Raw genomic sequence first — 222,721 nt, 5'->3', positions numbered from 1 at the left:
AGATCCGGGACACGCTCGGCACCGATATGTCGATGCCCTTCGGCGCCCAGGCGGGTCGCTCCATCTGAAGTCTCCAACGGCGTAGGGAGGCCACTGTCCGGCCCGAGGCTACTGATCGCCTGCCAAAGGAGCGAGCCAAAACGGAAATTGGCCGTCCGTTCTCAGTCACCGCCCGGAGCAGGCCTCATGAAAAAGCCGGACGAATTCGCCCCTATGCATTCTCAACGGAACCATCGAAAAAAACCGGTCAGTCGGCTGGCCGGACCCCAACAGGGGCCCGGCGGCCCGGACTTCCACCGGAGCGGGGGAAGGTGAAGACCGCGTTTTCGCCGAGTCTCGCACACCGCTCGAATCGCGCCACGTACCGGGCCGATTACGGGCGGTGGCCGCGCCCCGGACTCCCAACTGCCCCGAAAACAGCGCCACATGACCCGCGGCACGGCAGAACATGGCGCTTTCCGAACGCGCCCGCGCGGCCCGCAAACCCCGGGCGGCGAACTCCGCCCGTTCGTGCCAATTCGGTGTCCGCTTCGGCTTGGTGAGCCCCCGGCCCGCCCATGCTCTCGACGTGCAGCCAACCTCGCGGTCCGCATCCGCCCTCGTCACCCGCATGATCGCGCTCCTGGCCCTGGCCTGGATCCTCGGCATACCCGCGCTCCCGGCCTCGGCCGCCGCCCCGGCGGACGCCTGCGCCTGGGCCGGGGCGGGCGGAGCCGTGGCGCGCGCCGGGGACACCGTCGCGGTGGCGGGCGCGGGCGCCGGCTTCTGCGGAACCAAGCCCACCCCGCGCCCGCCGACGGCGACCCCGACACCGCCCCCTCCGCCACCACCACCGCCGCCTCCGCCACCCCCGACCCGGGAGGCACCGCCGCCTCCCCCGCCTCCCTCCCCTCCGCCGCCTCCTCCGTCACCGACACCCGAGCCTCCGCCGCCCCCGCCGCCCGCGCCGCCGCGTCCCGAACCGGCCCCGCCCGCGCCGGAGAAGCCGCGGCCCAAGCCTCCGGCCGTACGCCCCGCTCCGCGGGCTGTGCACTACCCGCGCCATCAGCCGGTGCGGCACAGCAGGCCGCCGCGCCACGGTCCGTCACTGGTCACTCTCACTCTGCTCATCACGGCCCCCGCGGTGCTCGCCGTCGCCGCGCTGCGCCCCCGCTGAAACCCGGAGGCCCCATGTCGGAATGGCTTGTTCTCACCCTCGCGATGGTGGCCGCCTGCGGCGTCGTCCTGGCGGTGACGATCCTTCAGCAACGCAGAATCGGCTCGGACGACGACCCGACGGAGACCCCGGACGTCATCGAGTACATGACGATGATGATCGGGGTGGTCTACGCGATCGTGCTCGGCCTCGCCATCGCCGGGGTCTGGGAGGCCCGCGCCGAGGCCCAGGCCCATGTGCACGCCGAGGCCCAGGCACTGCACGAGATCCAGGAACGGGTACGGGCCTATCCGCCCCGGGTCCGCGAGGAGATCCGCGGGGAGGTCGAGGACTACGTCAGCTATGTGGTGACCACCGAGTGGGACAGCTCCTCGACACGCGGGGGCCTGACCGACCGCGGCGACGCGCTGCTCGCCAAGATCCGCCACGGACTGACCGACCACGAGCCCGCGAGCGACTTCGAGGCCCAGGCCTACCAGCCGCTGCTCGACCAGATCACCGCGGCGGACGACGCCCGCAGCGCCCGCGGCGACTCGGCCGAGGCCACCATGCCCGGGGTGGTCTGGTTCGGACTGATCGCGGGAGCGCTGGTGACCGTCGGCATGATGTTCGCGCTCCAGATCAGGCGCACGCCCAGAGAGCTGATCCTCGCCGGGCTCTTCTCGGCGCTCATCGCCTTCCTGCTCTTCCTGGTCTGGGACTTCGACCTGCCCTACAGCCGGGACATGGCCGCCTCCACCGAGCCGCTGCGGGAGCTGGTCCCGCGGCTCCTGGAGTGAGCCCCGGGGCGGGTACGCGCGCGGGCCTCCCCCAGCACGGACCGCCCCGCCCGGCGGGCAGCCACGCCGGGCGGCACCCGCCGTGATCGCCTGATCGGCCGAGCCGATTACCCCGTCTGCCCGGCCCCGATCGCGCCCGGGGCGGCGCCTTCCTAGCGTCGCCCCTATCGAGGGCACTACCGGCGAAAGCGGAAAAGGTCCGCGCTGTCCCTCGGAGATCCGGAGGATCACATGCGCGCGATACGCGTCGCCTCGGCCGCGCTGCTCGGTGCCACCGCCCTCGCCCTCACCGCCCCCGCCGCCGTGGCGGCACCGCCCCGCGGCAAGGAGCGCTTCGAGGTGGAGGTGTCCCCCTCCACCGTCGCCGCCGGCGGCGAGGTGAAGCTGACCGCTTCCGGCTGCAAGGGACGTACCAAGGTGCACTCGGGCGTCTTCGACACCGTGGTCATCGAAGCGGGCGACAACTCGGCGACCACCGAGGTCGACTGGGACGCCCGCAAGGGCGCCACCTACTCGGTCACCTTCTCCTGCGAGCGCGGGATCACCCGTACCGCGGAACTGACCATCGCCGAGGGGCGCCCCGAGGAGCCCCTGGTGCCCCCGGGCGAGCACCCCCGGCACCCGGACCACGGCGTGGACGCCGGGTTCGGCGGCACCATCGGCGGACTGGACCTGGGCGAACTGGGCTTCGGCGCCCTGCTCGTCGTCGGCACCCTGGGCACCGCCTACCACTTCTCCCGCCGCCGCGCGGACGGGAGCTGAGCCCCGCCGGTCCGCCGCAAGCCGTGGGCCCGCCCCCCTCACCGGGTGGCGGGCCCACGGCTTTCACCTGCGGCATCGCGGAAGGAAGAGCCGGGCGGGCCGGGTATCACACCCGGTTCTCCGCCCTGCGGCGCAGCCAGAAGGCACCGCCGCCGAGAGCCGCCGCGGCGACCAGGCCGCCGCCGATGGCCATGTCGGTACCGGTGGCGCCGCCCTTGCTGCTGCCGCCGATGCCGCCCTGGACGGGGCCGCCGATGACGGTGAAGGCGTCGCGGCTGTGGATCGTCTTGCCGTTGCACATCGCCGTGATGTCGTACGAGCCGGGGCGGGCGTCGTGCTTGATCCAGGCCTCGGCGGTGGCCGGGTTGCTGCCCCGCAGGTTCACGGTGCGCTGGAAGGCGCGCGAGGAGACGCTCCGGGTGCCGTAGTTGCACTTGGAGTCGCTCACCGAGACGGTGAGCTTGCCGCCCCTGGCGATCACGCTGGGCACGGCCATGACCCGGCCGGAGCCGCGGTCGTGCAGGGCCTCGCCGGACTCCTCCTGGCTCATGCCGCTGCCGGGCTCGTCCTCGGTCACGACCTTGCCGGACTCGGCCTCCTTGACGACCTTGCCTGCGTCGGGGTCCGCGGCGACGGCCGGAGCGGCGAACGAGACGGCCGCCGCGACCGCGGCCGCTGCCGCCAGAACACGAGTGGTACGCATGGGTTTCCTCCGCGGAGGCGCCCCGGGGATCCGTCCCCGGTGATGGGCGTGTGCGCCTCCCAGACAGACCCTCAGATGCCGTGCACAGAGCCGCATTTCGGGACTGCGCCGTCCCGGTGAGGCGACACGCCGGGGCTCCGCCGCACGCCGTGATATCGCCGCAGGTCACACACCGTCAGGAAATAACCCGAGCTGCTCGCCCCGGATGGCGCACCGCGACGCGGGCGGCCACCCGTTCGCCGCCGCGTGCTCGCCGCGCGGGGGCACCGCGCTTAGCTTTCTCGTACGCGCGGCGGGGTCCTCGCACGCGGGGTGAGCAAGGGAGTGCGCATGTCCTCTACCGGGTCCGCCGACGGCGGCAGGCCGACGAAGAAGCGGGCCCCCTGGGGGGTCATGGCGCTCGTGCTGCTCGCCGGGGTGGCACTGATCCGCAACGGCTCCGGCGAATTCGACTCGGGCCCGCCGCAGCCGGCCTCCGCGGACACCGGGACCGAGCGCGCCAGCGGCGGCGGCGCGGCGGCGCTGCCGTTCGCCGAACCGGACCGGGTCCGTATCGACGCGATCCGGGTGAACGCCCCGCTGATGCCGGTCGGCATCGACAAGAAAGGCTGGATCGAGGCTCCCCCTCCCGAGGAGCCGAACCTCGCGGGCTGGTTCACCAGCGCGGTGACACCCGGCGAGAAGGGCACCGCGGTGGTCGTCGGACATGTCGACAACTCCCGTGGCCCCGCGGTCTTCTTCGGCCTCGGCGCCCTCAAGAAGGGAAACCACATCGACGTACGGCGCAAAGACGGAAAGACCGCCGAATTCGAGGTGTACGGAATCGAGGTCTTCGAAAAGGACGACTTTCCCGGCGCCAAGGTGTACGGCGGCAAAGGCCGCCCCGAATTGCGGGTGATCACCTGCGGCGGCGGTTATTCCAAGGAATCCGGATACGACGGCAATGTCGTGGTCTTCGCCCGTATGGTTTCCTCCCGCTGACCGCTCCGGCGGCCTCGTCGGCCCCGCTTCCGCCCGTCCCTTCGCGCGCCCCTTCGCACATACCGGAGCAGTGGCGGGCGGAGCCGGCGGCTCCGCTAGCCTCGGAGGGTGACGGAACACCAGGCATCCCGCTTCGAGCGCGGCACGGACGGCCCCAAGGTCATCCTGGCGGGCGTCGACGGCTCCGAGTCCTCGATGCGCGCGGCCGCCTACGCCGCCGGACTGGCCCGCCGCCAGCGCGCCCTGCTCGCCCTCGTCTACGTGCAGCCCGTCATGACCGCCGGTGCCGCCCTGGGCGTGCCGGTCGCGGAGACCACGGACGAGATCGCCCAGGACATCGCCGCCGACATCAGCAGCAGCGCGGAGCGGTTGAAGGACATATACGACGTGCGCTGGGAGTTCCACACCTTCCGCGGCGACCCGTACACCGGCCTCGTCTCGGCCGCGGACGAACTCACCGCGGACGCCGTGGTGGTGGGCGCCTCCGAGCAGGCCGGCCACCGCTTCGTCGGCTCGGTCGCGGTGCGCCTGGTGAAGGCGGGCCGCTGGCCGGTGACCGTGGTGCCCTGAGCCGGCGCCGCCGGGTCGCAAACCGGTCAACCACCCTGGCCGGAAGTGGCCATGTGAAGACTCTCACCCTCCCCGGGGAGTGACGCCCGTGGGCGGTGGGCGCTGTCGTGGTGCCTGGGATTCGGGGGATCCGGGGGCCGGTCCGGCGCCGGTTACGGTGAACCGGCGCCATGGGTCGACAAGGCCCCGCGCGCCACCGTACGCACAACTGACAGCCGCCGCTGACCTGCACAGAAACCGGAGACCGGGTCAAGACTTGGCAAATCGCCTTGCTCCCGACCCCTGTGGGGGACTGCGCTGTGCTCAACCGTGCGTGCGGACGCGGTGCCCGAGAGGCGCACGGAGCCAGGGAGGCGGGACGGATGCGGCAACAAGGCCAGGGAAGCGCGGAGGGTGCCGACGGCGGCGAACTCACGGTGCCGATGGCTTGGCTCTACGCCGAGTACATCGCGGACGAGCTGCTGCGCACCGGCGACCTGATGCCGCCGTCCTCCTTCGAGTTCCGCGCCGGGCGCGAGGCGCTGGCCCTGACCATCTACCTCTCCGACACCTCGGGCGAGCTCTCCGGCATCCGGGTCATCTCCCAGCTCGACAACTGGCTCTCCCTGACCGCCTACGAGCAGCCGTGGCAGCACTGGGTACGGGAGCAGATGGACGCCCTCGCCGGGGAGGCCGCCGGCACCCAGGGCCCCGACCTCGCGCTCGCCCTGGAGGCCTGGCGCTGGCTGGAGGAGACCGAGCTGCTCGCCCCGGACCTGGACGCCGTCACCGAGGGGCTGCCCCCGCACCCCGGCGCCCTGGAGGAGGACGAGGACCTGCCGAAGGTGTGGACCCCGGCCTGGCAACTCGGCCTGCCGCTGGGCCACTTGGCGATCCACCTGTTCTGAGCCCGGGCCCGCGCGGAGTTCTGAACCGCGGGCCCGCGCGGACCTCCGCGGCCGCACCCGCGCCGACGCCCGGCCGCCGTCGACCGGCCGCGGCCCGGCTCAGCGCAGCAGCCGGGACATCCTGCGGTCCGCGAGCGGCTTGCCGCCCGTCTGGCAGGTGGGGCAGTACTGCAGCGAGGAGTCGCTGAAGGAGACCTCCCGGATGGTGTCCCCGCACACCGGGCAGGCCTCCCCGGTGCGGCCGTGCACCCGCAGCCCGCTCTTCTTCTCGGCCTTGAGGCGCCCCGCCGCCACCCCGCGGGAGCGCTCCAGGGCCTCCCCGAGGGTCTTCCGCAGCGCCTGGTGGAGGCGTCCCGTCTCCTCCTCGGTCAGGCTCCCGGCCGGCTTGAAGGGGGACATCCGCGCGGCGTGCAGGATCTCGTCGCTGTAGGCGTTGCCCACCCCGGCGAGCAGACTCTGGTCGCGCAGCGCCCCCTTGAGCCGGCGGCGCTCCCCCGCGAGCAGCTCGGCCAGGCGCGCCTCGGTGAAGTCCGCCGCCATCGGGTCGGGACCGAGCCGGGCCACGCCCGGCACCTCACCGGGATCCCCGACCACGTACACCGCCAGGCGCTTCTGGGTACCGGCCTCGGTGAGGTCGAAGCCCTGGCCGGTCTCCAGGGCGACCCGCAGCGCGAGCGGTCCCTTGCCGGGGCGCGGCGGTCCGTCCGGGAGCCGGTCCTTCCACTGGAGCCAGCCGGCCCGCGCCAGATGGGTCACCAGGTGCACGCCGTCGGCGTCGATGTCGAGGAACTTGCCGTACCGCCCGACCGCGGTGACGGTACGGCCCTCCACCGCGCTCAGCGGCGGCTCGTACGTCTTGAGCACGCTGACCGCCACCGGCAGGACACGGACGATCTCGTGTCCCACCAGGTGCTCGTCGAGAAAGTCCCTGAGCGCGGCGACCTCGGGCAGTTCCGGCATAGATCCAGGGTGCCACCTCCCCGCGCGTACGGCCCGGGCGCGAGCCCCCGGTGCTCAGCCGCGCACGACGAACTCGCACCAGACGCACTTGCCGGTGCCGCGGGCCTCCACGCCCCAGACGTCGCAGAGCACGTCGACCAGGAGCAGCCCCCGGCCCGACTGCTCGCTGCGGGTCGCGTCCCGGCGGCGGGGCAGGGCGCTGGAGGTGTCCTCCACCTCGACCCGCAGGCGGCGCTGGGCGCCGGTGAGCACCCGCAGGGTGACCACCGCCGAACCGTCGGTGTGGATCAGGGCGTTGGTGATCAGCTCGTCGGTGACCAGCTCGATCTCGCCCGCGTCCGCGCCCGCGCCCCAGGCGCGCACCGCCGTGCGGATCATACGCCGCGCCTCGGCCAGGGACTCCGGGTCGCCGGGCGCCACATGCTGCCGGAAGCGGCCGCCGGACTGGGCCGCGCCGAGGCCCCGGCGGTTGAGCAGCAGCAGGGCCACGTCGTCCTCGCCGCCGCGCTCGTCGGCGCTCCCGCAGAGCAGGTCGGCGAGGGCCTCGACGTCCCGGGGCCCCTTGGCCACCGCCTCGGCCAGGGCGTGCATACCGTCGTCGAAGTCGGCCCCGGGGTGCTCGACCAGGCCGTCGGTGCACAGCACGAGCATCTGGCCCTGCTCCAGGCTGAGGGTGCGCACCGGGTACTCCAGGGCGCCGAACTCGGCCGAGAGCCCGATCGGCAGCCCGCCGTCCACCGGCACCCGGTGGCAGCTGCCGTCGACCAGGCGGATCAGCGGGTCGAGGTGCCCGGCGCGTACCACCTGGACCACGCCGGTCATCAGGTCCACCTCGGCGTAGAGGCAGGTCGCGAAGCGGTCGGTGTCGAGTTCGTGGAGGAAGACCGAGGCGCGGGCCATGACCGTGGCCGGGGTGTGGCCCTCGGCGGCGTAGGCGCGCAGCACGATGCGCAGCTGGCCCATGACGGCGGCCGCGTGGGTGTCATGGCCCTGGACGTCGCCGATGACGACGCCGACGCGTCCACCGGGCAGCGGGACCACGTCGTACCAGTCGCCGCCGACATCGCGCCCCACGGCCGCCGAGCGGTAGCGCACGGCGATGTCGGCGCCCGGCACCCCCGGGATCGAGCGGGGCAGCATCGCGTGCTGGAGCCCCTCGGCGAGGTCCTTCTCCTGCTCGTAGAACATCGCCCGCTGGAGGTTCTGGGCGATGCTGCTGCCGAGGGCGACGAGCAGGCTGCGGTCGGCCTCGTCGAAGCCGGTGCGCCCGCAGTAGAGCAGCCCGAGGGCGCCGATGGGCCGGCCCTGGGCGATCAGCGGCAGATAGGCGCCGGAGGTCACCCCGACCCGCCGCACATCCGGCCACAGCTGCGGATAGCTCTCGGCGTACTCCTGCGGGGTCTCCACGAAGCGCGGCGAGAGGGTGCGGATGACCTCGGGCATCGGGTACGGCTCGTCGAAGCGCAGGATCAGGGTGTGCCGCTCGAAGGGGTCGACGGGGCCCTCGGAGATGACCCGGATACGGCCGTTCTCCACCAGGCCCATCACCAGGTGCGCGGCGCCCAGGTGGCCGAGGCCGTGCTTCTGCTTGAGCACGTCGAGGATGTCCTGCACGGTCCTGGCGTGCGAGAGGGCGGCGGTGGTGCTCTGCACGATGCCGGTCTGCCAGCGCCGGGAGGCGTGCTGGCGCTCGCGCTCCTCCAGGGCGGTGCTGTCGCTCAGCTCCTCGGTGGCGTCGCGGACGATGCCGTGGATGCTGCGGGGGCGGCCCGCGGCGTCGCGTTTGATGAAGCCGGTCGAGTGGGTCCAGCGCAGCGAGCCGTTGCGCAGCCGCACCCGGAAGTAGGTGCCGTAGTGGCTGCGGCCCTTCTTCATCGCCTGGGAGATGACGCCGTCCAGGTGCAGGCTCTCGGCGCGCGGGATGCGGCCGGTGAGGGTCTCGGGGTGGTTGTCGTACTCCTCGGGCAGGACGTCGAAGATCTCGTACGCCGCCGCGTCCATGTGCATGAGGCCGGTGTCGAGGTCCCAGACGAAGCAGCCCATGCGGTTGAGCAGGAGGAAGGGGTCCGGGGTGGCGGCGGGCCAGTTCTCCGGGAGTGAAAGCTCGCTCGCTCCCCGATCAGCCATGCAGTCACCTTGCCAGCAATTGTCCGATTCTTCGACTCTGCTGGTCCGCCCGGGCGCCCCGGCGCGGGGACGCGGGCGGCGGTCCGCGCCGCGAGGGCGTACGGGGAAGGCCACACTGGGCGGGTGGACTGGTTCACCGTGAGCGACTACTGGCTGGGCCGCCTGCTCTTCCAGCGGGCGCTGGCCGGCGTCTACCTCCTCGCCTTCCTCGGCGCGGCGCTGCAGTTCCGCGCCCTGATCGGGGAGCGGGGCATGCTCCCGGTGCCGCGCTTCACCGGGCGGACCGGCTTCCGCCGCGCCCCGAGCCTGTTCCAGCTGCACTACTCCGACCGCTTCTTCGCCGGGTGCGCCTGGACGGGTGCCGCCCTTGCCGCGGCCCTGCTCGCGGGGATCGGGGACCTCCTGCCGCTGGGTGCCGCGATGCTGCTGTGGGCGGCGGTGTGGGCCCTGTACCTGTCGATCGTGAACGTGGGCCAGACCTGGTACGGCTTCGGCTGGGAGACCCTCCTCCTGGAGGCGGGCTTCCTCGCCGTGTTCCTCGGCAACGACGAGACCGGGCCGCCGCTGCTCGTCCTGGTGCTGCTGCGCTGGCTGCTCTTCCGGGTGGAGTTCGGCGCGGGCCTGATCAAATGGCGGGGCGACGCCTGCTGGCGGAAGCTGACCTGCCTCGACCACCACCACGAGACCCAGCCGATGCCGGGCCCGCTGAGCCGCGCCTTCCACCACCTGCCGAAGCCGGTGCACCGCGTCGAGGTGGCCGCCAACCACCTCGCCCAACTCGTGGTGCCCGTGCTGCTCTTCACCCCGCAGCCGGTGGCCGGGTGCGCGGCGGCGCTGATGATCGCGACCCAGCTGTGGCTGGTGCTCTCCGGCAATTTCGCCTGGCTGAACTGGCTGACCATCGTGCTGGCCCTGCCCGCCCTCGACCTCGGCCGCTTCACCGGGGGGCACCGCGACCCGGGCGCCCCGCTCTGGTTCGAGGTCCTGGTCCTCTCGGTCACCGCGGGGCTGCTGGCGCTGAGCTACCGCCCGGCGCGCAATCTCGTCTCCCGCCGCCAGCTGATGAACACCTCGTACGACCCGCTGCGGCTGGTCAACTCCTACGGGGCCTTCGGCAGTGTCACCCGGCAGCGGCAGGAGGTCGTGGTGGAGGGCACCCGGGACAGCAGGCCGCGGGAGGAGTCCGACTGGCGGGCCTACGAGTTCCGCGGCAAGCCCGGGGATCCGCGCCGCCGCCCGCGCCAGTTCGCGCCCTACCATCTGCGCCTGGACTGGATGATGTGGTTCGCGGGGCTCTCCCCCGCCTACGCCCGCCCCTGGTTCGGCGGCTTCCTCGAGCGGCTGCTCCAGGGCGATCCGGACACCCTGCGCCTGCTGCGCACGGTCCCCTTCCCCCCGGGGTCACCGCCGCGGTACGTCCGGGCGCGGTTGTACCGCTACCGCTTCTCGACGCGGCAGGAGCTCCGGGAGACCGGCGCGTGGTGGCAGCGCACCTTCGTACGGGACTACTGGCCGCCCACCCGGCTCGACGGGGCCGAGGAGCCCCGGAGCTGAGGGCCGGTACCGGCGGGCCGTCGGCGGACGGCCGGCCGGTGGGACGCGGCAGCGGTCAGTCGACGCTGGGCAGGATGTGCGGCTCGGCGAGGTCGTCCTCGTAGCCCGCGAGCCGGATGGGGGCCGATCTGGCCCAGACGTCGAGGCTGCCGAGTTCCTCGCTGCGGGGGGCGAGGCGTTCGGCGGGCTCGCGGACGGCCCGTTCGCTGGTGGTCTTCTCCGGTGTCACCGCGTACTCCTTCTGTGTCGGTCAATCCACGGTTGCTTCGGACCTGGCGTCGCGCCTGTCCTGCGTCGTCCGTACGGGATCTGTCGAGAGCAGCTCGGACGCGGTGGCGCCGGTGACTCCTCGGGAGGCGCGCCGTGACGGACGGCGGCTCCCGGAGCGGACCGTGCCTCCGGGTGAGAAGTCACGTGGACTGTCCGTGCGCTCAAGGGTAACCAGATGAGCGGCCCCGCGCTCGATAGCGCGAGAAACAACTGGTTCTTTTCAGGTCGCCTGTCGTTCACGCGGTCATGCTCTGCTTCTTCCGCCGCCGGTCCGCCCGAGGGAGGGAGCCCGTCTTGGAGCCGCTCAGCGTCGAGGAACTCATGGAGCTGCTGGACTCCTGCCGCGGCCTGCGGATCGCCGCCGGGGACCGCGGCGGCCCGGTCGACCTGCACGAGCATGCGCTCCAGACCGCCGCGCTGCTGCGCCGAAGCCACCCGAGCGACAAGGAGTTGCAGGTCGCCGGGCTGGTCCACGGAATCGGCCACGCCCTCCGTCCGGGTGAGCCGAACGGGCACGCCGACCTCGCGGCGGAGGCGGTACGCGAACTGCTCGGCCTGCGGGTGGCGCGGCTGGTACGGGAGCGCCCCGGGGCCGAGCCCGCCCCCGACGCCCTCACGCTGCACCAGGCCGGGGCCGCGGCCCGGGCGGCGGCACTGGACGCCGGGGTCCTGGAGGACTGGCGGCCGGTGCTCGAACTGGTCGCGGCGCGGCAGGCCCGGCCGGGCGGCCGGCACACACCATGAGCCCCACACGGGCACTCCCCCCTCCTGCATCCCCCCGACAAGGTCACACAGGAGAGGGTGTGATCGACAGCACATCCGGGGAACTGGCCGGAAGGTTTCCTACGACTTCCGACGGCACCCGGCGGACCCCTCGCGGAGCCCCGGCACACCCTCCGGAACGCGGCTCACCGGCCGGGTTCCGCGCCGGCCGCACACGAGTGCGGTGGAGCGGCGGATCCCGAGCGGCACCGGCTCCGCTTCCGGCCCCGCACCGCCGGGGTCCACGGCGCGCGGATCACGCGGCGCCGGACCGTGTCCACCGGGGCCCTGGGCGCGGTGACGTGCACTTGGCCGGATCCGTACCGCGCGCGGCGGCCCTCACCGCGCGGTCAGCCAGGCTCGGCGGGGCTCACCGCACGGGTCGGCCGCGTTCGGCGGCCGGGCTCACCACTTGCCGGGCGCGTAGTCCTTCAGGAAGACGCCGAAAAGCTCCTCGCCCGCCTCGCCGCGCACGATCGGGTCGTAGACCCGGGCGGCGCCGTCCACCAGGTCGAGCGGCGCGTGGAAGCCCGCCTCGGCAAGGCGCATCTTGTCGGGGTGGGGCCGCTCGTCGGTGATCCAGCCGGTGTCCACGGCGGTCATCAGGATGCGGTCCCGCTCGTACATCTCCTGGGCGCTGGTGCGGGTCAGCATGTTCAGCGCGGCCTTGGCCATATTGGTGTGCGGGTGGCCGGGGCCCTTGTAGCCGCGGGCGAAGACGCCCTCCATCGCGGAGACGTTCACGATGTAGGCACGCGAACCGGCGCGCGCGGCCGCGGCCATGGCCGGGCGCAGCCGGCTGATGAGCACGAAGGGCGCGGTGGAGTTGCACAGCTGCACTTCCAGCAGCTCGACCGGGTCGACCTCCTCGACGGTCTGCACCCAGCTGTTGGTGTCGTGCAGATCGGGCACGAGTCCGCCCGCGTCGATGGCGGTGGCCGCCTCGATACGCGCGGGGGTCGCCGAGCCCGCGACCAGGGCGAGCTGGGTGAGGTCCTGGGCGCTGAGTCCGCCGCGGCGGGCCTCGGGCAGCATGCCGACGGCGCCCGAGCCGAAGCCGCCGATCACCTCGGCGGCGGGCAGCGCGCCCGCGGGGGCGGGCGCGGACTCAGCGGCCACCAGCTCACGGTAGGCGCCGGGTGAACGGCGCACCGTCTGCGCCGCGTTGTTGATCAGGATGTCCAGGGGCCCGGCGGCGGCGACCGAGTCGGCGAGGGCCACCACCTGCGCCGGGTCGCGCAGGTCGATGCCGACGATCTTCAGCCGGTGGATCCACTCGTCGCTGTCCGGCATCGCCTTGAACCGGCGTACCGCGTCGGCCGGGAAGCGGGTGGTGACGGTGGTGTGCGCGCCGTCCCGCAGCAGCCGCAGCGCGATGTACATGCCGATCTTCGCGCGCCCGCCGGTGAGCAGGGCCCGCTTGCCGCCGAGGTCGGCGCGGGCGTCCCGGCGCATCCGGTTCTCGGTGGCGCAGGGCAGGCAGAGCTGGTGGTAGAAGGCGTCGACCTCGACATAGCGCTGCTTGCAGATGTAGCAGGAGCGGGGGCGCTGGAGTATCCCGGCGACCTCGCCGAGGCTGCTGGAGGACGGCAGCAGCCCCTGCGTCTCGTCGTCGATGCGCTCCGCGGAGCCGGTGGCGGTGGACTCGGTGACCGCCTTGTCGTGGGCGGTCTTGGCGGCCCTGCGCTCTTGGCGGCGCCGCTGCTTCACGGTGCGGTAGATCCCGGCGGTGGCGCGGCGCACGGCGATCGCGTCCGGGTGGTCGACCTCCAGCCCGTCCAGCTCGTCCAGCACGCTCAGGCACACCGCGAGGCGCTCCGGGTCGATGCCGGGGCCGTACTCGGGGGTTTCCTGTGTCGCCGTCATCGCGGTGCTTCCTCAGAATGTGCGTGCGCCGGTGGGGGTGCGCCCTGATGTTCCAAAAGCCGAACTTTACGTAGGCACCCGCGCTCCCGCCAAACCGCCTCGGGCCACAGCTCAGCTCCCCCGCACCGGCCCCGGCCCCGCGGTCCCCGGCGGCCGTGTGAAGCAGCAGTCGCCGCAGACCCCGCCGCCGGGGACCCGGTAGTACAGGCAGCAGCTGCGGCGCCGGAAGGCGGTGCCCTCGCGGTGGCCGGTGGCCGCGAGGACGGGGTCGGCGAACAAGGCGTCGCCGAGGGCGCGGGCGCGGGCGGCGGCCTCGGGGCGGCCGGTGCGGTGCGCCCAGCGGTCCAGCTCGCGCAGGGCACCGGCGAGCGCGGAGCCCGAGTTGCCGTGCAGCAGCCCCTCGGCGAGCCCGTAGCGCCGGTGCAGTACGGCGGCCAGCGGGTCGAGGTGGCGCCCGCGCACCGCCCGGTCCACGGCCTCCGGGTCCGCGGGCAGCATGCGCGCCTGAGCCAGCCACAGGTCCTCGCCGGTGGCCGCCTCGGGGTCCCAGTGCACCCGCGCGGGGTCGAGGTCGGGCAGCGCCCCGTGCAGCACCGCGGCGCCCAGGTGCAGCGACCAGATCCGGGCCGCCAGTCCGAGCTGCACGAGGGAGACCGCGACCCTGGCCTCGGGGGCGCCGATCCGCCCGGTCACCAGGCCGACGCGGACGGCGAGCGGATCGCTGCCGCCCGGTACGAGCGCGTAGGCCTCGGCGAGCGGGCGGGCCGCACGCGGCGGCCGGCCGGTGCGCAGCGCGAAGAATCCGCCGATGTCCGCGAGTGCCGCCGTGTCGAGATCCTGGACCATGGCAGAAGTACACCAACCCCCCTCACGCGGCCGTGACTCGGGGCTTGTGAGGGTCCGGCGACCCCCGCGAGCATGAAGGCGCCGGGGGTGTACTCCATCGGCAGTAGGAGGCAAGGCACCCTCAGGTACGACGACGTGAGCGCTCTCACGCGTCATGGTGGAACCATGGAAGCCGACCGTACGCCGCGCCGGGGCGTATCCGCCCGCTCACCGAGGAGCACCGGATGAACGCCCTGACGTTGTCCGTGGTCCTGTCCCTCGTCTCCGCCGTCCTCTACGCGGGCGGTGCGATCTGGCAGGAGCAGGTGGCCCGGGACAACCCGGACCGCCCGTACGCGCCGATGCGCAGTCCCGGCTGGTGGGGCGCGATCACCCTCAACGGTCTCGGCGCGCTGCTGCACGTGGTGGCGCTCGCCTTCGGCCCGCTCAGCCTGGTCCAGCCGCTCGGCGCGCTGACCATCGTCTTCGTGCTGCCGATGGCCGCGGTCCTGGTGCACCGCAAGGCCGGGGCCGCCGCCTGGCGCGGCGCGGTGCTCGCGACGATCGGGCTCGCCGGGCTGCTCGCGCTGACCGGCTCCGCCGACTCGCAGTCCCTCGGCAGCGTGGAGCGCCTGGCCCTCGCGCTCAGCACGGTCGGCGCGATCGTGGTCGTGGTGGCCGTGGCGCAGACCGCGCAGCGGCATCCGGCGGTGCGCAGTGTGCTCCTGGCGACGGCGGCCGGTGTCGCCTTCGGCATGGCCTCGGTGTTCACCAAGACCGTCGCGGTGGACGTCTCCGCCCATGCGGCGGTGGACCAGCTGCCCTCGCTGGCGGCGATCGGTGTCTTCGCCACCGCGGGTGTGCTGCTCTCCCAGGCCTCCTACCGGGGCGCGGGCCTGACCGCGCCGCTGGCCACGGTGACCGTGGTCAATCCGGTGGCCGCGGCGGCGGTCGGCCTGACGATGTTCGGCGAGACCTTCCGCTACGGCTGGGCCGGCACCGTGCTCGCGCTCGGCTGCGGCGCGCTCGCCGCGGTCGGCCTGGTGCTGCTCACCACCGAGCGGCTCGGGCGGGACGCGAAGGCGAAGGTGCCCGCTCCCGGCGGCGGGGCGGAGTTCCCGGGACCGCCGGCCGGGGGTCTGCCGAGCCCGAAGGGCCCGGATCCCGAGGAGCGGGGCGCGGTGCTGCGGAGCCTGCCCCCTGCCGCCGCGGCGCGGCAGCCGTCCCTGCCGGTGCGGCACGCGGCCCCGGCGAAGGTCGTGTTCAACGCGCGGCACTCCCGCGCGGAGATCCGCTCCTGAGTCCCGCCGCCCTCGCGGGACCACCGCCCTGAGCGGTCGGCTCCCGCCCGCGGGCGGGCAGTTCACCTGCACACGAACACAAACGCGCCGCCGGGAAAGCCCGGCGGCGCGCAGCTGTCAGAGGCCGACGCCCTTGGCCCGCAGATAGGCGAGCGGGTCGATGTCGGAGCCGAAGCCGGGTCCGGTACGGATCTCGAAGTGCAGGTGCGGCCCGGTGACATTGCCGGTGGCGCCCGAGCGCGCGATACGCTGGCCCGCGACCACGCTCTGCCCCGAGCGCACCGAGATGGCCGAGAGGTGGGCGTACTGGCTGTACCTGCCGTCCGCGTGCCGGATGACGACCTCGTAGCCGTACGAGCCGCCCCAGCCCGCCGAGACGACGCGGCCCTCGGAGACGGACTTGATCGAGGTGCCGGTGGGCACCGGGAAGTCGACGCCGGTGTGGTAGCCCTTCGACCAGGAGCTGCCCGAGACGCGGTACTGGGTTCCGGTGGACGCCGAGACCGGGGCGGAGAAGCGGTGCGAGACCTTCGCGGGCGCCGGCTTGTGCGGCTTGGGCTTGGGCTTCGGCGCCTCGGTACGGGGCTTCTCGGGGGCGGGCTTGTGCGTCTTGTGCGGAGCCGGGCGCTCGGACTTGCTCGGCGCGGGGCGGGTGGTCTTGGAGGGCGCCGGCTTGGTGTGCTCGGGGCTGGGCCGGGTGGTCGGCGAGGAGGGCTTCGGCCGCGGCGAGTCCTTCGCGGGCGCCGGGTGGCTCGAGGGCTTGCGGGCCTCGTCCTTCTCCGGCTGCTCGGGCTGCGCGGGACGGGTCCGGGGTCGCGCCGGGGCGTCCAGGGAGAGCCGCTGGCCGGGGAGGATCAGGTCCGGATCGCCGCCGATGGTACGGCGGTTGCCCTCGTAGAGGCGCTGCCAGCCCCCGTCGACGCGGCGCTCCTCGGCGATCTGGGAGAGCGTGTCCCCGGAGACCACGGTGTACATCTCGGCCCGGCCCGCGCGGGACTGCGGGGTGGTCTGCGGCTTGACGTCCGCGACCTGGGTGCGCGCCGGCGGGCGCACCCGCTCGGTCCCCGGGGCGGCCTCGCCGCGCGAAAGTCCCGCGGGGCCCGAGCAGTTGGGCCAGGCACCGGGGCCCTGGCCGCCGAGGACCTTCTCAGCCACCGCTATCTGCTGGTCCTTGCCCGCGAGGTCGGCGCGGGCCGCGAAGGAGCGGCCGCCGTACGCCTCCCAGGTGGACTGGCTGAACTGGAGCCCGCCGTAGTAGCCGTTGCCGGTGTTGACGCTCCAGTTGCCGGTGGACTCGCAGGCCGCCACCTTGTTCCAGGTGCTGGTGTCCGCCGCGTGGGCGAGGCCCGCGCCGAGCAGGGGGAGCGCCATGCCCGCGCCGCCTACCGTGACGGTGAGTGAAGCCCGATTGACCAGACCGGGCTGCTGCCGGCGGTGACGACCGCGTGCGGCCATGAATGCCCCCTCAATGCTTTCCTCTGGGCGGCGCACCGCTCCGCAAGGCTTCAAGGGCCGCAAAAATACGCGGTGTCGGGGCGCACGGACAAGGGCGCATTGAGTCGCACGCACCGGCGCACGGGCGGCTCCCCGCGCCCGCTCCCCTGCCGGTCAGGTCCTCAACTTGCCCGGCAGCCAGTGCAGTTGAGCGAGCTGCTGGTAAGGGCCCCCGCCTTCATGGTCGTTGAAGGGGTAGACCTCGATTGTCTTGTCTTCGCCCGCGTAGGCGTTGAAGGCGGCGAAGACCGTCGAGGGCGGGCAGGTCATGTCCTCCAGTCCGGTCGAGAAGAGCGCCGGCGCCCGGCCGCGCGCCGCGAAGTGCACCCCGTCGAAGTAGGAGAGCGTACGGAAGACGGTCTCCCGGTCCGCGCGCCGTGCCTTGAGGAACTGGCCGATCTCCCGGTACGGCAGCCGGTCGGTGAGCGTGGCCGCCCGCGGGAAGTCGCACAGGAAGGGCACATCGGGGGCGATCGCCACCAGGTCCGGCACCAGTGCGCCCACGGCGAGGGTGATTCCGCCGCCCTGGCTGGTGCCGAGTGCCGCGACCCGCGCGGAGTCCACGAGGGGGTGCGCCCGGGCGGCCGAGACCGCGCGTACGGCGTCGGTGTGGACCCGGCGGTAGTAGTAGTCGTGCGGGTCGCCGATGCCGCGGGTCAGATAGCCGGGGAAGGCGGGGTCGCTGCCGACCGGGTCCGGGGTGGCGCCCTCGGCGAGGCCGCCGCTGCCCTGGCCCCGGGTGTCCATCACGAAGTGCGCGAAGCCCGCCGCCGCCCACAGCAGGTGCATGTGCGGCAGCCCGCGCCCGCCGTTGTAGCCGATGTACTCCACGACCGCGGGCAGCGGCTCCCGGGCGCCCGCGGGCAGCACCAGCCAGCCCTTGACGGTGTGCCCGCCGTACCCCGCGAAGCTCACGTCGAGGACCTCGACCCCGGGCAGTGGCAGCTCCACCGGCTCGAACCGGGCGGCGAGTTCGTGCTCGGCCGCCGCGGCCAGCGTCTTCTCCCAGAAGGCGTCGAAGTCCTCCGGTTCCGGCAACGAGGGCCGGTACGCGCGCAGTTGGTCGAGCGGCAGATCGGTCTGGGCCACGGACGCTCCTGAGGAAGAGGGGGTGGAGTGACGGGGCGCGCGGGGAGGGAACGCGCGGGGCCACCGCCCGCGGACGGACGGTGGCCCGGGTCGCCGGGTGGACCGGTCTGCCGTGCGTGCGGCCTCAGCCGCCTGAGGCCGGTCCCGGCTGGGGCTCCGGGCTCGGCTCGGGCCCCGGCGGCTGCGGGATCGGCGAGGGCGGGGGACCCGGCACCGGCTCGGGGTGCGCGGGATCCGGCCCGCCGGGTCCCGGCACCGGCGGCACCGGAACGGGCGGCTCAGGACCGTCGGGCCCTGGCGTGGGCCCGGGGGGTACGGGGCCGGGTGGCATCGGATCGGGGTACGGGTGCGTCATTTCGTGGCCTCCAGGCCGGTCGACGTGCGTCGGCTTCTGGACTTCTCCCACAGGTACCCAGCGGGATCGCGCTCACTCACCCCGTCATACCACCGTCGTACCACCTCCGCACGGCCGTCCGGCCCTGCGTCCCGCGGATCGTCCGGCGGGGTTCAGCCGCGGACCGCCCGGGCCGCGGCGGCGAGGCCGGGCCCTGGGCTCGACAGGACGGGCGGCCCGCCGGTCAGCAGCGCCCGGGCCGGTGCCATGGAGGCCTGGGCGAGGACCAGGACGTCGGCCCCGGAGACCTCGCGTGCTGCGGCGGCGACCCGGGCGAGATAGCCCTCCCCGTCCCCGGACCGGAAGAGCTCCCAGGCCCCGGGCACCAGGACGGACCGCAGAGCAACCTCCTGCCCGGCCCGGCGCGCCTCCTCGGCGATCAGCCCGGTGGTCGGCTCCAGGGTTCCGGCCAGCGCCGCGAGGACCACGATCCGCGGTCCGGCGGCCACCGCCTCGGCGGCCATCGGCCGGTCCACGCGCAGCACGGGGACCCCGGCCGCCGCCGCGGCCGACTCGGCGACGCCGCCGAGCGTGGAGCAGGTGCAGAGCACGGCCTCGGCCCCGTCCCGCGCGGCCCGCACCACGGCGCCTCGGACCTCGGCGGCGACCGAGGCCGGTCCCTCGGCCGCGGCCCTGGTCAGCAGCTCCTCCCGTACGAGATGGCGCAGGGCGAGGCCGGGGTGGTGCGCCTCGCGCAGGGCCTCGAAGACCGGGACGTGGACGGGCGAGGTGTGCAGCAGCGCGAGGACGCCCGCGCTCCCGGGCGCCGGGCCGGTCACAACCGGCCGGGGTGGGCGCGCACGTACTCCTTGGCGGCTTCGAGCAGCTCCGGGTCGGCGGCGGGCGCCTGTTCGGGGTGCCGGGCCGCCCACTTCACGACGTACGGGCAGAGCGGGGCGACCGGGAGCTGTTCGCGGGCGGCGCGCACGTACAGCTCGGAGGCGAGTGATCCGGCGATGCCCCGGCCCTCGTGCCCGGGGTCCACGATGGTGTGGACCGGCACCACGGCGCGGCCCGGCTCCTCGAGTACGAAGTACTGGATGTGGCCCACGACGGCGCCGTCCTCGACGGCCTCCAGCATGCCCGCGGCGCGGTCGTCACGGATGTCGATCTCGCTCATCGCCCTCTGCCTCTCCGTAGTCCCGCGCCGCCGACCGGTCAGACGGTGACCGGCGCCTTCGCCTGCGGGCTGCGGAACGTGTCGCTGCCGGGGACGGGCGCGGAGGCGTCGGTGCCGAGCGCGAGGATGCGGTTGTCCTTGTCGACGTGGACGACGCTCGGCCGCAACTCCCTGGCCTCGGCGTCCTCGACCTGAGCGTAACTGATGATGATCACCAGGTCGCCCGGGTGCACCAGGTGCGCTGCGGCACCGTTGATCCCGATCACCCCGGAGCCGCGCTCGCCCTCGATGACGTAGGTCTCCAGGCGCGCGCCGTTGGTGATGTCGACGATGTGCACCAGCTCGCCGGGCAGCAGATCGGCGGCGTCGAGCAGATCGGCGTCGATGGTGACCGAGCCGACGTAGTGCAGATCGGCCTGGGTCACCGTGGCACGGTGGATCTTGGACTTGAACATGGTACGCAGCATCGAGGACTCCTGGATCTGGGCTCCCTGCCTGCGTTCTTGCAGGTCAAGGGCTGTTTCCGCACTCTACAACGAGTCGCACGACCGGGCAGCCGCCCCGGCCTCCGCGGACTCACGCCGGCCACTCGCCGACCTCTCGGACGCATCGTCGGGCGAATCCGGGAAAGCTTCACCCGCACTCCCGCATTCCCGCGGCGACGGCACAAGCCTACGCAGCACCCCCCAAAGGCGTCCGTGATCACCGTCACGTGGGCGGTCCGGACACCGGGCCGTCCATCCGCCCCCCGAGGCCCGTCCCGTTGTGCCGTGCTTCGTCGGTCGCCTCCGCTTCCCAGCCCGCTTCCGGCAGGTGGTACGGCAGGCCGCGGCGGGTGATTGAGCGCGTGCACCCCCGGTTGAACTCCGGCCGCCACCCCGGGAAGGCGGCGCTCCCCTGCCCCGCCGCCCGGGGGACGGGAATTTTGCTGCACGGTACATCCAGATGCATCATGAGCTTATGCATAAGCGGGTTATGGAAAACGCAGCACGGGTCCCGGACCCTGGAACCTCGGCCGAGGCCCTGGCCATCGCCGTGGAGCAGCTGGTCCGCCACGTCCGGCAGAGCACCCTCGCCGGCGGGCTGAGCACCGCGGCCTCCTCCGCACTCGGCCGCCTGACCCGCGAGGGCCCCCTGCGGCTGACCGAGCTGGCCCGGGCGGAGGGGGTCTCCCAGCCGAACATGACCCAGCTCGTCACGCGCATGGAGCGCGCGGAGCTGGTCCGCCGCGTCGCCGACGCCGGTGACGCCCGGGGCGTGCTGGTCGAGGTCACCGAAGCGGGCCTGGAGGTCTTCCACCAGCGGCGTGCCGAGCGCGCCCGGGCCCTGGAGCTGCTCGTCGAGGAGCTGAGCGAGCCGGAGCGGCAGGCGGTGCGGCTCGCCCTGCCCGCCCTCGCCCGGGCCGTCCAGGACCGCCAGGCCCGCCGGACCCCGTCCTGAACTCCCCTGCGCCCGCGCGGCGTTCACGCCTCCGATCCGTACGGACCGTCCCCAGAAACCGGAGGAACACCCCCATGAGTGCACCGAAGGGAAGGGCCGCCAGCCCCTTCCGCCAGCCCAAGGCCGTCTGGGCCGTGGCCTTCGCCTGCGTGATCTCCTTCATGGGCATCGGACTGGTCGACCCGATCCTGCCCGCCCTGGCCGAGAACCTGGACGCCACCCCGAGCCAGGTCTCCCTGCTGTTCAGCAGCTATCTGATCGTCACCGCGGTCGCCATGCTCTTCGTCGGCTGGGTCTCCAGCCACATCGGCGCCAAGCGCACCCTGGTCGCCGGGCTCGCCGTCATCGTGGTCTTCGCCGCCCTGGCCGGGGCCACCGACTCCATCAACGGGATCGTCGGCTTCCGGGCGGGCTGGGGACTGGGCAACGCCCTGTTCATCGCCACCTCCCTGGCGGTGATCGTGGCCTCCGCGAGCGGCGGCTTCGGCGGGGCGATCATCCTCTACGAGACCGCCCTGGGACTCGGCATCGCGGTCGGCCCGCTGCTCGGCGGCGAACTCGGCGCCCTCAGCTGGCGCGGCCCCTTCTTCGGCGTCGCGGTGCTGATGGCCGTCGCCCTGGTCGCCACCCTCGTCTTCGTACCCGACCTGCCGAAGCCCGAACGGGTCACCTCCCCGCTCGCCCCTCTCAAGGCGCTGCGCCACCGCGGCCTGCTGACCATGGGCATCATGGCGCTGCTCTACAACTGGGGCTTCTTCACCATGCTCGGCTACGCCCCGTACCCGATGGAGCTGGGCGCCCATGAACTCGGCCTGGTCTTCACCGCCTGGGGTCTGCTGGTCGCCGGATTCAGCGTCTTCTTCGCCCCGCGCCTGCAGGCCCGCTACGGCACCGCACCGGTCCTGTACGCCAACCTGCTCGGCCTCGGCGCCGTGATGGCGGTCATCGCCGCCGGGGTCGCCTCCCCGACCACGGTCATCGTGGCGGTCGTCGTCAGCGGCGCCTTCATCGGCATCAACAACACGCTCACCACCCAGGCCGTCATGCTGGTCTCCCCGGTGGACCGCCCGGTCGCCTCCTCCTCGTACGGCTTCCTGCGCTTCATCGGCGGCGGACTCGCCCCGTACGTCGCCGGGAAGCTCGCCGACGCCACCGATCTGAGCGTCCCCTTCTACCTCGGGGCCGCCACCTTCCTGCTCGCCATCCCGGTCCTGGCCAGCGGCCACCGGCTGCTGGCGCGGGCCGAGCAGTCCCCCGGCGACGGCCAACCCGTCTCCCCGACGCTCACCCCCGTCGGGGCACCGGCCGCGTCCGGCGGCGCTCCGGTGATCGTCGCGGTCGGCGCCCACGAGAGGGCCGCCGCCACCGTGGACACCGCGGCGCGGCTGGCCCGCGAGACCGGCAGCCCCCTGGAGGTGGTGCATGTGCGGCAGACCGCTGTGGTCGCGGGTCAAGCCGCCGAGACGGAGACCGAGGCGGCGGCCCGGCAGGCGGTCACCGCGCACCTCGACCGGCTCACCGGGCTCGGCGTCGCCGCCGGCGGGCAGATCCTCACCAGCGTCGGCGACCACGCCGCCGCCGGGCGGGCCCTGTCCCGGCACGCCGCCGAGGTCCACGCCCGTACGGTCGCGGTCGGGCGCTCCCCGCGCGGCCCGCTCGCCCAGTTCGCCGACGGCAGCTTCACCACCGCCCTCACCCACACCGCGGACTGCACCGTGGTCCTGGTCGACCCGGAGGCGGAACCGCGCCGGCTGACCGCGGCCGCCCTGGCCGACCTGCGCACCACGGCGGGCTGAGCCGCCGGGCCGGCACGGCCGCGGGCCGGGGCACTCGCACGGTGCCCCGGCCCGCCTCGCACCGCTGACAGGTCCCCGGGCTCCGGCAGGAGGAGGCGTCCGGCTCCTGACGTCTCGTCAGCACAGGCCCGGCTCAGGCCGTTACCCCCGCGGCCTCTTCGGTCAACTCCCCCTGCTCCGCCTGCTCCTGCGGGAATCGGGTGCCGTGGAGTTCGGCGTACCGGCCCCGGGCGGCGAGGAGTTCCTCGTGGGTGCCCTGTTCGAGGATCCGGCCCTCCTCGACCACCAGGATCCGGTCGGCCGAGCGGATGGTGGAGAGCCGGTGGGCGATGACCAGGGCGGTGCGTCCCGCCAGTGCCTCGGTCAGCGCCTCCTGGACCATCGCCTCCGAGGTGTTGTCCAGGTGCGCGGTGGCCTCGTCGAGGATCACCACGCGCTGACCGGCGAGCAGCAGCCGGGCCAGGGTCATGCGCTGCCGCTCGCCGCCGGAGAGCCGGTAGCCGCGCTCGCCGACCACGGTGTCCAGGCCCTCGGGCAGCGCGCGCACCAGCGCCTCCAGGCGGGCCCGGCGAAGGGCGTCCCAGAGTTCGGCCTCCTCGGCGTCCGGCTTGGCGAGCAGCAGGTTGGCGCGGACCGTGTCGTGGAAGAGGTGGCCGTCCTGGGTGACCATGCCGAGGGTGCCGCGCAGCGAGGCCGCGGACAGTTCGCGTACGTCGATGCCGCCGATCCGGACCGTGCCGCCGTCGGCGTCGTACAGGCGGGGCAGCAGCTGGGCGATGGTGGACTTGCCCGCGCCGGAGGAGCCGACCAGGGCGATGGTCTGGCCGGGTTCCGCGCGGAAGGAGACGCCGTGCAGCACCTCGGAGCCGCCGCGGTCGTCGAGGGTGGCCACCTCTTCGAGGGAGGCGAGGGAGACCTTGTCGGCGGCCGGGTAGCCGAAGCGCACCTTCTCGAACTCGACCGAGACCGGACCCTCGGGCACCTGGCGGGGCGCGTCGGGCTCCTTGATGAGCGGGGGCAGGTCGAGCACCTCGAAGACCCGCTCGAAGCTGACCAGCGCGCTCATGGCCTCGACGCGGGCCCCGGCGAGCGAGGTGAGCGGGGCGTAGAGGCGGGTGAGCAGGAGGGCGAGGGCGACCACATCGCCCGCGTCGAGGCCGCCGCGCAGCGAGTAGTAGCCGCCGAGTCCGTAGACCAGGGCGAGCGCGAGGGCGGAGACCAGGGTGAGGGCGGTGATGAAGGCGGACTGCGCCATGGCGGTGCGTACGCCGATGTCCCTGACCCGGCGGGCCCGGGCCGCGAACTCGGCGGACTCCTCGTCCGGGCGGCCGAAGAGCTTGACGAGGGTGGCGCCGGGGGCGGAGAAGCGCTCGGTCATCCGGGTGCCCATCGCCGCGTTGAGCTCGGCGGCCTCCCGCTGGAGCCGCGCCATCCGGGCGCCCATCCGGCGGGCGGGGACCACGAACACCGGCAGCAGGGCCATCGCGAGCAGGGTGATCTGCCAGGACAGGGTGAGCATCACGGCCAGCGTGAAGACCAGGGTGACCAGGTTGGTGACGACGCCGGAGAGGGTGTTGCTGAAGGCGCGCTGGGCGCCGATGACGTCGTTGTTGAGGCGGCTGACCAGGGCGCCGGTGCGGGTGCGGGTGAAGAAGGCGACCGGCATCCGCTGCACATGGTCGAAGACGGCGGTGCGCAGGTCGAGGATGAGCCCCTCCCCCAGGCTCGCGGAGAGCCAGCGGCTGACCAGGCCGAGCCCCGCCTCGCCGAGCGCGATCAGCGCGATGAGCAGGGCGAGGCGGATCACGGTGCCCGGGTCGTCGCCGGAGACGATCGCCTGGACGACATGTCCGGCGAGGACCGGGGTGGCGACGGCGAGCAGGGCCGTGGCCACGCTCACCGCGAGGAAGCGCAGGATGCGGCGGCGGTGCGGGCGGGCGAAGTCGGCGATGCGGCGCAGGGTCGCGCGACGGAAGGGGCGGGTGCGGTCCTGTGCCGAGAGGACGTTCTGCAGCTGTACCCAGGCTGTGGTTTCCATGCTCATGGGAGGAACGTAGAACCTCAAGCAAGGTTCAGGTCAACTGATCGCCGGACGGCCCTCGCCCGTGCCCTCCCTCGACGGACGGGAACTGCGGGGAACCCGACTCCCGGCCCGCCGCGCGTCCTTGGCCCGGGTGTCGGCCGCCGTCCCCGTGGGCGCCACCCTTCGTTGATGTGCGGCGCCGAGTCTCTGGCGGTGTGACGGTTCCCCACGCGACCCCCGCGCCCGCGTCCCGGCTCCCCCGGCCGCTGCCCCTGCGGCGGCTGCTCCGCCCGCTGCCGCTCCGGCAGTTGCTGTGCCTGCTGCCGCTCGCCCTGGTCGGGGTGCTCGCGGTGCGGCACCGGCGGGTGCTGGCCGAGGGCTTTCGCCAACTCGCCGGTGCCGACCGGACCTGGCTGGCCGTCGCCGGGACCACCACCTGCCTCGCCTGGGTGGCCGCCGCCTTCGCACGGCAGGGCGCGGTCGCCGAACGCCTGCCGCGCGCAAGGCTGTTGGCGACGCAGTTCGCCTCCGGCGCCGCCAACCACCTGCTGCCCACCGGGCTCGGCGCGAGCGCGGTCAACCTGCGCTTCATGACGGTCTGCGGCATCCCCGCGGCGCGCTCCACGGCCGCGCTCGCGCTCTACCTCCTGACCGAGACCGTGGCCCGCCTCGTCCTCCTGCTCGTCCTGCTGCTCGCCTTCCCGGACGCCCTGCGGCTGGGCGCCCTGCTGCCCGAAGGGGCCCTCGGGCCACTGCTGTTGAGCCTCGGGGCGGCGGCACTGCTGAGCGCCGGGGTGCTGCTGTGCCTGCGCCGGGTCCGCGGCCTCCTCCTGCGCTTCCTGCGCACGGCGCTCGGTGAGGCCAGGCGCGTGCACGCGCGCCCGGCGCGGGCCCTCGCCCTGTGGGGCGGCTCGCTCGCCTTTCCCGCACTCCAGGCCTCGGGCCTTGTCGCGGTGGGGCTCGCCCTCGGCCTGGACATCCCGGTGACGCACATGGCGCTCGCCTATCTCGCCGCGAGCTGCGCCGTGGCGCTGGTCCCGACTCCGGGCGGCCTCGGTTCGGTGGAGGCGGCACTGGTGGTGGCCCTGGTCGCGGCCGGTGCGCCCGCCGCCCTCGCCACCGCCGTCGTCCTCGGCTTCCGGATCGTCACCGTCTGGGTGCCGCTGCTGCCGGGCGCCCTCACTCTCGGCGCCCTGGTGAAGCTCAAGGTGATCTGAAGGCCGTCTGGGGCAGTGGGATTTGACGGCGCGTCACATCAATGCGCCGGTACGGGACTTCAGGGACGCCCGCTCAACTGCCGCCCGGGGCACCGGAGTCCGGTTCGGGGATGCCGCCGAGGTCGCGGGTGAGCCCCATGTTGCTGACCAGCAGGCCGCCGTCGACGGGAAGGGTGACACCGGTGATCCACGCCGCGTCCGCCGAGGCCAGGAAGGTGACGGCGGCGGCCACGTCACCGGGCTCCCCCACCCGGCCCAAGGGGTAGCTGCGGGCGGCCAGTTCGAGGGCCCCGGGGCGGGAGTCCCACACGGAGGTGCGGATGGTCCCGGGCTCGACGAGGTTGACCCGTACCCCGCGCGGGGCGTTCTCCACGGCGAGGGTGCGGGTGAGGGAGCCGAGCGCCGCCTTGGCCGCGCTGTAGGCGTGCCCGCCGAAGTGGCGCTGGGCGTTGACCGAGCCGATGTTCACCACCGCGCCCCGGCCGCCCGCCGCGGCCAGGTGGCGCATGGCCGCGCGGCAGCAGCGGAAGGCCCCGTTGACGATGACGTCGAAGTCCTCCAGCCAGGGCCCGTCCTCGTACTCCTCGAAGCGGGCGGGGTCGGGATGGGCGGCGTAGGCGTTGTTGACGAGGACGTCGAGCCCGCCGAAGGCCTCCACGGCCCGCCCGACGGCCGCGGCCACCGCCTCCGGGTCCCGGACGTCGCAGGCGGCCGCCTCCGCCCGGCCGCCCTCGTCCCCGATCAGCCCGGCCACCCGGCGGGCCCGTTCCGGGGCCAGATCGGTCACCAGCACCCGCGCGCCGAGCCGTGCGCAGCGCCGCGCGACCGCCTCCCCGATCCCCTGCCCCGCACCGGTGACCAGCACCCCGTAACCGTCGAGTCGTGTCATGCCCGCACCCTACGAGGCCGCGGCGCGGGGCCCCGTGCTCCGCACCTCGCGCGCGTTGCGTACGGGTGCACGGAACGCAGGCGTGCGGGCGTGCGGGCGTGCAGGCGTGCAGGCGTGCAGGCGTGCAGGCGTGCAGGCGTGCAGGCGTGCAGGCGTGCAGGCGTGCAGGAACGATACGGCCGGGGCCGTACCGCGTGGTTGCGGTACGGCCCCGGGTCCCGGTCGCGCTCAGGCGGCGCCGAAGACCAGCGCCGAATTCTGGCCGCCGAAGCCGAAGTTCTGCTTGACGGCCACCGAGAGGGAGGCGGGTCTGCCCTTCAGCGGGGTGTAGTCGAGGTCGCACTCCGGGTCGGGGTTCTCCAGGTTGGCGGTGGGCGGGACGAAGTCGTGGCGCAGCGCCATCAGCAGCCCGACGCTCTCCAGGATCCCGCAGGCGCCGCAGGCGTGGCCGATCACCGACTTGGGTGCGGTGATGGCCAGTTGCTCGGCGTGCGCGCCGAAGGCACGCCGGATGGCCGCCGTCTCCGCCCGGTCGTTCAGCGGCGTGGAGGTGCCGTGCGCGCTGAGCAGGTCCACCGCCTCGGGCTCCACACCCGCGTCCGCGAGGGCCCGTACGACCGCACGGGCCGCCACCTCCCCGTCCGCCCTCGGCGCCACCGCGTGTCCCGCGTCGCAGGTGGCGGCGGCCCCGAGGAGTTCCCCGTGGACCTCGGCGCCGCGCCGCAGGGCCGACTCCTCCGATTCGAGCACCAGGACCCCGGCGCCCTCGGCGGGCACCATGCCGTCCCGGTCCCGGTCGAAGGGCCGCGAGGCCAGCGCCGCCTCGGCCGCCGGGCGCCGGGACAGGGCGTCGAGCAGCGTGAACGAGGCGAGGCAGGGCAGGTCGAGCCAGCTCTCCACCCCGCCGACCAGGGCGACTTCGGCGGTGCCGTCGCGCACCGCGCGCAGCCCGGCCCCGAGGGCGTCGGTGGAGGAGCTGCACGCGGTGGAGAGGGTGAGCACCGGACCGGTCACCGACAGCTCCCCGGCGAGCAGGCCCGCGGCCATGTTGGGCAGCAGCCGCAGCAGGCCGAGCCGGTTCATGCCGGCCCAGCCGCGTTCGCGCAGCACGGTCACCAGGCGGGCCGACTCGTCCAGGCCGCCGCCCCCGGTCCCCACGTAGAGGGCGTCGGGGGGTGTGCGCAGCCCGGCGTTCTCGACGGCCTTGACCCCGGCGGCGAAGAGCAGCTGCTGGAAGCGGGAGGTCCGCCGCACCTGCTGCCGCGACATGTAGTCGCCGGGCTCGAAGCCGGTGACCGCCCCGCCGACCTCGCAGGGCAGCGGCTCCTCCAACTCCAGTGGGGCGAGGGCCGGTTCCCCGGCGGAGAGGGCCTTCCACAGCTCCTCGGGGGTGCCGCCGGCGCAGGACTCGACGCCCATGCCGGTGACCAGTACCCGCCGGTGGCCCCGGGCCGTCACGAGGACCGCTCCGGGCGGGCGGCGGCGCCGGTCACAGGGCCTTCTCCAGGGCGTCCACCACATCGCCGACCGTGTGGAGTTCGGCTATGCGGATTCCGGTGTCGGCCAGTTGAACGTCGCATTCCTCTTCGAGGATCGCGAGGAGTTCCAGGGCCTCCATCGAGTCGAGACCGAGAATCGGAACGCCGGGGTCCGTCGCATAGAACAGAACCGATTCCCGGGTGATGGGCGTGCCCTCCTCACCCAGATCCGGGCGGATTTCCGTCAGGGAACGCGCGACAAGGGAGAGTGCATCAGCCATAAGAAGAACACCTTTCACGTTTCAGGCTCGGACCGCGGAGAAGTACAGGCAGCGGCGCGTCACGGTGACGGGCGCCTTTTGCTGCTGCTTCTGGAGGGATTCCCTGAGGAGTTCGGCGGCGAGGTTCCTGTCAATTCCGGGCAGCGCGGCGGAGGCGAACATGGGGGTTCCGCAGAGGGCCGCGAGAAAGCCCCCGCTGAAGGTGAAGGACTCCTCGGCGTGGGTGATCCCGGTGAAACCGCGCGCGGCGAGCGCCTCCCAGTAGTCCTCCGCACTGCGGCGCATCCCTGGCGTCTTGGCCGGGGCGGAGCGGTCGAGGACGAGCCCCCGGGCCCGGGCCGCGCGCCGGGCGGCGCCGATCAGCTCGGCGTAGACGGGCAGTTCGGCGGGGAGTTCGGCCCCCGCGTAGAAGGCGGAGTTGAACACCAGCCGGCCGCCGGGCTCCAGTACCCGGTGGATGGCGCCCAGCGCGGCGGGCAACTCCTCGACCAAGTGCACGCAGTTGGCCATGACAACGCTGTCGAAGGACGCCGGTGGGAAGAGGCGCTCCACCGAGGCGGCGTCACCGACATGGAACTCCGCCCGGCCCTCCAGCCGGGCGCGGGCCTCGGCGAGCAGTCCGGGCTCGGGGTCCACGCCGGTCAGGGCGAGGCCGGGATCCCGGTCGAGGAGCACCTCGCTTACCGCTCCGTCACCGCAGCCGATGTCCAGGAGCCGCCGCGGACCACCGAGGGCGAGGAACTCCAGGAGCCTTTGGTTCAGCTGGCCGTATTCAGGATCGCGGCGTAATGCGGCGTAGTCCTGTGAGGGTTGCACTTCGTTTACGGGCACGTGGTGATTTCCCTTCGAGAGGCGGGCCCAGCGGGACAACTCCTGGGAATGTAGCGCCCCTCGGCATTCTCGCGAGCCCTTCCCGGGCGAGTGTGATTACGCTCTCAATGGGCTTCCGAGGTGTCACGGTTGCACCCCCAAAACCGCCTTTGTCGTGCATGGCGCAGGGGTTGCCCCACAGCTCTGCGCAGTATGTTCCAGGCTGATTCCCGGGACGAATATGCGGTATTTCCCGTTCCGGTTCCACGTCCATTTCGGGGGTTTGCATGCTGTTATCGGGGAAAGCCGGACGGCGCATCGGGCACGGTGCGGCACGACTGCCCGGCCGGTGAGCGATGGAGTTCACCGAACTGGACGCCTGCCCGCTGCCGCCGGGCGACCTCTCCTTCTGGACCCCCCGGGCGGCCACCGCCGCCTGGCGCGACGACCGGCGCACCCCGCCGCTGGCCCATGCCCGCCATGTGCACGGCGCCGCGGCGGCGGGCCGGAGCCTGGTCGACCCCGCCTGGGTGGGGCTCGCCTTCCGGCTCGGGCCGGTGGCGCCCTCGGCGGTCGGCGCGGCCCTGACCGCGTGGTTGCGCGCCCATGAGCACCTGCGCAGCAGGCTGGTCCCCGGGGAGCGCGAGCGGACCCGCCTGGTGCTCCCCGCGCGGGCGCTGTCCCTGCAGCGCGGATACATCGGCCGCTTCGCGGACCCGTCGGCGATGCGCCGCCAGATCGAGGCCTGCTTCGACCGCGCGACCCGCCCGCTGGACTGGCCGCAGGTCGCCTTCGCCACGGTGGAGTCGGCCGAGGGCGTGCTCGTCCTGCTGGCCGCGGACCACGGGGTGGTCGACGGCACCACCCTGGCCATGACCGGCGGCGAGGTCCGCGGACTGCTCGCGCATCCGGCACCGGCCGCGCGCGGCCCCGGCTACATCGACTTCGGGGTCTACGAGCGACGGCTCGTCGAGACCGCCGTCCGGCCCGCCCTCGACCCGGGGCGCTGGCACGATCTGCTCGCCGCGGGCGGCGGGGCCCCACCCGGCTTCCCACTGCCGCTCGGACCCTCGGCCGCCGCACCCCAGCAGAGCCTGTACCGCTGGCTGCTCGACGCGCCCGCCACCGCGCGCTTCGCCGCCGCCGCGCGGGCCGCGGGCGGCTCCACCGCCGCCGGGCTGCTGGCCTGCCTGGCGCTCGCCGCCCGGGGAACCGCCGGGACCCCGGTCCTGCGTACCGTCACCCTGACCGACGCGCGGCCCACCCCCTGGCGGGACGCGACCGGGTGGTTCGTCGGGCTGCACCCGGTGGCGGTGCCCGTGCCACCGGAGGCGGACTTCCCCGCCGTGGTGGCCGCCGCCGCTGCCGAGCTGCGCGACCGCGCGCCCGGGCCCGGCAGTTCCGCCGCCCATCTCACGGAGCTCCTCGGCCGGGAGGTCCCGCTCCGCTTCGTCGTCTCCTGCCTGGACGTACGCCGGGTCCCCGGCACCCCGCCACGGCCCGAGGACCGGATGCTGCGCAGCCGGGTGCACGCGCCGCAGGAGGTCTACCTCTGGTTCACCCGGAGCGAGCGGGGCGTGCACCTCTCGGCCCGCTTCCCCGGCAATCCGACCGCCCGGGCGAGCCTCGGCCGGTTCATCAAGAGCACGGCCCGCCTCGCCGCCCGGATCGCCGACCACGGCACCACCGGCGCCGCGCTCGCCACCGTCTGAGCGCCACCCCCGACCCCGCCCCACGAGGGAGAACCACCATGCGCATGACCCAGCTCCTCGACCATCTGCCCGCATCCGGCGAGGTCGTCGAGTTCACCCTCGGCGCCACCCTCGCCCCGCGGCCGCACGAGGTCCCCGCCTCCCTCTTCCAGCAGGGCCACCTCGGCCTCGCCCGCGCCAACAGGCAGGCAGGCCGCACCCAGTCCCCCTGGGTCGCCCTCAGCTTCGAACTCCCCGGCCGCGCCGACCCCGGGGCCCTCGCCGAGGCCTGGCTGGGACTCGCCCGGCGGCACGAGGCCTACCGCAGCTGGTACGCCCACGAGGCGGACGGCGCCCTGCGCGGTCACCTGCTGCCCGCCGAGGGGATCGAGGTGCGGGTGGAGAAGGCGGGCGAGTTCACCGACCCGCGCGCGCTGCGGCAGCATCTGCACCGCCGTATCGACGAGGTGACCGGGGCCCCCGGTCCCGGGCTGCTCGCCGGAGCGGTGCTGCGCCCGCACAGCTCCACCGTCTGGTGCGCGATCGACCACGCCTACACCGACGGCCACTCGATGGCGCTGGTCTTCGAGGAGATCCGCGAGCGGTACGCGGCCGCCCTGCGCGGCGAGGAACCGGCGCTGCCCGAGGCCCCGGGCTACCTCGCGCTGAACCGCGCGGAGGCCGCGTACGCCGCCGGGCTCACCCCGGATTCCCCCGAACTCGACACCTGGCGCGAGTTCTTCGCCACCGCGGACGGCGGATTCCCCGCCTTCCCGGGCGACCTCGGCCACGACTCCGACGAACTCCTGCCCGGGACCCGCCTCAGCCTCCCCGTCTTCACCGGCACCGAGGCCCGGGCCTTCCGCGCCCACTGCGCCCGCAACGGCGGAGGCTTCGCCGCCGGGATGTTCGCCGCACTGGCCCTGGTGCAGCGGGAGTTGGCGGACGAGGACGCCTACCGGGTCCTCACCGCGGTCTCCACCCGCTCCAGCCCCCGCGATCTGCGCATCCACGGCTGGCTGGTGAACCTCGTCCCCCTCGCCTTCACCCTCCCCGGCACCCCGGGCCTGGACGCCGCCGTACCGGTGGCCCAACAGGCCTTCCAGCGCGCCAGATCCCGCTACGACGTCCCGCTGCACCGCGCGGTGGAACTCCTCGCCCCCGCCGGGCAGCAGCTGCGGATCCCGCCGATGGCCTCCTACCTGGACGGCAGGAGCGCCCCCGGCGCCGCCGACTACCTGGACCGCGAGGTCCGGATGCTCACCGGCCCGGACAACGCCAGCGGCGTCTCGATCTGGTTCAACTGGTTCCGCGACCGCGCCGAGTTGGTGGTGAGCATGCCCGACACCCCGCAGGCGGCGGTCTCGGTACCGGCCGTACTGGAGCGTGCGGTGGCGGTGCTGCGGTCGGCGATCGGGGCGGGGCCGCTGCCCCCGACGGCGGATCCGGCCTGACCGCGACGCGGGCGCGGTGCTCCCCACCGTCCACCCGCTCCCCGCCCGGGCCGGGCGCCGAAGCACTGCCGTAGTACCGGAACACCGGACTACCGGACTACCGGACGAGGCTTCCTCACGGCCCGGGCGGTGAGCCGTCAGGCGGGACCCGGGCCGTCGGTGACCGGCATGCCGATCGACTCGTAGTCCGGGCCGACCTCGTTGTCGCTGTAGAACGCCACCCCGGTCGAGGCCGAGGTGACCTCCATGACCTTGGTCGAGGAGCCCACGAACTTGTTGCGGGTGATCGCGATGTCGTCCGGCCCGTCCAGCTTGATGGCCTGGTTCCAGCTGTCGCCGATCTCGTTGTCCGCGACGATCCAGCCGTGCATGCCGTCGGTGTCGCCGCCGGAGTTCCCGCCCCGGCCGTAGTCCTCGACCATCAGCCACTGGTGGATGCTGGGGATGCTGTCGTCCTGGTCCGGGTTGTCGGGGCCGACCGCCTTGTTGCCGCGGATCTCCACGTCGTCGCTGGCGGTGGGGTGCGAGTCGGACACCCAGGTCTGGATGAAGTCGGTGTGGCTGTCGCCCGGATCGCCGGTCACGAAGTTGACGGCGGTGTTGTACAGGATCTTGTGGGCGTTGCCGAAGAAGGTGATGGCGTTGAGGTCGCCGGGGCCCTCGACGCCCTTGATGTCGTTGTTCTGGATGGTGACATTGGTGTTGTTGTCCGAGTAGATCCCGTACTGCTGCTGTGCGTCCACCCGGCAGTTCTGCACCACCACGTTGTCGGCCTCGATCCGGATGCCCCCGTGGACGGTCTCGCCCTGGCAGTCGTAGACATCGGGATCGGCCGCGGTACCGCCGGAGTCGATGGTGAGTTCGGAGTCCTGCTCCCCGACCAGGATCGCATCGGCGGGGGTCTCCACCCCGCCGACACCCGGGGTCTGGGCGGGAGGCGCGGTTCCCCCCTCACCGGACACGGCCGCCTCGGTGATGCTCGTCCACTCGGCCGAGTCCGCAGAGGAGTTGCCGTGCCCGACGACCCGTACGTAACGCGCCGAGCCCTCGGCGAAGCCGTACTCCTCCGGGCTGAGCGTGGTGCCGCTGCTGGTCTTCCCGGACAGCGCAGTCGACCAGTGCGAACCGTCCTCGGACAGCTGGACGTCGAAGGTCGTCCGCCGGCTGTCCCCGTCGTACCAGGCCAGCGAGACCGAGTCGACGGTGGTGACCGAGCCGAGGTCGAAGCGGATCCAGACACCGTCACCGGAACCGGACCACCGGGTGGCGAGGTCACCGTCGATCGCGTTGGCCGCCGCATTGCCGTCATCGGAGCTGGCGGTCGCCGCGGTGACGGGCAACGCTGCCGCGGCCGCGGAGGACCCGAGCAGGGCCACCGAACCGAGCGCCGCGCTCGTACACAGCACGGTGGCCAGAAGGCAGTTCTTCGGCGCGCTCGGATGCAGGAGGCGAGCGGCCGATAAGCGGCGTCGGGAAGCTCTCCGGGCAGTCGGATCGTTCACATCGTCTCCTCGGGAAGGATGCCTCCGCCGGGTGGACCGGCGGTGTGCGCGGGAATCGGCGACCGGCGCCACAAGGCGCGGGGGCACGCTACCCAAGCCCCAGATGCTCGTCCATGTGGCCGGCCACCATAGCTTTCGCTCGATGTCTTCCCAGTTCAAGGACGGTTTCGGGCAGCAGCGGACCACCGGTGCAGGCAGACGAGCCCCTCGGCCGACGAGAGGAACCCCGACCGACCCGGGAGGATGCGGAGGTTCGCGGGCGAACCGTGCACCGGTGCCCAACTGGCCCACCGTGACACCGAGATGAGGCGCGCAGAAGCGTTGACGGGACGTACGGCCACGATCTTGACGGTACGTACGACCATGATTACGTTGCGGCGAGTCCCTTCGGGGAAGCTGCTCGCCTCCTCGCGCAGCCGGCCGTCGAGAACCGCGGGCGCCGTCGGCCGCCCGTCCCTCCGGATCCACCGTCGCACCAGACCGGGAGCACCTGACATGGTTCGCGCACTCGCCGCCCCGCTGCTCGCCTGCACTCTTGTGCTCGGTTCCAGCACCTTCGCCTTCTCCGCTCCGGTCGGCCCCGGGGCCGCGGAGGGGCCCTCGCTCGACGGGTGGCGTCTGACGCTGCCGGTGGATTCCGAGGGCGGCACCGACGGCGATCCGGTGGTGCTCGACCCGGCCGAACTCGCCCCGCCGTTCCTCTCCCGCGCCGAGGACAGCAGCCTGGAGTTCTGGGCACCCACCCTCGGCGCCACCACCAGCCACTCCGGCAGCCCGCGCACCGAACTCGTCGCCGACGAGGGCTTCGCCACCGGCACGGACGGCGAGCACACCCTGACCGCCGAGGTCGCCGTCACCCAGGTCCCGGACACCAGCAGGACGATCATCCTGGGTCAGATCCACGGCGACCAGGAGCTGCGTTCGGACCCGTATGTGCTGCTGTACTACGACGACGGCGAGGTCTACGCGAAGGTCAACCAGCAGTTGGAGAGCGGCAGCAACTACAAGAAGTACCCGCTCCTCGACGAGGTACGGCTCGGCGACACCTTCGGCTTCACCGTCACCGACTCCGGCAACGGCGACCTGGAACTCACCGCCACCCACGAGGGCGCCACGGAGGAGAAGAGCGCGCCGGTTCCCGAGGTGTGGTCGGGCCGGCCGGTCCGCTTCCAGGCCGGCGACTACGCGCAACTCAAGGGCGAGCCCGCGGAGGACGACGGCGGCCGCGCCACGTTCACGAAGCTCACCGCGTCCTGAGGGACGGCCGCCGGGGCAGCGCTCTGAGCACAGCTCTGGAGCCCTCGACCAGCCGCCGGGCGGGGGATGCTGCTGCCCGGTGGATCCGTCGGCCCCGTCCGAAGGCGCTGCGCGCGTACTGCCCGGTGGGACCTTCGGCCCCATCCTTTGGACCTGTCGGCCCTCGGGTTCTCGTCGTCCGGAGACCAGGCTGAGAACCGATGGCGGCCGTGCGGCAGGCGACACCAAGGACACGGTCGCGCATGCCACCCAGCCGATGGGCCCGCATCAGCGCTCTTGGAGCGGGCCCGGACGAGGGAGCACCTCATGGCCATCCCTGAACCGCAGCAGATCCTCGTCGGCATCGACCCCGTCAAGGACTTCAGACCGGCGCTGGCCTGGGCGGCCGACGAAGCCCGTAGACGAGGAGGGGCCCTGCGGCTCGTCGTGGCGGTGCCCCCGGCGCACGACACGCACCACGTCGACGACACACCTCGGTACACGGCCCAGCGTCTGGAGGCGACGCAGCTCCTGCGCACCGCGGTCGCGTGGGCGGGCGAGCGGGAACCGGAGATCAGGACCGGTTCCGCCGTCCTCGACGGTTTCCCGGCCGGGGTTCTCGCGGGGCTGTCGGACGGAGCGGACATGACCGTACTCGGATCCCGCCGCCTCGGGCGCGTCGAGGAGTTCCTGAGCGCCGGTTCCGTGGTCGTGCCGGTCACCGCACGCGCGCACTGCCCGGTGGTCGTGGTCCCCGCCCGCGAAGGGGTTCCCGGCGAGCAGGAGGACGCGTCGGTGCCCCCTCTCGTGGCCGGTGTCGACGGCAGCGAGTCCTCGTATGCCGCGTTGGGACTGGCCTTCGAGGAAGCGGCGCTGCGGAGCTGCGCGTTGCGTGTCGTCGCCGCCTGGCAGCAACCCGTCTTCTCGCCGCACGCCGAGGCCTCGGGGTTCCCGTCCGAGCTCCGCATGCTCCGCGAGGTCACGGACGGCTGGGTGGAGGAGTATCCGGAGGTCCGGCTGGTCCGCGAGGTGCTTGTCGGATCGCCCGTGGAGGTGCTCGCCGAGGCCGCGCAGCACGCCTCGGCCCTGGTCGTCGGGCGGCGGGGCCGGGGAGGCTACGCGGGAATGCGGCTGGGTTCGGTGGTGCGCGGTCTGCTGCACCGCGCCCGCTGCCCGGTGATCACCGTGCCCGCGAGGACGGCCACCGGCGGCGGAGCGACGAAAGGCCGTGCTCGGATCGGCTCCGGTTGAGCGAGGATCCCCGGGACCGCCGCCACTCGTGCTCGGCGTCCATCCGGAGGGCGTGGCGGGAGACGGGGAAGAGGGAGGACACGACGATGCGGCGCACCTCCTCCAGGCGCGTCTCCCGTGCCGCGGGGCGCGTACGGATCCGGCAGCCGCACCGGGCGGACCGCGCTCGCCGGTGCCGCACGGCATCCCGCTCGCCGCCGGTCAGCGGCGGCTGCCGGTGTCGCGGGCCACGGCCACGGTGCAGTGCGCGTGATGCAGCATGGCCTGGCTCACCGATCCCAGCAGCAGGCCGGTGAAACCGCCGCGTCCCCGGGCGCCGACCACCAGCAACTGGGCGGAGCGGCTCGCCTCGATCAGCGCCTCACGTGTCCCGCCGCGCACCACCTCCGGCTCCACCCGCACCGCCGGGAACTTCTCCCGCCGTCCGGCCAGCGCCTCCGACAGCAGGCGCTTCTCACCGGCCTCCAGCGCACCGGGCTCGTTGGCGTACGGCATCGACTCGTCCTGGGGCGGCGGCATCGGCGCGTTCCAGGTGGTCCAGCAGTGCACGGCGCGAAGGGCGGCGCCGCGCAGCTCCGCCTCGGCGAAGGCGAAGTCGATCGCCGCGGCCCCTGCCGGGGAACCGTCGATCCCCAGCAGGATCGGTCCCGTACCCCCGACCTGCTCCCGTACGACCACCACCGGGCAGCGGGCGCGGGCCGCCAGACGCACGGCTGTCGACCCCACGATCAGCCCGAGGAACCCGCCCAGGCCGCGGGAGCCGACGACCACGAGGTCCGCGGTGCGCGACTGCTCTTCCAGCACCGTCAAGGGGTCCCCCTCCACGAGGACCTGGGTGGCCTGCACATCCGGCGCCACCCCCGCAGCCCGTTCCTCCGCCTCGGTCAGCAGTCGCCCGACGCTCTCGCGCAGTCCGCTGCCGGGAGCGTCCAGGGTCGAGGGGCCCAGCGGGGCGTAGAGGGTGGGCAGGACGAACGCGTACACCAGCCGCAGCCTCGCCCCGCGCCACTGCGCCTCTTGAGCCGCCGTCTCCACGGCGGCCAGCGCAGTCGCCGAGCCGTCCACTCCCACCACGACCAGACCGCTCATCACACCTCCCGTTCGCCACCCCCCTCTCAGGCTGCGCCCGGCGGACCGAATCGGCCAGGGGAGCGGCGCGAGCCGCACCGGGGAGCGTGCGGCGCCCTGGGCACACGGGAGTTCGTACGGCCGAGGCAGGCTGGGAAGCACGGCGAGGGAGTCGCGCGCGGTCTTCACCACGCGCGGCCCCTGGTGAAGACCGGGGGCGGAGGGCCGCGGCTACGGCGACGGCCCGGTGTCCGTCCCCGTCTCCTCGTCGAGCGGGACGACAGCGACGGGAGCCGGGCTGTGGTGGATCAGGGCCTGGACGACATGCCCTGTCCGCGGGCCGAAGGGAACCCGGCGAGGCCGCCGTCCGACGAGCACGAGCTCCGCCTCCGAGGACGCTTCGGCCATCTGGAAGGCGGCCGACCCGAGGACCACCTGGGCCGCGCACTCCACGCTCGGGTACCGCTCCTGCCACGGCTTCAGCCGTTCGGACAGGTCACGGCGCAGTCGGTGCGCCGGCTCCATGCCGACACCGGGGTCGACGACGGCCGCCTGGCCGTACGACACGGGGAGGGTCCAGGCATGCAGGACCCGAAGGGGCAGGCCGCTGCGGGCCGCCTGTGCGAAGGCGAAGGCGAGCAGGTCCTCCGAAGGGTGCTGGAGGTCGACACCGACGAGGAGTCCGCCGGCACGCGGGCGGGGCCGTTCCTCAGGCGCCCGTACGAGTACGACCGGCCGCCGGGCGGCACCCACCACGGCGAGCGACACCGCTCCGAGGAGATGTCCGCGTGCTCTGCCGAGTCCACGCGAACCGAGCGCCATGACCTCCGCCTCCTGCGCCGCGGCCGTCAGCTTCTCGGCGGCGCCGCCCCGCACATGGCGGGTGAGCACCTCCAGGCCGGGATGACGCTCCCGGGCACGCTCGGCCTCCTCGCGCAGCAGCCTCTCGCCCTCCGCGGCCGTGGCGTCGGCGTACGGCAGCGGTATCTCCGGCGTGTACGGCCACTCCTCCACGTACACCAGCAGGAGCGGCACCCCGCGGGCGAGCGCTTCCCCTGCCGCCCACTGTGCGGCGGCCGTGCTCTCCGCCGAGCCGTCGACTCCCGCAGCCACCTGCCCGGTCATGGCGTTCCTCCTCCGTGGTCGTGCCGCTCGGCGGTCTCCGGGAAGGCCGAGGCGGCCGGGACTCCCAGCTCTTCTGTCATGGGCGGCCGGTGACCCCGTACGCGTCGTAGCGGGCCCATTCCTGCTCCCATCCCCTCCGACGACGCCGGTTCAGCAGCAGGTGGGCCGTCCCGCCCGCGGCGCCGAGCACCAGCGTGGTGCCCGCCGCGGCCGACAGTGCGCACAGCAGGTACTCCGAGCGTGCCTCCACCGCGGTGACCGGATCGGCTATCAGGCCGCCGTCCGCCCCGAGCCGGATACTCAGCCGCTGCCCCTTCGTGCTGCCCGCCGGGACCTCGGTCTCGCCGCTGTGCCGGGTGCCGTCCGGGCCCGTCCAGCGGACCCTCGCGTGCACATCCGGGACGTATCCGGACTCACGGGAGCCCATGGCCGCCGGGGCGTCCTCGACGAGGACCGCGGGTGCGCTCCGCACCCCGCGGCGCTCCTGTACGTCCGCCGAGGCCGCCGAGGCGGCGACGAAGCCCGCCGCCGGGGCCGCGCACACGGTCAAGGCGGCCACCGCGAGCAGCATCCGCGCCTCGATCACCTCCGTGCGGCGCCGGAAGGGGTTGCTCCGCCGGTACGGGCGGAGCCACCGTGGCGCGGTCGTCGTCCCCATGGGGTCCTGTCCCTCCCGGCTCATCGCCTTGTCGGGCCGTGCTTCGACCCTCCCGCATCGGGCCGCTCGCGGGCAGTGCCCAAGTGGTCGCGGGTACCGGGCCGGACGGACCACCGGTGGTGGCCGCGCGCTGGGCCGTCCGGCCCCCTTCGAGGCCGAACGGCACTGGGCGGGGCCACCCGCCGGTCGCGACAGTGGAGATGGGGAACACCGGAGAAGCGCGTGGGAACAGAGGACGTATGCCATGAGGAGTGTGGAGCAACCCTGGGCGGGCCTGCCGCCGGAAGGCCGCGAGCGCCTGCGGGAGCTGGCCCGGCCCGTACGGTTCGAGAAGGGGCGGCGGCTCTTCGAGGAGGGCGGGCACGCGGACCGCTTCTGGTGGCTGGCCGGCGGCCGGGTCGCCCTGGACATCCGGGTGCCGGGGCGCCGGGCGGCGGTGGTGGCCGAGGTGGGTGCGGGCGAACTGCTCGGCTGGTCCTGGCTGTTCCCCCCGTACACCTGGCATCTGGGCGCCGAGGCGGTCACCCGGGTCGAGGCCGAGGAGTTCGACGCCACCGTCGTACGGTCCCTGTGCGAGGCGGATCCGGCGACGGGGCGGGCGGTCTACCGCGAGGTGGCCGGGCTCCTGGCACAGCGGCTCCAGCGCAGCAGGGCCAGACTGCTCGACCTGTACGCCCCCTACGGAAGCGGGCCGGGAGAGTGAGGGCCCGCTCCCGGCCGGGCGGTCGCCCCCGGCGGCTGTGGCGGGTGGCGGCACAAGGGCCGAGCATGGGCGGAGGGGCCGGGAGCCGTCCGTCCGGAGGGCGGCCCCCCAGCGGTGCGGAGGCGAACCATGACGGCCGAGAACGCCGAGCACGCCGAGAACGCGGAGCCGCCCGGCGGCGAACCGGTCCGGGTCTTCCTGGTGGACGATCACGAGGTGGTGCGCCGGGGCCTCGTCGACCTCCTGGACGCCGAGCCGGACATCGAAGTCGTCGGGGAGGCCGGGACCAGCGCGCAGGCGCTCGCCCGGGGCCCCGCCCTGCGCCCGGACGTGGCGGTGCTCGACGTCCGCCTGCCGGACGGCGACGGCATCACCGTCTGCCGCGAGCTGCGGGCACGGATGCCGGAGCTGGTCTGCCTGGTGCTGACCTCCTTCGAGGACGACGACGCCCTCCTCGACGCGATCATGGCCGGGGCGGCGGGCTATGTGCTGAAGGAGATCAAGGGTTCCGACCTGGTCGCGGCCGTACGCACCGTCGCCACCGGCAAATCCATGCTCGACCCGGCGACCACGGCGCGGCTCATGAGCTCCGTACGCGGCGAGAAACCGGCCGCGAGCCCGCCGGACTCCGAGGCGGCGGCCCTCGCCGCGCTGTCCCCGCGGGAACACGAGGTCCTCGACCTGGTCGGCGAGGGACTGACCAATCGGCAGATCGGCAACCGGCTCTACCTGTCGGAGAAGACGGTCAAGAACCACATCTCGCGGCTGCTGGCCAAGCTCGGCGTGGAGCGCCGCATCCAGGCCGCGGTCCTCGCCTCGCGTCCACCCGCCTCCGGTACGGAGCACCACTGACCCGGGGCCGCTCAGGGCGGCGGCAGCGGTACCCGCCACACCAGGCGGGTGCCGCCCCGCTCCGGCCGCTCGTGGGTCAGCGAGCCCCCGAGGCCCTGGGCGCGCTCGGTCATATGGGCCAGTCCGCTGTGGCCGCCGCCGCGGACCGGGTCCTCGAAGCCGCGCCCGTCGTCCTCGACGCTCAGCCGCAGTTCATCGCCGCTGACCGCGAGCACGACCTGGACACGGGAGGCCTCGGCGTGCCGGGCGACATTGCTCAGGGCCTCCCGGAGCACGGCCACCACATGGTCACCCACCGAGGCCGGCACATCGGTGTCCAGCAGCCCCTCCATACGGACGGCCGGGGCGGAACCGAGGGCCCTGGCCGCGTCCTCCACCACCAGGGTGGCCCGCGCGCGCAGCCCCTGGGCGCCGGGCCCCCGCGCGGGCAGGCGCAGGCCGAAGACGGTGGAGCGGATGGTCTTGATGGTCTCGTCCAGATCGTCGACGGCGCGCAGCAGCCGCTCCCGCGCCGCGGGGTGCTCCACGAAACGCAGCGCGCTCTGGAGGGTCATACCGGTGGCGAAGAGCCGCTGGATGGCGAGGTCGTGCAGGTCCTTGGCGATCCGGTCGCGGTCATGGAGCAGGCCGAGCTCCTCGGCCGCGCGGCGGCGTTCCCCCAGCTCCATGCCGAGGGCCGCCTGGTCCGCGTACACCCGCAGCGGTCCGGGCACCGTGCGACCGAAGGGCGCGGAGCCCTTGTTCCTGGCGAGCAGCAGCACGCCGCGCGGTTGCCCGCCGGCCACCATGGGCGCCGCCACCACGGGGCCGAGACCGTTCCAGCGCGCGGGGCCCGCCCGCGCCCGGGGGTCCCGCTCGATGTCCGTGCTGAGCAGGACCTCGCCCGCGTCGAGCGCGGCCCCGGCGAAGGATCCCTGGTACGGCAGCAGCAGTCCGTTGTGCAGGTCGGCGCTCTGCCCGACCGCCAGGGCGACCCGCAGCCGGTGGCCGCCCGGCTCCGGCAGGGTGATGACGCCGAGGTCGGCCCGGAGGATGCGCCGCGCCTGCACGGCGGTCAACCGCAGCACCTCGTCCTCCTCGGCCCCGGCGAGCAGCCGCGAGACCACCTCGGCGTGCGCCTCCTGCCACTGCTGGCGGTAGCGGGTGCTCTCGTAGAGGTCCGCGTTCTCGATCGCCACACCGGCGGCCACGGCGAGGGTGGAGAGCATCTTCTCGTCGTCCGCGTCGAAGGGGCGGCCCGCTCGCTTCTGGGTCAGATAGAGGTTGCCGAAGACCTCCTCGCGCACCCGGATGGGGACCCCGAGGAAGGTGTGCATGGGCGGGTGTCCGGGAGGCAGTCCGGCCGCGGCAGGGTGCGTGGAGAGATCGGTCAGGCGCAGGGGCCGGGGGTGCCGGATCAGCTCGCCGAGCAGACCGTGCCCTTCCGGGAGGTGCCCGATGGCCGCGGCCTCCTCCTCGCTGACACCGACCGGCAGGAACTGGGCGAGTCCGCGGTCCTCGCCGAGGACCCCGAGGGCACCGTACTCGGCGTCGACCAGGACCACCGCCGTCTCCACGATCCGCCGCAGTACGGTCGGCAGGTCGAGACCCCGGCCCACGGCCAGCACCGCGTCCAGGAGGTCGCGCAGCGACTCGGGCGCGCTCGGCTTCGCCGCGTCCAGCCGGGTCCGCAACTCCTCGGGGAGCACCCGGGAAGGGCGTCCTGTCGTCCGGCGCTGCTCTCGCTCGTCGGCCACCTGCTGCTCCTGAGGGAAGCCGCCACTGCCGTTCCCACGCTACGCGCGAAGGGGTACGGGCGGCATGCCGGAGCCCGCCGGGGGCCCGCTCCTCAGGCGGCGGACCCGGTGAGGACGACCTTCAGCGCCCCGCTGGTGGCCGCGTCCCCGAAGACCCGGTACGCCTCCTCCATCGCGTCCAGGGGGAACCGGTGGGTGACCAGCGGCGCGAGCGGCAGCCGTCCTGCCTGCGCCATGGTCAGGAGCATGGGGGTGGAGGTGGTGTCCACGAGGCCCGTGGTCAGGGTGACGTCCTTGCTCCACAGTTCTTCCAGGTGCAGCGTGACCGGGGCCCCGTGCACGCCGATGTTGGCGAGGTGACCGGCCGGGCGGACCATCCGGGTGCACAGCTCGAAGGTCTCCGGCAGCCCGACCGCCTCGACGGCCACCTCCGCCCCCGCTCCCCCGGTCAGCTCGGCGACGCGTTCCTCCGGGTTCTCCTCGGCGCGGACGGTCGTGTCGGCACCGAGGGAGCGCGCCGCCGCGAGCCGGGTCCCGTCGAGGTCGATCACGATCACCCGGGCCGGGCTCAGCAGCGCGGCGGAGGCGACGAAGGCGAGCCCGACGGGCCCCGCGCCCACGACGGCGACCGTGTCGCCGGGTCCGACCCGGCCGGCCACCACACCCACCTCGTACGCGGTGGGGAAGATGTCGGCGAGCAGTACCGCCTCCTCGTCCGGCACCGCTTCGGGCAGGGGGTGGACCGAGAAGTCCGCGTGGGGGACGCGGACGTACTCGGCCTGCGTCCCGTCGATCAGATGGCCGAGGATCCAGCCGCCGTCCTCGCGGCACTGGCCGCAGCGCCCGGCCCGGCAGTAGCGGCAGCGTCCGCAGGGGCTGATGCAGGAGACGAGGACCCGGTCGCCCGGGCGCACGGAGTGCACCTCGGACCCGGCCTCGACGATCTCGCCGACCGCTTCGTGCCCGAGGATCCGTCCGGGCGCCACCTCGGGCACGTCACCGGCCAGGATGTGCAGGTCCGTGCCGCAGAGGGTGACGGCGTCGACCCGCACGAGGACGTCGGCGGGGTCCTTGAGCGTGGGGTCGGGGACCGAATCCCAGGAGGACTGTCCCGATCCGTGGAACACGAGCGCCTTCATGGTGCACAACTCCGTAGCTTGTGAGGCGGTTTGCGGGCCCGCGTGGCGTCCTTCCCCGGGTCACCCTTCGTCGGCGGCGGCCGAGGGCTCCGGCCTGATCAGCGCGCGCTGCTCGCGTTCGGCCCGCCGCGCCGTGCGGGTCAGCAGGTCGGCCTCCGAGATGACGCCGAGCAGTCCGCCCTGCGCGTCGGTCACCGGTACCGCGCTCACCCCGTGGTCGGCGAGGGCGCGGACGACCTCCTTGAACGGGGTGGTGTCCCGCACGCTCACGACCGCGCGGGTCATCAGATCACCGACCCTGTGATGTTCCAGGGTGCCTGTCGGCTCGTCGGTCATCGCCGCCACCTCCTCGTGCACGTCCTGCGTGGGAGCATCCCGTCCGGTCCCGGTCCCGTACCGCGCGGGCAGGCTGCCCCTTCAGGGTGGACCGGGACCCGGCGGACGCGCGTGGGCCGACCGGCCCACGCGCGAGGACCTTCCGGCACCGAGGGGCAGCCGGGGCCGAGTGGTCCCGCGAAAGGGCCGCCCGGCCCCTGCGGAGCGGCACCGCCCGGACGCAGGCTGGACGGCAAGCGGGACACGAGGACCCGCCCTGTCCGCAAGGGAGGCCGCAGTGTTCGTGACCGCACCGACCCTCGACAAGGCCGCCGTCACCCGGCTCGTGGCCGAGGCGGCCCAGGCGCCGTCCATGCACAACGCCCAGCCGTGGAGCTTTGCCTACACGCCGTCCACCCGCACCTTCCGCCTCCACGCGGACCTGAGCCGGGCGATGCTGCACGCGGACCCCAGCACCCGCGGACTGCACCTCGGCTGCGGTGCCGCCCTGCTCAACCTGCGCGTCGCCGCGGCCCACGCGGGCTGGCGGACCGAGACCACCCTGCTCCCCGAGCCCGGTTCCCCGACATGCCTCGCCGCGGTCCGGCTCACCGGGCACGACCGGGCCGTCGACGACCTCACGGTGCTGTACCCGGCCATCGCCGACCGGCACACCAGCCGCAGCCCCTACTCGGACCGGCGGCTCCCGGCGGACGTACGCCGGGCGCTCGTCGAGGGGGCGCGCAAGGAAGGTGCCGCACTCGCCTTTCCCGAGGAGCCGCACCTGCGGTTCGTCGCGGACCTCGTACGCGACGCCGAGTCGTACCACCGGATGGACGCCGGTCTGGAGATCGAGACGCGCTCCTGGACCCACCGGGGCCCCACCGCCCCCGCAGCCGACGGAGTCCCGACCGAGGCCTTCGGCCCCCGGTGGCGCTCCGGCACCACGGCGCTCCGCGACTTCGCCGGGCGGGTCCCCGTACCCGGGCGGGAGACCGCGGCCTTCGAGGAACGGCCTCAACTCGCCCTGCTCACCACCGAGCACGACTCTCCGGCCGACTGGCTGCGCGCGGGCCAGGCGCTGGAGCACGTCCTCCTCCTGGCCACCGCGCACGGCGTCGCCGCCTCCTTCGCGACCCAGCCCCTGGAGTGGCCCGACCTGCGCTGGGCGGTCCGCGATCCGCTCACCACCGCGGGCGCGGTGCAGATGATCCTGCGGCTCGGCTACGGACCCGAGGGGAGCCGGACGCCTCGGCGCCCGGTGGAGCAGATCCTCACCATCGACGACTGCATCGACGACTGACCGCCGCGGCGCACCCGCCCCGGCAGGACTCCGGCACTCCCCCACCCGGCGGTCGGCGGACCGCCCGGGCGGGGACAGGGAGAGGACGGAGAGCGCGAACTCACCACAGCGGTGCGCTGTCGAAGCGGTGCGCTACCGGCCGGGCCCGGAGCCGTGCTGTTCCCATCGGTCCCAGTGCAGGACGTGCTCGCGGGGGATCCGGCGGGCCGGCCTGAAGTCGGTGCCGATGGTGTAGGCGAGCGGGAGGAAGGCGGCCAGCATGATCTCGTCGTGCGGAACGCCGAGGGCCTCGGCCAGCTCCCGCTCCAGCGGCCCTTGCGCTGTCGTCCAGGTGGTGCCCAGACCGCGGGCGCGGGCGGCCAGCATGAAGCTCCACACCGCCGGCAGGATCGAGCCCCACGTTCCCGCCTGCTCGGCCACCGGAGCGCCGTCGGTACGTCCTTCCACTCCGGGGATGACGAAGGCGGGCACGCGGTGGATGTGGGCGGCCAGGTGGCGCAGTCCGTCGAAGACCCGCTCCGTGGAGTCGGCGTGGTAGTTCATGCGCCAGGCGTCGCGTTCGGTCAAGGGGTGCCCGGTGGTCAGCGGCAAGGCACGCAGGAAGATGTCGGCCACAGCACGCCGCTGCGCTTCCTCGGTGACGACGATGAAGTGCCAGCGCTGCCGGTTGCGGCCGGTCGGCGCCTGGGTCGCCAGGTCCACGCATTCCTCGATCAGGGAGCGCGGGACCGGACGGTCGAAGTCGAGGCGTCTGCGTACGGCGCGGGTGGTCGACAGCAGCTGGTCGGGGGTGAGATCCAGGGTCATGGCCGGTCCTCTGTTCCGGTGGTACGGGTCGGCGGTCCTCTACGAAGCCGATCAGGCCGCTCAGACGGGGCCCGCCGAGCCGGGGAGCACCGCGGTGCGCAGCGGCACCCGGGCCGGCCGCTCCTGGTCGGCGGGCATGACCACAGCGGACCTCGGCGACCTCCATCTTCACGCAGATAATCAGCAGCCAGATGATTGGAGAGCATACGAATCTCATAGGTGCCGCGCAAACAATCTGAGCGCAGATGATTTCTTGGTACGGTCGGGACGCACCCGCCGCGCCCGCAGACCCGCAGAGAGGTGGACCGCATGCCGCCCAAGGCCGCGGACCGTGAGGCCGCGTACTTTCCGAGACTCGCCGCGGAGCGCCTGGACATCGCCCTGTGCCGGGCCTCGGCCGCGGTCGCCCGCGCCGCGGAAGCCCGGGCCGGCGAAACCGGCATCGGCGTCGGGCAGCACCTGGTGCTCAAGATGCTCGCCGAGGTCGGCCCCAGCTCGCAGCGCGTCCTGAGCGACCAACTGCGCATCGATCGCAGTGTCATGGTCGGCATCTGCGACAGCCTGGAGAAGGCGGGGCACGTACGGCGCGAACGCGACGCGGACGACCGCCGCGCCTACGCGGTCACCCTGACCGGCTCCGGCCGCCGCCTCCTCGCCCGCGCCGAGGACGCGGTACCCGAATTCCTCGACGACACCTTCGGGAACCTCACCCCGGCCGAACGCGAGCGGCTCTCCACCCTGCTCGCCAAATGCCTGGGACTGCGCCCCTGACGCGCTTCGACCCCCACCTCCAGACCGCGCAGGCGACCTCGCGAGGTTCGGCCGCACCCTGCTCGACGGCCGCATGCTCCCGGCCGAGCAGTGGGCCGAGACGCGCACGACGGTCAGCGCTGACCGCTCAGACCCCGGGCAGCGGAGCGCGGTCGGAGGACGCTAGCCGTTCGGCTGCGCCGCGACGGTGCGGGAGGCGGACCGGAAGCGGCCCGGCGGTACGCCTCGTTGGCGGCGGAAGGCGCGGCTGAAGGCGTAGACCGAGGTGTAGCCGACGTCCTGTGCGATCTGTTCGAGGGGGTCATCGGTGTCACGGAGGCGGCGGGCGGAGAGGTCGAGTCGGCGGCGGGTGAGGTAGGCGGCGGGCGTCTCGCCCAGGGTGGCGGGGAAGCGGCGGGCCAGGGTCGCCCGGGAGACGGCGGTCGCGCGGGCGAGTTCCGTGGTCGTCCAGGCGCGGCCGGGGTCCGCGTCGATCATGGCCATCGCCGTACTGACGACGGGGTCGCGGAGTGCGTGCAGCGGGGATGCCGAGCCGCCGTCGTCGCGTTCGAGCCAGTCGCGCAGTGCCTGCACAAGGAGCACGTCGACGAGGCGGGCGAGGACGACCTGGCTTCCCGGGCCTGGCGAGGTCAGCTCGCGGCCCACGAGGCGGACGGTCTCGGCGAGCCCTCCGCCGTCGCCCCGGCCACGGAGCAGGACGGTCTCGGGCAGCGCCGCCAGAAAGGACGCGGAGGCCGTGGGGTCGTGCGCGAAGTGCGCGCAGAGGATGTGCGTGTGCGCCTGCCCCCGCCCCATCCGCACCGTGCCGTCGCCGGTGAGTGTGTAGCCGTCGGAACGCTCCGGTGAGGTGCGGGCAAGTGCCTCGGGGTCGCTCGCGAGGGCGTGGGCGCGGCCGCTCGGGAGCAGCAGTACATCACCGGCACGGAGTTGCAGCGGTTCGCAGCCCTCGGGGGCGACCCACACCGCGCCGGAGGTCACCGCGTGGAAGGCGGCCCCCGGCCCCTGGGCCGACCACCACCCCCAGTCGTCCGCCGCGGCGATTCGCGCGCCGAGCACACCGCGCACCACCTGCGCGTCGATGAGTCCCGTCAAGGCATCCATAGTCTGCACACGCTAACAGAATGAGCGGTACGGATATCTCATTGAGCATATCTGTCATTGAGACACGCATCTGCGAATCCTACGGTTGTGGTCATGAAGATCGAAGGAAGCATCGCACTCGTCACCGGCGGCAACCGCGGCATCGGTCGGCACTTCGTCCAGCAACTCCTCGACCGGGGTGCCGCGAAGGTCTACGCCGCCGCCCGGAGGCCGGAGACCGTCGACGTACCCGGCGCGATTCCGCTGGCGCTCGACATCACCGACCCGGACGCGGTGGCCGCCGCCGCGGCCGCCGCCCCCGACCTGACCCTGCTGGTGAACAACGCCGGGACCACCACGGGCAGCGACCTCGTCACCGGGGACCTCACCGCGATCAGGCAGGAGATCGACACGAACTTCTACGGTCCGCTGACGATGATCCGCACATTCGCGCCGACCCTGGCCCGCAACGGCGGTGGCGGCATCCTCAACGTGAACTCCCGCTTGTCCTGGCTCTCGTACCCCGGCGCCAACGCCTACGCCGCCTCGAAGGCCGCCGCGTGGAGCATGACCAACGGGGTACGCCTGGAACTGACCGGACAGGGCACCCAGGTCACCGGCGTCTACCTCAGCTCCACCGACACCGACATGATGGCCGGTTGGGACATCCCCAAGAACGACCCGGCCGAGGTCGTGACCGTCGCCCTCGACGGCCTGGAGGCCGGGGCACCGGAGGTGCTCACCGACCAGGAGACCAAGGAGGCCAAGGCCGCGCTCGCCACCTGAACCGGACGAAGGCCGTCCGGGCACGGCACTGAGCACCTCAACAGCGGCTCGCCCGCGGAAGGTTGATCTGAGCGGCTCGCCCGCGGGGGGGTGACCTGTCCGTATCCCGTCCCGCGTCGCGCACCGCGCTCGTCACCGGATCGACCGGCGGCTTCGGTCAAGGCCTCGGGTCCCCACCTGGTCCCCAGGAATGGCCAAGGGCCGGTTTCGGAAACCTCCGAAACCGGCCCTGAACTGCGACTGTCTCCAGTCGGGACGACAGGATTTGAACCTGCGACCCCTTGACCCCCAGTCAAGTGCGCTACCAAGCTGCGCCACGTCCCGGCCGCATGTCCCGGGCGGCTCGCGCTCGTGATCATGCGTGCAGAACTTTACCCCACCCCGGGGCCTGGCTCCGAATTCGGGGCCCGCCGGGGTACCGGCCCCGCGCCCCTCGCGCCGCCACCCGCGACAATCGGAGCATGAGCCACACCCCGGACCGCCCCCGTGACCGTGACCCCGAGGGCCGTGCCCGCAGCGCCCGGCCCCGTGACGGGCTCGGCCGACCGCTGCCGTACGGCGCCGAGGGGGTCGCGCGGCAGCCGGAGGGGCTGGTGCGCACGCCCGAGCAGACGGTCGACGAGGCTCAGGGGCTCCTCGACAGGGGCCGCCCCTTCCACGCGCACGAGGTCTTCGAGGACGCCTGGAAGTCGGGACCGGCCGGGGAGGAGCAGCTCTGGCGCTCGCTCGCCCAGCTCTCCGTGGGGCTGACCCACGCGGCCCGCGGCAACCGTACGGGCGGGGCCAGGCTGCTCCGCCGGGGCGCCGACGGGCTCGCCGAGTGGGCGGACCGCACCGGGACCCCGGAGCCGTACGGGCTCGCCCTCCCCGGACTCCTCGACTGGGCACGGGAGTTGGCGGACCGTACCGAGCACGGGCAGGCCCCGGTGGACGCGGCGGCCGAGGCACCCCGACTTCGCTGAGCCACCCGGCAGCCACGGAAGAACAGCGGAAGAACCGCGAGAGAGAACACCGACCGGAGCGCGAGAGGACCGCGGAAGAAGCGCGGGAGACACCGACCGTAGCCCGGCGACGATGTACCCGGCCGCGAACGGACTCGGCTCACCGTCCGGCCGGACCCGGCGTACCCACCGCTCATGCCCGTCACCGAAGCGGACCGCCCCGCATGCAGGGCCCGCGCGGCGGTGTGAGGCTGGCTGCTGTGACGACGACGGAGGGCGCCCCGGGCGCGGCGGAGCGCGAGGCCGCCGGAGTGCCGGCGCCTCCGGTGCTCGATGTGCGGCGGCGGAACATCGTCTTCGGGACCGTCATGCTCGGGGTGCTGCTCGCCGCGCTGGACCAGACGATCGTGGGCACCGCGCTGCCGACGATCGTCTCCGATCTCGGCGGCGCCTCGCACATGTCCTGGGTGGTCACCTCGTATCTGCTCGCGGAGACGGTGTCGACCGTGCTGGTCGGCAAGTTCGGGGACCTCTTCGGGCGCAAGCTCGTCTTCCAGGTCTCGGCCGTGATCTTCATCTCGGGGTCGTTCCTGTGCGGCCTGGCCACCAATATGCCGCTGCTCATCGCCTGGCGGGCGCTGCAGGGCATCGGGGCGGGCGGTCTGATGGTCACCGCGATGGCGCTGATCGCCGATGTGATCCCCCTGCGGGAGCGCGGCAAGTACCAGGGCGCGATCGGTGCCGTCTTCGGGGTGGCGACCGTGGTCGGGCCGCTGCTCGGCGGGCTGTTCACCGACCATCTGACCTGGCGGTGGGCCTTCTACATCAACGTCCCGCTCGCCATCCTGGTCGTCGCGGCCGCCGCCCGGACCATCCCGCATCTGCGCTCGGCCGTCCGGCCCGCGATCGACTACCTCGGCATCGCCCTGGTCGCAGCCGGGGCGAGCGCGCTGATCCTCGCGACGAGCTGGGGCGGCAACGAGTACGGCTGGGGTTCGCCGGTCATCCTCGCGCTGTTCGCGAGCGGGCTGCTGGCCCTCGCGCTGTTCTGCCGGGTGGAGACCCGGGCGGCGGAACCGATGCTGCCCATGCGGCTGTTCGCCAACCCGGTGGTCGCCGTCTGCTCGGTGCTCAGCTTCATCGTCGGCTTCGCCATGCTGGGCGCGCTGATCTTCCTGCCGACCTATCTGCAGTACGTGGACGGGGACTCGGCGACCCTCTCCGGGGTGCGCACCCTGCCGATGGTGATCGGCCTGCTCATCGCCTCGGTCGCCAGCGGCAATGTGGTCAGCCGTACCGGGCACTACCGCAGCTTCCCGATCGTCGGCGCCCTGGTGATGTGCCTGGGCCTGTTCCTGCTCTCGCTGATGGAGCGCGGCACCGGCGCCTGGGCGGCCTCGCTGTACATGTTCGTCCTCGGCGCCGGGATCGGCCTGTCCATGCAGGTGCTGACCATCGCCGTACAGAACACCGTGGACTACGCCGACCTCGGCACCGCCACCTCCGGGGTCACCTTCTTCCGTACGCTCGGCAGCGCCTTCGGCACGGCGGTCTTCGGGACCATCTACGCCAATACGCTCGGGCCCAACCTCGAACAGGGGGTGGCCGAGGCGGCCCGGGCCTCCGGGACCGAGGCGGGGCGGATCGCCTCGGCCGCGCGGAGCCCGGAGGGGGTGCACGGGCTGCCGGACGCCGCCGCGGTGCCGGTGATCGACGCCTACGCCGACTCCGTCCACACCGTCTTCCTGTGGACGGTGCCGGTCGCCGCCGTGGGGTTCTTCGTGGCCCTCTTCCTCAAGCAGGTCCGGCTGCGGGACACCGCGCGTGTCGGCGGCAACGACATGGGCGAGGCCTTCGCGCAGCCCTCCGGGCCCGGCTCGGGGCCGCTGCTCGAACTCTCCGTGGCGAAGATCCTGCGCACCACCCGCCCCGGCACGCTGCGCAGCGTGCTCCAGGGCGCCGACACCCGGCTCGATGTCGCCGGGGCCTGGGTGATCATGCAGGTCGAGCTGTTCACGCGCCTGGTGGGGCACGCGAGTCTGGGGCTGATCGCCGCGCGCCGCCAGCTGCCGCCCGAGGTCCTGGTGCCGGTCTTCGACCGCATGGTCGAGGAGGGCTATCTGACCCGGGACGGGCTCCTCTTCTCGCATACGCGGGCGGGCGCGCGGGAGGCCAGGGTGCTTTCGGAGGCCTGGGCGCGGTGGCTCGGCGGGCAGTTGGAGCACGACATGCCCCGCCCCGACGACCGGCAGCTGCGCGCCGCCGTCGACACCATCGCGGGGCGCCTGCTCGCCGAGGACCTCGCGGCCGCCCTGCCCCCGCACGAACCCTCCTTCGCGGGGTCCAGCAGCAGCCGCTGAGCGGAGGGACGGGGCTCCTCGCGTACGACTGAGCCGGTACGGGGCCGCTCACGCCCGGCTGAGCGGGGGCGGGGCCGCTCGCGTACGTGTGCGCCCCGCCCCGGAGTTCAGCCGCGTTCGACGAGCACCGCCGAGCCCTGGCCGACGCCGACGCACATGGTGGCGAGGCCCTTGGCGGCGTCGTTGCGGCGCATCCGGTGCAGCAGGGTGGTGAGGATGCGCGCCCCTGAGGAGCCGAGGGGGTGGCCGAGGGCGAGGGCGCCGCCGGTGGGGTTCACCCGCTCCGGGTCGACGCCGAGGGTGTCGACGCTGGCGAGCGCCTGGGAGGCGAAGGCCTCGTTGAACTCCGTCTCGTCCAGGTCGGCCAGGGACCAGCCGGTGCGCGCGAGCGCCTTGCGGGTGGCGGGGACCGGGCCGATGCCCATGACGTCGGGGTCGACCCCGGCCGAGGCCCCGGCCACGTACCGGCCGAGGGACTCCAGGCCCAGTTCCTCCAGGACCTCCTCAGAGACCAGGAGGAGACCGGCCGCGCCGTCGTTCATCGGCGAGCTGTTGCCCGCGGTCACGGTGCCGCCCTGGCGGAACACCGGCTTGAGCGAGCCGAGTTTGTCCAGGGTGGTGCTCTCGCGGATGCACTCGTCGGCGTCCACCACCACCCCGTCGGGCCGGGTGACGGGGAGGATCTCCGCGTCGAAGAGGCCGTTCTTGCGGGCGTCGGCGGCGCGCTGGTGGCTGCGGAGCGCGAAGGCGTCCTGGCGTTCACGGCTGATCGCGTAGCGCTGGGCCACCTCCTCGGCCGTCTCCCCCATGGCGAGGACGCCGTGCAGGTCCTTCATCCGCGGGTTGGTGAGCCGCCAGCCGAGCCGGGTGTCGAAGGTCTCCATCGTGTGCGGCAGCGCCTCGTCCGGGCGGGGCAGTACGAAGGGGGCCCGGCTCATCGACTCGGAGCCGCCCGCGAGGACGACCTCGGCCTCCCCGCAGGCGATCATGCGGGCGGCGCCGGTCACCGCCTCCATGCCGGAGGCGCAGAGCCGGTTGACGGTGGCGCCCGGGACCGACTCCGGCAGGCCCGCGAGCAGGGCCGCCATCCGGGCGATGTTGCGGTTGTCCTCGCCGGCCTGGTTGGCGGCGCCCCAGTACACGTCGTCGATACGCGCGGGGTCGAGCGCGGGCACCGAGGCGAGGAGCCCCTTGATGAGGCCCGCGGCCAGGTCGTCGGGGCGTACGGAGGAGAGCGAACCGCGCAGCTTGCCGATCGGGGTGCGGCGGGCAGCGGCGAAGTGGACGGGACGCACGAGGGGGTCTCCTAGTCGACGGTCCAAAGGTCCGGGCGTCCGGTGGGGCGCCGGGTACGGAGAGTGGCGTACCCCTCCGCGCGGACGAACAGTCATTAATTAGCACTGGTAGTTTAGGACTATAGTCCGCGACCGACACGGGCGGAAGGCCCGGTTCGGCACCGCCAACCCGCCCTGCGGCACCGGGAAGCCGCCGGAAAAGGGGTGCGCGACCACGACCGCGAGTGCGGTATGGTTTCTCTGCGCGTTCGGCCAGGGGAAAGCCCAGGTCAGATGAGCAACGGGACGTGGCGCAGCTTGGTAGCGCACTTGACTGGGGGTCAAGGGGTCGCAGGTTCAAATCCTGTCGTCCCGACATATGTCGGAGGGCTTCGTGCCCGGACCAGGGCTCTGCTCTCACTTCGGTGAGGCAGGGCCCTTGCTCGTTTCCGGGTTCCGGCCGCGCCCCTCCCCGTGCGCGCCGGAGCGGCCGCGCGGCGCCTGCCCGTTCGGACCCGGGCCGTGCCCGGCTGCTGACCGAGAGCCCCGGGCGGAGAGCTGACGGGGTGTGAGTCGGTGGGGCCGGGAATGCTCTCCCGGACCGGAACACCCGCCGAGCACGGGGGGACGCGCCTTGGTGCGAGACGCATGGACCACCATCGAGCTGGACACCGCGCAGGCCGCCGCGGCCCGCGAGTTGACCGCCGCGCTGGCACGTGAGCATCCCGCACCCGACGACGAGGACTTCCTGCGCACGGTACGCGGCCGGGCCGCCGCCCTGCCGCCGCATCTGGTGCGGGGCCTGACCCGGCTGCGGTACGACGACGGGCCCCCGGCGGTGCTCGTCCGCGGCTTCCCGGTGTCCGAGGACATGGGGCCGACGCCCGCGCACTGGCGGGAGCGGGACCCCGGGGCGAGTCTGCTCCAGGACTACTGGCTGGCGCTGCTTGCCTCGCTCACCGGGGAACCGTTCGGCTGGTCGACCCTGCAGGACGGGCGGCTCTTCCACGACGTCCTGCCCATCCGCGGCGACGAGCGGGCCCAGACCGGGCACGGCAGCAGCGCCCTGCTCGAATTCCACACCGAGGACGCCTTCCACGAGCACCGCTGCGACCATCTGCTGCTGCTCGCCCTGCGCAACCCGGACCGGGTCCCGACGACGCTCGCCTCGGTACGGGGCGTGCGGCTGCCCCCGGGCGAGCGGGAGGTGCTGTTCCAGCCCCGGTTCCTGGTGCGGCCGGACGCGGAGCACCTGCGGCACATGGACGGTGCGGAGGCCGCGGCGTACGAGCGGCCGGTCGCGGTGCTCTTCGGGGACCGTGCCGACCCCTCGGTGCGGATCGACCCGCCGTACATGGCGGCGCTGCCCGGTGACCGGGAGGCGGCCGCGGCGCTGGAGCGGCTGCGCGCCGGTCTCGCCGCGCGCCTGGCCGAGGTGGTGCTGGAGCCGGGCGACACGCTGATCGTGGACAACCAGCGCTGTGTGCACGGCCGGGCGGCCTTCCGGGCCCGGCTCGACGGCACCGACCGCTGGCTGCGGAAGCTGACGGTCACCCGGGACCTGCGCCGCTCGGCGGGCCGGCGCACCGGCACCGCCTCCCGGGTGCTGCTCGGCTGAACCGGCGCCTCCGGCCCGCGTCCGCGACCTCTGCGATCGCCCCTCCCCCACCGCGACCAGACCCCCAAGGAGATCCCCGTGCGCATAGCGCTCGTCTCGGGTGACGGACTGCCCATGTCCGGCCTGCTCACCGTGTTCCGCAACATCCTGGAGACCGGCCGCGAACTGGGTCTGGTGGACGGGCGGGTGCCGACCGACCTCGGCTACGCCTGGCGCCCGGACAAGGAGGGGTACTTCCCCGCGGGCGGCCCCCGGCCGCTGCACTCACCGTGGATGGAGCCGACCCGCCAGAGCCTCCGGGACGGACTGGACGACGCCGAGCGCGGCCGCCGCCTGCTGGCGGTACGGGACGCGGTGGCCGCCTGGGACACCCTGGACGCCGGGGCGCGGGCGGAGACCGGGCGGCGGACGGCCGCGCTCACCGCCCCCTTCGAGGAGTACTTCACCGCCTGGCTGGCGGAGCACCGGCCGGACTGGGTGGTCGCGATCAACATGACGCTCTCGGACGGGGTGCCCGCGACGGCGGGGCTGCACGCGGCGGCAGGGGCGTACTTCGCGGACCGGCCGGGCGGTGTCGTCTTCTGGGACCACGACCTCTTCGGGAGCTGCGCGATCCGCGATCCGGACACGGGGGCACGGGTCTATCCGCCGGAGCCGAACGAACTGACCCCGCTGCCGCAGGACACGCCGCACACGCGCTGGGTGGTGATCTCGGAGGGACTGGCGAAGGAGACCGCGGGCTACCCGACCGACGCGGTGCCCGAGGTCCTGACGAACCTGCTGCCGCGGGTGCCCGCGGGGGCGCCGGAGGAGCGGCACCGGGAGTTCGCGCGGCAGCAGGGGCTGGCGGAGGGGCGCCCGCTGCTGCTCGACCCGGTGCGGGTGTTCCAGGTGAAGGGGGTGGACGTGGCGGTGCGGCTGCTCGCGAAGATGAAGGAGGTGGCGCGCGCGGCGGGCGATCCGGTGCCGTATCTGCTGGTCTTCGGCGGGCTGGACGAGGACCCCCGGTACGCGCGGGAGGTGGTGGCGCTGAGCGAACGGCTCGGGGTGGCGGAGGACGTGCGGTTCCTGGACGGGGTGCCGCTGTCCAGCTTCCGGGACGGCGAGGGGCGGTGGCGGCTGGACGAGGTGGATCTGCTGCGGCTCGCGGCCTCGCGGGCGGGCGGTGTGGTCTTCACGCCGGGGGTGACCGACGTGGAGACGATGGGCCTCGGGCCCGCGCTGGCGGCGGTCGCGGGCATGCCGTGCGCGGTGACGGAGTACGACGTGTTCGCCCCCGTCTACGGCGAGGGCTTCGGCCGGGTGCGGCTGGGGACGGGCGAGGCGGAGGTGCGCGCGGGCGCGGCGGCCTTCTGCGAGGTGCTGCGGCGCTACCGGGCCGGGGACGCGGCGCTGCGCGAGGAACTGGCGGCGAACCGGCGGGCGGTGGAGGAGCGGTTCCCGCGCGAGCCCTGGGAGCGGTTCTGGCGCGAACTGGCGGAAGCGGTCGGCGAGTAGCCCGGAGCCGGGCACGGGGCGAGGGCCTTGTCCCCCCCCGTCTGTGGGGGGGGGGGGACAAGGCCCTCAGCGGTGCCCGGGGCTGGGTCCGGTCCGGACTGTCCGGTCCGGACTGTCCGGTGCGTGCCGGGCGGCGCGTGCCGGGGGCAGCCGGGCCGCGCCTGCCGGGTCCGTCAGAGCAGTACGTTCAGAGCAGTACGTTCTTGTGGAAGACGTTGGCGTAGCGGTTGATGTTGCCGACGCTGGTGCGGGAGGCGAAGCCGAAGCAGAGGCGGACCTCGCCGCCGGAGGTGCGCATGATGGCCATGCCCTCCGGCTCGCGGTAGACCAGCGACTTCCCGGCCTTGGTGAGGAAGCGTTCGACGACCTTGCCGGTGTTCAGATCGATGCTGGTGACATAGGAGTTGATGTCCGCGGCGTCGGCGTGGCCGGTGCCGTCCAGGGTGTAGAGGTAGCTGCCGAGGACGGTGTAGCCCTGGAAGGTCACCGAGCCGTTCCCGAGCGTGGGCTGGGTGATCTTCGCCAGTTCCTTGGTGAAGGTGCCGTTCTCGATGTCGATACTGGAGAAGTCGTACAGCCGGAAGGTCATCTTGCCGGATTCCTTGCGGCGGACCAGGATGCGGCTGTTGACGGGGTCGGTGGCGCAGGTGATCGTGTCGCTGCCGGTGAAGAACTTCTTCACCCCCGAAGGGGCCGCGCCGTCCACGAACTTGAAGCGGGCGAGTGCGGTGCCCCGGCCGCTGTCGTCGCTGCTGTCCGCGTCGCACTCCACCCATACGTAGGAGTCCTTGCCCACCGGCTCGACGCCGATCGAGACCCCGTGGCCCGCCTTGTCGAGGTGCATCGACCCGGTGACCTTGCCGGACTCGTCGAGCCGGTTGATGCACAGGTCGTCGCCCGAACTGCCGTCGCGTATCTGGGCGATGAACAGCCGCCGGTTGGCGGCGTCGAAGGCCATGCCCTGCATGGCGTGGTGCGCCTCGTCGAGCATGACGCCGCGGAAGACGTCGTAGGAGGGCTCGGAGAGGTCGAAGCGCTGGGAGGCGGGCACCGCCGCCCGGGCGCTGCCCGCGGTGAGGGTGCCGAGCACCCCCGCGGAGAGCAGTCCCGCGCCTCCCGCTCTGAGCACTCCGCGCCGAGTGAACTTCGCCTGTGCCATTCCGGCTCCCCGTGACTGCAGCTCGTGGTTTCCTGGGCGGTTCAAGATCCTGGCACGTGCGAGACAGCCTGTCAGCGGGTGCCGGAATCCCGGGGAGAGGTCCGACCGGGCGCCGTATGCCCGGTTCTGACGGTGTGACACATGGCATGCCCATGAAAATTTGTGGGTGGCGCGGTGTGCCCGGCCGACCCTCGGGAATGGTGCCAGCGAGGTCGCCCCGAAGCTGCTGCCTCCCGTACCGCGTCCCCCCACACACGCGAGGATCACCACGTGCCGCCCCTCTCCCTTCCGCTGTCCGGCGCCCGTATCGCCTCGGCCGTGAGCGCCCTCGCGCTCCTTGCCGCCACCCAGGCCCTCGGCCCCTCCTCCGCCCGGGCCGCCGCCCCGCGGGCCGAGGTCTGGGTCACCACCCCCGACGGCGGCCGGAAGCTGGCGCACGCCGCGAGCCTCGGCTTCGACACCTCCCCCGGCCCCGGCGACATCAGCATCGACCCCGAGGACAAGGAGCAGCGCTTCACCGGCGCCGGAGCCTCCCTCACCGAGGCCTCCGCCAAGCTGCTCGGACAGCTCCCCGAGGAGCGGCGGGACAAGCTGATGGAGAACCTCTTCGCCACCGGCGAGGGCGGCATCGGCCTCGACTACCTCCGCCAGCCCTTCGGCGGCAACGACTTCGTCGCCCGGCTGCCCTACTTCTCGTACGAGGACACCAAGGGCTCCTTCTCCATCGCCCGCGACGAGAAGGAGGTGCTGCCGCTGCTGCGGCAGGCCCGGAAGATCAACCCCGGGATCCGCATCATGGCCTCGCCCTGGTCGGCCCCGGGGTGGATGAAGGAGAACGACAGCCTCAGCGGCGGCCGGCTCGCGCCCGAGCACCAGGAGGACTTCGCGGACTACCTGGTCCGCGCCCTCAAGGCCTATGCGAAGGCCGGTGTCCCCGTCCAAGACCTCACCGTCGCCAACGAGCCGCTCTTCCAGGCGATCTACCCCTCGATGCTGATGTCCTCGGGGCAGCAGACCGCGCTCTTCAAGATCCTGGACCGGAAGCTGACCGCGGCCGGTCTGGACACCGGGCTCTGGGCCTTCGACCACAACTGGGACCACCCCGAGTACGCCCTCGACGTCCTGCGCAGGACCGCGGACATCGAGCGGGTGCGCGGCGCCTCCTTCCACTGCTACGGCGGCCGGCCCGAGCAGCAGCTGGACGTGCGCAAGGCGGGCGAGCGGGTGCTGTTCACCGAGTGCTCCGGGACCGACGGCAAGGACGGCGTCCAGGACTTCTCCCAGGCGCTCGGCTGGCAGACCGCCAACTGGCTGATCAGGACGCTGCGTTCGGGCGCCGAGACGGTCGTCCTGTGGAATCTCGCCCTGGACCCGGAGGGCAAGCCGCACTTCGGGTACTGCCGGGGGTGCAACGGCGTGGTGCAGGTGGACGGCGAGAACGTGCACAAGAACGCGGAGTTCTATGTGCTCGGGCACCTCTCGAAGTTCGTGGACCGGGGCGCCCGGCGCATCGGCTCCACCAGCGAGGGGTCCGGCGGGGTGCAGACCGTGGCCTTCCAGAACCCGGACGGCAGCCGCGTCTGCCTGGTGCTCAACGGCACCGGGAAGAGCCGGAGCTTCACCCTCACCGACGAGGGCAAGTCGCTCTCGTACAAGCTGCCCCGGGGCGCGGTGGCCACCTTCGCCTGGCCCGGCGAGAAGGGCTGAGGCAGCGGAGGAGCGGAACGGCCGCGGAGCCCGGCGGCTGAGACGCGGGGGCCGCGGACACCCGGGGGTGTCCGCGGCCGTCACCGCGTCGTGCGGGCCGGTGCCTCAGGCGAGGGTGGCCAGCGCCTGGTTGAGGGTCGCGGAGGGGCGCATGACCGCCGCGGCCTTGGCCGTCTCGGGCTGGTAGTAGCCGCCGATGTCGGCCGGGGAGCCCTGCACCGCGAGGAGTTCGTCGACGATGGTCTGCTCCTGCTCGGCGAGGGTCTTGGCGAGCGGGGCGAAGGCCTCGGCGAGCTTGGCGTCCTCGGTCTGCTTGGCCAGCTCCTGGGCCCAGTAGAGCGCCAGGTAGAAGTGGCTGCCGCGGTTGTCGATGCCGCCCAGCTTGCGGCTCGGGGACTTGTCCTCGTTGAGGAAGGTCGCCGTGGCGCGGTCCAGGGTGTCGGCGAGGACCTGGGCGCGGGCGTTGCCGGTGGTCTGCGCGAGGTGCTCGAAGCTCACCGCGAGGGCGAGGAACTCACCGAGGCTGTCCCAGCGCAGGTAGTTCTCCTTCACCAGCTGCTGGACGTGCTTGGGCGCGGAGCCGCCGGCGCCCGTCTCGAAGAGGCCGCCGCCGTTCATGAGCGGGACCACCGAGAGCATCTTGGCGCTGGTGCCCAGCTCCAGGATCGGGAACAGGTCGGTGAGGTAGTCGCGCAGGACGTTGCCGGTGACCGAGATGGTGTTCTCGCCGCGGCGGATGCGGTCCAGGGAGAAGGTGATCGCGTCCACCGGGGACTTGATCTCGATCTGCAGGCCCGCCGTGTCGTGCTCCGGCAGGTACTGCTGCACCTTCGCGATGAGGTTGGCGTCGTGGGCGCGGCCCTCGTCGAGCCAGAACACGGCCGGGTCGCCGGTGGCGCGGGCGCGGGTGACGGCGAGCTTGACCCAGTCCTTGATGGGCGCGTCCTTGGTCTGGCACATCCGGAAGATGTCCCCGGCGCTGACCGTCTGCTCCAGGACCGCCTTGCCCGCGCCGTCGAGGACCCGCACGGTGCCGGTGACCGGCACCTCGAAGGTCTTGTCGTGGCTGCCGTACTCCTCGGCCTTCTGCGCCATCAGGCCGACGTTCGGGACCGAGCCCATGGTGGAGGGGTCGTAGGCGCCGTGCGCGCGGCAGTCCTCGATCACGGCCTGGTAGATGCCCGCGTAGCTGCTGTCGGGCAGCACCGCGAGGGTGTCCGCCTCCTCGCCGTCCGGGCCCCACATGTGGCCGGAGGTGCGGATCATGGCCGGCATGGAGGCGTCGACGATGACATCGCTCGGCACGTGCAGGTTGGTGATGCCGCGGTCGGAGTCGACCATGGCCAGCTCGGGGCCCTCGGCCAGCTCGGCCTCGAAGGAGGCCTTGATCGCCGCGCCCTCGGGCAGCGACTCGACGCCCTTGAGGATGCCGCCCAGACCGTCGTTGGGGGTCAGGCCCGCCTCGGCGAGGACCTTGCCGTACTCGGCGAAGGTCTTCGGGAAGAAGGCGCGCACCACGTGGCCGAAGATGATCGGGTCGGAGACCTTCATCATGGTGGCCTTCAGGTGGACGGAGAAGAGCACGCCCTCCGCCTTGGCCCGGGCGACCTGCTCGGTGAGGAACTCGCGCAGCGCGGCCACCCGCATCACGGAGGCGTCCACGACCTCGCCGGCGAGTACCGGTACCGCCTCGCGCAGCACGGTGGTGGAGCCGTCGTCCCCGGCCAGCTCGATGCGCAGGGCGCCGTCCTCGGCGATGACCACGGACTTCTCGGTGCTGCGGAAGTCGTCGGTGCCCATGGTGGTGACGTTGGTCTTCGACTCGGGGCTCCAGGCGCCCATGCGGTGCGGGTGCGCCTTGGCGTAGTTCTTGACCGAGGCGGGGGCCCGGCGGTCCGAGTTGCCCTCGCGCAGGACCGGGTTGACGGCGCTGCCCTTGACCTTGTCGTAGCGGGCGCGGATGTCCCGCTCCTCGTCGGTCTTCGGGTCGTCCGGGTAGTCCGGCAGCGCGTAGCCCTGCTTCTGCAGCTCGGCGACGGCGGCCTTCAGCTGCGGGATCGAGGCCGAGATGTTCGGCAGCTTGATGATGTTCGCGCCCGGCGTCTTCGCCAGCTCGCCCAGCTCGGCGAGGGCGTCGTCGATCCGCTGGCTCTCCTGGAGCCGCTCCGGGAAACTGGCGATGATCCGCCCCGCCAGAGAGATGTCACGGCTCTCCACGCGCACTCCTGCCGTGGAGGCGTACGCCTCGATCACCGGCAGGAACGAATACGTCGCCAGGGCCGGGGCCTCGTCAGTGTGCGTGTAGATGATGGTCGAGTCAGTCACCGGGTGCTCCGCTCCACGTCTGCAACATTGCTCGACATCAAGATATCCCCTGCCGGGGCGGCCTCTCGTCGGACCCTGCCCCGAGGGGCGCCCCGCGGGTCCCTGAACCTCGCTCAAGCGCCGGTGAGCTGCGGTTTCACGAAATCATTCCGCCGTGGGGACGCCCAGGCCCGGGTGGGCGTCGAGCAGGGCGGGCCCGGCGGCCTGGCGCCAGGAATCCGCCAGGATGTCGTACAGCTCCTGTTCGTCCTCCAGGGCGGCGAGGCGGACCCGGATCCAGGCGAAGGAGGCCTCGTGGTCCGCGATCCAGAACTTCTCCGGTTCGGCGCGCACCAGCTCGTTGCCCTCCTCCTTGGGGCAGCGCACCGCCATCGAGGTCTCCTCCTCGGGCAGGGTGGCGAACATCCGCCCGGAGACCCGGAAGGTGGGCATACTCCAGGCGACCTTCTCGACCGTGTCGGGCAGCGAGAGCGCGATACGGCGCACATCCTCGGCGTCAGGCATGGAAGGAACCGTAGCCGCCGCCACCGACAATGCCCCGCCGTAAGGCCCCCGGATCAGCGGACGCTGTCCCCCGCCACCTGGCCGAGGGCCCGCAGGACCGGCCTGATCAGCGGGTGCTGCTCGGCGCCGCAGCGCACCGCGGCGAAGACCCGGCGGGTCGGGGCGATCCCCTCCACCGGCCGCACCACCACTCCCCGCAGATCCATCCCGTGCAGGGCCGAGCGCGGGACGAGGGCGACGCCCGCGCCCGCCGAGGCGAGGGAGACCACGGCCCGGAAATCGTCCGAGGAGTGCTCCATCTTCGGCTGGAATCCGGCGTTCTCGCAGGCGAGGACCACCACGTCGTGGCAGGGATTGCCCGGGTACGGGCCGATCCAGGACTGGTCGGCGAGTTCGGCCAGCGGGACCCGGCCCGCGGTGCACAGGGCGTGCCCCGCGGGCACCACCGCGTCGAAGGGCTCCGCGTAGAGCGCGACCCGGGTCAGGCGGGGGTCGTCGGCGCCCGGGCCGCCGCGGTACTCCACGGCGACGGCCACGTCGACCTGCCGGTCGAGGACCATCGGCAGGCTCGCGTCCCCCTCGGCGTCGCGCACCCGGACCCGGATGCCCGGCGCGCTCTCGGCGAGCCGTACCACCGCGGGGGCGACGACCAGGCCGATGCCGGTGGCGAAGGCGGCGACGGTCACGGTGCCCGCCTCGCCGGAGCCGTAGCGGGCCAGCTCCGCCTCGGCGCGTTCGAGCTGGGCGAGGACGGTGTTGGTGTGGCTGAGCAGGATCTCGCCCGCCGGGGTCAGCCGCACCCCGCGGGCGCTGCGCTCCACGAGGCGGTGGCCGGTCTCCTGCTCCAGGGCGGTGAGCTGCTGGGAGACGGCGGAGGGGGTGAGATAGAGCGCGGCGGCCGCGGCCGTGAGGGTGCGGTGGTCGGCCACCGCACGGAGGATGTGCAGCCGCCGCGCTTCGATCATGCCGCCGATTCTCCCAGGGGCGCGGCCTCCAGCTCCGCGCGGGCCGCCACGAAGGCGTCGACGGCCCGGTTCACGTCCTCGGTGGAGTGCGCCGCGGAGAGCTGCACCCGGATCCTGGCCTGGCCCTGCGGGACCACCGGGTAGGAGAAGCCGATCACGTACACCCCGCGTTCCAGGAGGAGTTCGGCCATCCGTCCGGCGACCGCCGCGTCGCCGATCATCACCGGGGCGATGGCGTGCTCGCCGGGCAGCACGTCGAAGCCCTCCTCGGTCATCCGGGAGCGGAAGAGCGCGGTGTTCGCGTTCAGCCGCTCGCGCAGCTCGCCCGCGGACTCCAAGAGGTCGAGGACCTTCAGGGAGGCGGCGGCGATCACCGGGGCGAGGGTGTTGGAGAAGAGGTACGGGCGCGAGCGCTGGCGCAGCAGGGCGACGATCTCGGTGCGCGCGGCCACATAGCCGCCGGAGGCGCCGCCGAGGGCCTTGCCGAGGGTGCCGGTGAGGATGTCGACGCGGTCCATGACGCCGTGCAGCTCGGGGGTGCCCCGGCCGCCCTCGCCGACGAAGCCGACGGCGTGCGAGTCGTCCACCATGACCATCGCGTCGTAGCGCTCGGCCAGGTCGCAGATCTCGCGCAGCGGGGCGAGGTAGCCGTCCATCGAGAAGACGCCGTCGGTGACGATCAGGCGGCGGCGCGCGTCCCCGGCCTCCTTCAGGCGCTGCTCCAGCTCGGCCATGTCGCGGTTGGCGTAGCGCAGGCGGCGGGCCTTGGAAAGGCGGATGCCGTCGATGATGGAGGCGTGGTTGAGGGCGTCGGAGATGACCGCGTCCTCCTCGCCGAGCAGGGTCTCGAAGACGCCGCCGTTGGCGTCGAAGCAGGAGGAGTAGAGGATCGTGTCCTCCTGGCCGAGGAAGGAGGACAGCCGGCGCTCCAGCTCCTTGTGCACCTCCTGCGTACCGCAGATGAAGCGCACCGAGGCCATCCCGTAGCCCCAGCGGTCCAGCGCCTCGTGGGCGGCGGCGAGGATCTCGGGGTGGTCGGCGAGGCCGAGGTAGTTGTTGGCGCAGAAGTTGAGCACCTCGCCGGGCTGCCCGCCCGCGGTCACGGCGACGGCGCGGGACTGCGGGGTGGAGATGACGCGCTCGGGCTTGTGCAGACCGGCCGAGCGGATCTCGTCGAGGGTGGCCCGCAGGTCGGCGCGTACGGAGTCGAACATGTGGCTGTCTCCAACGGTGAGGTGGGGTCAGGAGGTCCAGTCGAGGATGACCTTGCCGCCGCGTCCGGCGGCCGCGTCCTCGAAGGCGGCCTCGTGGTCGCGGAAGCCGTAGCGGCCGGTGATGACCGGGGAGAGGTCGAGTCCGCCCTCGATGAGGACGGTCATGGCGTACCAGGTCTCGAACATCTCGCGGCCGTAGATGCCCTTCAGGGTGAGCATCGAGGTGACCACGCGGGCCCAGTCGACCGCGAACTCCTCGGCGGGCAGGCCGAGCATGGCGATCCGGCCGCCGTGCGTCATATTGGCGATCATGTCGCGCAGGGCCGAGGGGTGGCCGGACATCTCCAGGCCGATGTCGAAGCCCTCGCGCAGGCCGAGCTGCCGCTGGCCCTCGGCGATGCCGGACTCCGCGACGTTCAGGGCGAGGCTGGCCCCGATCTTGCGGGCCAGTTCGAGGCGGTCCTCGCTCACATCGGTGATGACGACATTGCGGGCGCCCGCGTGCCGGGCCACCGCGGCGGCCATCAGGCCGATCGGTCCGGCGCCGGTGATCAGGACGTCCTCCCCGACCAGCGGGAAGGACAGCGCGGTGTGCACGGCGTTGCCGAACGGGTCGAAGATCGCGGCGACATCGAGGTCGACCGGGGCCCGGTGCACCCAGACATTGGAGGCGGGCAGCGCCACGTACTCGGCGAAGGCGCCGTCCCGGCCGACCCCGAGGCCGACGGTGGCCCGGCACAGATGGCGCCGGCCGGCCAGGCAGTTGCGGCACTTCCCGCAGACCAGGTGGCCCTCGCCGCTGACCAGGTCGCCGACCGCGGTCTCGGTGACGTCGCGGCCGGTCTCGACGACCTCGCCGACGAACTCGTGGCCGAGGACCAGCGGGGTGGTGATGGTCTGCTGGGCCCAGCCGTCCCAGGACCTGATGTGCAGGTCGGTGCCGCAGATCCCGGTCCGCTGGACCTTGATGAGCACCTCGGACGGCCCGATCACCGGCTCGGGCACGTCCATGAGCCACAGACCGGGCTCGGCCTTCTCCTTCACCAGCGCCTTCACGTCACGGCTCCCGTCGTACGGCTCACGGCGCGCGGGCACGAAGAGGACCTGGCCGTGGATAAGGGGTGTGGTTGCCAGCACGGGGCACGCTAGTCGCGGCGTGCCGGAACGCCCGTTGCGGCTCGCGGCGCGCGCCCGGCCGGCAGGGGAAAATCTGCCGTACGGCGGCGGCCCGGGTCCATCGAGGATTTCTTAACCGCCGTTGCAGCTTTCCTACACCTCGGCACCTCGGCCCCGGTGCCTCAGATCCCGTGGTCCCGGCTGAGGATCCGCTCGGTCAGCTCCGCGGCCATCGCCTTGATGCCCGCGAGGCCCTGGCTGCCCCAGCGGCGCGGGGCCACGTCGAGCACGCAGACGGTGCCGAGCGCGAGCCCGGAGCGGTCCAGGAGCGGGGCGCCGAGGTAGGAGCGCACGCCGAAGCCGTCGACCACCGGGTTCTGCGCGAAGCGCGGGTAGTCCCGTACGTCCTCCAGGGCCAGTGCCCGGCGGCGTACCACCACGTGCGGGCAGTAGCCGTGGTCGCGGCCGAGTGAGCGCTGGGCGAAGACGTCCAGCGAGGCGGCGGCGCCCGCGCGGGCGGAGGGCCAGTGCAGTCCGGCGAGGAACTGCCGCTCCGCGTCGAGGAAGTTGACCATCGCCCAGGGTGCCGAGTGGGCCACGGCCAGGTGCTCGGCGAAGCGGTCGAAGTCCGGTTCGGCGCGCTCCAGGAGGCCGAGGGCGCGCAGCCGTTCGGCGCGTTCGGCGCCCTGGCCGTCCTCAGGGGTCAGCAGCAGGCGCCCGGCCGGGGACCCCGTCATGAGCGGACGCCTTCGGGGGCCGAGGGCGCGTGCGCGAGCAGGTGCCCGACGAGAGCGAGCAGGGTCTGGACGGCGGAGCTGGAGATCCGGGCGTCGCAGCGCACCACCGGCACCGCGGGGTCCAGGTCGATGGCGGCCCGCACCTCCTCGGGGTGGTAGCGGTGCGAGCCGTCGAACTCGTTGACGGCGACGATGAATCCGAGCCCGCGCTCCTCGAAGAAGTCCACCGCGGCGAAGCACTCCTCCAGGCGGCGGGTGTCGGCGAGGACGACCGCGCCGAGCGCCCCGGTGCACAGCTCGTCCCAGAGGAACCAGAACCGCTCCTGGCCGGGCGTGCCGAACAGGTAGAGCACATGGCGCCGGTCGAGGGTGAGCCTGCCGAAGTCCATCGCGACGGTGGTCTCGCGCTTCCGCTCGATGCCCTCCAGGCTGTCGGTGGCGGCTCCCGCGCTGGTCAGCAGCTCCTCCGTGGACAGCGGGTCGATCTCGCTGACGGCGCCGACGAAGGTGGTCTTGCCGACACCGAACCCGCCGGCGACGAGGATCTTCAGCGCCGTCGGGAACGGGTCAGAGCTGGCGTCGTAGTCCATCGAGCACCGCCTCCAGGAGGGACCGGTCGGAGTCAGTCGGGGTGTGGTGGTGGGCCGGCGCCCTGGTGGTCAGGGCGCCGCAGTCGACGAGGTCGGACAGGAGCACCTTGGTGACCGCCGCGGGCAGCTTCAGCTGGGCCGCGATCTCCGCGACCGAGACCGGTGCCTCGCACAGGCGCAGCGCCTGGGCGTGCTCGGGGCCGAGGTAGCCGAGCGGGGTCGAACCGGTGACCATGACCTGCGAGAGCAGGTCGAGCGCGGCGGTGGGACGGGTCCGCCCGTTGCTGATCGTGTAGGGGCGTACGAGGCGCCCGGCCGCGGCGTCCCGCCAGGGCCCGTCCTGCACTCTGGCCACGGCTCAGGGCCTCGGGGTGCCGGGCTGCGCGGCGCTGTGCCGCGGCGCGGTCGTCAGATACGGCCGGACGCTCTTGACCAGCATCGCCATCTCGTAGCCGAGGACGGCGGGGTCGGCCTCCCGCTCGGCGAGTACGGCGAGACAGGTGCCGGCGCCCGCGGAGGAGACGAAGAGCAGGGCGGTGTCGAGTTCGACGACGACCTGGCGCACCTGGCCGCCCTCGGCGAAGCGCGCCCCGGCGCTGCGGCTCAGCGAGTGCAGCCCGGAGGCGAGCGCGGCCAGATGGTCGGCGCTGTCGGTGTCGAGTCCGTGGACGGACTTCACCAGACCGTCCGAGGACAGCAGGACGGCGCTGCGGGTGCCCGGCACGCGCTGCGCGAGGCCGCTGAGCAGCCAGTCGAGATCGGCGCTGCGCTCGCCGGTCGTATCGCTCACCATGGTGGGTCGGCTCCTTGCGGGGTGGGCGGGCTCGGCGGCCCGGCAGAGGCGGTTCATCCGGCGGCCCGGCCGGCGCGGTTCATCCGGTCGGGGCGCTCCCCCGCCGCGCGGCTCCCGGATCGGCGGGGAGCGGCGCCTCCCCCTTGGGGCCGCCCGGGGTGCGGGCCGGTGGCCGCTGCGCCTCGGCGCGGCTGACCCCGCTGCGGAAGGCGGCCATCAGCCCGGGGTCGTGCACGGCCTGCGGTCCGGTCTCCTCCGGGTGGCGCGCGGGCGCCTCCCGCAGCTGCGGGGCGAGGCTCTGCTGCGCCCGGCGGCGGGGCAGCCGGGGCGGTCGCTCCGCGGGCACCGCCGGGCTCTCACCGCCGGGCTCCGGACGGGGGGCGCGGGCCGGGGGCACCGCCCCCGCCCGGACACCCGCGATCCGGGCGCCCGCCTTGGCGATACCCGGCGCCGAACCACCCATCGGCAGCGCGGTCTCCGCCTCCCGCCCGTCCCGCCCGTCCCCGCGGTGCGCCACCGGGACGGGGGTGCCCTGGGCGGGGGTTGGGGTGCCGTGCGCGGGTGTGCCGTGCGCAGGCGTGCCGTGCGCGGGCGTGCCGGTGACCGGCGGCGTACGAGGGCTGAGGGCCGCGGGCCGGGCGGGGCCGGGCAGCGGGGTGCCGTGGGCCGGAGTGCCCTGGACCGGGGTGCCCTGGGCGAGGGCGGGTCCGGGGCTCGCGGCGGCCGGGGTCTGTTCGGGGGCGGCGGACGCCTCGCCGCCGGTGCCGACGAGGGAGCCCGGCAGGACGAGCACGGCCTGCACTCCCCCGTAGATATTGGCCTGCAGCCGTACCGCGATGCCGTGCCTGCGGGCCAGCTGGGAGACCACGTAGAGGCCGATGCGCCCGTCCTGGAGGAGCGAGGCGACGTTGACCTGGGCGGGGTCGGCGAGCAGGGCGTTCATCCGGCTCTGCTCGTCGCCGGGCATGCCGAGGCCGCGGTCCTCCACCTCGACGGCGAGTCCGGCGGCCACCGGATTCACCCGCAGCAGCACCTCGGTCTTCGGGGCGGAGAACACCGTGGCGTTCTCGACCAGTTCGGCGAGCAGGTGGATCACATCGGCGACCGCGTGCCCGCGCACCGTGCCCTGCACCGGCGGCACCAGTTTCACCCTGGCGTACTGCTCCACCTCCGCGACCGCCGAGCGCAGCACCTCGGTCATGCTCACCGGATGGCTCCACTGGCGCCGGGACATCGCCCCGCCGAGCACGGCCAGGTTCTCCGCGTGGCGGCGGATCCGGGTGGCCAGGTGGTCCACCTGGAAGAGGCCCTTGAGCAGGTCGGGGTCCTCCACCTCGTTCTCCAGCTCGTCGAGCAGGGAGATCTCGCGGTGGACCAGGGACTGCAACCGCCGCGCCAGGGAGACGAAGACCTCCAGCTTCTGCTCGCTGCCGGTGCGGCTGGGCAGCCGGGCGGCCTGGGTCACCGCGGCCACCGCGGCCTCGTGCGCGCGGGCCACCTCCCCGGCGAGCAGGTCGAAGCTGTCGCCGCCGGGCTCGCGGGCCTCCGGGCGGCGCCGCTCGGGCGGGGCCTCGCCCCTGCCGAGCGCCTCGACCAGGCGGCGCAGCTCGCTCTGGCCGCGTGCCGTGCTCCGGCGCAGTGCTCCTATCCGCTCCTGGAGGCGGTGTGCGCCGCGCCGGGCGGCGAGGGCCGCGCCCGCGCAGCCCCCGAGTGCGCACAGGACGGCGAGGACGAGCAGGCTCCACCCGCCCGCTCCCGGGGCGGGCGTGGTGAGGACCAGCGCCAGGAGTGCCGCGAGGGTGCCGAGCGCCACGGTCGCGGCCGGGATCAGGGCGAGGCGCAGCAGCTGCGCTCGTATCGGGGTCTCCGGCAGTGCCGTGGCGCTGCGGCCGGCCGGGCGGCCGTGGCGGGCGCCCTCACGGCGCTCCGCACGCTCGCCCGGTGCGCGTAGGTCAGACATCGGCGTCCTCTGCAGAGTGCTCCCAAGTCCCTGGGGACCGGGGGGAATCGGGCTCTTGCCGCGCGGTGGGCAGCGGGCGCGGGGGCCCGGCTCGTCAGGCACGGGACCGCCCTGCCGCTGCGTCGCGCGGCGGACACTCACGGTAGTCGCGCCAGGGCCCGGCTCGATACGAAGTTGACAAACTCCGGCACACAACGCCCCACTCTGGTATGAGAGTTCGCGCACACGGACGAAAGGGCAGAGGTACGACTTCTGTGAGTGCGCGCTGCCGGGCCTCGATCTGATCGGGAGGCCCCGGGGAGACACGGACGGGGGCGGCCCCCGGCACTCCGGGAACCGCCCCCTCCTCTCGTTCGCCGCGCTGCGGCGCGGGGTCGCTCAGTGGGCGACGGGCGCCGCCTGGGGCTCTCCGCTGCCGTCGGCCACGGGGCCGCCCGCCTCGGGCCAGCCGCCCTGGGGCTGGACGGCGACCTCCCGCCACCAGGGCCGCTCCGGCACCGCCCCGGCGCCGGGCTCGAACGGCCGCCCCGGCAGCGGGACGGCCACCCGCACCCCGGCCGGTCCCGCGGCGGCAAGGGTGCCCTCGGCGGGCTCGGCCCACGGGTGCGGGGCGAGGTTGAAGGTGGCCCAGTGGATGGGCAGCAGCACTCCCCCGCCGTGCCCGCCCTGGAGGTCGAGGTGGCTGCGTACGCCCTGCTCGGGGGTCATGTGCACATCGGGCCAGAACTCGCTGTAGGCGCCGATCTGGATCATCGTCGCGTCGAAGGGGCCGTGCGCGCCGCCGATCTCCGCGAAGCCCTCGAAGTAGCCGGTGTCGCCGCTGTGGAAGATCCGGTGCTCGCTGCCGCGCACCGCCCAGGAGGCCCACAGGGCGTGCTGCTGGTTGCGCACTCCGCGCCCGCAGAAGTGCCGGGCGGGGGTCGCGGTCAGGGTCAGGCCCGCAATCCGGGTCGAGTCGTGCCAGTCGAGTTCGTGGATCCGGTCGGCCGGGACTCCCCAGCGCTCCAGGTGCGCGCCGACGCCGAGCGGCACGGCGAAGGCGGTCCGCGTCCCCGCCAGCGCCTTGACGGTCGGCATGTCCAGATGGTCGTAGTGGTCGTGGGAGATCACCACCACGTCCACCGGGCCCAGCTCGGCCAGCGACAGCGGTACGGGGTGCAGCCGCCGGGGGCCGATGAAGCCGAAGGGGGAACATCGCTCGCCCCAGACCGGGTCGAAGAGCACCCGTGCGCCGTCGATCTCGGCGAGGACGGTGGAATGGCCCGTCCAGGTGAGCCGCAGCCCGCTCGCGGGCGGCGCGGAGAGCTCGGCACGGCTCGGCCGGTGGAGCGGGATCTCGCCCGCGGGCAACCGGAGCAGCCGGGCCTGCTTGCGGAAGTACGTCCTGGCGAGCTCCAGGGTGGAGCCGGAGGGGCCGCTGCGGGTGGGCTCGGGATTCTGGAAGGAACCGTCGGCGTAGTGCGGGGATCTGCGTATGCGTGCCAGGCGCTCACCGGCGGGATCCGCGCCGAAGGCGGCGGGCCTCAGTGAGCGGAGCCCGGAGCGCAGGGAACGGGTACCGGCCACGGGACCTCCAGGTGATGTCGGTCGGACAATCCATTATGTGCGCAGTAACAGCGACACCGGGGGTCACATTTCCGGGCGCCCGTTCCGTCGTACCCACCCCGGCTCGGGCGAACGCGCACCCGGAGGGAGCAGCCGTCCCGCCGGATCCCCGGCCCCGGTCACAGCGGCAGCAGGTCCGGCCGCTTGGCCGCCGCGTGGTCCCCGCTGGACTCGCCGCGCAGCCGCCGCCCGATCCAGGGCACCAGGTACTCCCGGGCCCACTGGACGTCGTCCCGCCTGCCCTCCAGGGAGGTGCGGGGCGGCATCGGCGGCCAGGGCTGCTCCGGGTCGGCGGGCACCTCGACGCCGAGCAGTTGCCCGGCCCTGAGGGCGACCCGGGTGTGCCCCTCGGGCGAGAGGTGCAGCCGGTCCGCGTCCCAAGCCCTGCGGTCCTGCACGGACTTGAGGGACCACAGGTCGAGCACCCGGCACTGGTAGCGGTCGGCCACCGCGCGCAGATGCCCGTTGTACGTCGCGATCTTCCCGCGCAGATGCCGCAGGACCGGTACGCCCCTGGTGTCGAAGCCGGTGGCGACGACGATGGTGCCGACCGCGTTCGACAGCGAGGCGATGGCCTCCTCGAAGCGCTCCGCGGCGTCGTCGGGATCGGTGCCGGGCCGGATCATGTCATTGCCGCCCGCGCAGACGGTCACCAGATCGGGGGCGAGTTCCCGGGCGCGCGGCACCTGGTCGGCGACGATCTGGTCGAGGAGTTTTCCCCGTACCGCGAGATTGGCATAGCGGAAACTGTGTTCCGGTGTCCGGTCCGCGAGCAGAACGGCCAGCCGGTCGGCCCAGCCGACACAGCTGCCGTCGGGGCCCGGATCACCCACCCCCTCGGTGAAACTGTCGCCGACCGCCGCGTAGGACCTGAATTCGTCACGTCTGAAGGATGTCGAATCTGCTGCCACGTCGGGCCATTTTTCTCCTTCGCCCGTGACCTACGCCACCGTAATAAGGGGTTGACGGCTCGTGAGATACGCCACCGGGAAAATCTCCGTCAACTCGGAATAAGCGCAGGGGAGTCGGCGGCACGGGAGAGCGGGGCGAGACAGGCGGCGAGGACCGCACCCCGTGCGGGTGCGGTCCTCGCGGTGCGCGGTGTCCGGTCGGTCAGACGTCCACGCCGTGGGCGCGCAGGTAGCCCAGCGGGTCGAGGTCCGAGCCGTAGTCCGGGGTGCTGCGGATCTCGAAGTGCAGGTGCGGGCCGGTCACATTGCCGGTGGCGCCGGAGAGCCCGACCTGCTGGCCGCCGCTCACCTGCTGGCCGGCGGAGACGGAGAGCTGCGAGAGGTGGGCGTACTGGGCGTAGCGCCCGTCCTCCAGCTGGAGCACGACCTGGTTGCCGTAGGCGCCGCCCCAGCCCGCCGAGACCACGGTCGCCGGGCCGACGGCCTTCAGGCTGGTGCCGGTCGGGACCACGAAGTCCACGCCGGTGTGGTAGCCGCTGGACCACATGCTGCCGGACTGGTGGTACGGGGTGCCGACCGAGGAACCGGCGACCGGGAGGGTGTAACCGCCGGTGTTCTCGGCCTTCTTCTCGGCCGGGGCCGCCTTCTTCGCCGGGGCCTCCTTCTTCACCACGGGCTTCTCGGCCTCGGCGGGCTTCTCGGTCTTCTTCGCGGGAGCCTCGGCCTTCTTCGCCGGGGTCTCGGCCTTGGCGCCGAGGGTGAGCTTCAGACCGGGGCGGATCAGGGCGGGGTCGGAGCCGACGGCCTCGCGGTTGTCCGCGTACAGCTTCTTCCAGCCGCCGCGTACGTCCTGCTCCTTGGCGATCTTCGCGAGCGAGTCGCCGGGGGCGACCGTGTAGCGCTCGGCCCTGTCGCCGTTCTTGCCGTCCTTCGCGGCGGCCTCGGTGGCCCCGGTCTTCACGGCCGCGGCGTCGTGGGGGCTCGCGGCGTGGGCACCGGCGGCGCCCATGAGCGGCAGGGCGAGTGCGGCGCCACCGGTTCCGGCGACGGCCAGGGAACGCAGCAGACGGCTCGACTTCGTACGGCGGTGCTTGCCCTTGACAGGCATGGTGGATTCCTCTCCGGCGCCTGCGAGGTGAGCTGTCGGGTTAGGGCTGGAGATGCCCCGCCGCGCTCGCGCGGCTTCACCCCGAGCCGTCCCCTTGAACCGGGGAAACGGCGTACTGCCTGTGGATCCCCCGCTCCTGCCGTTTCACGGGTGAGTGTGTGGAAACCGGACGGCGGCAGGATTCGGCGTCCATCCGGAGTGAGCGAGACGTTAAGCGAACCGGAATGGGCGGGACAAGCGGTGAATTCACCGCCGCATTCCTTTTCTTGATCCTCGGCGAAAAGGACGGTGACACTGCGTGGAACATTGATCTTCCGGCTTCTTTGGCGCCCTTGCCGGGCTTGCCCGTACGGCCGAAAGTCCCGGCCACCGACCGTCACGAATATGAGCCTGCTCACGCACATCACGGCCAGGAGTCTTTATTTCGGGCATCAGCGGAAGAGAGTGAAGAGCACGGGCAATTCCGGCAATACGGGTCTCCGGGCGGCGAGGTGACGGCCGCACCCGGTGCACGTCCATGGCCTCCACGGGCATCCGGCGGCGATGATGGCGGCCACGGCAGGTGCCGTATCGTCGGAAATCGTGACCGTCCGCGATCAGCGCGGGCGGCCCACTGGGAGGAGTCCTAGGTGACGCAGCAGGTCCCGTCGACAGAGCCGCGGCTGACCGGGGTACGCAATTTCCGTGACGTGGGCGGGCTGCCGACCGTGGACGGCAAACGCGTCAGGGCGGGCCGCCTCTACCGCAGCGGGCACCTCGCGCACGCCGACGAGCAGGACGCCGCCTTCCTCGCCTCCCTGAAGCTGCACACGGTCTTCGACTTCCGCAACGCCGGTGACCAGGCCCTGGAAGGCCCCGACATCGAGCTGCCCGGGGTGCGCAACCTCAACCTGCCGCTCACCGACCCGGCCTCCGGGGTGGAGTTCTGGTCCATGGTCCGCGAGGGCGACATCGCCCAGCTGCGGGAGCTGCTCGCCGACGGCAGGGCCGAGGCCCGGATGAAGGGCTCGTACCGGGCGATCATCACCAGCCGCACGGCGGAGCACAGCCGCGTCCTGCACGAGATGGCCGACGGCGGGCTGCCCGCGCTGATGCACTGCGCCGCGGGCAAGGACCGGGCCGGCCTGTCCGTCGCGGTCAGCCTGCTCGCCCTCGGTGTGGAGCGCGCGGCGATCGAGGAGGACTACCTCAAGTCCAATGCCGCGCACCGGCGTTACAAGGTCCGCCGCAGCGCCGACGCCCCCGGCGGCACCTCCCCCGAGGTCATGGAACTGCTCAGCCCGATGTTCGACGCGCGCCTGGAGTACCTCGACGCCGCCTTCGAGGCCATCGAGGAGACCTGGGGCGACGTCGAGACCTACCTCGGCCGGGGCCTCGGCCTCACCCCCGAGGTGCGGGAGCGGCTGCGCGCGGACTTCCTCGACTGAGGAACGCGAAGGCAGGACGGGGGCCTTTCCGGGCCCCGGTGGCGACGGCCTCGGGCCCGCGTCCTCAGCGGCCCGAGACCGCCTGCTTGACCAGGGTCCTGCCGAAGTCCCACATCAGGCCCCCGCCGCTGTGCGCCTCGTCCATGACCGCCCGGAAGGCGGTGACGAAGCGGTCCACGTCCGCCTCGTCGACGACCAGCGGCGGGATCAGCTTGATCACCTCCAGATGGTCCCCGGAGACCTGGGTGAGGATGTGGTGCTTCTGCAGCAGCGGCACCACGACCATCTGCGCGAACAGCCCCTTGCGGGCGGCCTGCAGCATCGTCCAGCGCCCGCGCAGCCGCAGCGAGGACGGCCTGCCGAACTCGATGCCGATCATCAGGCCCCGGCCGCGCACCTCGCTCAGCAGCTCGTACTCGTCGACCAGCGCGGCGAGGCGGCTGCGAAGGAGTTCGCCGGTGACGCGGGCGTGCGCGACGGTCTGCTCGTTCTCCATGACCGAGAGCACCGCGAGCCCCGCGGCCATCGCCTGGGCGTTCGCGCCGAAGCTCGCCGAGTGCACCAGGACGCGGTCCATCGAGGAGTAGACCTTCTTGAAGATCCACTCCTTGCCGAGGGTGGCGCCCACCGGGACGTACCCGCCGGAGAGCGCCTTGGCCACGCAGACCAGGTCCGGCTCCACCCCGTCCTCGTGCTGGTAGGCGTAGAAGTCCCCGGTACGGCCGAGGCCGGTCTGCACCTCGTCGGCGATGAGCAGGGCCTTGTGCCGGTGCAGGAGTTCCTGCGCCTGCCGCAGATAGCCGGGCGGGCTCTCGTGCACCCCCTTGCCCTGGATGGGCTCCACGATCAGCGCGGCCACGTCCCCGCGCAGCAACTCCCGCCGCAGCGCGTCCAGATCGCCGAGCGGCACCGCGGTGTCCGGGAGCAGCGGGGCGAAGCCCTCCCGGAAGCCGTCCTCGCCGTTGACGGAGAGGGAGCCGGTGGTCAGCCCATGGAAGGCGTGGGTGCAGTACAGGACCCTGGGCCGGCCGGTGGCGTACCGGGCGAACTTCAGGGCGGTCTCGACCGCCTCGGTGCCGCTGTTGCCGAAGAAGACGCGGTCCAGGTGCGGGCTGTGCGCGAGGAGTTGCTCGGCGAGCAGGCCGGGCAGCGGGGGGCAGTCGAAGCGGGTCAGGTCGGCGAGCGAGGCGTCCAGGACGTCGTGCAGCGCCTTGCGGACGACCGGGTGGTGGCGGCCGAGCCCCATCACCCCGAATCCGGCGAGCATGTCGAGGTAGTCGTTGCCCTCGGCGTCCCAGAAGTGCGCGCCCTCGGCCCGCTCGTAGACCTTGTCGAAGCCGATGGTGTGCAGCATGCGCGGAAGCTGGTGGTTCAGGTGCTTCTCGTGCAGTGCGTAGCGTTCGGCGCCGCGCGCGGCCAGCAGCTGGCCGAGGTCGAACTCCTTGCTCATTCCTGCCCCTTCTTCACGACGAGCCGCACGGGGAGCGGGACGCGGCCCCGCTCCGCCGCGTCCGTCGTGCGCCCCCTCCGCGCCGGTGCCGCCCGGCCGGATGTCCGGCCGGGCGGCGGGTGGTGGCTGTCCGTCCGCCTCAGCTCGCGACGCTCTCGCGGACCGCGCGCAGGGACTCCTTCAGGGAACCCATGGTGGCGAGCACCGCCGTGGGCTCGTAGCCGCAGTGCGCCATGCAGTTGTCGCAGCGCTCGTCCTTGCCGCGGCCGTAGGCGTCCCAGTCGGTCTTCTCCACGAGGTCCTTGTAGGTGGTGACATAGCCGTCGTTCATCAGATAGCAGGGTTTCTGCCAGCCGAAGAGCGAGTAGTTGGGGATCGCCCAGGCCGTGCACGGGAAGTCGACCTTGCCCTCCAGGAAGTCCAGGAAGAGCGGCGAGTGGTTGAGCCGCCACCGGCGCCGATTCCCGCCGGAGAAGGCCTTCTTGAAGAGTTCCCTGGTCTGCTCGACACCGAGGAAGTGCTCCTGGTCCGGCGCCTTCTCGTAGGCATAGGCGGGCGAGATCATCATCTCGTCCACCTTCAGGTCGTCATTGAGGAAGTTCAGCACCTCGACGATCGTCTGCGGGGTGTCGGTGTTGAAGAAGGTGGAGTTGGTGGTGACCCGGAAGCCGCGCCTCTTGGCCTCCTTGATCGCCTCCACCGCCTCGTCGAAGACGCCCTCCTTCGCCACCGACTCGTCGTGCCGCTCGCGCAGCCCGTCGATGTGCACCGCGAAGGCGAAGTACGGCGAGGGCGTGAACTTCTTCAGCTTCTTGCGCAGCAGCACGGCGTTGGTGCACAGGAAGACGAACTTCTTGCGCTCCACCAACTGCCGTACGATCTCGTCGATCTGAGGGTGCATCAGCGGTTCGCCACCGGCGATGGAGACCATCGGCGCCCCGGATTCGAGCACCGCTCCCACCGCCTGCGCCACCGGCATGCGCTGCTTCAGCACGCCTGCCGGGTGCTGGATCTTTCCGCAGCCCTCGCACGCCAGATTGCAGGCGAAGAGCGGTTCGAGTTCCACGATGAGCGGGAACTTCTCACGCTTGCGGACCTTTTGTTCCAGCAGATACGTAGCGACCTTGATGGACTGGCGCAGCGGCATGGCCATCTGGCTCACCTCCGAGGGAGCAGCAAGTTACGGTGCCATTCGAAAAACGCGGGGAGTAGGGAACGCAGGACCCGGAAGGCGGTTATGCCGCCGCCGAGGGTGGAGAGTCGGACCAGTTCGTGCTCGGGGGCGTCCACGACGACCCGGACCGCCGCCACCGGACGCCCCGCCGCACGCGCCGCGCAGCGCAGTGTCGCCGCGGACTCCATGTCCACCGCGATGGCTCCGGTGGCGCGCAGGGCGGTGCGTTCGGCGCCGCGGACGATGTGGTCGGAACCGGTGAGCGGGCCGGTGTGCACCGTGCGCCCGGGGGCGAGGCGCAGGATCTCCTCGACCAGGAGTTCGGTACCGGTGCAGGCGGTGGTGGTGTCCGCGCGCACCTCGTCGGCGACGACCACGTCCCCGGGGTGCATGCCGGGCTCCAGACCGGCGCAGAAGCCGGTCGCGAGCACCGGCGCCTCGCGCAGCGCGGGCCGCGCGAGGGCACGGGTGAGGGCGCGTTCGGCGGCCTGCGGGCCCATCCCCGTCTTGAGCAGGGTGAGCGGCCCGTGGGCCCCGCCGCGGTCCCCGAGGCGCAGCGCGAACTTCTCGATGCCCAGGGCGCAGGCGACGAGCAGCGGCGGGGGCCCGGGGTCCGGTGCCGGTGGTGCCGGGGCCATCAGCTCCCCTTGCCGACGGAGGGCTCCGGGTGGAGGTACCGGCCGAGCGCGGTCAGCGGGAACACCTGCCGGTACAGGTGGTAGTTGATGGAGAAGTCCCAGGGGAAGCCGGTCCCTGTGAAGTACGGCTCGTCCCAACTGCCGTCCTCGGCCTGGGTCCTGGCCAGGAACTCCACCCCGCGCGCGGTCGCCGCGGAGTCGCGCTCCCCCGCGGCGAGCAGGGCGAGCAGCGCCCAGGCGGTCTGCGAGGCGGTGGACTCCCCGACGCCGTGCCAGGCGGTGCCGGGCTGGTAGGAGCGCAGGTCCTCGCCCCAACCGCCGTCCTTGTTCTGCACCTTCTCCAGCCAGGCGACGGCGCGCCGGATCGCCGGGTGCCCGGGGGCGAGTCCGGCGGCCACCAGGGCGGGGACCACCGAGCCTGTGCCGTATACGTAGTTGACGCCCCAGCGGCCGAACCAGGCGCCGCTGGGCTCCTGTTCGGAGAGCAGCCAGCGGACTCCGCGGCGGGTGCGCGGGTCCTCGGACTTGCCCTCGTGGGCCAGCATCTCCACCACATGCGCGGTGACGTCCGAGGAGGGCGGGTCGATGACCTCGCCGAAGTCGCAGAAGGGCAACCGGGTCGGCATGACGCTGGTGTTGTCGACGTCGAAGGCGCCCCAACCGCCGTTCTGCGACTGCATCCCGAGGCTCCAGCGCACCCCGCGGGAGACCGCCGCGGCCACCCGCTCGGGGTCGGGGTGCTTGACCCGGCGCAGCGCGAGGATCACTTCGGCGGTGTCGTCGGTGTCCGGGTAGTTGTCGTTGTGGAACTCGAACGCCCAGCCGCCCGGCGGCAGTTGGGGACGGCTCAGGGACCAGTCCCCCGGGCGGACGACCTGTTCGCCGAGCATCCAGTCGGCGGCCTTCACCAACTGCGGGTGGTCGGCGGGCAGTCCGGCGTCGGCGAGCGCGATGGTGGCCAGGCAGGTGTCCCAGACCGGGGACTGGCAGGCCTCGATCATCCGGGCGCCGTCCTCGCGCCAGACCGCGAAGTTGTCCAGGGCCTCCAGACCGGCCCGCAGCACCGGGTGGTCCAGGTCGTAGCCGAGCAGGTGCAGGGCGATCACCGAGTACACGGCGGGGGGCTGGATGCCGCCCCAGCAGCCGTCGTTCTCCTGGCGTTCGACGATCCACCGGGCGGCGGAGCGCATCGCCGCCTTGCGGACCCTGCGCGGGGCGACCTTGCGGTAGGCGCGGACCACCTTGTCCAGGCGCTGGAAGGCGCCGTCCCAGCTGGCCGCGGGGGCGAGCGGCTGCGGCGGCACGGGCACCGCCGGGTCGGTGTGCAGCTCGTCGAGGCCGAAGGGGGCGGGCCGTACCGGGCGCTTGGCGGAGACGACGGTCAGCGGCACGATGGTCTGCCGCGCCCAGCAGCCGAAGCGGTAGATGTTGAGCGGGAACCACTGCGGGAAGTAGATGAGTTCCGGCGGGAGTTCGGGCAGGTCGTCGTAGCTCCACCAGCCGAAGAGGGCCAGCCAGATCCGGGTGAAGACGCGGCTCGCGGCGATGCCGCCCTGCTCCCTGACCCAGGCGGCGGCCTTCGCCATGTGCGGGGCCTCGGGCTCGTCACCGGCGAGCCGGAGCGCGACGTAGGCCTCGACGGTGGTGGAGAGTTCGCCGGGTCCCCCGTAGAAGGTGGCCCAGGTGCCGTCCTCGCGCTGCTCGCCGCGGATGAAGAGCGCAGCGGCCTGCGTGGTCTTCTCGTCCCGGATACCGAGGAACTGACGCAGCATCAGGTCCTCGGCGTCCATGGTGACGTTGGTCTCCAGGTCGCCCTTCCACCAGCCCTCGGCGTCCTGTCTGGCGAGCAGGAAGTCGGTGGCGCGCCGCACCGCCTCGGCGGCCCCGCCCCCGGTGCGGTGCGGTTCGTGCTCGGTGGCCGCGGCAGCGAGCGGAGTCGTGGCTCCGGTGCTTCCGTCGGTCGTCGCTGTCATGGCTTCCCCTTCGTGCAGTGTTCCTTCTGCTGGGTCCGCCGTCGGTCTGGTCCAGGACCGGGAGACCGGCGACTTGTCAGGGGTGCGCGCACTCACCCCGGACGAGGCTGCGTGGTGCCGAAGCGCTCACCGCTTCCGTACGACGACGAAGTCGGCGAGGGCGGCGAGCTGCTCGCGTACCCGCTGGGGCATCTCGACCTCGTTGAGCGCGTCCAGCGCGACGGTGTGCTGGCGGCGGGCCTCCTCGGCCGTCCAGTGCCGTCCGCCGGCCTCCTCGATGAGGGCCGCGCGGGCGGCGAACTCCTCCTCCGAGAAGCTGTCGAAGTCGTTGCTCTTGGCGTCCGCGGCGAGGAGTTCGCCGAGCTGCTCGGAGGCCGGGCCCCCGGCGGCGAGCGCCGCGACGACCGGCAGCGACTTCTTGCGCTGGCGCAGATCGCTCCAGGTCTGCTTGCCGGTGGCGACCGGGTCGCCCCAGATGCCGAGCAGGTCGTCGACCGCCTGGAAGGCGAGCCCCAGGTGGTTGCCGTACTTCTCCAGGACGTCCGCGGTGCGGTCGTCCGCCCCGCCGAGCACCGCCCCGATGGAGACCGCGCAGGCGAGCAGCGCGCCGGTCTTGTTGCCCTCCATGTCGAGGCACTCCTCGACGGTGACCCGCTCGCGGTGCTCGTAGGAGATGTCCTGGGCCTGGCCGTCGATGAGCTTGCGAGTGGCGGTGGTCAGCCGCCGGGTGGCGCGGCCGGCCTCGGCGGTGCCGAGTTCGAGGAGGATCTCGTTGGCGAGGGCGAACAGGGCGTCGCCGACGAGGATCGCCTGCGCCGGGCCGTGCACCTTCCAGACGGTGTCCCGGTGGCGCCGCTGTTCGTCGCCGTCCATCAGGTCGTCGTGCAGCAGCGAGAAGTTGTGCACCAGCTCCACGGCCACCGCGCCGGGCACGCCCGTCTCGGGCTCGGCGCCCGCGGCCTGGGCGGAGATCAGCGCGAGGGCGGGCCGCACCGCCTTGCCGCCGTCGGCGTCGGAGGGCCTGCCCTCGGCGTCGATCCAGCCGAAGTGGTAGGCGGCGACGGTGTCCATCGGGGAGGCCAGCCGGTCCACCGCGGCCTTCAGGACCGGGGTGGCCAGGGTCCGGCCGCGCTCCAGGAGCGCGGTCACGTCCACCGCGTCGGCAGTCGGTTCAGCCGAGGGCACAGTGGGCACAGTTTCTCCTCTTGTCGCGGCAGCGGGGCGGGGGCCGGGGCCCCGGAGTCCGGGTGTCATGCGGCCTCCTCGAAGAGGCGCTCGCGGGGCCTTCGCCCCAGGGAGACCAGGGCGGCCTCCGCCGCTCGGACCCCGCTGCGCACCGCGCTCTCCATGGTTGCGGGCCAGCCGGTGGCCGTCCACGCTCCGGCAAGGTACAGCCCGTCGAGGCGGGTGCGCGCACCGGGACGCAGCCGGCCGGACCCGGGCGCGGGCGCGAAGGTGGCGGTGCGCTCCCGGGTGACGAAGAAGTCCCGTACCCCGGCGCCGCGGGCGGCGGGCAGCAGCCGCTGGAGTTCCGGCAGGTAGCGGGCGCGCAGCTCGGCGACCGGCAGGTCGATCTCGTCCTGGGCGGCGGACTGCGAGACGGCGAGGTACTGCCCGTCGGTGAGCCCGGAGGCGTCGGTGCGGTCGAACACCCATTGCACGGGCGAGCCGAGCGCCGCGAAGAAGGGCTGCCGCAGCACCGTGCGGTCGTAGACCACATGGACGTTGAGGATCGGCGCGGTGTCGAGGGCGAGCAGGTCGGCGGGGCGGTCGAGCGCACCGGGCGGCAGCAGCTCGTGGGTCTCGTGCTGCGGTACGGCGAGGACCAGGGCGTCGGCCTCGACGTGGCGGCCGGACAGCGCGGCGCTCCAGCGTCCGTCGTCGCGCCGGGTCAACGACTGGACGCGGGTGCGCAGTTCGGTACGGACCCCCGCGGCGTCCAGGGCCCGGCGCGCCCGGTCGTCGTGCAGTTCGCCCAGCGGTACCCGGGCCCAGCCGATGTCGGCCGCGCCGGGGTCGGTGAGCAGTCCGGTGCGGAAGACCATGGCGGCGAGGGCCAGGGAGCAGTCCCGGGCGCGGGCGTTGAGGGTGGCGACGGCGACCAGGTCCCACAGCGCCTCGACGGCCCGGGACGACTGCCCGTGCGCGGCGAGCCAGCTGCCGAAGTCCTGGCCGTCCAGGGCCGGGTCGGCGGGGTCGAGCGCGCGCAGGGCGAAGGCGGCCCGCCCTGCCTTCAGCCGCTCGGCGAAGGAGAGGTGCGGGTAGGCGGCGAGGCTCCGGCCGAGGTGCAGCGGCACCGGCAGGGGGTCGCGGCGCAGCCTGCCGAGCCGCAGTCCGTGGTGGCGGGCGGCGGGATCCGATCCGGCGGCGTCGAGGACCGGGATGTCGAGGCGGTCCTGGAGCGGCGCGAGCGCGGCGGCGCCGATCCGGTCGAGGAACCAGCGGTAGGCGGTGCAGCAGCGCAGATAGACGTGCTGGCCGTTGTCGACGGTGAGCGCGCCGCGGGTGAAGGAGAAGGCGAGGCCGCCGAGCCGGGGCCTGCCCTCGGCGAGGGTCACCTGGAGACCCGCGTCGGCCAGCGAGAGCGCGGCGGTGATCCCGGCGAGGCCGCCGCCGATCACCAGCGCGCTCGCGGGCCCGCCGCTCGCCCGGGCGTCCCTGTCCTGGCTGCTCATGCGCTCCTCCACGCGGCCGTACGAAATCCGGGCGCCGCCGCCGCGGGGTGTGCGCGACGGGCCGACGCCGTCTCTGACGCCGTGCGCGGGCGCGGGGTTGAGCGAGGTGTCGCGGGGCCTTTGCCCGAGGATTTCCGAGGGCTCAACAGGCGCGTGCCCGAGGGTTTCTGAGGGCTCATCAGGCTCGCCTCCTGAGGTTCGGTCGCAGGCCGCCGCGGGCGTCGAGGCCGGACAGGCCGCGTACGGCGACGAGGGCCTTCTCGCGCCCCGGCAGCGAGACCCGGCCGCGCAGCACCGACTCCGGCTCGCGCTCGATGCGGTCGAGCAGGCGCCGGTAGATCCCGGCCATGGCGGCGACACAGGCGCCGCTGCGGCGGTCGAGCAGGGGCAGCAGCCGGTAGCCCTCGGTGAACAGGGCCCGGGCGCGGCGTACTTCGAAGTGCACGAGACCGGCGAAGTCGGATCCGGGCGGCGGCTCCTCGCCGTGGAAGCCGGTGGCGCAGCCGAACTTGGCGAGGTCGTCGGCGGGCAGATAGGTGCGCCCGTTGCCCGCGTCCTCGCGGACGTCGCGCAGGATGTTGGTCAACTGCAGGGCGAGGCCGAGGGTGTCGGCGTACTCGGCGGCGCGTTCGGAGTGGCGCGCGGCCTCCTCGGTGCCGAAGATGCCGAGCGAGAGGCGGCCGATCGAGCCCGCGACGCAGCGGCAGTAGACCTTGAGGTCCTCCCAGGTCTCGTAGGTCTCGCCGTGCACGTCCATCAGGACGCCGTCGATCAGCTCGTCGAGGCCGCCGAGCGGCAGCGGGAAGGCGGCTGCGGTGTGGGCGAGGGCGACGGCGACCGGGTCGGTGTCGTCCTCGGCGACCTCCCGGCGACGTACACGTGTCAGCAGGTCACGGGTCTCCTCGAGGCGCTTGGTCTTCTCCGCGGCGTCCAGGGTGCCGTCGCCGATGTCGTCGACCCGGCGGGAGAAGGCGTACAGCGCCGACATGGCGCGCCGCTTGGGGGCCGGCAGCAGCCGGATGCCGTAGGCGAAGTTGCGGGCCTGCTGCCCGGTCACCGTCTCGCAGTAGCTGTATGCGGCGAGTACCGGTGCCGACAGGTGTTGCTCCGGCTCCACGCTCCGCCTCACCCCTCTCCTCGCAGAGTCGCGCCCACCTCGCGCAGCAGCCGGACCTTGGTGGGCTTGGGAGGTCCGGGGAGTACGTCGAACGAAGCGGCCGCGACGGCGCCGAGGGCGGAGCGGCCGCCGGCCACGAACCCGGCGAGCAGCAGCCGCAGCCTGCCGTGCACGCTGGCCACCAAGGGGCTTCCCTCGTCGAGGAGCCGGTGCGCCCGGGCGGCTTCGAAGGCGATCAGCGCGCGCACCGAGGCGTTCGCCGAGGGGGCCTTGAGGTCGGCCTCCTCGACCCGGAACCGGCGCAGGTCCTCGGCGGGCAGGTAGATCCGGTCGCGCGCCAGGTCCTCGGCGACGTCCTGGAGGTGTTCCACGATCTGCAGGGCGGTGCAGATGCGGTCCGAGAGCCGGATCCGCTCGGGGGTCGCGGTGCCGGTGACGGCGAGCACCAGGCGGCCCACGGGGTCGGCGGAGAGGGCGCAGTAGGCCCGCAGCTCCTCGTACGTCTCGTAGCGGCCGATGGTCTGGTCCTGGCGGTTGGCCGCGATGAGGGCGAGGAAGGGCTCGGGGGTCAGCGCGCGGCGGCGGACCACCGGGACGAGGCGCTGGAGCAGCGGATGCCGCGGGGTTCCCTCGAAGACGCGCCGCAGGTCGGCCTCGAAGGCGTCGAGCAGGGCGATCCGGTCCTCGCCCCCGGCGGAGCCGGCGCCCTCGGCGCCGAGCAGGCGGGCGTCGGCGCCGCCGGGGGCGAGGTCGCCGTCGCCGATGTCGTCGACCAGGCGCGCGAAGCCGTAGACGGCCATCAGGTCCGTGCGCCAGGCCCGGGGCAGGAAGAACGGGGCCACGGGGAAGTTCTCGTCCGCGGCCTTGTCGAGCGTGGCGCGCTCCGCCGTACGCGGAGTTCCGGCTCCGCTCACCGGGCGCCGCCCATGACGGGGGCGGCGGATGCGTCGCGGAGCCGGAGAGTATCCGTAGCCATGGCCGTCACATCTCCCGTTCTACACTGCCGACACAATACAGCCCATTTCGGACACGCCGCCGAGACGGCGGTCCCTCGCCGCCGTCTCGGCGGCGGGCAGTCACAGGGCGCGCCCGGACCGCGCATCAGCACCGGCACAGCTTATGTTCTACAACGCGTGTCGGAGCTGCGAGTGGCCAGCAGATCACAAGAACACACCGTTTCGCTTCAAGATTCCCCACGGCGGCGGAAGTTGACCCGGAAATTGCCCGAGCCCCGCCGGGCAGGACGCCGACGGGGCTCAGTGGTTACCGCGCGATTACCGGCTACTTGCCGGTGAACTTCTCGTACGCCTTGATGACCTCGTCGGTGGCGCCGTCCATGCGCAGCTCGCCGCGCTCCAGCCACAGGACCCGGTCGCAGGTGTCCCGGATCGACTTGTTGTTGTGGCTGACCAGGAAGACGGTGCCGGCCTCCTTGCGCAGCTCCCTGATGCGCGCCTCGGAGCGCTTCTGGAAGGAGCGGTCGCCGGTCGCCAGGGCCTCGTCGATCATCAGGACGTCGTGGTCCTTGGCCGCCGCGATGGAGAAGCGAAGCCGGGCCGCCATGCCGGAGGAGTAGGTGCGCATCGGCAGGGTGATGAAGTCGCCCTTCTCGTTGATGCCGGAGAAGTCGACGATCTCCTGGTAGCGGGACTTGATCTGCTCCCGCGACATGCCCATGGCCAGTCCGCCGAGGATGACATTGCGCTCGCCGGTGAGGTCGTTCATCAGGGCCGCGTTCACACCGAGCAGCGAGGGCTGGCCGTCGGTGTAGACCTTGCCCTTCTCGGCGGGCAGCAGACCGGCGATGGCCCGCAGCAGGGTCGACTTGCCCGAGCCGTTGGAGCCGATCAGGCCGATCGCCTCGCCCCGGTAGGCGGTGAAGCTGACCCCGCGCACGGCGTGCACCTTGCGGACGCCGCGCTCCTCGCCGCGCTTGACGATGCGGCTCAGGGCCGCCGTCGCCGAGCCCTTGCCGGTCTTGGCGCCGTTGACGCGGTAGACGATGTGCAGCTCGTCCGCGATGACGGTGGGGATCTTCGCCCCGGTGTAGTCCTCAGCCACGGCCGTACTTCTCCTCTGCCTTCCAGAAGTACACGAAGCCGCCGACGGCCACCAGCACGGCCCAGCCCAGGGCGACCGCCCAGACGTGCGGGGGCAGGTTGCTGGAGCCGTAGCCGTCGACCAGCGCGAAGCGCATCAGGTCCATGTAGACGGCCGCCGGGTTCCACTGCAGCAGGTCGGCGACCCAGGGCTCCTGGTCGTCCAGCATGACGGGGATGGAGAACATCACACCCGAGCCGTACATCCAGGTGCGCATCACGAAGGGCATCAGCTGCGCGAGGTCGGGGGTCTTGCTGCCGAGCCGGGCCATGATCAGCGCGAGGCCGGTGTTGAAGAGGAACTGGAGCGCCAGGATCGGGACGATCAGCAGCCAGGACAGGCTCGGGTAGCTGCCGAAGCTCACCGCCACGATGAACATCACGATCATCGAGAACAGCAGCTGCTGGAGCTGCTGGAGCGAGAAGGAGATGGGCAGCGAGGCGCGCGGGAAGTGCAGGGCCCGCACCAGGCCGAGGTTGCCCGCGATCGCCCGTACGCCCGCCATCACCGAACTCTGGGTGAAGGTGAAGACGAAGACGCCGGTGACCAGGAAGGGCACGTAGACCTCGCGCTCCATGCCCCGGTCGGCCTTGAGGATCAGGCCGAAGATCAGGAAGTAGACCAGCGCGTTCAGCAGGGGGGTGGCCACCTGCCAGAGCTGACCGAGCTTGGCCTGGCTGTACTGGGCCGTCAGCTTGGCCTGCGAGAACGCGAGAATGAAGTGGCGCCGCCCCCACATCTGGCGGACGTACTCGCGCAGGCTGGGACGGGCACCGCTCACGGCCAGTCCGTATTTGCCGGCGAGCTCCGCCGGCGTGAGGCCGTCATCGGGTGACGGAGGAGCGGTCACCGCAACACCGCCGTCATGCGTTGTCTCACTCACAAATGGAAACTTTCGTCCTCAAAATATGCATCCCGGCCGGGCGTAGGCCCAGGGCCAGGGACCGGGATACGGCCGAATGCTCTCAGACCCGAGCTTGTCAGATGACGGGAGGTCGGCCCAGTCGAGTCAGGCGCCACACCGTACGCCACTTCATGGGTTTGCGGGAGCCGCAGGGCGTGCTCCAGCCTTCGCGAAAGCCCCCGAACCAGGCCTTCAGCGCGGGCCGCGAGGGGCGTCGTACCAGGGTGAGCAGCAGCCAGACGCCCAGATACACCGGTACGAGAGTGGCGGGAAGGTTTCGGCGGGCCAGCCAGACCCGGTTCCGGGCGACCATCCGGTGGTAGACCGCGTGCCGGGACGGCGCGGTCGTCGGGTGGTGCAGGACCATGTCCGCGCGGTAGTCGATCATCCAGCCCGCGTCCAGCGCCCGCCAGGCGAGGTCCGTCTCCTCGTGGGCGTAGAAGAACTCCTCGGGCAGCGCGCCCACCTGGGCGAAGACCTCGGTGCGTACGGCGTTGGCGCCGCCGAGGAAGGTGGTCACCCGCGAGGAGCGCATCGGGTCGGCGGCGCGCAGCCGCGGCACATGGCGGCGCTGGGTCTCGCCGGTGTCCGGGTCGGCGATGCGGAAGCTGACGATGCCCAGCTCCGGGTCGGCGGCGAAGGCCTCGCGGCAGAGTTCCGCGGTGTCCTTGCGGGCGAGCAGCCCGTCGTCGTCGAGGAAGAGCAGGATGTCGACCTCGCGGCCGCCGGGGCCGAAGGCCTCGATGCCGACGTTGCGGCCGCCGGGGATGCCGAGGTTCTCCGGCAGTTCGACGGTCCTGACCCCGGCCGGGACGTCGGGGACCGGCGAGCCGTTGCCGACGACCACGACCTCGACGGGCTCGCCGTCCTGCCCGGCGACCGAGTCGAGCAGGGCGCGCAGCTCCTCGGGGCGGTTGCCCATCGTGATGATCACCGCGCCCACCCGCAGGGCGCCGGTCCCGGGCCCGGTCACTTGAGCCTGCTGGAGGCGAGGACGGACACGAGGTGCAGCAGGGTCTGCAGGAGCGCGATGCCCGCGAGGACGGCGACGCACAGGCGGGAGAAGAAGAGGTCGTCGCGGACCGCGTCGAGGATCGCGGCGGCCAGGATCAGGAAGGACGCCTCCACGCAGAGCACCAGCCGGTGGAACTTCAGGGCCGCCGCCGCCTTGCGGGCCAGCGCCATGCCGGAGGAGCGCGGCTCGGAGGCCGCCTCCTGCACCGGCGGCAGCCCGCCCTGGTGGCGGGCCACCCCGACGAGGTCCGTCTCGGCCTTGATCAGGATGGCGCCGAGCGCGGCCAGGGTGCCGAGGAAGGCCCAGAGCCAGTCGATCCGCCCCTCGCCGAACAGGTCCGCGGCGCGCAGCCCGAAGCCGACCAGGACCGCGGCGTCGCAGAGGTAGGCGCCGACCCGGTCGAGGTAGACCCCGCCGAGCGAGAACTGCTTCTTCCAGCGGGCGATCTCGCCGTCCACGCAGTCCAGGAGCAGGTAGAGCTGCACCATGAGGACGCCGAGCAGGGCCCCGGGGATGCCGGGGACCAGCAGGGCGGGCGCGGCGAGGACGCCCGCGAGGGTCATCAGGTAGGTCAGCTGGTTGGGGGTGACCCGGGTGTTCACCAGGTGCCGGTCCACGCGCAGCGAGAGCTCGCGCATGTAGAGGCGTCCCGCCCAGTGCTCGCCGCTGCGCCGGTCCTTCACCCCCGGGGGGTGGACGACGGGGCGGAGCTCAGCTACCGATGGCCTTGGCATAGTCGGCGTATGCGTCCTTGATCTGGTGGGTGGACATGTCGAGGTGCTCGAGGATCGTGTAGCGGCCCGGCCTGGTCTGCGGAGCGAACTCCACGACCTGCACGAACTCCTCCACGGTGAACCCGATCTCCTGCGGCAGTACGGGCAGCCCGTGGCGCCGGAGGACCTCGGCCATGTGGGCCGACTCCTCGTGCGCGCCGCGCAGGTGCATCGCGAAGGCCGCGCCGAGGCCGACCTGCTCGCCGTGCGAGGCGGCGCGCTTGGGGAAGAGCAGGTCGAAGGCGTGGTTGATCTCGTGGCAGGCGCCGGAGGCCGGGCGGGAGTCGCCGGCCACCGACATGGAGATGCCGGTGAGGACCAGGCCCTCGGCGAGCACGGTGAGGAAGCTGTCGTCGCCGACGCCGCCGGGGTGGCGCAGCACGGCCTCACCGGCCTGGCGGGCCATGGCCGCGGCCAGTCCGTCGATCGCCTCGCCGGTCTCCCGGTTGGACAGCTCCCAGTCGGCGATGCAGGAGATGTTCGAGACGGCGTCGCCGATGCCCGAGCGTACGAAGCGCACGGGCGCCTCGCGGATCACGTCCAGGTCGATGACGACCGCGATCGGGTTGGGCACCCCGTAGGAGCCGCGGCCCGCGTCGTTGTCCAGGGTGGCCACCGGGGAGCACAGCCCGTCGTGCGAGAGGTTGGTGGCCACGGCCACCAGCGGCAGGCCGACCCGGGCCGCCGCGAACTTCGCACAGTCGATGATCTTGCCGCCGCCGAGCCCGACCACCGCGTCGTAGCGGCCGCCCCGCTTCATCGCGTCGGCGAGGCTGACCGCGTCGTCCAGGGTGCCGCCGCCGACCTCGTACCAGTCGGCGCCCGGCAGGGCCGGGGCGAGCCGGTCCCGCAGGGCGGCGCCGGAGCCGCCGCTGATGGCGAAGGCGAGCTTGCCCGAGGCCGAGATGCGCTGATCCGCGAGGACGACCGCGAGGTCGTTCAGCGCACCCGGCCTGATGTCGACGACGAGCGGCGAGGGGATCAGCCGGGTCAGTACTGGCATGCGATCTCACGGCCCTTGGCGAGGTCCTCGTGGTTGTCGATCTCGACCCACTTGACCTCACCGATCGGTGCCACGTCGATCTTGAAGCCGCGGTTCACCAGCTCCTGGTAGCCGTCCTCGTAGTAGAGGTCGGGGTCCCGCTCGAAGGTGGTCTTCAGGGCGTCGGCCAGCTCCTCGGCCGCCTCGCCCTCGATCAGGGTGACGCCGATGTACTCGCCGGTGGCCTCGGCGGGGTCCATCAGCTTGGTGATGCGCTGGACGCCCTTCTCGGGGTCCACGACGACCTTCATCTCCTCGTCGGCCAGGTTCTTGACCGTGTCGAGCGCGAGGATGATCCGCTTGCCGTCACCGCGCGCGGCGAGCAGCGTCTTCTCGACGGAGACGGGGTGCACGGTGTCGCCGTTGGCGAGGATCACGCTGTGCTTGATCGAGTCGCGGCCGCACCACAGGGAGTAGGCGTTGTTCCACTCCTCGGCCTTGTCGTTGTCGATGAGGGTGAGCTTCAGGCCGTACTTGGCCTCCAGGGCTGCCTTGCGCTCGTAGACGGCTTCCTTGCGGTAGCCGACGATGATCGCGACCTCGGTCAGACCGATCTCGGCGAAGTTGCCGAGCGTGAGGTCGAGGACCGTGAGGCTCTCCTCGTTGCCCTCGGGGCCCACCGGCACCAGAGCCTTCGGCAGGGTGTCGGTGTACGGGCGCAGACGCCGGCCGGCGCCGGCCGCAAGCACGAGGCCGATCATGCGGGTTCTCCTTCATCGTGTACGGCGGGTGCCTGCGAGGACACCCAGAAGCGGATGCTCTCGGCGAGCACCACGGCAGCCACGGCCACGGCGAGCACCGTGAGCGCGACGGCGAAACCTGAGGGGGCGAGCAGCGCGGCCAGCACGGTGACCAGCAGGATCCTGCCCTCGTGCCCGCCGACCGTGCGCACCAGCCACTGCGGGGGCGCACCGGTACCGCCACGGATGCGGTAGACGGTGTCGTAGTGATGGTAGGCGACGGCGGACACCAGTCCGAAAGCCGCCGGCAAGGCACCGTTCACCTCCGCCCGTGCGGCGAGGATCAGGACGGCGCTGTACTCCGCGGCCCGGAAGACCGGCGGGACCAGCCAGTCCAGGCTGCCGCCGAGCGGGCGGGCGACGGCGAGGCCCGAGGTCAGGCAGTAGACGCAGGCGGCGACGATCGGCCAGGTGGTGCCGAAGCCGGTGAACGCGCTCACCGTGACGAGCAGCACGCCGCCCGCGAGCGCGAGCAGGACGGGGGCGAGGGCGGGCAGCCGCCGGACGGCCTCGCGGCCCGCGGCCGCGAAGGAGTCGGCGAGCAGCCCGGTGTCGCACAGCTCGGCGAGGGCGCGCTTGGCGCGTTCGCTGCGCTCGGCGTGGCGGGTGACCGAGCGCAGCACCCGTCCCGCGGTGGTGTAGAGCGCGGCGAGCGCACAGCCCACGAGCAGCACCAGGAAGGTGATCCGGGGGGTGGTCAGGGCGGTGAGGACCGCGATGAGCGCCCAGCGCTCCCCGATCGGCAGCACGATCATGCGGCGCAGCCAGACGGTCCAGCCGAGTCCGTCGAGCCGGTCGGAGAGCGCGGCGGTGGGGCTGGTGTTGGCCGTGGCGTCGTGGTTGGCCTCGTTGAAGGCGAAGTCGACGACGTGGCGGCAGGTCTGGAGCACCATCGCGCCGAGCGCCAGCGCCCAGACGTCGTCGCCGTCGGAGGCCGCGGCGCCGAGCGCGAGACCGGCGTAGAAGGCGTACTCCTTGGCGCGGTCGAAGGTGGCGTCGAGCCAGGCGCCGAGGGTGGAGTACTGGAGCGAGTAGCGGGCGAGCTGGCCGTCCGCGCAGTCCAGGACGAAGGAGAGCAGGAGCAGCACCCCGGCGGCGACGAAGCCCGGGCGGGTGCCGGTGGCCGCGCAGCCCGCGGCGAGCAGGGCGGTGAGCAGCGAGGCGGTGGTCACCTGGTTCGGGGTGAGCCCGCGCCGCGCGCACCAGCGCGCCACATAGCGCGAGTAGGGGCTGATGCAGTACGTGGTGAAGAAGCCGTCGCGCGCCTTGACGGCGCTGCGCAGCCGGATCTCCTCCTCGTCGACCGCCGCGAGGGCCTGCCGGGCCTCGTTGCGGGCCTGCGGGTCGGCGGGCACCTCGGCGACCAGGCGGCCGAGTTCGGGGCGGTGGACCTCGGTGCCGCGGGCGAGCAGCCCCTCGGCGAGCCGGTCGGCGAGCGAGCCGACCGCGAGGAGCGCGCCGGAACCGCGGCCCTCGTCCCCGGCGTCCTCGGCGAGCGCGGCGTCGAGCGCGGGGCGGGCCTCGGGCTTGACGGTCACGGCGCCGCGGACGGCCGAGGCGGCGAAGCGCGGGTCGGTGAGGGCGAGCCGGAGGGCGTGGGCATGGCCGACGAAACCGCTGTCGACCACCGCGATGCGCTGTCCGGCGGGGACTTGGGAGGCCTCATGGGCCGTCCCGGCCGCGTCCGCGGCGTGCCGCACCTCGAATCCCAGTGCCTTCAGATCGCCCTCCAGCGGGGATCCGGGCACCGCGGAACCGGTGACGATGGCGGTCGACAGACGAACTCACTCCTCGAATACGACGCTCTGCCGCGCCGGATCATTGCTGCTGGAACGCCTCCGCCGGGTCGGCCGGGCGGCGATTCGGCAGAGGGTATCGGATGCAGAAGAGCGTACGTTCATCACACGTTCATGATCCGATAAACACGGCCTGGTTTTCCGGCCGTCACGATCATCATCACGGATCGGCACCCTGGCCGACAAACTCGCCTCGCATACCGCGGCAATTGCGACACTACGGCGAGAGGGCCTCGCAAGGCCGCCGCCGACGGGGCCGAGCGCGGCGCCGATTCGGCACTGTTCAAGGGCTCACGGCCCCGGCCGCACACCCTCGGACCGCCCAAACGGGGCCGCGCGCCGCGCCCTTGACTCCGCCATCGCGGCGGCCGAGCGGTCCGGCCGGGAATTGCGCCTGCCGCGAGGGACGGATCACCGCTGCCGCACGCCTGCCGGGGCTTCGCCAATTTGCTTCCGCAGGGCGGGAATTGGAGCACCGGGCGGTCATGGTGCCGTACGCCGGGGCGAGTCCGCCGCGGAGGCGGGGAGCGACGGGGGCGTGCAGGGTGCAACCGCGCGCCCCCGATGGGCGGATGCGGCGCCGGCCACCTCTCCGGCATCGGGAGTGAGAGAGCGGATTCCGCTTCGCGAAGCCGCCGGGCGCTCTTGGGCGGCAGTCACCCAGGGCCCGTACGTACAGGAAGTGCGGCCCTTGCGGAGAGCCCCCGCGCGGCCGATCGGTCGCGCCTGGCACAGCGCGGGGACAGCACAGGAGGCGACCGGCTCCACCCCCACCGGAAAGCGGAACCCACCCCTCCGTCCGCTCTCCCGACCATCCTCATTTCCGCAGGTCAGAGCATATGACAACGGTGTTCAGTGCCGTGTTGCTCTCGGGTGCGGGGACGTAGTTCACTGTCCGCGTGCCGGGGGATCCGGCGGCCCGCGGGAGCGGGCGGGAGGCGGGAGCGGACGGAGGTGGCGGCATGGGTGCGGGGCACGACCACGGGCACGCGCACGGAACCTCCGCGGCGACGCTCAGCGCGGGCTACCGGGGACGGCTGCGGGTGGCCCTCGGCATCACCCTGACCGTGATGGTGGTCGAGATCGTCGGCGGTCTGGTGGCCGACTCCCTCGCCCTGATCGCGGACGCCGCGCACATGGCCACGGACGCGCTCGGGCTCGCCATGGCCCTGCTCGCGATCCACTTCGCCTCGCTGCCGCCGAGCGACCGGCGCACCTTCGGCTACGCGCGCGCCGAGATCCTCGCCGCGCTCGCCAACTGCCTTCTGCTGCTCGGCGTCGGCGGCTATGTGCTCTACGAGGCCGTCGACCGCTTCATCACCCCGGCCGCGACCGAGGGCGGCCCGGTCGTGGTCTTCGCCCTGATCGGCCTGGTGGCGAACCTCATCTCGCTGCTGGTCCTGATCCGCGGCCAGCAGGAGAGCCTCAACGTCCGCGGCGCCTTCCTGGAGGTCGTGGCCGACGCGCTCGGCTCGCTGGCGGTACTCGTCTCCGCGGTGGTGATCATGACCACGGGCTGGCAGGCCGCGGACCCGATCGCCTCGCTCCTGATCGGCCTGATGATCGTGCCGCGCACCGTCAAGCTGCTGCGCGAGACCCTGGACGTGCTCCTGGAAGCGGCACCCAAGGGGGTGGACATCGCGGAGGTGCGGGCGCACATACTGGCCCTCGACGGCGTCGAGGACGTGCACGATCTGCACGCCTGGACCATCACCTCGGGAATGCCCGTGCTCTCCGCGCACGTGGTGGTGGCCCCGGACTTCCTCAGCAGCATCGGCAACGAGAAGATGCTGCACGAGCTCCAGGGCTGCCTCGGCGACCACTTCGACGTCGAGCACTGCACCTTCCAGCTGGAACCCAGCGGTCACGCCGAACACGAGGCACGGCTCTGCCACTGAGGCGGGCCCGGTCACGGTGAATGGACCCTGCCGTTCGGGGCATCCGTTCCGGAGATCCTCCCGGCTACCGGTCGCCAAACGACCGAAAAGCCCATCGGAGGGCAAAGAACCGGGACGGGAGGGAACTCGGACCCCTTCGGCTACGTCTGTACGGATGCGGGGGTGGTGACGGCGTGGTGCCGCCATGCACAACCGTTCGTTCTTGTCGACACCCGCGGCGCTTGCCCGGTGGACCCGGGGCCACGCCGGACACCGGGCCGGTGCAAGCCGAAGGAGGAACCGTGCTCGTCCCCGTCTGCCCGACCTGTGGACGCGTCAGGTGCATCTGCGGTTGACGCGCTCGACACCCGCCTGAACCTCCGGGTTCGGCCCGGCCGCCCTCGTGGCGGCCCTCGCGCTTTCCGCCCGCTCTCCCGCCGGGGCACGGGCGGATCAAGCCCTCCGCACCCTCCGGTTCCCGCCGCCGCGCACCGCGGACGCGGGTCCCGGGTACGCGGCCCCTCTCACCCCGCCCCGCCCGGCAGGGGCGTACGCGCATCCCGCGCACCCCTGTTCCCGCCGCGCGACCCCGGATGCCACCCGTCCGGGACGCTTCCCGGGCCGGGGCGCCGGGCACGATGCCGGAGCCGGTCAGCCGCTTGGCCGGTGCCCCGCCGCCCGTTCGCCGGACGCGTCCGGAAGAGGACATGCGGAAGCCGCCGAAGGCCCACCTCCCGCCACCCGGTACGGCAGACTTGGGGCGCAGAGACGAGCGAAGGATGGGCATGCCGATCACACCTGCCACCGCGACGCACAGCGCACCCGAGTCCGGCACGGACACGATCCTCCTCGAGCTGGTCGACGAGGAGGGACGCACCACGGGAACGGCCGAGAAACTCGCCGCGCACCAGGCCCCGGGGCAACTGCATCGCGCCTTCTCCGTCTTCCTCTTCGACGAGCAGGGCCGCCTCCTGCTCCAGCAACGGGCCCTCGGCAAGTACCACTCCCCCGGCGTCTGGTCGAACACCTGCTGCGGGCACCCCTACCCCGGGGAGTCGCCGTTCGCCGCCGCGGCCCGCCGCACCTACGAGGAGCTGGGCGTCTCCCCCTCGCTGCTCGCCGAGGCGGGCACGGTCCGCTACAACCACCCGGACCCCGACTCCGGCTTGGTGGAGCAGGAGTTCAACCACCTCTTCGTCGGCATGGTGCAGTCCACGCTGCGCCCCGACCCGGACGAGGTCGCGCAGACGGTCTTCGTCACGGCCGCCGAGCTGGCCGACCGGCACGCCCGGGACACCTTCTCCGCCTGGTTCATGACCGTCCTGGACGCCGCGCGGCCCGCGGTACGCGAGCTGACGGGCTCCTCCGCGGGCTGGTGAGCACGGCCCGGTCACGGTGCGCCGCCCCCTGGTAGGCGGGGGCGGCCCCGCGGTTCAGTACCTGCCGAGCGTGGTCAGCGGCAGCGCCGCCCAGATGACCTTGCCGCCGGCGGCCGTCTGCTCGACATCGCAGACGCCGCCCGCCTCCTTGGTGATCTCCCGGACGAGCAGCAGCCCGCGCCCGCCGGTCTGCCCGTGGTCGGCCACCAGCGCGGTGGGCCGGTAGGGGTGGTTGTCCTCGACGGAGACCCGCACCCACTCGGCGCCCACCGCGACCTCCACCGCGAGCAGCGGCGAGAGCAGGGCCGCGTGCCGTACCGCGTTGGTGGCGAGTTCCGAGACGATCAGGAGCAGCCCCTGCACCACCTCGTCGGCGACCGGCACCTCCTGCCTGCGCAGCAGATCACGCACCGCGTGCCGGGCCATCGGGACCGAGGCCTCCTCGGCCTGCGCGGTGAAGCGCCATACGCCCTCGTACGGCAGCGGTTCGCGCGCCACGGCCCTCGCGGGCCCCGGGATCCGCTGCGCCTCGCCACCCGGCCGGGGCAGCGTCCCCCACCCGCGGTCCTCCATCGTCCGGTCGCCACCCCTGTACTCGATTGTCGCCACAGGGAGAGTCTTGGGAACAGATCGGTCGGTGCCCCCTAGATGACCACAACTCGCCGATTATCGTCGCCATTTGACCGTTCCGGCCCGCCTGCGCCCCTGGGAGGACCGGGTACGCCCGGGTTGTTCCGGATTCCCTCGGGTGTCCGCTTGTGCGGATTTGCCGGGAGCGTACCGGCGGTAGCCCCCGGCCCGCCCCGCCACCCGCTGTGAGGCACGGCACCCGGGAATCATGATCTCCCCGGCGGCGCCGCCGGATAGCATCCGCCGCATGGAGCCCCAGCTGCTGCACAGCGTCACCGACGCGGTCGCCACCGTCGTGATCCACCACCCCGCCAAGCGCAACGCCATGACGGCCGGGATGTGGGCGGCCCTCCCGCCGCTGCTCGACGAACTGGCCGCCGAGGAGTCGGTACGGGCCCTGGTCCTCACCGGCGAGGGCGCCACCTTCTGCGCGGGCGCCGACATCTCCACCCTGCGCGGCGCGGACGGCTCCCCCGCCGACGCCCAGGACCTGGCGGTTCAGGCCGAGGAGGCGCTGGCGCACTTCCCCAAGCCGACGCTGGCGGCGATCCGCGGCTACTGCGTCGGCGGCGGGGCCCAGCTGGCCGGCGCCTGCGACCTCCGATTCTGCGAGGAGGGCGCGCAGTTCGGGGTGACCCCGGCCAAGCTCGGCATCGTCTATCCGGCCTCCTCGACCGCGCGGCTGGTCTCCCTGGTCGGCCCGGCGGCGGCGAAGTACCTGCTCTTCTCGGGCGAACTCATCGACTCCGCCCGGGCCTTGCGCACCGGTCTCGCCGACGAGGTGCTTGCGGCGGGTGAACTCGACAAGAGGGTCGCCGAGTTCACCCGGACCCTGGTCTCGCGTTCGCTGCTCACCCAGTCCGCGGCCAAGGAGTTCGCGGCCGGCCGGCTCGACCGCGCCGACTACTGGTCGGCCCAGGCCCACCGGGCACCGGAGGCCGCGGAGGGTATCGGCGCCTTCCTGGAGCGGCGGGCACCGCGCTTCACCTGGACCGCCCCGGCCTGAGGCCCGGGCCGCCTCCCGCCGGGGCGCCCGCACACACCCGCCCCGCCGCGACGCCGGGTGGTGCCGCACCCCCGCCCGCTCCCCGCGCACTTCCGTGCGCTCGCGTACGCACCCCCTGCGCCTGGGCATCTCCTCCCCGGTACCCATGGGCTCCGCCCCGCTTTACGGCGGAGTGCCCGGTGTTCTGCGAGGGGGAGGTGCGCGGTGCACGGACCGGCGTCCGCTGCCTGGCTGCTGGTGGCCGTCTGCCTCGCGGCCGGGGCGTACTGCCTGCTGCGGATGCGCAGCGGGGTCGCGGCCCAGCGCCGGGCCGCCGGTGCCGAGGCCGTGATGGGCGCGGGGATGGCCGCGATGGCCGTGCCCGCCTCGGTGCTCTCGCCCGGCCGCGGGGCCTGGTCCTGCGCCGCTCTGGTCTTCGCGGCGCTGGCCCTGCGGCACGCCTGGTCCGCGCGGCGGGAGCGGCACCACCTCCACCACCTCGTGGGCAGCGGCGCCATGGCCTACATGGCGGTGGCGATGGCCGCGCGGCCACCGGGCGCGCACGCCGCCCACGCGGCGGCCGGGCTCCCGTACCTGACGGGCGCCCTGCTCCTGTACTTCACCGGCTATGTGCTCTGGAGCGGCGCCCGGCTGCTGCCCGCCGCCGCGGCCGTGCCGGTCTCCGGGACCGCCGCCTGGGGCGACCGCCCCGAACTCGCCCAGGTGTGCAGGCTGTCCATGGGCCTCGGCATGCTCGCGATGCTGCTCGCCATGTGAGGGCGGTACGTGCGCGGGGTGTGCGGCCGGTACGGGTGCGGGGTGTGCGGCGGATACCGGCGCACGGTGCGCCGCCGGTACGGGTACGGGCCGGGCGAGCGGTGCGCGCGGCCGGGGGCGCGGGGCGCCGGTGTGAGGTCCGCCACCCGGGCCGTGGTGTCGGTCACTTAGTCCCACGGGTTGTATCCACAGGCGCCGGGCCGCTCATAGGCTGATTCCATGATGGTCCCCGTGGCACTGCTGCTGCTCGGCATCCTGATCGCCGCTCTCGCCCCGCGACTGCTCGCCCGGGCGGACTGGACCGAGCGGGAACCCGTGGTCGCCCTCTGGGTCTGGCAGTGCGTGGTCGCCGCCGTCCTGCTGTGCTGCGCGCTGTCGATGACGCTCAGCGCCGCCGGGGCCTGGCAGGCGGTCCGCGGCAATCTCTTCGCCCCGGCCCCGGCCACCGTCGTGGAGGCCTACGCGCTCGGCACCGAGGGCCCCTGGGCCGCCACCACCGCCGTCCTGCTCGCCTGCGGCGGGGCCTGGACGGCCGCCATGCTGAGCCGGGAGATCTTCCGGGCCCGCTCGGGCCGCGGCCGCCGCCGCGCCGAACTCCTCGTACGGGCACCGCTGTTGCCGGGCGAGGAGCCGGGCACCGACCGGCTCGTGGTCCTGGAGGGCGAGCGGCCGGACGCCTGGTGGCTGCCGGGTGCCGCGCCTCAGCTGGTGATCACCACCGCCGCGCTGCGCCGGCTGACCAAGCGCCAGCTGGACGCGGTCCTGGCGCACGAGCAGGGGCACGCACAGGCCCGGCACGACTGGCTGCTGCACTGCTCGGGGGCGCTGGCCAGCGGCTTCCCACAGGTGCCGGTCTTCGAGGCCTTCCGCAGTCAGATGCACCGGCTGGTGGAGCTCGCCGCCGACGATGTCGCCTCCCGCCGCTTCGGCCGCCTCACCACCGCGCTCGCCCTGGTCGAACTCAACGAGGACCGCGGGGTGTTCGGCCCCTGCCCGGTGCCGCACGCCCAGGTGCCGCAGCGCATCCACCGCCTGCTCGCCCCGGAGTCCCGGCTGACACCGGCCCGCAGGCTGCGGCTCACGGCGGCCGCCGCCCTGGTGCCGGTGGTGCCGCTCCTGGTGACCTTCGTCCCCGCGCTGCGCACCCTGGGCTGACGGCGCGCCCCCGGCGCACTGGCCAGGGGCCCCGACTCTGAGCGACGATCGGCGGCATGTCTTCGGCGTCGCCCACCCCCGCCCGGCCCCCGGCCCGCACCCTCGCGCGCAGAGCGGGTGAGACCGCCCTGCTGGCCGCGGCGGTCCTCCTGCTGGTTCTCGTCGCGGCCGAATGGCGGCCCCTGATGGACGCCGACGAGTCGGTGGTGCGGACCTGGCACGACTGGGCCCTGGAGTACGACCAGCTCACCGCGGTGCAGCGGCTGCTCTCCGACTGGGTCTGGGACACCTGGACGCTGCGCGCGCTGTGCGCGGCCGTCGTCCTGTGGCTGCTGCGGTACCGCGGCTGGCGTCCGGCCCTGTGGCTGGGGCTGACCTGCCTCGGCGGCGCCCTGGTCCAGCAGGCGCTCAAGGCCGCCGTCGACCGGCCGCGCCCGGTGCTGCCGCGCCCGGTGGACCACGCCCACTACGCCGCCTTCCCCTCCGGCCACGCGATGACCGCCACGGTGGTCTGCGGCGCCCTGCTCTGGCTGCTGCACCACTACGGGGCGAGCGGCACGGTACGGCGCTGGGCGCTGATCGGGGCGGTGGTCTCGGTACTCGGCGTCGGGGTGACCCGGGTGTGGCTCGGGGTGCACTGGCCCACCGACGTCCTGGGCGGCTGGCTCCTCGGCACCCTCGCCGTACTGACCGCCGGGGCGCTGGGCTCCCGGCTGCTCGGCGAGCGGACGCGGGGATGAACGGCGTACCGCGGCAGACGGTGGACGGCGCACCGCGGCACGGGAGTCGAGGCGCCAGCGGGGCGTGAGCGACCGGCGGTGTTGACCGATCGCGCCCCCGGCGAAAAGGATCACCCCATGGCAATCAAGGGCGTGCTCTTCGACTTCTCCGGGACCCTCTTCCGTGTCGAGTCCACCGAATCCTGGCTCAGGGCCGGGCTCGCTGCCCGCGGGATCCGCCTGACCGAGGGCGAAGTGGCGCGGCTGGCAGGGCAGTTGGAGGCGGCGGGTGCGCTGCCCGGCGGTGCCTCGCCGCGGCGGGTCCCGCCGGACCTCGGCGAGTTGTGGGAGCGGCGCGACGAGAGCGCCGCCCTGCACCGCGCCGCGTACCTCGGCCTGTCCCGCCAAGTCCCGCTGCCGGAACCGGACTTGCACGAGGTCCTCTACGAGCGGCATATGGCACCGGAGGCCTGGCGGCCCTACCCGGACGCCCTGGAGGTCCTGGAGCGGCTGCGCGCGGCGGGCGTGGCGACGGGCGTGGTCAGCAATATCGGCTGGGACCTGCGGCCGGTCTTCCGCGCGCACGGGCTGGACGCCCACGTGGACACGTACACGCTCTCCTTCGAGCACGAGGTGCAGAAGCCCGACGCCCGGCTGTTCCGGGCGGCCTGCGCGGGACTCGGCCTCGCGCCCGCGGAGCTGCTGATGGTCGGCGACGACCGCCGGGCCGACGGCGGGGCCGCCGCGCTCGGCTGCGCGGTGCACTTCGTGGACCATCTGCCCGTCGCGGAGCGGCCGGGTGCCCTGCGCGCGGTGCTGGCCCACCTCGACTGAGCCGGCTGCCGGGCCGGCGCCCCAACGCCCCTGCTGTCACGGCGAGTTCGACGGCGCCGGACGGCTCAGGACTCGTACCCCTCCACCTGGGAGGACGGCCGGACGCGGGCCTCGTCGGGGTTCTCGCCGTACTCGGACTTGGCCCGGCGCTGGCGCAACAGGTCCCAGCACTGGTCGAGTTCGCGCTCCACGTTCTGCAACTGGGCGCGCTGGGCGGTGCCGTCACCCTTGTCGGCCGACAGGGAGTCCCGTAGCTTGCGCTCGTCGTCGACCATGGCCGCGATACGGCCGAGGATCTGTTCCTGATCCACGTCTCCACACCTCCTCGGCCCCCGCGTCCCACTGTAAGGAGGCCGCGGAGAACCGGCGAGCAGAGAGCGGGCCCGCGCGGGCGCGGGACGGGAGACGTCCCGTGACAGGCAACACTCCCCCGCGGTGCTGCCTGTCACAGGCCGTCCCGCCGCCGCCCGACCCGGACGATCCCCCGTGTCGCCCGAGGCAGGCAGCGGCATCGGAACCAGGGAACCCGGAGGTTCCCCGTTCCGCGCTCCTGAGTATATTGGCTGGGAGCCAGTCAACGCAGGAGTTACAGGATGTCCCCGCGCAGCGCATCGGTCAATGAAGAGTTGCGTCGGCGTTCCCGGGAGCGACTGCTCCAGGCGACGGTGGAGCTGGTCAGCGAGCGGGGTTACGACGCAACCACGTTGGGTGACATCGCCGATCGGGCCGGATCCGCCCGCGGACTGGTCTCGTACTACTTCCCCGGCAAGCGGCAGCTCCTGCAGTCCGCGGTGCACCGGCTCATGCACCGCACCCTGGAGGCCGCCCTCGAACAGGAGCCGAAGACGGAGGACGGGCGCGAGCGCCTGGCCCGCGCCATCGACGCGATCCTCGGCCTCGCGCACGACCACCCCGTGCTGATGCGCACGCACATGGCGGGCATCCTGCACCCGGAGGGCTTCGTGCAGTGCGCGGAGCAGCAGCGGCTCGCCGAACTGCTGCGGGACACCATGAGCCGCTACGGGGTCGAGAACCCGGCGGTCGAGTACCCGCTGCTGCGGGCCCTGCTGATGGGCGCGGTCTTCGCGGTGCTGCTGCCCGGGGCGCCGATGCCGGCCGGCACCCTGCGGGCCGAGCTCTTCCAGCGCTACGGCCTCGACTGGAGCCAGGGCAATCCGCCGGTCGCCGAGTCGCCGAACCGTTCCGCCAGGAACCGCGCCTCGGACTTCACCCGCTTCTTCGACTCCAGCCCCGAGGCGGGCGAGAAGGACTGGGAGCAGCCGCCCGGCTGAACCACCCGCCGTACGCCCGCGGTGACCGGCTGTGCACCGGGCCTCCCCAGGGAGCGCGAGCGGTGCCATGCTGAAGGTGCCCTGGCCCTTCGCGCGAGGAGCTGCCCGTGCCGTACATCGCCGTCGTCGGTTCCGGGCCCAGCGGGGTCTACACCGCCGCCTCCCTCCTCGAACAGGACCGGCTGCCCGGAGTCCGGGTCGACGTACTGGACCGGCTGCCCTGCCCCTACGGCCTGGTCCGCTACGGCGTCGCCCCCGACCACGAGAAGATCAAGTCGCTCCAGAACAATCTGCGCCGGGTCCTGGAGGACGAGCGGGTGCGCTTCCTCGGCGGCGTCGAGGTCGGCCCGCGGGGGGTGAGCCCGGCCCGGCTGCGCGAGCTGTACCAGGGCGTCGTCTACTGCGTCGGCGCGGCGGCCGACCGCAGGCTCGGGGTGCCCGGCGAGGACCTGGTCGGCAGCTGGTCGGCGACCGAGTTCGTCTCCTGGTACAGCGCCCATCCCGACTCCCTGGCCCAGGACTTCGTCCGGGACGTGGACACCGCGGTGGTCGTCGGCGTCGGCAATGTCGCGGTCGACGTGAGCCGGATCCTCTCGCGCGGCACGGCCGAACTGCGCGCCACCGACATGCCCGAGGCCGCGCTCTCCGCGCTCGGCGGCGGCCATGTGCGCGAGGTGCAGATGGTCGGCCGCCGGGGACCCTCGGGCGCCCGCTTCACCACCAAGGAGCTGCGCGAGCTGGGCGCGCTGCCGGACACCGAGATCCTGGTCGACCCCGCCGAGCTGGCCCTCGACCCGGACTTCCGGGACCCCTCCGGCCTCCCCGCGGCCCGGCGGCGCAATGTCGAGGTGCTGCGCGAGTGGTCCACCCGGCCGCCCGGCGACAGCCCCCGGCGGATCCGGCTGCGCTTCTTCCTGCGGCCCGCGGAGGTGCTCGGCGCCGAGGGCAGGGTGAGCGGGGTCCGCTTCGAGCGCACCGCGCCCGCGGACGGCGGCGGGGTCGTCGGCACCGGCCGCTACGAGGACGTACCCGCCCAGCTGCTGCTGCGCTCGGTGGGCTACCGGGGCCTCGCCCTGGAGGGGCTGCCCTTCGACCCGGCCACGGGCACCGTGCCGCACGAGGCGGGCCGGGTGCTGCGGGACGGGCGGGCCGCGCCGGGCGAGTACGTCGCAGGGTGGATCAAGCGGGGCCCGACCGGGGTGATCGGCACCAACAAGCCCTGCGCGAAGGAGACCGTACGCTCCCTGGTGGCGGACGCGGACCTGCTGCTGGCACGGGGTGAACTCCCCGATCCCCTGGGGCAGTTGCGCGCCGAGGGCCTCGACCCCGTGGACTGGGCGGGCTGGCAGGCCATCGAGCGCGCGGAGGCGGAACTCGGCGCCTCGCTCGGCCGCGGCCCGGTGAAGATCGGCGACTGGCCCACCCTCTGGTCGACGGCCCGCTCGGCACCGTCCTGACCCCGCGCACCCGCACCGGCCCGCGTACAGGCACCGGCCCGCCGCCGAGCTCGGGCGGGCGTCCGGCTACCGGTCCCGCGAGGCGCCGCTCAGCCGGAGCCGAGCCGCCGCTCCTGCCGCGCGGCGGAGTGCAGGACGCTGTCGAGCAGCCCGGGAAAGGCCGCCTCCAGATCCGTACGGCGCAGCTCGCTCACCTTCGCCGTGCCCCGGTAGGTCTGCCGGATGACCCCGCTCTCCCGCAGCACCCGGAAGTGGTGGGTGGTGGTCGACTTGGTGACCGGGAGGTCGAAGTAGGAGCAGGGCAACTCCTCCTCGCTGACGGCCAGTTCACGTACCACTCGCAGCCGTACCGGATCTGCGAGGGCGTGCAGCACCGCTTCCAGACGCAGCGCCTCCCGCTCCGGGTGCGGCAGCGTACGGGCGGTCGGGGCGGTGGTCACGAGGGCTCCTGAGGGTCTTCCGGCGGGCGGCACCCGCCGTGCGGGACGCGGGCCGCGCCTCCGCCGCAGGGACGTCCGCCATGATACGAGGATCTTCGTAGTTTGACATTCACCGTACTACGAGGAATATCGTACGAGCAGTCGCCCGCCCCCGCCGTGAGCGCGCCGCAAGGCCCTGCCCACGTGCCCGTACGTCATGGAGTCCGCCTGTGAGCAAGCTCTTCGCGCCCTGGACCCTGCGCTCGCTGACCATCCCGAACCGGATCTGGATGGCCCCGATGTGCCAGTACAGCGCCGAGACCTCGGGTCCGCTGACGGGGGCGCCGCACGACTGGCACTTCACCCACTACGGGGCCCGGGCCGCGGGCGGCACCGGCCTGGTCCTGGTGGAGGCGACGGCCGTCAGCCCCGAGGGCCGCATCTCCCCCGCCGACCTCGGCCTGTGGAACGACACCCAGCAGGAGGCCTTCGCGCGGATCGCCCGCTTCCTGCGCGACCAGGGCACCGTCCCGGGCGTCCAGCTCGCCCACGCCGGGCGCAAGGCCTCCACCGACCGCCCGTGGCGGGGCGGCGCACCGCTCGGCCCCGAGGCCGGGGGCTGGCAGCCGCTCGGCCCGAGCCCGCTGCCCTTCGCCGCGGGACACCCGGTCCCGGCCGAGCTGACGGTCGATCAACTCCGCGATATCACCGGCCAGTTCGCCGCCTCGGCACGGAGGGCGCGGGAGGCCGGATTCGACGTGGTGGAGATCCACGGCGCGCACGGCTACCTCATCGGGGAGTTCCTCTCCCCGCACAGCAACCACCGGACGGACGCCTACGGCGGCTCCTTCGAGGGCCGCAGCCGCCTCGCCCTGGAGGTGGTCGACGCGGTACGCGCCGAATGGCCCGCGGACAAGCCGCTGTTCTTCCGGATCAGCGCCACCGACTGGCTGGCGGAGAACGGCTGGACGCCCGAGGACACCGTGCGCCTCGCCGCGGTGCTCGCCCGGCACGGCGTCGACCTGCTCGACGTCTCCAGCGGGGGCAACGCCTCCGGCGTCCGCATCCCCGTCGCCCCCGGCTACCAGGTCCCCTTCGCCGCCCGGGTACGGGCCGAGACCGGCCTCCCGGTCGCCGCGGTGGGCCTGATCACCGAGCCCGCGCAGGCCGAGGCGATCCTCGCCGACGGGCAGGCGGACGCCGTGCTCCTGGGCCGCGCCCTGCTGCGCGAGCCCTACTGGGCGCGGCGTGCGGCGCGCGAACTCGGCGGCGAGGTGCGCGTACCGGACCAGTACCTCGCGGCGCGCTGACCGGGGCCGGGCTCGGGGCTCAGGGCTCAGGGGCTCGCGGACTTACGGAGACACGGGCTCGCGGGCTCGCGGACTCGCGGACTCGCGGACTCGCGGACTCGCGGACTCGCGGACTCGCGGACTCGCGGACTCGCGGACTCGCGGACTCGCGGACTCGCGGACTCGCGGACTCGCGGACTCGCGGACTCGCGGACTGCACTAGCTTCGGAGGGGTGGACGAGGTGCGCACACTGCCCGAAGCGCTCGCCCGGGGGCCGCTGGTCCTCGACGGCGGGCTGTCGAACCAGCTGGAGTCCGCCGGGCACGACCTCGGCGACGCGCTCTGGTCGGCGCGGCTGCTCGCCGACCGGCCCGAGGCGCTCACCGAGGCCCACCTCGCGTACGTCCGCGCGGGCGCCGATGTCGTCCTGACCGCGAGCTACCAGGCCTCCTTCGAGGGCTTCGGCCGCCGCGGGGCCGACCGCGCCGAGGCCGCGGCGCTGATGGCCTCCAGCGTCCGCCTCGCCCGGGAGGCCGCCCGGCTCGCCGGGCCCGGCAGACGGCGCTGGGTGGCGGCCTCGGCCGGGCCGTACGGGGCGGTGCTCGCCGACGGCGCGGAGTACCGGGGGCGGTACGGGCTCAGCGCCGGCGCCCTGGAACGCTTCCACCGGCCGCGGCTCGAAGTGCTGGCCGCGGCGGGGCCCGACGCCCTCGCCCTGGAGACGGTGCCGGACACCGAGGAGGCGGAGGCGATGCTGCGGGCGGTGCGCGGGCTCGGGGTCCCGGCGTGGCTCTCGTACACCGTCGCCGGGGAGCGCACCCGCGCCGGGCAGCCGCTCACCGAGGCCTTCGCGCTGGCCGCCGAGGCGCCGGAGGTCTTCGCGGTCGGCGTCAACTGCTGTACCCCCGAGGACGCCGGGCCCGCCGTGGCGCTCGCCGCCCGGATCACCGGCAAACCCGTGGTCGTCTACCCCAACAGCGGCGAGGACTGGGACCCCTCGGCGGCCCGCTGGCGCGGCCCGGCGCGGATGTCGGCCGCGCTCGCCCCGGAGTGGGTGCGCGCCGGGGCCCGGCTGGTCGGCGGCTGCTGCCGGGTGGGGCCCGCCACCGTGGCCGAGCTGGCGGCGCGCCTGCACTCGGCGGGCGGCGGGACCCAACAGGCGGGCCGATGAGGGTGGTTGGGCCACCGGTCCAGTGCACACGCGGGGTGCGGGCCGTGGCCGTCGGTTGATCCACCGCGCCCGGACACCGCTAGAGTGGCGCCCCGTGGCAGCACGACCCTTGCACGACATCGTCGAAGCCGGCTGGGCGAAGGCCCTGGAGCCCGTCGCCGGGAGGATCGCCGCGATGGGCGACTTCCTGCGCGCCGAGATCGCCGCGGGCCGGACCTATCTCCCGGCGGGACAGCACGTCCTGCGCGCCTTTCAGCAACCCTTCGAGGACGTACGGGTGCTGATCGTCGGTCAGGACCCCTACCCCACACCGGGACATGCCGTCGGGCTCTCCTTCTCGGTGGCCCCGGAGGTCAGACCCCTGCCCGGCAGCCTGATCAACATCTTCCGGGAGCTGGAGGCCGACCTCGGCCACCGGATGCCCGCCAGCGGCGACCTCACCCCCTGGAGCGAGCAGGGCGTCCTGCTGCTCAACAGGGCGCTGACCACCGCGCCGCGCCGCCCGGCCGCACACCGCGGCAAGGGCTGGGAGGAGGTCACCGAGCAGGCCATCCGGGCGCTCGCGGAGCGGGGCGGGCCCCTGGTCTCCGTCCTGTGGGGGCGTGACGCGCGCAATCTGCGCCCGCTGCTCGGGGACCTGCCGTCCATCGAGTCCTCGCACCCCTCGCCGATGTCCGCGGACCGCGGCTTCTTCGGCTCCCGCCCGTTCAGCCGCGTCAACGACCTGCTCGCCCGCCAGGGCGCCGAACCCGTCGACTGGCGGCTCTCGTGACCGGCCCCGGTCCGCGCTGGGTGCTCGGTGTCGACTCGGGCGGATCGGGTCTGCGGGCCGCCCTCGCCGCGGACGACGGCAGCCGCAGCGAGCCGCTGCGCACCTCGGTCCCGGTGCGCACCGCCGAGGCGGGCATCGACGCCGGGCACCTCCTGGAGCTCCTGCTCCCGCTCAGCGGCGCGCTCCTGGAACGGGCGGGCGCCGGGCACCTCAGCGCGGTGGCCGTCGGCGCGGCCGGGATGGCGAGCCTCGGGGACGATCTGCGGGCCGTGCTCCCGGCCGCCGTACGGCGGGAGTTCGGCACCGAGCGGCTGGTCCTCGCGGCGGACGCGGTGACCGCCTACACCGGCGCGCTCGGGCTCGGCGCCGGGGCGGTGCTCGCCGCGGGCACCGGCATGGTCGCGCTCGGCACCGACCTCACCCGCTGGCGGCGGGCCGACGGCTGGGGCCATCTGCTCGGCGACTGCGGCGGCGGCGCCTGGATCGGCCGCGCGGGCCTGGAGGCGGCGATGCGCGCCCACGACGGGCGCCGCGGCGGTTCCCCGGCCCTCCTGGAACGCGCCGAGGCGGTCTTCGGCCCCGCGCCCGAGCTGCCCGGCAAGCTCTACCCGCGTACCGACCGGCCCGCCGCCCTGGCCTCCTTCGCCCCCGAGGTCGCCGCCTGCGCCGCCGCCGACTCGGTCTCCGCCGCCATCCTCGACGCCGCCGCGCTGCACCTGGCGGAGGCCGCGGCGGCGGTGACACCGGAGGAGGCGCCCAGCGAGCGCCCGCACCCCGAAGTCGCCCTCACCGGCGGCCTGTTCCGCCTCGGCGAACCCCTCCTGGCCCCGCTGCGCGCCCATGTGGCGCAGCTCCTGCCGCAGGTACGCCTGGTCCCCGCGGCGGGCGACCCGCTGGAGGGCGCCCTGCGGCTCGGACTCGGAGCCGCCGCCGGGGACCTCGCGCTGCCCCGGGACGGACGCATGCTCTGGGTGGCGGGGGCCTGAGCCCAGGCGCCGCCGAACCAGTCCCGGCAGCGGCGCGAAATCCGCCCGCGGTGGTACGCGGGCCGCCTTCGCGCGTCCGGCCGCCGCCGCGCGCCGCCTCATGACCAAAGCGCCAGGGGACGTACGCACTCCCCTTGCAAAGGAAATAACGGGCATATGCCGCGCACCCGTACCCTCCCCGAACAAGAGCGGCCGGTCAGCCAGTAGCATGCGGCGCCATGAGCTCCCCCACTGGGCCCTCCAACGGCCTGCCCGTACGAATGCCGCGACCCCGCCAGCCCGGTCGGCACCGCCGCCCGGAACCCGTGGTGGCGCCCGAGGGCGCGCCCTCCTTCGTCCTCGCGGTGCCGGGGACGCCGAGCGCGGCCACCCGGAGCCTCGCCGAGGAGGTCGTGAGCATCGCGCGCTCCGAGCTGCCCGGTCTCGACGGTCGGATCGGGTACCTCGACGGTGACGACGCGGAGTTCCCGACGCTGCAGACGGTGCTCGCGCAGACCGCGCAGGAGCGCACCGCGCGCTGGGAACTGGCCCGCGCCGCCGGTTCCGAGGAGCCGGCGCCCGACGGCCCCGTCGCGGTCGTGGTGCCGCTGCTCGCGGGTCCTGACGGCGCGCTGCTCCGCCGGATCCGGCAGGCGGTCAACGACAGCCGTACGGCCGCCGAGCTGACCGAGGTGCTCGGCCCGCACCCGCTGCTCGCCGAGGCGCTGCACGTACGCCTCTCCGAGGCCGGTCTCGCGCGGGCCGACCGGGCGCGGCTGTTCACCGTGGCCACGGCCGCCGACGGCATCATCCTCGCCTCGGTGGGCGGCGAGGACGCGGCCCAGGCGGCCGGTATCACGGGCATGCTCCTGGCCGCCCGGCTCGCGGTACCGGTGATGGCCGCGGCGCTGGACCAGGAGGGCTCGATCGCGGCCACCGCGGAGCAGCTGCGCTCCTCGGGCTCGGCCCAGCTGGCGCTCGCCCCGTACCTGATCGGCCCCGAGATCGACGAGAGCCTGCTGGCCTCGGCAGCTACCGAGGCGGGCTGCGGTACGGCCGAGCCGCTCGGCGCCTACCCGGCCATCGGCAAGCTGGCCCTGCAGAAGTACGCGACGGCGCTGGGCATCACGCCGCAGCAGCCGACGGGCGCGCCCAGCCACTGACGGCCGGGCCGCCACGCGGCCGAAGGGCCCCTTCCCGCCGGGATCAGGTGATCCGGCCGGGGAGGGGCCCTTCGCAGACCGGGGAGAGGCCTTTCGCACGTTCCCCTGCTCCCCCGTTCCCCCGCCTCTCCGCATCTCCGTCGTTCCCCCGCCTCTCCGCCTCTCCGTTCCCCCGTTTCCCGGTCGCGGAGAACCCGGGACCCGGCTCAGCCCAGCCCAGCTCAGCCCGGCACGGCCAAGCTCAACCCAGCTCAACCCAGCCCAACTCAGCTCAGCCGAAGATCACGCAGGACGGCGCGGGAGTGTCGAGGGACCCGCTGTGCTGCGGTACTCCGCTGTCCTGGTCGACGGTGAACCAGGCGACGTTGCCCGAGCGTTCGTTGGCGGTGTAGAGGTGGCGGCCGGAGGGCGAGAGGGCCAGTTCGCGGGGCCAGTGCCCGCCGCAGGGGACGGTGCCGACCAGTGAGAGGCGCTCGCCGTCGGCCGAGACGTTGAAGAGCGAGATCACGTCCTCGCCCCGGGTGGACACCCACAGGAACCGTCCGTCCGGCGCGACCACCACCTCGGAGGCCAGCGCGTCCCCGGCGGGCGCGTGCGGCAGCAGGGCGGCCTCGCCGAGCGGCCGCAGGCGGCCCCCGGCGGCGTCCCAGCGGCAGACGGTGAGGCTCGGGGTGAGTTCGTTGACCACGTAGACGATCTCCCCGGCCGGGTGGAAGGCCAGGTGGCGCGGGCCCGAGCCGGGGCGCAGCGCGGTCTCCCGGTGCGGCAGCGGCGCACCGGCCGCGTCGAGCGTGAAGACGTGGACGGAGTCGGTGCCGAGGTCGACACCGAGCGCCCAGCGCCCGCCGGGGGCGGCCACCACCTGGTGGGCGTGCGGCCCCTGCTGGCGCTGCGGGTGCGGGCCCGAGCCCTCGTACCGGAGCACCCCCGAGACCTCGGGGCCGGGGGTGCCCTCGGCGGTCAGCGGCACCGCCGAGACGCTGCCCGAGACGTAGTTGGCGGTCAGCAGATGCCCGGCGTAGCGGGTGAGGTGGGTGGGGCCGCTGCCGTGGACCGGCACCGGGCGTCCGGCCGCTTCGAGCCCCCCGGTGCGGAAGGCGGCCACCGCGCCCTCCTCGCTCTCGCTGACGGCGTACAGGAGGCCGCCCTCGGCCGAGAGCGCGAGGTACGAGGGGTCGGCCACCGCGTCGGTGGTGGCGAGGACGGTGAGCGCGCCGGTGTCCGGGTCGACGGCCGCCTCGGTGATGCCCGCGCCGCCCGCGGTGGTGAACGACCCGATGTAGGCGTACCCGCCCTGTCCCTCGCCCGCTGCCACGGCAACCCCTTCCGCTCGCCTGCTTCCGGGGGCCGACGCTAACAGCGGGCCGGGCCCGGGGCCGTGCCGTTCACGCCCGGTCGGGTGGGTCCGGGTTCAGGAGCGCGGGGCGGTGAGCAGCGGTGCCGCCAGCTCCGCGAGGGCCTTCTCCAGACCGTGCAGATGGACCAGGGCGGTGTCGCCGCCGGCGCCCTGGCGCGTCTCGCGGGCCTCGGCGACCGCGCGGTCGAGCCCGGTCTCGCCGGCGGTGAGCGCCTCGGCGGCCGCCTCCACGCGCCAGCAGGCGGCGGTCAGCCGGACGTCGTGCGAGGCGACCGGGTCGGCGGAGACGGCGACGAGGCCGCGCACCTCGCGGGCGCAGTCGTCGAGCAGCGCGATGACCTGGCGGGCCCGGGCCTTGCGGGCGCGGAAGGGGCTCAGCGGGTGGACGAGCGGGGCGAGCGCGAGGCGTACCCGGCCGAGGAGGAGTTCCAGCTCGGCGGCGTGCGGGGCCGGGTCGGCCGCGGGGTCGTGGGAGAGCCGGGCGGTCGCCGCGGCCGTGGCGGCGTGCACGCAGCCGAGGGCGCGCTGGATCCAGGCGTGGTTGGTGGCGTGGGTGGTCACGGGCAGGACGAGCAGCACGGCGAGCCCGGCGGCCACCGCGCCCACCGCGGTCTCGACGAGGCGGAGCACCAGCAGGTGGTGGTCGAGCACCCCGAGGAGCCCGTAGAGCAGACCGGCCATGACGGTGACCGCGAGCATCATCCAGGAGTACGAGACGGCGGCGGTGTAGAAGATCCCGAAGACGCAGAGGGCGACCAGGGCCGCGCTCGGGGCCGGGGCGCCGTGCAGCGGTACGGCGACGAGCAGGCCCACGGCGATGCCGATCACGGTGCCGAGGACCCGGCGGAAGCCGCGGACCAGCGTCTCGCCCCGGGAGGCCGTGTTGACGAAGGTCCACCAGACGGTGCCCACGGCCCAGTACCAGCGCTCCTCGGAGAAGGCCTGGCCGAGGGCGAGCGCGACCGCGCAGGCCGCGGTGGCCTGGAAGGCCTGCCGGGTGGTGGGCCGGGCCAGGCCGGTGCCGGGCAGGGCGGGCGGCGGCGCGGCGGGCGGGGTGCGCCGCTCGACGGGCCAGAGCAGGAAGCGCACGGCTCCGGCGGCGAGCAGGGCGAGGCCGATGGCGGCGTACAGCTCGGGCAGTTGGGCGGGGACGGCGTGCAGGAACTGCGCCATGAAGAAGTTCATGAAGGCGAAGATCCCGAGCGCGTGGCCGCGCGGTCCCCAGCGGCGGGCGTAGACCCCGCAGAAGACGACGGCGAGGAAGGCGAGGTCCCGGGCCGAGGCGAGTCCGTGCAGGGCGGTGGCCAGGGCGAGCACCGGGAAACCGGCGGCGGGCAGCAGCGCGGTGGTCGTGCGCTGGGCGCCGACGCTCGCGTCCTGGACGGTGAAGAGCGCGAGCAGCGCGGCGAGTCCCGCGGTGATCGAGGCGATCAGGGAGAAGCCGCTCAGCTCGGAGACGCAGACGGCGGCGCCGACGCCGAGGACCGCGCGGACCGAGGTCCGCAGCCTCAGGCGCCCCGGGTCCGGAGCCACGAACATCCTCTTCACGGCGGTCTGCCGCCCCCTTTGACGTCGGTGGCGCGCCTGCCGTCGCCGGGATGGGGCGGGCAGGCACGACGAGGGCGCCACGGGCCGGAGGCTTCGTTGCCGTCCGGCGCTCTACGCGGCGCCCTGATGAGTACGTGCTGGGGCCACAGATAGCACCCCGGGACCCGTTGGCTCAACAGAGGCCCTGAAGAGTGGGCCATTGGCTCAATCCGCCCTTGTCCTGGGGGCTGTTCGGCCGACCGGGCGAGCACCATCCGGCCGGTCGGACGGCTCGCACGGGGCCTACCCCCACACCCCGGACCGTGCGTAACCGATGCGCCACCGAGAGTGCCGTTATGCATTTGTGACAACTCGGGCCGGGGCCATGCGCTCTACGGAGGAGTGACCGGACGACCCCGCTCGGCGGTCGGCGCCGCTTCGTACCGAGGGACAGCACCCATGAGGCAGCAGCAGAACAGGCACGGACGCGAGAGCTCCCGCTCCGGCGGGCTGACCCGGCGGGGGCTGCTCGGCGCCGGGACCGCCGGGCTCGCGGCGGCCGGGACGTACGCCTTCGCGCGCCATGCCAGGGACGGCACCCTCCCCTCGGGAACCACGCCCGGCACCTCGGGGGACGGCGGCCCCGCGTCCTCGCCGAGCGAGGACGCGCCGCGCCTGATAGGCGACGGCTCGACGGCCGACACCGGGGAGCAGCCGGGGCGCACCGCCGTGAAGCCGCTGGCGAAGGGCGAGCGTCCGCCGCAGTTCGTGGTGCTCTCCTGGGACGGGGCGGGCGCCCTCGACGACGGGCTCTTCGGCCGGTTCCGGAAAATCGCGCGGGAGATCGACGCGCATATGACCTTCTTCCTCTCCGGGATCTATCTGCTGCCCGAGTCGAGGAAGGACCGCTACCGGCCGCCGAACAATCCGGTCGGGGCCTCCGACATCGGTTATCTCAGCGACGGCCATATCAAGGAGACGCTGCGGCAGGTGCGTTCGGCGTGGCTGGAGGGCCATGAGATCGGCACGCACTTCAACGGGCATTTCTGCTCGGGCAGCGGTTCGGTGGCCCACTGGTCGCCGCAGATGTGGCACGAGGAGATAGCGCAGGCGACCTCCTTCGTCACCGAATGGCGGACCCACACCGGATTCACCGACGGGGAACCGCTGCCCTTCGACTACCGCAAGGAACTCGTCGGCGGCCGCACCCCCTGCCTGCTCGGCCAGCGCAATCTGCTGCCGACCGCGCGGCGGCTCGGCTGGCGCTACGACGCCAGCTCCACCGGCGGCACCCAGGTGTGGCCCGGAAAACTGGGCGGGCTGTGGAACTTCCCGCTCCAGGCGGTGCCCTTCCCCGGGCACGACTTCGAAGTGCTCACCATGGACTACAACATGATGGCCAACCAGTCGGGGAACGCGACCAACGGCAGCCTCAACTCCCGTGCCCGCTGGCGGGAGGAGGCCCGCGGCGCCTATCGCGCGGGTTTCCGGCGCGCCTATGAGGGAAACCGTGCCCCGCTGTTCATCGGCAACCATTTCGAGACCTGGAACGGCGGCATCTACATGGACGCCGTCGAGCTCTTCCTCAAAGACATCGCGGACACTCCCGAGGTCCGCTTCGTCTCCTTCCGGGAGTTGTGCGACTGGCTGGAGGCGCAGAGTGCCGCGGTGCTCGCCAGGCTGCGTACCCTCGGCGTGGGCCGGGGGCCGGACGGCGGCTGGACCAGTGTCACCGGCGGATGAGCGCGGTCGACGGCGACTGCCCGGCGCAGCGGGGAGGACAGGGCGTACGCGTGGCGGAATCGACCGAAGCGGCGGCACTCTTCGAGGAGTTCTACGCGCGGCTGGCCGGCTGGTGCCGCTCCCTGGTGGGCAGTGAGGCGCTGGCCCACGACATCGCGAGCGAGGCCTTCACCCGGCTCTGGTCGCGCTGGGGCCGGGTGGACGAGCCGCGGGCGTACCTCTACACGATCGCCTCGAACCTGATCAAGGACCACTGGCGGCGCACGGAGCGCGAACGGCGCACGCTCCAGCGCATCGGCAGCACCGCGGAGGAGGCGCAGTCCCCCGCCGACAGCGCCACCGACATCCGCGACCTGGTCCAGTCGCTGCCGAAGCGGCTGCGGACCCCCGTCCTGCTCCACTACTACGCCGACCTACCGGTGCTCCGGATCGCGGAGGTCCTCGGCCGCAGCAGCGGCAGCGTCAAGACCGACCTCCACCGCGCACGACAGCTGCTGCGAGCGGAATTGAGGGACATCCATGACATCTCCTGAGGACCCCCGCGACCTGCCCGGGCCGGACCGCTCCCCCGTGGGCCCCGGAGCCGAGCAGGAGGAATCCGCCGAGATCCGGGCGGCCTTCGCTCGTCCGTCGACCCCGCTGCCGCCCCCGCCGGGCGCCTTCGCCCGGATCCGCCGCCGGGCCGCGGCGCGGCGCAGGCGCCGGGTGCTCACCGTCGCCGTGGTGGCCTGCGGGGCGGCCCTCGCCACGGTCACGGTGCCCGCCGGGTTCCTCACCGACAGGCTGGGCACCCTCTCCGACCACTTCGGCTCCGGCGGCGACGGCACCGGACCGCCCGCCGAGCGCGTCGTCCCCGCCGGCGACCCGCCCGCCACCGGCCGGAGCCCGGAGAGCCCCCGGGAGTCCTCCTCCGGCCCCGCCCGGACGCCCTCGCCCCGCCCCTCGGACAGCTCAGGACCACCGGAGGACGAGGCCACGGGACCGGCGGCCCCGAAGACCCCGCAGTGCTCCGGCGCGATCCTCGCCCTGAGCCGTCAGCGCTCCGAACAGGCCGCCGGTTCGCGGTACATGACCCTCCGGCTGGTGAACGCGGACGGCCCGGTCTGCACCACCCGGGGCTTCCCCGGTGTCTCCCTGGCCAAGGGGCCGGACCGCACCCGGGTGGGCAGCCCCGCCGAGCGGAGCGGCGGGCCCGGCGAGCGGATCACCCTGGCGCGGGGCGAGGCGGCGAGCTTCGTCGTGCAGCTGGCGGACACCGGCGCCTACGGGAGGGACAGGTGCCGGCCGGGCGGGGCCGACAGCCTGCGGGTGTACCTGCCGGGGCGCCGCGAGTCCGTCTTCCTGGAGGTGAACGGGCTGCGCACCTGCACGGCGGAGGGGTACCGAACGCTCCACGTCACCGCGCTCACCCGGTCCTGAGCAGGGCGGCAGGGCGGACCGGTGAGAGGATTTCCGTCGGCACGCCGGGACCCGGCAGGCCCGAACGCGAGTACGTGAGGAAGAGCGACGCCATGGACACCGACACGACGCGCCCGTACGGGGCCGCCGAGGACCGCTACGCGACGATGGACTACCGGCGCACCGGCCGCAGCGGGCTGAAGCTGCCCGCCGTCTCGCTGGGGCTGTGGCACAACTTCGGCGACGACCGGGCCCTGGAGAACCAGCGGGCGATCCTGCGCCGCGCCTTCGACCTGGGCGTGACCCACTTCGACCTCGCCAACAACTACGGTCCCCCGCCCGGCTCGGCGGAGCTCAACTTCGGCAAGCTCTTCGCCCAGGACTTCGCCCCGTACCGCGATCAGCTGGTGCTCTCCACCAAGGCGGGCTATCTGATGCACCCCGGGCCCTACGGCGAGTGGGGCTCGCGCAAGTACCTGCTCTCCTCGCTCGACGCCTCGCTGCGGCGGATGGGCGTCGACTACGTCGACATCTTCTACTCGCACCGCTTCGACGCCGAGACCCCGCTCGAGGAGACGATGGGCGCGCTGGCCTCCGCGGTGCAGCAGGGCAAGGCCCTCTACGTGGGCGTCTCCTCCTACACCGCGGAGCAGACCGCCGAGGCGGTGCGGATCCTGCGGGAGCTGGGCGTGCGGCCGCTGATCCACCAGCCCTCGTACTCGATGCTCAACCGCTGGATCGAGGACGACGGGCTGCTCGGCGTCCTGGAGGAGTCGGGCATGGGCTGCATCGCCTTCGCCCCGCTCGCCCAGGGGCTGCTGACCGGCAAGTACCTCGACGGGATCCCGGAGGGCTCGCGCGCGACGCAGGGCAAGTCCCTGGACCCGGGGCTGCTCGACGAGGACACCGTGGGCCGGCTGCGCGGGCTCGCGGGGGTCGCCGAGCGGCGCGGCCAGAAGCTCTCGCAGCTGGCCCTGAACTGGGTGCTGCGCGACAGCCGGGTGACCTCCGCCCTGATCGGCGCCTCCAGCGTGGAGCAGCTGGAGGAGAACCTCGCGGCGCTGAGCGCCCCGCCGCTGACCGCCGCCGAACTCGACGAGATCGACGGCTTCGCGGTCAGCAAGGAGGGCGTGAACATCTGGGCCGCCCGGTCCTGAGCCACCGCCCACGGGGTCAGGACCCCGGCGCCCCCGGCAGGGAGAATGGCGCCGCGGGTCCTGACCCGGCGCCGTCGGCGGGCCGGCGCTCCGCGGCGCCACCGCTGGGGCCGCGGTAGGCACCCGCCGACCGGTGGCACCACACAAGCCGCGCCCGCTGTGCCATGGGTACGGTCACCACCTCTGCCGCCGGTCCCCGAGGAGCCAACGGAACATGCCCGTGGACGCACTGGACACCCGGATCCTGCGGCTGCTGCTCGAACAGCCCCGCACCTCGGTACGCGAGTACGCCCGCATCCTGGGCATCGCCCGGGGAACCCTCCAGGCGCGGCTCGACCGGATGGAGCGGGAGGGCGTCATCACCGCGGGCGGGCCCGCGCTCTCCCCGGCGGCCCTGGGGCATCCGGTGCTCGCCTTCGTGCACATCGAGGTCACCCAGGGGCACCTGGACGCGGTGGGCAACGCCCTCGCCGCGGTGCCGGAGATCATCGAGGCGCACTCCATCGCGGGCGGCGGGGACCTGCTCACCCGCGTGGTGGCCCGGGACAACGGCCATCTGGAGGACGTGATCCAGCAGTTGATCAGCATGCCGGGCGTGGTGCGCACCCGTACCGAGGTGGCCCTGCGCGAGCGCGTGCCGCGGCGGCTGCTGCCCCTGGTGGCGGCGATCGGGCGGGCCGCCTCGGCGCCGGGGCGCGGCGCTGAGGGTGCTCAGCCCTCGCCGCCCTCCGGCTGAAGCCGCAGCAGATAGGTGTCCATGATCCAGCCGTGCCGGGCGCGGGCCTCGGCGCGCAGGCGCGTGATGCGCTCGGCGACCTCGTCCAGCGGCCCGGCCACCAGGATCTCGTCCGGGGTGCCGAGATAGGCGCCCCAGTAGATCCAGACGCCCTCGCCCGTGAGCCGGGTGTAGGCCTCCTGGGCGTCGAGCATGACCACCAGGTCGCCGTCGTCGTTCGGGAAGTCCTCGGCCAGCCGCCGCCCGGGGGTGAGGCGGACGGGGCGGCCGACCCGGTTGAGGGTGATCCGGTGGCGTGCGGCGAGCGCCGAGACGCTGCTGATGCCGGGGACCACCTCGTGGTCGAAGTCCACGGTCCCGCGGGCGCGGATGTCCGCCAGGACGGCGAGGGTGCTGTCGTAGAGCGCCGGGTCGCCCCAGACCAGGAAGGCGCCGGTGCCGCCGGGGGCGAGTTCCTCCCGGATCAGCCGCTCGCAGACATCGGCCCGGCGCCGCCGCCAGTCGTGCACCGCCGAGGTGTAGCCCGCGCGGTCCTCCTGCGCGCGGTCCCGCCAGGGGTCGGCCGCCTCGACGATCCGGTACGGGCCGCTGAGGTGCTCGTCGAGGATCTCGCGGCGCAGCCGGGTCAGCGACTCCTTCTCCCGGCCCTTGCCGAGGACGAAGAAGACCTCGGCCCGGCGCATCGCCTTCACCGCGGCGAGGGTGAGGTGGTCGGGGTCGCCGGCGCCCATGCCGATGACGAGGATGCGGCGTTCTTGCGTACTCATGTCTCCCTCGGGCCCGCCACCGCGCGGCGGCCTCGGCTCGCTGTCTTCCCTGGCCGATCGGCCTCCCATCCAAGCATCCGCGGCGGGCGGCGGCGGGCCCGCGGTCCCCGCACAAGTCACTGGCCGCGCCGGGTACGGGAGTTGTAGCGTGCCGCCATGATGACGCACCGAAAGGTCCATGCCGCGTAGGCGCCCTTCCGCCCTGCGGGGCGAGACTCCCGTACCGCGCCCCCGTCGGCGCCGGTTCCCTCCGGTCGGCCCGGTCTCCGGATCCTGTGTCGCGGCCCTGTGCCGCCTGGAGCGGACCCGCCTGTGGCCGGAGGCGACCGCCGAGGCCTTCTGGCACTGGCGGGCCCTGGCCCACGGCCCCCTGCGCCGGGTGGCCGATCCCCCCTTCGGCGCCCCGAGTTGCGGCATCCCGGAGTGCGGCTGCGACCCCGGCTACTTCCGCGACCGGCTGGAACTCGCGCTCCATCTGCTGCCCCGCAAGAGCGCCCGCGAGCTGCGCGCGCTGCTGCGGCCGCTCGACGAGAAGATCCTGGCCAGGGCCCGGATCATCCGCGCGGACGGCCCGGACGACCCCTGGTGGCGGGGAGAGCTGTGAGCATCCGCCGCCATCGGGCGGGCCGCGGCCGGAAATCACGTCCGGGGCCGGGCCGGGGTGGACTTACTAGGACGTCCAACTATATGTTCGTGACCAAGGCCCGCGGTGTCAGGGAAGCCGGTGCGATTCCGGCGCGGTCCCGCCACTGTGACCGGGGAGTTCGTCCTCGCAGGACACGCCACTGACGGAGAGATCCGTCGGGAAGGCAAGGGGACGCGCGCTGATCCGGGAGTCAGGATACCGGCCGCGGGATGTTCCGTGTTTCCACGAGGATGGAGCAGACACGCATGGCACCGGTCCGTACCCACGACCTGGGTGATCCGCTTCGGCACGCGCGACTGCGCACCGCCTGACGGCACTTCGTCTCCGCGTCTTCCCGGCCGACCACGGCCGCGCGCTGCCGCGCGCGCCGCCGGTCCGCCCTGCCATCCCCCGGATCCCACCTGACGAGAGCAGGCTTTCCATGGTCCGTGAACTGACCCATTTCATCGGCGGCAAGCACACCCCGGGGACCTCGGGTGCGTACGGCGATGTCTTCGACCCCAACACCGGCGAGGTGCAGGCCAGGGTGCCGCTGGCCGGCCGCGCCGAGACCGGGGCGGCCGTCGCGGACGCCGCCGGGGCGCAGCGCGAGTGGGGCGAGTGGAACCCGCAGCGCCGCGCCCGGGTCCTGCTGCGCTTCCTCCAACTCGTCGAGGGCGAGAAGGAGTCGCTGGCCCGGCTGCTCTCCGCCGAGCACGGCAAGACCGTCGCGGACGCGCACGGCGACCTGGCGCGCGGCCTCGACGTGGTGGAGTTCGCCGCGGGCATCCCGCACCTGCTCAAGGGCGAGTTCACCGACAACGCCGGGGCCGGGATCGACGTCCACTCGCTGCGGCGCCCGCTCGGCGTGGTCGCGGGCATCACCCCCTTCAACTTCCCCGCGATGATCCCGCTGTGGAAGGCGGCGCCCGCCCTGGCCTGCGGCAACTCCTTCGTCCTCAAGCCCTCCGAGCGCGACCCCTCGGTGCCGCTGCGGCTCGCGGAACTCTTCCTGGAGGCGGGCCTGCCGCCGGGCGTCCTCAATGTCGTCAACGGCGGCAAGGAGGCCGTCGACACCCTCCTGGAGGACCCGCGCGTCCAAGCGCTCGGCTTCGTCGGCTCCACGCCGATCGCCGCGCACATCTACGCCACCGCCGCCGCGCACGGCAAGCGGGCGCAGTGCTTCGGCGGCGCCAAGAACCACATGATCGTGATGCCCGACGCGGATCTCGACCAGGCCGTGGACGCGCTGGTCGGCGCGGGCTACGGCTCGGCGGGCGAGCGGTGCATGGCGATCTCGGTGGCGGTGCCGGTCGGCGAGGAGACCGCCGAGGCGCTGGTCGCCCGCCTCAAGGAGCGGATCGGCTCCCTGCGCATCGGCCGCAGCGACGACCCGGCGGCGGACTTCGGCCCGCTGGTCGGCCGGGACGCTGTCGACCGGGTCCGCGGCTATGTGGACCTCGGTGTCCGGGAGGGCGCCGAACTCGTCGTGGACGGGCGGGACTTCACGCTCGAGGGGCACGAGGGCGGCTTCTTCGCCGGGGCCTCGCTCTTCGACAGGGTCACCCCGGGGATGCGGATCTACCAGGAGGAGATCTTCGGCCCGGTCCTCTCGGTGGTCCGCGCCGCCGACTACGAGGAGGCCCTGCGGCTGCCCACCGAGCACGCCTACGGCAACGGCGTCGCGCTCTTCACCCGGGACGGCGACACGGCCCGCGACTTCACCCGGCGGGTGGACACCGGCATGGTCGGCGTCAATGTGCCGATCCCGGTGCCGGTGGCCTACCACACCTTCGGCGGCTGGAAGCGGTCCGGCTTCGGCGACCTGGGGCAGCACGGCCCGGACGCGGTCCGCTTCTACACCCGTACCAAGACCGTCACCTCGCGCTGGCCCTCCGGGGCCAAGGAGGGCGCGAGCTTCACCATCCCGACCATGGGGTGACGGCATGACCACTCTCCTCAACGAGGACCAACTCGCCGTCGTCGAGACCACCTTGGACTTCGCCCGCGAGCATCTCGCCCCGGGCGCCCTCGGCTGGGACCAGGACAAGCACTTCCCCGTCGACGTGCTCCGCAAGGCCGCGGGGCTCGGCCTCGGCGGGGTCTACGTCCGCGAGGACCTGGGCGGTTCGGGGCTCTCCCGCGCCGACGGGGTGCTGATCTTCGAGGCGCTGGCCACCGGCTGCCCCTCGATCGCGGGCTACCTCTCCATCCACAACATGGTCGGCTGGATGATCGACCGCTACGGCTCCCCCGCCCAGCGGGCCCGCTTCCTGCCCGCGCTGTGCGCCATGGAGCAGCTCGGCAGCTACTGCCTCACCGAACCGGGCGCGGGCTCCGACGCCGCCGCGCTGCGCACCCGCGCGGTGCGCGACAAGGACCACTGGGTGCTGACCGGGGTGAAGCAGTTCATCTCCGGGGCGGGCGCCTCCCAGGTGTACGTGGTCATGGCGCGCACCGGCGCGGACGGGCCCGGCGGGATCTCGGCCTTCCTCGTCGAACGCGACGACCCCGGCGTCTCCTTCGGCCCGAACGAACGCAAGATGGGCTGGAACGCCCAGCCCACCCGGCAGGTCCTGCTCGACGGGGTGCGGCTGCCCGCCGACCGGCTGCTCGGGCCGGAGGGCGGCGGCTTCCGGATCGCCATGAACGGCCTCAACGGCGGCCGCCTCGGCATCGCCGCCTGCTCGCTCGGCGGCGCGCAGAACGCCCTGGACCGGGGCCTGGCCTATCTGCGCGACCGGGAGGCCTTCGGCGCCACCCTGCTGGACGCCCAGGCCCTGCAGTTCCGGCTCGCCGACATGGCCACCGAACTCGCCGCCGCCCGGGCCCTCGTACGGCAGGCCGCGGACGCCCTCGACCAGGGCACCGCGGACGCCCCGCAGCTGTGCGCCATGGCCAAGCGCTTCGCCACCGACACCGGCTTCTCCGTCGCCGACCGGGCGCTGCAACTGCACGGCGGATACGGCTACTTGGCCGAGTACGGGGTGGAGAAGATCGTCCGGGACCTGCGGGTCCACCAGATCCTGGAAGGGACCAACGAGATCATGCGCGTCATCGTCGCCCGGAGCCTGACGGGAGCACGCGGATGAGCGAGCCCACCGAGGCCCCGGTGCAGGTCCGGGTCGAGGGCGGCCTCGGCCGGCTCGTCCTGAACCGGCCGCGGGCCCTGAACGCCCTGACCCACGAGATGGTCGAACTGCTCGCCGCCGCCCTCGACGACTGGGAGCACGACCCGGCGGTCCGGGCCGTCGTCCTGAGCGGCGCCGGGGAGCGCGGACTCTGCGCGGGCGGCGACATCCGCGCCATCCACGAGGACGCCCGCACCGGCGGCGGGGAGGCCTCGACCGCCTTCTGGCGCGCCGAGTACCGCCTCAACGCCCGGATCGCGCGCTATCCCAAGCCGTACGTCGCCCTGATGGACGGCATCGTGATGGGCGGCGGCGTCGGGGTCTCCGCGCACGGCAGCGTCCGCATCGTCACCGAGCGCTCCAAGGTGGCCATGCCGGAGACCGGGATCGGCTTCGTCCCGGACGTCGGCGGCACCTATCTGCTCGCCCTCGCACCCGGCGAGCTGGGCACCCATCTCGCCCTCACCGGTGCGGTGTCGGGCGCACGGGACGCGCTGGTCTGCGGCCTCGCCGACCACTTCGTACCCTCCGCGCGGCTCCCGGCCTTCCTCGACGCGCTGCGCGGGGGCTCCGTAGCGGAGGCGGTCCGCGCCCAGGTGCGCGAGGCCCCGCCCGGGCAGTTGGAGGAGCAGCGCGAGTGGATCGACCACTGCTACGCCGCGGACACGGTCGAGGAGATCGTGGACCGGCTGCACGCGAGCGGGGCCCCGGCCGCCGAACAGGCCGCGGCGACCCTGCTCACCAAGTCCCCCACCGCGCTCAAGGTCACCCTGGCCGCCCTGCGCCGCGCCCGTGGACTCGGGCCGCTGGAGCGGGTGTTGGAGCAGGAGTACCGGATCTCCACGGCGGCGCTCTCCTCCCCCGACCTGGTGGAGGGCATCCGCGCCCAGGTGATCGACAAGGACCGCGACCCGCACTGGTCCCCGGCCACCCTCACCGAGGTGACCGAGGAGCTGGTGGAGCGGTTCTTCGCCCCGCTCGGTGCGGGCGAACTCGCCCTCGCCGCCGACGACTTCCCCCAGGAGGTGCCCTGGTGACCACGACCGCCGCTTTCCTCGGCCTCGGCCACATGGGCGGCCCCATGGCCGCCAATCTCGTCAAGGCCGGGCACCGCGTGCTCGGCTACGACCCCGTCCCCGAGGCACTGGCCGCCGCGGCCGAGGCCGGGGTCGAGCCCGCCGCCTCCGCGGCCGCCGCCGCGGCCGGGGCCGAGGTGGTCCTCACCATGCTGCCCGCCGGACGCCAGGTCCTCGATCTCTACGGCGAGGGCGGTCTGCTCGCCGCGGCGCGGCCCGGCACCCTCTTCGTGGACTGCTCGACCATCGACGTCGCCGACTCCCGCGCCGCCCACCGAGCCGCGGTCACCGCGGGGCACCGGGCCCTGGACGCCCCGGTCTCCGGCGGGGTGATGGGCGCCGAGGCGGCCACCCTCACCTTCATGGCGGGCGGCGGCGAGGCCGAGTTCGCCGCGGCCGAGCCGCTGCTCGCGGCCATGGGCCGCAAGGTGGTGCACTGCGGCGGCGCGGGCGCCGGTCAGGCCGCCAAGATCTGCAACAACATGATCCTCGGCATCTCGATGATCGCGGTCAGCGAGGCCTTCGTCCTCGCCGACAGCCTCGGCCTCTCCGACCAGGCGCTCTTCGACGTGGCCTCGGCCGCCTCCGGCCAGTGCTGGGCGCTGACCGTCAACTGCCCGGTGCCCGGGCCGGTTCCGGGCAGCCCGGCCAACCGCGACTACCGGCCCGGCTTCGCCGCACCGCTGATGGCCAAGGACCTCGGCCTCGCCGCCAACGCCGCCCGCGCGGGCGGGGTCGACACCGAACTCGGCCTGCGGGCAGCGGCCTTGTACGCGGCCTACGCCGAAGGCGAGGGCGCCGACCGGGACTTCTCCGGGATCGTCCGGTCCATCCGGGCCCGTTCTGCCACCGGACCCGCGCGGCACTCCGGCGGACAGGCCTTCCCCGACCAGCCCCACCCCCAACAGCACAACGAGAAGGACGAGTTGACATGAGCGAGCCCTACGAGACGATCCTCGTCGAACGCAAGGGCCGCACCGCCCTGCTCACCCTGAACCGGCCCGAGGCGCTGAACGCGCTCAACCTCCGGGTGATGGAGGAGGTCGTCGCGGCGACCCGGGAGCTGGACCGGGACCCGGAGGTCGGCTGCCTGGTCCTCACCGGCTCCGCGAAGGCCTTCGCGGCCGGGGCGGACATCAAGGAGATGGAGCCGCAGCAGTACCTGGACATGTACCTCAGCGACTGGTTCGCCGCCTGGGACCAGCTCGGGCAGCTGCGCACCCCGACGGTCGCCGCGGTGGGCGGCTACGCGCTGGGCGGCGGCTGCGAGTTGGCCATGCTCTGCGATGTGCTGCTCGCCGCCGACACCGCCGTCTTCGGCCAGCCGGAGATCAAGCTCGGCGTGATCCCGGGCATCGGCGGCTCCCAGCGGCTGACCCGCGCCGTCGGCAAGGCCAAGGCGATGGAGCTGTGCCTGACCGGCCGCACCATGGACGCCGAGGAGGCCGAACGCGCCGGACTCGTCTCGCGGATCGTGCCCGCCGGGGAACTCCTCGCCGAGGCGCTCGCGGTCGCGGAGACCATCGCGGGCATGTCCGCCCCGGTGGCGATGATGGCCAAGGAGGCCGTGAACCGCTCCTTCGAGACCACCCTCGCCGAGGGCGTGCGCTTCGAACGCCGCCTGTTCCACGCGGTGTTCGCGACCGCCGACCAGAAGGAGGGCATGCGGGCCTTCAGCGAGAAGCGCCCGCCGGAGTTCCGGCACGGCTGAGCACGGGCGCCCGGCGGGGGCAGGTGGCTTTCCGCCGGGCGCTGCGAGGCGCCCGCGCGGCCGCGGGCCGGGCCCGCCGGGCGCCGTCCCGGCGCACCTTCACCCCTCGCGGTCCGGTGCGCCCCCGGGCCACCCCATCAGCAGCGCCCGGTGCACCCGCAGCACCGTCCCCTCCAACTCCGGGAGGGCGGCGGTGCGCCGGGCGCGCACCTCCACGGCGACGAGTTCGTGCAGGGCGCCGATGACCGCGGTGTAGGCGGCGTCCGGGGCCTCGGCCCAGTCGGGGTGGTCGGTGCGCGCCGCCTCGTACCAGCGGCGGGTCAGCTCGGCGAAGCGGCGGTGCGCGGCGGCGAAGCGCTCCAGGGCGGCGGGCCCGGCGGCCAGCCCCTCGACCAGGAAGACCCGGGCGAACTCCGGCTCCCCGGCGAGGAATCGGAGGTAGGCGCCGAGTCCGGCCCGCAGCGGCGCCAGCGGCTCGGGGGACTGCCCCGCCGCCGCCACCGCCTCGGCGACGCGGCGGAACATCAGGGCGACACCCAGGTCGGCGGCGGCCAGGAAGCAGGCCTGCTTGTCCGCGAAGTGCGCGTAGAAGGCCTTGCGGGAGACCCGTGCGCGGCGGACCACGTCCGCGATCATGACCGCCGGGTAGCCCTGCTCGGCGGTTGCCGCGATCATGGCGCGAACCAGCCGGTCCCGCTGCGCGGATCGCACCTCCTCGCTGCTCAGGCTGCTCCGCCCGCGAGGCAGCCCTGGCCGGTTCTCATGGGTGCGGCCGAGCGAGCCGAGGGCCGGTTCGCTCGGGCCGGATGCCGGGTCGTTGTGCATAGCTTCAGAAGTACCCTAGAGTTTCTTTGAGTTGGGGCGGCCGCCCCGACAGGACTCTACGTGCGTGAGCCGACCCCAGGAGGCCCCGTGAGCAGGCGAGGAAAGAGCACCTTCCGCAGGATGAACGCCCTTGTGCTGGGCCTGGTGACCGTGGCCGCGGGGGCGGTGGTCCCGCTCGTGGTGGTCGGCGGCGCCTCGACCGCCGACGCCGCCCTGCGCAAGCGGGTCGACACCGACTACACGCTGCTGCGCCGCGCCCCGCGCTCCTATGTGATCGGCACGGCCTACCGGGACTGGACCGTGGACGTCCACGGGGAGCAGGACGCCGGCTACCGCTGGGCCCGCGTCCACGGCGACCTCAACAGCTGCCTGTGGATCTACTCGGGCGCGCTCTCCGGGGACGCCGCCCAGGCCGACAGCTGCGGCGCGGCGGCGACCATGCCGGTCGAGCAGTTCACCAACGGCCAGATAGGCGGCAGCGACACCGACGGCGCGAGCGTGGCGACCGTGGCCGGTGCCAACTGCGCCACCTGGGACGGCAGTCACATCCGCGGCTACGGCAACGTACGCCCCTGGGAGGTCCCGAGCGCGCCCAGCGCCCCGGTGGACGGACAGGTGGCGGTGGGGCAGACCGTGCAGTGGCGCTATGTCTCCCGGGACGGCCAGTGGGTGATGGTCCGCGACCCGCGCGCGGGCGACACCGAGGGCGTCGGCCAGCAGGGCTGGTACTTCATCCCGCGCGACTGCCTGCCCGCCCAGCTCCCCTCATGACCCGGGGCGGGCACCGCCCGCTCCACCGGGGCGAGCAGCGCCCCGGCCACCCGTCCCGTACCGCCGTCAGGAGTGCCGCAGCACCGTGAACGTCCTCGCCTCTCTTCTCGTGGGCCTCGTGGCCGCACTCCATCTGTACTTCCTGGTCCTGGAGATGTTCCTCTGGCGCACCCCGCGCGGTCGCGCGGTCTTCGGCACGACGGAGGAGTTCGCCGAGCAGAGCGCCGCGCTCGCCGCCAACCAGGGCCTGTACAACGGCTTCCTCACCGCGGGCCTGGTCTGGGCGCTGCTGGCCTCCGGGGGCCCGGGCGGCGAGGGCTTCGCCCCGGCGGTCTTCTTCCTCGGCTGCGTGGTGGTCGCCGGGGCGTACGGCGCCGCCACCGTCTCCCGGCGCATCCTGGCGGTGCAGGCGCTCCCGGCCGCCCTGGGGCTCGGCGCCGTCCTCCTCGCGCACTGAACCGCCCGCGGGCTCCGGTACCCGCGGGCGGTGCAACTCCCCTGCCGTCTCAGCAGATACGCGGCAGCTGCTCGCCGATCGGGAGGTCCACCACCCGGGTGCCGCCGAGCGCGGTACGGACCGTGACCATGCCCGGATGCGCCTCCACGCAGGCGCCGATGGCCGCCGCCCCGGCGCCCAGCGGGTGCGCCCGCATCGCGGCCAGTACGGCGTCGGCGTGGGCCGGGGGCACGAAGGCGACCAGCTTGCCCTCGTTGGCGACGTACATCGGGTCCAGGCCCAGGATGGCGCAGGCATTGGCCACTTCGGGCGGCACCGGGATGTCCCGCTCCCGCAGCGCGACCCCGACCGAGGCCGCCGCGGCGATCTCGCCGAGAGCACTGGCGAGCCCGCCGCGAGTGGGGTCCCGCAGCACATGGATGTCGGGGGTGACGGCGAGCATGGCCTCGACGAGGGAGCCGAGGGCGGCGCAGTCGCTCTTGACGCCCACCCCGAACTCCAGCCCCTCGCGCACGCTCAGCACGGCCACCCCGTGCTCGCCGATCGGACCGCTGACGAGCACCACATCGCCCGGGGTGGCCCGCTGCGGGCGGATGTCGACGCCCTCCGGGATGAGCCCGATGCCGGAGGTGTTGAGGTAGATCCCGTCCCCGCGGCCCGCCTCGACGACCTTGGTGTCCCCGGTGGCGACCTCGACGCCCGCCGTGCGCGCGGCGGCGCCCAGCGCCTCGGCGACCCGCGCCACCACCGCCATCTCGACGCCCTCCTCCAGGATGAACCCGCAGGAGAGGTAGGCGGCGCGGGCCCCGCTCATGGCGAGGTCGTTGACCGTGCCGTTGACGGCGAGGTCGCCGATGCTGCCGCCGGGGAAGAACAGCGGCCGTACCACGAAGGAGTCGGTGGAGAACGCGAGGCGGGCGCCGCCCAGTTCGACGGCGGCCGAGTCGGCGAGGGAGGAGAGCACGCGGCCCCCGAAGGCGGGGGCGAAGACATGCTCCACGAGTTCGGCCGACAGCGCACCGCCGCCGCCGTGCCCCATCACGATCCGCTCCTGGTCGCGCAGCGGTGCGGGGCAGGTCCAGCCGGAGAAGTCCGGTGCGGCCGGGGCGACTTGGGCCAGGTCGGTGGTCTCAGACAACGGGGCTCGCCTCCAGGGGTGCGGGCGTACCGCCGAGGCGGCGGTACAAGTAGTAGGCGGCGCAGGCTCCTTCGCTGGAGACCATGGTCGCGCCCAGGGGATTGCGGGGGGTGCAGGTGGTGCCGAAGGCCTCGCACTCGTGCGGTTTGAGGAGCCCTTGCAGCACCTCTCCACTGCGGCACTCGGCGGGTTCGGTGGTGGTGATGCCGGTGACCGAGAAGCGGTACTCGGCGTCGAACTCCCGGTAGTGCGGGGCGAGTCGCCAGCCGCTGGCCGGGATGACACCGATGCCGCGCCAGCCGCGGTCGGTCACCTCGAAGATGTCCTCCAGCATCGCCCGGGCCGCCTTGTTGCCCTCGGCCCGCACCGCGCGCGGGTAGGCGTTCTCCACCCGGTGCTCGCCGCGCTCCAGCTGCCGCACCGCCCGCCGCACGCCCTCCAGGATGTCCAGCGGCTCGAACCCGGTGACCACGATGGGAACGCGATGGCGCTCGGCCAGCTCCGGGTACTCCTCGGTGCCCATCACGCTGCACACGTGCCCGGCGGCGAGGAAGGCCTGCACCCGGCAGTCCGCCGACTCCATGATGGCCTCGACGGCCGGGGGCACCCGCACATGCGAGACGAGCAGGCTGAAGTTGCGGATGCCGAGCCGCCTGGCCTGATGGACCGTCATGGCGTTGGGCGGGGCGGTGGTCTCGAAGCCGATGCCGAAGAAGACGACCTCGCGGTCCGGGTTGTCCTGGGCGATCTTCAGCGCGTCGAGCGGCGAGTAGACGATCCGTACGTCGCCGCCCCGGGACCGGACCTGGAAGAGGTCGCGGCCGGTGCCGGGCACCCTCAGCATGTCCCCGAAGGAGCAGAAGATCACCCCGGGCCGGGAGGCGATCTCCAGCGCCTTGTCGATGAGTTCGAGCGGGGTCACACACACCGGGCAGCCCGGCCCGTGGATCAACTCGATCTTCTCGGGCAGGAGTTGGTCGATCCCGTGCCGGATGATGGAGTGCGTCTGGCCGCCGCAGACCTCCATCAGGGCCCAGGGGCGGGTGACGGTGGCGTGGATGTCGTCGAGCAGGCGCTTCGCCAGCTCCGGGTTCTGGAACTCGTCGATGTACTTCACTGCTGCGCCTCCTGCGGTGCGTGCGCCGGGCCCGCCCCCGGCGGGACCTCTTCTCCCGCCCAGGCGGCCGCCTCCCAGGGGTCGCCGAACTCCTCCTGGAGCAGCCCGAGGTCCTCGAAGAGGGCGAGGGTCCGGCGGGCCGACTCCTCGTCCAGGCGCTGCAGCGCGAATCCGACGTGCACGATGGTGTATTCGCCGACCTGGAGGTCCGGCAGGTATTCCAGGCAGACGTCCTTCACCACGCCGCCGAAGTCGACACTCGCCATGCGGGTGCCGTCCCGTTCCTCGATCTCCAGGACTTTGCCGGGTACCGCCAGGCACATGGGCTTCTCCTCGTTCTGCTGTCACGGTCTGGTTGGTGCGAGGTGCGGGGTCCGTACCGCCGTACGGGTGCCGCCGCGTGGCGGGCGGGCGGTTCCGGTCAGGGCCGGGGGCCGCCGCCCCGTGCCGGGGCCGCCGCATGGGCGGCGACCATCAACTGGCCGAGGGCGAGCCCGCCGTCGCCCGGTGGGACGAGCCGGTGCCGCAGCACGGTGAAGCCGTCCTCGCGCAGCACCCGGGTGCAGGCCCCGAGCAGTAGCGCGTTGGCGAAGACTCCTCCGGTCAGCGCCACCGTCTGGACGCCGTGCTCCTCGCGCGCCCGCCCGCAGACACGGCGTACGAGCCCGGCCAGGGACTGGTGGAAGCGCGCCGCGACCAGCTCCCGCGGCACCCCCGCCCGCAACTCGGCCACCACGGCGGCGAGTACCGGCCCGGGGTCCGCCTGCAGCGCGGCTCCCGCCTCCCCGGTCAGGCCGAACTCGTAGGCGCCGTCGACCGGTTGGCCCCAGGAGACCGCGGCGGCCTCCAGCTCCAGGGCGGCCTGGGCCTCGTACCCGGCGTGCTGGCAGATCCCGGCGAGCGAGGAGACCGCGTCGAAGAGGCGGCCCATGCTGGAGGTGGGCACGCAGTTGATCCCGCGCTCCAACTGCCGTGCGAGCAGCGGTAGTTGCTCCGGCGGGCAGGCCGCGACCGAGGGCAGCTCCGGGTCCCAGGGCAGGCCCGCCGCCCGGAGGTGGGCCAGCGCCATCCGCCAGGGGTGGCGTACGGCCGCGTCCCCGCCCGGCAGCGGCACGTACCGCAGATGGGCGAAGCGCAGGAAGCCGGTGTAGTCGGCGAGCAGGAACTCGCCGCCCCAGACGGCACCGTCCTCGCCGTAGCCGGTCCCGTCGAAGGCGAGGCCCAACACCCGTGTGCTGCCGTCGAGTTGATTCTCCGCCAGCACCGAGGCGATATGCGCGTGGTGGTGCTGCACCCGGTGCAGCGGCCGCCCCTCGGCGGCGCCGCGGGCCCAGCGGGCGGAGCGGTAGCCGGGATGGCGGTCGGCGGCGAGCAGTGCGGGCGCGACCCCGGTCAGGGAGGCCAGCTGCCGCTCGGCACGGCCGAAGGCGGCGAGGGTGGCCAGGTCGTCCATGTCCCCGATGTGCGCGGAGAGCCAGGCCCGGCGGCCGGCGCCCAGGCAGAAGGTGTTCTTGAGATCGCCGCCCACCGCGAGCGCGGGGGCGACGGGCAGCGGAAGCGGCACCGGCAGCGGCGCGTAGCCGCGGGAGCGGCGCAGCGGCAGCTCCTCGCCCGCGCACACCCGCACCACCGAGTCGTCGCAGGGCACCTCGATGGGCCGGTCGTGGCCGAGCAGCGCGTCGGCGAGCGGACCGAGCCGCTCCCGCGCCTCGTCCTCGCCGGTGACGATGGGCTCGCCGCCGAGGTTGCCGCTGGTCATCACGAGCAGCCGGGGCCCCGGCGGATCCCCGGGCAGCCCGAGCAGCAGATGGTGCAGCGGGGTGTACGGGAGCATCACACCGAGGTCGGCGCTGCCGGGGGCGACCGCCGCCGAGAGCGCCGGATGCGGTCCGGTGCCGGTCCTGCGCAGCAGCACGACGGGCCGGACGCTGCCGGTGAGCAGGGCGCGTTCGGCCGCGTCCGGGCTGACCAGGCCCGTGAGGTCGTCGAGGCTCCGGGCCATGACGGCGAAGGGCTTGCCGCCGCGGGCCTTGCGCTCCCGCAGCAGCCGCACGCTCGCCTCGTTCCCGGCGTCGCAGGCGAGGTGGTAGCCGCCGAGCCCCTTCACGGCGACGATCGCGCCGTCCGCGAGCAGCCGCCGCGCCCCGGCCACCGGGTCGGTGCGCACCTCGGTCCAGGACTCCCCCGCCGCCCCGTCCCCCGTCGGGCCGTCCCCGCGTACGAGCAGCCGCAGCCGGGGCCCGCAGTCGTGGCAGGCGACGGGCTGGGCGTGGAAGCGGCGGTCGGCGGGGTCCGCGTACTCCGCCGCGCACCGGGCGCACATCGGGAAGCCGGCCATGGTGGTGTGCGCGCGGTCGTAGGGCAGCCCGGTGACGATCGTGAAGCGGGGGCCGCAGTTGGTGCAGGTGATGAAGGGGTGGCGGTGGCGCCGGTCCCCTGGGTCGCGGAGTTCGGTGAGGCAGTCCTGGCAGGTGGCGGTGTCCGGGGAGACCAGGGTGCGCGCGGGGCCGCCGGTGCGGGAGGCGGTGATCCGGAATCCGGCGCCGCCCTCGGCGGCCAGTTCCTGATGGCTGACGGATTCCACCTGGGCCAGCGGCGGCGCCTCAGGACCGATGCGCGCGCGGAAGGCGGCGACCGCCTCGGCGCTGCCCTCGACCTCGGCGAGCACCCCGTCCCCGGTGTTCGTGACGTGCCCGGAGAGCCCGAGCCGCCCGGCGAGCGCGAAGACATACGGGCGGAAGCCGACCCCCTGGACGACTCCGCGGACCAGGACACGGCTGCGCCGCACTCCCGGAGGCGGGGCCTCGGCAGCCGTCTTGGCCGGTTCTCCTGTCATGGCGGTGCGCCGCGCTCAGCGGGCCGCGGCGCCGTCGCGGTGGTGCACGTGTTCGTGCCCGGCGGGGTGGGGGGCGTCCGCCCCGTGCGCGTGGGCGTGCTCGTGCGGGTGCTCATGGGCGTGCGCGTGAGCGTGGTCGTGGTCGTGCGCATGACCGTGATCGTGCGGGTGCGCGTGGTCGGGCTGCTGGTCGTAGCCGTAGGCGGCGCGTTCGGTGGCGACCTGACGGGCCATCACCGGCTGGTGGACGGTGCCGCCCTCGCACGCGGCCAGGGCCCGGTCCAGGAGCACTCCGGCCCCCTCGCCGTCGCGGGCGGAGGTGAAGACCACCTCGACGCCCGGGTTGACCTGCCGGACGTTGGCCAGGAAGGCCGCCTCGTCGAAACCGACCGCCTGCGCGAGGTCGTGCTTGGTGACCACCACCAGGTGCGCGAGGCCGAAGGCGGTGGGGTACTTCAGCGGCTTGTCCTCGCCCTCGGTGACCGCGGCGAGCGCCACCCGCAGGGTCTCGCCGAGGTCGTAGGAGGCGGGGCAGACCAGGTTGCCGACGTTCTCGATGAAGAGCAGCCGGGTGTCCTCGGGCAGCCAGCCCTCCAGATGCGCGCCGAGCATATGCGCCTCCAGATGGCACAGCCCGTCGGTGAGCACCTGCTTGACCGGGGCCCCCGAGCGGGCGAGGCGGCGGGCATCGTTCTCGGTGGCCAGGTCGGCGGTGAGCGCGGCCACCGGCACCGACCGCTCCTTCGCCAGGGCGAGTTCGGCCTCCAGGAGTGCCGTCTTGCCGCTGCCGGGGCTGGAGAGGAGATTGACCACGGCGGTGCCGCGCGCCCCCAGCTCGGTGCGCAACTGCCGTGCGCACTGGTCGTTCTTGGCGAGGACCGCCTGCTGCAGATCGACGACTCGGCACATGGCTTCACGGCTCCTTGACGACGGGTTCGTGCTGCGGGCTCTCGGCCCATTGCACGGTGAGGATCTGCAGTTCGCGGCCCGAGAGCAGTTCCGTGGTGGCCCCGCCGCACCGCTCGCAGCTCAGCTGCGGGGGCATGCCGGTGGGCCACTGCCGGGCGCAGGGCACACAGCGCGCACGGCCGGGCACCTGTTCGGTACGGAGTGCGGCGCCGTGGAGCAGGGTGCCTTCGCAGGCCAGCGCGAAGCAGAACTGCAGGGATTCGGGTACCACCCCGGCCAGCTCACCGACCTGCAGGGTCACCGAGTCGACGCCGGCCGCCCCGCCCGCTTCCGCCGCTTCCTCGACCTGGCCGACGACGGCCAGCGCGATGGACATCTCGTGCATCGGTCACTTCCTGGGGCGGGCGGTATGACCCGTTTTCGCGGGCCCGTCCCATTACAGGGCCGGTGCCCGGGACCACGGGACTGCCACGCCGTGGCCCCGCCCCAGGTACGCCGATCGGATCTCACATGGCGCGGATCTTCAGATACCGCCTGATGTCGGGCAGGTTCACCGCGACCGCGCAGGCGGCCGCCGCGGCGACGGAACCGATCAGGAACTTCCACATGGCCGTGCTCCTTCGTCAGAGGGGTGTCCCGTCCGCCGAGGTCGGCGGAGGGCGCGTACGGGCGGTACGGGTTCAGGCCTCATGGCCCTGCGGTACGAGTCCCGGGCCGCCGGGGGCCGGTGCCGTTCCGTGGCCGGGCGGCGCCGCGCTCTCGGGGTCGGCCCCGAGGAGGCCGAGCACCAGGCGCACCGCCTCGTCCAGGGCGGCCTCGACGGGAGCGCTGAGCCCCATGCCCTCGTCCACCGAGGCGGGTTCGCAGCCGACGACGAGGACGCGCCCGGGGCCGCTCTGCCCGGTCCCCGCGGTCAGGGTGCCGAGCAGGGCGAGCACGGTGTCCGGGGACATGCGGTGCCCGTCGATCACCGGGGTGCCCGGCTCGGGGCGGTCGGCTTCGCGCACCTCGATCAGGTGGACGGTGCCGGGCGCGGCGCCGCGCTGCATGGCGTCGACGAGGACCACCGTGCCGTAGCCGTCGAGGAGTTGGTAGGCCAGGTGCACCCCGCGGACGCCGATGTCGGCGAGCTCCACGTCCGGGGGCAGCGCGCGCTCCCGAAGGCGCCGCACGGTCTCGACGCCGAAGCCGTCGTCGCCGAGGAAGATGTTGCCGATGCCCGCGACCAGGGTGCGGCCCCCGGCGGCGGGCCCCGCGGTGCCGTTCACGCTTCCTCCAGCGGGGTCACTTCGTCCGGCTGGAAGTACAGGAACCGTCCCTGTACGCGCCGCAGTTCGGCCCCCGGGTCGTCGTCCACGGTCACCGCGAGGTGCACCTGCCCGTCCACGTCGTGCAGGACCGCCTCGACCAGGGCCCGGCGCCCGTGCAGGAACAGGTCCTGGGCGTCGGTGCGCCGCTTGCCGGGGCGCAGCAGCACGCGGCTGCCCGCGCCGAGGCTGGCGCCGTCGACGAGGACGCGGTCGCGATCCGGGTCGACGCTGCGGTCCGCGCCCGGGTCCCACCAGGGGGTGCCCTCGGCCACCCCGGGTACGTGGGGGGTGTCCTCCGGCGGCGGGGGCACCGCGGGTTCGGTGATCGCGCGCAGGCCCCGGACCGCGCCGTGCAGGCGGTCGAGCATCTCCGGGGGCAGGGTGTCGGCCAGGTCGATGACGGCACCGGCACGGTCGTCGGTACCGCGGGCCTCGCGCTTCTCCTGGTCGGTGAGGGCCGCGGTGCGCAGGGCGAGGATCTCGTCGATCTCGGTGGCGTCGTAGAGGGCGCCCGGGCTCTCGGGGGCGATCTGGGGGTGGTCCTCCAGGATGATCGGCGAGGACAGGACGACATCCGCGGCGCCGTCCTCGCCCGAGAGCACCGGCCAGGTGTGCTCGTTGCGGCACTCGGCCACCGCCGCCCGGGCCCACTCCGGCGGGTCGGTCATCGACAGGAAGGACCCGGCGGTCAGGCCGAGGATCAGATGGGCCGAGACCAGGGAGTGCGGCAGCGCCGCGGCGCGGTCGGCCGCCGCGCCCTCGCCGGGCCGCCAGCCACTGGTGTTCTCCACCGTGGCGGTGAGCCTCAACACCCGGTAGGGGCCGGGGAGTTCGGTCGCGGACAGCCGGAGCACGCCCTCGATCCGCTCGCGGCGCCGGACCAGTCGGCCGACCGGCTCCCCGTCGGTGCCGATGACCGCCTCGTACTCCTCCGAGGCGGGCCGCGCGAACGGGAGTTCGGCGCCCTCCTCGGCCAAGTCGCCGACGTCCACGGTGAGTTCGACCTGCTCCTCGACGCCCTCGTCCCAGGCGGACAGGACGCGGTCGGGCAACTCCAGGCTCTCCACCTCGTGATGGGCCCCGTCCGGGCCCAACTCCTCGACGGTGCGCCGCTGCGCGTGCAGGAACCGCAGCCGCACCCGCAGGCTCGCCCCGCCGCGCGGCTCCATCAGGCACTCGGTGCGCTGCGCGCTGTGCTCGGCGCTGTCGCTGCCCCAGGAGGGCGGCACCAGGACGCCGAACTGCCAGCGCATCCGGTTCTTGGCGGCGGACGCCCGGTAGGGGTAGAGGACGTACCCCTCGAAGAGGACGGCGTCCGCGACCAGGGCCGCGGTGTCCAGGCGGGTGTCCGCGGCGGGGGCGGGCGGGGTGCTCGTCATCAGGCACCGGCCTCCTCGGTCAGTGTGGCCAGGGCGGCGGGCAGCGGACCGCCGGTCGCCGGGGCCTGCCCGCCGCGGTCGGCGGACTCCAGCAGGGCGCGTACGGTCGCCTCCCAGGACGGCAGGGCGTGCCGGGAGCGGTAGGCGAGCAGTTCGTCCATGGCGGAGCGGGGCAGCCGCAGCCACCCGCAGCCCGGGAAGTGCTGCTCGACCATCTCCCGCCACACCGCCACCGGCATCCGGCAGACGGCCTCCTTGTCCCAGGGCACCGGGTGCACCTCGAAGCCGCCGGCGCCGTGGAAGGCGGTGCCGGAGAACAGCAGCAGGAAGGGCACCTCGCCCTGGGTGAGGGCGTCGAGGTAGCGGGTGGCGGCGATGTCCATGTCGTAGGTGCAGGGCACCGGCAGGTCGACCTCGCCCTCGCCGGTGAAGCCGGGGACCACCACGGAGGCCTGCGCGAACTGCACCGGGTGCATGGTGCTGCCCCAGCGGGAACGCACGCCGAAGAGGTCGCCGAGTCCCTCGGCCTCCGCGTCCTCGTAGCGGCGGCGGGCCGGTTCGATACGGATCTGGCAGCGCAGCGCGAGGGCGTGCACCCGCTCGCCGGGCGGGGCGGTGATCCGCACCCGGAAGACCAGCGTGGGCCCCGCGGCATAGGGCTCCGCACGCACTCCCACGCAGGTGAACCGCAGCTCGCTCACGGGCCCTCCTTCGGTCGGCGCACCGGTACCGCCCGGGCGTCCAGCTCGGCGAAGAAGGCGTCCAGCTCGGCACGGGCCTCGGCTCCGCCGTCGAAGCCCTGCCAGTGCAGCCGCATCCGGCCCACCAGTTCGTAGGCCGCGTCGATCGGTACGAGGTAGCAGGCGACCCGGTCCCCGGTGCGGCGGACCAGGAGGGCCTCCACGTCCGGCTGCATCGCGGCGGCCAGCGGGGAGCCGCCGAAGACGGACTCCCAGACCTCGGTGTCGAGTTCGCTCTCGGTGGCCCCGGCCGGGCTCGGGTACAGCGAGACGATGTGGTCCAGGGCCGAGTTGCGGAAGAAGTACGCCATGCCGACGGGGATGCCGAGGCTCTGCCACTCGGCCGCCCCGATCCGCAGCGAGGGGTCCCGCAGGCGCCGGTCGGGGACCGTGCGGAAGCGCCCGGTCGCCGCGCCGGGGCGGTCGAAGAGCATCGCGCAGGCCACGCAGGCGCAGGTCAGGGACCGGTTCTCGGTGTCGACGAGGTGGCGGTGGCTCTCGGGGAGCACCACCGCGCACAGCTCGCAGTGCTCGACACGGGGCTGGCGCGCGCCGATGAAGCGGCGCAGCCCCGTCTGCGTCCTCGCGGTGCCGCCCAGGGCGGCCGGCTCGTTCACCGGGCGACCGCCGGGCCGTTCGCCGCCGCCCCCGGGGGCCGGGTGCCGATCTGCAGCAGGGCGGGTTCGCGGGCCGCGGGCTGCTCCAGCGTCACCTTGGTCACCTCGGGCGCGAAGCAGGAGAGGGCGGCCGCCACGCGCTGTTCGACCGCGCCGCTGGTGCTGGGGCAGCCGCAGCCGCCGCCCTCCGGCTTGGTCAGGCGCAGTTCGCCGCTCTCCTCGTCGAAGCCGGTCACCCGCAGGTCGCCGGCCTCGGCGGCGGACAGGGCGTGGGCGACGCGCTGCTCGCGGTCCTCCGGGTGCAGCCCGTGCAGTACGAGCAGGCCCGCGACCAGCTCGTCGCCGAGCAGCGCGCCCAGCGGGTTGCCGGAGGTGCCGGAGAGCCGGTCGACCAGGCGGGCGAGGCCCGCGCCGTAGAACTCCATGAGGGCGCGCACCAGTTCCTCGGCGGCCTCGGCGACCGCGGGGCCGCCCTTGGCGGTGAGGCCGTCGAGGAGTTCCTCCACGCGGGCGCCGGTGGCCTCGGCGCTCATCCGCCCAGCCCGCTGAGGCCGGTGGGCACGTGCATCTTCTGCAGCGTCTTGCCGCCGCCTACGTACATGTGCACGCCGCAGGGCAGGCAGGGGTCGAAGCTGCGTACGGCCCGCATGATGTCGATGCCCTTGAAGTTCTCCGGGGTGTTCTCCTCGAAGATGGGCGTGTTCTGCACCGCGTCCTCGTACGGGCCCGGGGTGCCGTAGGAGTCCCGCACGCTCGCGTTCCACGGGGTGGGCGGGTACGGGTGGTAGTTGGCGATCTTGCCGTCGCGGATGACCATGTGGTGCGAGAGGACGCCGCGCACCGCCTCGGTGAAGCCGCAGCCGATGCTCTCGTCCGGCACCTCGAACTTCTCCCAGGTCTGGGTGCGTCCGGCCCGTACCTCCTCCAGGGCCTTCTCGGCGGCGTGCAGGGCGATGGCCGCGCTGTAGGCCTGGAAGTAGGTGCGCGCCCGGTTGCGCTCCAGGGCGTTGCTCCACTTCGGGATCTTCCACTCGAAGGTGGTCTCCGGCTTGGTCAGCGAACGCGGCAGGTTGATGATCACGCTGTGCCCGGTGGCCTTCACGTACCCGGTGTCGACGAGGCCGGACAGCGCGGTGGACCACAGCCGGGCGATGGGGCCGCCGCCGGTGTCCAGGGCGAGGTAGTCCTTGCCGTCGAACCAGCGCGGGGACATCACCCAGCTGTACTTGTCGTCGAAGTCCCGCTTCTGCGGCGCCGGGATGGTGTGCTGGTTCCACGGGTGCCGCGGGTCGACCGGGTTGCCGAGCGGGTCGTGGGTGACGAACTGCTCCTGGCCCTCCCAGTCCTGGTAGTAGGAGCTGCCGAGCAGGATGCGGATCCCGAGGTTGATCTTCGTGAGGTCGTTGGTGACCAGCTTGCCGTCCACGATGATGCCCGGGGTGACGAACATCTTCCGTCCCCACTCGGACATGTTGGCGTACGTGAAGTCGCAGTACTCCGGGTCGTTCAGGGCGCCCCAGCAGCCGAGCAGCACGCGGCGGCGGCCGACCTCCTCGTAGCCGGGCAGGGCCTCGTAGAAGAAGTCGAAGAGGTCGTCGTGGAGCGGGACGACGCGCTTCATGAACTCGACGTACCGCATGAGGCGGCTGAGGTAGTCGGTGAAGAGCTGGACGGAGGCGACCGTGCCGACGCCGCCCGCGTAGAGGGTGGAGGGGTGCACATGGCGGCCCTCCATCAGGCAGAACATCTCGCGGGTGTAGCGGCTGACCTGGAGCGCCTCGCGGTAGAACTCGCCCTCGAGGGGGTTGAGCGAGCGCATGATGTCGGCGATGGTGCGGTAGCCGTGCTCCGCGGCGTGCGGGGCCTCGGTGCGCTCGGCGAGGTCGAGGACGCCCGGGTTGGTCTCGCGGACCATCTTCTCGCAGTAGTCCACCCCCACCAGGTTCTCCTGGTAGATGTTGTGGTCGAACATGTACTCCGCGGACTCGCCGAGGTTGATGATCCACTCGCCGAGGTGCGGGGGCTTCACCCCGTAGGCCATGTTCTGCGCGTAGACCGAGCAGGTGGCGTGGTTGTCACCGCAGATGCCGCAGATGCGGCTGGTGATGAAGTGCGCGTCGCGGGGGTCCTTGCCGCGCATGAAGACGCTGTAGCCGCGGAAGACGGACGAGGTGCTGTAGCACTCCGCGACGCGCTTCTGCTTGAAGTCGATCTTCGTGTGGATGCCGAGACTTCCCACGATCCGGGTGATCGGATCCCAGGACATCTCCGTCAGGCCGCTGCCGTCCTTGGCCACTTTCGGAGGGGATGCCATCGCGTGCTCCGTACTCTTCTTCGTCGGGCGTGGGTGCGGGCGGCCGTGCGGCCGCCCGGTTGAGGCGCGGGTGCGGCCCGGTCACCGGGACCGGGCCGCAGCGGGGTGCGGTTACCAGGGCCTGCCGTAGCCCGTGGTGAGTTCGCGGCCGGTGTGGCGCCACTTGGGCTCCTTGTCGACCGTCTTCGCGGTGATGCCGCGGAGCCTGCGGATGGCGGCTCCGTAGAGTCCGCTCGCGGTGGCGGAGATCTTGCCGCCGGGCGGCTCGTCCATGAACGGCATGAACTTGTCGGGGAAGCCCGGCATGGTGCAGGCGATGCAGATGCCGCCGACGTTGGGGCAGCCCCCGATGCCGTCCATCCAGCCGCGCTTGGGGACGTTGCACTTGACGACCGGGCCCCAGCAGCCCAGTTTCACCAGGCACGTGGGCGAGTCGTAGGTCTCGGCGAACTGGCCCTGCTCGTAGTAGCCGGCCCGGTCGCAGCCCTCGTGCACGGTGGCGCCGAACAGCCAGGTCGGGCGCAGCTTGTCGTCCAGCGGGATCATCGGGGCCGAGCCCGCGGCCTGGTAGAGGAGGTAGGTCAGGGTCTCGGCGAAGTTGTCCGGCTGGATCGGGCAGCCGGGCACGCAGACGATCGGGATGCCCGCCTTGGACTTCCAGTCCCAGCCGAGGTAGTCGGGCACGCCCATCGCACCGGTCGGGTTGCCCTCCATGGCGTGGATGCCGCCGTAGGTGGCGCAGGTGCCGATGGCGACGACGGCGAGGGCCTTCGGGGCGAGCCGGTCGAGCCATTCGCTGGTGGTGATCGGCTGGCCGGTCTCCGGGTTGTCGCCGAAGCCGCTCCAGTAACCCTCGGGCTTGATCGCCTCGTTGGGGATGGAGCCCTCGATGACGAGGACGAAGGGCTCCAGTTCGCCGCGGTCGGCCTTGAAGAACCACTCGATGAAGGTGTCGGCGCCCTGGACGGGGCCCGACTCGAAGTCGATCAGCGGCCAGTGCACGGCGATCTTCGGCAGGCCGGGCAGGGCACGCAGCGCGATCTCCTCGATGCTCGGCTGCGTGGCCGCCGTCAGGGCGACGGAGTCGCCGTCGCAGCTCAGCCCCGCGTTGATCCACAGGATATGGATCGGCGCCTCGTCCTCTGCCGGGTCCGGGGGGTTCGCAGTGGCCGTGGCGGAAGGAGACGGTTTCGCATCCGGCATGGATGCCTCCTTGGTCGGGTGTGCGACAGACGCCACCTAACGCGGCGCACCTTCCTGGGTACTCGCCGCCACGCCGTGCCGCGATCCGGAAGGGTCCATTGCGGTGAGCGCCCCTTCCGGCGCCCGCGGTGCCCCCGCGCGGCGCCGCCCGCCGCGCTCAGGACAGCGGCAGTTCGGCCCAGATGACCTTGCCCTCGGGGGTGTAGCGGGTGCCCCAGCGCTCGGCGAGCTGGCTGATCAGGAACAGGCCCCGGCCGCCCTCGTCCTCGGCGGCGGCCGAGCGCAGATGCGGCGAGGTGCTGCTGGTGTCGGAGACCTCGCAGATCAGGCTCCGGTCGCGGAGCAGGCGGATGCCGATCGGCCCGGAGGCGTAGCGGATGCCGTTGGTGATCAGTTCGCTGAGGATCAGCTCGGCGGTGAACACGGCGTCGCCCAGGCCCCAGTCCACGAGGTGCCGGGCCAGCTCGGCGCGGGCGCCCGCGACCGCGGCCGGTTCCGGCGGCACCTGCCAGCTGACGGCCTGGTCGGCGGCGAGGACCCGGGTGCGGGCGACGAGCAGGGCGATGTCGTCGCCGGGGCGGGCCGGCAGCAGGGCCCGCAGCACCGCCTCGCAGGAGTCCTCGGGGCTCAGCCCCGGCCGGGAGAGCGCGGTCCGCAGCATCTCCATGCCGACGTCGATGTCGCGGCTGCGGTCCTCGATGAGCCCGTCGGTGTACAGGACCAGGCTGCTGCCCTCGGGCAGGTGGAGTTCGGCCGCCTCGAAGGGCAGGTTGCCGACGCCGAGCGGCGGGCCCACCGGGATGTCGGGGAAGTCGACGCTGCCGTCCGGTCGCACCACCGCGGGCATCGGGTGCCCGGCGCGGGCCAGCTGGCACAGGCCGGAGGCCGGGTCGTAGATCGCGTAGACGCAGGTGGCGCCCGCGAGGGCGGCCTCGGTGCCGGCGGCGGTGTTCTCCTGGTCGATGCGGGCGATGAGTTCGTCGAGGTGGCCGAGGAGTTCGTCCGGCGGCAGGTCGAGCGAGGAGAAGTTCTGCACCGCCGTGCGCAGCCGCCCCATGGTGGCGGCGGCGTGCATGCCGTGCCCGACGACGTCGCCGACCACGAGCGCGACCCGGGCCCCCGGCAGCGGGATCACGTCGAACCAGTCGCCGCCGACCCCGGACTGGGCCGGCAGATAGCGGTAGGCGATGTCGAGGGCGTTCTGCTCGGGCAGGGCGCGGGGCAGCAGGCTGCGCTGGAGGGTGACCGCCATCTCGTGCTCGCGGGTGAAGCGGCGCGCGTTGTCGATGCAGACCGCGGCGCGGGCGGCGAGCTCCTCGGCGAGTGAGAGGTCCTCCTCCTCGAAGGGCTCGCCCTCCTCGGTGCGCCAGTAGTTGACGATGCCCATCAGCACGCCCCGCGCCTTCAGCGGCACGGTGATCATCGACCGGTAGCCGTGGTCGAGCACGTCCTGCGAGCGCTCGGCGCCCTGGGTGCGCCAGCCGTCCGAGGTCCGCATGTCCCTGACGAGTACGGGCTCCCCGCCGGTGAAGCCGGTGGCCTGCGGGGTCGGCGCGGCGAAGGTGACCAGGTCGCCGGGCCGGTACAGCGGGTGCGTGCCGTGCGCCCCGGTCAGGCTGATGCGGCGCAGCTGGGGCGCCTCCTGGCCGGTGACCGGGCGCGGCTCCTCCCCGCGCAGCACCGCCTCGGCGAGGTCGACCGTGGCGGTGTCGGCGAAGCCGGGCACGGACACCTGGGTCAGCTCGTCCGCGGTGCGCTGCACGTCCAGGGTGGTGCCGACCCGCACGCTCGCCTCGTACAGCAGCCTCAGGCGCCCCTGGGCGGCCTCGGCCTTTCCGGCGAGGGCGCGCAGTTCGGTGGAGTCGCGCAGGGTGGCCACACTGCCCGGGGGTCCCCCGGCCCGGTCGGTGGGCCGGTTGTTCACCGCGAGCAGGAGGTCCTGCACGGGGACCACCTCGTCGGTGGCGGCGCGGCGGGAGGCGAGCAGCTCGGCGATGCGCGGGTCGAGGCCGAGATCCGCGACGCGGGCGCCCTCGGAGTCCTTGGGCAGGCCGAGGAGGCGGCGGGCCTCGTCGTTGGCGAGCAGCACCCGGCCGTCGCCGCTGACGATGAGGACGCCCTCGCGCACCGAGTGCAGCACCGCGTCGTGGTGCTCGTACATCCGGGTCATCTCGCTGGGGCCGAGGCCGTGGGTCTGCCGCCGCAGGCGTCTGGTGACCAGGGCGGTGCCCGCGGTGGCGAGGACGAGGGCGGCGGCGCTCACGCCGAGGACGACGGGCAGTTGCCGCTCGAAGGCGCTGCTGACCTCGCTGACCCGGACGCCGGCCGAGACCAGGGCGACGATCTTGCCGCGGGCGTCGGTGACCGGGACGACGACCTGGACCTCCTGGCCGAGCGGGCCGGAGACCCGTTCGACGGTGATCCGGCCGGACAGCGAGGGCTCGATGGTGCCGACGAAGCGCTTGCCGATGAGTTCGGGGCGGGGGTGGGTGTAGCGGATGCCCTCGCGGTTCATCACCACGATGAAGTCGACCCCGCCGAGCATCCGGGCGGCCTCGGTGCGCGGCTGCAGCTGTGCGCTCGGGTCGGGTCCGCGCAGGGTCTCGACGAGTCCGGGCGAGTGGGCGAAGGCCTCGGCGGCGGCGAGGGAGCGGTCCCGGGCGGCCTGGAAGCGGTCGTCCCGCGCCTGGATCAGCATCGCCACCACGGCCACCACGACCAGGACGAGCACGATCAGCGCCTGCAGGACGAACATCTGGCTGGCGACGCTGCGGCCCCGCGCGGCGTCCCAGAGCCGCCGCGGCCACGGCGGACGGGGGCCGCGGCGCTGCCGGCCCCGGCGGCCGCGACTCGGGCGTGGGCCCTCGCCCGAGTGGCCGGACTGCTTCCAGGGTCGGCCCCTGAGTCGGGCCATACCCCCATGTCTACCCCGTGGCCTCAAGGGACGCGAACGAGCGGCGCGGGAGCGGGCGCCTGCGGGACGCCGACGGGGCGCGGCACGGCTCAGTCATCCGTGCCGCGCCCCGTCTCCACAGCGACCGGGGCACTCCTCGGACCCCGGCACCGCCCAGGGACCCTCACCCCTGGTGGTACTGGTGGAAACCCTGGCCCGATTTGCGGCCGAGGTGTCCGGCCTCCACCATCCGCTGGAGCAGCGGCGGCGGGGCGTACAGCGGTTCCCGGAACTCCCCGTAGAGGGATTCGGCGATGGCGGCGAGGGTGTCCAGGCCGATCAGGTCGGCGAGTCTCAGCGGCCCCATCGGGTGGGCGCAGCCCAGTTCCATCCCGGCGTCGATGTCGGCGGCGGTGGCGAAGCCGGACTCGGCCATCCGCACCGCCGAGAGCAGATACGGCACCAGGAGGGCGTTGACCACGAATCCGGCGCGGTCCCTGGAGCGTACGACCGTCTTGCCGAGGAGGCGGGTGGCGAAGTCCTCGGCGGTCTCGACCGCCTCGCGCGCGGTGTGCAGCGAGGGGACGACCTCGACCAGCGGCAGGGCCGGTACCGGGTTGAAGAAGTGCAGTCCGAGGACGCGGTCGGCGCGGCCGGTCGCCATCCCGAGCCGCATGACCGGGATCGAGGAGGTGTTGGTGGCGAGGACGGCCCGCGGGTCCGCCACGATCTTGTCGAGGGTGCGGAAGATCTCCGTCTTCGCCTCGGTGTTCTCGATCGCGGCCTCGACGACGAGCTGCCGGTCGGCCATCTCGTCCAAGCCCGCGGCGAAGCGGATACGGGAGAGCGCGTCCTCGGCGGAGAGCCGGTCCAGCCTGCCGCGCTGCACCGCCCGCTCCAGGGAGGCCGCCACCCGCTCGCGGGCGGCCCCGGCGGCGAAGGCGTCGGTCTCCGCGACCAGGGTGTCGAGTCCCGCGCGGGCGCAGACCTCGGCGATCCCGGCGCCCATCTGTCCGCCGCCGACCACACCGACCCGGCGGACGGGGATCCCCGCCGCGGGGCTCACGACGGCGTCCCGGGGCGGCCGACCAGGTGGCGGGCGTAGGCGTCGGAGGTGAAGAAGGCGGGCAACTCCCGTGCCAGCGCGGTGCGTTCGAAGATCTCCCGGACTTCCTCGACCCGGGCCCAGGGGTATTCGGCGCCCAGCGCGGTCAGCTCCTCGTCCAGGAGGCGTTCGACGCTCTCCCGGGAGACGGCGCCGTGGCGCACCCACTGCCAGATCTGCACCCGGGCGATCTCCGCGGTGGCGGCGTCCTCCATCAGCCCGTAGAGGGCGACGGCGCCCCGGCCGCGCAGCCAGGCGTCGAAGTAGCGCAGCGAGACGGCGATGTCGGCGCGGATGCCCTCGTCGGTGGGCGGGCCGCTGACCTTGCGCACGGCGAGCAGTTCGGCGGCGGTGACCTCGACGTCGTCGCGGGTGCGCTCCACCTGGTGGGGGCGCTCGCCGAGCACCCCGTCGAAGACCTCGCGGCACAGCGGCACCAGGCCCGGATGGGCGACCCAGGAGCCGTCGAAGCCGTCCTCGGCCTCGCGTTCCTTGTCGAGGCGGACCTTGGCGAAGGCGGAGTCGTTGGCCGCGGCGTCCTTGCCGGGCACCTGGGCGGCCATGCCGCCGATGGCGTGGGCGCCGCGCTTGTGGCAGGTGCGGACCAGGAGTTCGGTGTAGGCGCGCAGGAAGGGCGCGGTCATGGTGACCTTGGCCCGGTCGGGCAGGACGAAGTCGGGCCGGTGCGCGAAGTTCTTGATCAGGCTGAAGAGGTAGTCCCAGCGGCCCGCGTTGAGCCCGGCGGAGTGCTCGCGCAGCTCGTAGAGGATCTCCTCCATCTCGAAGGCGGCGGTGACCGTCTCGATGAGCACGGTGGCGCGGACGGTGCCGCGCGGGATGCCGAGCAGCTCCTGGGCCAGCAGGAAGACGTCGTTCCACAGCCGGGCCTCGTAGTGGTTCTCCAGCTTCGGCAGGTAGAAGTACGGGCCGTGTCCGGCGTCGATCTGCCGCTGGGCGCAGTGGAAGAAGTAGAGCCCGAAGTCGACGAGCGAGGCGGACAGCGGGCGTCCGTCGACGACGAGGTGCTTCTCGACCAGGTGCCAGCCGCGCGGCCGGACCACCAGCGTGGCCACGTTCTCGCCGAGGCGGTACTCCTTGCCCTCGGGGGTGGTGAAGTCGATCCGGCGCTCGATGGCGTCGAGCAGGGTGAGCTGGCCGCCGATGATGTTCTGCCAGGTCGGCGAGGTGGCGTCCTCGAAGTCGGCCATCCACACCCTGGCCCCGGAGTTGAGGGCGTTGACCGCCATCCGGCGGTCGGGCGGGCCGGTGATCTCGACGCGCCGGTCGACCAGTCCGGGGGCGGCCGGTGCCACCCGCCAGTCGGGGTCCTCGCGCACGGCCGGGGTGGCGCGGGAGAAGTCGAGGGCGGCTCCCGAGGCGAGGCGCTCGCCGCGGCGGCGGCGCTCGGCGAGCAGGTCGAAGCGGCGGGAGGAGAAACCCTGGTCGAGACGGCCCAGGAAGTCCAGGGCCTCGGGGGTGAGGATCTCGTCGTACCGTTCGCCCGGTGTGCCGAGCACCTCGACGCGGTGTGTGACAGCGGTGGTGGACATGCGGATCTCCTAGGCGGAAGGAAGGCCTCAGGGGTGGGCGGGGGCGGGCGCGGAAGCGAGCCGGGGCGGCGGGCCGGGTGAGGACCGGACGGGGACGTGCGTCCGGTCCTCACCGGTACGGGGGCGGCGGTGGCGCCGAACTGCCGCCGCGGGGAGGGGATGTGCGGCCGGACCCGGCCTAGTGGAACTGCTCTTCCTCGGTGGAGCCGCTCAGCGCGGTGGTGGAGGAGGCCGGGTTGACGGCGGTGGAGACCAGGTCGAAGTAGCCGGTGCCGACCTCGCGTTGGTGCCTGACCGCGGTGAAGCCGTGCTGCTGCGCGGCGAACTCCCGCTCCTGGAGGTCCACATAGGCGGTCATGCCCTGGTCGGCGTAGCCGCGCGCCAGGTCGAACATGCCGTGGTTCAGGGAGTGGAAGCCGGCCAGGGTGATGAACTGGAACTTGTAGCCCATGGCGCCGAGTTCGCGCTGGAACTTGGCGATCTGGTCGTCGTCCAGGGCGGCCTTCCAGTTGAAGGAGGGCGAGCAGTTGTAGGCCAGCATCTGGTCCGGGTACCGCGCGTGGATCGCCTCCGCGAACTCGCGGGCCTGGGCGAGGTCGGGGGTGCCGGTCTCCACCCAGATCAGATCGGCGTACGGGGCGTAGGCGAGGCCGCGGGCGATCACCGGCTTCATGCCGTTCCGCACCCGGTAGAAGCCCTCGGCGGTGCGCTCGCCGGTCACGAACTCGGCGTCCCGCTCGTCCACGTCGCTGGTCAGCAGATTGGCGGCGAGGGCGTCGGTGCGGGCCACGACGACGGTGGGCACCTCGGCGATGTCGGCGGCGAGGCGGGCCGCGTTGAGGGTGCGGATGTGCTGGCCGGTGGGGACCAGGACCTTGCCGCCGAGGTGGCCGCACTTCTTCTCGGAGGCGAGCTGGTCCTCGTAGTGGATGCCCGCGGCGCCCGCGGCGATCATGGCCTTGGTCAGCTCGAAGGCGTTCAGCGGGCCGCCGAATCCGGCCTCGGCGTCGGCGACGATCGGCGCGAGCCAGTCGGTGGTGTCCTCGCCGCCCTCGGCGGTGGCGATCTGGTCGGCGCGCAGCAGGGCGTTGTTGATCCTGCGGACCACCTGGGGCACCGAGTTGGCCGGGTAGAGGCTCTGGTCCGGGTAGGTGTGCCCGGCGAGGTTGGCGTCGGCGGCGACCTGCCAGCCGGAGAGGTAGATGGCCTGGAGCCCGGCCTTGACCTGCTGCACGGCCTGGCCGCCGGTGAGGGCGCCGAGCGCGTGGAGGTAGTCGCGCTCGTGGAGCTGGCGCCACAGCCGCTCGGCGCCGCGCCGGGCGAGGGTGTGCTCCTCGCGCACGCTGCCGGAGAGCCGGACCACGTCCTCGGCGCTGTAGGTGCGCTCGATGCCCTTCCAGCGGGGGTCCTCGGCCCACCGCTGTGCCAGCTCCTGTGCCGTGCTGCCTGACTGAGCCATGACCGTCTCCTGAGGGTCGGAGGAAATCTGCCGGTGCGCGACCGCAGAGATCTGGTGAACTGTGCGAAGAGATGGCACTCGATGCCGTGCCGACCGGGATCCCGGGCGGGACCTCTTCTCCGGTAGGGGCGGGCCGCCGGACGCCACGCGCGATCAACGGTGAGCAATGCTGCGCGGACTTCCGTACGGAACAGCCGGTGTCTCCGACGTCAGGGCAGGAATCGCGCCCGGTGTCCCGCTTCGGCCGCCCGGTGTCCGGCGGCCCGCTGCCAGAACTCTGACATTGGCACTGAGTGCCATCAAGCAGGGACGGATGCCAAGTTCTGCCAGTCTTCCGGCGCCGCTTTGCCAAGATTGCGAACGACCGGGGGCGGCCGGTGGCGCGTAGGGTGCTGCCCATGCCGCCCGCGGCCGCACCCGCCGCGCCCGCGGTGTCCGTACGGGCGGCGGACCGCTCGTACGCGAGGAGCCGTCAGCGCCAGGAGAGAGCTGTGAGCAAGACCTATGCCGGGCCCCGGCTGCGCAGGCTGCGCGAGGAGCGGCGGCTGACCCAGGCCGAGCTGGCGCGCATGCTGGCGATCTCGCCCAGCTACCTGAACCAGATGGAGCACGACTCGCGTCCGCTGACCGTGCCGGTGCTGCTGCGCCTGACCGAGGTCTTCGGCGTCGACCCGGGCTTCTTCTCCGAGCGCGACACCAGCAGGCTGGTGGCCGATCTGCGCGACGCGCTGGCGGCGGAGGTGTCCGCGGCCCGGGTCTCCGCCTCCGACCTCGCCGACCTCGCCTCCCGGCTGCCCGCCGTCGCCGCCGTCCTCGTCGACCTGGGGCGGCGCAACCAGAGCCTGGCGGAGCAGCTCTCCGACGGCGCCGAGGGCCGCCGGGACCCGGCCCTGCAGCCGCGGTCCCCGCACGAGGAGATCCGCGAGTTCTTCTACCGGCGCCAGAACTACCTCCACGAGACGGATCTCGCCGCCGAGGAGCTGGCCCGGGAGATCGGCATCCGCCGCGGCGAGGTGGTGCGGGTGCTCGCCGACCGGCTGGCCGAGCGGCACGGGGTGCACCTGGCCGCCGACTCCGACCGGCTGCACCACTACGACGCGGCGAGCCGGGTCCTGCACCTGTCCAGCCGCCTGCGGCCCGGGCAGCGCGCCTTCCGGATGGCCACCCAGCTGGCGCTCCTGGAGTACGGCGAGGAGCTGTCGCGGCTCGCCTCCGAGGACTTCGAGGAGGGCTCGACCGCCTGGCCGCTGGCGCGGATCGGCATCGCCAACTACTTCGCCGCCGCGGTGATCCTGCCGTACGCCCGCTTCCACCGCGCCGCCGAGGAGTGCCGCTACGACGTGGAGCGGCTCACCGACGACTTCGGCCTCGGCTACGAGACGGTCTGCCACCGGCTGAGCACCCTGCAGCGGCCCCGGCTGCGCGGGGTGCCCTTCTCCTTCGTCCGGGTGGACCGCGCGGGCAACCTCTCCAAGCGCCAGTCCGCCACCGACTTCCACTTCTCCCGGGCGGGCGGCACCTGCCCGCTCTGGAACGTCTACGAGGCCTTCGCGGCACCCGGGCGCATCCACGTCCAGGTGGCCTCGATGCCCGACGGCCAGCGCTATCTGTGGACCGCGCGGGCGGTCACCCGGCACCGCGGCGGCTGGGGCGAGCCGCGCAAGACCTTCGCGATCGGCCTCGGCTGCGAGATCCGGCACGCCTCGCGGCTGGTCTACTCCGACGGCCTCGACCTCGACAACGCCGCCGCGGCCACCCCCATCGGCATGGGCTGCCGCATCTGCGAACGCCTGGACTGCCCGCAGCGCGCGGTCCCGCCCCTGGACCGCCGCCTGGCCGTCGACGAGAACAGCAGCACCTTCGTGCCGTATCCGGTCCAGGAGCAGGCATCCGGGCCGGAGAGCTGACCTCCGCGGGCGGATCCGGAGGGCCCCGGACCGACACACCTCACTGGGCTGCTGACGTGCCGTCACATCTCTTACCGGACAGCGGAGATGAGACCTGAACGGCCGCTGCCGATTCCGAACATTCCCGAGTGAACGCCCCCAGGGCCGCTACCGCTTCGCCGCGGCGCTGAAGGTGACCGGCGCGTCGAAGGCCGCCCGGCGGGAGGCGCGGCGCAGGACGGCGAGCACGGCGGGGCCGGTGAGCAGGATGGCGATCAGATTGGTGAGGGCGCGGCCGGTGTCCCAGCCGAAGGTGGAGGTGGTGAGGGTGAAGATCAGGAAGGTGTGCAGATTCTCCGGGACCGAGGCACCGGGGTCGAAGGAGAGCTGGGTGTCGATCCCGGCGGTGAAGGGCCAGAACCACATGTTCATGATGAAGCCGAAGAAGTACGCGGCGAACACCCCGTAGGCGGCGAGCATCGCGATCTCCGCCCGCCCGGTGACGCGGCGCGGCAGCAGCCCCGCGCCCAGGCCGATCCACGCCGAGGACACCATCTGGAAGGGCAGCCAGGGCCCGACCCCGGCGGTGAGCAGCGCCGAGGCGAAGAGCGAGACCGCGCCGAGCACGAAGCCGAAGCCCGGCCCGAAGACGCGTCCGGCGAGCACGAGCAGGAAGAACACGGTCTCGATGCCCGCGGTGCCGGCGCCCAGCGGCCGCAGACCGGCGTTGACCGCGGAGAGCACCCCGAGCAGCGCGAGCACCTTGGGGTCGATGCCGCCGGAGGACATCTCGGCGAGCACCACGGCGAGCAGGACCGGCATCGCCACGATGAAGAGCAGCGGCGCCTCCGTGGAGTGCGCCATGGCCGCGGGCTGCGGCGGCGCGAACAACGGCCAGAAGAACATGGCCAGTCCGGCGAGGCTCGCGAGCAGCAGCACCAGCCAGGTCCGCGGCCGGATACGGATCACCGAGCGGCGCAGGGCGGGGGCGGGCCCGGCTTCCCTTCCGGTACGGGAACCTCCCGCACCTTCCGCGGTACGGGACTTGCTCGTGCCCTCTCCGGTACGGGACTCGCTCATGCCGTCGATGACAGGGGACTTGCCCGCACTCTCGGCAGCAGGGGACTTGCCCGCACCCCCGGCGGCAGGGGACTCGCCCGCACCCCCGGCGGCAGGGGACTTCCCCGCACCCCCGACGGCAGGAGGCTCGCCCGCGCCCTCGGGCTCCGGCTTCAGCAGGTCGGTCATGCCGGGACCCCCTCCTCCTCCGCCAGGGCCCCGGCGATCTGCTCCACCGTGAGCCACTCCTGCGGGGCCAGCACCTTGGCGATCTGCGGGGCGAAGGCGGGCGAGGAGACGACGACCCGGGCGGTGGGGCCGTCCGCGACGATCTCGCCCTCGGCCATCACCGCCACCCGGTCCGCCGCCCCGGCCACGAACTCCACGTCATGGGTGGCCACCACCACCGCGGACCCCTGCGCCGCCAACTCCCGTACCACTTCGGTGAACCGGGCCTTGGCGTGGTAGTCGAGGCCGCGGGTCGGCTCGTCGAGCAGGACGACTCCGGGCGCCGAGGACAGCTGTACGGCGAGGACCAGGGCGAGCTTCTGGCCCTCGGAGAGGTCGCGGGGGTGGCGCCCGCCCGGGATGCCGTGCGCGAGGGAGTCGAGCAGGGCGCGGCAGGTGCCCTCGGGGGTGCCGGACTCGGTGTCGCTCTGCGCGCACTCGGCGTCCACGGTCTCCAGGTAGAGCAGATCGCTCGCGGTCTGCGGGACGAGGCCCACCAGGGCGCGGGCGCGGCGGGCCGGGACCTTGCCGGGGTCGGTGCCGGAGACGTCGACGGTGCCGGACCTGCGCGGCCCGGAACCCTGAAGTGCCCACAGCAGAGAGGACTTTCCGGAGCCGTTGCGGCCCATCAGGGCCAGCACCTCGCCGCGGTGCAGATCGAGGTCGACCTGGGAGACCGCGACCGTGGCGCCGTAGGTGACGGTCAGGCGCCGCGCGGCCAGGCCCACCGCGCCGCCGCCCGGGGCGCTCGCGGGCGGGGCGTGTCCGGCCAGGCGCTCCCGCAGTTCCCCGGCCCTGCGGCGGGCGTCGCGCACCGAGAGCGGCAGCGGCTGCCAGCCCGCGAGCCGCCCGAGGCGCACCACCGGCGGGGCCACATCGCTGTCGGTGAGCAGTGCGGCGGGCGCCCCGTCGCGTACGGTGCCGTCGCCGGGCAGGTGCAGCAGCCGGTCCGCGTACTGCACCACCCGCTCCACGCGGTGCTCGGCCACCAGGACCGTCGTACCGAGGTCGTGGACCAGGCGGATGATCGCGGCGAGTACGTCCTCGGCGGCGGTGGGGTCGAGGGCGGAGGTCGGTTCGTCCAGGACGAGGACCTTGGGGTGGGCGGTGAGCACCGAGCCGAGGGCGACGCGCTGCTGCTGGCCGCCGGAGAGGGTGCTGAGGGCGCGGCGGCGCAGCTCCGCGATGCCGAGCAGGTCGAGCGTCTCCTCGACGCGTTTGCGCATCGCCTCCGAGGCGAGGCCCAACTGCTCCATTCCGTAGGCGAGTTCGTCCTCGACGGTGTCGGTCACGAAACCGGCGAGCGGGTCCTGTCCGACGACGCCGACCAGGTGGGCGAACTCCTGCGGCGGGAAGTGGGCGGTGTCCTGCCCGGCCACGGCGACCCGGCCGCGCAGATGCCCGCCGGTGAAGCGGGGCACCAGTCCGTTGACGGCGCCGAGCAGGGTGGACTTGCCGACGCCGGTGCGCCCGGTGACCAGGACGAGTTCCCCCTCGCCGAGGTCGAGGTCCACCTCGCGCAGCGCGGGCTCGGCCGCCCCCGGGTAGGTGAAGGTCACCTGCTCGAACTGGATCATGCGGCCGGCTCCTTCGTGATGGCGGTGCGCCCGTGCTCCCCGGCGCCGGTACGGGTTGAGGTCGACTCCTCTTCGTACGCGCCCTGTTCGAGCACCGGCGGCGGGGCGAGCCAGGCGGGCAGCGCGCCGAGCAGGATGCCGAGCGCGGGCAGCGTCCCGATCTCGGGCCAGGTGAGCGGGGTGAGGGAGGGGTAGAGATCGGCCGCGTCGACCTTGGTGGTGAGGTACAGCAGGGTGGCCGCGCTCAGCCCGGAGAGGACGACGGCCGCCTCGCCGGGGCGCCAGCGGTCCGGCCGGTAGCGGGTGCGCCGCAGCCTGCGGCCGCCGATCAGGAAGCCGGTGGTGGCGACGGCGAGCCCGGCGAGCAGCATCGGGGCGCCCAGGTAGCGCGGGGTGGAGGCGTCCATCACTCCGTACAGGCCCGCGCAGACGCCGAGGAGTCCGGTGAGGACGAGGAAGCCGGTGAGCAGCCGGGTGCGGGGCGAGATCCGGCCGGTGCGCCCGTAGCCGTGCGAGGCCATCGCGGCGGCGAGGGCGAGAGAGCGGTTCACCGCGTCCTCCAGGACCGGGATGAGGATGCCGCGCAGGGCGCGGGCACCCGTCTGGCCGCCCGCGCGCAGCCTGCGGGCCCGCCGCACCCGCTGCACGCTCTCGACCAGCTGCGGGGCGACGGAGAGCGCGACGACCACGGCGGTGCCGATCTCGTAGAGCGCGCCCGGCAGGGCCTTGAGCATGCGCTTGGGGTTGGCGAGGGCGTTGGCGGCGCCGACGCAGACCAGCATGGTGGCCAGGCGCAGTCCGTCGTAGGCGCCGCCGAGCAGTTGCTCCGCGGCGACCGGCCCGAACAGGCGGATACCCGCGGCCCATTCGGGCAGCGGGATCTGCGGCAGCGTGAAGAGGACGATCGAGCCCTGGCCGCCGCCGAAGACGATCCGGAAGGCCACCCGCAGGGTGACGACGAACGCGCCGAGGAGCAGGTACATCCGGAAGGCGAGCGCCCAGGGGGCGTCGCTGCGCCGCCGCACCACCACATAGCCGCAGACCGCGAGGATCATGATCAGCAGCAGCGGGTTGGTGGTGCGGCTGGCGCAGGAGGCCATGGCGAGCGCCCACAGCCACCACGCACCGGGGTGGACGGTGCGTGGCAGCGGCCGCAGGAGCGGGTCGAGCCGAGACGTCATCGGTGGCCAGGCGCCCTAGGAGGAAGGACCGGAGCGGGCGGCCCGGCGGCGCCAGGCGGTGGCACCGGCGCCCGCGGCGAGCACGGTCACCGCGGCGATGCCGACGACGGTGCTGGTCGGCACCCCGTCCCCGCCGCTCGCCGCGGTGGGTTCGAGCCCGTCCTCGCCCTCGCCGGTCCAGGCGGCCGCCTCGCTGGGCTCGTCCTCGGTGCCCGGCAGGGGTGCGTCGGAGGCGGAGTGCGAGGGGCCGGCGGAGGCCTTGCCCTTCTTCTCCTCCTTCCCGCCCTTGTCCTTCCCGCCCTCGGTGTCCGCGGACTTCCCGGCGCCGGGCCCGGTGGCCGGGACCTTGGTGCCGCCGCCCGAACTGCCCGCGCCCGCACCGCCGTTGCCTACCTGGCCACCGGTGCCCTGGCCCGGGCCGGAGCCCCCCGAGGAGCCGGAGCCGCCCGTACTCCCCCCGGAGGAGCCGCCCGAGGAGCCGCCCGAGGCCGGGCGGGAGGGGGCGACCCGCGGCGGCGGGTTGGTGGTGGAGGTCTTGTCCTTGGAGAAGGACCAGCCCTCGAAACTGCCCGGCGGGGGCTTGTGGTTCATCACGCCCCACTGGCTGTACGTCCAGTTGCCGCCGTTGGGCGCGTGCCAGTACGACCAGTAGGCGGAGGCGGGCGGGGTGTCGATGCAGGGTTCGCTCTCGGGTCCGGGCTTGCCCTCGATGCGGCAGATGAAGCCCTCGCCCCAGCGGTTCGTCCCGGCGATCTGGAAACCGGCGTTCTTCAGCGCGGCGAGGCCCGTGGCCTGGTCGCCCGGGGCGCACCGGACGATGGTGGTGCCGCCGAGTTCCTGGAAGTCGACGATGACGGTGACCCCGTCGGCGTTCGGGCAGAAACCGGCGGTGCCCTTGCCGGTGTCGACCGCCGCGGCCTCGGGGGCGGTGGCCAGGTCGGCGGCGAGCCCGAGTCCGGCGGAGGCGGCGACCAGGGTCAGGGAGAGCGTGGCCGCGCGCAGCCCGCGCAGGTATCGCCTCATGAGGTGCGGCCCTTCCGGTGGGTGGCGGCGAAGCGGTGGGTGGCGTATCCGGCCACCAGGAGGGCTCCGGCGGCCCCCGCCCAGGGCAGGACGTCGGCGCCGGTGGCGGCCAGTGAGCCGCCGGGGCCGGAGGCGACGTCCGGCGTGTTGCCGCCGGTTCCGCCGGAGGCCGGGCCGCCCGCGGGCGCGGAGTCGCTCGGGCCCGGACCGGGCGTACTGGAGGGGTCGGCGGAGACGCCGGGGCCGGGCGAGGTGCCCGGGTCGGGGCTGGTGCTCGGGTCCGGGGTGCGGGTGGGGTCGGGGGTGGTGCTCGGGTCGGGGTCCTCGCTGGGGCCCGGGCCCGGATCGGGGTCGGTGGTGCCGATCCTGCCGAGCGGGACCTGGGCGAGGCCGAGCAGGGCCTGCGGGGTGGCGCGGCGCCACTGGTCGCGCTGGAACTCCTCGATGCCCTCGTCCTGGGCGGACTTGAGGGATGCGTCGTTGTAGGCGACGGCCCCGGCCTCGGCGGCGGCCTTGCCGCCATCGGCCTGGGTGAGCTGGTGCTTCACCAGCCAGCCCGCGGCCTTGCCGGCGGCCTCCTCGCGGCCCGTGGCGGCCAGCGCCTGCCCGGCGAGCCCGGTGCTGTTGGAGTTGGCGGCGGCCGTGGGGCCCGAGCCGCCGAGCGCGCCGTCGGCCGCCTGCTGCTCCTCCAGCCAGTCGGCGCCCTTCTCGGCCCCGGCCTGCGCGCCCTCGGCACCGGCCTCGGCCGCGGCGAGCAGCGCCTGGACGGCCATCGCGGTGGAGTCCGGGTCGAGGACGGCGTCGGCGCCCTGGGCGTCGCAGTCGCCGGTGACCTTGCCGCCGCCGAAGGCGTACGGGAAGAGCCGGAAGCCGCCCGAGGCGCACTGCTGGTCGAGGAGGAAATCGACGGTGTTCTGCGGGACTTCGCCGCTGCGGGCGAGTCCGAGAACGGCCAGCGACTGGCCGAAGGTGTTGCTGTTGTCCGTGGCGGGGGCGGTGACCTTGTCCTTGACCCGCCCGTTCTCCAGGCCCGCTTCGGGCCCCGCGATCAGGTCGAGGGTCTCCTGCCGCAGGTCGTACTCGCCGAACTTCGCGGGGTCGGAGTCGGTGATGACCGCGGCGTACAGGAGTTTGGCGGTGGCTCCCGCGATGCGCTGGCCCTTGGGTCCCCAGGCGTCGGCGCTGTTGTAGTCGCGGACGTGGGTCTTGAGGGTGGCGGTGATCTTCGCGGCGTCCGCGGGGGCGGCGCCGGTGGCCTCGAGGCCGATCAGGGTGTCGATGGACAGGCCCCAGTCCGGGGTGCCCGACATGCCGGGTACGGCGCCGTCCGCGGTGAGTTCGCCCGCTCCCCAGCGGGCGGCGGCCACCGCGGCCTCGGCGGGTGTCGCCGCCTTGCCGTCCGCGGAGGCGGTGGGTACGAAGAGCGGTATCGAGACGGCGAGTGCGGCGCCTGCCCCGACGGCGGCGGCCGTCCTGGCGCCGGGTCCGACCCCGACCATGAGGTTCCCCCTTGGGAAATGGCCGGCAGCCAGGGCACCGATCCGCGAAAAGACCCCTGACGCGCATTCGGTGCGAAGTGCGAATGCGGCAGGGGCCCGAGGATCTTGAGACCGGGCTCCACGCTGCGGACCGTGACAGTGAGAAGCGATACGCGCAGCACGCCGGGCGTTCCGGCTCACGCGAGGCAGCGGCCTCGCGCTCACGGTTGCAGGTCAGCGCCGGATTCCCACCGGCTTTCCCCAGTCGTGCACGCATTCAGTTGTGGGTCCGCCCAGAGGCGAACTCTTCGGAGAATACGCACCCTTGCACCCCCGCGCCAGCCCGCCGGGTGTGATCTGCGCGGCCGCCCGCGGGGCCGTCCGCCCCGCCGCGGACCGTGTCCGGCGTCACAATTCCTTCACCGCGTCTGGCCAACTCCCTTTCCCGGGCCTACTGTTCCCCTGCCCTCGGTCGATTCCGGGGCCGACAACTTCATGCGTACGCGACGGGGAAAGCCGGTGGGATTCCGGCGCTGACCTGCAACCGTGAGCGGCCTGGGGCCTTTCTTTCAGATCGGGCTGGATCAGGGAGCGCGGGCTGGTGCGTGCAGCTGCGAGGCGGAGGAGGGCGTCGACGCGGAGCGATTGGGGCCTCCCCTGCTCGAACGCAGTTGAGAGCTTGGGGACAACCGACGACAACGCCGCAGATGTGCGTGCCGGCCCCCGCGAGCCCAGCCTGATCTGAAGGAAAGGCCCTGACGCCGCGAGCCGGGCTGCCCGTCGTGCTGCGTGCACTGCTTCTCACTGTCATGGTCTGCAGCGTGGAGCCACGAGCCGCCCCGGCTCGCCGGCCCCTGCCGCCGCGTTCACCGACGCGCGCCAGGGGTTCGCCAGTTCGGGTGCGTGCGCGGCGGATCCCGGGGCGGGCCCGGCTCTTCTGACACCGCCAAGGAGTCCGCCGCGATGCCGTTTCCGAGCAGAGCCCTTCTCGCCGTCGTGGTGCCCGCGGCCGCGCTCTGCGCCGCACTGCTGCCGGGCGGCGCCCAGGCAAGGACCGGCGCGCCCGCCCTCCCGTCGCCCGAGAAGGCCGCCGCGACCTGGACGGCCTCCCGGCTCACCGAGGGCACCCACGCCTCCGGCGACCAGGGGCTCACGGCCGACATCGTGATGGCGCTCGCCGCCACCGGCACCGGCGGCGCGACGGCGGAGAAGGCCACCGACTGGCTGGCCGCGCACGCCGCCGACTACATCGACCGCGGCACCCCGGGCCGGGTCTTCGCGGGCGGCACCGCCAAGCTCGCGCTGGTCGCCGCGATCGAGCACCGCGACCCGGCCGACTTCGGCGGCATCGACCTGACCGCGACCCTGCTGGGACGGATGCAGGACAGCGGCCGGTTCACCGACGACCTGCCGAACGGCGACGGCTCCAACCAGTTCACCCAGTCCCTCGCGGTCCTCGCCCTCCAGCGCACCGGCGACCTCCCCGCGAAGGCCGCCGACTTCCTCGCCGCCTCCCGCTGCGCCGACGGCGGCTACCCGCTCTTCTTCAAGTCCGATCCGGCCCAGTGCACTTCGCACACCGACAGCACCGGACTCGCCGTCCAGGCCCTGCTCGGCGCGGGCCGCACCGCGGACGCCGAGGCGGGGCTCGACTGGCTGGAGAAGCAGCAGCTCCCGGACGGCAGCTTCCGCGACAACGGCTTCGGCACCCCGCCGGGCAACACCAACTCCACCGCCCTGGACGTCCAGGCGCTGGCGGCGGGCAAGCGGACCGCGGCCGCCGCCGAGGGCACCGCCTGGCTGACGTCCCGTCAGCTCGGTTGCAGGGCACCGGCCGCCGACCGGGGCGCGGTGGGCTACGCCGAACCCGTGGTGGACGGCACCACCCTGCGCGCCACCGCCCAGGCGGTCCCCGCCCTCGCGGGCAAGCCCCTGGCCCAGATCGACGGCAAGGACTCCGCCTCCGCCCTGGAACCCATCGACTGCGCTCCCGGCGACGGCAGCACGGGCGGCAGCGGCGGTACGTCGGGCGGCGACACCGGCGGTACGTCCGGGGGCGGCACCGGGGGCTCGGCGGGCGGCGACTCCGGCGGGGACGGCGGCACCGGCTCCGGCGGCAGCGGCGGTGGCAGCGGCAACAGCGGTGGAACCGGCGGCAGTTCGTCCTCGGGCTCGCCCTCCGGGACACCGGCCCCGGGCACCGTCGGCGGGGGTGCGGTCACCTCCGGCGGCACGGGCGGCTCGGCGACGGGCGGCGGCCTGGCGGCGACCGGCTCGGCCGCGCTGCCGTACGCCGCGGGCTCCCTCGCCCTGCTGACCGCGGGCGCCGCGGCGGTGGCCCTCACCCGCCGGGGCCGCAGGAGCCACTGAGCAGCACGGCTACCACCGCCTACGGCACCGCCACCGCGCTCACCGGGCCAGCGGCACCGACACCGGCACCAGCAGCACGCGCGGTGGGCGGCCCATGCCCAGGGCCGCCCACCGGCGGAACCCAACTCCCCTCCCCCACACGCCCCTTGGCCTTCCCTGCCCGCAACTCCCCACCTCCGCAACCCGCGAACCCGCAAGTCCGGGAATCCGCGAACCCGCGAACTCCCCTCCCACGAATCCCACGAAAGCAGGTCACCATGTCCGCTGCCCTCCTCAGACGTGCCGCCGTCCTCACCGCCGCGCTCGGACTCGCGCTGACGGCCGTCCCCGCGGCCCGCTCCGCCGAGGCGCCGCTCGCGGTCAAGGCCCCCGTCACGGTGACCCTGACGGTCACCGGTCCGGACAGCACGGTCTTCGACGGCACGGTCTCCACGACCGGCCACGACGTCACCACCGCCTCCGGCGGCACCCACCCGTGCGACGGCACCAACAACGGCGCCAACCCGAGCGCGGGCCCGACCCCGACGGCCGCCCTCGACGACGCCGCCGCGCAGGCCGGCTTCACCTGGGACGGCGAGTGGTACGCCTCCTTCGAGGACTACTTCGTCTCCACCATCGACGGTGCCACCGGGGGCCAGGAGGCGTACTGGAACATCGCGGTCAACGGCACGGCCACCCCGGTCGGCGGCTGCCAGTTCCGGATCGAGGCGGGGGACGAGGTCGCCTTCACCTGGACCGCGCTCTGAGCCGTACGAGACGGGTCCGGTGACCGTATAGACGGTGATCACGGGCATTGTCGGCACCCGTCGGACACCCTGTCCGGCGGGTGTCCGGCGATGCTGCCCGCGCTCTCGACATCGGCCGCCGCTCCTCCCATACTCGTGCGCCGTATCCGAGCGACGGAGGCGTGATGACCGACCCTTCCCACCCGGTGACCGGCCGCCGGGCACTGCTGCGCGGTGCGACCGCCTCGGTGGCCGCACTCGGCCTCGGCGCACTGGGCACCGGAACCGCCCGCGCGCGGACGCCGGGACCGAACGCCCGCCGTGGCGCCGCCCGTTCGGGCGCCGCGGCCGAACTCCTGTGGGCCGCGGACTTCTCGGCCGCGGACTCCAATGCCGCGGGCTTCGGCAATGTGCAGCGCCAGTACGAGGACGGCGACATCGAGAACAGCCGGGATCCCGTACCGGTGGTGGACGCGCCCTACGGCATGGGCCGGGCGGGCGAACTGCACCTGGTCGAGGGGCAGATGCGGCTTGAGGCCGCGCCCCAGGAGGGCAGCGACCTCGCGGACGGGACCCGCCAGTTCTTCCGCTTCGACTTCGCCCTGGGCCCGGACTATCCGCTCGACCAGGACAACTCCTTCTGCCTGCTCAACCAGATCCACCACGCGGGCAACGACGGTTCGCCGCCGCTGGAGTTCGACGTGTACAGCAACCAGCTGGCGATCCGCGGCGGCTGGAACTCGCCCTCGGGGCGCACCTACGAGGAGCACATCTGCGAGGTGGTCAAGGAGCAGCGCTACTCGGTCGTCTACGGGCTGACCCTCGGCTCCGGGGAGTCCGACTCGGTCATCGACGTCTGGGTCGACGGCGAGCAGCTGCTCGCGGACTACCACCCGGCCTGCGGACTCACGTACGGCCAGGGACCCGCGTACTGGAAGGGGATGACCATGTACTGCGACCCCTCCCTGTCGCCGCTGACGGTCTACGAGAACAACATCGCGACCGGCACGACGTACGCCTCGGTGGCCGAGTTGTAGGGGCTTCGGGTGTGAACCCCCTTCTGCCGCAGGGGACTTCACCCTGAGTCGGCGGCCAACTCGCGGGCGCGGCGCAGCAGGTCGGTGAGCATGGGCGCGGTGAGGGTGCCGGTGGCCATGTTGCGGCGGCTCGGGTGGTAGCAGCCGAGCAGGTGCAGCGGCGGGAGTCCGGCGCCGCCCGCGAGCAGGGTGTGCGCCCCGTGGCCGAAGACGGGCTGCGGGCGCGGCACCTGCCGGCCGGCCGCGCGCAGCACCGGGAGCAGGGCGCGCCAGCCGAAGCCGCCGAGGCAGACGATCACTCTCAACCGGGGTGCCAGCAGGCCGAGTTCGGCGGTGAGCCAGGGCCGGCAGGTGTCGCGTTCGGCGGTGGTGGGGGCGTTCTCCGGCGGGGCGCAGTGCACCGGTGCCGTGATCCGGGTGTCCAGGAGCCGCAGCCCGTCGTCCGCCGCGCGGGAGGTGGGGCCGCTGGCGAGCCCCACCTCGTACAGGGCGCGGATCAGTACGTCTCCGGAGGGGTCGCCGGTGAACATCCGGCCGGTGCGGTTGCCGCCGTGCGCCGAGGGGGCGAGCCCGACCAGGGCGATCGAGGCGTCGGGCGGCCCGAGCCCCGGCACCGGGCGGGCCCAGTACCGTTCCGCGCGGTGGGCCGGTGGTGCCTGGCGGGCGGCCCGTTCCCGCCAGTCGACCAGGCGGGGGCAGGCGCGGCATCCGGCCACGGCGGTGTCGAGTGCGGTCAGGGTGGCGCAGCCGGGGGCGGTGCGCCCCGGGTAGGCCGCGTCCCCGGGGCCGGGCGGCGCCGGGACCGGTGCGTCGTTCATCTCCACGACGGTAGTCCGCCTCCGGCATCCGCACGACGGCGTCCGTCTCCCGGGCGGGTGCCGGAAGCCGGGCCGGGGCCGCGGCGGGGATGCCGCGGGGGCCGCCGCGCGGTCCGGTCTCAGCCCATCGCGCGGTCCAGGTTCACGGCGGCGCTGATCAGTGCCAGATGGGTGAACGCCTGGGGGAAATTGCCGAGTTGCTCCCCGGTGACGCCGATCTGCTCGGCGTACTGCCCGAGGTGGTTGGCGTAGGTGAACATCTTCTCCAGGGCGAGCCGGGCCTCCTCGACGCGCCCGGTGCGGGTGAGGGCCTCCACCCACCAGAAGGAGCAGATGGAGAAGGTGCCCTCGGTGCCGTCGAGGCCGTCCGCGGACTCGGAGGCGTCGTAGCGGAAGACCAGGGAGTCGGCGACGAGTCCCGCGCCGATCGCGTCGAGGGTGGACAGGAAGCGGGGGTCCTTCGGGGAGAGGAACTTGACCATCGGCATCACCAGCAGGGAGGCGTCCAGGATGCCGGGCGGCGGGGTGCCCTCCCCGCCGAGCCGCTGCACGAAGCTGCCCAGCTCCTCGTGCCAGCCCTCCGCCATCACCTGCCGGTAGAGCAGGTCGCGGACCGCCGTCCAGCGCGGCAGGTCGGCGGGGAGCCCGCGCTGGTGGGCCATCCGGATCATCCGCTCGACGGCGACCCAGCACATCACCCGCGAGTAGGTGTGCCGCCGGCGGCCCGCCCGGGTCTCCCAGATCGACTCGTCGGCGCCGTCCCAGTGGTCCAGGAGCCAGTCGAGCGCCGCGCACAGGTCGGACCAGGTCTCCCAGGAGATGCCCTTGCCGTACTTGTTGAACAGGTAGATGGAGTCGACGAGTTCACCGTAGATGTCCAGCTGGAGCTGGTCGGCCGCGCGGTTGCCGACGCGCACCGGGGCGGAGCCGCGGTAGCCCTCCAGATGTGTCAGCTCCTCCTCGGGCAGGTCGGCGTGGCCGTCGATGGAGTAGAGGACGCGCAGCGGGCCCAGTTCCCCGTCGCCGCCGCGCCGCAGGCAGCGCACCAGCCACTCCACGAAGGCCTCGGCCTCCTCGGTGAAGCCGAGCCGCAGCAGCGCGTAGAGGGAGAAGGCGGCGTCGCGGATCCATACGTAGCGGTAGTCCCAGTTGCGGCCGCCGCCGATCTCCTCGGGCAGGCCGAGGGTGGGCGCGGCGACGACCGCGCCGGTGGGCTCATGGGTGAGCAGCTTCAGCGTGAGGGCCGAGCGGTGCACCATCTCCCGCCAGCGGCCGGTGTAGCGGGACTGGCCGAGCCAGTCGCGCCAGAAGGCGACGGTGGCCCGGAAGAGTTCCTCGGCCCGCTCCGGCGGCAGCGGCTCGCGCGGGCAGTCCGCGCCGGGCTCGCAGGTCTCCAGGACGAAGAGCGCGCTCTCGCCCGCCCGCAGGGAGAACTCGGCCACGGCATCCGCCTCGTCCTCCTCCCGCGCGGTCAGCGGCACACTGCTGCGGACCCGGACGGTCAGCGCCGCGGAGCTGAACTCGGCGGTGTAGCCGTGCAGTTCGCGTACGTGGCGGTCGCGGCCGTAGTTCAGCCGGGGAGCGATCAGCGAGCGCATCGCCATGGTGCCGCGCACCGCGCTCACCCGGCGCACCAGGCGCTGGCGGTGCCCGGGGTCGTGGCGGCGCAGGACCGGCATGAAGTCCTGCACCTCGACGATGCCGTCCTCGGTGAGCATCCGGGTGATCAGGATGTTGGTGTCGGGGAAGTAGAACTGCTGCCGGGAGGCGACCCCGCAGACCGGGTCCATCCGCCAGCAGCCGCCCTCGCCCGCGTCGAGCAGCGAGCCGAAGAGGCTCGGGGAGTCGAAGCGGGGCGCGCAGAACCAGTCGATGCGGCCGTCGGCGGCCACCAGGGCGGCGGTGCGCAGATCGCCGATGAGTCCGTGCTCGGCGATCGGCACATAGGCCGCGTGGGCGTCCTCCCGGCCACCGGTCCGCGCCGTGCTCATGCCGCCCCCTTGCGTGGGCGGTTCCCGGCGGTCGGCTCCGGTACGCGGTCCCCGTCCGGCAGGCGGTCGCGGGCGGGCGCGTCTCGTACACACTCCATGGCGGTCATGCTCCGCCGGGTGGGCGCGGCACGGAACCCGCCTCGCCGTGGGGCGGCCCGCGCGCTCCCCCGTCCGGCAGGAGCGGGGCGTATGTTGCCCCTCATGAGTCCTTCCGCAGCGAGCAACACCCGGGTCGACCTGAACGGTCTGCTGGACTTCGTACGGCCGCGGCACCGGGCCCTGCTGATCACCCGCCGGGCCGACGGTTCCCCGCAGGCCTCGCCGCTGACCGCGGGCGTGGACGACGCCGGGCGCGTGGTGATGTCGACCTATCCCGAGCGGGCCAAGACCCGCAACGCCCGCCGTGACGCCGCGGTCAGCGTGGTCGTCCTCTCCGACGACTGGAACGGCCCCTGGGTGCAGATCGACGGCGAGGCGGAGGTCCTCGACGCGCCCGATTCGGTGGAGCCGCTCGTCGAGTACTTCCGCAACATCTCCGGTGAGCACCCGGACTGGGACGAGTACCGGGCCGCCATGCTCAAGCAGGGCAAGTCCCTCATCCGGGTCACCCCGCGCCGCTGGGGCCCGCTGGCGACCGGCGGCTTCCCGGCCCGGCTCGTCGAGTAGGGCGCGGATCCAGCGGGTACGCGGGCCGCGCATGCTCCGGGCGGAAACGGATACCTTCCGAGGATGCGCCGTCATGATCTCCTCGTCCTCGGGGCGGGCACCGGCAACGCCCTCCTCGACGACCGTTTCGCCTCGCTGGATGTCGCCCTGGTCTCCGAGGGCCCCTTCGGCGGCACCTGCCTGAACGCGGGCTGCATCCCGAGCAAGATGCTCGCGGCCACGGCGGATGTCGCCGACGCCGTCCGCGGCTCCGCCCGGCACGATGTGGACGCCCGGCTGGACGGGGTGCGCTGGCGCGCGGTCCAGGAGCGCGTCTTCGGCCGCCTCGACGCGGACTCCCGGGAGGGCGAACAGGGCCGCCGGGACTCCGAGTTCGTCACCGTGCACCGGGGCCGGGCCCGCTTCACCGGCGAGCGCCGCGTGCGGGTGGACACCGAGGACGGGCCCCTCGACCTGGCGGCGGACCGGATCGTGATCGCGGCGGGCGGGCGGCCCGTGGTCCCGCCGGTGGTCGCGGACTGCGGACTGCCGTACGAGACCTCCGACACCGTGATGCGGCTGGCGGCGCCGCCCCGCCATCTGGTGGTGCTCGGCGGCGGGTACATCGCCGCCGAACTGGCGCATGTGTTCCACGCCATGGGCAGCAGGATCACCGTGGTCGAGCAGCGGGACCGGCTCCTGGAGCAGCAGGACGAGTCGGTCGCCGAGGCCTTCACCGAGGCGGTGCGCGGGAGGTGGGACCTGCGGCTCGGCCGGGAGCTGACCGGGGTGGCGGGCTCCCCGGGCGCGCTGCGGCTGACCCTGGACGACGGCGCGGAGCTGACCGCGGACACCCTGCTGGTCGCGGTGGGGCGGCGTCCCAACAGCGACCGGCTCGCTCTCGAGAAGGCCGCCGTCGAGGTCCGCGAGGACGGGCGGATCGAGGTCGACGACCGGCTGCGCACCAGCGCCGAGGGCGTCTGGGCGCTGGGCGACATCGCGACCCCCGTACCGCTCAAGCACGTGGCCAACCGCGAGGCCGAGATCGTCGCGCACAATCTGCTGCACCCCGACGACCCGCGCACCATGAGCTACCGCGCGGTGCCCTCCGCGGTGTTCACCCGCCCGCAGATCGCCCAGGTCGGACTGACCGAGCAGGAGGCCAGGTCGCAGGGGCTCGACTACGCCGTGGGCATCCGCCGCTACGAGGACGTGGCCTACGGCTGGGCCCTCGAGGACACCACCGGCTTCTGCAAGGTGCTCGCCGACCGCGCGGACGGACGCCTGCTCGGCGCCCACCTCCTCGGGCCCCAGGCGGCCACCCTCGTCCAGCCGCTGGTGGTGGCGATGACGGCGGGCATGACGGCCCGCGCCCTCGCCGAGCAGCCGCTGTGGATCCACCCGGCGCTGACCGAGGTCGTGGAGAACGCGCTGCGCGAACTGGGGTAGCCGACGCGGGCTCCGGCGGCGGCAGCCGGGGCCGGCGGGACCGGACGCCCCCGGGCCGCCGTCGCGACTCGGCCAATTCCGTGATCCGGCGGCGGACGCCTTCCGGCGCGGGGACATCCCCTCCCCCAAGATTTACGCAGAGTGATTCCCCATGGATAGGTGGCCCGTACAAGCACAGCCCGGCAACTCCCCACCCCCGTCCGGGGAATGAGGGATTCCGCCGAGCCGCCACAGGCCAGGAGGCGCATTCGGGCCAGTCTCCCGCGCAGGCCCGAGGCACCCTTTCCGGGTCGTGGAGTGGCGCACTACCGTGACGGAAGGTTAGGTGCCTGAGGCACCTTTCCGGCTGTCCCCCACTCCACGAGGAGGCCTCCCCATGGCCGTGCCCGCACCGCAGACCCTCACCGACGTGCCGGCGCCGCGCCGCAGCGGCTGCCCCTTCGACCCGGCGCCCGCCTACGAACAGGCCCGCAGAGAGGAGCCGGTGAGCCGGATACGGCTGTGGGACGGATCCTGGTGCTGGCTCGTCACCCGGCACCAGGACGTCCGCACCGTCCTGCGCGACCAGCGTTTCAGCGCGGACTCCAGCCGACCGGGCTTCCCCTTCCTGAGCCCCGGGCGGCGGGTCCTCGGCACCGGGCGGACCAGCTTCATCCGCCAGGACGACCCCGAGCACGCCCGGCTGCGCCGGATGCTCACCGCCGACTTCATGGTCCGGCGCACCGAGGAGCTGCGCCCCCGGATCCAGGAACTCGCCGACGCGCTCCTCGACACCATGACCGCGCACGGACGCCGGGAGGCCGATCTCGTACCGGAGTTCGCCCTGCCGCTCCCCTCGGTGGTGATCTGCCTGCTGCTCGGCGTGCCCTACGCGGACCACGACTTCTTCCAGCACCTCAGCAGCGTCATGCTGCGCACCGCGTCGAGCCCGGCCGAGATCAGCGCGGCACAGGACGAACTCCAGGGCTATCTCGCCGACTTGGCCGGCCGCAGGCGCGGGCAGCCCGACGAGGGGATCCTCAGCAGGCTGGCCGCCGAGGGCGAGCTGGACGACGAGGAGATCGCCTCCGTCGGCCGGCTGCTGCTCATCGCCGGGCACGAGACCACCGCCAATATGACCGCCCTGTCGGTGCTCGCCCTGCTGCGCCACCCGGACCAGCTGGCGCGGCTGCGCGCGGGCGGTCCGCAGGAGCGGAAGGCGGCGGTCGAGGAGCTGCTGCGCTATCTGACCATCGTGCAGGACGGGGTGGTGCGGCTGGCCACCGAGGACGTCAGCCTCGGCGGCACCGGGATCGCCGCGGGCGAGGGCGTGCTGTGCATGCTCAGCAGCGCCAACCGGGACGAGGCCGCCTTCCCCGGTGAGGCGGGCCTCGACCTCGGCCGGGACGCCAGGCGGCACCTCGCCTTCGGCTTCGGCGTGCACCAGTGCCTCGGCCAGGCGCTGGCCCGGGTCGAACTCCAGGTGGCGCTCGGCACCCTGCTCTCGCGGTTGCCGGAACTGCGCCTGGCGGTGCCCTTCGAGGAGATCCGCTTCCGCGAGGACATGCTCGTCTACGGGGTGCACGCCCTGCCGGTGACCTGGTGAGGGCGGGAAGGCGTACGGCGGCGGAGGCGGCCCGGGAGGCGCGGATGCGGGTGGCGGTGGACCGGGAGAAGTGCTGCGGCGCGGGGCTGTGCGTGCTGACCGCGGGCGGGGTGTTCGACCAGGGGGAGGAGGACGGACTGGTCGTCCTGCTGGTGGCCGAACCCCCGGCGGCCGAGGCCGAGGACGTGCGCGAGGCGGCTCAGGGCTGCCCTTGCGGGGCGATCACGGTGGAGGAGACGGCGGGGCAGTGACGGTCCCCCGGGACGGGGCAGTGACGGGTGCGCCCCGGGACGCGCCAGTGGAGGGCGGGCCAGTGAAAGGGGGCGCCTCGGGACGGAGCGGCTCCGGCTCCGTCCCGGGGCGCGCATCCGGCCGCCGTGCTCAGCTCTCCCGGTCCGCCTGCGCCTCGGCCGCCACGGCGGCGTCCAGGTGGCGCCGCTCCCCGGCGGCCCTGATCCGGTCGTGCACGGTGGCCTCGGTGACGTCCAGGAAGACCTGGTCGGCGAGCGGCCACCGGCGGGTGACCTCCCGTTTGATGCGGACGAGCACCTCCTCGACCTCCTCGCTGTCCAGCCCGCCGACCAGGTCGACGCGGGCGGCGACCAGGGTGGAGCGGGTCCCCATCCGCATCGTCAGGAGGGTGGTGACCGCGTCGATCTCCGGCTCGCCGTCCAGGAAGCCGCGGATGTCCCGGCGCAGCGCGGGGTCGACCGCCTCGCCGATGAGCTGGCCGCGGGACTCCTTGGCCAACTGGTAGGCCACGTAGACGAGGAGGACGCCGATGAGCAGGGAGGCGCAGGCCTCGTAGACGACCTGGTGGGTGACCATGTGCAGCGCCATGCCGACCAGGGCGAAGACCACGCCGAGGCAGGCGGTGGAGTCCTCGGCGAGCACGGTCCGCAGGGCCGGGTCGTCACCGGCCCGCAGCTGGCGGAGCATCCCGCGCCCCGCGGCCCTCGCCGCGTCCCGCACCTGGAGCAGCGCCCGGACCAGGGAGGCGCCCTCGGCGAGCAGAGCGACGCCGAGGACGGCGAGGCCGACCAGATAGCCGGTGTGGCTCTCGGAGCCCTCCGAGCGGAAGGCCTCGATGCCCTGGAAGAAGGAGAAGCAGCCGCCCATCACGAAGATGCCGACCGCGGCGAGCAGCGACCAGAAGTAGCGCTCCTTGCCGTAGCCGAAGGGGTGTTTACTGTCCGGCTTGCGGCGGCTGCGCTTGAGGGAGGCGAGCAGGAAGACCTCGTTGAGGCTGTCGGCCACCGAGTGCGCGGCCTCGGAGAGCAGCGCGGGTGAGGCGGCGAAGAGCCCGCCGACCACCTTGGCGACGGCGATGACGAGATTGGCGGCGAGCGCGACCAGGACCGTCACCGCGGTGCGCTGGTCCTCCGCCGCGGGCTCCTCCTCTCCCGGGTGCTCCTCCTCCAGTGCCCCCGGACGCCCCTCCTCCGGCTCCGTCGGCACCCCGGCCTCGGTCGTGTTCTTCGGTGCTCCGGCCTCCGGCAAGTCCGGCCTCCTTCCTCGGGTCCACCACCGGGTACCCAGGGACCTCTGCACTACGCACGCGGACGGCCGCTGCACTACACACGCCGACGGCCCTTCGACCGGGCGTCACGGCGGACCGCCCCCGCCTCCCCTGTCCGAGGAGCCCACCCTCCGCAACAGATGAACCCGTACGGATCGGACCCCTGGCCCTGCCTTCACTCCCTGAACACCGCGCATACGCGTCCTCGCCTCCGCGCTCCCCGGCGGAACCGGCGCCGAACTGCCCCTGGCCGCCCGCACCTTGAGGAATCACCAGGCCGGACGGTCCCGGGTGCGGTGCGCACCGGGTGGGCGGGCCCCGCACGGGGAGCGGCCCCGGGTGCCGGGCTTTTCAAAGGTTTGAGACACAGGTCCAGACCAAAGTATTGACACGTACATGGTCGACTCCTTCAATCGGTGTCCTGTCCGCACGGCTGACGGCATCCGCCTCCGCCCCCCACCGGAACGGCCAGGCAGAAAGGGACGACATGACGACCCGGATCCCCCGCACCGCACTCGCCACGGCGGCCGCCGTGGCGGCACTCGCCGGACTGGCGCAGGCACCCGCCGCCGGTGCCGCGCCCGCCGCCCCGCAGGCCGGGGCGGAGGCCGCCCCCTCGATGGCGGTCGCCCCCTACCTCTACAACGGCTGGGGCAGCCCGCCCGACCCGAAGACGGTGATGGACGCCACCGGGGTCAAGTGGTTCACCCTCGCCTTCGTCCTCAGCAACGGCACCTGCGACCCGCAGTGGGACGGCAGCCGCCCGCTGAGCGGCGGCGTGGACCAGGGGACCATCGAGTCCGTACGGGCCGCGGGCGGGGATGTGATCCCCTCCTTCGGCGGCTGGAGCGGCAACAAGCTGGAGAGCTCCTGCTCCAGCGCGGAGGAACTGGCCGGCGCCTACCAGAAGGTCATCGACGCCTACGGGCTGAAGGCGATCGACATCGACATCGAGGCCGAGGCCTACGACAGCCCCGAGGTGCAGCAGCGCACCGTGGACGCCCTGAAGGCCGTCAAGGAGGCCAACCCCGGCCTGAAGGTGTTCATGACCTTCGGCACCGGCCAGGACGGCCCGGACACCAGCCTGATCAACCGCGCGGCGGAGGCCGGGCTGACCGTGGACAGTTGGACCATCATGCCGTTCAACTTCGACGGCAACGGCCAGAACATGGGCGAGCTGAGCGTACGCGCCGCCGAGGGGCTGAAGACCGCCGTCAAGGACGCCTACGGCTACTCCGACGACGAGGCCTACCGCAGCACCGGCATCTCCTCGATGAACGGGGTCACCGACGTCGGCGAGACCATCACCCCGGACGACTTCCGCACCCTCCTCGGCTACGCCCAGGAGCACAACCTGGCCCGGCTGACCTTCTGGTCCGTCAACCGCGACCGGCCCTGCGAGGGCGGCGGCGCCGACAGCTGCTCCGAAGTCCCGCAGGAGCCCTGGGAGTTCACCAAGGTCCTGGCCGGATACGAGGGCCCGGCCTAGGAGTTGGCGCGGTAACGGTCCGGCGGTGCGCGGGACCCCCGGTCAGCGCGGGGTCCTGCGCACCGAGCGGCCCGGCAGCGCCTGGGTGCGGCGGCCCTCGGCGAGGACGAACTCGCCGTCCACCAGGACGTACGGGATGCCGACGGGGGTGCGCCGCGGCTCCTCGAAGCTCGAACCGGCGGCCACCGTACGGGGATCGAAGAGGACGAGGTCGGCGCGGTAGCCCTCGCGGACCAGGCCGCGGTCCGGCAGCCGCAGCCGGGCCGCGGGGCGTCCGGTGAGGTGGGCGACGCACTCCTCCAGGGAGAGGACGCCCAACTCCCTCGCGTAGTGGCCGAGATAGCGGGGGAAGGTGCCGTACGCCCTGGGGTGCGGTTTGCTGCCCTGGAGGATGCCGTCGGAGCCGCCGGTGTGCGCGGGGTGCCGCATGATGGCGCGGACGTTCTCCTCGTGGCCGACGTGCTGCAGGACGGTGGGGCCGAGTCCGTCGGCGAGCAGCAGGCGGCGGGCGGTGGCCCAGGGGCTCGTCCCGTCGAGGGCGGCGGAGGCGGCGACCGTACGGCCGACGTACGGACGCAGGGCCGGGTCGCGGACGCCGGAGATCTCGATGGTCTCCCACTCCACGGGCACCCCGTGGCAGCCGTCGGCGCCGCGGACCTCCAGGTCGTGGCGGATGCGGGCGGCGCTCTCCTCGTCCGCCAGGCGCCGCAGGGCCTCGCGGGGGCCGCCCTCGCCCGCCCAACTCGGCAGCAGGGCGGCGAGCGTGGTGCTGCCGGGGGTGTAGGGATAGGTGTCCAGGCTGATGTCGGCGCCCGCCGCGAGCGCCTCGTCGAGGAGGGCGAGCAGTTCGGGCGCCCGGCCCTTGTTGACGCCGAAGTTCATGGTGGCGTGCGCGAGATGGAGCGGGCAGCCGGCGGCGCGGGCCACCGCGAGCATCTCCCGGTAGGCCTCCAGGGCGCCTGCCCCGTAACTGCGGTGGTGGGGGCAGTAGTAGCCGCCGTAGGAGGCCACCACCCGGCAGAGTTCGGTGAGTTCGGCGTCGTCGGCGTACATGCCGGGGGTGTAGGTGAGCCCGGAGGACATGCCGACCGCGCCCTCCGCCAGTCCCTCGGCGAGGAGTCGGCGCATCCGCTCCCGTTCGGCGGGGGTGGCCGGGCGGTCCTCCCAGCCGACCACGAGCGCCCGCAGGGTGCCCTGCGGGACGAGATAGGCGGCGTTGACGGCGATGCCGCGGTCCAGCCGGTCCAGGTACTCCCCCACCGAGCGCCAGTCGAGGTCGAGGTCGGAACCGTCGCCGTTCCAGCCGGTGATGGCGCTGCGCACCTCGGCCAGGGTGCGCTCGTCGACGGGTGCGTAGGAGAGCCCGTCCTGGCCGAGGACTTCGAGGGTCACGCCCTGGGCTGCCTTGGCGCTGTGGTCGGGGTCGCGCAGCAGGGCGAGGTCGCTGTGCGCGTGCATGTCGATGAAGCCGGGCGCGAGGACGAGCCCCTCGGCGTCGAGGACCCGGGCGGCGCCGGGCCGCCGCCGCCCGGGCGCGCCGGTGGTCTCCGGGGTGATCGCGAGGATCCGGCCGCCGCCGAGGTGGACATCGGCGCGGCGGGCGGGGGCGCCGGTGCCGTCCACCACCTCGGCGCCGCGGATGACGAGCTCTCGGGCTGCGGGCATCCCCGCTCCTTTTCCTCGGTACGGGTTCTCGGTACGGGCGGGCTCAGAAGAAGGTGCGGACGTAGTCCACGACCGTGCCGTCCGCCCGGGCGACCGGGATCAGCTGCCACTTGTCGAAGACGGTGCACGGGTGGGAGAGCGCGAGGCCGACCCAGTCGCCCACCTCCAGGTCGGCGTCCGGGGCGGTGCGCAGCCAGGCGTGCTGGTCCGAGAGGGCGGTCAACTCGACGCCGGTGGGCGGGTGTTCGGCGCCGCCGCGGCGGATCGTGGCGACCGTCGGCAGGCTCAGGTCGTAGGCGGCGTCCCGCTTGCCCGCGTTGAGGAAGGCCTGCTCGGGCGAGGGCCGGGAGACCACCTGGGCCCAGAGCCGGAAGGCGGCCTGGAGCGCGCCCTCCTCGGGGACCCGGTTGAAGGGGGTGACCTCGCGGTAGTGCCCCTCGTCGTGGGAGACATAGGCGCCGGAGCGCAGCAGCTTGAGCACCGGCGCGGAGAGCGCGGGCAGCTCCTCGAAGACCTCGGCCACCGCGTCGAACCAGGCGCTGCCGCCCGCGCTCACCACGACCTCGTCCAGCCCCGCGAAGCGTCCCGCCGCGTCGAACTCGGCGGCGAGCGCGCCCAGTTGACGCAGCCAGGCCCGTACGGAATCGGGACGCGCCTCCGGCACCTCGCCCTCGTACCCGGCGACCCCGACCAGCCGCAGCGCGGGCTCGGCGGCCACCGCGTCCGCCACCAGGCCGCATTCCCGCGCGCCGCGGGCACCGGTGCGCGCGCCCTCGCCCGCGGCGAGTTCGACCACCACGTCGAGGGGGCGGGCGGGGGTGCCGAGGGCGGCGGCCATCTGCCGGACCCCGGCCACCGAGTCGGCGTAGCAGATCAGGCGGAAGTCCGGGTCGGCGGCCAGCTCGGCGGCGATCCAGCGGAGGGCGGCGGCGTCCACGAGTTCGTTGGCCAGGAAGATCCGCGGGACGCCGAAGGCTCGGGCGACGCGGACCTGGTGCGGGGTGGCCAGGGTGATTCCCCAGGCGCCGTGGGCGAGTTGGCGGTGGAAGAGCGCCGGGGCCATGGAGGTCTTGCCGTGCGGGGCGAAGGCGAGTCCGTGCCGGGCGGCGTAGGTCTCCATGAGCGCGAGGTTGTGCTCCAGGCGCTCGGCGGAGAGCGCGAGCACGGGGGTGGTGAAGCCGCCGGTGAACAGGTCCCGGCGCTCGGCGGCCAGCTCGCTCACGCGCAGTCCCCCGGCATCCGGCGGGAGCCCCTTGAAGCGGTGGTCGACGCGTTCCCCGGCCAGCCGGGCGAGGGCCTCGGCGCCACTCTCCTCCGCCATGAAACCTCCCTGATCTGCGGTGTTGCATCATGTGCAATGGTCATTGCGGATGCTGGTCACCGCTGTCTAGCATCTCGGCCAACACCGGGTCAACGGACCGCCCACCAGCCCGGCAGCCCCCTCGGTCAGGAGCCCCACCGCGTGTCCACCACTCAGCCCGCCGGTCGCGAAGACGCCGGAGAAGCCCCGGCGGCCGCACCGGCGGAAGCGGCCGGTGCCGCGGAGTCCGGCGTCGAGGTCGTCACGCTCGGGGAGTCCATGGTCACCTTCCTGCCGTCCCGGCCGGGGCGGCTCGCGGACGTGCCCTCCTTCGACCGCGCCATCGGCGGCGCCGAGTCCAATGTGGCCTGCGTGCTCGCCGCCGCCGGGCACGCGGCGCGCTGGGTCAGCCGGGTCGGCGCCGACGGCTTCGGCGACCATCTCGTCGAGGCGATCGCCGCCTACGGGGTGGACACCTCCCGGGTGCGGCGCGATCCGGGGCGGCCGACCGGCGTCTACTTCCGTACCGCCGGGGAACGGGGCGGCGCGGGGCACGAGGTGGCGTACTACCGATCCGGTTCGGCGGCCTCCGCGATGGCCGCGGACACGGTGGACACGGCGGCGCTCGCCGCCGGGCGGATCCTGCATCTGACGGGCATCACCGCCGCGCTCTCCGCCTCCTGCCGGGCGCTGCTCGGCGAGCTGACCGCGCCCCGGCCCGGGCGGCCGCTGATCTCCTTCGACGTCAACCACCGCCCCGGCCTGTGGCGCGGCCCCGGGGAGGGCCGTGTGCTGCGCGAACTGGCGGGCGGCGCCGACCTGGTCTTCGTGGGCGAGGACGAGGCGGAGGAGGTGTGGGGGGTGCGCGGCGGCCCCGGCGCGGTGCGCGCGGCGCTGCCGGAACCCCCGGTGCTCGTCGTCAAGCAGGGCGCCCGCGGGGCCACCGTCTTCGCCCGCCCGCCCGGCGAGGACCCCCCGTACGAGAAGGCCGACACGGTGCTCTTCGTGCCCGCGCCGCGCGTCGAGGTGGTCGCCACCACCGGCGCCGGGGACGCCTTCGCCGCCGGTTTCCTCTCCGCGAGCCTGCGCGGGCTCGGCCTGCGCGAACGGCTGCGGCACGGCCAGTTGTGCGCCGCGGCCGCCCTCACCGTCCCCGGCGACCTCGCACCCCCGCCGGACCGCGGGCACGCCGACCGGCTGGCCGCCCTGGACGAGGCGGAGTGGGGCAGACTGCGCCTCGGCCCCGGCTGGACGCGGACCGCGGCCGGGACGGAGGAGGCCACCCCATGAGCCAGACCCTCGACCGCGGGCTCCAGGTGCTGCCGCTGCTCGCCCAGGGGCCCACCGGTCTCGGCGAGGTCGCCGAACACCTCGGCGTCCACAAGTCGACCGCCCTGCGCCTGCTGCGCACCCTGCACGAACACGGCTTCGTCTACCGCCAGTCCGACCAGCGCTACCGGCTCGGCGCCCGCCTCTTCGCGCTCGCCCAGGAGGCGATGGAGAGCCTGGACGTCCGCGAGATCGCCCACCCCCATCTGGTGCGCCTCAACGAGGCCTGCGGGCACACCGTGCACCTCGCGGTCCACGAGGAGGGCGAGGTCCTCTACATCGACAAGGTCGACAGCCGCTATCCGGTGCGGATGTACTCGCGGATCGGCAAGCCGGTCGCGCTCACCGTCGCCGCCGTGGCGAAGGTGCTCCTCTCCGACCTCCCCGAGGCCGAGCGCCGCACCCTCGCGGAGGGCCTCGACTACCCCCTGTACACGCCCCGTTCGACACCGCACGCCGCCGCCTTCCTCAAGGAGCTGGCGGCTGTACGCGAACAGGGCTGGGCCACCGACCTCGGCGGCCACGAGGAGTCCATCAACTGCGTGGCGGCCCCGATCCGCGGCGCGGACGGCCGGACCGTCGCCGCCATGTCGGTCTCCACCCCCCATGTCGTCGTCCCGCGCGACGAACTCCTCGCCCTGCTCCCCCTGGTGCGCCGTACCGCGGACGCCATCAGCGGGGAGTTCTCCGGCAGACCCCCGACCAAGGACACCCCTTGAGCAAGGACACCCCCATGACCAAGAAGACCGCCTTCACGCCCGCCACCCACACCACCCCGCCGGCCGCCTTCTCGCACGGGGTGCGCAAGGGCAACATCCTCCAGGTCGCCGGGCAGGTCGGCTTCCTGCCCGCCCAGGAGGGCCAGCCGCCCACGCCCGCGGGCCCGGACCTGCGCACCCAGACCCTGCAGACCCTCACCAACGTCAAGGCCGTCCTCCAGGAGGGCGGCGCGAGCTGGGACGACGTGGTGATGATCCGCGTCTACCTCACCGACACCGGCCACTTCGCCGAGATGAACGACCTCTACAACGGCTACTTCGCGGAGCAGGGCCTCACCGAGCCGCCCGCCGCGCGCACCACCGTCTACGTCGGCCTGCCCGCGGGCCTGCTGATCGAGGTCGACGCCCTCGCCGTACTCGGCTGAGTCCGGCCCCACCACCCGCACCCGTACGCCGCCCGGCGCGGTGTCCCCTCCCCAGGGACGCCGTGGCGTGATCCGCCCTGCCCGAAAGCTCCATGCCGTCGCGAAGAGGACCCCCTGATGACCCATCCGCTCGCCGCCGCCCCCGCCGAGGCACCACCGCACACCGGAGGGCTGCTGCTCCTCCTCGACGGCACCGCGGGACTGCTCACCGTCGCCGCCCTCGGCATCGCCCTGCTGCTCTTCCTCATCATGAAGGTGCGCCTGCAGCCCTTCGTGGCCCTGCTCGCGGTGTCCATAGCCGTCGGCCTCGCGGCCGGTCTCTCGGTGACCGAACTCTTCGGCACCGTGCAGCGGTCGGAGGCCGTCTCCACCATCGAGTCCGGGATGGGCGGCATCCTCGGCCATGTCGCCATCATCATCGGACTCGGCACCATGCTCGGCGCGATCCTCGAAGTCAGCGGCGGCGCCGAGGTCCTGGCCTCCCGCCTGATGGCCGTCTTCGGCGAGAAGCGCGCCCCGCTCGCCATGGGCCTGACCGGTCTGGTCTTCGGCATCCCGGTCTTCTTCGACGTCGGCATCTTCGTCCTCGCCCCCCTCGTCTACGCGGCGGCCAAGCGCTCCGGCAAGTCCGTGCTCCTGTACTGCCTGCCGCTGCTCGCGGGCCTGTCCATGACGCACGCCTTCCTGCCCCCGCACCCCGGCCCGGTCGCCGCGGCCGGACTGCTCGGCGTGGACCTCGGCTGGGTCCTCCTGATGGGCATCGTCTGCGGCATCCCCGCCGTGCTCGCCGCCTGGGTCTTCTCCGCCTGGATCGGCCGCCGCATCTTCGTCGCCGTACCGCAGGACATGGTCGAGGCCGCGGAGGAGGCCCGGCAGGCGGTCCGCGCCGAGCAGCGCTCCGCCGGGGACGTGGCGCCCGAACAGCCGGTCGCCCTCGGCACGGTCCTCGCGATCATCGGCACCCCGCTGGTACTGATCCTCGCGGCCACCTTCTCCTCGGTCGTCCTGGACCCCTCCACCCTCCGCTCGGTGATCGAGTTCTTCGGCAACCCCTTCGTGGCGCTGAGCCTCGCGCTGCTGCTCGCGTACTACCTGCTCGGGCTGCGGCGGGGCTGGTCCCGGTCCTCCCTGGAGGCGGTCTCCACCGCCTCGCTCAAGCCGGTCGGCAACATCCTGCTGGTGGTCGGCGCGGGCGGGGTCTTCGGCGCCGTGCTCAAGGCGAGCGGTGTCGCCCAGGCCCTCTCGGACACCTTCAACGGCCTGGGACTGCCGGTGATCGTGCTGTCCTATCTGATCTCGCTGGTGCTGCGGGTCGCCCAGGGTTCGGCGACCGTCGCGATCGTGACCACCGCCGGGATCGTGGCGCCGCTGCTCTCCGAGGGCTCGTACTCCCAGGCCTTCCTGGCGCTGGTCATCATGGCCGTCTCCGCCGGTTCCATCTTCGCCTCGCACGTCAACGACGGCGGCTTCTGGATGGTCTCCAAGTACTTCGGCATCAGCGAGCGCGACACCCTGCGGACCTGGACCGTACTGGAGTCGGTCCTGTCGGTGGCGGGCTTCGCGGTGGCGGCGGTGCTGAGCCTGTTCGTCTGAGGCGCTCCTCCGCGGCTCTCGCGGTACGCGCCCAAATCCCCGTGGGAGAAGGGCACTTCACTTCCCCGTACGCCCGGCCGGGGGCGATACTCGGACCGGGCAGGGGAGGCGGCCATGGGATGGTTCGGACGGCAGAAGTCCGCGCGCGGCAAGGAGGCCGGAGCCGGGGCGGCCGGACCCGGCGGGGTCTTCCTGCTGGTGCTCGCGGTCGGCGACGAGCAGAGCGAGCGCACCGTCTCCGCGGAGGTCGTCGCGCAGCTGGTCGGCGCCACCAAGGGCCCCGCGCTCGCCGCCCTCGACCGGTACTTCGGCGGCGACGCCTGGTGCCCGGAGATCAAGACGCACACCAGCCGCCAGGGCCCCTGCGCCTACTTCGCCGTGACCGTCGCCGTCCAGCGCGGGGAGACCCAGGCGAGCATGTCGCAGCGGATCCGCGCCGAGTTCACCAGCAGGTGGGACCAGGAGGCGGGGCGGCTGCTCTAGCCGCTCGCGTCCAGGGGGCGGCGAGGAGGTGCCGTCGGCAGTCGCCGGTGGCTTGCTCCAGCACCCCGGCAGTGGCCGGATCTCGCGCAAAGCTGTCCCTGTCCGCACTTCCAGGACAAGATCCCTGTTCCGAGAATGGGCACTCGGCTTCGCCCGGGTGCCGGCACCCGGGCGAGGAATTCCTGAACCGGTAGGGGGAGTCATGGCACTGGAGATGCGCGACCACTGCGAAAGATGCGAAACGGCGCTGCCTCAGGGCTCGGCGGCCCGCATCTGCTCGTACGAGTGCACGTTCTGCGTGTCCTGCGGCGATGCCATGCAGGACACCTGTCCCAACTGCGGTGGTGAACTGGTCGCCCGCCCCCGCCGCGCGGCGGCCCCCGCCGCCGGGTAGGCGTTCGGCGCGCCCCCAACAGGCAACCGGGCCGCGCCTTTTCGTCGTCGGGGCGCGCCTCGCCGGAGCGTTCCGCAGGGCGATCCGGGGGTAGCGTCCTCGGCATGGACTTTCGTACCACCGTTGAGCGCGCTCAACGCCTCAAGCAGCTGCACGCCGACCACCGGCCCCTCGTACTGCCGACCGTCTGGGACGTCTGGTCCGCGCGGACGGCGGCCAAGGCCGGGTTCCCCGCGCTGACGGTCGGCAGCCATCCGCTGGCCGACTCCCGCGGCGCCGCGGACCAGGAGGGGCAGACCTTCGAGGAGGTGATCGCCGCCGTCAGGCCGATCATCGCGGCGGTCGACGTCCCCGTGTCCGTGGACCTGGAGGCCGGGTACGGGCAGACGCCCGCGGATCTCGTCGCCGGACTCACCGAGGTCGGCGGCGTCGGCCTCAACATCGAGGACACCGTCCACTCGGAGGGCGGACGCCTGCGCAGCACCGAGGAGCACGCGGGCTATGTCGCCGGTGTCCGGGCGGCGGCCGACGACGCGGGGATCCCGGTCTGGGTCAACGGGCGCACCGACCTCTTCCTGCACGCCGCGGACGCCTCCGCCGTCCTCGACGAGGCGATCGAGCGCCTGCGGGCCCTGGAGCAGGCCGGCGCCGACAGCGTCTACCCGGTGAAGATCCAGGACGACGACGAGCTGCTCGCGGCGGTGACCGGCGCCGTCGGCGTGCCGGTCAACTCCACGGCCCATCCCGTCAAGCACGACCTGGAGCGCTTCCGCCGCCTCGGCGTCGGCCGGATCACGTACGGCCCGCTGCTGCAACTCGCGCTGACGGACGCGATGACGGACATGCTGGGGCCGTGGGCGCCCTAGGTGTATTGATCACGAGCGTTGTTAACGCTGTCGGGGCTTGATCATGGCGAAGACCTCCGGTGTGGTGGAGCTGTCTAGGACCGCACCACACGGAGGTCTTCGTGTCCCACCGTAATGCCCGGCTGACCGTTCACGGCAGGCAGCTGCTCGTCGAACGTGTCGTGTCCGGCCGCCCGGTCGCTCATGTCGCTGCCGAGATGGGCATCTCGCGGGCGACCGCTCATAAATGGCTCCGGCGGTGGCGAGCCGAGGGCGAGCCGGGCCTGGCCGACCGCTCCAGCAAGCCCTTGACAACACCGCACCGCACTCCGGCCGCGATGGAGGGCCGCGTCTGTGACCTGCGCAGGTCCCGCAAGCTGGGACCCGCACGGATCGGTCCGGTCCTCGGCCTGCCCGCCTCGACCGTCCACCGGATACTGACCCGCCACCGGCTGAACCGTCTCGCCTGGATGGACCGGCCCACCGGCACGGTGATCCGCCGCTACGAACGCGAACGTCCCGGCGAGCTCGTCCACGTCGACGTCAAGAAACTGGGCCGGATCCCCGGCGGCGGCCACAAAGTGCACGGCCGCGAAGCCGGCCGGCCGATCCGCGGCATGGGCTTCGACTACCTCCACTCCGCAGTCGACGACCACTCCCGACTCGCCTACACCGAAGCCCATGGTGACGAGAAGGTCGCGACCTGCGCGGCCTTCCTGACCCGGGCCGCCGCATTCTTCGCCGACCACGGCATCACCCGCATCGAACGCGTGCTGACGGACAACGCCTGGGCCTACCGCAAGGGCCTGGCCTGGAAACGGGCCCTGGCCGACCTCGGCGCGAGCGGCAAACTCACCCGCGCCTACCGGCCCCAGACCAACGGCAAAGTCGAACGCTTCCACCGCACCCTCGCCGACGAATGGGCCTACCTACGGCCCTACACCTCCAACGACGAACGCACAGCAGCCCTGGCAGACTTCCTCCACACCTACAACCACCACCGCTGCCACACCGCACTCGGCGGCCAACCACCGATCAGCCGCGTCAACAACCCTGCGAGTCAATACACCTAGGGTCTGCCGTCCCGATCAGGCCGGCGGCCGGATCAGGGCGGGCGGCGGTGCTCAGGCCGCCGTCCGCCGCGCCGCCGCCATGAACGCCCGCGCGCGCCCGGTGATCTCGGCCCACTCCCCCGCGGCGACCGCCGCGGCCGGGACCACCTCGGAGCCCGCGCACACCGCCCGGGCCCCCGCCGCGAGGAACGCGGCGGCGTTGTCGCCGCTGACCCCGCCGGAGGCGACCAGCGGGGTGCCCGGGTAGGGGCCGGCGAGGTCCTTGAAGTAGCGCGGGCCGAAGGCGTGGGCGGGGAAGATCTTCACCGCGTCGGCGCCGAGGTCCACGGCGCGGGCGACCTCGGTCGGGGTGAGCGCCCCCATGACGACCGGGACGCCCGCCTCCTCGGCCGCCTCCGCGACGGCGGGCCGGCAGCCGGGCGTGACCAGATAACCGGCCCCCGACTCGATCGCCTCGCGCGCCTGCACCTCGGTCAGCACCGTCCCGGCACCGACCCGGCTCCCGGCCTCCTTCGCCGCGCGCCGCAGATGACCGGTGATACCGGGGGTGGTGAAGGTGAACTCCACCCACCGGATGCCGCCCTCGGCGAGCGCCGCGCACAGCCCCGCCGCATCGGCGATCCGCGGTGCCCGGATCACCGCGATGACCCCGTCGGCGGTCAGCTCGGGCAGGAAGTCCTCTGTCATACGGCCGACGCCTTTCGCGAGGTGGACCGGGCCCTGCCGCGGGTCCCTCCCGGGGCGCACCAGGCGTGCGCGAGAGCCTCCCGCGTCTCGGGGAGCGCCGTGGAAATCCTGTGCGGCACCCCCTGGCCCCGGACGCTAATTGAGCTGCGCTGACGTAGTCAATCGCGCGGCGGCCGGTCCGCCCCGCGGGGTCCAGACTGGGGGGATGCGTGCGAACCGACTCCGCTTCCACGGCTGGATCGCGGGCCTGGGCACCGCCTCCGGCACCCGCCTGGTCCTCGGCCACTGGCCGCGCTCCCCGCTGGGTTCCTTCAGCGATGTGATGGCCGAACACCCGGACGGGCACCGGGTGCTGCTCGCCCCCTCCGCGCGGATCGCGGAGTTCGTCTCGGCCACCTACCGCTTCGACGAGGTGCGTACGCAACCGGTGACCGTCCTGCGCACGGAGGCGGACTGGTCGGTGGACGCCGGGCCGCTGCGGCTGCGCTTCACGCCCGGGGCGCGTACCGCGCTCGGCGCCCTGCTGCGGGCGGTGCCGCCCGCTCTCGCCGCGAACACCACCTGGACCGCGCTCTGCGATCTGCCCGCCCGGCTGCTCCTGCCGGGGGTGCGCACCCGCGGCAGCGCGGGCGGCGGGCGCCGCGAGTGGTACGCGGCGCGGGATGTGCACCGCATCACCGCGGCGCGCGCGAGCTGGGACGGCCGGGACCTCGGCCCGCTGCGTCCGGTGGTGCCGCCGGTCCGCTTCGGCTTCGGCTCCGCCCCGCCGCGACCCGCGCTGACCCGGATCCTCACCACCGTCGAAGCCGCCGGGACCGCCGCGGTTCCGGACACGGACCCGGCCGGACCGGGGCGGATGTGACGTAAGAAGCACAGGGGCCGGGCGTGAGATAGGTTAGGCATGCCTTACCTTTGGGGGACGGGTTTGCTCACCAAAGGGAAGGTTGCTCCATGTCACGTGCGCTGAGAGTGGCGATCGTCGGGGCCGGTCCGGCCGGAATCTACGCTGCCGACGCGCTGCTCAAATCCCACGCGGCGGCCGAGCCCGGCGTCTCCATCGACCTCTTCGAGCGGATGCCGGCCCCCTTCGGCCTGATCCGCTACGGCGTCGCCCCGGACCACCCGCGGATCAAGGGCATCGTCACCGCCCTGCACAAGGTACTGGACAAACCGCAGGTCCGGCTCTTCGGCAATGTGGACTACCCCCGGGACCTCTCCCTGGACGACCTGCACCGGTTCTACGACGCCGTGGTCTTCGCCACCGGCGCCGACGCCGACCGCCCGCTGGACATCCCCGGCGCCGAACTGGACGGCTCCTTCGGCGCCGCCGACTTCGTCTCCTGGTACGACGGCCACCCCGACGTCCCGCGCGAGTGGCCGCTCGACGCGGAGAAGGTCGCCGTCCTCGGCGTGGGCAATGTCGCCCTGGACGTGGCCCGCGTCCTCGCCAAGACCGCCGAGGAACTGCTGCCCACCGAGATCCCGCCGAACGTGCACGCCGGCCTGGCGGCCAACCGGGCCCGCGAGGTGCACGTCTTCGGGCGGCGCGGGCCCGCGCAGGCCAAGTTCAGCCCGATGGAACTGCGGGAGCTGGACCACTCGCCCACCATCGAGGTGATCGTCGACCCCGAGGACATCGAGTACGACGAGGGCTCCATCACCGCCCGACGCGGCAACAAGCAGATCGACATGGTGGCCTCCACCCTGGAGAACTGGGCGATCCGCGATGTCGGCAACCGCCCGCACCGGCTCCATCTGCACTTCTTCGAGTCGCCGAGCGAGATCCTCGGCGCCGACGGCCGGGTCGTCGGACTGCGTACCGAGCGCACCGAGCTGGACGGCGAGGGCGGCGTACGCGGCACCGGATCCTTCCGCGACTGGGAGGTCCAGTCCGTCTACCGCGCGGTGGGCTACCTCTCCGAGGAGCTGCCCAAGCTGCCCTTCGACACGGTCTCCGGCACCGTGCCGCACGAGGCCGGCCGGGTGCTCGGCGGGGACGGCACCCCGCTGCCGTCCACCTATGTCACCGGCTGGATCAAGCGCGGCCCCGTCGGCCTCATCGGCCACACCAAGGGCGACGCCAACGAGACCGTGGCCTGCCTGCTCGACGACCACGCGGCGGGCCGGCTGACCACCCCCGGGGCCCCCGACGAGCAGGCGATCGAGACCTACCTGCGCGAGCGCGGGGTGCGCTTCACCACCTGGCAGCACTGGTACCGGCTCGACGCCCATGAGCGCGCGCTGGGCGAACCGCAGGGTCGCGAGCGGGTCAAGGTCGTCAGCCGGGACGACATGCTGGACGGCGAGCGGCGCCTGAGCGCACCGGAGCCGACCGTCCGCCGCCGTGGCCGCCCGAGGAGGCGTACCCGGCGGCGGACCGGCCCCGTCACCGCCTCCGTCCCGCCACCGCCTCAGTCCGCGGCGGGATCCACCAGTACGTAGTCCGCGGGCAGCGGGTCCCCGGCGAGGTGGTCCCGGAGCATCTCCTGGACGCCGTCCGCGATGCGCCGCTGCGCCTCGACCGTCATGCCGGAGCAGTGGATCGTCATGGCGTGGTGCGGCATCGTCCGCCAGGGGTGGTCCGGCGGAGCGGGCTGCGGATACCAGGTGTCCCCCGCGTAACCGGCGAGTCGGCCGCTCTCCAGCGCCGCCACCAGCGCGTCGCGGTCCACCACGGCTCCGCGCGCGGTGTTGACCAGCCAGGCGCCCGGCTTCATGGCGGCCAGCCGGTCCCGGTCGAAGAGGGCCCGGCTGCCGTCCGTCAGCGGCAGCGCCAGGCAGACGACATCGGACTCGGCCACCAGCCGGTCCAGACGCGCGTACCGCACCCCGAGGACGCTCTCGTCCGCGGGCGACCTGCGGTGGTTGGCGTAGTAGAGCATCGTCACGTCGAAGGCCTTGAGCCGCAGCGCGGTCCGCGCCCCGATGGCGCCGAGGCCGATGATGCCGACCGTCTTGCCCTCCAGGTCGTGGGCCTTCGCGGTGGCCTCGGCGACATCCCAGCGGCCGTCGCGCACCTGCTGGTGGGCGGGGACGAAGTTGCGTACCAGCGCCAGGATCTGCAGGACGTTGTGCTCGGCGACGCTCACCACATTGGAGCCGGTCACCTCGGCCACGGTGATGCCGTGCTCGCGCGCCACATCCCAGTCGATGTGGTCGGAGCCGATGCCCGCGGTGATCACGAGCCTGAGGTCCGGGGCGCCCTCGATCCGCTCGCGGCTGAGGTACACCGGCCAGAAGGGCGTGGTGATCAGGACCTCCGCGGCGGCCAGTTCCCGGTCGAGCCCCTCGCCCGTCTCCGTCGTGGTGACCAGCTCGTGCCCGTGCTTCTCCAGCAACGGCCGTAGCTCCAGGGCCCGTTCGGTGTCGGCGAGGACACCGCCGCGCTCACCGGAGTCCGCGGCGGGATAGGAGACGTAGACAACCTTCATGGCGCTGCTCCAGACATGTGCGGGCGCGTGCGGGCCTCCGCGGAAGGCGGGACGACGGGCGCGGTGCGGAGTGCCCTCTCTCGGGGCGGGCGGCCGAACGCGTGGCCCGGGGGCCTCCTCGTGGCGGTGCGGCGCCCTCGCCCCGGGCGGGCGGCCGAGCGGCCCCGGGGCCGGCGGTCCCGGGGCCGCGCCGGCTCACCCCGAGGGCTCTTCGGGCTGCGGGTCGGCCACCGGGCTGGACGGTTCGCTGCGGCGGCTGGTGCCCGCCTCGTCGGTGTCGGGTACGTCCTTGTGCGGCGGGGCGCTGTCCTCCTGCGGGGTCGAGCCCTCCCACGGGTCCGGCGCCTCGCTGTCGGCGTCGGCCTGCTGGTCCGGCGGGTCGTGGGGCACGGGCTTCGACTGCGGACCCGTCTCCTCTTCTTCGTCCCGGATCGCGGGCATACCTCTCTCCTTCCGGGCTGCTGTCACGGGTGCGGCCGCCGGGCCCTGGGGCGCGCGGGCGGCACGGGCGGTGGGCTCAGGGGCGGTTGCGGGCCTCCCGCCGGGCGGACTTGGCCGCCGCCTCCGCCCTGCGCGCCGCCTCCGACTCCTGGCGCCCCTCTTCCTTGAGCGCCGCACGGCCGAGCGCGGCACCGTCGGTCCACTTCTTCGCGGCCTTCGCCCGGGCCAACTTCGCCCGCAGGATCTCCACTTCGCCTGCCATGGTCCGTCCTGTCTCCTTCCGCTCTTCTTTCTCTTTCTTTTTCTCTTTCTCTTTCACTTCCGGGTTCTGTTCGCTCTTCTTCGGGTTCTGCCTGCGGTCGTCGCACGGCTCTCGCGGTTCTCGCAAACCCAGCCGCTCCCGGACGGGGGGTCGGTCGGTCCGCTGCCGGACTCAGCCTCAGCCGGTCCCGGGTTCGGGCTGCGGGTGCTCGCCCTCGGTGGCCCAGCGCAGCACGGCGCCCAGGCCGCCGACCGGCACCTCACCGGAGGCCTCCGAGCCCGAACTCCCCTGCCGTTCGGCCCGGTTGTCGGCCGCGAGGTCCTCCTGCGGCGCGCGTTCCGGTTCGCCGCCCGGCACCAGGACCACCGCGGCGGACGTGGTGACCGCGGAGCGCAGCAGGGCGTCGTCGGCGCGGGTGGCGAAGGGCTCCGGCTCGCCGAGTTCGCGGACCTCGGTACGCCGGGTGGCGAGCTGGTCGGGTTCGGGTCCGGCCCAGACCTCGGCGTAGGTGTCGGGGCCCTCGGGGTGCAGCAGCAGCGTCTCGATACGGTGCTCGCGCGCGGCCTCGACCAGGGCGGGCACCCCGTCCACGGCCTCGGTCCGGCCGTCGGGCCGCTGCCGGGCGGCCTCGAACCGCTCCAGCTGCTCGGCGGTACGCCGCCGCAGGAACTTCTGCTGCTCCTCCTCGACGGCCGCGTCGAGCGACTCCTCGGAGGAACCGGCGGCCCGCCCGCCGTGCCGGGTCTCCACGGCGAAGGGCGCGAGGTGCTGCGGGAGCGACTCCCGTACGGTGCGGCGTTCCCGCTCGTCACCGGCGAGCACGATGAGTTCCGCACCGGTCTCGGCGACCGCTTCCGCGATGCCCTCGGCGACCGTACGGGCGTTCTCCTTCCAGGTGTTCTCGACGCTCAGCTGGAAGTGGCGCTCCGACCAGTCCGCGGAGGCCGTACGGTGCACCGGCCAGTCCCGGCCCGCCACCTCGCCCAGCGGCCGGTAGCGGTCGGCGGTGCGCAGTTCCAGGTCGGCGCCGGTGCGGTCGATGCGGGCGACCAGGCAGTCGGGCTCGTCGGGGAGCAGCCGCACCAGCGGGGCGACATGCGGCAGCGGCGCCCAGGAGGTGAGGCTCCCGCTCTCCGGCGGGGCGGTCAGCCCGGAGGCGTACACCACCTCTCCCCCGGTGGCGAAGACCGCGACGCCCGCGCCGGGCCCGCCGTGGGTGGCGGCCTCCAGCGCCTCCTGCACCGCGCGGCAGGTGGCCTCGTCGGCGCCCTGCCGCGCGAGGTCCTCCGCTGTCTCGCGGGCCTGGAGTTCGCGGCGGGTGGCGAGGGACTCGTCGGCCACCGAGGTGTCGAGGTAGGCGGTCGCCCATGGTCCCCGGCGCTCGTAGAGAGGGGCGAGAGGGGCGAGTTTCATGATTCCTCCAGCGCGAAGGGGCTTTGCTGGTGGTTCAGGGTGCCCGGGCGTGTACGGACCATGCGGCCGCGGCCGCTGCGGATGCCGACGCCCCCATAGTGCACACACCTGGGGGCGGCCCGCCTGCCGCCGCCGGCCGGCCGACTCCGGACCCTCAGCGCAGCCTCTCCAGCCTCCGCCGAGCCGGGCCGAGGGAGCGGCCGCGGAAGGTGCCGGACCAGGGCTTGCGGGCGGCGAGTTCGAGGACGGCGTCGAGTTCGCGCAGGGACCAGTCGCGGGGGCCGAGGCCGGGCTCGTCGAGCTGGTCCCAGGTCAGCGGTACGGCGACCGGGGCCTCCCGCTCGGCCCGCACCGACCAGGGGGCCACGGCGGTCTGCGCGTAGGCGTTGCGCTGCACGTCGAGGTAGAGGCGCTCGCCGCGGGCCTCCTTGCGGACGGCGGTGGTGAGCGAGTCGGGGTGGCGGGCGGCAAGGACCTCGGCGACATCGTGGGCGAAGGCCCGGGAGTCGTCGAAGGAGGCGCGCCCGTCGAGGGGGACGATCACATGCAGTCCACGGGAGCCGGTGCTCATCAGGCGTGCGGGCAGGCGGAGTCGGTCCAGCAGTTCGCGCAACCGGTACGCGGCCTCCCGGGCGGCGGCGAAGTCGCTGCCGGGCGGGTCGAGGTCGAAGACCAGCCGGTCGGGGTGGTCGGGCCGGTCGGCCCGGGAGAGCCAGCGGTGCAGGGTCAGACAGGCCTGGTCGGCGAGGAAGACCAGGGTGGCCGTGTTCTCGCAGAGGGTGTGCACGACGGTGCCGCCCTCCTTCTTCAGCTCCACCCGGTGCACCCACTGCGGATAGTGGTCCGGGGTGTCTTTCTGCATGAAGTGCGGTGTGCCGCCCACGCCTTCGGGCAGGCGCTCCAGCATCAGCGGCCGCCCGCGCAGCTCCGGCAGCAGGTACGGGGCGATGCGGAGCTGGTACGCGGCCAGGTCGGCCTTGGTCGGTCCGTCCTCGGGGAAGAGGCGCTTGCCGGGGCGCCGGATCTCCACGGTGCGGCGTCCGGCGCGCAGCCGCAGGGTTTCGCTCATACCGGCCGGGTACCCGGGTACAGAGCACGCAATCCCGTCCAAATTCCCGAGCCCGGGTCGGGCCTCATGGGTCCGGTGCGGGGGTCTCGGCCGGTCCCCGGCCGGGACAGCCCGCGTACCCGCACACCTGCGTACCCCTGGATCTGCGTACCCGTGGATCTGCGGATCTGCGGGACGCCCGGCGCTCTGGGACCATTCCTGTGGGGCTCCGGCGGGTGCTGACGCCGCCCCGCGGCGCCGTGCGCACCGCCGAGGCCCGGCAACCCGTGAAGGGAGACACCGATGGCCCGCACCACCACCCGCGAGCGCACCGTCGACGCCCTGCTGCGCACGCACGGCGAGACCTATGCGCACGAGGCGGGCATCCGGCTGCGCGACACCCCGCAACCGCTGTACCAGACCCTGGTCCTCGCCGCCCTGCTAAGCGCCCGCATCCGGGCCGGTGTGGCGGTGGCCGCGGCGCGTGCGCTCTTCGGCGCCGGGATGCGCACCCCGGAGCGCATGGAGGCGGCCGGCTGGCAGCAGCGGGTGGACGCCCTCGGCGAGGGCCACTACCGCCGGTACGACGAGAGCACCGCCACCACGCTGGGCAAGAGCGCCCGCTTCGTCCGCGAACGCCACCAGGGCGATCTGCGCCGGATGCGCGCCGAGGCCGACGGCGACCCGCGCCGGATGCGCGCGCTGCTGCGCGAGGTACCGGGCATCGGGCCGACCGGCGCCGACATCTTCCTGCGTGAAGTCCAGGATCTCTGGCCGGAGTTCGCCCCGTACATCGACGGCAAGGCGGTCCAGGGCGCCGAACGCCTCGGGTTGCCGAAGACCTCGCGCACCCTCGGCCGCCTGGTCCCCGAAGGCCACCGCGCCGAGCTGGCGGCGGGCCTGGTGCGGGCCGCCCTGGACAAGGGCGTGGTCGAGGAGGTCAGGGAGGCCGTACCGGCGTAGCGGTGGCGCGGGAGCGCGCCGGAACTACGACGTCGGTTCGCCGGGCGCCGCCAGGCGGACGAAGCGTCCCGGGCTCGCCCTAGTCGGTGGTGAGGGCGCAGGAGTGCCCGGCGGGGTCGGTGAAGAGGCGGGTGTCGTGCTTGCCGCCGTTGTCCCTGGCCTCCACCGGGGTCGCGCCGAGGTCGACGGCCTCGCGTTCGGCGGCGTCCATGTCGGCGGGCGAGACCCGGATGTGCAGATGCGCCTGTTGGGAGTCCTCCGGACGGGGCCAGCTGGGCGGGGCGTAGCCGAGGTCGCGGCGGATGGCGAGGTGGACGCCGTCCGGGCCGACGACCTCCACCAGGTCCTTCCCCTCGCCGGGGCGTGCCTCGGCGTTCAGTAACCCCGCGTAGAACTCGGCCAGTTCGAGGGGTTCGGTGCAGTCGAGTACGAGGACGACGGTCTTGGTGACGGGCACGGTTCACTCTCCTGGAACCTCGGGCGGCCCGGGTCTTCCGGCCCGGGCGCTGGGCGGGTACGGGTGGTTCAGCGGGGCAGCAGCGAGCCCAGGGGGCCCAGGTCGAGGTTGAGGTCCTCCATCTCCAGGCCGTGCTCCGCGCACAGCTCCCCCATGCGGTCGTGGAGCAGCATCAGGGTCAAGCCGATGCGCTCCTCCTGCTCGCTCGTCAGGTCCTCCTTCTCCACCCGGTGCAGGGCCGTGCGCTCCATCAGCTGGCGCAGCAACTCCACCAGAGTGAGGACGAGTTTGAGCAGATCGCGTTCGACCGTCTCCGGGTCGGCGGCCAGCCGGCGCGCCCCGGCGGGTGCCCGGCCGGTCCCCGGCTCGGCGGGCAGCAGGTCGAAGGCCTGGGCGGCGCTGCGCGCAAGGGTGGTGAGCGGATCCTCGCCCTCCCGGTGCTCGGGATCCATGGCGCGGAGCTGGGTCATCGGGCTCTCCTTCGGGGGCGTGGACGGGGCGGGTGTCATCGGGTGCGGTCAGCGGGGCGCGGGCTCACCACGGCCCGGGGTTGTCCGCGTCGAGGGAGCGGATGACCGCGCGGAGGTCGATGTGGACGAGGTCGACATCGGCGATGGACAGGACCAGGTCGCCCGTGAGCACCGCCCCGCCCTGCAGAAGGCGGTCGAGCAGGTCGATGAGCGCCACGGGGGGACCGGCCGCCGGGTGGGCGGCGGGCCGGTCGCCGGGGGCGGGGTGGACGCTCGTCATCGGGGTCCGCCGGTGGCTTCGGGTACCGGGGAGTCCGTGAAGGAGTAGGGCGCCCAGGGCCCGGTGACCTCGACGAAGACGCCCGGGGTGTCCGCGGCGAGGGCGGTGAGCCGGTCCCGGAAGGCGGCCGCGCTCCCGGCGGGCACGAGGTACGCCTCGTTGGCGATGTTCTCCGCGCGGGTGGCCGCCAGTTCGCCCTGCTGCGGCCGGTGGACCACCCGGGCCCGGGCCAGGGAGTCCGCCAACCGCGCGGCCTCCTCGGCGAGTTGGGCGGCCTCCCGGTAGAGGTCCCGGCTCTGCCGCTGCTCGGTGCGGCGGCGTTGCAGATAGGCGCGGCCGGGGCTGGTGGCGGTCGGCGCCGCCGCGGGACGCCGGGCCGCGGCGGCGTCGGCGTAGACCTTCAGGCCCAGTTCGACCTGGCCGTCGAGCAGGTCCAGGAGGCGGCCGAGCCGGGCCGCCTCCCGGACCAGGACCTCGCGGGCGCGGGAATCGTCGAGGTAGACCGTCGCCAGCCGCATCGGCAGCACCGTGGTGGCGGCGAAGGCCGCGTCCACCACGGCGTGGTGGGCCCGGGCCAGCGCTTCGAGGCGGGCGAGATCCTCCAGCTGGGCATGCAGACCGCCTTCGTCGAAGGAGTCGGCCGGGACCGAGGAGACCAGGGCGACGAGCTCCCCGTCCCGGACCGCGCGCAGCGGACCCCCGTCCACCCCAGGGGTGCGGGCGGCGACTTCCTCCAGGGGGGCGAGGTCCCGGCCCACGGCGTAGACGTACGTCATCTCCGGCGCGGCGGCGGTCACGTGAGCCGCCGCGCCGGTCGTCGCTGGCGCGGGGTGGGCCGCCTCCGGCGCCGTAGCCGCGCTGTCCGACGCCCCAGGCCCCTCGGCCCTTGCCGGATCCGTGGTGGGTGCCTCCTGCGGCAGGCCGCTCATCGGGTGCCCTCCTCGTCCGCGGTGGCGGGCCCCGCGCCGCTCTCGGCGCGCAGCCGGTCCAGCTCGGCACGCAGCCGGTCGTTCTCCTCCCGCAGCGAGGACGACCCGGACTCCTCGCGCGGGGAGAGCGCTTCGGCGCCGTCCGCGGAACGTACGGACCCGGGGCGCTCCCGGGACGCACGCGAGGAGAGCGAGGGGTCGTGCTCCCACCAGTCGATGCCCATCTCCTTCGCCTTGTCGACGGAGGCGATCAGCAGCCGGAGCTTGATGGTGAGCAGCTCGATGTCCAGCAGATTGATCTGGATGTCGCCCGCGATCACCACGCCCTTGTCCAGGACGCGCTCCAGGATGTCGGCGAGATTCGCCGAGGAACCCTGCTGCGAGGTGGCCGGAGTCGCCCGCGAAGGGGAAGGCAGACGGCCGGCGAAGGAGTCGGACACGGTGTCGTCCCTTCTGTCTGTGCTCTGCTACGGGGGCGGTCAGCGGGCGGCGGAGGCCGTACGGCGGGAGGACTTCTCCTCGGCCGCGGCGGAGTCCTCGTCCTCGGGGTCCTCGACGTCCTCGGCGTCCTCGGGCTCGGCCTCCTCGTCCTCGTAGGCGAGTTCGTCCTCGTAGGCGGGATCGTCGTCCGCGGGGTCCTCCTCCGCCCCCTCTTCCTCGTCGGCGTAGGCGGCCTCGTCCTCGTCCTCGTCGAGCGGCTCGTCCTCGGCGGCGAGCTCCTCGTCCTGGTCCTGGACGGGCTCGTCCTCCTCGTACTCCTCCTCGGCGCCGGAGTCCTCGGCCCCGGTGCCCTCCTCGCCCTCCTCCTCGGCGGCGCGGGCCTCTTCCTCCTCCACGGCGTCCTCGTGGCTGAGGACGACCTCGCCGTCGCGGATCTCGCCGCGCCAGCCGTCGGTGGCCTCGCCGCGCATCATGAGGAACTTGCGGAAGAGCTTCAGATCGAGGCGGGCGCGGCGGCCCTGGGCCCGCCAGATGTTGCCGGTCTTCTCGAACAGCCCCTTGGGGAAGTACTCCAGGACCAGCAGGACGCGGGTGAGGTCCTCGGTGAGGGCGTGGAAGGTGACCACGCCCTTGACGGTGCCCTTGGCGCCCTCGGTGGTCCAGGTGATCCGCTCGTCCGGGACCTGCTCGGTGACATTGGCCCGCCAGCTCCGGGTGGACTTGGCGACCTTCACCTTCCAGTTGCTGGTGGTGTCGTCCGCGCGCTCCACGCTGACGACGCCCTTGGCGAAGGTGCTGAACTCCTGGAACTGCGACCACTGGTCGTAGGCCTCGCGCACGGGCACGCCGACGTCGATGTCCTCGACGATGGTCACGCTCTTGGACTTGCCGCCGCCCGATTTGCCGCCCTTGCCGAAGGCGCCCTTGATCTTGTCCTTGACGGTGTCCTTCAGCTGCGAGGCACCGGCGGTCAGGGCCGCCTTCGCGGGCGACTTGCCCTCGCTGAGCGCCTTGCTGCCCTTCGCGAGGGGGCCGCTGCCCGATTCGCCGAACTTCGCGGCGGCGTCGCCCAGCTTGCTGCCCAGGTTGCTCACCGCGTGTTCGGCGCGGGCCTGGAGGTAGTTCTGCAGCTCCTGCTTGAGGCGGTCCGTCGCGGGATTGCCGACGACGTCGTCCTTCAGGCGGCCCAGTGCGTTCTCAGCCATTGCGCTCACCCCGCGCCTTGCGGGCGGAGGCCGAGGTCTTCTTCGCCGCGGCGGCGGTCCGCTTGCGGGCGGGCGAGCCCTCGCCTCTGGCCTTCGGCACCGAGGCGGATCCCTCGCGCGAACGGCGGCCGCCCTCCTGGGACTTGCGGGTCGGGGTGCCGGTCTTCCTGGCGGGCGCCTTGCGGCGGGCGGCGGTCTTCTTCGGCCGGGTCTCCTCGGCCTCCTCGCCGTCCCCGCCGTCGCCGTGGGCCGCGCGCCCGTCCTCCTCGGCGCCGGCCTCGTCCTCCTCCTCGTCCGCACGGCGCGAGGAGTCGGCGGTGCCGATCGCCTTCGTACGGTCCTGGAGGGAGTCGGCGAGTCCGGAGACCCGCTTGGTGAGGGCGTCGGTGGCCGCGGACTTGGTGGCGTCCACCAGCTCCTTGCGGACCTGCTGGTTGAGGCCGCTGAGCGCGGGAGAGGCGGCGAGGGTCTTGGCCAGGGCCCGGGGGTCCAGGTCCAGCTTCTTGCCGGCCAGGAACATGCCGAAGCCGATGGCGAGCTTGGCCTTCTTGGTACGGCCCAGCAGGTAACCGCCTGCCAGGGCCGCGCCTATCTTGATATTGGTCATCGTGGTACCTCGGTCGATGGGATGTCGGTGCTGCGGGAGAGGAGGAGCGGCCGGTTCAGCCCTCGGCGATCCGGTCCTGGTAGGCCTCGATCTCCTCCAGGCGGTCGAGGAGGGCGTCCTCCCGCCGGTCGAACTCCTCCTCGTCGATGAGTCCGCTCGTCAACTCCCTTTCGAGATCGGCGAGTTGGCGGCGGACCACCGCAGGGTCGTAGTACTCGCGTTCCGCGGCGAGGATCACCTGGTCGAGAACCCAGGTCGTCCCCCGCACGGGAGCGAGCGGCAGCGTGAGAATGCTCGTGAGGAGGCCCATGGGGGCCACCACCTCCGCGCGCTCGTGGGACAACTGCCGGTGGCGGCGGGGCCGTTCAGACGAAGCTGTACGGCGGCAGCGGACCGGTCAGGGTGAAGGTGTACGCATCGCCCGCCTCGTCGGCCGTCGTGCGCACCGTCTGGCGGAAGAGCGCTTCCCGCTCCTGCGGCACCAGGAAGGAGGTGTTCATGAAGTGGCCTTCGGCGCCCTCCCCGAGGAAGGCCTCCGCGGCGCAGGAGGAGAGGGCGTTCTCGACCCTCTCGGCGGCCGCGCGGTGGCGGGCGGCCACCTCGCCGGAGACGAGTTCACCGAGCGCGACCCGGTCCTCGTGGGTGCCCTGACCGGTGCGGATGCGCTCGTTGAGCTGCCGGGCCGGCTCGGAGTCCCGCAGGATCTCCCGGAGCAGGTCCTCCTCGTCCCGGGAGGCCTTGAGGTTGTACTCCGCGTGTCCGGCGATCTCCTCCAGGCGCTGCCGGTAGGAGCCCTCCCGCTCGATCAGGGAGGCGGACAGCTGGGCGTCGTCCGGGGCCACCAGGCCGAAGCGCATCGGCAGCACCGCGGTCTCCCGCATCAGCGCCTCCACCACCTCCTGGTGCGCGCTGACATCCCGGCGCTTGGCGCGCAGGCGCTCGGGCGCATCGCTGACCACTGCCATCAGCTCACGTCCTCGCACCGTCCGCAGCGCGGCGGCGGGCTCCCCCACACCCTTCAACTCGTCCAGGGGCAGCGACTGCTCGGCGCCGGTGAGGGCGTACACGTAGGTGGACATGCTCAGCCCTCCGAGCGCTGGGCGGACTGCCTGCTGGAGGAGGACTTGCGGGCCGGTCGCTTCCTCGGCGCCTCCTCTTCCTGCCCGGAGTCGTCCTTCTTGCCCTGGAGCGATTCGGTGACCGCCTCGACGGCACCGGTGAGCGCGCCCTTCGACTTGCCCTTGGCGCCGTTCTCGGTCATGTCGCCGACCAGATCGGTGAGTTGGCTCGGTGCCTTGCGGCCCGACTCCAGGTCGAGGCGGTTGCAGGCCTCGGCGAACCGCAGATAGGTGTCGACGCTCGCGACGACGATACGGGCGTCGATCTTGAGTATCTCGATGCCGACGAGCGAGACGCGCACGAAGGCGTCGATCACCAGACCGCGGTCCAGGATGAGTTCGAGTACGTCGTAGAGGTTTCCGGACCCACTACCGCCGCTCGTCGCACTGCTCTGCTGGACGAGTGTCACAGGGGACTCCTTTCGGGGGTTCATGGCCGCGCCGCGACCGCTCGGCGGATTCGCCGGTACGCGGGGGCGCGAGGTGCCGCCGAGGGGCGGGATGTTCAGCGCCGGTCGATCTGGCCGCGGGCGTAGCGCCTGGTGCGCTCGTAGGCGAGGAGTTCGCCCTGCCCGTCGAGTTCGACGCGGTAGGAGGCCATCACCGTCATGGTGTCCGGGACCTTCTCGATCTCGACCACCTCGACCTGCGCGGACCAGCCCTCGTCGGTCGCCTTGACGGCCGAGACCTCGCCGGATTCACGCTGCAGCAGTTCGGCCAGCTGTGAGGCGGCTCGTCGCATGGCTGCGGGCAGACCGATCCGGTCCTGGTCGCTCTTGCTGTCGCTGCTGCTCATCAACTGCCTGCTTGTCCTCGGGGCATACGGGGAAAATCGGCATCCGTCGGCTTGTCCATGGAGTGCCGTGTTGCGGGCGTTCTGCCGCGATGAGAACCGGGGTGCCCCTGCTTTTCGCACCTATGCATGAACGCGCCGAGGAATTCGGGCGGTGCGGGCGGCGGTGCCGGAGGAACCGGCACCGGCGGGACGGCGCCCTACTGGTTGAAGCGGTGCGCCGCCCGGTCGTTGAGGCGGCTGCCGAGGCGGCGCAGCGCGTCCTGCCAGCGGCCGAGCCGGGGCTCCGCCAACCGGTGCCCGGCCAGCAGGTCTTCACCGGGTCCGGGGGCGGGCAGCAGCCGGGCGGCGAGCCCGCTCGCCCGGGTGGTGAGCACGGGGGCCACCCCGTGGGCCAGTCCGGCGGCGCGGGCGGCGGGGGTGAGGACCAGCCGGACGCGGCGCCGCTCGGCGGCCCGCACGATCCGTTCGGCGGCGCGCCGGGCGTCCATCGAGACGAGGGGTGCTCCGGAGAGCGCCGCGAACCAGGCGAACTCCCGGGCCCGGTCGCCCCCGAACTGCGCCTGCCGGTGCGAGCCCGTACGCATCAGGCCCGGGTGCGCGGCGGTCACGCTGACCGCGGAACCGGCCAGCTCGGTGCGCAGCCCCTCGGCCAGCGCGGCGACGGCGGCCTTGGCACAGGAGTAGGGCACCAGATGCGGCACCGCGAGGAGGCCCCCGACGGACCCCACCAGGACCAGCCGGCCGCCGTACGGGCTGCGGCGCAGGTGGGGCAGGGCGGCCAGCGCGGTGTGGACATTGCCCTGGAACATGGTGTCCATCGCCGCGCGGAAGCCCTCCGGGTCGAGGGCCGCGACGGGGGCGACCTGGATGATCCCCGCGACGGAGAAGACCGCGTCGAGTCCGCCCTGCTCCTCGGCCGTCCGGGCGACGAGCGTGCCGACCGCCTCCTCCTCGCGGACGTCGCAGACCCGCGTGGTGGGGGTGGTGCCGGTGTGCCGGGCCACCCAGGAGGCGGCCCGCTCCAGCTCCTCCGGGTCCCGGGCGGCGATGGTCACCCGGTTGCCGCGGGCGGCCAGGCGCGCCGCGAGCAGCAGGCCCAGTCCCCTGGACCCTCCGGTCACCAGCGCCGACTGCCCGGTGAGGGCGGACTTCGTGGGTTCGCGGTCCATGGGGGCCTGCCTTTCCGTCTCGCCTTGCGTGGTCGCCGGACCCTCCTGCGGTCGCCGGACCGTCTCCCGCCGTACGGCGGCCGCGGTGCGCGGGCTCCGGCGGGTACGGACTCGGGCGGCCCCGCGCGCTCCGGCGGCTGCGGCCCCGCTCAGGGCCTGAGCAGGGTCTTCACCATGCCGTCCGCCTTGGCCTGGAAGGTGGCGTAGGCCTGGGGGGCCTCGCTCAGGGGGAGGTGGTGGGTGGCGAAGTCGTCGACGCCGAGGGGGTCCTCGTCGGTGAGCAGCGGGAGGAGGTCCGGCACCCAGCGCAGGACGTTGGCCTGGCCCATCCGGATCTGGAGCTGCTTGTCGAACAGGGTCAGCAGGGGCAGCGGATCGGCCGCCCCACCGTAGACACCGGAGACCGAGAGGGTGCCGCCGCGGCGGCAGATGTCGATGCCCGCGAGCAGCGCGCCGAGCCGGTCCACCCCGGCCTTCTCCATGAGCGGCCGGGCCACGGCGTCGGGCAGCAGTCCGGTCGCCCACTGCGCGGCCTTGGCCACCGGGGAGCCGTGCGCCTCCAGGCCGACCGCGTCGATGACCGCGTCGGTGCCCCGCCCGTCGGTCAACTCGCGTACCGCGTGCGGCAGTTTCCCGCCGTGCTCGCGCAGGTCGAGACAGGTGACGCCGCGGACGCGAGCGCGCTCCAGGCGGGCGTCCACCAGGTCCACGCCGATCACCAGCTCCGCCCCGCGGTGGCGGGCGATCCGCGCGGCCATGTCACCGATCGGGCCCAGGCCGAGGACGGTGACGCTGCCCCCGGGCGGGATGGCGGCGTACTCCACGGCCTGCCAGGCGGTGGGCAGCACGTCCGAGAGGTAGACGAAGCGGTCGTCGGGCGGGCCCCCGGGCACCACCACGGGCAGCGTGTTGCCGAACGGGACGCGCAGGAACTCGGCCTGGCCGCCCGGCACTTGGCCGTACAGCTTGGTGAAGCCGAAGAGCGAGGCGCCGGTGCCCATGCTGCGCACCTGGGTGGTCTCGCACTGCGAGTGCAGTCCGCGGGCGCACATCCAGCAGGTGCCGCAGCTGACGTTGAACGGCACCACCACGCGGTCGCCGACGGACACCGCGGTGACCTCGGGCCCGGTCTCGGCGACGATGCCCATGGCCTCGTGGCCCAGGATGTCACCGGGGTCGAGGAAGGGGCCGAGTACCTCGTAGAGGTGCAGGTCGGATCCGCAGATCCCGGTGGAGGTCACCTGGACGATCACGTCGTCCGGCTTCTCGATCCGCGGATCGGGCACGTCCTCCACCCGTACCTCGCGCTTTCCCTGCCAGGTCAGTGCACGCATGGCGCTGCTCTCCTGTCGTCGGTCCGGTCCGGTCGCGTCCGGGTCATGCCTTGCCGGGGTACCCCGAGGTGGTCAGCAGCCGCGCCAGGTGCAGGGAGTTCAGCGCGAGGGTCCGGGTGGTGGACGCCGTGGCCTCCGGGGTCTCGGACAGGTCCTTGTAATCGGTGCCCTGCATGGCCTCACCGACCCAGTAGGTGACGGCGTTGGGGGCCAGCGAGTACCCCACGTCGTTGAGGCCCTGGTAGAGGTCCGCGCTCACCTTGTGCGCGCCGTCCTCGTTGCCCACCACGGCGACCGCGGCGACCTTGCCGTAGGTACCCGGGTGCCCCTGCTCGTCGGTCTCGGAGAGTTCGGCGTTCAGGCGCTCCAGGACCCGCTGGCTCAGGCTCGCGGGGTGGCCGAGCCAGATGGGTGTGGCGAGCAGCAGGATGTCCGCCGCCAGGACCTTCTCGCGCAGGGCGGGCCATGCGTCGCCGTCCCCCATGTCCACGCCGATCCCGGGCCGTACGTCGTGGTCGGCCACCCGGACGAGCTCGGTACCGACGTCGTGCTCCGCGAGGACGTCCAGGACCTGCCGGGCCAGACGTTCGCTGCTGGATTCCTCCGGGGACGGGCTGAGGGTGCAGACGAGTGCCAGTGCGCGCATCGGGTGGTCCTTCCTGCGGGGTGCGGGCCGGTGACCGGCGTGGCCGCGGCGGGTCAGTAGCCGAGGGCGCGGCGGAGTTCCTCCTTGTTCATCGAGGAGCGGCCCTCGACGTTCTTCTTCCGCGCCTCCGCGTAGAGCTGGTCCTTGGTGGGCCCTTCGGCTCCCGAGTGCGAGCGCGAACCGCCGCGCTCGGAGGCGGACTTGGGGTCCTCGACCGAGGTCCGGCTGGCGCTGCGGGACTCGCCGGAGCGCGCCCGCTCCTTGTTCACGGTGCGGGCGGCGATCTCCTCGGCCCGCTCCTCCCCCACGCCGCGGCGCTGGGCGCCCTCCTTGATGTGCTCGTACTGGCGCTCGCGCTTGGCGTTCGATCCGGCAGGCATGTCGGTGTCCTTTCAAGCGGTTCGTACGGGACGGTTCGTCGGGGGCGGTTCACGGCAGCGGGGTGCCGCCGGTGGCGTTGAGGATCTCGCCGGTGAGGTAGCTCGCCCGGTCGGAGGCGAGGAAGACGTAGGCGGGCGCCAGTTCGGCGGGCTGGGCGGGGCGGCCCAGCGGCGACTGCTCCCCGAAGTGCGCGGTCTCCGGCATCGTGGCGGGGATCAGCGGGGTCCACACCGGGCCGGGGGCCACCGCGTTCACCCGGATCCCGTCCCCGGCGAGCATCTGGGCGAGGCCCTGGGTGAAGGTGGTGATGGCGCCCTTGGTCATCGCGTAGTCCAGGAGGTGGGGGCTGGGCTTGTAGCCCTGGACCGAGGTGGTGTTGAGGATGACGGAACCCGGCCCCATGTGCGGCAGGCACATCTTGCTGAGCCAGAACATGCCGTAGAGGTTGGTCCGCACCACTCGGTCGAACTGCTCCGTGGTGATGTCACCGATGCCCTTGGGCTGCGACATCTGGTACGCGGCGTTGTTGACCAGGATGTCGACCCCGCCCAGCTCCGCCACCGTACGGTCCACCAGGTCGGCGCACCGGCTCTCCTCGCGGATGTCGCACTCCACGGCGAGTGCCCGGCGCCCCGCGTCCGTCACGAGGCGATGCGACCGCTCGGCCTCCTCGCGCTCCTCCGGCAGATGAGTGAAGGCGACATCCGCGCCCTCCCGGGCGAAGGCGAGCACGACCGCCCGCCCGATCCCGGAGTCCCCGCCGGTGACCAGCGCCCGCCGCCCCTGGAGCAGCCCGCTCCCCCGGTACGAGTCCTCGCCGTGGTCGGGGCGGGGCTCCATCTCCTCGGTGCCGCCGGGGTGCTGCTGCTCCTGCTCGGGCTGCTGCGGGCGGGGCCGCGGGGAGTCCGGGTCCTGCGAGCCGCGGGGGTCGGTCATCGTTCCTCCTTCGCGCTTCGCGAGTACCGCCTGGAGGCGAAGCAAGGGGCGTCGGAGCCGGGCGGCGTCAGCCGGGGCGCCCTGCGCCGCCGCGCGCGCCGCCGGGCCGCTCAACTCCTCGGCGGCGCGCGGGCGCCACTCCAGGTGGGTGACCCGAATCGGTACGTCTACACATGGATCTGGCTCCGGATCTCTCGCCGACCGGGCGGGGGCAGGCGGTGCCTGCGCGCGGGTGGGATCCGCGCCCGGCCCCGGAGATCTGCCGCGCCACGTTTACGCTGCCCGCGCGCGGTCACTCCGCTCGGTGTCGCCGCCGTACCTCCCCCACCCTGCGCCCGCCTCCCGGCAGGGGCAACCGATACGGCTCGCGGCCCGGCCCGGGGCCGTAGCAGACTGCCAGGTCAGGGGTGGAGGGCGCACGGCGTGCGCGGCCCTTCCGCACAGTTCCCCTCTAGGCAGTTCAGGTGGCTCCGTTGATACAGCGAACCCGACAAGCGATGGGCGCGGTGAAGCGCCGGCTCCCCTGGGAGGCGGCAGGCGTCTGGTCCTCGGCGCGCAGGGCCTTCCAGGGTCCCGGACCGGAACGCGAACTGCTGGTCCAGTCGCTCAAGGCGGCCGGGGCCGCGGCCCTCGCCTGGGCGGTGGCGGGCTGGTGGTGGAAGGCCCCGATGGCGCTGATGGCCCCCTGGGCCGCGGTCGTCCTGGTGCAGGCCACCGTCTACCGCTCGCTGCGCTCCGCCGTGCAGCACGTCCTGGTGGTGACCGCCGGGACCGCGATCGCCGCCGCCACCGCGGCGCTCACCCACAACACCATGGTCGCGATGGTCATCGCGCTGCCGCTGACCGTGCTGCTCGGCAACTACAGCCGCTTCGGCAGCCAGGGCCTCTACGCCGCGAGCACCGCGCTCTTCGTCCTCGCCTACCAGTCCTCCACGCCGGCGGACGTCGGCCACCGCGTCATGGAGACCCTGCTCGGCGCCTGCATCGGCGTGGCCGTCAACGCGCTGATCCTGCCGCCGCTGCACACCCGCGGACTCGACCGGCTCCAGGCGGACATCCCGCGCCGGAGCGCCCGGCTCTTGCAGGACATGGCCGACTCCGTCAGTACGGGGTACGACATCGAGCAGGCCGAGGAGTGGCACACCAGGGCCCGGTATCTGGGCGGCGCCGTCACCGAACTGCGCACCGCGCACAGCTGGCACGAGGAGAGCCTGCGGCTGAATCCGGCCCGCCACCTGCGGCGCACCACGCCCGCCCGCCGGGCCTTCGAGGAGGACCTGCACTGGGCGCACATCACCGACCATCTGGAGGCCCTGGCCCGCACCCTGTGGGAGGCGGCGGGCACCCGGCCGGGATTCGACCTCCCCTCGCAGCCCGCCCTCGACATCCTCGCCGAGCTGCTGTGCTCCGCCGCCGAGGTCTGCCGCGCGGACGCGGCCCTGTACGCCGCCGAGGAGGACGAGAAGGACGAGGAGACCGTCACGGCCGCGCGCGGCAGGCATCTCCACGAGGCCCATCTCGCCATGGAGCGCCTGAAGGACCTGCTGCGCTCCGGGCGCGGCACCGGCACCCCCGGCCTCGGTGCCCTGAACGCGGAGAGCCAACGCCTCCTCGTCGAGCTGGCCGAGGTGGCGGGATCGCCGTACGCACCCCGGTGAGACCGCCGTACGGACTCCGGTGAAGCGCGGTACGGCTCCGGTGAGACGCACGCGGGGCGTGCGGCCGTACGTGCGGCCGTGCGGTCAGGGGTGCGGGTGGCCCTGGTCGGGGTCGTCGCCCGGGGTCTGCCAGGTGTCGCCGCGCTGGGTCTCGCCGCGGGCGGGCTGGGTTCCGGTCCCGGCGGGGGTGCTGGCGGCCCGGCGGGAGGCGACACGGCGCCGTCCCGCGAGGAAGGCACCGATGAGCCCGAGGACGACCACGATGCCGATGACGATCAGGAACATCGAGGTGCCGGTCGATGCGGCCAATACGGTGTTGCTGTTGCTGTTCATCCCTCTCCTCTACCCTGCTCGGCCGCCCCTATCGGTTTCGGCTGCCCCATCCGGGTTGTTCCGCCCCGGTGGGGGTGCCGCGCGCAGGCAGGCCGCCGTCGCCGGGGCCCCGATTGCGATCACCGCCCCGGTGGCCTGCGATGGAGGCAGGACCGCGGGCGGCCGCGGAGGAGGGAGTCCGGGTGATGGCCCGACCCGTGTGGACCGGCACGCTCTCCTTCGGCCTGGTCAGCGTGCCCGTGCAGCTGTACGGCGCGACCCGCGGCCACAGCCTCCGCTTCCACCAGCTCCAGCGCGGCACCTCCGACCGGATCCGCAACCGCCGGGTCAACGAGCGCACCGGCGAGGAGGTCCCCGCGGACGACATCGTCAAGGGCCTCGACGTCGGCGAGGAGTACGTGGTGGTCGAGCCGGAGGAGCTGGACGACATCGCGCCCGGCCGGTCCCGCTCCCTGGAGATCAGCGGCTTCGTCGACCTGGACGAGGTCGAGCCGGTCTACTTCGACCGCACCTACTACCTGGGCCCGAAGGGCGAGGAGAACGAGAAGGTGTACGGGCTGCTGCGGGACGCCCTCGCCCAGTCCCACCGCGCCGGGATCGCCACCTTCGTGATGCGCGGCCGGGAGCATCTGGTCGCGGTCACCGCGGAGGAGGACATCCTCGCTCTGCACACCCTGCACTGGGCCGACGAGGTGCGCAGCCCCCGCGAGGAGGTCGGCCCGGTGCCCGAGCGGGTCAGGGGCGGGCCCTCGAAGAACAAGGAGCTGCGTACGGCGGTGCAGTTGGTGGAGGCGATGAGCACCGCGTGGGATCCGCAGGAGTACCACGACACGTACCAGGAGAGCGTGCGCTCGCTGGTGGAGGCGAAGAGCCGGGGCGAGTCGGTGCCGAAGGCGGCGGAACCCGCGGAGTCGACCAATGTGATCGATCTGATGGACGCGCTGCGGGCGAGCGTCGACTCGGCCCGGCAGGGCCCGGGGCGGGGCGGCTCGGGGCGGCGGGGCTCGGGCCGCAGCAGCCGGTCGGGCGGCGGCGCCGAGGGCGGCAAGCAGGGCGGCGGCAAGGCGAAAGGCCGTACGGCGGGCGGGAGTTCGGGCCGCGGACTGGACGGGCTCAGCAAGGAGGAGCTGTACGAGCGGGCCACCGAGGCCGGGGTGCGCGGCCGCTCCTCGATGAACCGAGGGCAGTTGATCGAGGCGCTGGGCGGCACCGGGTCCAAGAGCGCCTGAGTCCTGCGCCGCGAGCGGGTCGGAGCGCCGGTCCGGCGCCGGGTCCGGCTGTGCCCGCCCGATGCGCTCCGGAGGCGCTCGCAGGCGCGGGGTCAGGTCGCGGGCGGGACGGACAGGGTTCTGGCCCGCCGGTGCAGGAACTCCAGGGCGTCCATCACCACCGTACGGCGATGCCAGTCCAGCCAGGCGCCCGTCTGCGCGGCGATCAGGTCGAGGGCCTTCTCCTCGATCTCGGAAGGACCCGTCCGGCCCGCCGGGGCGAAGACCGTGATCACACCGGTACGGGCGCCGGAGGGCGAGAGCAGCGGGGCGCAGTGCGCCCTGCCCACGCCCGCCTCCCGCAGCAGCCGGCCGAGGCTCTCGCCGAAGGGCGAGCTGTCCTCGTCCGCGAAGTGGTCGATCCGTACGCCGCGTTCCAGCGCCCTGGCCGCCATGGTCTGCTCCTCCGGCTCGGGGACCCGGGCGAAGAGGTCGAGGAGTTCCTTCGGCATCTCGTGGTCGGCCTCCAGTTGCAGGCCGATCACCGGGTCCACCACCTGGAGGAGGCCCCAGTCGCTGCGGGTGCCGCGCAGGGCGGCCCGCAGCGCGGCCTCCGCGAGCGCGCTGCGCGGCACCCGGCTGCGCTCCATCTGCCGGGCGAAGTCCAGGGCCGGGACGGGCGCCCGCTTGCGGCCCGGGAACCACAGCGGCACCTCGCCCGGGGGCCGCGGCGCGCTCAGGAAGGCGGCGGCCAGGGAGCGCAGCTTGATGTTGTGGCGCTGCGAACTCTCCCGCAGCAGATCGAAGGTGCTGACCGCGGCGGGCAGCGCGTACCGCTCCTGGAGCACGCCCTGCGCCTGGGCGATGAGCGGCCTGGTCAGCAGGCTGGCCCGCAGGTCCTGGAGTTGGCGTTCGAGTACGGAGGCCTCCTCGCCCGGCGCCCCGGCCGGATCGCTCCGGTGCCGGGCGAGGTCCGGGTGGGAGAGCCACTCACCGGTGAGGACGACCCGGGGGTGCTGCTCGCCGCCCGCGAGTACCAGCCGTATCAGGGCGTGGGCGGCGGCCTCCGAGAGCCGGACGGCGCGGGACAGCTCCAGTGCCACGAAGGGGCCGGCGTCCGCCTCGTGCGCGAGCCGGTGTATCCGGGCGGTGAGTTCGGCGCAGGCCTCCTCGTCCACGTCTCCGCTGAGGTGCAGAGTCCTCACCCGCGCGGCCGGCCAAGGCCGTTCACCGGGGGAAGACGTGAAGGAACTGGAGGGCACGGAGGTCTCCTGAGCAGCGCGAGATGGCGGGCCGCGCTGCTGGACCCGGGAACACCCTAGACGATCACTCCTCTTCGCGCCTCGCCCGCCTCGGGAAGGTCGCGGCCCCGCGCCCGCTCACGCCTCCGCGCCCTCGTCGACCTCCTCGACATCCCGGCGGACCTGGGCGCAGGCCTGGCTGATGAGGCGCGAGACATGCATCTGGGACAGCCCCAGCTCCGCCGCGATGGTGCTCTGGGTCATGGAGCGGAAGAAGCGCATGTAGAGGATGCGGCGTTCGCGGTCCGGCAGCCGCGCCAGGGCGGGGCGCACCGCCTCCCGGCCGATGACGAGGTCGAAGCCGGGGTCCGAGGCGCCGAAGCGGTCGGCGAGGGTGCTCTCGCTGCCCTCGCCGTAGCTCACGTCGGTGGACAGCGGGCGGTAGCTGTGCAGCGCCTGCATCCCCTCGCGGACCTCCTTCTTGCTCAGCCCCGAGTAGTCCGCGATGTCCTCGACCTGGGGCTGGCGGGGCGAGGTCCGCGGCGCGAGTTCCCGGTAGGCGGCGCGTACGGTGCCCCGCAACTCCTGTACGCGGCGGGGCACATGGACGCCCCAGGTGTTGTCCCGGAAATGGTGCTTGATCTCGCCCTGAATGGTGGGCACGGCGTATGTCTCGAAAGCCGGTGAGACCTCGGGATCGAATCCGTTCACGGCTTTCACCAGGCCGAGCGCGGAAATCTGGCAGAGGTCTTCCCAATTCTCCCCGCGGCCGCGGTATTTGGCCGCGATACGGCGGGACATCGGCAGCCAGTCCGCCACGATCCGGTCCCTGAGGACCCAGCGGCGGGGCCCTTCCGGCAGTGCGCGCAGCTGCCGGAACGCGTCTTTGGTGTCTCCGTACGAAGTCGGCTTCTTCTGTTCGGGTATCGGCAGAACTGCTGTGGCCATCGGTGATCCTCCGCAAGGCTCTCTCTTTGGCGGGCGATCACCGGAAAACGCTGTCCGGACACACGACCACCCGCGAGGGTGCCTGGTGTCCTAAGCACTGCGGTCTCTTCTATCCGGCTTTTCTCCGCTCACACCCCCCGCTTCCCGACCGAGTGCTCCGAGCGGTGCTCCGCGGGCGGGACGCGGCAGCTGTTCCGCCCTCGCGGCGCCTTGCCTCAGGCGGGCGGGCGCAGCGCGCTCTCCCCGTTCCGCCACCGGCCGAGGACGGCCTCGCCGAACCTGTCCTCGACCAGCGCGGTGGCCTCGACCCCGAAGCCGATCTCGCCCGCCAGCCAGGGCTCCTCGCGCAGCAGTCCGCCGACCACCTGGTGGCGCACCACCTGCTCGTGCACCGCGTCGGCCTCGACGTGCTCGGTGTAGAAGCGGACCGCCGCCGCCCCGGCGCCGACCCGCCGCATGGCCGCCGCCAGCCGCCGCGAGGCGGGCGAGGAGGTGGTCTCCACATGGGCGAAGTGCCCCACCAGGGCGCCGCGTCGGGCACGGTGGAGCCCGAAGAGCGACATCAGGTTGACGACGGCCAGCATGGCGGCCGGGGCCCGGTCCAGATAGCGGCCGTACGCGGTGTCGAGCCCGAGGTCGTCCATGAGGTCCGCGAAGAGCCGGGCATGGATGTCCTCGGCCCGCCCCGCCCCGAACTCGTCGAACTCGACTGCCACCATGGCCGCCTTCGCCGTCCCGGTCAGCCGCGGGATGACCCAGGCGTGCGGATCGGCCTCCTTCAGGTGGTAGAGGGAGCGCAGCGCCGCGTACTCCCGCACCTGGGCGAGGGTGGCCTTGCGCGCCAGGTGATGGCTGAGCCCGGGAGGCTGGGCGGTGGACCCGTCGTCCTCAACGAGGGCGTCCAGCGCGCGGGCGGGGTCGCCGCCGGGTACGGACGCGCGCAGGACGCCCAGGTAGCGGCGTTCCAACTCCCCGCGCAGCCGCAGCAGGTCGGGGTCCCATTCGCGGTCCTCGCCGACGTCCGCGAATCCGCGGTAGTGCAACTCGTAGAGCGTGTACAGCGCGAGGTGCAGATCCTCGCCCCAGGGCTCGGCCTCGTCCACCGGGCCGAGGACCGCGGGCGGCACCGGCCCCGCGGTACGCAGGGCCCGGACGACCGCCTCCGACAACGGGCCGCGCGGCTCGGGAAGGCGCGGGCCCGCCGGTCCTTCACCACCGGGGGCGGGGCGGGCCGTCAAAGTGTCCACGCTGGGATCCTCGTCTCTCCGGTCGTTGGTCTGTCGGGTGGGGCCTGCCGGGCGGGGTTGTCGCGCGGGGCCTCTCGGTCGGCGGCGTCCGGGGCGGCCGTCGTCGCGCGCCGGTCGTGTCGCCGGTCCGGGTTCCCTTCTCAGGCGATTCAGTCGCTCCCTCGCGCCTCCTTCAATCCCTCTTCTCCGGGGGGCCGCTCCTGTCCCCGTCCCTCCCGGCCCGGTCCGTCCCGGGTACGCGCCGCCGCGCCGTGCCGTCGTCCCGGGCGGCGAGACGGCGGTGGCTCGTATCGCACCAGGGGTATCCGGCGCTGTGGCGGCAGGTGCAGATCGCGACCATGAAGCGGTCCGAGCGGGCCGTCTCGCCGCTCGGCAGGCGGAACTCCACCGGGCCTTCGACCATCAGCGGCCCGCCCGGCTCGGCCCACACCCGCCGCGCCGCACGCCGGTCGCCAATCGGCGCACCGGGGTCGGGGGCCTCGCGGCTCCTGCCGGTGCCGCCGGGAGGCTCAGATGCGCTGGGCACGGATCACCACGAGTTCCTCGGTGACGGCGTCGTCGCCGTTCGCACGGTTGCCGCCGGAGTCGGCGCCACTCGTATCGCCGCATGCTCCCCGGTCGCCGCCCGCCTTCGCCGACCGGCCCCGCTCCCCGGGCGGCAGCATTCCGCACTGTTCCAGCCAGGGGCGCCGGGACCTGAGTACGGGCCCGAGCGGCACCCGCTGGCGGTCGGTGACCGCGGCGTGCAGTCCGGCGCGCCGCAGCCGGGCCAGCGACAGCTGGGGGCGGGAGAGCGCCGAGTGCACCATGAGCAGGACGCCCCCGCGGTCCAGGGCCTCCGGCGCGGCCTCGCAGACGCGGTCGAGTACCGCCCGGCCGTCGCTGCCCGCGTCCCAGGCGAGAGCGGCGCGGTGCGGGGAGGGTGCCGGGGCACGGGAGGGGACGTAGGGCGGATTGCAGAGGATCACCTCGTACCGCTCGCCGTGTACGGCGGCGAAGAGGTCGCCGCGCCGCACCCGTACGCGCTGCCGGGCCAGTTGGCAGTTGAGCCGGGTGGCGAGCACGGCGCGGCGGGCGAGGTCCACCGCGGTCACCTCGGCGCCGAGCCGGGCGGCGCCCAGGGCGAGCGCCCCGCTGCCCGATCCCAGGTCGAGCAGCCGGGCCCCGGTACGCACGCCCTCCGCGGCCAGCGCCTTCAGCAGCAGCCGGGTGTCGTCCTGCGGGGCGTACACCCCGGGCAGGCGCAGCAGGAAGCCGCCTGCCGCGGTGCTCTGCCGGCTGTCGGGCATGGTTTCTCCTCCGGGTGCGGAAACCTGCTCCTTCCACCCTGCGCCCGCACCGGCCGGGCGACCACTCCGGGCACCCGGGAGACGCCGTGCCGCGGGGATCCTCAGCGGTCGAAGACCTCGCCGAAGCGCAGTCCGGTGGTGTCCGCGAAACCGAGGTCGGCGCCGTTGAAGGAGGTGATGCCGCGCGTCGTGGGACCGGTGGCGGCGCCGCGCAGCACCCAGACCGCGCCCGCGTCGGGCACCTCCCCGATGTCCTCGCCGTCGGCGGCGGCGAACAGATCCGCCCTGCCGTTCCCGTCGATGTCCCCGAGGTGGACACCGGAGCCGAAGCGGTCGCCGTCCTCCCCGACACCGGGGACGCCCGCGCTCTCCTGGTTCACGCTCACCGCCCCGCTGCTGCCGATGCCGTCGGCGCCGCCCTTGAGGAGGACGAGGGCACCGGCCCGGCTGCCGCGTACGTCCTCGTTGGGGACGCCGACCACGAGGTCCGGGTAGCCGTCACCGGTCACGTCGCCCACCGAGACATCGGTGCCGAAGCCGTCCCCGGTCTCGCCGGTGCCGGGGACGCCCGGGCTGTCCTGGTCGTAACCGGTGGGCTCGCGGCCGGTGCCGAGGCCGCCGGAGGCGCCCCACCGGACCGTGACCGCGCCCGCCTCGCGGCCGCCCATCGGCTCGCCGGTGACCAGATCGTCCCAGCCGTCCTTGTCGATGTCCCCGGTCGCCACCGCACGCGTCTCGGTGCCGCCGTCGGAGAGGACGCTGTGGTGGTAGCCGATGTCACCGGCCCCGCCCCGGAAGGTCGCCAGATAGTCGCCGTCACCGTCACCCCGCCTCCCGTACAGCACGTAGTCGGTGCCGGAGGTGCCCGCGAAATGCCCCGCGGCGACCCCGTCGAGCTCCACGTCCTCGGGGAGGAAGTCGTCCTCCAGGGGCAGGGCCACATCGGTGCCGTCGCCCTTGGGCACGGCCTCCGAGTACCACCAGAAGTGCCGGCCGCTGACCACCTGGAGCTGCGCGGTGCCGTCCCCGTCCAGGTCGCTGAAGGAGGCGCCCTGGCCGAAGTTCCGGTCCCCGGCCTCGGGGGCGGTCAGCGCGACACCGCCCTGGGTGAAGCCCTTCGCGCCGCCCCAGATCACCGACAGGCTGCCGTCCGGCTTGCCGTCGACCTTCTCGTCCGGGGCGCCCGCGATCAGGTCGTCGTAGCCGTCGTGGTTCACATCGCCGCTGGTGACGTTCTCGCCGAACCGGTCACCCGGCTCGGCCACCCCGGGCACCCCCTTGCTGTCCTGACCGAGGCGCACCGAGCGGGCCGGATCCACCCCCGAAGCCGAGCCGAACATGACCACCACGGCACCGGCCCCGCCGTCCGCCCGGGGCACGCCGATGGCCACATCGGGGTAGCCGTCCCCGTTGAAGTCCCGCTGCTGGGAAGGCGATCGGCCCTCCGGCACCTGGGCCGTGGCGGGCGGGACGCAGAGGGCACCGGCGGACAGCGCCGTCATGGTCGCCGCGAGGGCAAGGGGGCGAGTGCGGGTGCGGGTGCGGATACGCATACGGGAGGTCTTCGCTCTCTTCGGGAGGCGGGTACGGGGACTCTGACCCGCCGAGGGGGCGAAGGGTTGTGTACGGGGGCGGCCACCGACGACCAGCGTTGCCGGCCACCGGGGCAGGGTGCCCCACCGAGGCCGGTCAGTCCCGCAGCGGGCCCGCGTCCAGGGCCGAGAGCAGGGCCGCGGGCGAGTCGTAGACGGCGACGGCCCCGGCCTCGGTCAGTTCCGCACGGGAGGTGCCGCCCGTGCAGACCGCCAGGCAGGCGACCCCGGCCGCCGTGGCCGCGTACACGTCCCACACCGAGTCGCCGACGAAGCGCGCGGACTCGGGTGGCACCCCGACCAGGTCCAGTGCCGCCCGTACCGGATCGGGCGCGGGCTTGCCGTGCTCCACGTCCTCGGCGCTGGTCAGGGCGTCGATGGCGTCGTCGGCGCCGATCGCCCGGCGCAGCGCCGCCAGGTCGCTGCCCTTGGCGGAGGTCGCGAGCACCACCCGCCAGCCGCGACCGGCGAGGGTGCGCAGCAGTTCGGGCACCCGGTCGAAGGCGCGCAGCCGGTCGTGCCACTGCCCGTACAGGGTGCCGTGGGCGGCCGAGACCGCGGCGCCGAGTTGCGCGTAGTCCGCCTCGCCGAGCAGCCGGGTCAGCAACTCGCGGGCGGGCAGCCCGATCGCGCGGTGCAACTCCGCCGCCGGGACCAGCCGGTCGTGCTGGCGCAGCGCCTCCCACCAGGCCACCGTGTGCAGATAGGTCGAGTCGACCAGGGTGCCGTCGACATCGAAGACCACCGCTCTGGGTTCCCCGCGTCCCTGCACCGCTCACTCCCTCACCGCTCGGTCACCGCATGTCCGGTTCCGATGGTGCCCCAGCGGCCGGGATACGGCAGGGCGAAGGAGCAGGAGGTATCGGCAGGAGGAAGGGCAGGAGCAGGGGAAGCGGCGGCGTTCAGGCGGGGGCGGGCTGGCAGCGGGGGCACCAGTACGTGCCCCGCCCGGCGATCCGGCCCCGCCGCAGCGCGGTCCCGCAACGCGGACGGGCGGCCCCCGGGTCGTCGCGGCGCCCGGTGAGCCAGGAGCCGCGCGGCGGGACCCGCCCGGCGTCGATGCTCGTCCGCAGGACCCCGCGCAGCGCCCGGTACAGACGACGCCGCTCCGCCTCGCCGAGCCCCGCCGCGGGGCGCGAGGGGTGGAGCCGGGCGCGCCAGAGGATCTCGTCGGCGAGCAGGTTGCCGAGGCCCGCGAGTACGGACTGCTCGGTGAGCGCCGACTTCAGGCCACCGCGGCGGGCGAGCAGCAGCCGGTCGAAGTCCGCGCGGTCCACCTCCGCCGCATCGGGCCCGAGACCGGCGAGCAACCGCCGCACGCCTGCCTCGTCGAGCAGCCACAGGCCCTTGAGCTTGCGCTGGTCGCGATAGTGCAGGCAGCGGCCGCCGCCCACCGTGATCAGGACGCGGTCGTACGTGCCGGGCTCCTCGTCCCGCGTGCACCGGAGCTCCCCGGTCATGCCGAAGTGGAAGGCGAGCGTGGGCCCGTCCGTCCTGCCGAGCAGCCACTTCCCGTGCCGCCGCGGGGCCCGCAGCCGCCGGTCCTCCAGCTCCCGTACGAACCGCCGCGCACCCACCCCGTGCAGCACGGAGGCATCCCGCACCTCGACGCGCCCGATACGCCGACCCTGACCGCAGGTGGCCAGCACCTCACGGAAGGCTTCGACATCGGGGAGTTCCGGCATATGAGCACCTGCCGAGGTGTGTGCGTGCGGGGAACGCGGTTCTCGGGGCCGATGACCTGGGGGCGATGACTTGGCGTCGATGGCCTGGCGCCCCTGACCTGGCGCCGATGACCTGCGAGGTCGGCCGCTGAGCCCGGAGGGCTCGGGCCGGACCCGACGCCCGGGGGTCGCCCTCGGAGCGGTACACCGGTCCAGGGAACCGCTTCAGAACACCTCCGAGGGTAGCTGCCCGGGGCAGAGACCCTGCGCGGGCGAGTCCTGTCCCCGGCGCGGGCGAGGCCCTGCCGTGCGCCCGCGCGGTACCCGTACCGCCGTCGAAGGGCACGTCTACCGGACCAGCCCGGAGGACGGCCCTCCCGCGCGACGGCGGGCAATGAGCCGTAGCCGTACCGGAGAGAAGTGAGCCGCAGCCGCAGCCGTACCGGAGAGACAGGAGAGCCAGGAGACTCCGAGAATCGAGGCCGGAGCAGAATGGGGGCATGGGCGGCGGATCACGTCGGAGCCGCGGGCGGACGGCCGGTACGACGACCGTGCCGTGGCCGCCACCCTGTTCCGCCGCGGGCACGATCCGCCGGACAGAACCTCAGGAGGGGAAGCGTGACCGAGACCAGCGACACCCGATCCGCCGCCGGTGAAGCGCCCGGGGCGCCACCCAGCCGGTTGCAGCGCCTGATGCGCTACCTCCCCCTGATCGCCCCCGTACTGCTGTGGGCCGTGCCCTGCGGGGTTCTCCTGTACACCGGCCAGCACTGGCCGCTCCCGGTCACACTGATCGGCACCGCGCTGTTCGTCCTCGGCCTGATCGGTATGCCCCTCGCGATGGCGCGCGGCCACGGCCGGCGCCAGCAGGACCGGGCGGCGATCGTCGGCGACACGCTGCTCGGCGGCGTCTGGGTCCTGTTCACCTGGTCCGTTCTGCTCGGCGTCCTGCTGCGGCTCGCCCTGACCGTGGCCGGCACCGGTGACGGCCAGGGCCGGGCGCGCCTCGTCACCTGGGCCGTCCTCGGCGTAACCGCCGTGCTGCTCGCCTGGGGGTACGCCGAGGCCCGACGCGTGCCACGAGTGCGCCGCCTCGACGTACAACTCCCGCGGCTGAGGGCCGGGTTGGACGGCACCCGCGTGGTCCTGATCACCGACACGCACTACGGTCCGCTCGACCGCGCCCGCTGGTCGGCACGGGTCTGCGAGACGGTGAACACCCTGGAGGCCGACCTGGTCTGCCACACCGGCGACATCGCGGACGGCACGGCCGAACGCCGTCGCGCCCAGGCCGCGCCCCTGGGCACCGTGCAGGCGACCCGGGCCCGCGTCTATGTCACCGGCAACCACGAGTACTACAGCGAGGCCCAGGGCTGGGTCGACCTGATGGACGAGCTGGGCTGGGAGCCGCTGCGCAACCGCCATCTGCTGCTCGAACGCGGCGGTGACACCCTCGTGGTCGCCGGCGTCGACGACGTCACGGCCGAGTCCTCCGGGCTGGCAGGTCACCGCGCCCACCTCGCCGGAGCCCTGCACGGCGCCGACTCCGACCTCCCCGTCCTCCTCCTCGCCCATCAGCCCAAGTTCATCGACCGCGCGGCGGCCCACGGCGTCGACCTCCAGCTCTCCGGCCACACCCACGGCGGCCAGATCTGGCCCTTCCACCACCTGGTCCGCCTCGACCAGCCGGCCCTCGCCGGCCTCAGCCACCACGGCACCCGCACCCTCCTCTACACCAGCCGCGGCACCGGCTTCTGGGGCCCACCCTTCCGCGTCTTCGCCCCGAGCGAGATCACCCTGCTGGTGCTCCGATCTCCGCAGGGGGGCGCCTTGTCCTAGGGCTTGTCGTGGGGCTCGTCCTGGAGCTGGGAAGGCGATGCGGTTGGTGTCACAGGCAGCAGCGCCGGAGCGCGGCGCTGAGTTCGTCTGCGGCTCCGGCCGCGGTGTCGACTTGGTGGCGCAAGGGGTCCAGGTCACGGTCCGGTTCCATGGCGGATGCCAAGACGGAACGCATGCCGATCAGGGCGGTCGGCAGCATGTCGGGGCCATGGCCCGGCTCGATGAACGAGCCGGTGCGGGCCATGACAGCCTGCACCGCGTCGTGGGCTGCGCGGGCGGCGGGCAGGAGACTGTCCGGCCCCGCGTTCTTGACCTTGATGAGGTCCTGCTCCACCTCCTTGGCCGCTTTCGTCATGCCCTCGCTGGAGAAGGACACGAGGAGGATGTGCTCCGCGTGACCGTGCCGTTGCCGACGTGCGGCGCGTACCTCCGGGCGCAGCTCGTGCTCCGTCCGGCGCAGGGCCACACGTGCCTCCTCGACGAAGATGTGCGCGCTCGTGGCCAGCGCCTCGCCCGCCGTGTACTGCACGTGACGTCGTGCGGCGGCCTGCTCCGCTCGCGCCTGGCGATCAACCGCGCCGAGTACGCCGGACCGCTGCAGAACCGCTCCCAGCAAGGTGCCGAGTGCCAGAGCCAGCGGGATCAGGACCGGCGGCGGGAGGGAGGCGAGGGAGTGCGTCACGGCGGTGATCGTCTCCCCCGGTCTGCGGAGCTGAGAAGAGCGGGCCCTGATGTTCCCTCGAACGGGTGTCCGCGTTCGAGAGCCGCCGTCTCACGCGGCCCGTCTCACCACGACACGAGCCCACGGCGCCCATAGCCGCGCCGCCGCCCCGTCCGCCGTCCGCAACGGCCGCTGTAATGGAGCAAGTTGGGCACGTCACGGCGTTCCCTGCCGTCGCAGCCCAGCCGGCCTACGGGGCAGCCACCACCCGTCGTACGGACCCCTCCTCGCCAGGCCAAGGACTGGGTACGCAGACCTGACGCCCCAACCCCAGGCCAACCCAGCTCACCCCAGAAAGCTCAACCGCACCTGCCGAGTCGGGTTGTCCTTGTTGGTGTCCACCAGGCAGACCGACTGCCAGGTGCCGAGCTGGAGCCGCCCGCCGAGGACCGGCAGTGTGGCGTGCGGGGGTACGACGGCCGGGAGGACGTGGTCTCGGCCGTGGCCGGGGCTGCCGTGGCGGTGCTGCCAGCGGTTGTCGGCGGGCAGCAGGGTGTGCAGGGCGGCGAGCAGGTCCTCGTCGCTGCCGGCGCCGGTCTCGATGATCGCGATCCCGGCGGTGGCGTGCGGGACGAAGACGTTCAGCAGGCCGTCGCGCCCCCGTGCACAGTCGCCGAGGAACCGTTCGCAGTCCGCGGTGAGGTCGACGACGATCTCGGCGCGGCCGGTGTCCACGGTCAGGACGTGCGAGGCAAAGGTGTCGGGCATACCTCCATCCTCACCCACGACGGGCACCGCGCACGCGAGCGGCCCGGGCTCGCTCGGGTCCTCCGCCGGACCCGGGGGCTGAGCGAGCGGATCGAGTCGAGCGCCGCATCCCCACGAGGGCGTCAGGGAGAGCGCCGCGTCCGCAGACGTGGATCGGGAAAGCGCCGCATCCCCCCGAGCGGATCAGGTAGAGCGCCGCGTCCCCACGAACGGATCAGGTAGAGCGCCGCGTCCCCACAAGTGGATCGGGGAAGCGCCGCGTCCCCGCAAGCAGATCAGGGAGAGCGCCGCGTCCCCACAAGCGGAATGTGGCGTCCGGTCCGCGAGACGCCATTGACCGGTCGTGGACATCCTGGCTAGGTTCGCCCGCATGTTGCGTTCAGCCATGCTCACCACGCGCGGTCACATCGACCTGCTGCGGGTGGCCTCCGCCGCTTGTCGCCGCGGCTGCTGACGCCCTTCCCCCGCCTTTCCGCGCCCCTCTGACGAGGGGTTTCCCGCGAGCCGCCGCTGCCGTGGCTCCGCCGCCCCGCGCTGCCCTCGTACCCCGGTGTCCCTGACGCCCGGGGTGCCCGGCCGTGCATCCGGGGCGCCCTCCCCGTCTGCCCTCCCGTGGAGTCCCACTCATGAGCATCAGTCATGCTCCACCGACCGACATCTCGCCCAAGACGCCGCCCGGCGCCGATTCCGCCGGGACCGGTTCCGCGGCCGCCTTGGAGCTCGAACCGATCGCCGCCTCCTCCTCCCGGCGCACCCGGGTGCCGCGCTGGCTGCGCCGTACCTCCGGTCCCGTGGCCCTGCTCGCGCTCTGGCAAGTCCTGAGCGCCACGGGGGTGTTGACCTCCAGCGTGCTCGCCTCGCCGGGCAGGGTCTCCCAGGTGGCGCGGGATCTCATCGCCGACGGCACCCTGCCGACCGCGATGGGCGTCTCCCTGCAACGCGTCGCGCTCGGGCTGCTCTTCGGCACCCTCATCGGGACCGCGCTGGCGCTGGCCTCCGGTCTGTTCCACGTCGGTGAGGACCTGGTCGACGCGAGCGTGCAGATGCTGCGGACGGTGCCGTTCGTCGGACTGATCCCGCTGTTCATCATCTGGTTCGGCATCGGCGAGACCCCGAAGATCGCCGTGATCACGCTCGGCGTGACCTTCCCGCTCTATCTGAACGTCTACGCCGGGATCCGCAGCGTGGACTCCCAACTCATCGAGGCGGGCGAGTCCTTGGGGCTCTCGCGCTGGGGGCTGATCCGGCATGTCGTGCTGCCCGGTGCGCTGCCGGGGGCGATGACGGGGCTGCGCTACTCGCTGGGCATCGCCTGGCTGGCGCTGGTCTTCGCCGAGCAGATCAACGCCGACTCGGGGCTCGGCTTCGTGATGGTGCAGGCCCGCGACTTCCTGCGGACCGACGTGATCGTGGTCTGCCTCGTCGTCTACGCCTTCCTTGGCCTGATCGCCGACTTCATCGTCCGTACTCTCGAAAGGCTGCTGCTGCAATGGCGACCGACGTTCACGGGCCGGTGACCACCACCCGCAAGGAGAAGCCCGCCCCACCGCCCGCCGCGAATGCTTCGGCGGTACGGGTACAGGGGCTGAGCCGCCGCTTCGACGGGCGCGCGGTCATCGACGGGCTCGAACTCGACGTACGGCCGGGCGAGTTCGTCGCGCTGCTCGGCCGCAGCGGCTGCGGGAAGTCCACCCTGCTGCGCATCCTCGCGGGTCTCGACCGGGAGATCGAGGGGACCGTACTGGTGCCCCGGCGCAAGGCGGTGGCCTTCCAGTCGCCGCGGCTGATGCCGTGGAAGAAGGTCTGGCGCAATGTGCTGCTCGGGCTGCCGGGCAAGCCGGGACGGCCGGTGGCCGACAAGGCGCTGGACGAGGTGGGCCTCGGACACCGCAGCGACGCCTGGCCCAAGACGCTCTCCGGCGGGGAGGCGCAGCGTGCCTCGCTGGCCCGCGCCCTGGTCCGCGAGCCGGATCTGCTGCTGCTCGACGAGCCCTTCGGGGCGCTGGACGCGCTCACCCGGATCAAGGCCCAGCGCCTGGTGGGCGAGTTGTGGCAGCGGCGCGGCTGCGCGGTGCTGCTCGTCACGCACGACGTCGAGGAGGCGGTACTGCTCGCCGACCGGGTCCTGGTGATGGACGACGGGGTGATCGCCCACGAGGCCCACCTCGGCCTGCCGCGCCCCCGGGACATCGCCGACCCGGAGTTCGCCCGGGTACGCGGCGAACTCCTGGAGCGCCTCGGCGTCGAGACCGGCGCCCAGGACGCCGGAGCCTGACCCGCCCGCCCACGAACCCCCACCCACTCCGCACACCGAACGACCCGAACGGACACCCTCATGCGCCGAACTGCCGCGCCCGCCCTGCTGCTTCCCCTCGCCCTGCTGCTCGCCGCCTGCTCGGGTTCCTCCTCGGCAGGCTCCACGGGTGGCGGCGGAACCGACGGAAAGGGCTCCGTCACGCTCGACGTCGGGGACCAGAAGGGAGGTTCGGAGGCCGTGCTGCGGGCGGCGGGCGAACTGGACGACTTGGACTACAAGATCCGCTGGTCGACCTTCACCTCCGGTCCGCCGCTGCTTGAAGCGGTGAACGCCAAGGCCGTGGACATCGGCGCGGTGGGCAACACCCCGCCGGTCTTCGCGGGCGGCGCGGGCTCCAAGATCAAGGTGGTGGCGGCCACCCACAGCGCCTCCAAGGGCGACACGATCCTGGTCGGCAAGGACTCGCCGCTGAAGAAGGTCACCGACCTCAAGGGCAAGTCGGTGGCGGTGGCGCAGGGTTCCTCGGCGCACTACCAGCTGGTGGCCTCGCTGAAGAGCGCCGGGCTCACCCTGAAGGACGTCGAGGTCAAGTACCTCCAGCCCGCGGACGCCCTGGCCGCCTTCAGCTCCGGCAAGGTCGAGGCCTGGGCGGTGTGGGACCCGTACACCTCGCAGATATTGGAGACCAAGCAGGGCCGGGTGCTCACCACCGGGGAGGGCAAGGTCAACGGGCTCGGCTTCCAGGTCGCGGCGCCCGAGGCCCTCGCGGACAAGAAGAAGTCGAAGGTCATCGGCGACTATGTGCAGCGGCTGCGGCGGGCCCAGGCCTGGGTCGCCGAGCATCCCGAGGAGTGGGCCAAGGTCTGGGCGAAGGACACCGGGCTGCCGTACGAGGTGGCGCTGGCCTCGGTGAAGCGGACCCAGTCGACGGCCCTTCCGGTCGCGGTCGACAAGCAGGCCGTCGCCTCCGAGCAGGAGATCGCGGACACCTTCGCCCGGCTGAAGCTGATCCCGCGCCGGTTCTCCTTCGCCGATCTCGTCGACACCCGCTACAACGGCGAGCTGCCGCCGTCCACCACCGCGCCCCGCGGCACCAAGGAGTCCTGACCATGACCGTCCACCTGCACTGGTTCCTGCCGACCGGCGGCGACGGGCGCACCCTCGTCGACCGGCACGCCTACACCGACGGCGGCATCACCCGCACCGGCAAGCTCAGCGGGGTGCGCGCCCCCGACATCGACTACCTCACCCAGATCGCGAAGGCCGCCGAGCAGGTCGGCTTCGAGGCCGTGCTCACGCCCACCGGGACCTGGTGCGAGGACGCCTGGCTCACCACGGTCGCCCTGGCCCAGCACACCGAGCGGCTGAAGTTCCTGGTCGCCTTCCGGCCCGGGGTGCTCTCGCCCGTACTGGCCGCGCAGATGGCCTCCACGTACCAGCGGATCACCCGCGGGCGGCTGCTGCTCAATGTGGTCACCGGCGGGGACGCCACGGAGCAGAAGCGGTTCGGCGACCATCTCGGCCACGACCACCGGTACGCGCGCACCGACGAGTTCCTGTCGATCGTGCGCGGGGTGTGGTCGGGGCGGCCCTTCGACTTCCAGGGGGAGCACTACCAGGTCGAGGGCGGGCTGACGGCGCTGCCGCCGGACCCGCTGCCGCAGGTGTTCTTCGGCGGCTCCTCCCCCGCCGCGGGACCGGTCGCCGCCCGGCACACGGATGTCTACCTGACCTGGGGCGAGCCGCCCGCGCAGGTGAAGCAGAAGATCGACTGGATCCGCTCGCTGGCCGAGCAGGAGGGCCGCACGGTGCGGTTCGGCATCCGGCTGCACACCATCTCGCGCGACTCCTCCGCCGAGGCCTGGGCCACCGCGAACCGGCTGCTCGACGACCTCGACGCGGACACCGTGGCCGCCGCGCAGGCCGCGCTCGGCAAGAGCGAGTCGGTCGGCCAGCAGCGCATGCTGGCGCTGCACGGGGGCTCGCGGGACAAGCTGGAGATCCATCCGAACCTGTGGGCGGGCGTGGGCCTGGTGCGCGGCGGGGCGGGCACCGCCCTGGTCGGCAGCCATGCCGAGGTGGCCACCCTGATCGAGGAGTACCACGCGCTCGGCGTGGAGCACTTCGTACTCTCCGGCTATCCGCACCTGGAGGAGGCGTACTGGTTCGGCGAGGGCGTCATCCCCGAGCTGCGGGCGCGGGGGCTGCTCGGGGCGCGGGACGGCGAGGCCGCGGCGGCCGATGCGCCGCTGCTCGTCGCGAGCGGGCGCTGACCGGCGCGGGCGGACTGGTCTCCTCGGGCGGACGCCGACCCCGCCTTCCCCCGGGCCCGCCCCGCCGGGCACGGGCGGGCGCGCTCCCCTGAGCCTCCGCGGTCGGGGAAGATCCCGGGCGCCGGAGCCGTTGCACGGGCGTGAACGGATCCCTGAGTCAGCAGCCGCCGCAGGAGACGGACGTGGTGGTCGTCGGCGCGGGGCAGGCGGGGCTTTCCAGCGCCTACCACCTGCACCGCACCGGCTTCGCGCCCGGCCCCGGCTTCGTGGTGCTCGACCACGCCCCGGGCCCGGGCGGCGCCTGGCAGTTCCGCTGGCCCTCGCTCACCTTCGACAAGGTGCACGGGCTGCACGCGCTGCCGGGCATGGAGCTGACCGGGGTGGACCCGCGGCGGCCCTCCGCCGAGGTGGTCGCGGAGTACTTCGCCGCGTACGAGGAGGCCTTCGGGCTGCGGGTGCGGCGCCCGGTGGACGTGCGCGCGGTGCGCGAGGGCGAGGGCGGGCGGCTGCGGGTGGAGTCGCCCCAGGGGAACTGGTCCGCGCGGGCGCTGATCAACGCCACCGGCACCTGGGACCGCCCCTTCTGGCCGCGCTATCCGGGCCAGCAGAGCTTCCGGGGCCGCCAGTTGCACACCGCGCAGTACGCCGGGCCCGAGGAGTTCGCCGGGCTGCGGGTCGTGGTGGTCGGCGGCGGCGCCTCGGGCACGCAGCACCTGATGGAGATCGCGCCGTACGCGGCCGAGACGACCTGGGTGACGCGCAGGCCGCCGGTCTTCCGCGAGGGGCCCTTCGACCAGGAGAGCGGCCGGGCCGCCGTCGCCCTGGTCGAGGAGCGCGTCCGGGAAGGGCTGCCGCCGGCGAGCGTGGTCTCGGTGACCGGGCTGCCGGTGACCGACGCCGTCCGCCGGGCCCGGGCCGAGGGGGTGCTCGACCGGCGGCCGATGTTCGCCCGCGTCGTGCCGGACGGAGTGGAGTGGGCGGACGGCAGCCGGGTGGCGGCGGACGTCCTGCTGTGGGCGACCGGCTTCCGCGCCGCCCTCGACCATCTCGCGCCGCTGCGGCTGCGCGGGCCCGGCGGGGGCATCGAGATGGCGGGCACCCGCGCGGCCGCCGATCCGCGGATCCACCTCGTCGGCTACGGGCCCTCCGCGAGCACCATCGGCGCCAACCGCGCGGGGCGGACCGCGGTGCGCGAGATCAGGCAGCTCCTCGGCCGGGACCTGGCGCGCGCGGCGGGCTGAGGCGGGCTCAGCCCTCGGCCTCGGACCCGCGCTCGCGGGCGGCCTTGCGGTTGCGGTTGAACTCGGCGACATTGCGCCGCTGTTCGCGGTAGTCGGCGGTGAAGCGGGTGTCGCCGTCCTTGACGGTCACGAAGTACAGCCAGTCGCCGGAGGGCGGGTTGAGCGCCGCCGCCATCGCCTGGCTGCCGGGATTGCCGATGGGGGTGGGCGGCAGGCCCATCCGCGCATAGGTGTTGTAGCGGCTCTTGATCCGGGTGTCCCGGTGGGTGGTGTCCAGGACGCTGCGCCCGAGGGCGTAGTTGAGCGTGGAGTCCATCTGGAGCGGCAGCCCGTGGTCGAGCCGGTTGTAGATGACCCGGGCCACCTTCCCCATGTCGGCGGCGCCCGCGGCCTCGGCCTGCACCATGCTCGCGATGGTGACCGTCTGGTAGAGGTTCACCGCGTTGCGCTCCGCCCCGGCCGTCAACTGGTCCCCGCCCAGGCGCTCCTCGGCCGTGTTCACCATGTAGGAGAGCAGCGAGGCCGGGGTGGTGTCCTTGTCGAGCGGGTACGTCGCCGGGAAGAGGTAGCCCTCCGGGTTGCCTTCCGCCTCGCTCGGCAGCTTCAGTCGCGCGGTGCGGGCCGCCTTCTTCGTGGTGCCGCTCTCCTCGCCGAGCGCCTTGTCCACGGCCGCGTAGACCTGGCCCGCGCGCCAGCCCTCGACGACCGTGAGGCGCGTGGGGCGCTCCCGCTCCTCGGGCAGCAGCGCGAACACCGCCACCACCGCCGCGGTCACCAGAACTCCCGCGGTCAGCAGGACGAGTCGGCCGCGGCGCGTCAGTCGGAGCGATCCTCGTGACCGGGTCTTGGTCTGCATGCGGGCAAACTAACCCGCACATCGCCGCAATTGGGGCATTTGCCTACGAAGCGGCCTCCAGTTGCTCATCCCGGCGTACGAGCGAGGCGTACCGCCCGTCCAGGGCGAGGAGTTCCTCGTGGCTGCCGACCTCGGCGATGCGGCCCCGGTCGAGGACGACGATCTGGTCCGCGCCGCGCACCGTGGACAGCCGGTGCGCGATGGTGAGCGTGGTGCGGTCGGCCGAGAGCGCGTCCACGGCTTCCTGGACGGCGCGTTCGGTACGGGTGTCCAGCGCGCTGGTGGCCTCGTCCAGGATGAGGACGGGCGGGTCCCGCAGGATGGTCCGGGCCAGCGCGAGCCGCTGCTTCTCGCCGCCCGAGAAGCGGTGGCCGCGCTCGCCGACGACCGTCTCGTACCCCTGCGGCAGTCCGGCGATGTGCTCGTGGATCTGCGCGGCCCGGGCGGCGGCCACCAGTTCCTCGTCGCTCGCCTCCGGCCGGGCGAAGCGCAGGTTCTCGGCCACCGAGGCGTGGAAGAGGTAGGTCTCCTGGGCGACCACGCCCACCGCCCTGGCCAGGGTGTCGAAGTCCAGCTCGCGTACGTCGGTGCCGTCCAGGGTGACCCGGCCGCCGGTGACGTCGTAGAGCCTCGGGACCAGGTGGCCGAGGGTGGACTTGCCCGATCCGGTGGCGCCGACCACGGCGAGGCTGGAACCCGCGGGCACCCTCAGGTCGATGTTCTTCAGCAGCGGGGCGCCCGGGTCCTCGTAGGTGAACTCGACGCCCTCGAAGGCGATGTCGCCCTTGATCCGGTCCAGGTGGACGGCGTCCGGGCGCTCGGTGATGTCCAGCGGGAGGTCGAGGTACTCGAAGATGCGCTGGAAGAGGGCGAGCGAGGTCTGGATCTGGACACCGGTGGAGAGCAGGCTCACCGCGGGCCGGAACATGCCCTGCTGGAGGGAGACGAAGGCGACCAGGGTGCCGAGCGAGAGGCCCGGTCCGCCGAGGGCCAGGGCGATCCCGGCCGTCCAGTAGATCACCGCGGGCATCGCGGCCATGACGACGGTGATGACCGCCATCCGCCAGCGGCCCGCCATATTGGACTTCACCTCCAGGTCGACCAGGCGGTCGGACTCCTCGGCGAAGGCGCGGGTCAGGGAGTCGGACCGGCCCATGGTGCGGCCGAGCAGGATGCCGCTGACCGAGAGGGACTCGGTGACCGTCGCGGCCATGGCGGCCATCTGCTGCTGCCGCTGGGTGGCGATCCGCTTGCGCTCCTTGCCGACCCGCCTGCTGATCGCGACGAAGACCGGCAGCAGGACCAGGGAGACCGCGGTCAGCCGCCAGTCCAGGGCGAGCATCGCCACCAGGGTGGCCACCACGCTGGTGAGGTTGGAGACCAGGGAGGTCGCGGTCGAGGTGACGGTGGCCTGCATGCCGCCGATGTCACTGGCGATCCGGGACTGGACCTCGCCGGTGCGGGTCCGGGTGAAGAAGGCGAGCGACATGCGCTGGAGGCGGTCGTAGACGGCGGTGCGCAGATCGTGCATGACCCGCTGGCCGACGGTGGTGGAGATCAGGGTCTGCAGGACACCGAAGACGCTCGTGACCAGGGCACTGGCGATCATCCCGAGGGCCAGCAGGCCGAGCAGGCCGGTGCGGCGCTGCGGGATGGCGGTGTCGAGGATTTCCTTCAGCAGGAAGGGGGTGGCCACCGAGACCAGCGAGGCCGCGCAGACCAGCAGGCCGACGAGGGCGAGCCGGCCCCGGTAGGGACGGAAGAGCCGCAGGATGCGGCGGACCTGGCGCGGCTCGGGAGGCAGGGGCGGCTCGGGCGCCGCGGAGGGCGAGGCTTTGCCGGAAGGGTTTTCGGGTTGCATGGGCTCCTGCGGAGATGACTCGGAACGCGCCGGAGGCGCCGGACTCCGCCCGCACCGGAAGGCCCCGGGAGCCTCCTCGGCGAGGGCAGCACGGAGAGCCTAGCTCATTGTTACCTCTGCTCACAATGAATAAGGTCCTGCTATGGTCCGTCCATGACACCCGGTACGCCGCCCTCGGACCCGCCCCCGGACGACGGACTGCTCGCGGAGCAGCTGCTGCGACTGACCCGCCGGGTGCAGCGCATCCAGAAACGCCAGCTGGCCACCTCCGGCATCGGCATCACCCCGGCCCAGTCGCGGTTGCTGCGCACCCTGGCGCACTGCGATTCCCCGCCGCGGATGGCGGATCTGGCCGCGCGCCTGGAGGTGGTGCCGCGGGCCGTGACCACCCTGGTCGACGGGCTCGAGGAACACGGCATGGTGCGCAGGGCGCCGGACCCCGCCAACCGGCGGGTGATCCGCATCGAGCTGACCGAACAGGGCCTGGCCGCCCTGCGCGAACTGCGCCGGGCCCGGCGCGCGGCGGCCGGGGACATCCTCGCCCCGCTCGACGCGGAGCAGCGCGAACAGCTCGGCGGCCTGCTCGCCGCGCTCTTCGAGGGCGACCCCGGACGGCTGACGGAGCGGCATCCGCGGGGCCGGTGACGGCAGGGCCGGCGACCGCAAGGCCGGGGGCGGCGGAATCGAGGACGGCGGGGTCGGCGACCGCGGCGCGTGCCCGCCAAGTCGCCTGCCCCGCCCGGTGGTTCAGGCCGCCAGGCGGGCCTTGTCGCCCATCACGACCACCGGGTGCTGCTGGGGGTCGAGGGTGCGCAGCAGATGGCGCATCCCCGACTTGGAGAGGCTGACGCAGGCCGAGGTACCGCTGCCGTGGTCCATGTGCAGCCAGATGCTGCCGCCCTTCGACTGGCCCTCGGGGCGGGTCGGGTCGCCCGGGGAGGTGCCCTTGACGCGGTTGTAGTCGATGGCGATGACGTAGTCGAAGTCGTGCCAGTGCGACTTGGCCCAGTAGTGCGGTGCCTGGAAGGAGGCGGAGGCGGAGTACGGCAGACGGGCGCCGGGGTCCGGGAGCACCCCGCCCGCGTCGCTGAGCGTGAACACGCCGACCGGGCTGCGCTTGTCGCCCTCCCGGTGGGAGTCCGTCCAGCCCTTCTTGCCGTTGTGCGCGGGCCAGCTGCGGGTCTTCTCCCAGGTCCTGCCCTGCTTGGTGAAGAGCACGACGGTCGCCTCCGCGGAGTCGCGCCCCTCCCCGTACACGGCGACCACCTGGCGGCTGGCGCCGGGGATCCTGCTCTGCAGCCTGTCACCCACACCGGGGATCTTCGTCAACTCCCTCTCGGGCGCCCCGCTCGCGGCGGAACCCCGCGGCCGCGCCTCGCCGCCCTGGGCACCGGTGTCCTCGCCGCTGCCGCAGGCGGTCACCGCGAGGCTCAGGATCCCGCAGCTCAGGCCGAGGGCAAGTCCTCGTATCGCGCTCGCATTCCGCATGCGCCCCATCGTCGCACCACCCTCCTGGCCCTCCGTACGGATCCCGCCCCGGCGCCCGGTACCCGGCCGAATCTTTGCCGCGCCGCGGAAAACCGTTTGCCCGGGGTGACCACGCCCAGGGAACCTTTCACGGTTCCCGGGCCCCTCGTAGGCGTACCTCGCCCTGCCCTGCCGCTCCCCCTTCCGTGCCGCCCGCGCCCTGTCCGCCGTCCGCCGACCACCCGGTCGCGCCCCGGCTCCCGCTTCCCCCCTTCTCCGAGTCATGGGACCTCATGAACATCCAGGACCTGCCCTTCGCCGACCCCGGTACTCCGGACGCACGCTCGGGGCCGCGCTTCCTGCTGTGGCTCGGACGGCAGCAACTCGGCGGCCAGTTCGCGGCCCTGGGCTGGGGACTGCTGCACTTCCTCTCCATCGCGGCCCTGTCCTACGGGACCGGCTA

Annotated in this window: 209 protein-coding genes, 2 tRNA genes, 2 pseudogenes and 4 riboswitches (2 of these 217 running past the window's edge); of the genes and pseudogenes, 85 read left to right on the top strand and 128 right to left on the bottom strand. The window is 73.5% G+C overall.

Annotated elements, in window-relative coordinates; all coding sequences use genetic code 11:
- Positions 1 to 64: the 5' end (the start) of an SAM-dependent methyltransferase gene (locus MID12_RS31225; RefSeq protein WP_263172512.1), read on the bottom strand. It extends 743 nt beyond the left edge of the window; only the first 64 of its 807 coding nucleotides appear in the window; the start codon lies at positions 62 to 64; its stop codon lies beyond the left edge, outside the window.
- A 1,106-nt stretch (positions 65 to 1,170) separates the two neighbouring features.
- On the opposite strand from MID12_RS31225, the gene MID12_RS31220 reads away from it, so the two are divergent.
- Both MID12_RS31220 and MID12_RS31215 read left to right on the top strand, forming a co-directional pair.
- Positions 1,171 to 1,935 (top strand): DUF4239 domain-containing protein, encoded by a 765-nt coding sequence (locus tag MID12_RS31220; protein WP_040255590.1) that lies wholly within the window; start codon positions 1,171 to 1,173, stop codon positions 1,933 to 1,935.
- Positions 1,936 to 2,166: 231 nt separating this feature from the next.
- Positions 2,167 to 2,697 carry a hypothetical protein gene (locus MID12_RS31215; protein WP_040255588.1) on the top strand — a complete coding sequence of 177 codons (531 nt, stop codon included), beginning with the start codon at positions 2,167 to 2,169 and terminating at the stop codon, positions 2,695 to 2,697.
- A gap of 106 nt (positions 2,698 to 2,803) precedes the next feature.
- Here MID12_RS31215 and MID12_RS31210 read toward each other — a convergent pair whose 3' ends face one another.
- Complete coding sequence (locus tag MID12_RS31210) at positions 2,804 to 3,400, bottom strand: hypothetical protein (protein WP_040255587.1); 597 nt, start codon at positions 3,398 to 3,400, stop codon at positions 2,804 to 2,806.
- A gap of 330 nt (positions 3,401 to 3,730) precedes the next feature.
- On the opposite strand from MID12_RS31210, the gene MID12_RS31205 reads away from it, so the two are divergent.
- The 3 genes from MID12_RS31205 to MID12_RS31195 all read left to right on the top strand — a co-directional run bounded on the left by MID12_RS31205 (position 3,731) and on the right by MID12_RS31195 (position 5,838).
- Positions 3,731 to 4,381, top strand: coding sequence for a class F sortase (locus MID12_RS31205; RefSeq protein WP_040255586.1), 651 nt, complete (start codon positions 3,731 to 3,733; stop codon positions 4,379 to 4,381).
- Positions 4,382 to 4,489: 108 nt separating this feature from the next.
- Entirely contained in the window at positions 4,490 to 4,951 is a 462-nt protein-coding gene (locus MID12_RS31200) for a universal stress protein (protein ID WP_040255585.1), read from the top strand.
- 362 nt (positions 4,952 to 5,313) lie between these two features.
- Entirely contained in the window at positions 5,314 to 5,838 is a 525-nt protein-coding gene (locus tag MID12_RS31195; protein ID WP_040255584.1) for a hypothetical protein, read from the top strand.
- 99 nt (positions 5,839 to 5,937) lie between these two features.
- Here the strand turns inward: MID12_RS31195 and MID12_RS31190 are convergent, their stop codons facing one another.
- Together MID12_RS31190 and MID12_RS31185 are read right to left on the bottom strand one after the other, a co-directional pair.
- Entirely contained in the window at positions 5,938 to 6,798 is an 861-nt protein-coding gene (locus tag MID12_RS31190) for an Fpg/Nei family DNA glycosylase (protein ID WP_263172507.1), read from the bottom strand.
- 54 nt (positions 6,799 to 6,852) lie between these two features.
- A complete protein-coding gene (locus tag MID12_RS31185) occupies positions 6,853 to 8,925 on the bottom strand; it encodes a SpoIIE family protein phosphatase (RefSeq protein ID WP_040255582.1) in 2,073 nt (690 codons plus the stop codon).
- Positions 8,926 to 9,048: 123 nt separating this feature from the next.
- Here MID12_RS31185 and MID12_RS31180 point away from each other — a divergent pair, with 123 nt between their 5' ends.
- Positions 9,049 to 10,479 carry a lipase maturation factor family protein gene (locus tag MID12_RS31180; protein WP_263172505.1) on the top strand — a complete coding sequence of 477 codons (1,431 nt, stop codon included), beginning with the start codon at positions 9,049 to 9,051 and terminating at the stop codon, positions 10,477 to 10,479.
- A gap of 55 nt (positions 10,480 to 10,534) precedes the next feature.
- Here MID12_RS31180 and MID12_RS31175 read toward each other — a convergent pair whose 3' ends face one another.
- Positions 10,535 to 10,708 (bottom strand): hypothetical protein, encoded by a 174-nt coding sequence (locus tag MID12_RS31175; protein WP_163011145.1) that lies wholly within the window; start codon positions 10,706 to 10,708, stop codon positions 10,535 to 10,537.
- Positions 10,709 to 11,043: 335 nt separating this feature from the next.
- Between MID12_RS31175 and MID12_RS31170 the strand changes: the two genes are divergently transcribed.
- The gene (locus MID12_RS31170; RefSeq protein WP_263172502.1) at positions 11,044 to 11,493 is read left to right on the top strand and encodes an inositol oxygenase; all 450 of its coding nucleotides are present in this window, start codon (positions 11,044 to 11,046) and stop codon (positions 11,491 to 11,493) included.
- Between the two features lie 423 nt (positions 11,494 to 11,916).
- Here the strand turns inward: MID12_RS31170 and MID12_RS31165 are convergent, their stop codons facing one another.
- Positions 11,917 to 13,377, bottom strand: a complete 1,461-nt coding sequence (locus MID12_RS31165) for an SDR family NAD(P)-dependent oxidoreductase (protein WP_263172501.1) — start codon at positions 13,375 to 13,377, stop codon at positions 11,917 to 11,919.
- Between the two features lie 111 nt (positions 13,378 to 13,488).
- Complete coding sequence (locus MID12_RS31160; protein ID WP_263172499.1) at positions 13,489 to 14,223, bottom strand: (2Fe-2S)-binding protein; 735 nt, start codon at positions 14,221 to 14,223, stop codon at positions 13,489 to 13,491.
- A gap of 224 nt (positions 14,224 to 14,447) precedes the next feature.
- Between MID12_RS31160 and MID12_RS31155 the strand changes: the two genes are divergently transcribed.
- On the top strand, positions 14,448 to 15,503 hold the full coding sequence (locus MID12_RS31155) for a DMT family transporter (protein WP_107071435.1): 1,056 nt from the start codon (positions 14,448 to 14,450) through the stop codon (positions 15,501 to 15,503).
- A 117-nt stretch (positions 15,504 to 15,620) separates the two neighbouring features.
- Here MID12_RS31155 and MID12_RS31150 read toward each other — a convergent pair whose 3' ends face one another.
- The 5 genes from MID12_RS31150 to panD form a co-directional block, all read right to left on the bottom strand.
- Positions 15,621 to 16,958, bottom strand: a complete 1,338-nt coding sequence (locus tag MID12_RS31150) for a transglycosylase family protein (RefSeq protein WP_263172495.1) — start codon at positions 16,956 to 16,958, stop codon at positions 15,621 to 15,623.
- 153 nt (positions 16,959 to 17,111) lie between these two features.
- On the bottom strand, positions 17,112 to 18,086 hold the full coding sequence (locus tag MID12_RS31145) for an acetylxylan esterase (protein WP_263172493.1): 975 nt from the start codon (positions 18,084 to 18,086) through the stop codon (positions 17,112 to 17,114).
- 507 nt (positions 18,087 to 18,593) lie between these two features.
- Positions 18,594 to 19,259, bottom strand: a complete 666-nt coding sequence (locus tag MID12_RS31140; protein ID WP_263172491.1) for an aspartate/glutamate racemase family protein — start codon at positions 19,257 to 19,259, stop codon at positions 18,594 to 18,596.
- A complete protein-coding gene (locus tag MID12_RS31135) occupies positions 19,256 to 19,600 on the bottom strand; it encodes a GNAT family N-acetyltransferase (RefSeq protein ID WP_040255574.1) in 345 nt (114 codons plus the stop codon). The genes MID12_RS31140 and MID12_RS31135 overlap by 4 nt, the downstream gene beginning before the upstream one ends.
- A gap of 38 nt (positions 19,601 to 19,638) precedes the next feature.
- A complete protein-coding gene (gene panD / locus MID12_RS31130; RefSeq protein ID WP_040255573.1) occupies positions 19,639 to 20,067 on the bottom strand; it encodes an aspartate 1-decarboxylase in 429 nt (142 codons plus the stop codon).
- Positions 20,068 to 20,575: 508 nt separating this feature from the next.
- Between panD and MID12_RS31125 the strand changes: the two genes are divergently transcribed.
- Positions 20,576 to 21,040 carry a MarR family winged helix-turn-helix transcriptional regulator gene (locus MID12_RS31125; protein ID WP_237282986.1) on the top strand — a complete coding sequence of 155 codons (465 nt, stop codon included), beginning with the start codon at positions 20,576 to 20,578 and terminating at the stop codon, positions 21,038 to 21,040.
- A gap of 74 nt (positions 21,041 to 21,114) precedes the next feature.
- On the top strand, positions 21,115 to 22,836 hold the full coding sequence (locus tag MID12_RS31120; RefSeq protein ID WP_263172486.1) for an MFS transporter: 1,722 nt from the start codon (positions 21,115 to 21,117) through the stop codon (positions 22,834 to 22,836).
- A 133-nt stretch (positions 22,837 to 22,969) separates the two neighbouring features.
- Here MID12_RS31120 and MID12_RS31115 read toward each other — a convergent pair whose 3' ends face one another.
- The gene (locus MID12_RS31115; protein ID WP_263172484.1) at positions 22,970 to 24,880 is read right to left on the bottom strand and encodes an ABC transporter ATP-binding protein; all 1,911 of its coding nucleotides are present in this window, start codon (positions 24,878 to 24,880) and stop codon (positions 22,970 to 22,972) included.
- 194 nt (positions 24,881 to 25,074) lie between these two features.
- Between MID12_RS31115 and MID12_RS31110 the strand changes: the two genes are divergently transcribed.
- A complete protein-coding gene (locus MID12_RS31110) occupies positions 25,075 to 26,076 on the top strand; it encodes a lysylphosphatidylglycerol synthase transmembrane domain-containing protein (protein WP_411577025.1) in 1,002 nt (333 codons plus the stop codon).
- Between the two features lie 73 nt (positions 26,077 to 26,149).
- Here MID12_RS31110 and MID12_RS31105 read toward each other — a convergent pair whose 3' ends face one another.
- The 4 genes from MID12_RS31105 to MID12_RS31090 all read right to left on the bottom strand — a co-directional run bounded on the left by MID12_RS31105 (position 26,150) and on the right by MID12_RS31090 (position 29,555).
- Positions 26,150 to 26,965 (bottom strand): SDR family NAD(P)-dependent oxidoreductase, encoded by an 816-nt coding sequence (locus tag MID12_RS31105; protein WP_263172483.1) that lies wholly within the window; start codon positions 26,963 to 26,965, stop codon positions 26,150 to 26,152.
- A 228-nt stretch (positions 26,966 to 27,193) separates the two neighbouring features.
- On the bottom strand, positions 27,194 to 28,423 hold the full coding sequence (locus MID12_RS31100; protein WP_263172482.1) for a beta-ketoacyl-[acyl-carrier-protein] synthase family protein: 1,230 nt from the start codon (positions 28,421 to 28,423) through the stop codon (positions 27,194 to 27,196).
- 31 nt (positions 28,424 to 28,454) lie between these two features.
- A complete protein-coding gene (locus MID12_RS31095) occupies positions 28,455 to 28,724 on the bottom strand; it encodes a phosphopantetheine-binding protein (RefSeq protein WP_040255471.1) in 270 nt (89 codons plus the stop codon).
- Between the two features lie 21 nt (positions 28,725 to 28,745).
- A complete protein-coding gene (locus MID12_RS31090; RefSeq protein WP_263172479.1) occupies positions 28,746 to 29,555 on the bottom strand; it encodes a class I SAM-dependent methyltransferase in 810 nt (269 codons plus the stop codon).
- Between the two features lie 335 nt (positions 29,556 to 29,890).
- On the opposite strand from MID12_RS31090, the gene MID12_RS31085 reads away from it, so the two are divergent.
- Both MID12_RS31085 and MID12_RS31080 read left to right on the top strand, forming a co-directional pair.
- Complete coding sequence (locus tag MID12_RS31085; protein ID WP_263172477.1) at positions 29,891 to 31,246, top strand: hypothetical protein; 1,356 nt, start codon at positions 29,891 to 29,893, stop codon at positions 31,244 to 31,246.
- Positions 31,247 to 31,284: 38 nt separating this feature from the next.
- Positions 31,285 to 32,679 (top strand): condensation domain-containing protein, encoded by a 1,395-nt coding sequence (locus MID12_RS31080; protein ID WP_263172474.1) that lies wholly within the window; start codon positions 31,285 to 31,287, stop codon positions 32,677 to 32,679.
- 137 nt (positions 32,680 to 32,816) lie between these two features.
- Here MID12_RS31080 and MID12_RS31075 read toward each other — a convergent pair whose 3' ends face one another.
- Positions 32,817 to 34,085, bottom strand: coding sequence for a discoidin domain-containing protein (locus MID12_RS31075; protein ID WP_263172473.1), 1,269 nt, complete (start codon positions 34,083 to 34,085; stop codon positions 32,817 to 32,819).
- Between the two features lie 591 nt (positions 34,086 to 34,676).
- On the opposite strand from MID12_RS31075, the gene MID12_RS31070 reads away from it, so the two are divergent.
- Together MID12_RS31070 and MID12_RS31065 are read left to right on the top strand one after the other, a co-directional pair.
- Positions 34,677 to 35,438 carry a polysaccharide lyase family 7 protein gene (locus tag MID12_RS31070; RefSeq protein WP_263172471.1) on the top strand — a complete coding sequence of 254 codons (762 nt, stop codon included), beginning with the start codon at positions 34,677 to 34,679 and terminating at the stop codon, positions 35,436 to 35,438.
- A 306-nt stretch (positions 35,439 to 35,744) separates the two neighbouring features.
- The gene (locus MID12_RS31065) at positions 35,745 to 36,668 is read left to right on the top strand and encodes a universal stress protein (protein WP_263172468.1); all 924 of its coding nucleotides are present in this window, start codon (positions 35,745 to 35,747) and stop codon (positions 36,666 to 36,668) included.
- A 201-nt stretch (positions 36,669 to 36,869) separates the two neighbouring features.
- Here the strand turns inward: MID12_RS31065 and MID12_RS31060 are convergent, their stop codons facing one another.
- From MID12_RS31060 to MID12_RS31050, 3 genes are all read right to left on the bottom strand, one after another.
- On the bottom strand, positions 36,870 to 37,757 hold the full coding sequence (locus MID12_RS31060) for a universal stress protein (protein ID WP_263172467.1): 888 nt from the start codon (positions 37,755 to 37,757) through the stop codon (positions 36,870 to 36,872).
- Positions 37,758 to 37,967: 210 nt separating this feature from the next.
- Positions 37,968 to 38,861 carry a universal stress protein gene (locus tag MID12_RS31055; RefSeq protein ID WP_263172465.1) on the bottom strand — a complete coding sequence of 298 codons (894 nt, stop codon included), beginning with the start codon at positions 38,859 to 38,861 and terminating at the stop codon, positions 37,968 to 37,970.
- 76 nt (positions 38,862 to 38,937) lie between these two features.
- Complete coding sequence (locus tag MID12_RS31050) at positions 38,938 to 39,519, bottom strand: hypothetical protein (RefSeq protein WP_263172463.1); 582 nt, start codon at positions 39,517 to 39,519, stop codon at positions 38,938 to 38,940.
- A gap of 244 nt (positions 39,520 to 39,763) precedes the next feature.
- Here MID12_RS31050 and MID12_RS31045 point away from each other — a divergent pair, with 244 nt between their 5' ends.
- Both MID12_RS31045 and MID12_RS31040 read left to right on the top strand, forming a co-directional pair.
- Positions 39,764 to 40,222, top strand: coding sequence for a Crp/Fnr family transcriptional regulator (locus MID12_RS31045; RefSeq protein WP_263172461.1), 459 nt, complete (start codon positions 39,764 to 39,766; stop codon positions 40,220 to 40,222).
- A 129-nt stretch (positions 40,223 to 40,351) separates the two neighbouring features.
- A complete protein-coding gene (locus MID12_RS31040) occupies positions 40,352 to 41,074 on the top strand; it encodes a response regulator (protein WP_263172460.1) in 723 nt (240 codons plus the stop codon).
- An 11-nt stretch (positions 41,075 to 41,085) separates the two neighbouring features.
- Here the strand turns inward: MID12_RS31040 and MID12_RS31035 are convergent, their stop codons facing one another.
- The 3 genes from MID12_RS31035 to MID12_RS31025 form a co-directional block, all read right to left on the bottom strand.
- Positions 41,086 to 42,810: a GAF domain-containing protein gene (locus MID12_RS31035; protein ID WP_263172458.1), complete on the bottom strand. Its 1,725-nt coding sequence runs from the start codon at positions 42,808 to 42,810 to the stop codon at positions 41,086 to 41,088.
- A 92-nt stretch (positions 42,811 to 42,902) separates the two neighbouring features.
- Positions 42,903 to 43,949, bottom strand: coding sequence for a zinc-dependent alcohol dehydrogenase family protein (locus MID12_RS31030; protein ID WP_263172456.1), 1,047 nt, complete (start codon positions 43,947 to 43,949; stop codon positions 42,903 to 42,905).
- A gap of 60 nt (positions 43,950 to 44,009) precedes the next feature.
- Positions 44,010 to 44,285 carry a CBS domain-containing protein gene (locus MID12_RS31025; RefSeq protein WP_263172454.1) on the bottom strand — a complete coding sequence of 92 codons (276 nt, stop codon included), beginning with the start codon at positions 44,283 to 44,285 and terminating at the stop codon, positions 44,010 to 44,012.
- Between the two features lie 283 nt (positions 44,286 to 44,568).
- On the opposite strand from MID12_RS31025, the gene MID12_RS31020 reads away from it, so the two are divergent.
- Entirely contained in the window at positions 44,569 to 45,567 is a 999-nt protein-coding gene (locus tag MID12_RS31020; protein WP_263172451.1) for an Acg family FMN-binding oxidoreductase, read from the top strand.
- 132 nt (positions 45,568 to 45,699) lie between these two features.
- On the opposite strand, the gene MID12_RS31015 is transcribed toward MID12_RS31020, so the two are convergent.
- Positions 45,700 to 46,374, bottom strand: a complete 675-nt coding sequence (locus tag MID12_RS31015) for a nitroreductase family protein (protein WP_040255400.1) — start codon at positions 46,372 to 46,374, stop codon at positions 45,700 to 45,702.
- Between the two features lie 309 nt (positions 46,375 to 46,683).
- On the opposite strand from MID12_RS31015, the gene MID12_RS31010 reads away from it, so the two are divergent.
- Positions 46,684 to 47,145: a MarR family winged helix-turn-helix transcriptional regulator gene (locus MID12_RS31010; RefSeq protein ID WP_263172448.1), complete on the top strand. Its 462-nt coding sequence runs from the start codon at positions 46,684 to 46,686 to the stop codon at positions 47,143 to 47,145.
- A gap of 162 nt (positions 47,146 to 47,307) precedes the next feature.
- On the opposite strand, the gene MID12_RS31005 is transcribed toward MID12_RS31010, so the two are convergent.
- Entirely contained in the window at positions 47,308 to 48,246 is a 939-nt protein-coding gene (locus MID12_RS31005; protein ID WP_263172445.1) for an AraC family transcriptional regulator, read from the bottom strand.
- Positions 48,247 to 48,339: 93 nt separating this feature from the next.
- Here MID12_RS31005 and MID12_RS31000 point away from each other — a divergent pair, with 93 nt between their 5' ends.
- Positions 48,340 to 49,011: an SDR family oxidoreductase gene (locus MID12_RS31000; protein ID WP_263172443.1), complete on the top strand. Its 672-nt coding sequence runs from the start codon at positions 48,340 to 48,342 to the stop codon at positions 49,009 to 49,011.
- A 250-nt stretch (positions 49,012 to 49,261) separates the two neighbouring features.
- Here the strand turns inward: MID12_RS31000 and MID12_RS30995 are convergent.
- A tRNA-Pro gene (locus tag MID12_RS30995) sits at positions 49,262 to 49,335 on the bottom strand.
- Between the two features lie 137 nt (positions 49,336 to 49,472).
- Here MID12_RS30995 and MID12_RS30990 point away from each other — a divergent pair.
- Positions 49,473 to 49,973: a DUF309 domain-containing protein gene (locus MID12_RS30990; protein WP_263172441.1), complete on the top strand. Its 501-nt coding sequence runs from the start codon at positions 49,473 to 49,475 to the stop codon at positions 49,971 to 49,973.
- Between the two features lie 239 nt (positions 49,974 to 50,212).
- Positions 50,213 to 52,312: an MDR family MFS transporter gene (locus tag MID12_RS30985; protein WP_411577024.1), complete on the top strand. Its 2,100-nt coding sequence runs from the start codon at positions 50,213 to 50,215 to the stop codon at positions 52,310 to 52,312.
- 107 nt (positions 52,313 to 52,419) lie between these two features.
- On the opposite strand, the gene MID12_RS30980 is transcribed toward MID12_RS30985, so the two are convergent.
- Entirely contained in the window at positions 52,420 to 53,607 is a 1,188-nt protein-coding gene (locus tag MID12_RS30980) for a thiolase family protein (RefSeq protein ID WP_040255389.1), read from the bottom strand.
- Positions 53,608 to 53,888: 281 nt separating this feature from the next.
- On the opposite strand from MID12_RS30980, the gene MID12_RS30975 reads away from it, so the two are divergent.
- The 3 genes from MID12_RS30975 (at position 53,889) to MID12_RS30965 (ending at position 56,701) form a co-directional block, all read left to right on the top strand.
- Positions 53,889 to 53,962: transfer RNA gene (locus MID12_RS30975), tRNA-Pro, on the top strand.
- Positions 53,963 to 54,223: 261 nt separating this feature from the next.
- A complete protein-coding gene (gene gntD / locus MID12_RS30970) occupies positions 54,224 to 55,204 on the top strand; it encodes a guanitoxin biosynthesis L-enduracididine beta-hydroxylase GntD (protein ID WP_263173565.1) in 981 nt (326 codons plus the stop codon).
- Positions 55,205 to 55,282: 78 nt separating this feature from the next.
- On the top strand, positions 55,283 to 56,701 hold the full coding sequence (locus MID12_RS30965; RefSeq protein ID WP_263172437.1) for a hypothetical protein: 1,419 nt from the start codon (positions 55,283 to 55,285) through the stop codon (positions 56,699 to 56,701).
- 187 nt (positions 56,702 to 56,888) lie between these two features.
- On the opposite strand, the gene MID12_RS30960 is transcribed toward MID12_RS30965, so the two are convergent.
- The gene (locus MID12_RS30960) at positions 56,889 to 57,860 is read right to left on the bottom strand and encodes a teichoic acid biosynthesis protein C (RefSeq protein WP_263172435.1); all 972 of its coding nucleotides are present in this window, start codon (positions 57,858 to 57,860) and stop codon (positions 56,889 to 56,891) included.
- 270 nt (positions 57,861 to 58,130) lie between these two features.
- On the opposite strand from MID12_RS30960, the gene MID12_RS30955 reads away from it, so the two are divergent.
- Positions 58,131 to 59,567 carry a glycoside hydrolase family 30 protein gene (locus tag MID12_RS30955; RefSeq protein ID WP_263172433.1) on the top strand — a complete coding sequence of 479 codons (1,437 nt, stop codon included), beginning with the start codon at positions 58,131 to 58,133 and terminating at the stop codon, positions 59,565 to 59,567.
- Positions 59,568 to 59,672: 105 nt separating this feature from the next.
- On the opposite strand, the gene MID12_RS30950 is transcribed toward MID12_RS30955, so the two are convergent.
- The 13 genes from MID12_RS30950 to MID12_RS30890 form a co-directional block, all read right to left on the bottom strand.
- A complete protein-coding gene (locus MID12_RS30950) occupies positions 59,673 to 61,892 on the bottom strand; it encodes an NADP-dependent isocitrate dehydrogenase (protein WP_263172432.1) in 2,220 nt (739 codons plus the stop codon).
- Positions 61,893 to 62,036: 144 nt separating this feature from the next.
- Positions 62,037 to 62,396, bottom strand: coding sequence for an MmcQ/YjbR family DNA-binding protein (locus MID12_RS30945; protein ID WP_040255386.1), 360 nt, complete (start codon positions 62,394 to 62,396; stop codon positions 62,037 to 62,039).
- A gap of 53 nt (positions 62,397 to 62,449) precedes the next feature.
- The gene (locus MID12_RS30940; RefSeq protein ID WP_040255385.1) at positions 62,450 to 63,361 is read right to left on the bottom strand and encodes a LysR family transcriptional regulator; all 912 of its coding nucleotides are present in this window, start codon (positions 63,359 to 63,361) and stop codon (positions 62,450 to 62,452) included.
- Complete coding sequence (locus MID12_RS30935) at positions 63,358 to 64,575, bottom strand: glycine C-acetyltransferase (RefSeq protein WP_040255384.1); 1,218 nt, start codon at positions 64,573 to 64,575, stop codon at positions 63,358 to 63,360. The genes MID12_RS30940 and MID12_RS30935 overlap by 4 nt, the downstream gene beginning before the upstream one ends.
- Before the next feature lie 27 nt (positions 64,576 to 64,602).
- On the bottom strand, positions 64,603 to 65,631 hold the full coding sequence (gene tdh, locus MID12_RS30930) for an L-threonine 3-dehydrogenase (RefSeq protein WP_040255383.1): 1,029 nt from the start codon (positions 65,629 to 65,631) through the stop codon (positions 64,603 to 64,605).
- A 242-nt stretch (positions 65,632 to 65,873) separates the two neighbouring features.
- On the bottom strand, positions 65,874 to 66,428 hold the full coding sequence (locus tag MID12_RS30925) for a GAF domain-containing protein (protein WP_040255382.1): 555 nt from the start codon (positions 66,426 to 66,428) through the stop codon (positions 65,874 to 65,876).
- Positions 66,425 to 67,018, bottom strand: a complete 594-nt coding sequence (locus MID12_RS30920; protein WP_168538870.1) for a GTP-binding protein — start codon at positions 67,016 to 67,018, stop codon at positions 66,425 to 66,427. Before MID12_RS30920 ends, MID12_RS30925 begins: the two co-directional genes overlap by 4 nt.
- On the bottom strand, positions 66,996 to 67,373 hold the full coding sequence (locus MID12_RS30915; RefSeq protein WP_040255380.1) for a DUF742 domain-containing protein: 378 nt from the start codon (positions 67,371 to 67,373) through the stop codon (positions 66,996 to 66,998). Before MID12_RS30915 ends, MID12_RS30920 begins: the two co-directional genes overlap by 23 nt.
- Positions 67,374 to 67,376: 3 nt before the next feature.
- Positions 67,377 to 67,811, bottom strand: a complete 435-nt coding sequence (locus tag MID12_RS30910) for a roadblock/LC7 domain-containing protein (RefSeq protein ID WP_040255379.1) — start codon at positions 67,809 to 67,811, stop codon at positions 67,377 to 67,379.
- Between the two features lie 79 nt (positions 67,812 to 67,890).
- Positions 67,891 to 69,771, bottom strand: a complete 1,881-nt coding sequence (locus MID12_RS30905; protein ID WP_263172424.1) for an ATP-binding protein — start codon at positions 69,769 to 69,771, stop codon at positions 67,891 to 67,893.
- 378 nt (positions 69,772 to 70,149) lie between these two features.
- A complete protein-coding gene (locus tag MID12_RS30900; protein ID WP_263172421.1) occupies positions 70,150 to 71,337 on the bottom strand; it encodes an MBL fold metallo-hydrolase in 1,188 nt (395 codons plus the stop codon).
- 158 nt (positions 71,338 to 71,495) lie between these two features.
- Positions 71,496 to 72,287, bottom strand: a complete 792-nt coding sequence (locus tag MID12_RS30895) for an SGNH/GDSL hydrolase family protein (RefSeq protein ID WP_040255378.1) — start codon at positions 72,285 to 72,287, stop codon at positions 71,496 to 71,498.
- A 202-nt stretch (positions 72,288 to 72,489) separates the two neighbouring features.
- Positions 72,490 to 73,395 (bottom strand): LysM peptidoglycan-binding domain-containing M23 family metallopeptidase, encoded by a 906-nt coding sequence (locus MID12_RS30890; RefSeq protein ID WP_263172418.1) that lies wholly within the window; start codon positions 73,393 to 73,395, stop codon positions 72,490 to 72,492.
- Positions 73,396 to 73,399: 4 nt separating this feature from the next.
- Positions 73,400 to 73,593: riboswitch (cyclic di-AMP (ydaO/yuaA leader) on the bottom strand.
- Between the two features lie 431 nt (positions 73,594 to 74,024).
- On the opposite strand from MID12_RS30890, the gene MID12_RS30885 reads away from it, so the two are divergent.
- Positions 74,025 to 74,822, top strand: coding sequence for a tyrosine-protein phosphatase (locus MID12_RS30885; protein ID WP_263172416.1), 798 nt, complete (start codon positions 74,025 to 74,027; stop codon positions 74,820 to 74,822).
- A gap of 64 nt (positions 74,823 to 74,886) precedes the next feature.
- Here the strand turns inward: MID12_RS30885 and MID12_RS30880 are convergent, their stop codons facing one another.
- From MID12_RS30880 to MID12_RS30810, 15 genes are all read right to left on the bottom strand, one after another.
- Positions 74,887 to 76,272, bottom strand: coding sequence for an aspartate aminotransferase family protein (locus MID12_RS30880; protein WP_040255375.1), 1,386 nt, complete (start codon positions 76,270 to 76,272; stop codon positions 74,887 to 74,889).
- A gap of 139 nt (positions 76,273 to 76,411) precedes the next feature.
- On the bottom strand, positions 76,412 to 77,425 hold the full coding sequence (hpnH, locus tag MID12_RS30875) for an adenosyl-hopene transferase HpnH (protein ID WP_040255374.1): 1,014 nt from the start codon (positions 77,423 to 77,425) through the stop codon (positions 76,412 to 76,414).
- 5 nt (positions 77,426 to 77,430) lie between these two features.
- Positions 77,431 to 78,084: a 1-hydroxy-2-methyl-2-butenyl 4-diphosphate reductase gene (locus MID12_RS30870; RefSeq protein WP_263172413.1), complete on the bottom strand. Its 654-nt coding sequence runs from the start codon at positions 78,082 to 78,084 to the stop codon at positions 77,431 to 77,433.
- Positions 78,084 to 80,057, bottom strand: coding sequence for a squalene--hopene cyclase (gene shc, locus MID12_RS30865; RefSeq protein WP_263172409.1), 1,974 nt, complete (start codon positions 80,055 to 80,057; stop codon positions 78,084 to 78,086). Before shc ends, MID12_RS30870 begins: the two co-directional genes overlap by 1 nt.
- 126 nt (positions 80,058 to 80,183) lie before the next feature.
- Positions 80,184 to 81,311, bottom strand: a complete 1,128-nt coding sequence (locus MID12_RS30860) for a polyprenyl synthetase family protein (protein WP_263172407.1) — start codon at positions 81,309 to 81,311, stop codon at positions 80,184 to 80,186.
- Complete coding sequence (gene hpnE, locus MID12_RS30855) at positions 81,308 to 82,732, bottom strand: hydroxysqualene dehydroxylase HpnE (protein ID WP_263172404.1); 1,425 nt, start codon at positions 82,730 to 82,732, stop codon at positions 81,308 to 81,310. Before hpnE ends, MID12_RS30860 begins: the two co-directional genes overlap by 4 nt.
- Positions 82,733 to 82,910: 178 nt before the next feature.
- Positions 82,911 to 83,861, bottom strand: a complete 951-nt coding sequence (gene hpnD / locus MID12_RS30850; protein ID WP_040255369.1) for a presqualene diphosphate synthase HpnD — start codon at positions 83,859 to 83,861, stop codon at positions 82,911 to 82,913.
- A complete protein-coding gene (gene hpnC / locus MID12_RS30845; protein WP_263172402.1) occupies positions 83,858 to 84,763 on the bottom strand; it encodes a squalene synthase HpnC in 906 nt (301 codons plus the stop codon). The genes hpnD and hpnC overlap by 4 nt, the downstream gene beginning before the upstream one ends.
- A 367-nt stretch (positions 84,764 to 85,130) precedes the next feature.
- On the bottom strand, positions 85,131 to 85,910 hold the full coding sequence (locus tag MID12_RS30840) for an ABC transporter ATP-binding protein (protein WP_040255367.1): 780 nt from the start codon (positions 85,908 to 85,910) through the stop codon (positions 85,131 to 85,133).
- Positions 85,903 to 86,832, bottom strand: a complete 930-nt coding sequence (locus tag MID12_RS30835; RefSeq protein ID WP_040255366.1) for an ABC transporter permease — start codon at positions 86,830 to 86,832, stop codon at positions 85,903 to 85,905. The genes MID12_RS30840 and MID12_RS30835 overlap by 8 nt, the downstream gene beginning before the upstream one ends.
- A 97-nt stretch (positions 86,833 to 86,929) precedes the next feature.
- Positions 86,930 to 87,802: a glycosyltransferase family 2 protein gene (locus MID12_RS30830; RefSeq protein ID WP_263173560.1), complete on the bottom strand. Its 873-nt coding sequence runs from the start codon at positions 87,800 to 87,802 to the stop codon at positions 86,930 to 86,932.
- A 20-nt stretch (positions 87,803 to 87,822) separates the two neighbouring features.
- Positions 87,823 to 88,602: a CDP-alcohol phosphatidyltransferase family protein gene (locus MID12_RS30825; protein WP_263172397.1), complete on the bottom strand. Its 780-nt coding sequence runs from the start codon at positions 88,600 to 88,602 to the stop codon at positions 87,823 to 87,825.
- Positions 88,580 to 89,644, bottom strand: a complete 1,065-nt coding sequence (locus tag MID12_RS30820; RefSeq protein ID WP_263172395.1) for an iron-containing alcohol dehydrogenase family protein — start codon at positions 89,642 to 89,644, stop codon at positions 88,580 to 88,582. Before MID12_RS30820 ends, MID12_RS30825 begins: the two co-directional genes overlap by 23 nt.
- Complete coding sequence (locus MID12_RS30815; protein ID WP_040255363.1) at positions 89,632 to 90,384, bottom strand: sugar phosphate nucleotidyltransferase; 753 nt, start codon at positions 90,382 to 90,384, stop codon at positions 89,632 to 89,634. The genes MID12_RS30820 and MID12_RS30815 overlap by 13 nt, the downstream gene beginning before the upstream one ends.
- A complete protein-coding gene (locus MID12_RS30810; RefSeq protein WP_263173558.1) occupies positions 90,381 to 92,201 on the bottom strand; it encodes a CDP-alcohol phosphatidyltransferase family protein in 1,821 nt (606 codons plus the stop codon). The genes MID12_RS30815 and MID12_RS30810 overlap by 4 nt, the downstream gene beginning before the upstream one ends.
- A 980-nt stretch (positions 92,202 to 93,181) precedes the next feature.
- On the opposite strand from MID12_RS30810, the gene MID12_RS30805 reads away from it, so the two are divergent.
- Positions 93,182 to 94,117: a cation diffusion facilitator family transporter gene (locus MID12_RS30805; protein ID WP_040255361.1), complete on the top strand. Its 936-nt coding sequence runs from the start codon at positions 93,182 to 93,184 to the stop codon at positions 94,115 to 94,117.
- A 764-nt stretch (positions 94,118 to 94,881) separates the two neighbouring features.
- A complete protein-coding gene (gene idi, locus MID12_RS30800) occupies positions 94,882 to 95,475 on the top strand; it encodes an isopentenyl-diphosphate Delta-isomerase (protein WP_040258546.1) in 594 nt (197 codons plus the stop codon).
- Between the two features lie 54 nt (positions 95,476 to 95,529).
- Here idi and MID12_RS30795 read toward each other — a convergent pair whose 3' ends face one another.
- Positions 95,530 to 96,048: an ATP-binding protein gene (locus MID12_RS30795; RefSeq protein WP_263173555.1), complete on the bottom strand. Its 519-nt coding sequence runs from the start codon at positions 96,046 to 96,048 to the stop codon at positions 95,530 to 95,532.
- Positions 96,049 to 96,352: 304 nt separating this feature from the next.
- On the opposite strand from MID12_RS30795, the gene MID12_RS30790 reads away from it, so the two are divergent.
- The 5 genes from MID12_RS30790 (at position 96,353) to MID12_RS30770 (ending at position 100,575) form a co-directional block, all read left to right on the top strand.
- Positions 96,353 to 97,111: an enoyl-CoA hydratase/isomerase family protein gene (locus MID12_RS30790; protein WP_263172390.1), complete on the top strand. Its 759-nt coding sequence runs from the start codon at positions 96,353 to 96,355 to the stop codon at positions 97,109 to 97,111.
- Positions 97,112 to 97,315: 204 nt separating this feature from the next.
- Positions 97,316 to 97,867: a DUF5134 domain-containing protein gene (locus MID12_RS30785; RefSeq protein ID WP_263172389.1), complete on the top strand. Its 552-nt coding sequence runs from the start codon at positions 97,316 to 97,318 to the stop codon at positions 97,865 to 97,867.
- 219 nt (positions 97,868 to 98,086) lie between these two features.
- On the top strand, positions 98,087 to 99,022 hold the full coding sequence (locus MID12_RS30780) for a M56 family metallopeptidase (RefSeq protein ID WP_263172387.1): 936 nt from the start codon (positions 98,087 to 98,089) through the stop codon (positions 99,020 to 99,022).
- A gap of 56 nt (positions 99,023 to 99,078) precedes the next feature.
- Complete coding sequence (locus MID12_RS30775; RefSeq protein WP_263172385.1) at positions 99,079 to 99,762, top strand: phosphatase PAP2 family protein; 684 nt, start codon at positions 99,079 to 99,081, stop codon at positions 99,760 to 99,762.
- 117 nt (positions 99,763 to 99,879) lie between these two features.
- A complete protein-coding gene (locus MID12_RS30770; RefSeq protein ID WP_263172384.1) occupies positions 99,880 to 100,575 on the top strand; it encodes an HAD family hydrolase in 696 nt (231 codons plus the stop codon).
- A gap of 65 nt (positions 100,576 to 100,640) precedes the next feature.
- Here the strand turns inward: MID12_RS30770 and MID12_RS30765 are convergent, their stop codons facing one another.
- Positions 100,641 to 100,886 (bottom strand): DUF2630 family protein, encoded by a 246-nt coding sequence (locus tag MID12_RS30765; RefSeq protein ID WP_040255354.1) that lies wholly within the window; start codon positions 100,884 to 100,886, stop codon positions 100,641 to 100,643.
- Between the two features lie 282 nt (positions 100,887 to 101,168).
- Here MID12_RS30765 and MID12_RS30760 point away from each other — a divergent pair, with 282 nt between their 5' ends.
- Both MID12_RS30760 and MID12_RS30755 read left to right on the top strand, forming a co-directional pair.
- Entirely contained in the window at positions 101,169 to 101,867 is a 699-nt protein-coding gene (locus MID12_RS30760; RefSeq protein WP_040255352.1) for a TetR/AcrR family transcriptional regulator, read from the top strand.
- Positions 101,868 to 101,974: 107 nt separating this feature from the next.
- A complete protein-coding gene (locus MID12_RS30755; RefSeq protein WP_263172382.1) occupies positions 101,975 to 103,324 on the top strand; it encodes an NADP oxidoreductase in 1,350 nt (449 codons plus the stop codon).
- A gap of 89 nt (positions 103,325 to 103,413) precedes the next feature.
- On the opposite strand, the gene MID12_RS30750 is transcribed toward MID12_RS30755, so the two are convergent.
- Positions 103,414 to 103,764, bottom strand: coding sequence for an ArsR/SmtB family transcription factor (locus MID12_RS30750; protein ID WP_263172381.1), 351 nt, complete (start codon positions 103,762 to 103,764; stop codon positions 103,414 to 103,416).
- Between the two features lie 209 nt (positions 103,765 to 103,973).
- Between MID12_RS30750 and MID12_RS30745 the strand changes: the two genes are divergently transcribed.
- The 5 genes from MID12_RS30745 (at position 103,974) to MID12_RS30725 (ending at position 109,104) form a co-directional block, all read left to right on the top strand.
- Positions 103,974 to 105,053 (top strand): NADH:flavin oxidoreductase/NADH oxidase, encoded by a 1,080-nt coding sequence (locus MID12_RS30745; RefSeq protein WP_263172379.1) that lies wholly within the window; start codon positions 103,974 to 103,976, stop codon positions 105,051 to 105,053.
- Between the two features lie 212 nt (positions 105,054 to 105,265).
- Positions 105,266 to 106,204, top strand: coding sequence for a homocysteine S-methyltransferase (gene mmuM, locus MID12_RS30740; protein WP_263172377.1), 939 nt, complete (start codon positions 105,266 to 105,268; stop codon positions 106,202 to 106,204).
- Positions 106,205 to 106,298: 94 nt separating this feature from the next.
- The gene (locus MID12_RS30735) at positions 106,299 to 106,976 is read left to right on the top strand and encodes a uracil-DNA glycosylase (RefSeq protein ID WP_040255348.1); all 678 of its coding nucleotides are present in this window, start codon (positions 106,299 to 106,301) and stop codon (positions 106,974 to 106,976) included.
- Entirely contained in the window at positions 106,973 to 107,962 is a 990-nt protein-coding gene (locus MID12_RS30730; protein WP_040255347.1) for an N-acetylglucosamine kinase, read from the top strand. Before MID12_RS30735 ends, MID12_RS30730 begins: the two co-directional genes overlap by 4 nt.
- Positions 107,963 to 108,180: 218 nt before the next feature.
- Positions 108,181 to 109,104, top strand: a complete 924-nt coding sequence (locus MID12_RS30725) for a sirohydrochlorin chelatase (RefSeq protein WP_078845315.1) — start codon at positions 108,181 to 108,183, stop codon at positions 109,102 to 109,104.
- Positions 109,105 to 109,375: 271 nt separating this feature from the next.
- On the opposite strand, the gene MID12_RS30720 is transcribed toward MID12_RS30725, so the two are convergent.
- Together MID12_RS30720 and MID12_RS30715 are read right to left on the bottom strand one after the other, a co-directional pair.
- A complete protein-coding gene (locus MID12_RS30720; RefSeq protein ID WP_040255345.1) occupies positions 109,376 to 110,419 on the bottom strand; it encodes a lactonase family protein in 1,044 nt (347 codons plus the stop codon).
- Positions 110,420 to 110,515: 96 nt separating this feature from the next.
- On the bottom strand, positions 110,516 to 112,000 hold the full coding sequence (locus MID12_RS30715; protein ID WP_263173553.1) for an FUSC family protein: 1,485 nt from the start codon (positions 111,998 to 112,000) through the stop codon (positions 110,516 to 110,518).
- Between the two features lie 447 nt (positions 112,001 to 112,447).
- On the opposite strand from MID12_RS30715, the gene MID12_RS30710 reads away from it, so the two are divergent.
- The 5 genes from MID12_RS30710 to MID12_RS30690 all read left to right on the top strand — a co-directional run bounded on the left by MID12_RS30710 (position 112,448) and on the right by MID12_RS30690 (position 117,022).
- Entirely contained in the window at positions 112,448 to 113,731 is a 1,284-nt protein-coding gene (locus MID12_RS30710) for a hypothetical protein (RefSeq protein ID WP_263172373.1), read from the top strand.
- 50 nt (positions 113,732 to 113,781) lie between these two features.
- Complete coding sequence (locus MID12_RS30705; protein ID WP_040255343.1) at positions 113,782 to 114,264, top strand: RNA polymerase sigma factor; 483 nt, start codon at positions 113,782 to 113,784, stop codon at positions 114,262 to 114,264.
- Positions 114,251 to 115,150 carry a DUF4232 domain-containing protein gene (locus MID12_RS30700; protein WP_263172372.1) on the top strand — a complete coding sequence of 300 codons (900 nt, stop codon included), beginning with the start codon at positions 114,251 to 114,253 and terminating at the stop codon, positions 115,148 to 115,150. The genes MID12_RS30705 and MID12_RS30700 overlap by 14 nt, the downstream gene beginning before the upstream one ends.
- Before the next feature lie 92 nt (positions 115,151 to 115,242).
- Positions 115,243 to 116,286, top strand: coding sequence for an L-glyceraldehyde 3-phosphate reductase (mgrA, locus tag MID12_RS30695; RefSeq protein ID WP_263172370.1), 1,044 nt, complete (start codon positions 115,243 to 115,245; stop codon positions 116,284 to 116,286).
- Between the two features lie 214 nt (positions 116,287 to 116,500).
- On the top strand, positions 116,501 to 117,022 hold the full coding sequence (locus MID12_RS30690; RefSeq protein ID WP_040255340.1) for an Lrp/AsnC family transcriptional regulator: 522 nt from the start codon (positions 116,501 to 116,503) through the stop codon (positions 117,020 to 117,022).
- On the opposite strand, the gene cobF is transcribed toward MID12_RS30690, so the two are convergent.
- Positions 116,998 to 117,789 (bottom strand): precorrin-6A synthase (deacetylating), encoded by a 792-nt coding sequence (gene cobF, locus MID12_RS30685; protein ID WP_263172367.1) that lies wholly within the window; start codon positions 117,787 to 117,789, stop codon positions 116,998 to 117,000. The genes MID12_RS30690 and cobF overlap by 25 nt on opposite strands.
- Before the next feature lie 178 nt (positions 117,790 to 117,967).
- On the opposite strand from cobF, the gene MID12_RS30680 reads away from it, so the two are divergent.
- The 6 genes from MID12_RS30680 to MID12_RS30655 all read left to right on the top strand — a co-directional run bounded on the left by MID12_RS30680 (position 117,968) and on the right by MID12_RS30655 (position 124,332).
- Positions 117,968 to 118,393: a hypothetical protein gene (locus MID12_RS30680; RefSeq protein WP_263172365.1), complete on the top strand. Its 426-nt coding sequence runs from the start codon at positions 117,968 to 117,970 to the stop codon at positions 118,391 to 118,393.
- A gap of 86 nt (positions 118,394 to 118,479) precedes the next feature.
- Positions 118,480 to 118,657: riboswitch (cobalamin riboswitch) on the top strand.
- Between the two features lie 199 nt (positions 118,658 to 118,856).
- Positions 118,857 to 120,356 carry a CoA-acylating methylmalonate-semialdehyde dehydrogenase gene (locus MID12_RS30675; protein ID WP_263172363.1) on the top strand — a complete coding sequence of 500 codons (1,500 nt, stop codon included), beginning with the start codon at positions 118,857 to 118,859 and terminating at the stop codon, positions 120,354 to 120,356.
- Positions 120,357 to 120,360: 4 nt separating this feature from the next.
- The gene (locus tag MID12_RS30670) at positions 120,361 to 121,506 is read left to right on the top strand and encodes an acyl-CoA dehydrogenase family protein (RefSeq protein ID WP_263172361.1); all 1,146 of its coding nucleotides are present in this window, start codon (positions 120,361 to 120,363) and stop codon (positions 121,504 to 121,506) included.
- Positions 121,503 to 122,582, top strand: a complete 1,080-nt coding sequence (locus MID12_RS30665; RefSeq protein WP_263172360.1) for an enoyl-CoA hydratase/isomerase family protein — start codon at positions 121,503 to 121,505, stop codon at positions 122,580 to 122,582. The genes MID12_RS30670 and MID12_RS30665 overlap by 4 nt, the downstream gene beginning before the upstream one ends.
- A complete protein-coding gene (mmsB, locus tag MID12_RS30660; RefSeq protein WP_263172358.1) occupies positions 122,579 to 123,556 on the top strand; it encodes a 3-hydroxyisobutyrate dehydrogenase in 978 nt (325 codons plus the stop codon). The genes MID12_RS30665 and mmsB overlap by 4 nt, the downstream gene beginning before the upstream one ends.
- Positions 123,553 to 124,332 carry an enoyl-CoA hydratase gene (locus MID12_RS30655; protein ID WP_263172355.1) on the top strand — a complete coding sequence of 260 codons (780 nt, stop codon included), beginning with the start codon at positions 123,553 to 123,555 and terminating at the stop codon, positions 124,330 to 124,332. The genes mmsB and MID12_RS30655 overlap by 4 nt, the downstream gene beginning before the upstream one ends.
- A gap of 99 nt (positions 124,333 to 124,431) precedes the next feature.
- Here the strand turns inward: MID12_RS30655 and MID12_RS30650 are convergent, their stop codons facing one another.
- Positions 124,432 to 125,157 carry a TetR/AcrR family transcriptional regulator gene (locus tag MID12_RS30650; protein WP_263172353.1) on the bottom strand — a complete coding sequence of 242 codons (726 nt, stop codon included), beginning with the start codon at positions 125,155 to 125,157 and terminating at the stop codon, positions 124,432 to 124,434.
- Positions 125,158 to 125,244: 87 nt separating this feature from the next.
- On the opposite strand from MID12_RS30650, the gene MID12_RS30645 reads away from it, so the two are divergent.
- Both MID12_RS30645 and MID12_RS30640 read left to right on the top strand, forming a co-directional pair.
- Entirely contained in the window at positions 125,245 to 125,928 is a 684-nt protein-coding gene (locus MID12_RS30645) for a hypothetical protein (RefSeq protein WP_145945180.1), read from the top strand.
- An 85-nt stretch (positions 125,929 to 126,013) separates the two neighbouring features.
- A complete protein-coding gene (locus MID12_RS30640) occupies positions 126,014 to 126,385 on the top strand; it encodes a DUF1304 domain-containing protein (RefSeq protein ID WP_040255333.1) in 372 nt (123 codons plus the stop codon).
- 49 nt (positions 126,386 to 126,434) lie between these two features.
- On the opposite strand, the gene hypE is transcribed toward MID12_RS30640, so the two are convergent.
- The 18 genes from hypE to aceA all read right to left on the bottom strand — a co-directional run bounded on the left by hypE (position 126,435) and on the right by aceA (position 146,955).
- Positions 126,435 to 127,523, bottom strand: coding sequence for a hydrogenase expression/formation protein HypE (hypE, locus tag MID12_RS30635; RefSeq protein WP_040255332.1), 1,089 nt, complete (start codon positions 127,521 to 127,523; stop codon positions 126,435 to 126,437).
- Complete coding sequence (gene hypD, locus MID12_RS30630; RefSeq protein ID WP_263172350.1) at positions 127,516 to 128,640, bottom strand: hydrogenase formation protein HypD; 1,125 nt, start codon at positions 128,638 to 128,640, stop codon at positions 127,516 to 127,518. The genes hypE and hypD overlap by 8 nt, the downstream gene beginning before the upstream one ends.
- Positions 128,637 to 128,963: a HypC/HybG/HupF family hydrogenase formation chaperone gene (locus tag MID12_RS30625; RefSeq protein ID WP_040255329.1), complete on the bottom strand. Its 327-nt coding sequence runs from the start codon at positions 128,961 to 128,963 to the stop codon at positions 128,637 to 128,639. Before MID12_RS30625 ends, hypD begins: the two co-directional genes overlap by 4 nt.
- A gap of 98 nt (positions 128,964 to 129,061) precedes the next feature.
- Positions 129,062 to 131,476 carry a carbamoyltransferase HypF gene (gene hypF / locus MID12_RS30620; RefSeq protein ID WP_263172348.1) on the bottom strand — a complete coding sequence of 805 codons (2,415 nt, stop codon included), beginning with the start codon at positions 131,474 to 131,476 and terminating at the stop codon, positions 129,062 to 129,064.
- A gap of 15 nt (positions 131,477 to 131,491) precedes the next feature.
- Positions 131,492 to 132,385: a hydrogenase nickel incorporation protein HypB gene (gene hypB / locus MID12_RS30615; protein ID WP_263172347.1), complete on the bottom strand. Its 894-nt coding sequence runs from the start codon at positions 132,383 to 132,385 to the stop codon at positions 131,492 to 131,494.
- A 4-nt stretch (positions 132,386 to 132,389) separates the two neighbouring features.
- The gene (locus tag MID12_RS30610) at positions 132,390 to 132,770 is read right to left on the bottom strand and encodes a hydrogenase maturation nickel metallochaperone HypA (protein WP_263172346.1); all 381 of its coding nucleotides are present in this window, start codon (positions 132,768 to 132,770) and stop codon (positions 132,390 to 132,392) included.
- A 121-nt stretch (positions 132,771 to 132,891) separates the two neighbouring features.
- Complete coding sequence (locus MID12_RS32530) at positions 132,892 to 132,993, bottom strand: DUF6893 family small protein (RefSeq protein ID WP_376770608.1); 102 nt, start codon at positions 132,991 to 132,993, stop codon at positions 132,892 to 132,894.
- Between the two features lie 72 nt (positions 132,994 to 133,065).
- Positions 133,066 to 133,653, bottom strand: coding sequence for a hydrogenase maturation protease (locus MID12_RS30605; protein WP_263172345.1), 588 nt, complete (start codon positions 133,651 to 133,653; stop codon positions 133,066 to 133,068).
- Positions 133,650 to 135,074 carry a hypothetical protein gene (locus MID12_RS30600; RefSeq protein ID WP_263172343.1) on the bottom strand — a complete coding sequence of 475 codons (1,425 nt, stop codon included), beginning with the start codon at positions 135,072 to 135,074 and terminating at the stop codon, positions 133,650 to 133,652. Before MID12_RS30600 ends, MID12_RS30605 begins: the two co-directional genes overlap by 4 nt.
- Positions 135,074 to 135,775, bottom strand: a complete 702-nt coding sequence (locus tag MID12_RS30595) for a DUF6084 family protein (protein WP_040255323.1) — start codon at positions 135,773 to 135,775, stop codon at positions 135,074 to 135,076. The genes MID12_RS30600 and MID12_RS30595 overlap by 1 nt, the downstream gene beginning before the upstream one ends.
- Positions 135,772 to 136,431, bottom strand: a complete 660-nt coding sequence (locus MID12_RS30590; RefSeq protein WP_237282979.1) for a DUF5947 family protein — start codon at positions 136,429 to 136,431, stop codon at positions 135,772 to 135,774. The genes MID12_RS30595 and MID12_RS30590 overlap by 4 nt, the downstream gene beginning before the upstream one ends.
- Entirely contained in the window at positions 136,428 to 136,964 is a 537-nt protein-coding gene (locus MID12_RS30585; RefSeq protein ID WP_263172341.1) for a NifU family protein, read from the bottom strand. The genes MID12_RS30590 and MID12_RS30585 overlap by 4 nt, the downstream gene beginning before the upstream one ends.
- Complete coding sequence (locus MID12_RS30580; protein ID WP_040255321.1) at positions 136,961 to 138,745, bottom strand: nickel-dependent hydrogenase large subunit; 1,785 nt, start codon at positions 138,743 to 138,745, stop codon at positions 136,961 to 136,963. The genes MID12_RS30585 and MID12_RS30580 overlap by 4 nt, the downstream gene beginning before the upstream one ends.
- A 111-nt stretch (positions 138,746 to 138,856) precedes the next feature.
- The gene (locus MID12_RS30575) at positions 138,857 to 139,948 is read right to left on the bottom strand and encodes a hydrogenase expression protein HypE (protein WP_040255320.1); all 1,092 of its coding nucleotides are present in this window, start codon (positions 139,946 to 139,948) and stop codon (positions 138,857 to 138,859) included.
- Positions 139,949 to 140,105: 157 nt separating this feature from the next.
- Positions 140,106 to 142,703 (bottom strand): SpoIIE family protein phosphatase, encoded by a 2,598-nt coding sequence (locus MID12_RS30570; protein ID WP_263172338.1) that lies wholly within the window; start codon positions 142,701 to 142,703, stop codon positions 140,106 to 140,108.
- A gap of 322 nt (positions 142,704 to 143,025) precedes the next feature.
- Entirely contained in the window at positions 143,026 to 143,907 is an 882-nt protein-coding gene (locus MID12_RS30565) for a 3-hydroxybutyryl-CoA dehydrogenase (protein ID WP_263172336.1), read from the bottom strand.
- Complete coding sequence (gene aceB / locus MID12_RS30560) at positions 143,904 to 145,496, bottom strand: malate synthase A (protein ID WP_263172335.1); 1,593 nt, start codon at positions 145,494 to 145,496, stop codon at positions 143,904 to 143,906. Before aceB ends, MID12_RS30565 begins: the two co-directional genes overlap by 4 nt.
- A 178-nt stretch (positions 145,497 to 145,674) precedes the next feature.
- A complete protein-coding gene (gene aceA, locus MID12_RS30555; protein ID WP_263172333.1) occupies positions 145,675 to 146,955 on the bottom strand; it encodes an isocitrate lyase in 1,281 nt (426 codons plus the stop codon).
- A gap of 491 nt (positions 146,956 to 147,446) precedes the next feature.
- Here aceA and MID12_RS30550 point away from each other — a divergent pair, with 491 nt between their 5' ends.
- A complete protein-coding gene (locus MID12_RS30550) occupies positions 147,447 to 148,862 on the top strand; it encodes a short-chain fatty acyl-CoA regulator family protein (RefSeq protein WP_263172331.1) in 1,416 nt (471 codons plus the stop codon).
- Between the two features lie 147 nt (positions 148,863 to 149,009).
- Here MID12_RS30550 and MID12_RS30545 read toward each other — a convergent pair whose 3' ends face one another.
- The 5 genes from MID12_RS30545 to MID12_RS30525 all read right to left on the bottom strand — a co-directional run bounded on the left by MID12_RS30545 (position 149,010) and on the right by MID12_RS30525 (position 155,408).
- Positions 149,010 to 149,921, bottom strand: a complete 912-nt coding sequence (locus MID12_RS30545) for an ECF transporter S component (RefSeq protein WP_411577086.1) — start codon at positions 149,919 to 149,921, stop codon at positions 149,010 to 149,012.
- 164 nt (positions 149,922 to 150,085) lie between these two features.
- A complete protein-coding gene (locus tag MID12_RS30540; protein ID WP_263172328.1) occupies positions 150,086 to 151,705 on the bottom strand; it encodes an ABC transporter ATP-binding protein in 1,620 nt (539 codons plus the stop codon).
- Entirely contained in the window at positions 151,702 to 152,886 is a 1,185-nt protein-coding gene (locus tag MID12_RS30535) for a CbiQ family ECF transporter T component (protein ID WP_263172327.1), read from the bottom strand. Before MID12_RS30535 ends, MID12_RS30540 begins: the two co-directional genes overlap by 4 nt.
- Before the next feature lie 15 nt (positions 152,887 to 152,901).
- The gene (locus MID12_RS30530; RefSeq protein ID WP_263172326.1) at positions 152,902 to 153,909 is read right to left on the bottom strand and encodes a hypothetical protein; all 1,008 of its coding nucleotides are present in this window, start codon (positions 153,907 to 153,909) and stop codon (positions 152,902 to 152,904) included.
- Positions 153,906 to 155,408, bottom strand: coding sequence for a hypothetical protein (locus MID12_RS30525; protein ID WP_263172325.1), 1,503 nt, complete (start codon positions 155,406 to 155,408; stop codon positions 153,906 to 153,908). Before MID12_RS30525 ends, MID12_RS30530 begins: the two co-directional genes overlap by 4 nt.
- Before the next feature lie 143 nt (positions 155,409 to 155,551).
- Positions 155,552 to 155,706, bottom strand: a riboswitch (cobalamin riboswitch).
- Positions 155,707 to 155,900: 194 nt separating this feature from the next.
- Positions 155,901 to 156,013, top strand: a riboswitch (cobalamin riboswitch).
- 337 nt (positions 156,014 to 156,350) lie between these two features.
- Here MID12_RS30525 and MID12_RS30520 point away from each other — a divergent pair.
- The 3 genes from MID12_RS30520 (at position 156,351) to MID12_RS30510 (ending at position 159,519) form a co-directional block, all read left to right on the top strand.
- Entirely contained in the window at positions 156,351 to 157,757 is a 1,407-nt protein-coding gene (locus MID12_RS30520; RefSeq protein WP_263172323.1) for a peptidase, read from the top strand.
- 257 nt (positions 157,758 to 158,014) lie between these two features.
- Positions 158,015 to 158,503, top strand: coding sequence for a DUF4430 domain-containing protein (locus MID12_RS30515; protein WP_263172321.1), 489 nt, complete (start codon positions 158,015 to 158,017; stop codon positions 158,501 to 158,503).
- Positions 158,504 to 158,667: 164 nt separating this feature from the next.
- Positions 158,668 to 159,519, top strand: a complete 852-nt coding sequence (locus MID12_RS30510; RefSeq protein ID WP_263172319.1) for a polysaccharide lyase — start codon at positions 158,668 to 158,670, stop codon at positions 159,517 to 159,519.
- 38 nt (positions 159,520 to 159,557) lie between these two features.
- On the opposite strand, the gene MID12_RS30505 is transcribed toward MID12_RS30510, so the two are convergent.
- Both MID12_RS30505 and MID12_RS30500 read right to left on the bottom strand, forming a co-directional pair.
- Positions 159,558 to 160,337: a uracil-DNA glycosylase gene (locus MID12_RS30505; protein ID WP_263172317.1), complete on the bottom strand. Its 780-nt coding sequence runs from the start codon at positions 160,335 to 160,337 to the stop codon at positions 159,558 to 159,560.
- Positions 160,338 to 160,456: 119 nt separating this feature from the next.
- A complete protein-coding gene (locus MID12_RS30500) occupies positions 160,457 to 162,328 on the bottom strand; it encodes a glycoside hydrolase family 15 protein (RefSeq protein WP_263172314.1) in 1,872 nt (623 codons plus the stop codon).
- A 201-nt stretch (positions 162,329 to 162,529) separates the two neighbouring features.
- Here MID12_RS30500 and MID12_RS30495 point away from each other — a divergent pair, with 201 nt between their 5' ends.
- The 4 genes from MID12_RS30495 (at position 162,530) to MID12_RS30480 (ending at position 166,258) form a co-directional block, all read left to right on the top strand.
- Positions 162,530 to 162,994, top strand: coding sequence for a PPOX class F420-dependent oxidoreductase (locus MID12_RS30495; RefSeq protein WP_263172312.1), 465 nt, complete (start codon positions 162,530 to 162,532; stop codon positions 162,992 to 162,994).
- Positions 162,995 to 163,057: 63 nt separating this feature from the next.
- The gene (locus MID12_RS30490) at positions 163,058 to 164,422 is read left to right on the top strand and encodes a mycothione reductase (protein ID WP_263172311.1); all 1,365 of its coding nucleotides are present in this window, start codon (positions 163,058 to 163,060) and stop codon (positions 164,420 to 164,422) included.
- A gap of 376 nt (positions 164,423 to 164,798) precedes the next feature.
- The gene (locus MID12_RS30485) at positions 164,799 to 166,007 is read left to right on the top strand and encodes a cytochrome P450 (RefSeq protein WP_040255309.1); all 1,209 of its coding nucleotides are present in this window, start codon (positions 164,799 to 164,801) and stop codon (positions 166,005 to 166,007) included.
- Positions 166,004 to 166,258 (top strand): ferredoxin, encoded by a 255-nt coding sequence (locus MID12_RS30480; protein WP_397915482.1) that lies wholly within the window; start codon positions 166,004 to 166,006, stop codon positions 166,256 to 166,258. Before MID12_RS30485 ends, MID12_RS30480 begins: the two co-directional genes overlap by 4 nt.
- Positions 166,259 to 166,388: 130 nt before the next feature.
- Here the strand turns inward: MID12_RS30480 and MID12_RS30475 are convergent, their stop codons facing one another.
- Positions 166,389 to 167,507 carry a cation diffusion facilitator family transporter gene (locus tag MID12_RS30475; RefSeq protein WP_397915480.1) on the bottom strand — a complete coding sequence of 373 codons (1,119 nt, stop codon included), beginning with the start codon at positions 167,505 to 167,507 and terminating at the stop codon, positions 166,389 to 166,391.
- Positions 167,508 to 168,136: 629 nt separating this feature from the next.
- Between MID12_RS30475 and MID12_RS30470 the strand changes: the two are divergent.
- Positions 168,137 to 169,015: pseudogene (locus MID12_RS30470) on the top strand (chitinase); the annotation flags it as partial.
- Between the two features lie 42 nt (positions 169,016 to 169,057).
- On the opposite strand, the gene MID12_RS30465 reads toward MID12_RS30470, so the two are convergent.
- Complete coding sequence (locus tag MID12_RS30465) at positions 169,058 to 170,680, bottom strand: N-acyl-D-amino-acid deacylase family protein (RefSeq protein ID WP_263172308.1); 1,623 nt, start codon at positions 170,678 to 170,680, stop codon at positions 169,058 to 169,060.
- A 43-nt stretch (positions 170,681 to 170,723) separates the two neighbouring features.
- Positions 170,724 to 172,001 carry an alanine racemase gene (locus tag MID12_RS30460; protein WP_263172305.1) on the bottom strand — a complete coding sequence of 426 codons (1,278 nt, stop codon included), beginning with the start codon at positions 171,999 to 172,001 and terminating at the stop codon, positions 170,724 to 170,726.
- 258 nt (positions 172,002 to 172,259) lie between these two features.
- Here MID12_RS30460 and MID12_RS30455 point away from each other — a divergent pair, with 258 nt between their 5' ends.
- The 8 genes from MID12_RS30455 (at position 172,260) to MID12_RS30420 (ending at position 178,841) form a co-directional block, all read left to right on the top strand.
- The gene (locus MID12_RS30455) at positions 172,260 to 173,270 is read left to right on the top strand and encodes a sugar kinase (RefSeq protein ID WP_411577085.1); all 1,011 of its coding nucleotides are present in this window, start codon (positions 172,260 to 172,262) and stop codon (positions 173,268 to 173,270) included.
- Positions 173,267 to 174,028, top strand: a complete 762-nt coding sequence (locus tag MID12_RS30450) for an IclR family transcriptional regulator (RefSeq protein WP_263172301.1) — start codon at positions 173,267 to 173,269, stop codon at positions 174,026 to 174,028. The genes MID12_RS30455 and MID12_RS30450 overlap by 4 nt, the downstream gene beginning before the upstream one ends.
- Before the next feature lie 14 nt (positions 174,029 to 174,042).
- Positions 174,043 to 174,453: a RidA family protein gene (locus tag MID12_RS30445; protein WP_040258527.1), complete on the top strand. Its 411-nt coding sequence runs from the start codon at positions 174,043 to 174,045 to the stop codon at positions 174,451 to 174,453.
- A 117-nt stretch (positions 174,454 to 174,570) separates the two neighbouring features.
- Positions 174,571 to 176,046, top strand: coding sequence for a GntP family permease (locus MID12_RS30440; protein ID WP_263172297.1), 1,476 nt, complete (start codon positions 174,571 to 174,573; stop codon positions 176,044 to 176,046).
- Between the two features lie 114 nt (positions 176,047 to 176,160).
- Complete coding sequence (locus MID12_RS30435; RefSeq protein ID WP_263172295.1) at positions 176,161 to 176,529, top strand: hypothetical protein; 369 nt, start codon at positions 176,161 to 176,163, stop codon at positions 176,527 to 176,529.
- Positions 176,530 to 176,731: 202 nt separating this feature from the next.
- The gene (locus tag MID12_RS30430) at positions 176,732 to 176,923 is read left to right on the top strand and encodes a DUF1272 domain-containing protein (RefSeq protein ID WP_078845308.1); all 192 of its coding nucleotides are present in this window, start codon (positions 176,732 to 176,734) and stop codon (positions 176,921 to 176,923) included.
- Positions 176,924 to 177,027: 104 nt separating this feature from the next.
- Positions 177,028 to 177,789, top strand: a complete 762-nt coding sequence (locus MID12_RS30425) for an isocitrate lyase/phosphoenolpyruvate mutase family protein (protein WP_263172293.1) — start codon at positions 177,028 to 177,030, stop codon at positions 177,787 to 177,789.
- Between the two features lie 101 nt (positions 177,790 to 177,890).
- Entirely contained in the window at positions 177,891 to 178,841 is a 951-nt protein-coding gene (locus MID12_RS30420; protein WP_263172292.1) for an IS481 family transposase, read from the top strand.
- A gap of 51 nt (positions 178,842 to 178,892) precedes the next feature.
- Here MID12_RS30420 and MID12_RS30415 read toward each other — a convergent pair whose 3' ends face one another.
- On the bottom strand, positions 178,893 to 179,528 hold the full coding sequence (locus MID12_RS30415) for a bifunctional 4-hydroxy-2-oxoglutarate aldolase/2-dehydro-3-deoxy-phosphogluconate aldolase (RefSeq protein ID WP_263172291.1): 636 nt from the start codon (positions 179,526 to 179,528) through the stop codon (positions 178,893 to 178,895).
- 205 nt (positions 179,529 to 179,733) lie between these two features.
- On the opposite strand from MID12_RS30415, the gene MID12_RS30410 reads away from it, so the two are divergent.
- Positions 179,734 to 180,390: a hypothetical protein gene (locus MID12_RS30410; RefSeq protein ID WP_263172288.1), complete on the top strand. Its 657-nt coding sequence runs from the start codon at positions 179,734 to 179,736 to the stop codon at positions 180,388 to 180,390.
- An 89-nt stretch (positions 180,391 to 180,479) separates the two neighbouring features.
- Positions 180,480 to 181,826 (top strand): annotated as a pseudogene (locus tag MID12_RS30405) (FAD-dependent oxidoreductase); the annotation flags it as partial.
- A 113-nt stretch (positions 181,827 to 181,939) separates the two neighbouring features.
- On the opposite strand, the gene MID12_RS30400 reads toward MID12_RS30405, so the two are convergent.
- The 5 genes from MID12_RS30400 to ligD all read right to left on the bottom strand — a co-directional run bounded on the left by MID12_RS30400 (position 181,940) and on the right by ligD (position 186,144).
- Positions 181,940 to 182,959 (bottom strand): NAD-dependent formate dehydrogenase, encoded by a 1,020-nt coding sequence (locus MID12_RS30400; RefSeq protein WP_263172287.1) that lies wholly within the window; start codon positions 182,957 to 182,959, stop codon positions 181,940 to 181,942.
- A gap of 195 nt (positions 182,960 to 183,154) precedes the next feature.
- On the bottom strand, positions 183,155 to 183,400 hold the full coding sequence (locus tag MID12_RS30395) for a hypothetical protein (RefSeq protein ID WP_263172286.1): 246 nt from the start codon (positions 183,398 to 183,400) through the stop codon (positions 183,155 to 183,157).
- Positions 183,401 to 183,476: 76 nt separating this feature from the next.
- The gene (locus MID12_RS30390) at positions 183,477 to 183,662 is read right to left on the bottom strand and encodes a hypothetical protein (RefSeq protein ID WP_263172283.1); all 186 of its coding nucleotides are present in this window, start codon (positions 183,660 to 183,662) and stop codon (positions 183,477 to 183,479) included.
- Between the two features lie 177 nt (positions 183,663 to 183,839).
- Complete coding sequence (locus MID12_RS30385; protein WP_263172281.1) at positions 183,840 to 185,075, bottom strand: Vms1/Ankzf1 family peptidyl-tRNA hydrolase; 1,236 nt, start codon at positions 185,073 to 185,075, stop codon at positions 183,840 to 183,842.
- A 154-nt stretch (positions 185,076 to 185,229) separates the two neighbouring features.
- Positions 185,230 to 186,144 carry a non-homologous end-joining DNA ligase gene (gene ligD / locus MID12_RS30380; RefSeq protein WP_263172280.1) on the bottom strand — a complete coding sequence of 305 codons (915 nt, stop codon included), beginning with the start codon at positions 186,142 to 186,144 and terminating at the stop codon, positions 185,230 to 185,232.
- A gap of 282 nt (positions 186,145 to 186,426) precedes the next feature.
- Here ligD and MID12_RS30375 point away from each other — a divergent pair, with 282 nt between their 5' ends.
- Positions 186,427 to 187,086, top strand: coding sequence for an endonuclease (locus MID12_RS30375; RefSeq protein ID WP_263172277.1), 660 nt, complete (start codon positions 186,427 to 186,429; stop codon positions 187,084 to 187,086).
- 79 nt (positions 187,087 to 187,165) lie between these two features.
- Here MID12_RS30375 and MID12_RS30370 read toward each other — a convergent pair whose 3' ends face one another.
- From MID12_RS30370 to MID12_RS30295, 16 genes are all read right to left on the bottom strand, one after another.
- Positions 187,166 to 187,543, bottom strand: coding sequence for a VOC family protein (locus tag MID12_RS30370; protein WP_263172276.1), 378 nt, complete (start codon positions 187,541 to 187,543; stop codon positions 187,166 to 187,168).
- A 68-nt stretch (positions 187,544 to 187,611) separates the two neighbouring features.
- The gene (locus MID12_RS30365; RefSeq protein ID WP_263172274.1) at positions 187,612 to 188,013 is read right to left on the bottom strand and encodes a gas vesicle protein K; all 402 of its coding nucleotides are present in this window, start codon (positions 188,011 to 188,013) and stop codon (positions 187,612 to 187,614) included.
- A gap of 64 nt (positions 188,014 to 188,077) precedes the next feature.
- Entirely contained in the window at positions 188,078 to 188,293 is a 216-nt protein-coding gene (locus MID12_RS30360; protein ID WP_168538671.1) for a gas vesicle protein, read from the bottom strand.
- Positions 188,290 to 189,090: a GvpL/GvpF family gas vesicle protein gene (locus MID12_RS30355; protein WP_263172272.1), complete on the bottom strand. Its 801-nt coding sequence runs from the start codon at positions 189,088 to 189,090 to the stop codon at positions 188,290 to 188,292. The genes MID12_RS30360 and MID12_RS30355 overlap by 4 nt, the downstream gene beginning before the upstream one ends.
- Before the next feature lie 128 nt (positions 189,091 to 189,218).
- Positions 189,219 to 189,662, bottom strand: coding sequence for a gas vesicle protein (locus MID12_RS30350; protein WP_040255287.1), 444 nt, complete (start codon positions 189,660 to 189,662; stop codon positions 189,219 to 189,221).
- 39 nt (positions 189,663 to 189,701) lie between these two features.
- Positions 189,702 to 190,868: an SRPBCC family protein gene (locus MID12_RS30345; RefSeq protein ID WP_263172269.1), complete on the bottom strand. Its 1,167-nt coding sequence runs from the start codon at positions 190,866 to 190,868 to the stop codon at positions 189,702 to 189,704.
- Positions 190,861 to 191,475, bottom strand: coding sequence for a hypothetical protein (locus MID12_RS30340; protein WP_263172268.1), 615 nt, complete (start codon positions 191,473 to 191,475; stop codon positions 190,861 to 190,863). The genes MID12_RS30345 and MID12_RS30340 overlap by 8 nt, the downstream gene beginning before the upstream one ends.
- 55 nt (positions 191,476 to 191,530) lie before the next feature.
- On the bottom strand, positions 191,531 to 191,785 hold the full coding sequence (locus tag MID12_RS30335; protein ID WP_040255285.1) for a gas vesicle protein GvpG: 255 nt from the start codon (positions 191,783 to 191,785) through the stop codon (positions 191,531 to 191,533).
- A 55-nt stretch (positions 191,786 to 191,840) separates the two neighbouring features.
- Positions 191,841 to 192,554, bottom strand: coding sequence for a GvpL/GvpF family gas vesicle protein (locus MID12_RS30330; RefSeq protein WP_040255284.1), 714 nt, complete (start codon positions 192,552 to 192,554; stop codon positions 191,841 to 191,843).
- A gap of 2 nt (positions 192,555 to 192,556) precedes the next feature.
- Positions 192,557 to 193,003, bottom strand: coding sequence for a gas vesicle structural protein GvpA (locus MID12_RS30325; RefSeq protein ID WP_168538659.1), 447 nt, complete (start codon positions 193,001 to 193,003; stop codon positions 192,557 to 192,559).
- 95 nt (positions 193,004 to 193,098) lie between these two features.
- Positions 193,099 to 193,389, bottom strand: coding sequence for a gas vesicle protein (locus MID12_RS30320; protein ID WP_040255282.1), 291 nt, complete (start codon positions 193,387 to 193,389; stop codon positions 193,099 to 193,101).
- A gap of 197 nt (positions 193,390 to 193,586) precedes the next feature.
- Positions 193,587 to 194,558, bottom strand: coding sequence for an SDR family NAD(P)-dependent oxidoreductase (locus tag MID12_RS30315; protein WP_263172262.1), 972 nt, complete (start codon positions 194,556 to 194,558; stop codon positions 193,587 to 193,589).
- A 149-nt stretch (positions 194,559 to 194,707) separates the two neighbouring features.
- Complete coding sequence (locus tag MID12_RS30310) at positions 194,708 to 195,892, bottom strand: alcohol dehydrogenase catalytic domain-containing protein (protein WP_263172260.1); 1,185 nt, start codon at positions 195,890 to 195,892, stop codon at positions 194,708 to 194,710.
- A gap of 43 nt (positions 195,893 to 195,935) precedes the next feature.
- Positions 195,936 to 196,538, bottom strand: a complete 603-nt coding sequence (locus MID12_RS30305; RefSeq protein ID WP_263172258.1) for a flavodoxin family protein — start codon at positions 196,536 to 196,538, stop codon at positions 195,936 to 195,938.
- 53 nt (positions 196,539 to 196,591) lie between these two features.
- On the bottom strand, positions 196,592 to 196,918 hold the full coding sequence (locus MID12_RS30300) for a plasmid stabilization protein (protein WP_263172256.1): 327 nt from the start codon (positions 196,916 to 196,918) through the stop codon (positions 196,592 to 196,594).
- Between the two features lie 49 nt (positions 196,919 to 196,967).
- On the bottom strand, positions 196,968 to 197,855 hold the full coding sequence (locus MID12_RS30295) for an SDR family oxidoreductase (protein ID WP_263172255.1): 888 nt from the start codon (positions 197,853 to 197,855) through the stop codon (positions 196,968 to 196,970).
- A 506-nt stretch (positions 197,856 to 198,361) separates the two neighbouring features.
- Between MID12_RS30295 and MID12_RS30290 the strand changes: the two genes are divergently transcribed.
- Positions 198,362 to 199,513, top strand: a complete 1,152-nt coding sequence (locus MID12_RS30290) for an FUSC family protein (protein WP_263172253.1) — start codon at positions 198,362 to 198,364, stop codon at positions 199,511 to 199,513.
- Between the two features lie 84 nt (positions 199,514 to 199,597).
- Here MID12_RS30290 and MID12_RS30285 read toward each other — a convergent pair whose 3' ends face one another.
- A complete protein-coding gene (locus MID12_RS30285; protein WP_263172251.1) occupies positions 199,598 to 199,846 on the bottom strand; it encodes a DUF6479 family protein in 249 nt (82 codons plus the stop codon).
- Positions 199,847 to 200,031: 185 nt separating this feature from the next.
- Here MID12_RS30285 and MID12_RS30280 point away from each other — a divergent pair, with 185 nt between their 5' ends.
- On the top strand, positions 200,032 to 201,075 hold the full coding sequence (locus tag MID12_RS30280) for a Ku protein (protein ID WP_263172246.1): 1,044 nt from the start codon (positions 200,032 to 200,034) through the stop codon (positions 201,073 to 201,075).
- Positions 201,076 to 201,167: 92 nt separating this feature from the next.
- Here MID12_RS30280 and MID12_RS30275 read toward each other — a convergent pair whose 3' ends face one another.
- The 8 genes from MID12_RS30275 to MID12_RS30240 form a co-directional block, all read right to left on the bottom strand.
- Positions 201,168 to 202,259, bottom strand: a complete 1,092-nt coding sequence (locus MID12_RS30275) for a GAF and ANTAR domain-containing protein (RefSeq protein ID WP_263172244.1) — start codon at positions 202,257 to 202,259, stop codon at positions 201,168 to 201,170.
- 174 nt (positions 202,260 to 202,433) lie between these two features.
- Positions 202,434 to 203,243, bottom strand: a complete 810-nt coding sequence (locus MID12_RS30270; RefSeq protein WP_040255274.1) for a SigB/SigF/SigG family RNA polymerase sigma factor — start codon at positions 203,241 to 203,243, stop codon at positions 202,434 to 202,436.
- Between the two features lie 215 nt (positions 203,244 to 203,458).
- Positions 203,459 to 204,481, bottom strand: coding sequence for an iron-containing redox enzyme family protein (locus MID12_RS30265; RefSeq protein WP_411577084.1), 1,023 nt, complete (start codon positions 204,479 to 204,481; stop codon positions 203,459 to 203,461).
- Between the two features lie 181 nt (positions 204,482 to 204,662).
- The gene (locus MID12_RS30260; protein ID WP_411577023.1) at positions 204,663 to 205,016 is read right to left on the bottom strand and encodes a CDGSH iron-sulfur domain-containing protein; all 354 of its coding nucleotides are present in this window, start codon (positions 205,014 to 205,016) and stop codon (positions 204,663 to 204,665) included.
- Positions 205,000 to 205,779, bottom strand: coding sequence for a HemK2/MTQ2 family protein methyltransferase (locus tag MID12_RS30255; protein WP_263172240.1), 780 nt, complete (start codon positions 205,777 to 205,779; stop codon positions 205,000 to 205,002). The genes MID12_RS30260 and MID12_RS30255 overlap by 17 nt, the downstream gene beginning before the upstream one ends.
- 101 nt (positions 205,780 to 205,880) lie before the next feature.
- Positions 205,881 to 207,332, bottom strand: coding sequence for an FG-GAP repeat protein (locus MID12_RS30250; RefSeq protein ID WP_263172238.1), 1,452 nt, complete (start codon positions 207,330 to 207,332; stop codon positions 205,881 to 205,883).
- Positions 207,333 to 207,468: 136 nt separating this feature from the next.
- Positions 207,469 to 208,143 carry an HAD family hydrolase gene (locus tag MID12_RS30245; RefSeq protein WP_263172237.1) on the bottom strand — a complete coding sequence of 225 codons (675 nt, stop codon included), beginning with the start codon at positions 208,141 to 208,143 and terminating at the stop codon, positions 207,469 to 207,471.
- 130 nt (positions 208,144 to 208,273) lie between these two features.
- On the bottom strand, positions 208,274 to 209,056 hold the full coding sequence (locus MID12_RS30240) for an Fpg/Nei family DNA glycosylase (protein ID WP_263172236.1): 783 nt from the start codon (positions 209,054 to 209,056) through the stop codon (positions 208,274 to 208,276).
- 597 nt (positions 209,057 to 209,653) lie between these two features.
- Between MID12_RS30240 and MID12_RS30235 the strand changes: the two genes are divergently transcribed.
- Complete coding sequence (locus MID12_RS30235; protein WP_263172234.1) at positions 209,654 to 210,874, top strand: metallophosphoesterase; 1,221 nt, start codon at positions 209,654 to 209,656, stop codon at positions 210,872 to 210,874.
- A gap of 49 nt (positions 210,875 to 210,923) precedes the next feature.
- Here the strand turns inward: MID12_RS30235 and MID12_RS30230 are convergent, their stop codons facing one another.
- Together MID12_RS30230 and MID12_RS30225 are read right to left on the bottom strand one after the other, a co-directional pair.
- On the bottom strand, positions 210,924 to 211,556 hold the full coding sequence (locus MID12_RS30230; RefSeq protein WP_263172232.1) for a hypothetical protein: 633 nt from the start codon (positions 211,554 to 211,556) through the stop codon (positions 210,924 to 210,926).
- Between the two features lie 324 nt (positions 211,557 to 211,880).
- A complete protein-coding gene (locus MID12_RS30225) occupies positions 211,881 to 212,303 on the bottom strand; it encodes a secondary thiamine-phosphate synthase enzyme YjbQ (protein ID WP_040255266.1) in 423 nt (140 codons plus the stop codon).
- 370 nt (positions 212,304 to 212,673) lie between these two features.
- Between MID12_RS30225 and MID12_RS32525 the strand changes: the two genes are divergently transcribed.
- The 6 genes from MID12_RS32525 to MID12_RS30200 all read left to right on the top strand — a co-directional run bounded on the left by MID12_RS32525 (position 212,674) and on the right by MID12_RS30200 (position 218,074).
- Positions 212,674 to 212,757, top strand: coding sequence for a putative leader peptide (locus tag MID12_RS32525; RefSeq protein WP_351276907.1), 84 nt, complete (start codon positions 212,674 to 212,676; stop codon positions 212,755 to 212,757).
- Between the two features lie 172 nt (positions 212,758 to 212,929).
- A complete protein-coding gene (locus MID12_RS30220) occupies positions 212,930 to 213,820 on the top strand; it encodes an ABC transporter permease (RefSeq protein ID WP_263172229.1) in 891 nt (296 codons plus the stop codon).
- Positions 213,793 to 214,578 (top strand): ABC transporter ATP-binding protein, encoded by a 786-nt coding sequence (locus MID12_RS30215; protein ID WP_040255264.1) that lies wholly within the window; start codon positions 213,793 to 213,795, stop codon positions 214,576 to 214,578. Before MID12_RS30220 ends, MID12_RS30215 begins: the two co-directional genes overlap by 28 nt.
- Before the next feature lie 60 nt (positions 214,579 to 214,638).
- Positions 214,639 to 215,667 carry an ABC transporter substrate-binding protein gene (locus MID12_RS30210; RefSeq protein WP_263172228.1) on the top strand — a complete coding sequence of 343 codons (1,029 nt, stop codon included), beginning with the start codon at positions 214,639 to 214,641 and terminating at the stop codon, positions 215,665 to 215,667.
- A 2-nt stretch (positions 215,668 to 215,669) separates the two neighbouring features.
- Positions 215,670 to 216,833: an LLM class flavin-dependent oxidoreductase gene (locus MID12_RS30205; protein ID WP_040255262.1), complete on the top strand. Its 1,164-nt coding sequence runs from the start codon at positions 215,670 to 215,672 to the stop codon at positions 216,831 to 216,833.
- 140 nt (positions 216,834 to 216,973) lie between these two features.
- Positions 216,974 to 218,074 (top strand): NAD(P)/FAD-dependent oxidoreductase, encoded by a 1,101-nt coding sequence (locus tag MID12_RS30200; RefSeq protein WP_263172226.1) that lies wholly within the window; start codon positions 216,974 to 216,976, stop codon positions 218,072 to 218,074.
- Positions 218,075 to 218,081: 7 nt separating this feature from the next.
- Here MID12_RS30200 and mltG read toward each other — a convergent pair whose 3' ends face one another.
- Positions 218,082 to 218,930, bottom strand: a complete 849-nt coding sequence (gene mltG / locus MID12_RS30195; RefSeq protein WP_263172224.1) for an endolytic transglycosylase MltG — start codon at positions 218,928 to 218,930, stop codon at positions 218,082 to 218,084.
- A 43-nt stretch (positions 218,931 to 218,973) separates the two neighbouring features.
- Positions 218,974 to 220,791 carry an ABC transporter ATP-binding protein gene (locus MID12_RS30190; RefSeq protein WP_263172223.1) on the bottom strand — a complete coding sequence of 606 codons (1,818 nt, stop codon included), beginning with the start codon at positions 220,789 to 220,791 and terminating at the stop codon, positions 218,974 to 218,976.
- A gap of 153 nt (positions 220,792 to 220,944) precedes the next feature.
- Between MID12_RS30190 and MID12_RS30185 the strand changes: the two genes are divergently transcribed.
- The gene (locus tag MID12_RS30185) at positions 220,945 to 221,436 is read left to right on the top strand and encodes a MarR family winged helix-turn-helix transcriptional regulator (RefSeq protein WP_040255259.1); all 492 of its coding nucleotides are present in this window, start codon (positions 220,945 to 220,947) and stop codon (positions 221,434 to 221,436) included.
- A 102-nt stretch (positions 221,437 to 221,538) separates the two neighbouring features.
- Here the strand turns inward: MID12_RS30185 and MID12_RS30180 are convergent, their stop codons facing one another.
- Positions 221,539 to 222,279: a L,D-transpeptidase family protein gene (locus MID12_RS30180; protein WP_263172221.1), complete on the bottom strand. Its 741-nt coding sequence runs from the start codon at positions 222,277 to 222,279 to the stop codon at positions 221,539 to 221,541.
- 272 nt (positions 222,280 to 222,551) lie between these two features.
- On the opposite strand from MID12_RS30180, the gene MID12_RS30175 reads away from it, so the two are divergent.
- On the top strand, positions 222,552 to 222,721 hold the 5' portion of the coding sequence (locus MID12_RS30175) for an ABC transporter transmembrane domain-containing protein (RefSeq protein ID WP_263172219.1). The gene runs 1,735 nt beyond the window's last position; only the first 170 of its 1,905 coding nucleotides appear in the window; its start codon is at positions 222,552 to 222,554; its stop codon lies off the right edge, out of view.

Source organism: Streptomyces sp. SCSIO ZS0520 (assembly GCF_025643355.1).
GTDB classification, from domain to species: Bacteria; Actinomycetota; Actinomycetes; order Streptomycetales; family Streptomycetaceae; genus Streptomyces; species Streptomyces physcomitrii.
Note: the sequence above shows the minus strand (reverse complement) of the source record. Positions and strands in the feature narration are given on the sequence as shown.

What these genes read in the sequence shown, in the direction of transcription:
- MID12_RS30335 (WP_040255285.1), bottom strand. Translation starts at nt 191,785, where the DNA reads ATGGGCCTCCTCACGAGCATTCTCACGCTGCCGCTCGCTCCCGTGCGG.
- MID12_RS31015 (WP_040255400.1), bottom strand. Translation starts at nt 46,374, where the DNA reads ATGACCCTGGATCTCACCCCCGACCAGCTGCTGTCGACCACCCGCGCC.
- MID12_RS31135 (WP_040255574.1), bottom strand. Translation starts at nt 19,600, where the DNA reads ATGAGCGAGATCGACATCCGTGACGACCGCGCCGCGGGCATGCTGGAG.
- MID12_RS30185 (WP_040255259.1), top strand. Translation starts at nt 220,945, where the DNA reads ATGACACCCGGTACGCCGCCCTCGGACCCGCCCCCGGACGACGGACTG.
- MID12_RS30710 (WP_263172373.1), top strand. Translation starts at nt 112,448, where the DNA reads ATGAGGCAGCAGCAGAACAGGCACGGACGCGAGAGCTCCCGCTCCGGC.
- MID12_RS30925 (WP_040255382.1), bottom strand. Translation starts at nt 66,428, where the DNA reads ATGACGGGGTCCCCGGCCGGGCGCCTGCTGCTGACCCCTGAGGACGGC.
- MID12_RS31025 (WP_263172454.1), bottom strand. Translation starts at nt 44,285, where the DNA reads ATGACCGACGAGCCGACAGGCACCCTGGAACATCACAGGGTCGGTGAT.
- MID12_RS30960 (WP_263172435.1), bottom strand. Translation starts at nt 57,860, where the DNA reads ATGGCACAGGCGAAGTTCACTCGGCGCGGAGTGCTCAGAGCGGGAGGC.
- MID12_RS31080 (WP_263172474.1), top strand. Translation starts at nt 31,285, where the DNA reads ATGCGCATGACCCAGCTCCTCGACCATCTGCCCGCATCCGGCGAGGTC.
- MID12_RS31000 (WP_263172443.1), top strand. Translation starts at nt 48,340, where the DNA reads ATGAAGATCGAAGGAAGCATCGCACTCGTCACCGGCGGCAACCGCGGC.
- MID12_RS31095 (WP_040255471.1), bottom strand. Translation starts at nt 28,724, where the DNA reads ATGGCTGATGCACTCTCCCTTGTCGCGCGTTCCCTGACGGAAATCCGC.
- MID12_RS30500 (WP_263172314.1), bottom strand. Translation starts at nt 162,328, where the DNA reads ATGAGCACGGCGCGGACCGGTGGCCGGGAGGACGCCCACGCGGCCTAT.
- hypF (WP_263172348.1), bottom strand. Translation starts at nt 131,476, where the DNA reads ATGACAGGAGAACCGGCCAAGACGGCTGCCGAGGCCCCGCCTCCGGGA.
- MID12_RS32525 (WP_351276907.1), top strand. Translation starts at nt 212,674, where the DNA reads ATGTTGCGTTCAGCCATGCTCACCACGCGCGGTCACATCGACCTGCTG.
- MID12_RS30285 (WP_263172251.1), bottom strand. Translation starts at nt 199,846, where the DNA reads ATGAACAGCAACAGCAACACCGTATTGGCCGCATCGACCGGCACCTCG.
- idi (WP_040258546.1), top strand. Translation starts at nt 94,882, where the DNA reads ATGCCGATCACACCTGCCACCGCGACGCACAGCGCACCCGAGTCCGGC.
- ligD (WP_263172280.1), bottom strand. Translation starts at nt 186,144, where the DNA reads ATGAGCGAAACCCTGCGGCTGCGCGCCGGACGCCGCACCGTGGAGATC.
- MID12_RS30360 (WP_168538671.1), bottom strand. Translation starts at nt 188,293, where the DNA reads ATGACGAGCGTCCACCCCGCCCCCGGCGACCGGCCCGCCGCCCACCCG.
- MID12_RS30530 (WP_263172326.1), bottom strand. Translation starts at nt 153,909, where the DNA reads ATGAGGCGATACCTGCGCGGGCTGCGCGCGGCCACGCTCTCCCTGACC.
- MID12_RS30310 (WP_263172260.1), bottom strand. Translation starts at nt 195,892, where the DNA reads ATGCGTGCACTGACCTGGCAGGGAAAGCGCGAGGTACGGGTGGAGGAC.
- MID12_RS30320 (WP_040255282.1), bottom strand. Translation starts at nt 193,389, where the DNA reads ATGAGCAGCAGCGACAGCAAGAGCGACCAGGACCGGATCGGTCTGCCC.
- hypB (WP_263172347.1), bottom strand. Translation starts at nt 132,385, where the DNA reads ATGTGCCGAGTCGTCGATCTGCAGCAGGCGGTCCTCGCCAAGAACGAC.
- MID12_RS31085 (WP_263172477.1), top strand. Translation starts at nt 29,891, where the DNA reads ATGGAGTTCACCGAACTGGACGCCTGCCCGCTGCCGCCGGGCGACCTC.
- MID12_RS30775 (WP_263172385.1), top strand. Translation starts at nt 99,079, where the DNA reads ATGTCTTCGGCGTCGCCCACCCCCGCCCGGCCCCCGGCCCGCACCCTC.
- MID12_RS30585 (WP_263172341.1), bottom strand. Translation starts at nt 136,964, where the DNA reads ATGAGCGCCGAGGCCACCGGCGCCCGCGTGGAGGAACTCCTCGACGGC.
- MID12_RS30905 (WP_263172424.1), bottom strand. Translation starts at nt 69,771, where the DNA reads ATGTCTGACCTACGCGCACCGGGCGAGCGTGCGGAGCGCCGTGAGGGC.
- MID12_RS30610 (WP_263172346.1), bottom strand. Translation starts at nt 132,770, where the DNA reads ATGCACGAGATGTCCATCGCGCTGGCCGTCGTCGGCCAGGTCGAGGAA.
- MID12_RS30880 (WP_040255375.1), bottom strand. Translation starts at nt 76,272, where the DNA reads ATGAGCAAGGAGTTCGACCTCGGCCAGCTGCTGGCCGCGCGCGGCGCC.
- MID12_RS30780 (WP_263172387.1), top strand. Translation starts at nt 98,087, where the DNA reads ATGATGGTCCCCGTGGCACTGCTGCTGCTCGGCATCCTGATCGCCGCT.
- MID12_RS30515 (WP_263172321.1), top strand. Translation starts at nt 158,015, where the DNA reads ATGTCCGCTGCCCTCCTCAGACGTGCCGCCGTCCTCACCGCCGCGCTC.
- MID12_RS30250 (WP_263172238.1), bottom strand. Translation starts at nt 207,332, where the DNA reads ATGCGTATCCGCACCCGCACCCGCACTCGCCCCCTTGCCCTCGCGGCG.
- MID12_RS31165 (WP_263172501.1), bottom strand. Translation starts at nt 13,377, where the DNA reads ATGACGGCGACACAGGAAACCCCCGAGTACGGCCCCGGCATCGACCCG.
- MID12_RS31155 (WP_107071435.1), top strand. Translation starts at nt 14,448, where the DNA reads ATGAACGCCCTGACGTTGTCCGTGGTCCTGTCCCTCGTCTCCGCCGTC.
- MID12_RS30680 (WP_263172365.1), top strand. Translation starts at nt 117,968, where the DNA reads ATGCCGCGTAGGCGCCCTTCCGCCCTGCGGGGCGAGACTCCCGTACCG.
- MID12_RS31010 (WP_263172448.1), top strand. Translation starts at nt 46,684, where the DNA reads ATGCCGCCCAAGGCCGCGGACCGTGAGGCCGCGTACTTTCCGAGACTC.
- MID12_RS30430 (WP_078845308.1), top strand. Translation starts at nt 176,732, where the DNA reads ATGGCACTGGAGATGCGCGACCACTGCGAAAGATGCGAAACGGCGCTG.
- MID12_RS30410 (WP_263172288.1), top strand. Translation starts at nt 179,734, where the DNA reads ATGCGTGCGAACCGACTCCGCTTCCACGGCTGGATCGCGGGCCTGGGC.
- MID12_RS31115 (WP_263172484.1), bottom strand. Translation starts at nt 24,880, where the DNA reads ATGAGCATGGAAACCACAGCCTGGGTACAGCTGCAGAACGTCCTCTCG.
- mgrA (WP_263172370.1), top strand. Translation starts at nt 115,243, where the DNA reads ATGGACACCGACACGACGCGCCCGTACGGGGCCGCCGAGGACCGCTAC.
- hpnH (WP_040255374.1), bottom strand. Translation starts at nt 77,425, where the DNA reads ATGGCCATGCCGCTGCGCCAGTCCATCAAGGTCGCTACGTATCTGCTG.
- MID12_RS30505 (WP_263172317.1), bottom strand. Translation starts at nt 160,337, where the DNA reads ATGAACGACGCACCGGTCCCGGCGCCGCCCGGCCCCGGGGACGCGGCC.
- MID12_RS30770 (WP_263172384.1), top strand. Translation starts at nt 99,880, where the DNA reads ATGGCAATCAAGGGCGTGCTCTTCGACTTCTCCGGGACCCTCTTCCGT.
- MID12_RS30665 (WP_263172360.1), top strand. Translation starts at nt 121,503, where the DNA reads ATGAGCGAGCCCACCGAGGCCCCGGTGCAGGTCCGGGTCGAGGGCGGC.
- MID12_RS30455 (WP_411577085.1), top strand. Translation starts at nt 172,260, where the DNA reads ATGGTCACCTTCCTGCCGTCCCGGCCGGGGCGGCTCGCGGACGTGCCC.
- shc (WP_263172409.1), bottom strand. Translation starts at nt 80,057, where the DNA reads ATGACAGCGACGACCGACGGAAGCACCGGAGCCACGACTCCGCTCGCT.
- MID12_RS30715 (WP_263173553.1), bottom strand. Translation starts at nt 112,000, where the DNA reads ATGTTCGTGGCTCCGGACCCGGGGCGCCTGAGGCTGCGGACCTCGGTC.
- MID12_RS30805 (WP_040255361.1), top strand. Translation starts at nt 93,182, where the DNA reads ATGGGTGCGGGGCACGACCACGGGCACGCGCACGGAACCTCCGCGGCG.
- mltG (WP_263172224.1), bottom strand. Translation starts at nt 218,930, where the DNA reads ATGCAGACCAAGACCCGGTCACGAGGATCGCTCCGACTGACGCGCCGC.
- MID12_RS30920 (WP_168538870.1), bottom strand. Translation starts at nt 67,018, where the DNA reads ATGGACTACGACGCCAGCTCTGACCCGTTCCCGACGGCGCTGAAGATC.
- MID12_RS31125 (WP_237282986.1), top strand. Translation starts at nt 20,576, where the DNA reads ATGGAAAACGCAGCACGGGTCCCGGACCCTGGAACCTCGGCCGAGGCC.
- MID12_RS30215 (WP_040255264.1), top strand. Translation starts at nt 213,793, where the DNA reads ATGGCGACCGACGTTCACGGGCCGGTGACCACCACCCGCAAGGAGAAG.
- MID12_RS30345 (WP_263172269.1), bottom strand. Translation starts at nt 190,868, where the DNA reads ATGGCTGAGAACGCACTGGGCCGCCTGAAGGACGACGTCGTCGGCAAT.
- MID12_RS30940 (WP_040255385.1), bottom strand. Translation starts at nt 63,361, where the DNA reads ATGATCGAAGCGCGGCGGCTGCACATCCTCCGTGCGGTGGCCGACCAC.
- MID12_RS30510 (WP_263172319.1), top strand. Translation starts at nt 158,668, where the DNA reads ATGACCGACCCTTCCCACCCGGTGACCGGCCGCCGGGCACTGCTGCGC.
- MID12_RS30425 (WP_263172293.1), top strand. Translation starts at nt 177,028, where the DNA reads ATGGACTTTCGTACCACCGTTGAGCGCGCTCAACGCCTCAAGCAGCTG.
- MID12_RS30990 (WP_263172441.1), top strand. Translation starts at nt 49,473, where the DNA reads ATGAGCCACACCCCGGACCGCCCCCGTGACCGTGACCCCGAGGGCCGT.
- MID12_RS30300 (WP_263172256.1), bottom strand. Translation starts at nt 196,918, where the DNA reads ATGCCTGCCGGATCGAACGCCAAGCGCGAGCGCCAGTACGAGCACATC.
- MID12_RS30400 (WP_263172287.1), bottom strand. Translation starts at nt 182,959, where the DNA reads ATGAAGGTTGTCTACGTCTCCTATCCCGCCGCGGACTCCGGTGAGCGC.
- MID12_RS30860 (WP_263172407.1), bottom strand. Translation starts at nt 81,311, where the DNA reads ATGACACCCGGACTCCGGGGCCCCGGCCCCCGCCCCGCTGCCGCGACA.
- MID12_RS30490 (WP_263172311.1), top strand. Translation starts at nt 163,058, where the DNA reads ATGCGCCGTCATGATCTCCTCGTCCTCGGGGCGGGCACCGGCAACGCC.
- MID12_RS31070 (WP_263172471.1), top strand. Translation starts at nt 34,677, where the DNA reads ATGGTTCGCGCACTCGCCGCCCCGCTGCTCGCCTGCACTCTTGTGCTC.
- MID12_RS30315 (WP_263172262.1), bottom strand. Translation starts at nt 194,558, where the DNA reads ATGGACCGCGAACCCACGAAGTCCGCCCTCACCGGGCAGTCGGCGCTG.
- MID12_RS31215 (WP_040255588.1), top strand. Translation starts at nt 2,167, where the DNA reads ATGCGCGCGATACGCGTCGCCTCGGCCGCGCTGCTCGGTGCCACCGCC.
- MID12_RS30790 (WP_263172390.1), top strand. Translation starts at nt 96,353, where the DNA reads ATGGAGCCCCAGCTGCTGCACAGCGTCACCGACGCGGTCGCCACCGTC.
- aceB (WP_263172335.1), bottom strand. Translation starts at nt 145,496, where the DNA reads ATGTCCACCACCGCTGTCACACACCGCGTCGAGGTGCTCGGCACACCG.
- MID12_RS31060 (WP_263172467.1), bottom strand. Translation starts at nt 37,757, where the DNA reads ATGAGCGGTCTGGTCGTGGTGGGAGTGGACGGCTCGGCGACTGCGCTG.
- MID12_RS31005 (WP_263172445.1), bottom strand. Translation starts at nt 48,246, where the DNA reads ATGGATGCCTTGACGGGACTCATCGACGCGCAGGTGGTGCGCGGTGTG.
- MID12_RS30495 (WP_263172312.1), top strand. Translation starts at nt 162,530, where the DNA reads ATGAGTCCTTCCGCAGCGAGCAACACCCGGGTCGACCTGAACGGTCTG.
- MID12_RS31210 (WP_040255587.1), bottom strand. Translation starts at nt 3,400, where the DNA reads ATGCGTACCACTCGTGTTCTGGCGGCAGCGGCCGCGGTCGCGGCGGCC.
- MID12_RS30305 (WP_263172258.1), bottom strand. Translation starts at nt 196,538, where the DNA reads ATGCGCGCACTGGCACTCGTCTGCACCCTCAGCCCGTCCCCGGAGGAA.
- MID12_RS30725 (WP_078845315.1), top strand. Translation starts at nt 108,181, where the DNA reads ATGAGCTCCCCCACTGGGCCCTCCAACGGCCTGCCCGTACGAATGCCG.
- MID12_RS31190 (WP_263172507.1), bottom strand. Translation starts at nt 6,798, where the DNA reads ATGCCGGAACTGCCCGAGGTCGCCGCGCTCAGGGACTTTCTCGACGAG.
- MID12_RS30255 (WP_263172240.1), bottom strand. Translation starts at nt 205,779, where the DNA reads ATGCCCGACAGCCGGCAGAGCACCGCGGCAGGCGGCTTCCTGCTGCGC.
- MID12_RS30385 (WP_263172281.1), bottom strand. Translation starts at nt 185,075, where the DNA reads ATGAAACTCGCCCCTCTCGCCCCTCTCTACGAGCGCCGGGGACCATGG.
- MID12_RS30375 (WP_263172277.1), top strand. Translation starts at nt 186,427, where the DNA reads ATGGCCCGCACCACCACCCGCGAGCGCACCGTCGACGCCCTGCTGCGC.
- MID12_RS30180 (WP_263172221.1), bottom strand. Translation starts at nt 222,279, where the DNA reads ATGCGGAATGCGAGCGCGATACGAGGACTTGCCCTCGGCCTGAGCTGC.
- MID12_RS31160 (WP_263172499.1), bottom strand. Translation starts at nt 14,223, where the DNA reads ATGGTCCAGGATCTCGACACGGCGGCACTCGCGGACATCGGCGGATTC.
- MID12_RS30650 (WP_263172353.1), bottom strand. Translation starts at nt 125,157, where the DNA reads ATGCACAACGACCCGGCATCCGGCCCGAGCGAACCGGCCCTCGGCTCG.
- aceA (WP_263172333.1), bottom strand. Translation starts at nt 146,955, where the DNA reads ATGGCTCAGTCAGGCAGCACGGCACAGGAGCTGGCACAGCGGTGGGCC.
- MID12_RS30280 (WP_263172246.1), top strand. Translation starts at nt 200,032, where the DNA reads ATGGCCCGACCCGTGTGGACCGGCACGCTCTCCTTCGGCCTGGTCAGC.
- MID12_RS30910 (WP_040255379.1), bottom strand. Translation starts at nt 67,811, where the DNA reads ATGGTGAGCGATACGACCGGCGAGCGCAGCGCCGATCTCGACTGGCTG.
- MID12_RS30340 (WP_263172268.1), bottom strand. Translation starts at nt 191,475, where the DNA reads ATGACCAATATCAAGATAGGCGCGGCCCTGGCAGGCGGTTACCTGCTG.
- MID12_RS30365 (WP_263172274.1), bottom strand. Translation starts at nt 188,013, where the DNA reads ATGACCCAGCTCCGCGCCATGGATCCCGAGCACCGGGAGGGCGAGGAT.
- MID12_RS30700 (WP_263172372.1), top strand. Translation starts at nt 114,251, where the DNA reads ATGACATCTCCTGAGGACCCCCGCGACCTGCCCGGGCCGGACCGCTCC.
- MID12_RS30825 (WP_263172397.1), bottom strand. Translation starts at nt 88,602, where the DNA reads ATGCCAAGGCCATCGGTAGCTGAGCTCCGCCCCGTCGTCCACCCCCCG.
- MID12_RS30575 (WP_040255320.1), bottom strand. Translation starts at nt 139,948, where the DNA reads ATGCCGGATGCGAAACCGTCTCCTTCCGCCACGGCCACTGCGAACCCC.
- MID12_RS30760 (WP_040255352.1), top strand. Translation starts at nt 101,169, where the DNA reads ATGTCCCCGCGCAGCGCATCGGTCAATGAAGAGTTGCGTCGGCGTTCC.
- cobF (WP_263172367.1), bottom strand. Translation starts at nt 117,789, where the DNA reads ATGAGTACGCAAGAACGCCGCATCCTCGTCATCGGCATGGGCGCCGGC.
- MID12_RS30945 (WP_040255386.1), bottom strand. Translation starts at nt 62,396, where the DNA reads ATGCCTGACGCCGAGGATGTGCGCCGTATCGCGCTCTCGCTGCCCGAC.
- MID12_RS30520 (WP_263172323.1), top strand. Translation starts at nt 156,351, where the DNA reads ATGCCGTTTCCGAGCAGAGCCCTTCTCGCCGTCGTGGTGCCCGCGGCC.
- MID12_RS30525 (WP_263172325.1), bottom strand. Translation starts at nt 155,408, where the DNA reads ATGGTCGGGGTCGGACCCGGCGCCAGGACGGCCGCCGCCGTCGGGGCA.
- MID12_RS30225 (WP_040255266.1), bottom strand. Translation starts at nt 212,303, where the DNA reads ATGCCCGACACCTTTGCCTCGCACGTCCTGACCGTGGACACCGGCCGC.
- MID12_RS31205 (WP_040255586.1), top strand. Translation starts at nt 3,731, where the DNA reads ATGTCCTCTACCGGGTCCGCCGACGGCGGCAGGCCGACGAAGAAGCGG.
- MID12_RS31045 (WP_263172461.1), top strand. Translation starts at nt 39,764, where the DNA reads ATGAGGAGTGTGGAGCAACCCTGGGCGGGCCTGCCGCCGGAAGGCCGC.
- MID12_RS31055 (WP_263172465.1), bottom strand. Translation starts at nt 38,861, where the DNA reads ATGACCGGGCAGGTGGCTGCGGGAGTCGACGGCTCGGCGGAGAGCACG.
- MID12_RS31065 (WP_263172468.1), top strand. Translation starts at nt 35,745, where the DNA reads ATGGCCATCCCTGAACCGCAGCAGATCCTCGTCGGCATCGACCCCGTC.
- MID12_RS30625 (WP_040255329.1), bottom strand. Translation starts at nt 128,963, where the DNA reads ATGTGCCTGGCGGTACCCGGCAAAGTCCTGGAGATCGAGGAACGGGAC.
- MID12_RS30330 (WP_040255284.1), bottom strand. Translation starts at nt 192,554, where the DNA reads ATGTCCACCTACGTGTACGCCCTCACCGGCGCCGAGCAGTCGCTGCCC.
- MID12_RS30270 (WP_040255274.1), bottom strand. Translation starts at nt 203,243, where the DNA reads ATGGCCACAGCAGTTCTGCCGATACCCGAACAGAAGAAGCCGACTTCG.
- MID12_RS31050 (WP_263172463.1), bottom strand. Translation starts at nt 39,519, where the DNA reads ATGGGGACGACGACCGCGCCACGGTGGCTCCGCCCGTACCGGCGGAGC.
- MID12_RS30390 (WP_263172283.1), bottom strand. Translation starts at nt 183,662, where the DNA reads ATGGCAGGCGAAGTGGAGATCCTGCGGGCGAAGTTGGCCCGGGCGAAG.
- MID12_RS30220 (WP_263172229.1), top strand. Translation starts at nt 212,930, where the DNA reads ATGAGCATCAGTCATGCTCCACCGACCGACATCTCGCCCAAGACGCCG.
- MID12_RS30820 (WP_263172395.1), bottom strand. Translation starts at nt 89,644, where the DNA reads ATGCCAGTACTGACCCGGCTGATCCCCTCGCCGCTCGTCGTCGACATC.
- MID12_RS31195 (WP_040255584.1), top strand. Translation starts at nt 5,314, where the DNA reads ATGCGGCAACAAGGCCAGGGAAGCGCGGAGGGTGCCGACGGCGGCGAA.
- MID12_RS30210 (WP_263172228.1), top strand. Translation starts at nt 214,639, where the DNA reads ATGCGCCGAACTGCCGCGCCCGCCCTGCTGCTTCCCCTCGCCCTGCTG.
- MID12_RS30460 (WP_263172305.1), bottom strand. Translation starts at nt 172,001, where the DNA reads ATGGCGGAGGAGAGTGGCGCCGAGGCCCTCGCCCGGCTGGCCGGGGAA.
- MID12_RS30870 (WP_263172413.1), bottom strand. Translation starts at nt 78,084, where the DNA reads ATGGCCCCGGCACCACCGGCACCGGACCCCGGGCCCCCGCCGCTGCTC.
- MID12_RS30670 (WP_263172361.1), top strand. Translation starts at nt 120,361, where the DNA reads ATGACCACTCTCCTCAACGAGGACCAACTCGCCGTCGTCGAGACCACC.
- MID12_RS30240 (WP_263172236.1), bottom strand. Translation starts at nt 209,056, where the DNA reads ATGCCGGAACTCCCCGATGTCGAAGCCTTCCGTGAGGTGCTGGCCACC.
- panD (WP_040255573.1), bottom strand. Translation starts at nt 20,067, where the DNA reads ATGCTGCGTACCATGTTCAAGTCCAAGATCCACCGTGCCACGGTGACC.
- MID12_RS31220 (WP_040255590.1), top strand. Translation starts at nt 1,171, where the DNA reads ATGTCGGAATGGCTTGTTCTCACCCTCGCGATGGTGGCCGCCTGCGGC.
- MID12_RS30440 (WP_263172297.1), top strand. Translation starts at nt 174,571, where the DNA reads ATGACCCATCCGCTCGCCGCCGCCCCCGCCGAGGCACCACCGCACACC.
- MID12_RS30450 (WP_263172301.1), top strand. Translation starts at nt 173,267, where the DNA reads ATGAGCCAGACCCTCGACCGCGGGCTCCAGGTGCTGCCGCTGCTCGCC.
- MID12_RS30485 (WP_040255309.1), top strand. Translation starts at nt 164,799, where the DNA reads ATGGCCGTGCCCGCACCGCAGACCCTCACCGACGTGCCGGCGCCGCGC.
- MID12_RS30395 (WP_263172286.1), bottom strand. Translation starts at nt 183,400, where the DNA reads ATGCCCGCGATCCGGGACGAAGAAGAGGAGACGGGTCCGCAGTCGAAG.
- MID12_RS30540 (WP_263172328.1), bottom strand. Translation starts at nt 151,705, where the DNA reads ATGATCCAGTTCGAGCAGGTGACCTTCACCTACCCGGGGGCGGCCGAG.
- MID12_RS30295 (WP_263172255.1), bottom strand. Translation starts at nt 197,855, where the DNA reads ATGACCGACCCCCGCGGCTCGCAGGACCCGGACTCCCCGCGGCCCCGC.
- MID12_RS31105 (WP_263172483.1), bottom strand. Translation starts at nt 26,965, where the DNA reads ATGACACGACTCGACGGTTACGGGGTGCTGGTCACCGGTGCGGGGCAG.
- MID12_RS30435 (WP_263172295.1), top strand. Translation starts at nt 176,161, where the DNA reads ATGGGATGGTTCGGACGGCAGAAGTCCGCGCGCGGCAAGGAGGCCGGA.
- hpnE (WP_263172404.1), bottom strand. Translation starts at nt 82,732, where the DNA reads ATGAGCAGCCAGGACAGGGACGCCCGGGCGAGCGGCGGGCCCGCGAGC.
- MID12_RS30580 (WP_040255321.1), bottom strand. Translation starts at nt 138,745, where the DNA reads ATGGCATCCCCTCCGAAAGTGGCCAAGGACGGCAGCGGCCTGACGGAG.
- MID12_RS30535 (WP_263172327.1), bottom strand. Translation starts at nt 152,886, where the DNA reads ATGACGTCTCGGCTCGACCCGCTCCTGCGGCCGCTGCCACGCACCGTC.
- MID12_RS30190 (WP_263172223.1), bottom strand. Translation starts at nt 220,791, where the DNA reads ATGCAACCCGAAAACCCTTCCGGCAAAGCCTCGCCCTCCGCGGCGCCC.
- MID12_RS32530 (WP_376770608.1), bottom strand. Translation starts at nt 132,993, where the DNA reads ATGTGGAAGTTCCTGATCGGTTCCGTCGCCGCGGCGGCCGCCTGCGCG.
- MID12_RS31185 (WP_040255582.1), bottom strand. Translation starts at nt 8,925, where the DNA reads ATGGCTGATCGGGGAGCGAGCGAGCTTTCACTCCCGGAGAACTGGCCC.
- MID12_RS30570 (WP_263172338.1), bottom strand. Translation starts at nt 142,703, where the DNA reads ATGTTCGTCCTGCAGGCGCTGATCGTGCTCGTCCTGGTCGTGGTGGCC.
- MID12_RS31040 (WP_263172460.1), top strand. Translation starts at nt 40,352, where the DNA reads ATGACGGCCGAGAACGCCGAGCACGCCGAGAACGCGGAGCCGCCCGGC.
- MID12_RS30675 (WP_263172363.1), top strand. Translation starts at nt 118,857, where the DNA reads ATGGTCCGTGAACTGACCCATTTCATCGGCGGCAAGCACACCCCGGGG.
- MID12_RS30545 (WP_411577086.1), bottom strand. Translation starts at nt 149,921, where the DNA reads ATGAGCGAGTCCCGTACCGGAGAGGGCACGAGCAAGTCCCGTACCGCG.
- MID12_RS30445 (WP_040258527.1), top strand. Translation starts at nt 174,043, where the DNA reads ATGACCAAGAAGACCGCCTTCACGCCCGCCACCCACACCACCCCGCCG.
- MID12_RS30415 (WP_263172291.1), bottom strand. Translation starts at nt 179,528, where the DNA reads ATGACAGAGGACTTCCTGCCCGAGCTGACCGCCGACGGGGTCATCGCG.
- MID12_RS30690 (WP_040255340.1), top strand. Translation starts at nt 116,501, where the DNA reads ATGCCCGTGGACGCACTGGACACCCGGATCCTGCGGCTGCTGCTCGAA.
- MID12_RS30655 (WP_263172355.1), top strand. Translation starts at nt 123,553, where the DNA reads ATGAGCGAGCCCTACGAGACGATCCTCGTCGAACGCAAGGGCCGCACC.
- MID12_RS30890 (WP_263172418.1), bottom strand. Translation starts at nt 73,395, where the DNA reads ATGCCTGTCAAGGGCAAGCACCGCCGTACGAAGTCGAGCCGTCTGCTG.
- MID12_RS30935 (WP_040255384.1), bottom strand. Translation starts at nt 64,575, where the DNA reads ATGTTCGACTCCGTACGCGCCGACCTGCGGGCCACCCTCGACGAGATC.
- MID12_RS30205 (WP_040255262.1), top strand. Translation starts at nt 215,670, where the DNA reads ATGACCGTCCACCTGCACTGGTTCCTGCCGACCGGCGGCGACGGGCGC.
- MID12_RS31120 (WP_263172486.1), top strand. Translation starts at nt 21,115, where the DNA reads ATGAGTGCACCGAAGGGAAGGGCCGCCAGCCCCTTCCGCCAGCCCAAG.
- MID12_RS31150 (WP_263172495.1), bottom strand. Translation starts at nt 16,958, where the DNA reads ATGGCCGCACGCGGTCGTCACCGCCGGCAGCAGCCCGGTCTGGTCAAT.
- MID12_RS31030 (WP_263172456.1), bottom strand. Translation starts at nt 43,949, where the DNA reads ATGAAGGCGCTCGTGTTCCACGGATCGGGACAGTCCTCCTGGGATTCG.
- MID12_RS30600 (WP_263172343.1), bottom strand. Translation starts at nt 135,074, where the DNA reads ATGACGAGCACCCCGCCCGCCCCCGCCGCGGACACCCGCCTGGACACC.
- MID12_RS30795 (WP_263173555.1), bottom strand. Translation starts at nt 96,048, where the DNA reads ATGGAGGACCGCGGGTGGGGGACGCTGCCCCGGCCGGGTGGCGAGGCG.
- MID12_RS30465 (WP_263172308.1), bottom strand. Translation starts at nt 170,680, where the DNA reads ATGCCCGCAGCCCGAGAGCTCGTCATCCGCGGCGCCGAGGTGGTGGAC.
- MID12_RS30815 (WP_040255363.1), bottom strand. Translation starts at nt 90,384, where the DNA reads ATGATCGGCCTCGTGCTTGCGGCCGGCGCCGGCCGGCGTCTGCGCCCG.